The 182,047-nt window shown below is 42.2% G+C and carries 186 protein-coding genes, 1 tRNA gene and 1 riboswitch (1 of these 188 running past the window's edge); of the genes, 68 read left to right on the forward strand and 119 right to left on the reverse strand.

Annotation, left to right across the window (positions count from 1 at the left end):
- A protein-coding gene (lepB, locus tag HOP45_RS09360) for a signal peptidase I (protein WP_181349016.1) crosses the window boundary here: on the forward strand, positions 1–456 show its 3' portion. It extends 66 nt beyond the left edge of the window; the window shows 456 of its 522 coding nt (coding positions 67–522); its start codon lies beyond the left edge, outside the window; it ends in the stop codon at positions 454–456.
- A gap of 165 nt (positions 457–621) precedes the next feature.
- On the opposite strand, the gene HOP45_RS09365 is transcribed toward lepB (HOP45_RS09360), so the two are convergent.
- Genes HOP45_RS09365 through HOP45_RS09375 form a run of 3 tightly spaced genes read right to left on the reverse strand, consistent with a single transcriptional unit; the run spans position 622 to position 1,277 of the window.
- Positions 622–756, reverse strand: coding sequence for a YvrJ family protein (locus HOP45_RS09365; RefSeq protein WP_181349017.1), 135 nt, complete (start codon positions 754–756; stop codon positions 622–624).
- 59 nt (positions 757–815) lie between these two features.
- Entirely contained in the window at positions 816–1,028 is a 213-nt protein-coding gene (locus HOP45_RS09370; protein ID WP_181349018.1) for a DUF2922 domain-containing protein, read from the reverse strand.
- A 24-nt stretch (positions 1,029–1,052) separates the two neighbouring features.
- Positions 1,053–1,277: a DUF1659 domain-containing protein gene (locus tag HOP45_RS09375; protein WP_181349019.1), complete on the reverse strand. Its 225-nt coding sequence runs from the start codon at positions 1,275–1,277 to the stop codon at positions 1,053–1,055.
- Positions 1,278–1,968: 691 nt separating this feature from the next.
- Between HOP45_RS09375 and HOP45_RS09380 the strand changes: the two genes are divergently transcribed.
- From HOP45_RS09380 to HOP45_RS09395, 4 genes are all read left to right on the forward strand, one after another.
- Complete coding sequence (locus HOP45_RS09380) at positions 1,969–2,463, forward strand: DoxX family protein (RefSeq protein WP_181349020.1); 495 nt, start codon at positions 1,969–1,971, stop codon at positions 2,461–2,463.
- A 99-nt stretch (positions 2,464–2,562) separates the two neighbouring features.
- Positions 2,563–3,315: a sulfite exporter TauE/SafE family protein gene (locus HOP45_RS09385; RefSeq protein WP_219914568.1), complete on the forward strand. Its 753-nt coding sequence runs from the start codon at positions 2,563–2,565 to the stop codon at positions 3,313–3,315.
- Positions 3,316–3,394: 79 nt separating this feature from the next.
- Positions 3,395–3,622, forward strand: coding sequence for a hypothetical protein (locus HOP45_RS09390; RefSeq protein ID WP_181349021.1), 228 nt, complete (start codon positions 3,395–3,397; stop codon positions 3,620–3,622).
- 82 nt (positions 3,623–3,704) lie between these two features.
- Positions 3,705–3,824: a YjcZ family sporulation protein gene (locus HOP45_RS09395; protein ID WP_181349022.1), complete on the forward strand. Its 120-nt coding sequence runs from the start codon at positions 3,705–3,707 to the stop codon at positions 3,822–3,824.
- 47 nt (positions 3,825–3,871) lie between these two features.
- On the opposite strand, the gene HOP45_RS09400 is transcribed toward HOP45_RS09395, so the two are convergent.
- From HOP45_RS09400 to HOP45_RS09415, 4 genes are all read right to left on the reverse strand, one after another.
- Complete coding sequence (locus HOP45_RS09400) at positions 3,872–5,233, reverse strand: TrkH family potassium uptake protein (protein WP_181349023.1); 1,362 nt, start codon at positions 5,231–5,233, stop codon at positions 3,872–3,874.
- A 107-nt stretch (positions 5,234–5,340) separates the two neighbouring features.
- Positions 5,341–5,766, reverse strand: a complete 426-nt coding sequence (locus HOP45_RS09405) for a YwpF-like family protein (RefSeq protein ID WP_181349024.1) — start codon at positions 5,764–5,766, stop codon at positions 5,341–5,343.
- 178 nt (positions 5,767–5,944) lie between these two features.
- Positions 5,945–6,955 carry a GTP 3',8-cyclase MoaA gene (gene moaA / locus HOP45_RS09410; RefSeq protein ID WP_255437568.1) on the reverse strand — a complete coding sequence of 337 codons (1,011 nt, stop codon included), beginning with the start codon at positions 6,953–6,955 and terminating at the stop codon, positions 5,945–5,947.
- A gap of 40 nt (positions 6,956–6,995) precedes the next feature.
- Positions 6,996–8,246, reverse strand: coding sequence for a molybdopterin molybdotransferase MoeA (locus HOP45_RS09415; protein WP_181349026.1), 1,251 nt, complete (start codon positions 8,244–8,246; stop codon positions 6,996–6,998).
- A gap of 152 nt (positions 8,247–8,398) precedes the next feature.
- Here HOP45_RS09415 and HOP45_RS09420 point away from each other — a divergent pair, with 152 nt between their 5' ends.
- Positions 8,399–9,748 carry a dihydrolipoyl dehydrogenase family protein gene (locus tag HOP45_RS09420; protein WP_181349027.1) on the forward strand — a complete coding sequence of 450 codons (1,350 nt, stop codon included), beginning with the start codon at positions 8,399–8,401 and terminating at the stop codon, positions 9,746–9,748.
- A 96-nt stretch (positions 9,749–9,844) separates the two neighbouring features.
- Here the strand turns inward: HOP45_RS09420 and HOP45_RS21010 are convergent, their stop codons facing one another.
- From HOP45_RS21010 to HOP45_RS09435, 3 genes are all read right to left on the reverse strand, one after another.
- Positions 9,845–9,979, reverse strand: coding sequence for a YrzI family small protein (locus tag HOP45_RS21010; protein ID WP_181349028.1), 135 nt, complete (start codon positions 9,977–9,979; stop codon positions 9,845–9,847).
- A 122-nt stretch (positions 9,980–10,101) separates the two neighbouring features.
- Complete coding sequence (locus tag HOP45_RS09430) at positions 10,102–10,239, reverse strand: hypothetical protein (RefSeq protein ID WP_181349029.1); 138 nt, start codon at positions 10,237–10,239, stop codon at positions 10,102–10,104.
- Between the two features lie 404 nt (positions 10,240–10,643).
- A complete protein-coding gene (locus HOP45_RS09435) occupies positions 10,644–11,189 on the reverse strand; it encodes an HD domain-containing protein (RefSeq protein ID WP_181349030.1) in 546 nt (181 codons plus the stop codon).
- Between the two features lie 230 nt (positions 11,190–11,419).
- On the opposite strand from HOP45_RS09435, the gene HOP45_RS09440 reads away from it, so the two are divergent.
- Positions 11,420–11,752 (forward strand): hypothetical protein, encoded by a 333-nt coding sequence (locus tag HOP45_RS09440; RefSeq protein WP_181349031.1) that lies wholly within the window; start codon positions 11,420–11,422, stop codon positions 11,750–11,752.
- A 30-nt stretch (positions 11,753–11,782) separates the two neighbouring features.
- Positions 11,783–11,926: a hypothetical protein gene (locus tag HOP45_RS09445; RefSeq protein ID WP_181349032.1), complete on the forward strand. Its 144-nt coding sequence runs from the start codon at positions 11,783–11,785 to the stop codon at positions 11,924–11,926.
- A 219-nt stretch (positions 11,927–12,145) separates the two neighbouring features.
- Here HOP45_RS09445 and HOP45_RS09450 read toward each other — a convergent pair whose 3' ends face one another.
- Positions 12,146–12,982: a MurR/RpiR family transcriptional regulator gene (locus HOP45_RS09450; RefSeq protein ID WP_181349033.1), complete on the reverse strand. Its 837-nt coding sequence runs from the start codon at positions 12,980–12,982 to the stop codon at positions 12,146–12,148.
- Between the two features lie 170 nt (positions 12,983–13,152).
- Here HOP45_RS09450 and HOP45_RS09455 point away from each other — a divergent pair, with 170 nt between their 5' ends.
- The 5 genes from HOP45_RS09455 (at position 13,153) to HOP45_RS09475 (ending at position 17,951) form a co-directional block, all read left to right on the forward strand.
- Positions 13,153–14,028, forward strand: a complete 876-nt coding sequence (locus HOP45_RS09455; RefSeq protein WP_181349034.1) for a DUF8171 family membrane protein — start codon at positions 13,153–13,155, stop codon at positions 14,026–14,028.
- Positions 14,025–15,734 (forward strand): ABC transporter ATP-binding protein, encoded by a 1,710-nt coding sequence (locus HOP45_RS09460; protein ID WP_181349035.1) that lies wholly within the window; start codon positions 14,025–14,027, stop codon positions 15,732–15,734. The genes HOP45_RS09455 and HOP45_RS09460 overlap by 4 nt, the downstream gene beginning before the upstream one ends.
- Positions 15,721–16,545 (forward strand): energy-coupling factor transporter transmembrane component T family protein, encoded by an 825-nt coding sequence (locus HOP45_RS09465; protein WP_181349036.1) that lies wholly within the window; start codon positions 15,721–15,723, stop codon positions 16,543–16,545. Before HOP45_RS09460 ends, HOP45_RS09465 begins: the two co-directional genes overlap by 14 nt.
- A 20-nt stretch (positions 16,546–16,565) precedes the next feature.
- Positions 16,566–17,321, forward strand: coding sequence for a PHP domain-containing protein (locus HOP45_RS09470; RefSeq protein ID WP_181349037.1), 756 nt, complete (start codon positions 16,566–16,568; stop codon positions 17,319–17,321).
- Between the two features lie 69 nt (positions 17,322–17,390).
- The gene (locus HOP45_RS09475; RefSeq protein ID WP_181349038.1) at positions 17,391–17,951 is read left to right on the forward strand and encodes an NAD(P)/FAD-dependent oxidoreductase; all 561 of its coding nucleotides are present in this window, start codon (positions 17,391–17,393) and stop codon (positions 17,949–17,951) included.
- Positions 17,952–18,914: 963 nt separating this feature from the next.
- On the opposite strand, the gene HOP45_RS09480 is transcribed toward HOP45_RS09475, so the two are convergent.
- The 4 genes from HOP45_RS09480 to corA all read right to left on the reverse strand — a co-directional run bounded on the left by HOP45_RS09480 (position 18,915) and on the right by corA (position 23,652).
- Positions 18,915–19,982 carry a DctP family TRAP transporter solute-binding subunit gene (locus tag HOP45_RS09480; protein ID WP_255437591.1) on the reverse strand — a complete coding sequence of 356 codons (1,068 nt, stop codon included), beginning with the start codon at positions 19,980–19,982 and terminating at the stop codon, positions 18,915–18,917.
- A 24-nt stretch (positions 19,983–20,006) separates the two neighbouring features.
- Entirely contained in the window at positions 20,007–21,287 is a 1,281-nt protein-coding gene (locus HOP45_RS09485; RefSeq protein ID WP_181349040.1) for a TRAP transporter large permease, read from the reverse strand.
- Positions 21,287–21,823 carry a TRAP transporter small permease gene (locus HOP45_RS09490; protein WP_181349041.1) on the reverse strand — a complete coding sequence of 179 codons (537 nt, stop codon included), beginning with the start codon at positions 21,821–21,823 and terminating at the stop codon, positions 21,287–21,289. The genes HOP45_RS09485 and HOP45_RS09490 overlap by 1 nt, the downstream gene beginning before the upstream one ends.
- Before the next feature lie 878 nt (positions 21,824–22,701).
- Entirely contained in the window at positions 22,702–23,652 is a 951-nt protein-coding gene (gene corA / locus HOP45_RS09495; protein WP_255437570.1) for a magnesium/cobalt transporter CorA, read from the reverse strand.
- A 137-nt stretch (positions 23,653–23,789) separates the two neighbouring features.
- Here corA and HOP45_RS09500 point away from each other — a divergent pair, with 137 nt between their 5' ends.
- On the forward strand, positions 23,790–24,395 hold the full coding sequence (locus tag HOP45_RS09500; RefSeq protein ID WP_181349042.1) for a GNAT family N-acetyltransferase: 606 nt from the start codon (positions 23,790–23,792) through the stop codon (positions 24,393–24,395).
- Positions 24,396–24,531: 136 nt separating this feature from the next.
- Here HOP45_RS09500 and HOP45_RS09505 read toward each other — a convergent pair whose 3' ends face one another.
- Positions 24,532–24,693: a hypothetical protein gene (locus tag HOP45_RS09505; RefSeq protein ID WP_181349043.1), complete on the reverse strand. Its 162-nt coding sequence runs from the start codon at positions 24,691–24,693 to the stop codon at positions 24,532–24,534.
- A gap of 346 nt (positions 24,694–25,039) precedes the next feature.
- Between HOP45_RS09505 and HOP45_RS09510 the strand changes: the two genes are divergently transcribed.
- The 4 genes from HOP45_RS09510 (at position 25,040) to HOP45_RS09525 (ending at position 28,056) form a co-directional block, all read left to right on the forward strand.
- A complete protein-coding gene (locus tag HOP45_RS09510; protein WP_181349044.1) occupies positions 25,040–25,222 on the forward strand; it encodes a hypothetical protein in 183 nt (60 codons plus the stop codon).
- Between the two features lie 447 nt (positions 25,223–25,669).
- The gene (locus HOP45_RS09515; RefSeq protein WP_181349045.1) at positions 25,670–26,383 is read left to right on the forward strand and encodes a hypothetical protein; all 714 of its coding nucleotides are present in this window, start codon (positions 25,670–25,672) and stop codon (positions 26,381–26,383) included.
- Between the two features lie 14 nt (positions 26,384–26,397).
- On the forward strand, positions 26,398–27,135 hold the full coding sequence (gene nfsA, locus HOP45_RS09520) for an oxygen-insensitive NADPH nitroreductase (protein WP_181349046.1): 738 nt from the start codon (positions 26,398–26,400) through the stop codon (positions 27,133–27,135).
- A 183-nt stretch (positions 27,136–27,318) separates the two neighbouring features.
- Positions 27,319–28,056, forward strand: a complete 738-nt coding sequence (locus HOP45_RS09525; protein ID WP_181349047.1) for an NAD-dependent protein deacylase — start codon at positions 27,319–27,321, stop codon at positions 28,054–28,056.
- Positions 28,057–28,104: 48 nt separating this feature from the next.
- Here HOP45_RS09525 and HOP45_RS09530 read toward each other — a convergent pair whose 3' ends face one another.
- Positions 28,105–29,325: a cation:proton antiporter gene (locus tag HOP45_RS09530; protein ID WP_181349048.1), complete on the reverse strand. Its 1,221-nt coding sequence runs from the start codon at positions 29,323–29,325 to the stop codon at positions 28,105–28,107.
- Positions 29,326–29,414: 89 nt separating this feature from the next.
- Entirely contained in the window at positions 29,415–31,814 is a 2,400-nt protein-coding gene (locus tag HOP45_RS09535) for a penicillin acylase family protein (protein WP_181349049.1), read from the reverse strand.
- A gap of 155 nt (positions 31,815–31,969) precedes the next feature.
- Here HOP45_RS09535 and HOP45_RS09540 point away from each other — a divergent pair, with 155 nt between their 5' ends.
- Both HOP45_RS09540 and HOP45_RS09545 read left to right on the forward strand, forming a co-directional pair.
- Positions 31,970–32,974: an aldo/keto reductase gene (locus HOP45_RS09540; protein WP_181349050.1), complete on the forward strand. Its 1,005-nt coding sequence runs from the start codon at positions 31,970–31,972 to the stop codon at positions 32,972–32,974.
- 232 nt (positions 32,975–33,206) lie between these two features.
- Positions 33,207–33,683 carry a DUF456 domain-containing protein gene (locus HOP45_RS09545; RefSeq protein WP_181349051.1) on the forward strand — a complete coding sequence of 159 codons (477 nt, stop codon included), beginning with the start codon at positions 33,207–33,209 and terminating at the stop codon, positions 33,681–33,683.
- Positions 33,684–33,945: 262 nt separating this feature from the next.
- Here the strand turns inward: HOP45_RS09545 and HOP45_RS09550 are convergent, their stop codons facing one another.
- The 3 genes from HOP45_RS09550 to fdhD are packed head-to-tail and all read right to left on the reverse strand — an operon-like array spanning position 33,946 to position 38,182.
- On the reverse strand, positions 33,946–34,413 hold the full coding sequence (locus HOP45_RS09550; RefSeq protein WP_181349052.1) for a helical membrane plugin domain-containing protein: 468 nt from the start codon (positions 34,411–34,413) through the stop codon (positions 33,946–33,948).
- The gene (gene fdhF / locus HOP45_RS09555) at positions 34,406–37,357 is read right to left on the reverse strand and encodes a formate dehydrogenase subunit alpha (protein WP_181349053.1); all 2,952 of its coding nucleotides are present in this window, start codon (positions 37,355–37,357) and stop codon (positions 34,406–34,408) included. Before fdhF ends, HOP45_RS09550 begins: the two co-directional genes overlap by 8 nt.
- Positions 37,358–37,372: 15 nt before the next feature.
- On the reverse strand, positions 37,373–38,182 hold the full coding sequence (gene fdhD, locus HOP45_RS09560) for a formate dehydrogenase accessory sulfurtransferase FdhD (RefSeq protein ID WP_181349054.1): 810 nt from the start codon (positions 38,180–38,182) through the stop codon (positions 37,373–37,375).
- Positions 38,183–38,454: 272 nt separating this feature from the next.
- Between fdhD and HOP45_RS09565 the strand changes: the two genes are divergently transcribed.
- Positions 38,455–38,805 (forward strand): YflT domain-containing protein, encoded by a 351-nt coding sequence (locus tag HOP45_RS09565; RefSeq protein WP_181349205.1) that lies wholly within the window; start codon positions 38,455–38,457, stop codon positions 38,803–38,805.
- Between the two features lie 85 nt (positions 38,806–38,890).
- Here the strand turns inward: HOP45_RS09565 and HOP45_RS09570 are convergent, their stop codons facing one another.
- The 8 genes from HOP45_RS09570 to HOP45_RS09605 all read right to left on the reverse strand — a co-directional run bounded on the left by HOP45_RS09570 (position 38,891) and on the right by HOP45_RS09605 (position 45,840).
- Positions 38,891–40,339, reverse strand: a complete 1,449-nt coding sequence (locus HOP45_RS09570; RefSeq protein ID WP_181349055.1) for a phospholipase D family protein — start codon at positions 40,337–40,339, stop codon at positions 38,891–38,893.
- A 56-nt stretch (positions 40,340–40,395) separates the two neighbouring features.
- Positions 40,396–40,539 carry a hypothetical protein gene (locus HOP45_RS09575; RefSeq protein WP_181349056.1) on the reverse strand — a complete coding sequence of 48 codons (144 nt, stop codon included), beginning with the start codon at positions 40,537–40,539 and terminating at the stop codon, positions 40,396–40,398.
- 235 nt (positions 40,540–40,774) lie between these two features.
- Positions 40,775–41,386, reverse strand: coding sequence for an energy-coupled thiamine transporter ThiT (thiT, locus tag HOP45_RS09580; protein ID WP_181349057.1), 612 nt, complete (start codon positions 41,384–41,386; stop codon positions 40,775–40,777).
- A gap of 88 nt (positions 41,387–41,474) precedes the next feature.
- A riboswitch (TPP riboswitch) is annotated at positions 41,475–41,579 on the reverse strand.
- Between the two features lie 74 nt (positions 41,580–41,653).
- Entirely contained in the window at positions 41,654–42,373 is a 720-nt protein-coding gene (locus HOP45_RS09585) for a peptidoglycan recognition protein family protein (protein WP_181349058.1), read from the reverse strand.
- 55 nt (positions 42,374–42,428) lie between these two features.
- On the reverse strand, positions 42,429–43,187 hold the full coding sequence (locus tag HOP45_RS09590) for an ABC transporter permease (protein ID WP_181349059.1): 759 nt from the start codon (positions 43,185–43,187) through the stop codon (positions 42,429–42,431).
- Between the two features lie 30 nt (positions 43,188–43,217).
- The gene (locus tag HOP45_RS09595; protein ID WP_255437572.1) at positions 43,218–44,066 is read right to left on the reverse strand and encodes an ABC transporter ATP-binding protein; all 849 of its coding nucleotides are present in this window, start codon (positions 44,064–44,066) and stop codon (positions 43,218–43,220) included.
- 45 nt (positions 44,067–44,111) lie between these two features.
- Positions 44,112–44,717 (reverse strand): response regulator transcription factor, encoded by a 606-nt coding sequence (locus HOP45_RS09600; protein ID WP_181349061.1) that lies wholly within the window; start codon positions 44,715–44,717, stop codon positions 44,112–44,114.
- Positions 44,695–45,840, reverse strand: a complete 1,146-nt coding sequence (locus tag HOP45_RS09605) for a sensor histidine kinase (RefSeq protein ID WP_181349062.1) — start codon at positions 45,838–45,840, stop codon at positions 44,695–44,697. Before HOP45_RS09605 ends, HOP45_RS09600 begins: the two co-directional genes overlap by 23 nt.
- A gap of 177 nt (positions 45,841–46,017) precedes the next feature.
- Here HOP45_RS09605 and HOP45_RS09610 point away from each other — a divergent pair, with 177 nt between their 5' ends.
- A complete protein-coding gene (locus tag HOP45_RS09610) occupies positions 46,018–46,623 on the forward strand; it encodes a YitT family protein (RefSeq protein WP_181349063.1) in 606 nt (201 codons plus the stop codon).
- Between the two features lie 39 nt (positions 46,624–46,662).
- Here the strand turns inward: HOP45_RS09610 and HOP45_RS09615 are convergent, their stop codons facing one another.
- The 8 genes from HOP45_RS09615 to zupT all read right to left on the reverse strand — a co-directional run bounded on the left by HOP45_RS09615 (position 46,663) and on the right by zupT (position 54,575).
- The gene (locus tag HOP45_RS09615) at positions 46,663–46,815 is read right to left on the reverse strand and encodes a small acid-soluble spore protein P (protein WP_181349064.1); all 153 of its coding nucleotides are present in this window, start codon (positions 46,813–46,815) and stop codon (positions 46,663–46,665) included.
- Positions 46,816–46,890: 75 nt separating this feature from the next.
- Positions 46,891–47,616, reverse strand: coding sequence for a GntR family transcriptional regulator (locus tag HOP45_RS09620; RefSeq protein WP_181349065.1), 726 nt, complete (start codon positions 47,614–47,616; stop codon positions 46,891–46,893).
- Positions 47,617–47,630: 14 nt separating this feature from the next.
- The gene (nagB, locus tag HOP45_RS09625; RefSeq protein ID WP_181349066.1) at positions 47,631–48,362 is read right to left on the reverse strand and encodes a glucosamine-6-phosphate deaminase; all 732 of its coding nucleotides are present in this window, start codon (positions 48,360–48,362) and stop codon (positions 47,631–47,633) included.
- Complete coding sequence (gene nagA / locus HOP45_RS09630; RefSeq protein ID WP_181349067.1) at positions 48,359–49,552, reverse strand: N-acetylglucosamine-6-phosphate deacetylase; 1,194 nt, start codon at positions 49,550–49,552, stop codon at positions 48,359–48,361. The genes nagB and nagA overlap by 4 nt, the downstream gene beginning before the upstream one ends.
- Before the next feature lie 70 nt (positions 49,553–49,622).
- A complete protein-coding gene (gene nagE / locus HOP45_RS09635) occupies positions 49,623–51,557 on the reverse strand; it encodes an N-acetylglucosamine-specific PTS transporter subunit IIBC (protein WP_181349068.1) in 1,935 nt (644 codons plus the stop codon).
- Between the two features lie 235 nt (positions 51,558–51,792).
- Entirely contained in the window at positions 51,793–52,545 is a 753-nt protein-coding gene (locus HOP45_RS09640; RefSeq protein ID WP_181349069.1) for an alpha/beta hydrolase, read from the reverse strand.
- Positions 52,546–52,581: 36 nt separating this feature from the next.
- Positions 52,582–53,478, reverse strand: coding sequence for an SDR family oxidoreductase (locus HOP45_RS09645; protein WP_181349070.1), 897 nt, complete (start codon positions 53,476–53,478; stop codon positions 52,582–52,584).
- A 287-nt stretch (positions 53,479–53,765) separates the two neighbouring features.
- The gene (gene zupT / locus HOP45_RS09650; protein ID WP_181349071.1) at positions 53,766–54,575 is read right to left on the reverse strand and encodes a zinc transporter ZupT; all 810 of its coding nucleotides are present in this window, start codon (positions 54,573–54,575) and stop codon (positions 53,766–53,768) included.
- A gap of 365 nt (positions 54,576–54,940) precedes the next feature.
- Between zupT and HOP45_RS09655 the strand changes: the two genes are divergently transcribed.
- Both HOP45_RS09655 and HOP45_RS21015 read left to right on the forward strand, forming a co-directional pair.
- Entirely contained in the window at positions 54,941–55,159 is a 219-nt protein-coding gene (locus HOP45_RS09655) for a hypothetical protein (protein ID WP_181349072.1), read from the forward strand.
- Between the two features lie 116 nt (positions 55,160–55,275).
- The gene (locus HOP45_RS21015) at positions 55,276–55,827 is read left to right on the forward strand and encodes a 3D domain-containing protein (protein WP_181349073.1); all 552 of its coding nucleotides are present in this window, start codon (positions 55,276–55,278) and stop codon (positions 55,825–55,827) included.
- Positions 55,828–55,886: 59 nt separating this feature from the next.
- Here HOP45_RS21015 and HOP45_RS09665 read toward each other — a convergent pair whose 3' ends face one another.
- Positions 55,887–56,126 (reverse strand): hypothetical protein, encoded by a 240-nt coding sequence (locus HOP45_RS09665; RefSeq protein ID WP_370457995.1) that lies wholly within the window; start codon positions 56,124–56,126, stop codon positions 55,887–55,889.
- 435 nt (positions 56,127–56,561) lie between these two features.
- Positions 56,562–56,915 (reverse strand): hypothetical protein, encoded by a 354-nt coding sequence (locus HOP45_RS09670; protein ID WP_181349074.1) that lies wholly within the window; start codon positions 56,913–56,915, stop codon positions 56,562–56,564.
- Between the two features lie 165 nt (positions 56,916–57,080).
- Between HOP45_RS09670 and HOP45_RS09675 the strand changes: the two genes are divergently transcribed.
- Positions 57,081–58,340 (forward strand): YeeE/YedE family protein, encoded by a 1,260-nt coding sequence (locus HOP45_RS09675; RefSeq protein ID WP_181349075.1) that lies wholly within the window; start codon positions 57,081–57,083, stop codon positions 58,338–58,340.
- A gap of 99 nt (positions 58,341–58,439) precedes the next feature.
- On the opposite strand, the gene HOP45_RS09680 is transcribed toward HOP45_RS09675, so the two are convergent.
- The 3 genes from HOP45_RS09680 to dapF all read right to left on the reverse strand — a co-directional run bounded on the left by HOP45_RS09680 (position 58,440) and on the right by dapF (position 61,227).
- Entirely contained in the window at positions 58,440–59,615 is a 1,176-nt protein-coding gene (locus HOP45_RS09680) for an MFS transporter (protein WP_181349076.1), read from the reverse strand.
- A 125-nt stretch (positions 59,616–59,740) separates the two neighbouring features.
- Positions 59,741–60,145 carry a secondary thiamine-phosphate synthase enzyme YjbQ gene (locus HOP45_RS09685; RefSeq protein ID WP_181349077.1) on the reverse strand — a complete coding sequence of 135 codons (405 nt, stop codon included), beginning with the start codon at positions 60,143–60,145 and terminating at the stop codon, positions 59,741–59,743.
- Between the two features lie 116 nt (positions 60,146–60,261).
- On the reverse strand, positions 60,262–61,227 hold the full coding sequence (dapF, locus tag HOP45_RS09690; RefSeq protein WP_181349078.1) for a diaminopimelate epimerase: 966 nt from the start codon (positions 61,225–61,227) through the stop codon (positions 60,262–60,264).
- A 248-nt stretch (positions 61,228–61,475) separates the two neighbouring features.
- On the opposite strand from dapF, the gene desB reads away from it, so the two are divergent.
- On the forward strand, positions 61,476–62,540 hold the full coding sequence (desB, locus tag HOP45_RS09695; RefSeq protein WP_181349079.1) for a Delta(10) desaturase DesB: 1,065 nt from the start codon (positions 61,476–61,478) through the stop codon (positions 62,538–62,540).
- Positions 62,541–62,852: 312 nt separating this feature from the next.
- Here desB and ilvA read toward each other — a convergent pair whose 3' ends face one another.
- The 11 genes from ilvA to HOP45_RS09750 form a co-directional block, all read right to left on the reverse strand.
- On the reverse strand, positions 62,853–63,803 hold the full coding sequence (gene ilvA, locus HOP45_RS09700; protein ID WP_181349080.1) for a threonine ammonia-lyase: 951 nt from the start codon (positions 63,801–63,803) through the stop codon (positions 62,853–62,855).
- A 61-nt stretch (positions 63,804–63,864) separates the two neighbouring features.
- Positions 63,865–64,449 (reverse strand): 3-isopropylmalate dehydratase small subunit, encoded by a 585-nt coding sequence (gene leuD, locus HOP45_RS09705; RefSeq protein ID WP_181349081.1) that lies wholly within the window; start codon positions 64,447–64,449, stop codon positions 63,865–63,867.
- Positions 64,450–64,452: 3 nt separating this feature from the next.
- Positions 64,453–65,871 carry a 3-isopropylmalate dehydratase large subunit gene (gene leuC / locus HOP45_RS09710; protein WP_181349082.1) on the reverse strand — a complete coding sequence of 473 codons (1,419 nt, stop codon included), beginning with the start codon at positions 65,869–65,871 and terminating at the stop codon, positions 64,453–64,455.
- A gap of 21 nt (positions 65,872–65,892) precedes the next feature.
- Positions 65,893–66,999 (reverse strand): 3-isopropylmalate dehydrogenase, encoded by a 1,107-nt coding sequence (leuB, locus tag HOP45_RS09715; protein ID WP_181349083.1) that lies wholly within the window; start codon positions 66,997–66,999, stop codon positions 65,893–65,895.
- Positions 67,000–67,011: 12 nt separating this feature from the next.
- Positions 67,012–68,562, reverse strand: coding sequence for a 2-isopropylmalate synthase (locus HOP45_RS09720; RefSeq protein ID WP_181349084.1), 1,551 nt, complete (start codon positions 68,560–68,562; stop codon positions 67,012–67,014).
- Positions 68,549–69,583 (reverse strand): ketol-acid reductoisomerase, encoded by a 1,035-nt coding sequence (gene ilvC / locus HOP45_RS09725; protein WP_181349085.1) that lies wholly within the window; start codon positions 69,581–69,583, stop codon positions 68,549–68,551. The genes HOP45_RS09720 and ilvC overlap by 14 nt, the downstream gene beginning before the upstream one ends.
- Positions 69,584–69,605: 22 nt before the next feature.
- Positions 69,606–70,127 (reverse strand): acetolactate synthase small subunit, encoded by a 522-nt coding sequence (ilvN, locus tag HOP45_RS09730; RefSeq protein WP_181349086.1) that lies wholly within the window; start codon positions 70,125–70,127, stop codon positions 69,606–69,608.
- Positions 70,124–71,848 carry an acetolactate synthase large subunit gene (gene ilvB, locus HOP45_RS09735; protein ID WP_181349087.1) on the reverse strand — a complete coding sequence of 575 codons (1,725 nt, stop codon included), beginning with the start codon at positions 71,846–71,848 and terminating at the stop codon, positions 70,124–70,126. The genes ilvN and ilvB overlap by 4 nt, the downstream gene beginning before the upstream one ends.
- A gap of 381 nt (positions 71,849–72,229) precedes the next feature.
- Positions 72,230–73,135 carry a branched-chain-amino-acid transaminase gene (gene ilvE / locus HOP45_RS09740; protein WP_181349088.1) on the reverse strand — a complete coding sequence of 302 codons (906 nt, stop codon included), beginning with the start codon at positions 73,133–73,135 and terminating at the stop codon, positions 72,230–72,232.
- 503 nt (positions 73,136–73,638) lie between these two features.
- On the reverse strand, positions 73,639–74,040 hold the full coding sequence (locus HOP45_RS09745; protein ID WP_181349089.1) for a hypothetical protein: 402 nt from the start codon (positions 74,038–74,040) through the stop codon (positions 73,639–73,641).
- A gap of 123 nt (positions 74,041–74,163) precedes the next feature.
- On the reverse strand, positions 74,164–75,543 hold the full coding sequence (locus HOP45_RS09750; protein ID WP_181349090.1) for a D-serine ammonia-lyase: 1,380 nt from the start codon (positions 75,541–75,543) through the stop codon (positions 74,164–74,166).
- 281 nt (positions 75,544–75,824) lie between these two features.
- On the opposite strand from HOP45_RS09750, the gene HOP45_RS09755 reads away from it, so the two are divergent.
- The 3 genes from HOP45_RS09755 to HOP45_RS09765 are packed head-to-tail and all read left to right on the forward strand — an operon-like array spanning position 75,825 to position 78,375.
- Positions 75,825–76,934, forward strand: coding sequence for a S8/S53 family peptidase (locus HOP45_RS09755; RefSeq protein ID WP_181349091.1), 1,110 nt, complete (start codon positions 75,825–75,827; stop codon positions 76,932–76,934).
- A gap of 45 nt (positions 76,935–76,979) precedes the next feature.
- Entirely contained in the window at positions 76,980–78,218 is a 1,239-nt protein-coding gene (locus tag HOP45_RS09760) for a helix-turn-helix domain-containing protein (RefSeq protein WP_181349092.1), read from the forward strand.
- Positions 78,219–78,237: 19 nt separating this feature from the next.
- Complete coding sequence (locus HOP45_RS09765; RefSeq protein ID WP_181349093.1) at positions 78,238–78,375, forward strand: hypothetical protein; 138 nt, start codon at positions 78,238–78,240, stop codon at positions 78,373–78,375.
- Between the two features lie 273 nt (positions 78,376–78,648).
- Here HOP45_RS09765 and HOP45_RS09770 read toward each other — a convergent pair whose 3' ends face one another.
- From HOP45_RS09770 to argC, 8 genes are all read right to left on the reverse strand, one after another.
- Positions 78,649–79,095, reverse strand: a complete 447-nt coding sequence (locus tag HOP45_RS09770; RefSeq protein WP_181349094.1) for an SRPBCC family protein — start codon at positions 79,093–79,095, stop codon at positions 78,649–78,651.
- Positions 79,096–79,246: 151 nt separating this feature from the next.
- Positions 79,247–80,200 carry an ornithine carbamoyltransferase gene (gene argF, locus HOP45_RS09775; protein WP_181349095.1) on the reverse strand — a complete coding sequence of 318 codons (954 nt, stop codon included), beginning with the start codon at positions 80,198–80,200 and terminating at the stop codon, positions 79,247–79,249.
- Complete coding sequence (locus tag HOP45_RS09780) at positions 80,187–83,279, reverse strand: carbamoyl-phosphate synthase (glutamine-hydrolyzing) large subunit (protein ID WP_255437573.1); 3,093 nt, start codon at positions 83,277–83,279, stop codon at positions 80,187–80,189. The genes argF and HOP45_RS09780 overlap by 14 nt, the downstream gene beginning before the upstream one ends.
- Positions 83,272–84,339: a carbamoyl phosphate synthase small subunit gene (locus tag HOP45_RS09785; protein WP_181349096.1), complete on the reverse strand. Its 1,068-nt coding sequence runs from the start codon at positions 84,337–84,339 to the stop codon at positions 83,272–83,274. Before HOP45_RS09785 ends, HOP45_RS09780 begins: the two co-directional genes overlap by 8 nt.
- A gap of 83 nt (positions 84,340–84,422) precedes the next feature.
- Positions 84,423–85,583, reverse strand: a complete 1,161-nt coding sequence (locus HOP45_RS09790; RefSeq protein ID WP_181349097.1) for an acetylornithine transaminase — start codon at positions 85,581–85,583, stop codon at positions 84,423–84,425.
- A 13-nt stretch (positions 85,584–85,596) separates the two neighbouring features.
- On the reverse strand, positions 85,597–86,397 hold the full coding sequence (gene argB / locus HOP45_RS09795; RefSeq protein ID WP_255437574.1) for an acetylglutamate kinase: 801 nt from the start codon (positions 86,395–86,397) through the stop codon (positions 85,597–85,599).
- Entirely contained in the window at positions 86,360–87,592 is a 1,233-nt protein-coding gene (gene argJ, locus HOP45_RS09800; RefSeq protein WP_370457998.1) for a bifunctional ornithine acetyltransferase/N-acetylglutamate synthase, read from the reverse strand. Before argJ ends, argB begins: the two co-directional genes overlap by 38 nt.
- A gap of 23 nt (positions 87,593–87,615) precedes the next feature.
- Positions 87,616–88,653: an N-acetyl-gamma-glutamyl-phosphate reductase gene (gene argC, locus HOP45_RS09805; RefSeq protein WP_181349098.1), complete on the reverse strand. Its 1,038-nt coding sequence runs from the start codon at positions 88,651–88,653 to the stop codon at positions 87,616–87,618.
- 668 nt (positions 88,654–89,321) lie between these two features.
- Between argC and thpD the strand changes: the two genes are divergently transcribed.
- The 6 genes from thpD to HOP45_RS09835 all read left to right on the forward strand — a co-directional run bounded on the left by thpD (position 89,322) and on the right by HOP45_RS09835 (position 94,052).
- The gene (gene thpD, locus HOP45_RS09810) at positions 89,322–90,212 is read left to right on the forward strand and encodes an ectoine hydroxylase (protein ID WP_181349099.1); all 891 of its coding nucleotides are present in this window, start codon (positions 89,322–89,324) and stop codon (positions 90,210–90,212) included.
- 223 nt (positions 90,213–90,435) lie between these two features.
- On the forward strand, positions 90,436–90,957 hold the full coding sequence (locus tag HOP45_RS09815; RefSeq protein ID WP_181349100.1) for a DUF2179 domain-containing protein: 522 nt from the start codon (positions 90,436–90,438) through the stop codon (positions 90,955–90,957).
- A 383-nt stretch (positions 90,958–91,340) separates the two neighbouring features.
- A complete protein-coding gene (gene ectA / locus HOP45_RS09820) occupies positions 91,341–91,901 on the forward strand; it encodes a diaminobutyrate acetyltransferase (protein ID WP_181349101.1) in 561 nt (186 codons plus the stop codon).
- An 18-nt stretch (positions 91,902–91,919) separates the two neighbouring features.
- On the forward strand, positions 91,920–93,203 hold the full coding sequence (gene ectB, locus HOP45_RS09825) for a diaminobutyrate--2-oxoglutarate transaminase (RefSeq protein ID WP_181349102.1): 1,284 nt from the start codon (positions 91,920–91,922) through the stop codon (positions 93,201–93,203).
- A gap of 3 nt (positions 93,204–93,206) precedes the next feature.
- On the forward strand, positions 93,207–93,599 hold the full coding sequence (locus tag HOP45_RS09830) for an ectoine synthase (protein WP_181349103.1): 393 nt from the start codon (positions 93,207–93,209) through the stop codon (positions 93,597–93,599).
- 255 nt (positions 93,600–93,854) lie between these two features.
- A complete protein-coding gene (locus tag HOP45_RS09835) occupies positions 93,855–94,052 on the forward strand; it encodes an aspartyl-phosphate phosphatase Spo0E family protein (RefSeq protein WP_181349104.1) in 198 nt (65 codons plus the stop codon).
- Between the two features lie 475 nt (positions 94,053–94,527).
- Here HOP45_RS09835 and HOP45_RS09840 read toward each other — a convergent pair whose 3' ends face one another.
- The 4 genes from HOP45_RS09840 to HOP45_RS09855 form a co-directional block, all read right to left on the reverse strand.
- Complete coding sequence (locus HOP45_RS09840) at positions 94,528–95,808, reverse strand: PucR family transcriptional regulator (protein ID WP_181349105.1); 1,281 nt, start codon at positions 95,806–95,808, stop codon at positions 94,528–94,530.
- A 326-nt stretch (positions 95,809–96,134) separates the two neighbouring features.
- A complete protein-coding gene (pruA, locus tag HOP45_RS09845; RefSeq protein ID WP_181349106.1) occupies positions 96,135–97,682 on the reverse strand; it encodes an L-glutamate gamma-semialdehyde dehydrogenase in 1,548 nt (515 codons plus the stop codon).
- A gap of 26 nt (positions 97,683–97,708) precedes the next feature.
- Positions 97,709–98,632, reverse strand: a complete 924-nt coding sequence (locus HOP45_RS09850; protein WP_181349107.1) for a proline dehydrogenase family protein — start codon at positions 98,630–98,632, stop codon at positions 97,709–97,711.
- Between the two features lie 306 nt (positions 98,633–98,938).
- Positions 98,939–99,010: transfer RNA gene (locus tag HOP45_RS09855), tRNA-Val, on the reverse strand.
- 437 nt (positions 99,011–99,447) lie between these two features.
- On the opposite strand from HOP45_RS09855, the gene HOP45_RS09860 reads away from it, so the two are divergent.
- The 4 genes from HOP45_RS09860 to HOP45_RS09875 all read left to right on the forward strand — a co-directional run bounded on the left by HOP45_RS09860 (position 99,448) and on the right by HOP45_RS09875 (position 102,011).
- Positions 99,448–100,173 carry an alpha/beta hydrolase gene (locus HOP45_RS09860; protein ID WP_181349108.1) on the forward strand — a complete coding sequence of 242 codons (726 nt, stop codon included), beginning with the start codon at positions 99,448–99,450 and terminating at the stop codon, positions 100,171–100,173.
- 122 nt (positions 100,174–100,295) lie between these two features.
- Positions 100,296–100,808 (forward strand): YjcG family protein, encoded by a 513-nt coding sequence (locus HOP45_RS09865; protein ID WP_181349109.1) that lies wholly within the window; start codon positions 100,296–100,298, stop codon positions 100,806–100,808.
- Between the two features lie 7 nt (positions 100,809–100,815).
- A complete protein-coding gene (locus HOP45_RS09870) occupies positions 100,816–101,241 on the forward strand; it encodes a GNAT family N-acetyltransferase (RefSeq protein ID WP_181349110.1) in 426 nt (141 codons plus the stop codon).
- 95 nt (positions 101,242–101,336) lie between these two features.
- Entirely contained in the window at positions 101,337–102,011 is a 675-nt protein-coding gene (locus HOP45_RS09875; protein WP_181349111.1) for a YetF domain-containing protein, read from the forward strand.
- Here the strand turns inward: HOP45_RS09875 and HOP45_RS09880 are convergent.
- From HOP45_RS09880 to HOP45_RS09900, 5 genes are all read right to left on the reverse strand, one after another.
- Positions 102,008–102,916 (reverse strand): MBL fold metallo-hydrolase, encoded by a 909-nt coding sequence (locus tag HOP45_RS09880; protein WP_181349112.1) that lies wholly within the window; start codon positions 102,914–102,916, stop codon positions 102,008–102,010. The genes HOP45_RS09875 and HOP45_RS09880 overlap by 4 nt on opposite strands.
- 26 nt (positions 102,917–102,942) lie before the next feature.
- On the reverse strand, positions 102,943–103,233 hold the full coding sequence (locus tag HOP45_RS09885) for a hypothetical protein (protein ID WP_181349113.1): 291 nt from the start codon (positions 103,231–103,233) through the stop codon (positions 102,943–102,945).
- A 76-nt stretch (positions 103,234–103,309) separates the two neighbouring features.
- Entirely contained in the window at positions 103,310–103,537 is a 228-nt protein-coding gene (locus tag HOP45_RS09890; RefSeq protein WP_181349114.1) for a hypothetical protein, read from the reverse strand.
- Positions 103,534–103,875, reverse strand: a complete 342-nt coding sequence (locus HOP45_RS09895; RefSeq protein WP_181349115.1) for a DUF1360 domain-containing protein — start codon at positions 103,873–103,875, stop codon at positions 103,534–103,536. Before HOP45_RS09895 ends, HOP45_RS09890 begins: the two co-directional genes overlap by 4 nt.
- A gap of 46 nt (positions 103,876–103,921) precedes the next feature.
- Complete coding sequence (locus HOP45_RS09900) at positions 103,922–104,125, reverse strand: hypothetical protein (protein ID WP_181349116.1); 204 nt, start codon at positions 104,123–104,125, stop codon at positions 103,922–103,924.
- Between the two features lie 194 nt (positions 104,126–104,319).
- Between HOP45_RS09900 and HOP45_RS09905 the strand changes: the two genes are divergently transcribed.
- A complete protein-coding gene (locus HOP45_RS09905) occupies positions 104,320–104,772 on the forward strand; it encodes a CotY/CotZ family spore coat protein (protein ID WP_181349117.1) in 453 nt (150 codons plus the stop codon).
- Positions 104,773–104,838: 66 nt separating this feature from the next.
- On the opposite strand, the gene HOP45_RS09910 is transcribed toward HOP45_RS09905, so the two are convergent.
- The 4 genes from HOP45_RS09910 to mgtE form a co-directional block, all read right to left on the reverse strand.
- Entirely contained in the window at positions 104,839–105,381 is a 543-nt protein-coding gene (locus HOP45_RS09910) for a CotO family spore coat protein (protein WP_181349118.1), read from the reverse strand.
- 157 nt (positions 105,382–105,538) lie between these two features.
- Positions 105,539–106,318, reverse strand: coding sequence for an enoyl-ACP reductase FabI (gene fabI / locus HOP45_RS09915; protein ID WP_181349119.1), 780 nt, complete (start codon positions 106,316–106,318; stop codon positions 105,539–105,541).
- 216 nt (positions 106,319–106,534) lie between these two features.
- On the reverse strand, positions 106,535–108,397 hold the full coding sequence (locus HOP45_RS09920) for a monovalent cation:proton antiporter family protein (RefSeq protein WP_181349120.1): 1,863 nt from the start codon (positions 108,395–108,397) through the stop codon (positions 106,535–106,537).
- Positions 108,398–108,416: 19 nt separating this feature from the next.
- Positions 108,417–109,781 carry a magnesium transporter gene (gene mgtE, locus HOP45_RS09925; RefSeq protein WP_181349121.1) on the reverse strand — a complete coding sequence of 455 codons (1,365 nt, stop codon included), beginning with the start codon at positions 109,779–109,781 and terminating at the stop codon, positions 108,417–108,419.
- A gap of 357 nt (positions 109,782–110,138) precedes the next feature.
- On the opposite strand from mgtE, the gene prpE reads away from it, so the two are divergent.
- Positions 110,139–110,870 (forward strand): bis(5'-nucleosyl)-tetraphosphatase PrpE, encoded by a 732-nt coding sequence (gene prpE / locus HOP45_RS09930; RefSeq protein ID WP_181349122.1) that lies wholly within the window; start codon positions 110,139–110,141, stop codon positions 110,868–110,870.
- A 58-nt stretch (positions 110,871–110,928) separates the two neighbouring features.
- Here the strand turns inward: prpE and HOP45_RS09935 are convergent, their stop codons facing one another.
- The 3 genes from HOP45_RS09935 to yjbM all read right to left on the reverse strand — a co-directional run bounded on the left by HOP45_RS09935 (position 110,929) and on the right by yjbM (position 113,250).
- Positions 110,929–111,717 (reverse strand): RluA family pseudouridine synthase, encoded by a 789-nt coding sequence (locus HOP45_RS09935; protein WP_255437575.1) that lies wholly within the window; start codon positions 111,715–111,717, stop codon positions 110,929–110,931.
- A 65-nt stretch (positions 111,718–111,782) separates the two neighbouring features.
- Positions 111,783–112,586: an NAD kinase gene (locus HOP45_RS09940; RefSeq protein WP_181349124.1), complete on the reverse strand. Its 804-nt coding sequence runs from the start codon at positions 112,584–112,586 to the stop codon at positions 111,783–111,785.
- Between the two features lie 16 nt (positions 112,587–112,602).
- Positions 112,603–113,250 (reverse strand): GTP diphosphokinase, encoded by a 648-nt coding sequence (gene yjbM / locus HOP45_RS09945; RefSeq protein WP_181349125.1) that lies wholly within the window; start codon positions 113,248–113,250, stop codon positions 112,603–112,605.
- A 256-nt stretch (positions 113,251–113,506) separates the two neighbouring features.
- On the opposite strand from yjbM, the gene HOP45_RS09950 reads away from it, so the two are divergent.
- From HOP45_RS09950 to HOP45_RS09965, 4 genes are all read left to right on the forward strand, one after another.
- Positions 113,507–114,088 (forward strand): CYTH domain-containing protein, encoded by a 582-nt coding sequence (locus tag HOP45_RS09950; RefSeq protein ID WP_181349126.1) that lies wholly within the window; start codon positions 113,507–113,509, stop codon positions 114,086–114,088.
- Positions 114,089–114,145: 57 nt separating this feature from the next.
- Positions 114,146–114,547, forward strand: a complete 402-nt coding sequence (locus tag HOP45_RS09955) for a globin domain-containing protein (protein ID WP_181349127.1) — start codon at positions 114,146–114,148, stop codon at positions 114,545–114,547.
- Positions 114,544–115,428, forward strand: a complete 885-nt coding sequence (locus tag HOP45_RS09960) for a ClpXP adapter SpxH family protein (protein WP_181349128.1) — start codon at positions 114,544–114,546, stop codon at positions 115,426–115,428. The genes HOP45_RS09955 and HOP45_RS09960 overlap by 4 nt, the downstream gene beginning before the upstream one ends.
- Before the next feature lie 151 nt (positions 115,429–115,579).
- A complete protein-coding gene (locus HOP45_RS09965; protein WP_181349129.1) occupies positions 115,580–115,756 on the forward strand; it encodes a hypothetical protein in 177 nt (58 codons plus the stop codon).
- 35 nt (positions 115,757–115,791) lie between these two features.
- On the opposite strand, the gene pepF is transcribed toward HOP45_RS09965, so the two are convergent.
- The 3 genes from pepF to mecA all read right to left on the reverse strand — a co-directional run bounded on the left by pepF (position 115,792) and on the right by mecA (position 119,762).
- The gene (pepF, locus tag HOP45_RS09970) at positions 115,792–117,600 is read right to left on the reverse strand and encodes an oligoendopeptidase F (RefSeq protein WP_181349130.1); all 1,809 of its coding nucleotides are present in this window, start codon (positions 117,598–117,600) and stop codon (positions 115,792–115,794) included.
- A 79-nt stretch (positions 117,601–117,679) separates the two neighbouring features.
- Positions 117,680–118,828, reverse strand: coding sequence for a competence protein CoiA (locus HOP45_RS09975; protein WP_181349131.1), 1,149 nt, complete (start codon positions 118,826–118,828; stop codon positions 117,680–117,682).
- A 232-nt stretch (positions 118,829–119,060) separates the two neighbouring features.
- Positions 119,061–119,762, reverse strand: a complete 702-nt coding sequence (mecA, locus tag HOP45_RS09980; protein ID WP_181349132.1) for an adaptor protein MecA — start codon at positions 119,760–119,762, stop codon at positions 119,061–119,063.
- 299 nt (positions 119,763–120,061) lie between these two features.
- On the opposite strand from mecA, the gene HOP45_RS09985 reads away from it, so the two are divergent.
- Positions 120,062–120,730, forward strand: coding sequence for a TerC family protein (locus HOP45_RS09985; RefSeq protein WP_181349133.1), 669 nt, complete (start codon positions 120,062–120,064; stop codon positions 120,728–120,730).
- A 55-nt stretch (positions 120,731–120,785) separates the two neighbouring features.
- Here the strand turns inward: HOP45_RS09985 and spxA are convergent, their stop codons facing one another.
- From spxA to HOP45_RS10025, 8 genes are all read right to left on the reverse strand, one after another.
- Positions 120,786–121,181, reverse strand: coding sequence for a transcriptional regulator SpxA (gene spxA / locus HOP45_RS09990; protein WP_181349134.1), 396 nt, complete (start codon positions 121,179–121,181; stop codon positions 120,786–120,788).
- 315 nt (positions 121,182–121,496) lie between these two features.
- Entirely contained in the window at positions 121,497–122,090 is a 594-nt protein-coding gene (locus HOP45_RS09995; protein ID WP_181349135.1) for a GNAT family N-acetyltransferase, read from the reverse strand.
- A gap of 365 nt (positions 122,091–122,455) precedes the next feature.
- On the reverse strand, positions 122,456–123,676 hold the full coding sequence (locus tag HOP45_RS10000; RefSeq protein ID WP_181349136.1) for a putative glycoside hydrolase: 1,221 nt from the start codon (positions 123,674–123,676) through the stop codon (positions 122,456–122,458).
- A 183-nt stretch (positions 123,677–123,859) separates the two neighbouring features.
- The gene (locus tag HOP45_RS10005; RefSeq protein WP_181349137.1) at positions 123,860–124,795 is read right to left on the reverse strand and encodes an ABC transporter ATP-binding protein; all 936 of its coding nucleotides are present in this window, start codon (positions 124,793–124,795) and stop codon (positions 123,860–123,862) included.
- Entirely contained in the window at positions 124,792–125,853 is a 1,062-nt protein-coding gene (locus HOP45_RS10010) for an ABC transporter ATP-binding protein (RefSeq protein ID WP_181349138.1), read from the reverse strand. The genes HOP45_RS10005 and HOP45_RS10010 overlap by 4 nt, the downstream gene beginning before the upstream one ends.
- 15 nt (positions 125,854–125,868) lie before the next feature.
- A complete protein-coding gene (opp3C, locus tag HOP45_RS10015) occupies positions 125,869–127,008 on the reverse strand; it encodes an oligopeptide ABC transporter permease (RefSeq protein WP_181349139.1) in 1,140 nt (379 codons plus the stop codon).
- Positions 127,009–127,013: 5 nt separating this feature from the next.
- Positions 127,014–127,940 carry an oligopeptide ABC transporter permease gene (gene opp3b / locus HOP45_RS10020; protein ID WP_181349140.1) on the reverse strand — a complete coding sequence of 309 codons (927 nt, stop codon included), beginning with the start codon at positions 127,938–127,940 and terminating at the stop codon, positions 127,014–127,016.
- 175 nt (positions 127,941–128,115) lie between these two features.
- Entirely contained in the window at positions 128,116–129,828 is a 1,713-nt protein-coding gene (locus HOP45_RS10025; RefSeq protein WP_181349141.1) for a peptide ABC transporter substrate-binding protein, read from the reverse strand.
- A 414-nt stretch (positions 129,829–130,242) separates the two neighbouring features.
- On the opposite strand from HOP45_RS10025, the gene HOP45_RS10030 reads away from it, so the two are divergent.
- Together HOP45_RS10030 and trpS are read left to right on the forward strand one after the other, a co-directional pair.
- Positions 130,243–130,608 carry a DUF3899 domain-containing protein gene (locus tag HOP45_RS10030; protein ID WP_255437594.1) on the forward strand — a complete coding sequence of 122 codons (366 nt, stop codon included), beginning with the start codon at positions 130,243–130,245 and terminating at the stop codon, positions 130,606–130,608.
- A gap of 138 nt (positions 130,609–130,746) precedes the next feature.
- The gene (trpS, locus tag HOP45_RS10035; RefSeq protein ID WP_181349143.1) at positions 130,747–131,745 is read left to right on the forward strand and encodes a tryptophan--tRNA ligase; all 999 of its coding nucleotides are present in this window, start codon (positions 130,747–130,749) and stop codon (positions 131,743–131,745) included.
- A 443-nt stretch (positions 131,746–132,188) separates the two neighbouring features.
- Here trpS and HOP45_RS10040 read toward each other — a convergent pair whose 3' ends face one another.
- Positions 132,189–132,950, reverse strand: coding sequence for a DUF3603 family protein (locus tag HOP45_RS10040; RefSeq protein WP_181349144.1), 762 nt, complete (start codon positions 132,948–132,950; stop codon positions 132,189–132,191).
- Between the two features lie 83 nt (positions 132,951–133,033).
- Positions 133,034–133,246 carry a YuzI family membrane protein gene (locus HOP45_RS21115; protein ID WP_483316426.1) on the reverse strand — a complete coding sequence of 71 codons (213 nt, stop codon included), beginning with the start codon at positions 133,244–133,246 and terminating at the stop codon, positions 133,034–133,036.
- Between the two features lie 166 nt (positions 133,247–133,412).
- Here HOP45_RS21115 and HOP45_RS10045 point away from each other — a divergent pair, with 166 nt between their 5' ends.
- On the forward strand, positions 133,413–134,402 hold the full coding sequence (locus HOP45_RS10045) for an LCP family protein (RefSeq protein ID WP_181349145.1): 990 nt from the start codon (positions 133,413–133,415) through the stop codon (positions 134,400–134,402).
- A gap of 37 nt (positions 134,403–134,439) precedes the next feature.
- Here HOP45_RS10045 and fabF read toward each other — a convergent pair whose 3' ends face one another.
- On the reverse strand, positions 134,440–135,675 hold the full coding sequence (gene fabF, locus HOP45_RS10050) for a beta-ketoacyl-ACP synthase II (protein WP_181349146.1): 1,236 nt from the start codon (positions 135,673–135,675) through the stop codon (positions 134,440–134,442).
- 16 nt (positions 135,676–135,691) lie between these two features.
- Complete coding sequence (locus HOP45_RS10055) at positions 135,692–136,624, reverse strand: beta-ketoacyl-ACP synthase III (protein ID WP_181349147.1); 933 nt, start codon at positions 136,622–136,624, stop codon at positions 135,692–135,694.
- Positions 136,625–136,775: 151 nt separating this feature from the next.
- Between HOP45_RS10055 and HOP45_RS10060 the strand changes: the two genes are divergently transcribed.
- Positions 136,776–137,015, forward strand: coding sequence for a hypothetical protein (locus HOP45_RS10060; RefSeq protein ID WP_181349148.1), 240 nt, complete (start codon positions 136,776–136,778; stop codon positions 137,013–137,015).
- 66 nt (positions 137,016–137,081) lie between these two features.
- Here the strand turns inward: HOP45_RS10060 and HOP45_RS10065 are convergent, their stop codons facing one another.
- Together HOP45_RS10065 and HOP45_RS10070 are read right to left on the reverse strand one after the other, a co-directional pair.
- Entirely contained in the window at positions 137,082–138,035 is a 954-nt protein-coding gene (locus HOP45_RS10065; RefSeq protein WP_255437576.1) for a BMP family ABC transporter substrate-binding protein, read from the reverse strand.
- A 69-nt stretch (positions 138,036–138,104) separates the two neighbouring features.
- Positions 138,105–138,668: a hypothetical protein gene (locus tag HOP45_RS10070; RefSeq protein WP_181349149.1), complete on the reverse strand. Its 564-nt coding sequence runs from the start codon at positions 138,666–138,668 to the stop codon at positions 138,105–138,107.
- Between the two features lie 138 nt (positions 138,669–138,806).
- On the opposite strand from HOP45_RS10070, the gene HOP45_RS10075 reads away from it, so the two are divergent.
- Positions 138,807–138,980 carry a DUF2929 family protein gene (locus HOP45_RS10075; protein WP_181349150.1) on the forward strand — a complete coding sequence of 58 codons (174 nt, stop codon included), beginning with the start codon at positions 138,807–138,809 and terminating at the stop codon, positions 138,978–138,980.
- Between the two features lie 249 nt (positions 138,981–139,229).
- Positions 139,230–140,051: an undecaprenyl-diphosphate phosphatase gene (locus HOP45_RS10080; protein WP_181349151.1), complete on the forward strand. Its 822-nt coding sequence runs from the start codon at positions 139,230–139,232 to the stop codon at positions 140,049–140,051.
- A 69-nt stretch (positions 140,052–140,120) separates the two neighbouring features.
- Here HOP45_RS10080 and moaD read toward each other — a convergent pair whose 3' ends face one another.
- From moaD to HOP45_RS10105, 5 genes are all read right to left on the reverse strand, one after another.
- A complete protein-coding gene (gene moaD / locus HOP45_RS10085; RefSeq protein ID WP_181349152.1) occupies positions 140,121–140,354 on the reverse strand; it encodes a molybdopterin converting factor subunit 1 in 234 nt (77 codons plus the stop codon).
- Positions 140,351–140,818 carry a molybdenum cofactor biosynthesis protein MoaE gene (locus HOP45_RS10090; RefSeq protein ID WP_181349153.1) on the reverse strand — a complete coding sequence of 156 codons (468 nt, stop codon included), beginning with the start codon at positions 140,816–140,818 and terminating at the stop codon, positions 140,351–140,353. The genes moaD and HOP45_RS10090 overlap by 4 nt, the downstream gene beginning before the upstream one ends.
- Positions 140,815–141,339, reverse strand: a complete 525-nt coding sequence (mobB, locus tag HOP45_RS10095; protein ID WP_181349154.1) for a molybdopterin-guanine dinucleotide biosynthesis protein B — start codon at positions 141,337–141,339, stop codon at positions 140,815–140,817. The genes HOP45_RS10090 and mobB overlap by 4 nt, the downstream gene beginning before the upstream one ends.
- 98 nt (positions 141,340–141,437) lie before the next feature.
- Positions 141,438–141,746 carry a metal-sulfur cluster assembly factor gene (locus tag HOP45_RS10100; protein WP_181349155.1) on the reverse strand — a complete coding sequence of 103 codons (309 nt, stop codon included), beginning with the start codon at positions 141,744–141,746 and terminating at the stop codon, positions 141,438–141,440.
- Positions 141,747–141,820: 74 nt separating this feature from the next.
- A complete protein-coding gene (locus HOP45_RS10105) occupies positions 141,821–142,585 on the reverse strand; it encodes a prolyl oligopeptidase family serine peptidase (RefSeq protein ID WP_181349156.1) in 765 nt (254 codons plus the stop codon).
- A gap of 169 nt (positions 142,586–142,754) precedes the next feature.
- Between HOP45_RS10105 and HOP45_RS10110 the strand changes: the two genes are divergently transcribed.
- The 3 genes from HOP45_RS10110 (at position 142,755) to HOP45_RS10120 (ending at position 144,043) form a co-directional block, all read left to right on the forward strand.
- The gene (locus tag HOP45_RS10110; RefSeq protein WP_181349157.1) at positions 142,755–143,588 is read left to right on the forward strand and encodes a Cof-type HAD-IIB family hydrolase; all 834 of its coding nucleotides are present in this window, start codon (positions 142,755–142,757) and stop codon (positions 143,586–143,588) included.
- Between the two features lie 120 nt (positions 143,589–143,708).
- The gene (locus tag HOP45_RS10115) at positions 143,709–143,852 is read left to right on the forward strand and encodes a hypothetical protein (RefSeq protein WP_181349158.1); all 144 of its coding nucleotides are present in this window, start codon (positions 143,709–143,711) and stop codon (positions 143,850–143,852) included.
- A gap of 2 nt (positions 143,853–143,854) precedes the next feature.
- Positions 143,855–144,043, forward strand: a complete 189-nt coding sequence (locus HOP45_RS10120) for a DUF3813 family protein (RefSeq protein ID WP_181349159.1) — start codon at positions 143,855–143,857, stop codon at positions 144,041–144,043.
- Positions 144,044–144,804: 761 nt separating this feature from the next.
- Here HOP45_RS10120 and HOP45_RS10125 read toward each other — a convergent pair.
- Positions 144,805–145,224, reverse strand: a complete 420-nt coding sequence (locus HOP45_RS10125) for a hypothetical protein (protein ID WP_181349160.1) — start codon at positions 145,222–145,224, stop codon at positions 144,805–144,807.
- Between the two features lie 19 nt (positions 145,225–145,243).
- Complete coding sequence (locus tag HOP45_RS10130; protein WP_181349161.1) at positions 145,244–146,071, reverse strand: DUF2785 domain-containing protein; 828 nt, start codon at positions 146,069–146,071, stop codon at positions 145,244–145,246.
- A gap of 126 nt (positions 146,072–146,197) precedes the next feature.
- On the opposite strand from HOP45_RS10130, the gene HOP45_RS10135 reads away from it, so the two are divergent.
- The gene (locus HOP45_RS10135; protein WP_181349162.1) at positions 146,198–146,461 is read left to right on the forward strand and encodes a NifU N-terminal domain-containing protein; all 264 of its coding nucleotides are present in this window, start codon (positions 146,198–146,200) and stop codon (positions 146,459–146,461) included.
- Positions 146,462–146,937: 476 nt separating this feature from the next.
- On the opposite strand, the gene HOP45_RS10140 is transcribed toward HOP45_RS10135, so the two are convergent.
- Together HOP45_RS10140 and HOP45_RS10145 are read right to left on the reverse strand one after the other, a co-directional pair.
- Positions 146,938–147,774 (reverse strand): BsuPI-related putative proteinase inhibitor, encoded by an 837-nt coding sequence (locus HOP45_RS10140; RefSeq protein WP_181349163.1) that lies wholly within the window; start codon positions 147,772–147,774, stop codon positions 146,938–146,940.
- Positions 147,775–147,837: 63 nt separating this feature from the next.
- A complete protein-coding gene (locus HOP45_RS10145; RefSeq protein WP_181349164.1) occupies positions 147,838–148,689 on the reverse strand; it encodes a YitT family protein in 852 nt (283 codons plus the stop codon).
- A gap of 184 nt (positions 148,690–148,873) precedes the next feature.
- Here HOP45_RS10145 and HOP45_RS10150 point away from each other — a divergent pair, with 184 nt between their 5' ends.
- Entirely contained in the window at positions 148,874–149,740 is an 867-nt protein-coding gene (locus HOP45_RS10150) for a DegV family protein (RefSeq protein ID WP_181349165.1), read from the forward strand.
- A gap of 78 nt (positions 149,741–149,818) precedes the next feature.
- Positions 149,819–150,739: a DUF4349 domain-containing protein gene (locus HOP45_RS10155; RefSeq protein ID WP_181349166.1), complete on the forward strand. Its 921-nt coding sequence runs from the start codon at positions 149,819–149,821 to the stop codon at positions 150,737–150,739.
- An 86-nt stretch (positions 150,740–150,825) separates the two neighbouring features.
- On the opposite strand, the gene HOP45_RS10160 is transcribed toward HOP45_RS10155, so the two are convergent.
- The 6 genes from HOP45_RS10160 to HOP45_RS10185 form a co-directional block, all read right to left on the reverse strand.
- Positions 150,826–151,863 (reverse strand): LacI family DNA-binding transcriptional regulator, encoded by a 1,038-nt coding sequence (locus HOP45_RS10160; protein ID WP_181349167.1) that lies wholly within the window; start codon positions 151,861–151,863, stop codon positions 150,826–150,828.
- Positions 151,864–151,886: 23 nt separating this feature from the next.
- Positions 151,887–154,244 carry a glycoside hydrolase family 31 protein gene (locus tag HOP45_RS10165; RefSeq protein ID WP_181349168.1) on the reverse strand — a complete coding sequence of 786 codons (2,358 nt, stop codon included), beginning with the start codon at positions 154,242–154,244 and terminating at the stop codon, positions 151,887–151,889.
- A 21-nt stretch (positions 154,245–154,265) separates the two neighbouring features.
- Complete coding sequence (locus HOP45_RS10170) at positions 154,266–155,804, reverse strand: alpha-amylase family glycosyl hydrolase (RefSeq protein WP_181349169.1); 1,539 nt, start codon at positions 155,802–155,804, stop codon at positions 154,266–154,268.
- Between the two features lie 36 nt (positions 155,805–155,840).
- Positions 155,841–156,680, reverse strand: coding sequence for a sugar ABC transporter permease (locus tag HOP45_RS10175; RefSeq protein WP_181349170.1), 840 nt, complete (start codon positions 156,678–156,680; stop codon positions 155,841–155,843).
- Complete coding sequence (locus HOP45_RS10180) at positions 156,680–158,014, reverse strand: carbohydrate ABC transporter permease (protein ID WP_181349171.1); 1,335 nt, start codon at positions 158,012–158,014, stop codon at positions 156,680–156,682. The genes HOP45_RS10175 and HOP45_RS10180 overlap by 1 nt, the downstream gene beginning before the upstream one ends.
- Positions 158,015–158,098: 84 nt before the next feature.
- Positions 158,099–159,370, reverse strand: a complete 1,272-nt coding sequence (locus tag HOP45_RS10185; RefSeq protein WP_255437578.1) for a sugar ABC transporter substrate-binding protein — start codon at positions 159,368–159,370, stop codon at positions 158,099–158,101.
- A 305-nt stretch (positions 159,371–159,675) separates the two neighbouring features.
- On the opposite strand from HOP45_RS10185, the gene HOP45_RS10190 reads away from it, so the two are divergent.
- Complete coding sequence (locus HOP45_RS10190) at positions 159,676–161,430, forward strand: glycoside hydrolase family 13 protein (protein ID WP_181349173.1); 1,755 nt, start codon at positions 159,676–159,678, stop codon at positions 161,428–161,430.
- A 115-nt stretch (positions 161,431–161,545) separates the two neighbouring features.
- Here the strand turns inward: HOP45_RS10190 and asnB are convergent, their stop codons facing one another.
- Together asnB and HOP45_RS10200 are read right to left on the reverse strand one after the other, a co-directional pair.
- Positions 161,546–163,390: an asparagine synthase (glutamine-hydrolyzing) gene (gene asnB / locus HOP45_RS10195; RefSeq protein WP_181349174.1), complete on the reverse strand. Its 1,845-nt coding sequence runs from the start codon at positions 163,388–163,390 to the stop codon at positions 161,546–161,548.
- Between the two features lie 352 nt (positions 163,391–163,742).
- Positions 163,743–164,099, reverse strand: coding sequence for a YisL family protein (locus tag HOP45_RS10200; RefSeq protein ID WP_181349175.1), 357 nt, complete (start codon positions 164,097–164,099; stop codon positions 163,743–163,745).
- 152 nt (positions 164,100–164,251) lie between these two features.
- Here HOP45_RS10200 and HOP45_RS10205 point away from each other — a divergent pair, with 152 nt between their 5' ends.
- Entirely contained in the window at positions 164,252–165,445 is a 1,194-nt protein-coding gene (locus tag HOP45_RS10205) for an ornithine--oxo-acid transaminase (protein WP_181349176.1), read from the forward strand.
- Positions 165,446–165,485: 40 nt separating this feature from the next.
- Here HOP45_RS10205 and HOP45_RS10210 read toward each other — a convergent pair whose 3' ends face one another.
- The 3 genes from HOP45_RS10210 to HOP45_RS10220 are packed head-to-tail and all read right to left on the reverse strand — an operon-like array spanning position 165,486 to position 168,397.
- The gene (locus tag HOP45_RS10210) at positions 165,486–165,992 is read right to left on the reverse strand and encodes a GDYXXLXY domain-containing protein (protein WP_181349177.1); all 507 of its coding nucleotides are present in this window, start codon (positions 165,990–165,992) and stop codon (positions 165,486–165,488) included.
- A complete protein-coding gene (locus HOP45_RS10215) occupies positions 165,989–167,188 on the reverse strand; it encodes a DUF2157 domain-containing protein (protein WP_181349178.1) in 1,200 nt (399 codons plus the stop codon). Before HOP45_RS10215 ends, HOP45_RS10210 begins: the two co-directional genes overlap by 4 nt.
- Before the next feature lie 36 nt (positions 167,189–167,224).
- Complete coding sequence (locus HOP45_RS10220; RefSeq protein ID WP_181349179.1) at positions 167,225–168,397, reverse strand: DUF418 domain-containing protein; 1,173 nt, start codon at positions 168,395–168,397, stop codon at positions 167,225–167,227.
- Between the two features lie 86 nt (positions 168,398–168,483).
- Here HOP45_RS10220 and HOP45_RS10225 point away from each other — a divergent pair, with 86 nt between their 5' ends.
- The 6 genes from HOP45_RS10225 (at position 168,484) to HOP45_RS10250 (ending at position 170,389) form a co-directional block, all read left to right on the forward strand.
- Complete coding sequence (locus HOP45_RS10225; RefSeq protein ID WP_181349180.1) at positions 168,484–168,699, forward strand: spore germination protein; 216 nt, start codon at positions 168,484–168,486, stop codon at positions 168,697–168,699.
- Between the two features lie 14 nt (positions 168,700–168,713).
- The gene (locus HOP45_RS10230; protein WP_181349181.1) at positions 168,714–168,944 is read left to right on the forward strand and encodes a spore germination protein GerPB; all 231 of its coding nucleotides are present in this window, start codon (positions 168,714–168,716) and stop codon (positions 168,942–168,944) included.
- A gap of 65 nt (positions 168,945–169,009) precedes the next feature.
- A complete protein-coding gene (gerPC, locus tag HOP45_RS10235) occupies positions 169,010–169,570 on the forward strand; it encodes a spore germination protein GerPC (RefSeq protein ID WP_181349182.1) in 561 nt (186 codons plus the stop codon).
- The gene (locus HOP45_RS10240) at positions 169,551–169,763 is read left to right on the forward strand and encodes a spore gernimation protein GerPD (RefSeq protein WP_181349183.1); all 213 of its coding nucleotides are present in this window, start codon (positions 169,551–169,553) and stop codon (positions 169,761–169,763) included. Before gerPC ends, HOP45_RS10240 begins: the two co-directional genes overlap by 20 nt.
- Positions 169,747–170,127 (forward strand): spore germination protein GerPE, encoded by a 381-nt coding sequence (locus HOP45_RS10245; protein WP_181349184.1) that lies wholly within the window; start codon positions 169,747–169,749, stop codon positions 170,125–170,127. Before HOP45_RS10240 ends, HOP45_RS10245 begins: the two co-directional genes overlap by 17 nt.
- A 43-nt stretch (positions 170,128–170,170) precedes the next feature.
- Positions 170,171–170,389 carry a spore germination protein gene (locus tag HOP45_RS10250; RefSeq protein ID WP_181349185.1) on the forward strand — a complete coding sequence of 73 codons (219 nt, stop codon included), beginning with the start codon at positions 170,171–170,173 and terminating at the stop codon, positions 170,387–170,389.
- A gap of 820 nt (positions 170,390–171,209) precedes the next feature.
- On the opposite strand, the gene addA is transcribed toward HOP45_RS10250, so the two are convergent.
- The 4 genes from addA to HOP45_RS10270 all read right to left on the reverse strand — a co-directional run bounded on the left by addA (position 171,210) and on the right by HOP45_RS10270 (position 179,845).
- Positions 171,210–174,911, reverse strand: coding sequence for a helicase-exonuclease AddAB subunit AddA (gene addA / locus HOP45_RS10255; RefSeq protein WP_181349186.1), 3,702 nt, complete (start codon positions 174,909–174,911; stop codon positions 171,210–171,212).
- The gene (gene addB, locus HOP45_RS10260; protein WP_181349187.1) at positions 174,895–178,416 is read right to left on the reverse strand and encodes a helicase-exonuclease AddAB subunit AddB; all 3,522 of its coding nucleotides are present in this window, start codon (positions 178,414–178,416) and stop codon (positions 174,895–174,897) included. Before addB ends, addA begins: the two co-directional genes overlap by 17 nt.
- A gap of 188 nt (positions 178,417–178,604) precedes the next feature.
- Entirely contained in the window at positions 178,605–179,144 is a 540-nt protein-coding gene (lepB, locus tag HOP45_RS10265) for a signal peptidase I (protein WP_181349188.1), read from the reverse strand.
- Positions 179,145–179,197: 53 nt separating this feature from the next.
- Complete coding sequence (locus HOP45_RS10270; RefSeq protein ID WP_181349189.1) at positions 179,198–179,845, reverse strand: TVP38/TMEM64 family protein; 648 nt, start codon at positions 179,843–179,845, stop codon at positions 179,198–179,200.
- A gap of 205 nt (positions 179,846–180,050) precedes the next feature.
- Between HOP45_RS10270 and HOP45_RS10275 the strand changes: the two genes are divergently transcribed.
- Complete coding sequence (locus HOP45_RS10275) at positions 180,051–180,410, forward strand: YhjD family protein (protein ID WP_181349190.1); 360 nt, start codon at positions 180,051–180,053, stop codon at positions 180,408–180,410.
- Positions 180,411–180,543: 133 nt separating this feature from the next.
- Here HOP45_RS10275 and HOP45_RS10280 read toward each other — a convergent pair whose 3' ends face one another.
- Entirely contained in the window at positions 180,544–181,062 is a 519-nt protein-coding gene (locus HOP45_RS10280; protein ID WP_181349191.1) for a competence protein ComK, read from the reverse strand.
- Positions 181,063–181,418: 356 nt separating this feature from the next.
- On the opposite strand from HOP45_RS10280, the gene HOP45_RS10285 reads away from it, so the two are divergent.
- On the forward strand, positions 181,419–181,877 hold the full coding sequence (locus HOP45_RS10285; protein ID WP_181349192.1) for a DUF3939 domain-containing protein: 459 nt from the start codon (positions 181,419–181,421) through the stop codon (positions 181,875–181,877).
- Positions 181,878–182,047: the final 170 nt, after the last annotated feature.

Genomic DNA, 182,047 nt, shown 5'->3' on the forward strand with positions numbered 1-182,047 from the left:
GCTTTTATTTTACGTACGTTCTTTTTCGCAACGTCCATCGTAGAAGGCGCAAGCATGAACCCAACGCTAGAAAATGGTGAAAGAGTTTTGTTTAATAAAATTGTATACTACATTGAGGAGCCTGCAGAAGGAGATATTGTCATTATCGAGCGACCTGTTAAAAGTTACGTGAAACGTATTGTAGGTGAACCTAACGATACCATTGAGATAAATGATCATAAACTCTACATAAATGGTGAGGTCCAGGAACAAAGCTATTTGAATCAACAAGCCATTCAGAATACGAGAGATTTTGGACCCGTAGAGGTTCCTGAAGACAGTTATTTTGTAATGGGAGATAATCGCAGTATCAGTAAAGACAGCCGCAACGGCTTAAGCTTTATTAAAGAAGAAGAGATTATTGGCAAAACTGAAATGATAATTTATCCTTTTTCAGAACTTAGTTTAACCAAATAACACCTACACAGGATTCATCCTTATCACGAAAAAGGCAGCCTAGCGATAGGATCTTCTATCACATGTTGCGTCATCAGTTTCAAACAACAAACGCTTGGAATCAACCAAGCGTTTGTTTAGTTGTTCATACCAATAGGCCATTTAACACGCTTATAAATTGTACACTTATGAAATCTTATCCGGTAGCTGGTGCAGCGTTTCGATTAGATCGTCCAGTTTACCTTCAATACGATGCAGCAGATAAAACGTGACCGCAATCGGAAAACCGACGTCTGTTATGAAAGGCATCCAAGTCTCCATCTCAACCTCCTAAAAGTTTATAAAAAGAGGGCTGCCCTTATTCGGGACAGCCCCTTCTTTTAAATTTCTATATCGGATACGTTGCGTTCAACAATACGAGCGCTTTTTTTCGTTACAAGATCCCCTCCACTTGAATATAGGCAATTCAGTGAGATCACCTGATCCATTACTTGAGCGATTGCAACTGGATCTGCAGGTTCAACAGGGTGCTCCAAGGCTACAGTAACCGTTTTTTCATCTTCGTTCAGAAACTTCAACTCTAATTTCTTCATCATTTTCCCCCTTCACATTTTCGATTACGCGTCTAACAATGATTCAGTATCATTTCTCTCTACACGATGTAAAACTTTCTGTTGGAGCGGTTGCAACGCGATTGCTAAATTGTACAACTGTTCCGGGCTCGCATCTGTTTTCACATTGTTGAATCGTTTTGTACGGTACGTCATATTCCCCTCGCTGTCTAACCCTTCTTGAAAAATCATTTGAAGCTGTGAGTTTACTTTCTCTGCGGTTATTGCCATGGTTACTCACCTCCTTTCACCCTTATCATCGATCGGCGAAAGAAAATGGTGTCATGGCTACTAAATAAAAATGATGATGAACATTCCTATAGGGAACAAATCGTTTCACGAACCGATTTTCACTTGCCTAAATGCGTTGTGAGGTATGCCACATTAGGCCGTTATTTAGAAGACTCAGTTTTGAAATATTGATAAGCGTTCGCGGACTGCGAGCTTTTACGCCACAACAAAAAGAACTTCCCCATTAAGAAGTTCTTTATTCTTGCCCTATCCAGATCACTGAACATATCCAACAAAAAAAGACGGCCCCACGCCGCCTTTTTCTTATCCATGATCAAATATACAATACCCTATTAATGCGATTGAAATGATGACACAAACGATAAACATGACGATTTCCGTCACAAACTCACCCCCTCGACAGTATTATTTTATCAAAAATAACGTAGCTAAAGTAGAAGAATAACGGGTACTTTATGAACTTTCCCCAAAAATATCCCGTTATGCATTGGCACAGCAGCATTCATAAATTGTTCACAGCTTTATGGACGAATTGTGAAAGTCTGAACAAATACGTTCCATTTTTCTTTTTACATGATATCATAAACGTATAAACAAGCATAAGTAAATCAAGTGAAAAATTTTTACTTACGCTTGTGAAATATTGAACAATTGAAAGGTGGTTATTATTATGTTTTTCAATGTACTAAGAAACAACCGTTGGGCAGCTGGCATCCTTACGTTTATCAGAATCTATTTAGGCTACACATGGCTAACGGCCGGAATAGGCAAACTTACCGGCGGATTTGATGCCGGGGGATTTATTCAAGGCGCTATCGGTAAAGCAGAAGGCGCTCATCCCGTCGTGCAAGGATGGTGGGCCGCATTTCTGGAAACCATCGCACTACCTCAGGCGGGTCTTTTCACTTTTCTAGTCATGTGGGGAGAAGTTCTTGTTGGTGCTGCACTCTTGTTAGGCGTTTTAACAAACTTTGCTGCACTGATGGGGTTAACGATGAATTTTGCCTTTCTATTTAGTGGTACGATCAGCACTAACCCAGAAATGGTGATTCTAACCTTCATTATTCTAGCTGCTGGATTTAATGCAGGAACATTCGGTTTAGATCGGTGGGTCAAACCCTACCTTAACCAATTCGATTTAAGGCGAAAAGTAGCAACTCAATAACCTTTCGTAAACAGGGAGGCTTCTGTTGACCCGCCTCCCTGTTTCGATCTCTTTCTCTCATGCTATAATGAGTCATCATACATAAAAGGATGATGTCTCATGGATTGGAGTATGCTCGTCATCATATTTTCAGCTGGCCTGGGTGCTGGCTTTATAAACGTTATGGCAGGAGGTGGTTCCTTACTTACTTTACCCATTCTTATTTTTGCTGGTCTTCCTTCAGCGATGGCAAATGGAACCAATCGAATAGCCATACTCGCTCAAAATATTACCGCTATCCTCTCATTTCGTACGAAAGGTGTGTTTTTTGGGAAATTGGGCTTCCTTTTAGCCATACCAGCCATTTTGGGATCGATTATCGGGTCGAACCTGGCCATATCGATCAATGATGCTCTATTCAATCGGTTACTATCGATTATCATGATTATTGTCCTCATTATCATTGTGGTACAACCTCATAAGAAAATTAAACCCGTCGTCAACCAATTAAATATGTTACATAAATTAGGCTTTGCCTTAGCGTTTTTTCTTGTTGGGATTTACGGCGGTTTTATTCAAGCTGGCATAGGTTTTGTTATTATTGCTGTATTAAGCTTGATTACCTCTTATAACCTGATTGAAATTAACAGCCTGAAAGTTTTGATTGTCGGACTGTATATAGCGTGCTCCCTCTTTGTTTTTATCCTGAACGATCAAATTGCTTGGGGATATGGTGTGGCTTTGGCTCTGGGTATGAGCTTAGGAGCTTACATAGGGAGCATGGCAGCCATTAAAAAAGGTGAAGGGTTAATTAAGGCCGTCATGGTGATTGCCATTATTGGCATGAGTATCAGTTTATGGTTCAGAAGTTAATGATTTCTCCTCGAACGGTCCGGTTTTGTGCTCATAATAATCAGATAATCGGACAAACTTACAGTGAGGAGGGTTAAGTATGGCTGATAAAAAGTCATCTCATCACGTTGGACAACCGCATAAAGTCGAACATGACAGCAATCGTGACAATCCCATGAATCACTGGTCCGAAGAACTAGAGTCCCCTCATTCATTATCCTCAGCAAATTGGAATGATTTATACAACCGTAAATTGGCAGGGCATTCAAAAGTTTCAGGAACACAAAGATTGTCCATGTCTGAAGAACGTACCAGGAGCTATCAATGAAGCCCACCTTATGGGTATTTGACTATACGGGACATTCGCCTGTTGCATAAGTTATGTTGTAAACCCTTCTGGAGGTGAGCTTATGTACGGTTGTGGGAACACGTGTGGTGGCCATAGCGGCTATGGAGGCGGAAAGACGCTCACATTAATCGTTGTGTTGTTTATATTGCTCATAATTGTGGGCGCTGCTTACTACTGCTAATAATAAGACGAGGCACACGGATACAGTGTGCCTCGTCTTATTATTCATCAACCGATTATGATGCGTTCTTTCGGATAATGATAATTATTCGTTTTTTTATCTGTTTTAAATGTGAATAAAAATGTTAGGATACCGATCCTTCCAAGAAACATTAACGCCATGAGTACTATTTTCCCAAACGGCGTCAAGCCTGACGTTATGCCTAAGGATAACCCCACTGTTCCAAAAGCTGAGCAAATCTCAAAGACGATTTCCACCAGATCAAATGGTTCGGTGATGGTTAATGCCACTACCGCGACAAAGCATGTCAGAAAAGCCATCATTGTCACGACGACCGCCTTATTCAAATCTTCATTATGGATCTCACGACGAAATATCCTTATTCGTGTAAATCCTCTGGAAAATGTCAAAATAAAGATAATCACTAATGCGAATGTGGTTGTTCTGATACCGCCCCCTACACTACTGGGACTGGCGCCGATAAACATTAATGAAGACATGAACAGATGAGTTTGTTCAGTAAATTGGCTGACGTCCATCGTTGATAATCCGCCGCTCCGAGTGGTGACAGACTGAAATAACGCATAAAAAAAGATTTCATGCCATGATTTATCAGAAAAGAAATGATTGAATTCTAATATGATAATCACGAAGAAACCTACTACCACCAGAGCGAAGAAAGTAAATGACGTCAGCTTTGCAAACAACGAAAAGCGGATGGTCCTAAGATCCGAATAATTGCTGAATAAAAACTGCTTCACTTCGATTAAGACAGGAAAGCCGATTGCACCCGCTACGATAAGTATGATATTGATAAATTGGACAAAATAATCATCTTTAAATGGAATAAGTGATTGTCCTGTAATATCAAAACCACCATTGGTCATGGCGCTAATTGTTCCGAAAAACCCTTGAAGATAGGCCTCTCCAGGATCAAAGTACTGCAAAAAATAGGTGCCCAGGGTCAGAAACCCTAACAATTCAATCAATAGCACGACAAGCAGAATTTGTTTGATCAATCTGACAACGCCGGAGAAAGTGGATTGATTTTGATCCGTCATAATGAGCCGACGTTCTTTCAGACCAATTTTTTTCCCCAACGCCAGCCATATAACCGTGCCCAGAGTCATGATCCCGATGCCTCCGAGCTGAAGGACGAACGCCAGTATAAAAATCCCAGTTGTACTGAATGTTTCGGCTGTCGGGACAACAGTCAGACCTGTAACACTGACGGCGCTTACCGCTGTAAACAATATATCAATAAACGATAAACTCACTCCAGGTTGATGTGCTATCGGCAGTGAAATCAATATCGAGGCTACGGTCACTGCAAATAAATAAAACATGGCAATCAACTGAAAGGGGGATAGTTCGTTCAACCAATGGAAGTTATTAAATCTGACCCTCATAGCGTTTCTCCTTTGTACAAAAACTTCATGTAAGTATGTTTCTTTTTATTTGTTTCTTGCAACCATTGATGGTGTTATCTATGAGTAGTCACCTAGCATGATGCCGTTTATCTCGTACTTTCTTCACCACGCCGTTTAAATTCATTTAATAAATCTTCACCTTGATAACCTTCATCAAGCAGCAATTTCAGCATTTTTTCAATTTGTTCTCGTCTTCGATCAATAATCGAACCTATAAATAAAACATTAATATTATCACCAATTAGGTTGGTATCTATCGCTTTTACGAGAAATGAAGCAGGTTGATTACTTTGCTTGGTGATTTTCACTTGGATGATAAACTCTTCCTGGTTGTCCACTAAGTCAGAAAAGAAGTCAGCGTACTCCTGATCGAGATAAGCTTCAATCACCCACGTGCCTTGATCGTCCTCACGGTTAATAATCAGGCCATCTATCAGTTTTATCCGCCGTTGCGTGATATCATCATTTTTTTCTTCAACGAGATCTAATGAAACTAACTTGAACGTTTTCACCTTAGTTACACTCCCAGCGTGTATGTATAGATTCATTATAGGGCACCAACGATCATAGAGCAAAAAGAAATCCGTCCTTCTGGATTTCAAGTATAACCTTTATCCATTCACGGGAACATCTCAGCGATAAGTGACCTTCTATAATGACACTCTAAAGATTCTATTAGAATGCTCTTTTTTAACCTCCGATATAGGACATCTCAATTTTCTTTTCATTAAACGGTTTTCCTTCCGCACGTTCTTCAGAATAACGGTCGTTCCTCCCTGTCCAAATCCGGATCAGCTCCGTGATAATCTCTTCGTCACTCTGGTCATGGCGGAGCATTGATTTTATATCGTAACCTTTGGATGCAAATAAACAGGTGAACAGGTTTCCGTCAGCTGATAACCTGACTCGCGTACATGTGCTGCAAAAAGCTTCCGTCACTGAAGAAATAACGCCAATCTCTCCGTCGCCATCTGTATATTGAAACCGATCGGCCACTTCACCATAGTAGCCTTTATCAATAGGCTCTAGCGGCAGCTCCTTATGAATCATGTCGATAATTTCTCGTTTTGCTACCACATTGTCCATGTTCCATCCATTGTGGTTCCCTACATCCATAAATTCTATGAAGCGGAGAATATGGCCGGAGTCCTTAAAGTGTCTTGCCATGGGTAAAATTTGACCTTCATTCATGCCTTTTTTAACGACCATGTTAATTTTTACTTTTAACCCCGCAGCTTCTGCAGCCTCTATTCCTTTTAGTACAGGTTTAGTGGAGACACCTCTCCCATTCGTTTGTTGAAATACTTCATCCTCAATCGCATCCAGACTGATATTTACACGATCCAAGCCAGCTGCTTTCAATTTACTTGCTTGTTTTACGAGGAATACACCGTTTGTAGTCAGCGCAATATCTTCTATGCCCTCTATTTCAAAAAGGCGTCTAATAAGCTGATCCAAATCTTTTCTCAACAAAGGCTCCCCACCTGTAATCCGGATTTTCTCTGTTCCGAATCGTGCAAAAATTTCTGCTAACCGGGCAATTTCGTCGAAGCTCAACAATTCGTCCTGAGATAAAAAAGGATAATCTTCTCCAAATATTTCAGCTGGCATACAATAGGTGCACCTGAAATTACATTGGTCGATAACGGATATGCGCAAGTCTTTCATTGGACGTTCATATTGATCAAGAACGTAATCCATTTTTTTCAGCTCCTTCATCGGATTCCTTACTGATTTAAAGCTAGAGGTTAGTGTCATCTTCCAATAATAAAGCCTCGACCTCATCTCCCTTTTGGTAACCACGTGTGCCACCTGGAAGGATGATCAGACTGTCTGAACGGGCAAGGGAGGTAACGACAGCAGACTTGTCCATTCCCGCAGGATCTACCATGACTTTACCTTTGTGGTACCTCACAGAACTCCTGACAAAGCGTGTAAAGGGATTAGGTTTAGGAAAATCTGCACCCAGTTCGGCCTGGATGCGTCGATGAGAAGACCGGGGTTTTCCTAATTGGTTTTGAATGACAGGAAAAACGAATAATTCAAATCCAACATAACACGCTGACGGATTCCCAGACAATCCAAATAACAACGTCTGGTCTTTAACTGCAGCGGTGGTTACACTTCCTGGTCTCATCGCAATTTTATTGAACAATAAATCGGCTTCAAGCTCAGCGTAAATAGCTGGCATCAAATCAAAATCACCGACAGAGACGCCGCCAGTCGTAATAAGGATGTCCACCTCTTGTATGGCTTGTTTCACTGCCTGAAAACTGGTATCAAAATCATCCACCAATGTTCCGTAATCTTTCACTTCAGCTCCCGATCGTTTAATTTGCGACGCAATCATATAAGCGTTCGAATTACGAATTTTTCCAGGCTGCATCGGCTCATCTACCTCTAACAATTCACTTCCGGTAGCAAATAGACCTATGATCGGCTTTTGAATAACGTTGACTTCCGCATATCCGAACGTAGCTAACAACGCTTTGACGCCTGGATTGATCATTGTTCCCTTTTCAACAAGCCTTTCCCCTTCAGCTGTTTCTGATCCCTTCACCATAATGTTGTGCCCTTCATCCATCTTTCGCTTAATGCGCATTGTGGAACCATCCTGCCCTAACACGTGACAGATTTCAAACATCGCCACACAATCAGCACCTTCAGGGATTTCAGCCCCGGTCATGATTCTGACAGCCTCTCCCTCATAAACAGGCCGTGATGCTCGTGAACCCGCTCCAACTTGTTCAATCACGTTAAACACTGCAGGATTATCTGAGGTGGCCCCTGCCGTATCTATGGAACGAAACGCAAATCCGTCATAAGGTGATTTATCAAAAGGTGGAATGGGATGGGATGCCACTATATCTTCTTTCAGTACTCTTTGATCTGCTTCTTGTAAATAAACAGTTTCCCCACGGCCGGGGCGGCTGTAAGCCATCACTTGTGCCAAGGCATCTTCAACTTGTATCGGTTTACGATCGAATGTCATGCGGAACCTCCTGTATCGTATCTACAACATACTTCTATTGTAAAGAAACATCATCCAAGGGTCTAACATTATCCTCGTGCGCGTCCCTCCCTGTTTCCCCATAAATATTACGGGGTATGGTCATACTAGATACCAGAAGGAGGCGTACGTTTATGAACACTACATATGACGTTATTGTCATTGGCGCTGGAGTCGCCGGAGGCTCAATTGCGACGAAAGCCCAACAAGAAGGCAAAGAGGTTGCCGTAATCGAACAATCTATGTTTGGGGGCACGTGCCCAAATAAAGGATGTATTCCTAAAAAAGTTATGACGGGCCTTGTGCAGACCTATGCTGAGTCAAGGCAATTAACGGGCGTAGGAATTAAAGGAGAATTATCTTTGAACTGGCACGATCTTCTCGCCTATAAGGATGAATTCACAGAACCTGTGCCGGATGCAACAGAGGAAAGCTTACGGGCCAAAGGAATTGTCACCTATAAAGGTAAGGCAAGCTTCCTCGATCCTCATACAGTTAAAGTGGGAGAAGAGAATCTTACCGCTACACACATCGTCATTGCGACTGGTGCCAAACCCACACCTCTTCCCATCGACGGAGCAGACCACATGATCACAAGTGACGAGTTTTTAGATCTTAAAGAACTTCCCGAGCGTATCGTATTTATAGGAGGCGGGTATATCTCCTTTGAATTTGCTCATATATGTGCCCGCTTGAACAAAGATGTCGTCATGATTCATCGAGGTCGTCATGTACTAGAAAACTTTGATCATGAAATGACCAACAAATTAGTCGAGCTTTCTAAGGACATTGGCATTGATATTCACACAGGAACTGAAGCTACGTCGATTACGAAGCTTGACAATGGCTCTTATAAAATAGATGTCACCAAGTTTGACCATGAACACACCCTCAAAGCAGATATGATTGTTCATGGTGCCGGTCGCCAGGCAAATATTACAGGGCTGGAACTCAATAACGCAGGGATTGAAGCAAGTGAGAAAGGCATCATAGTGAACCATAATATGCAATCTACCTCTCAGCCTCACATTTATGCTGCTGGTGACGTAGCGGATACACTTGATGCCCCTTTAACACCTAATGCTAATAAGAACGCTGAGCAGGTCATTCGACACATGTTTGAAGAAAAAGGACTCGAAACCACGCGCCCAACTCCTTCAATTGTTTATACGCATCCTAAACTTGCAGCGGTCGGTTTGACCCAGCAGGAAGCTCAAGAGAAGAAAATTCCTTACGAAGAGCAATCCAAAAACATTGAGGATTACTTTACGTATTCCAGAAAAAAAGATATCGGCGCTTACGCCAAAATTTTAACGAATCCTCATACAGATGAAATACTTGGTGCACATGTGTTAACGAGTGAAGCTGATCATTTGATCAACATCTTCACACTCGCCATCCAAAAAAATCTCACCAAACATGATCTTGAACATGTGTTATGGGGCTTCCCCACTGCTGAAAGTGATATCCCCAGTTTGTTCTAAGAGATTACTTTGAAGATAATAAAAGGCTGATGGCTGCCTGCTCAAAATTACTCTGAGACGGCAGTATCAGCCTTTTTATATTATTTTACATATAAATTATAAGTTGAGGTGTTTCATTTTATGCGTATTCATCATGTGATGAATGCGTCTGGCTTTTTGATTAGCTCTCATCCGTTCTGATAAAGAGCGTTTTTCAATAGAAATTGTAAATATTAAAAAACTCAATTTCATGACTTTATTCCTCCTTCACTTAAAGGATGTTTCGCTAAGCACTATCTTTCTCCACATTTAACCAATCCATAAATACATTCTGTTTGACTGAATTCATCTTGACCTCATCCTTTCTTTTAAAATTAGATTTGGGATAAATGCTTAAGCTTACGATCCAACCATTGATCTTGTGCTGTGGCATGCGAGCCTGGATACCAGGGCTGCCTGCCGTGATTACGCTTCGAGATACGAACTGTAAACATAAAAAATGTCAGTGTCATCACTCATCCTCCCCTTCCTCTATCATCATATATTTATTAATAAAAAAGGTTGCTTAAAACCCTTTTATTAAACATAAAAAGCCACAGGATCCCACCTGTGGCTTCAAACGACCATAACCACCCGCAGCAAAATAAGACGATAACGGATGATCATAGAAAAAATGCCATAAAAAAGCCACAAATCTACAATATGTTCGATCTGCGGCCATTATGATAAATTTATTTTAAATAGGTTAAATGAGATTATAAAACAAATTCAGCGCAGGTCGAACCATGCTTGCTATTCAATTGATCTGTCATTACAAATAGTGTTTTCATTAGTGTCGACCTCGCTTTCTGAGAAAATTTTCTTACACAGGAAATTATATAGCGATTTCGGCATAAAGTAAAGCCTTTTTTTCATCCTAGCTGGATAATTTTCGGGAGTCCGGATCATTATCCAAGTGCTCCTCAATTTTATCGTCTAATTTTTTCAAAATTTTAACCGCTTCTTGTTTATCCATCTGCTTATAGTGATGAAAACCTAAAGGCTGCTCATCCTTAACATCTGCCTCATATATGACTGCCTGAAGTGGAGTGCGGATAGCGGTCAAATCAAAAGGAAGGTAACTATCCGTATGCAGGAGAACAGCGACTGATACTTCCTTAGCCACAAGACGATCTTCCCCTAATCGAATCAACAGTTTATGAGCACGCTCTGCTCCTTTTATAGCATGGATATCATGTTTCCTGTATTCTTCATAATCCCATTTCCCATCCCGATACCACTCATAGTGTCCCATATCATGTAACAATGCAGCTTTTGCAGCTAAATCAACGTTCACACTATAGTCTTGGGCAAATGAAAACGCATAGCTAGTAACGGACACTGCATGATTGATGCCGGAACGCTGTAAATATTTTTGTGTAATGCGATGCTTGAATATATCGACTAAAGTGATACGAGACAACGTCCCCACCTCCAAATATTTAAACGTTAATATAGCATGAGAATGAGTTGCAAGCAAGGACGCTTAGCTTTCACGTGTCAACACTATCATGCGAATGACTTATGCTATAGGATGCACCATTAAAAAAAATGTAGAACAAATCAGATTTATGTGTCTTCCTGTTTAATTATCTCGTAGCAAGGGTACTATTTTACCAAGATAATTAAAGATAGAATACGGGGGTGATTAGAATGAATCAACTGGCAAGCTATCACATTCACCTAAACCAATCGTTTACGACCAACGAAGTGATGAGCATTCATAATATGATCCAGCACTTTAATATCGACATGTATTTACACCAGGAAGATTTAATTGCAGATGCTAAGAACTTGCCCAAGCTATTATCATTCTTTTTATATGCAGACGTGAGTAAGCCGCTGCTTCTCATTATGGATGGTGAAAATGCAGAGCAAGGGTACCAGCAACTGACTGAACGATGGTCTGCATTCATTGAAGCTTCATCTCAGCGTGCTGCTTATTCACAATCGTTGATGAGAACAAATAATACAGTATTTGTATAATGGTATCTTAACGATCAGGAGGTTATAATTATGGTTGACGATCGAGAAGTGGAAGTAGAACGTAAAGAAAAGAAACAGGATTCCAGCAAAGTTGCCGTAGCTGCTATTAAATATATTACCTATCTCATTATTTTCTTTGGGATTCTTTGGTTCGTTATTAATTATATCCTATAACTTTTAAGCTATAATGTGTACCTTATAATTCGAATATAAAAATCCCGCCTTTTTTTAAAGGGCGGGTTTTTTATGGTGCTTTCTGATGAAATTCATAGCTCATCCGCAGAGTGACACTCTTGTTAATGAGAAAGAAGCAAACCACCAAATTTGTATGTGTAAAAGGATGATCTCTTTTTTTGATGCAATGCTCATCTTTATTGCCCAAAAGCTTTGATTTCACTTGGGTATTAAGTGTTTATAAGCTTTTCGTAAATCACTCAACGATTTTAATCGCTCTAATGATACTTCCTTTAGCTCTAGCCCAACTCCCATCACCATCGATTCTAGTACAGCAATGGGAGCGACCATCGTATGGAATTCCCACATTTCCCCGCGGTGAGTGTACAAAAAATAGTCCACGTACGCATACATATTCGAAACCAATTGATCTGTGATTAAAATAATTTTCACTCCCAAAGAATTAGCATGTTCAAATAATGCTTGTGTTTCTAAAAGCATGTCAACAAATTGAAAAACGATCAAGGTAGAAGAAGAAGACATGTGTAACATCGATTCATAAATTTCAAATCCACTCTTAGCAATCAATTCAATGCGAATACCGAAACGCTTCAGACGATATTCCAACAAATTGCCAAGTCCTTCAGAAGATGCCGGAGCATAAATATATACGTCTGAAGCGTTACATATAGATTCAATAGATTTTTGCAAATGCTCTTTGTTTAGATGGTTGCCTGTCTGGACCAGATTCTTAAAGTGATGTTCAATCAGTCGATTTAAGATTTGGTTTTCATCCATCTGCTCAGCGAAGTTCTTAAACTTATTCTCCGGCGTCACTGCAATCCGGCTCTTCATCTCATGCTTGAAAACTTTAAAATTACTGTAGCCAATTAATGGCCAAAACCTTGAGACGGTTGGGACGCTCACGCCAGATTGATCAGCTATTTCCTTTTCCGTGTGATAAACGATAGAAGCTCCTTGCTTTTCAACCACATTGGCGATTTTTCTCTGCTTGGGAGTAAAATGAATTCCTTCCAATGAAAATAATGACTCCATACACATCCCTCCTATCAGAAGTATAATTCGGTTTCTTTTAAATTTGAAAAAAAACTTTCATTCTTAAAAAAATGTTTACTTTATTTACAAACCTTATAAGAAACACGGGGAACTAGATTTACGTTTATTCCTTACCATAAGCATTAGAAAACATTAGGGAGGTCATACACATGAACCAATTAAACCGTGAGCAGTATTCACAGTCTCAGAAGATGATGATTTTTATTTTAGCGATGTCATTGTTTGGACTCGCTAATCTATTCACAGAACTATTACCTGAATTTGTCCTAGGTCCTGTGGAACTATCCGTTTCGTATCTTGCCTTTATTCCATTGTCATTAGTGATGCTTTTTCATCCTTTGTATGCAGCGGTAGGAGCTTCTGTCGGCGAAATTATTTTTGGTGATTTACTGTTAGGTGATTTCGGTGGCCTTGGGGAATTAGAAGGTTTTATTGAATTTACGCTCGCGATGTATATTGCTGGGTTGCTGGTAACCAATCTCAGAAATAAGAAACAAATTGCTATTGCAGCAATTATAGGTATTGTCATTGATCAAATGTTAAGTACGATCGTAGATATTGGTAAGGTCTGGTTTGGAATTGAAGAAGTAGAAGCAGTTCCCGGGCTCCCAGAATCTATTCTTGCAATTGAAGGGATTAGCTTCCTAACAGAAATGATTATTTCCGGTGTAATTTTTGGTGTGATTCCTACACTATATTTAATTCCAAGACTCTATGGAAAAATTGAACCTTTACTAGGGATTAAGCCCCGAGAAGGTCGTGTAAAAGCCTCAATGACAAGTTGGGTGTCTGTAAGGTTTGTTATTCTCGCTGTTTTCCTAACCTTCGTGGGGATGGTCGCCGAATTCATGGCGGAGTTGGATATAAACTTTGCTGTATGGGAGCCTGAGTTTTTAGAACAGTTTGGTGAGGGGTATATTTGGCTGCCGATTTCTGCTGCCGCTATCATCTTCATAGTAGCTGTATCAATAGCGGTGAAAATGATGGCGTCTTCAAACCACCATAAAGAAGGAAAGTCAGCATGAGTGAACCAATCATTACAATAGAGCAAGTATCATTCAAATATCCTGGTGGAAGTGAATGGGTCCTCCAGGATTCATCTCTTACCGTGAATAAAGGAGAATTTTTAGCAATCATCGGAGGCAACGGAAGCGGCAAGTCCACCTTGTGCAAAACCATCAATGGACTTATACCTCATTATTATACAGGGGACTTTGAAGGTTCAGTTCTTGTGAACGGGATTAACACATATGAATCTACCGTCTCCGTTTTGAGTCAAAAAGTAGGCTATGTGTATCAAGACTTCGAAAACCAACTAATGCGTCCGACGGTTTTCGAGGATGTCGCTTTTGCCCCATTAAACTTCGGAGAACCAAACTTTAAAGAAAAAGCGGAGTGGGCTTTAAACGTTCTAGGCTTAACGAATATTAAAGATAAAAGCATCTGGCAGCTTAGTGGAGGACAAAAACATTTAACTGCAATTGCAGGCGTTCTAGCTTTAAATCCAGAGATCCTTATTATTGATGAGCCCGTTGCGCAGCTAGATCCGCATCACGCGAAAGAAATCTACGAAAAATTAAAAGTCCTTCAACAAAATCACGGAAAGACCATTATCGTTATTGAACATCATACAGAATTCATCGCCGATTTCTGTTCAGATGTAGCACTCCTCGATCAAGGTGGAGTGTTATGGAAGCATGACGTGAAAGCGGGGCTTCAAAGGATTGATGATCTTCTGGTGCGTCAAATCTCCCCTCCGCAGGTGACCCAGGCAGCTGTTAGCGCACATAATCCGAGCAGTAATGAACTCCCCATCACCATTCATGAAGCCGCGGATTATTTTCGAAAGTATAAGAGAAACGATGCCGGCAAAGAGAAGCATGTTCCTCCATTAAATGAAAAGACAGAAGAACTAGTAAGGCTTGAACATGTGAGTCATTATGCAAAGTCTCTGAAAAACAAGAAACACGTCATACTAGACGATATTCATTTATCCATCAGAGAGAGAGAGCGAATTGCTTTGGTAGGCACTAATGGAGCGGGGAAGTCTACATTGATGAAAAGCTTGGCTGGCATTATCAAACCTTCTGAAGGTACAGGTCAAATTGGGCCTTTCGAACTTGAGAAGACGTCACTTGAGAAGTTATCTCAGGTTGTAGCTTATGTGTTTCAAAATCCAGAAGAAATGTTTATTGAGGATAGTATATCGAAAGACTTGTCCTTTTTCGCAGATTCAAGAAAATTAAAAATGGAGGAGTTCCTGCAGCAGTTAGTTACTTCTTTCCGTTTGGAGAAGGTTATTGACAAAGATGGCCGTCTAATCAGCGGAGGGCAGCAAAGAAGATCCGCTTTAGCTATTGGCCTTGCAATCCAACCGTCACTCCTCATGTTAGACGAACCAACAGCAAGCCTTGATGTGAAAAGTCGTCAGGAGATGGTCAAAACCTTACATCAAGCAAGTAACCAAGTTAAAAGTGTGTTAATTGCTACACACGACATGCAATTAGTAGCCGAGTGGGCAAGCAGAGTCATTGTCATGGATAAAGGCAAAATCATATATGATGGGCTCCCAGTGGACATGTTTGCAAAAGATTATATTTGTGACCTGGCAGGATTAATCCCTCCTCAAATTGTGCAGCTTTCCAACCAGTTGAAGTTAGATCCTGTAGCTTTATCCATCTCCGATTTTATGAACCATGTAGAAATGGAGGAGAGCTATGGAGTTCGTTAGTCGCTTGAAAAAAACGTACAATTTAGAATGGATTAAACTTGAGCTTTTGAAGACTGCTTTCGGTAAAAAAGATTCATATATGGGTAGAAAAGACCCGAGATTAATCATTGCCTGGTATTTCATTGTCAGTTTGCTTCCCTGGTTTACGTTCAACCAAACTATTTTGGCTGGCTTGCTCCTCTATACTACGGTGATGTCCTTGGTTTCACGAGTCAGTCCATTAATCATAACCTTACTAACCATAGGGGTAATCAGTGAGTTATTTTACATTATTGTCTTAGTATTATTGTTTGGAGGAGAATGGGCCGCTTTTTCATCGTTAATTACCTTTACGATGAAAATAACGATCATGTCTATTGCGAGTATTGCAGCTTTTGCCAGTATGGACCCGGAAAAACTGAGTGATGCTTTACTAAGTTTCGGTGTCCCTCCTCAATTCAGCTTTGCTGTCTCTTATGGGTATCGAATGCTGCCTATTCTATTAGATGAGTATCAGCAGATTATCCTTTCTTTCCGCTTAAGAGGGAAAGCACCTTGTAACGGAGGCTTCTTCAAGTGGAGAACAATCTATTATTATTCCAAAATCGTGGTAAAAGCATTTTATCCTATGATGTTGAATACTGCTAAGAAAACTCGTACGACGGTAGAAGCATTGGAGGTCAAAGGCTTTACTTATTCTCTTCATAACAAAGAAGCTAAAAAACTAAAGCTATCACACCTGAAAGTTTCAGCCCAAGACCATAGATTTATTCTACTGTCTTTTGGTATCTTACTCGTTATTTATGCAGCTGGAAAGTACTATCCATTATAATTAGAAAGAGGGATTCGTCGATGAAGATTGATTTCCACACACACGCCAATTTATCAAAAAAAATACCCGTTTCAATAGAAGAATTCAAAAAGAAAATGGACTCAGCTCACAAAAATGGACTTGATGCTGTGGCCATCACTGAGCATTTTAACGCGAAAAATTTTTTATCTTTTTATGAGGAAATGGAACAAGTCTATTCTTATCAAGGAAATCATTACAGACTAGGTGAATTAAAGGTTTTCCCTGGAATTGAGATTGATGTAAAGGAGACGGGCCACTTTTTAGTAGTAGCCGATCGTGATGTCATAAAGGCAATCAGAAAGAGATTAATCGGCCATGAAGCTGAAGGTGATTTTATAAGTGTGAAGGATTTATTAGCATTCCTTGCTGATTATAACGTTCTAAAAATTGCAGCCCACCCATACCGAGATTCTACCCCCTGGATTCATCACGAAGAAAATATACTGCATCAATTTGATGCTTTCGATATTAATGGAAAAGATTTATTCAAGTACGGATTGAGCATGAAACAAAGAGTTGAGACCCTCGGCAAGCAATATAATATTCCAGTAGTGGGAGGCAGCGACACGCACCAGTCTCTGCAGTATGGAGCGATCTATAATCGCTTTCCAGATTGTGATACAGTCTCTGAATTAAAAGAAGCACTTATAAAACAAAATTATAAAATTGAGGTCTCTCCGTGTTTAGATACGAAAGTTCATTCGGCCAAAGTTGTAAAGGGTATGATAAAAAAACAAATATCACGTACAGTGTAAACATCTTTTCATTCAATTTAATCATTCGTTATACTAGTATGTAAGATTTTATATTAAGGAGGAATCTTCATGTACGATCTCGCTATCATAGGTTCAGGACCAGCCGGAGCAAGCTCCGCATTATTTGCTGCCAAAGCCGGGAAAAATACTGTTGTGTTCGACAACGGAAAAAGTATTACCGCAAAGGCTTGGGTAGAAAATCATTACGGTGTCCCAGAAATTGAAGGGCCGGAACTCTTAAAAACAGGGCAAAAACAAGCACAAAATTTTGGCGCAGAATTAAAACAAGAAGAAGTAACACTATTAGAGCAACACGACGATTCTTATACACTAAAGACAGAAACGTCTTCTTATGACGCGAAACACGTTCTTTTTGCTACAGGGATGTCCGCCAAATTAGGAGAAGAATTCGGGCTGACTGTTAAAGAAGGGGACGAACCGAGAGTTGCCAAAGTCATTGTGACCGATGATCAGGGTAAAACAAATAAACCAAACATATGGGCAGCAGGAACGGTGGCCAACAAGAGTGTCCATACCATTATCACCTCTGGCGATGGTGCTGCTGTTGCCATCAATATCATTAGTGAACTTAATGGCGAGCGCTATGTAGATCATGATATATTAAAATAACGAACAAAGGCGCAAGCGCCCCGGGAGCTCCCACACGTATAAGCAAAACACCAGGTGGAAGGTGGTCTTCCCTTCCGCAGGGTGGGTTGCATATGTTCGTGGAGCTGGCCGCTTGCGCCGGACGTGGCTTATGAGGTATGTGTTATCCACAGGGGCAAAAATTTATGGTTACCTAAGCAATGAAAAAGAGAGGCGACTCTATGAAGCCGCCTCTCTTTTTCAATTTGGCTCTGTTTAAGTTTAGTGTTGATGTTACTAACAAAAAAAGAACTACCAATTTTATGGGCGTTCTTCATTTTTTATATATTGGGCTAATTCAACTAAATCCACCCCGATTGTGGAAGACTCAGTTTCGAGATGTTTGTTTGGGTTTAGGGCCGATGGGGAAGGATTCGCTTTCCTGCGGGGGAAACTGGCAAGCCTCCTCAGGCTTCGCCTTCCGAGGTCTTGCCTTGCTCCTTCTCCCGCGGGAGTCTCACCCTTCCCCATCGGCCCTTGCCTTATATGTTTCTCGAAATCACTTCCGCAATAAGCAGCTTTTTATACACAAGGAACGCGCAGGAATCTAAACATCCGAGGCTGTTACTTTAAAAGTAAAAGCTTGGTATAGAGCGTTTTTCGCTTGCAAAACTGCGATCGTGGAAGACACGCATCACGAGCTAGGGGGGTTCGTTTCCCTCATCTTTTGTATGGGGGGGTTGGGAAGCTGCGAGACTCCCGTGGGAGAAGGAAGTAGGCGAGATCCCGCAGGGCTTTAGCCCGAGGAAGCTTGCCGGTTCCCCCACAGGAAAGCGAGTAGCTTCCCAACCACCCCTAACTCTAACTACGGAAACGAACCTTGAAAACATCTCGAAATCGAGTCATACAGAATCCTGCCATTTAGCAAAAGACTCCGTTCCGAGATAAATATCCATTTCATATATCAACAACAAACTTTAACGGAGCCTTCAATTTAGATGCTTTTCATTGTTCAATGTTCGTTTCGCCTTTAATTTCTTTTTCTGCTTCAGCAATATCTTCTTTAAGCTGTTCAAGGATTTTTTCTCCCTTTTCGCCTGTCCTCTCTTTATAAGCTTCTTGTACAGGTCTAGCTGCCTCACGAAATTTAGCCCGCTGCTTATCACTTAATTCAGTGATCGTTAAATCATCACTATTTTCTTTAATTATTTTTAGATCATTGGAATTCTGTTCTTCCTGAATATCAAAAGCTTTATCCTTCATTTCATTTACTGTCTCATCGATCATATTTTGTACATCTTTTGGCAGATTATTGTAGCGATCCGGATTCATGGTCGTTGTTGTTGTATATAACGAGTGTTTCGATAACGTTAAATGCTGCTGTACTTCATAGAATTTCATTTGTTCTATAGCAAATAACGGGTTAGTCTGCCCCTCGATCATGTTCAGTTGCAAACCACTGTATACTTGCTCATATGGAATAGGAGTAGGATTGGCGCCATAGGCTTCATATGAGTTGACGATCAGCGGAGACGGCATCGTTCTGAATTTCAGACCATTAAAAGAAGAAGGTTCACTCAATTTTTTGTTAGACGTCCAGTGGTTGAACCCTTCTGTCCAGTAAGAAAGTACTTTGATTCCCTTTTCCCTGAAACTTTCCGCTAATAAGTCATTTAAAGCAGCGCTGTTATTCAACACATGTTTATTGACCTCCATGTTATCCGAGAACAAGAAATTGAGGAGCATGACTTGCGATTCGGGGACAATTGTCCCCACATTACCCGGGGAAATGATGCCGAAATCAACGGCCCCCATCTTCAATAACTCCGCTTGCGTAATCGCATTCCCTAATTGACCTACCGGGTAGATTTCAACCTTAATCTCACCATCTGATTTAGCTTCTAACCGTTTTTTAAAAGCTTCAGCATAACTTTGCTGAACAGACGTTGGCGATTCTTCATGAGCGAAACGAAATACATATTCAGGAGAGGATTCGCCTTGGGTGGTCGCAGCCCCTCCTGATCCACATGACGAAAGTAAAAGCATAAAACTGATGATGACCAACCATTTCATTTGTTTCAAGGTTCTCCTCCTCTCTTATTCTGAATACACATTCCGATAAAGTGTAAGGATCTCTGGGAACAGGATAAATAATGCAGACGCTGCGATCATAATAAGAATGTACGGCCAGATTCCTTTTATGATTTCCTTATACGGCCGTTGAAACACCGCAATGGCAGTGAATATGTCCACACCAAAGGGTGGTGTCGCTGAACCGATAGCTGCTTGGAGCGTAACGATCACGCCAAGTGCAATCGGATCGATCCCGGCATCCATCGCAATTGGGTAAAAGATAGGTGTCAAAATGATGATGACGACAAGAGGATCGACAAACATGCAGCCAATAAAGAAAAAGACCGCAACAATAAAGAGTACGTATGTTTGAGAAGGATCTGCACCCAAAATCGCTTGAGTCATTTCCTGCGGCAGCTTAGCATAAGCTAACACCCAGCTTAGTGCTGTGCCTGATGCAACGAGGATAAATACAGCTGCCGTAACGATAGCAGCGGATTCGGCAATTTTAGGAATGTCTTTCAATTGAACATCTCGATAAACGACCACTTCCAGTGTTAGCGCATATAAAACAGACACTGCTGCTGCTTCTGTAGGGCTGAACAACCCGCTATATATGCCACCAATGATAAGAACAGGAAAACCTAAAGGCAGCAGAGCTTTCTTCGTCGCAATCCAACGTTCACGCCAACTCGATTTCCTCTGGTTCCCGAGCTTTTTATAATGCGCAAGCAAGTAACTGTATATAGCAAATAAGAGAAATATAATTATACCAGGAACAATCCCTGCTATGAAAAGTTCGCCCACAGAAGTTCCCGTTACAACCCCATAAACAATCATGGCAACGCTTGGGGGCACAATCAAAGCTAAATCACTTGCGTTAATAATTAAAGGTATGGATTGTTTATCCTTGTACCCTACAGAGGACAACCTTTCCCTCATCGGCTTTCCGACTGCAACAACCGTTGCCTGTGTGGAACCGGAAATAGATCCGAATAATGTACAGGCTGCAGCAGTCGTAATGGCATAACCACCTCTTACATGCCCGATAAAACTGCCGACAAAATCCAGAAGACGTGTTGAAGTTTTACCTGCTGACATGATGTCCGCTGCAAATATGAACATCGGCACTGCCAACAGGACAAACGTTTTAATCCCCAAAGTGAATTGTTGGATGAACACCATCAATTCAAGTTCAGGAAAATAGATAAGACTAACGACAAGCGGAGCAAGAAATAACGGAACCATCATAGGATAACCGAGGAACAAGAACAAAAACATGATACCTAACAGCACCCAAATCATCACGTCTCACCTCCCTGTTCGCTCCAATTCGGATCTTGAGTGCCATCAATGACAGCCTGTTTATATTTAATATTAAGCCAGCCTTCTCGCAGATATTGAATCCCACCAAAAAAGAATCCGAGTGGAACAAATAAGGTTACGAGATATAAAGGCACACGAAGAGCGGGAGTCACACGCCCCATATCATAAAGCAGCCACGTATACTGAATTGCCAGAAAACTTAGGTAAAATAACAAAATTGAAGTCGAAATCGTAATCACGATTACGAGCCCTTTTCTCACTTTAAATGGCAGCATCTCTACGATTGCTGTCATTTTGAGATGTCGTCCTCGCCGAGCACAGTAGCTTAAGCCAACGAACGTAACGAGGACAATAAAAAATTGCCCAACCTCTTCAGCAAAGGTCCAGCTATCGCCAAGCAAGGAACGAGCAATTACATTTCCAATCAATACTACGGTCATGCCAATGACTGACCAGCTGATGATCCATTTCTCGAGCAGGGACTGGATGTGATCTACTTTTTGCAGCCAACGCATTGCTCTCCTCCTTTTTTATTTTAATATAATTTTTTTCTGATACTGCCTATTACCTTTTAACTGTTAGATTAAACATACTCTTTTTAGCAAGCTTTTCTAATATGGTAAATCACTTACGGCTAGCTTTGTGGTTAAACGCTCATCATCTAGTTAATTAAGAGAGTAGAGCCAACATACCCCCTTCACACTTTAGGCGATGAGGTGGCTTTGAAATGAACAGCCCCCACATGCTTGAAACGGCTGAAGCGGTATGGCTGTCTCGACATGAAAACGAACTGTTTCAAACTCAAACCTCACATTAGCTCGTTACAGGTGCTCTTTAATAGCATGAAAAAAGGAGCCCCTCAGTTGGAAAGCTCCTTTGTTTGCATATGGCTTATTGCACTATGTGACAATGCTGCTTATTATGAGCATTTATCTTGGACGACGATTATCTAGATCCCAGGCTATTTCAAACTCGTTAAACAATTGTCATCACCTCTTCAACTTTTTTTTGTGTGTCATCGAGGGCGGTTTTGTTCGATTTGAAGGTCTAATTCATATACGTTGATCATGGCTACCCCTCCAATTTCTTTTGGTAAATCAAGTATATCCTGATTAATGAATCACCATAACAGGCAAGAGAGTGATTTGCTCTCAGTCTTTGGACTGAACTGCCTCTCAGACCATAAAAAATTGCTGGGAAATGGATGAAACGAACAACGGAGAAGTGTATATAATCTATGCCTGTCTCTACGTTACGGCAGAGCCAGAGGTGAGCGAGGTGTTTAGACGGACCGGTTATGACATGCTTTTCTTGAAACACAAAAAAAGCCGAACTGTTTTCAGCGAAACCGTTCGACTTTGTTGTGTTTCATTCAGTTTTAGCCCAACCTCCGTCATTTATCAAACCAGCCTTTTCGTTTGAACCAAAGGTACATACCTACAGCTAGGGTAACCATAACCATCCAGACAACTAAATACGCATACCGTTCATCAAGTTCAGGCATATGTGTAAAATTCATTCCATATACACCGACAATAAAGGTGAGCGGCATAAAGATAACTGAAATAATGGTCAGGACTTGCATCGTACGATTTGTTTCATGAGCATTCAAAGACAAGTAGCTATCCCGGATATCCTGTGTCAATTCGCGATTTGACGCAATATTTTCTGCAACTTTCAACAAATGATCGTAAATGTCTGTAAAATATTCTTTTCTCGTTTTAACTCCCTGAAGGTGGTGGGTGTTTAAAACACGATAGAGCAAATCTCTCATCGGGTGGACAGTCTGACGCAGGGTGAGCAATTCACTTCGTCGTTCAAATAACTGTTCTAATAACCTGTCCATCGAAAGATTTTTGGTGTTATCTTCAATTTCATTAATGTGATCTTCGATGGCATAAATAATAGGGAAATAATTATCTACCACTTTATCAAGGATTTGATAAAGCACATAATATTCCTCCCAAACGTGCAATTCATTGCTCTTATGAAGCGTACGCTTTACGTGCTGTAACGACGGCTGCTCAAGTTGATGATACGTTACAATAAAGCAATCGCCTAAAAATACATCAATTTCTTGTTTCGCTAAAGTTTGAGCATCAATGGCATGCAGGACGAGAAATGAATGATTTTCATAATAATCAAGTTTTGGACGTTGTAAATCATGAAGACAATCCTCGATCGCCAATGGATGGAAATCAAAATACGAATAAAGATATGCTAATTCATCCTCAGAGGAAGCAGAAAAATCTACCCAGTACCATTCTGGAGAAAGTTGAGTCATCGCCTCTAATGAAAGATCTTCATGTAATTGACCGTGTTTATATGCCGTTACGTAGATCAAGGTCTGACACCTTCTTCTTTCAATTTTAACTATACAATGGGTAATAGCCTTATTAAAGCTAATTTAAACTGCCCCCAATTTCAGCAAACTCTATGATAGGATAAAGGTATGATGCCTTTGATGGAGGGGAACGACGCATGAAACACTCACATGATGTTCGTCTTGTATGCGATAATATGGTGCTTAGAAGTATCCGTGAGGACGACATTCCTTATCTATGGAAGTTAATCTACAACCAATCAGACCCTGAATGGAAGAAGTGGGACGCACCTTACTATCCATTAGAGCCCCATACAATAGAAAGTTATCGCAGTCACGAACACGCCCGCCGGGAAAGACTCACGGAAGGCGAACCAGATTCCCGCTTAATCATTGAAGTCGATCATGAAATCATTGGGACCCTAAGCTACTATTGGGAGCACAAACCTTCTCTTTGGCTTGAAGTAGGAATAGGGATCTATCTACCTGCCTATTGGGGCGGTGGTTACGGAACAAGAGCGCTTTATTACTGGATTGATTACTTATTCAGCGTGTTGCCTCTTTTGCGCGTCGGTCTGACAACCTGGTCTAAAAATGAACGCATGATGAAAGTTGGAAATAAGCTGGGGATGAAAATTGAAGGACGGATTCGAAAATGCCAATATTATGACGGATGTTATTACGATTCTATTCGTTTAGGGGTATTAAGGGAAGAATGGAATAGTGGTAAAGGTCGTACAAAAACACCACTCTCAGCTAAATAAAAGCACATGCTGGTTATACGCCAGCATGCGCTTTGGCTCACAAAATGTATTATATTAATATACTTTAATGCATGCTTGCTTTTCCTGTCTAAAAAACTTCGCTCGACCCCGTTTTCTTGCGTCTTAAAATTCCGGCTCATTCATCACGGTCAAATCCAGATTCCTGTACCTTTGACGCTTCTTTAAGTTCCTTCTGGTTTTCCTTAATGTCTTTTAAATCCTGCTCGATATCACTCAAACGGGAAAATAATGTAAAAGCACCGATCACTAAAATAATAAATCCGATTAATCCCCACATAGGTAACCTCTCCCCTCGATAATTTAAGAATCCAGACAACCACGACATATAGTTCGCCTTATATTCTAATGACAGTATAGTAAACCAGTGTTTCTTAAGAAAAGGAATAAATTTTATATTTTAAAAATTTTTACTTCATAATCGCTCCCCCCTAAAAACCACTGGTTACCAGGCTCCTAAGAAGGACTAACGACCTAAGTGCCATAACAACCACATTGCAATTCAAACGGTATTTATGACATCTTCCACTCCTTCCCTCCTAATTATTGTCATAGGGATTATAATTATATATGTAGGGGTATATTATGTAGGAAAGGCATTTTATAATCCTGAGGAGGGATTTACCTTGATGTGGGTTTTATTGTTAATTCCACTCGCCATTTTAATTGCCGTTGCGATTTACTTTGAAAGAAAAGGAAAAAAAAGCGTAGAAGACTCCAACCTTTCAGTTAAGGATAAAGAAACGTTAGAACAAGATTTTATGGAGCATGGTGCTGGGAATGAATCACGCAAACCAGAAAATTTGTAACCAACCTTATAATGAATCCAGGCTGTCGAGATCATACTCGCCAGCCTTTTTTATCTCCATCACGATTTTAACGGTTTTTCGAACACAGTGGCCCGTAACCATTTCAAATCAACTTAATATGGCTAAACCAGGCAAGTTCAGATTATGTATACCATATATGTATTATGTTAACATCATCTTTTGCATAAACCATCGGAGCGATCCTTTAGGAATAGGGGTGATTCAATTTTATGTTGGTTTTCCTGGCAACAAAGCACACCAAGTGCAGAATCATACAATCAGCGACTCAAATCTCCTCTTATACCAATATTCTTAAATGTACCTCCACGTCACCGCACAAAAGATCGCAATCACCCGAGTTGTTTATTTCCTCCCTACGTGATACGTTTAACCAGACTATGGATGCCAGTAATCTTGAATGAATCATAACGATGAGGAGCAGAGTGTGTGAAGAGTATATTACGTTGGATGGCGATCATTAGTATTTTATCTGTAACGGGGTGCAGCAGCCAGACCCCCTCAACCCAAAGCGAAAGCATGAAGATAAATCAGGAAGAAACGGATGAATCAGAACCGGTCTCCTCTGAAAAAATGGTTGAAATTAATGTTGGAGAAAATATTTATTCGATCGATTTAATTGATTTTCCTATTTTAGACCATTATCTGACGAGTAACTCGGACTCAGATGCTCAACTGAATCACATGTCTTTCAAATCGGTTGGGGCAGAAGTAAACCCTCATCTTTATTTAACTGAATTTGCATGTTATGAAGATAATTGCTCTTATATGATCATTGATTTCATTCAAGAGAAATCAACGTTGTTGACTGATTTGTCGCAATTTATCAGTTTGCAATTTTCACCAGACCAAACTAATCTTGCGCTTAACTTCAAAAAAGTTACTGACCGTCTTCAAACTCACCAATTATTCGTTATTGACGCAGCAACGTCCGAAAAACTTACGTTAAGGCCAACTGAACATGCCGATACCCCATCACCAGAGGCATCAAAATATCCGATCAAAGATATGTCTTGGCAAGGTAACGAACACATTTCTGTTACGTTGCCAATGGTGGATCAGTTTAATATTGACACACTCCGGTTATGGGCAAAACAGAATGAATCCTACCAAACTTCAACCTTTACCATTCAATCGCAATAAAGGAGTGCGGAAACATGAACGATACAATTGAAACCATTCTTAATCACCGTTCCATAAGGAAATTCACCGATAAAACGTTAACCCGCGAGCAAATCGAAACAATCATCCAGGCTGCCCAACAGGCTTCAACATCCAGCTACATGATGGCTTATTCTATTATCGGTGTAACCGATTCCGATAAGAAAAAGGAATTGGCCGACATCACCGGGCAGGCTTATGTTCAACACAATGGTCATTTGCTTATTTTTTGTGCTGATTTACATCATTCCACTGTGAAAGCCACCGAATCGGATTACCAAAACATGCTGCCCAATTTAGAAAATAGTGAACATTTTCTTGTAGCTTCAGTGGATGCAGCGCTTGCCGCACAAAACGCAGCCATAAGTGCAGAATCACTTGGGCTTGGAATTTGTTTTATCGGGAGCATTCGTAACCATTTAAAGCGTGTAGATGAGCTCCTCCACCTCCCTAACCATGTCATCCCGCTGTTTGGTATGGTTATAGGAGAGCCTGCCCATCAGCCCGAACAGAAGCCCCGCTTTCCACTTCACGCCGTCTATTTTGAAAATGGATACAAGGAACACGCCCAATCAATCGAGGCGTTTGACCAAACATTGCAGGCTTATTATCATGACCGTACAACCAATGCTCGTTTGGACTCCTGGAGCGATCAAATGATACGAAAATTTTCAGTCCCTAAACGTATGGACGTAACGGATCTCATCCAAAGTAAAGGCTTCAATAAGCGATAACACCGTACCAGCCAGCATGGGCTTACTAGCTGTACCCATGTGTTAGCCAAAGATATAAAGGAAAAAAGACCAATGGAAACAAAAATAAAAAATCGAATCTTTCTACGGTATGACGCAGTCAACGGCTGCGTTTTCCTTTGGTTTGATTGAATCATATCGTTTAACTTTGAGAGGTGAAAAATAGTGGAATCCTTAACAGCAATTGGCGAAGCGCTTAAACGGAGTTCCAACATTGTCATTCTGACTGGAGCTGGCGTATCAACAGCGAGTGGTATACCAGACTTCAGATCAAGTAAAGGACTTTGGACGACAGATCACAGCCGAGAGTACTATATGTCAGCAGATTACTTTTCAATTGACCCGGTTGATTTTTGGAAAAAATATAAAAACATCTTCAAGCTGAAATTATTGCAAGACTATGAACCAAATAGGGTTCATCAATTCATTAAAGATTTGGAGATAAGAGGAAAAGACGTCTCCGTCATTACGCAGAATGTAGACGGACTGCATGCTCAGGCAGGCAACGCAGACATCATCGAATACCACGGCACATTAAATACGGCGACGTGCCCAAACTGCGGTGAAACCTATGATCTTGATTATGTAATGGCTCACACGGTACCGTATTGTCAGAACAAACGATGCCAATCCATTATAAAACCTGATGTCGTTTTGTTCGGAGATATGATTACAGCTCACAACGAAGCAGAGTCACGCATTGATGAGGCTGATTTTTTATTAGTGTTAGGCTCGTCATTGTTCGTTTCTCCGTTCAACCTGTTACCGGATTATGCCCGTTTTAACAAGAACATCACATGTGGGCTCATTAATAAAGAGCCTACTATGAAGGACCGCGTATTTGATCATGTTGTTCATGACGACCTATCTGAAGCAATATCTCACTTAAAACCTTATGTATGAAAGAGGGGGTAAACTCCCCTCTTTTTTTTAATGTCTAAGAGAACGAATTTAGTGGGATTTTGTCATACCGAGTTTTTTGACCAAAGGCTTGATGGTCAATCCTTGAACAATCAAGGAAAAAACGACCACAGCGAACGTCAATAGAAGAATTTCCTCTCGACCATTAAAGTCTCCCGGTAAACTTAAAGCCAATGCAATGGATAGACTTCCTCGCAACCCTGCCCAATTTATGAGAAAACGCTCAGCATGCTTGAGGTCTTTAATCCATCCTGTACTCAAATATATAGCGATCGTCCGTCCCATTAATACAAGAAGAACCGCAACCCCGATCATCGTCCAATGACCCTCAAAATCAATATTGCGGATCTCTAATCCAACCATGAGGAAAATGAGAGAGTTGGCAATTAAGGTGATTGTGTCCCAGAACGTGTTGATGTTGATTTTCGTTTCTTGTGACATACCAATTTTTGCTCCGTAGTCCCCAAACATAAATCCGCCAATGACCACTGCAATCACACCAGATGTCTCAAAGTGTTCCGCAATGAAATAACTCCCAAAAAAGAGCAGCGCGCTCATAGCAATTTCAAGCGGGTAATCATCAAAAATCCTGATAATTTGTGAGAATACAAAGCCCAGAGCTAAACCTATGAGAGCGCCGCCGAGAGCGAATTTTAAAAACATAAATGTACCACTGCCAAGTCCAGCCCACCCCATTTCAATATAGGTGAGCAAATAAATGAATGATATTTTAAACAACACCACGGCTATGCCGTCATTAAACAATGACTCCCCTTCCATAATGGTCGATAACTTTTTTGATACGCCTAAAGATTTAAATATGGATAAAACACTAATCGGATCCGTTGCGCTCATTAAAGCTGCAAAAGTAAAGGCTACGGGCAATGGAAGGTCAAGCAGAAAATAGGCCCCGGTTCCAATCGAAATGAAGGAGAGAAACGTGCCGATAAACGCCATCCCCAACACAGGTTTCTTCTGATCATAGAGCTGGTGAAACGGAAGCTTAAGCGTGGCATCTCCCAATAGAATAGGAAGAAATAAAGAAATGATGGTTGCTTGAAACACTTCTGATTGTGTAATGAACTGCTCGGCCTCTTCAATAAAGGGGATTTCAGTCAATCCTAATAAAAGCCCGACCAGGACCAGAGCAATTGAATAAGGCTCTTTTAATAATTTTGCTATCCCAATAACCGTCACCGAAATAGCAAGCAAAATGAGTATCTGAATAAAAACGTCATGAAAACCGTGCATGAAATACCTCCAAATGTACAGCGTGATGCCATCAAACAGAAAACAGATCAACGCTAACTACTTATATCAGCGACCAACGTTCGCTTTTGTCACTCTTTATCCTCGTCACCAGGTGAAAGCGTAAGTACCTCGCCTTCATATGCGGTCGTTTTCGTCGTGTGATAATCGCCCTTCACCCAATCGCTCATTTGATCATGGTACCATTCACTGCGGAAATGTCCTGATTGCCCAGGTCCGACAACGTGTTCCGCTTGGGTAAAATCGTCCCCATCTAAAATAAAACGCCAGGAGGCACCATGATTTACAAGACCCGTCGTGTCGTTATACCCAGCAGCACGGACTGTTACACGACTCCCGCCAACTGCCATGGGATTTTCACTATTATAAAAACGATCAAGGAACGAAATGCTAGAGAACGGATGGGTGAATTCAACCTGATGCCAGTCCCCCCATTGCCATTCATTCAGGTCATGACCAAATTCATCAGTCAACTTCTCTAATGATTGATCAAAAGCCTGATTAATAACATACTCAAATCCCCCAGCTTCTTCAAACCAAATCGAAGAATCTCCTTGGACGCTTTTACGGATTAATTCATCTGTCGTTTGGCCTGAACCATGGTAGAGATCGCGCATGTCTTTAGGTATAGCTTCTCCGTAAAGGATATCTTCTATATGCTTAAACCACATTTGAAATAACAGAGGTTGCGGTTTGTCCACAGAATCGAAGAAATCCCAGGCGTTTAACAGTTGAATAGCCTGCCGTTTTTGCTCGCTATCAGGTTCATTCAATAATGGGAGTAAACGTGGCACCATTTCTTCTGCCTGCAGATTTTTCACATCTGTTTGCATCGCTTTCATATCTTCTACGTTTAATTGGCCCTTTTCCTCAATCATGTCAGTAATGCGTTGATAACGGTAGGGTTGAGCCCAACTGTGACTAATATGGTAAGGATAGGCTTCGTTATCGATTTTATTGTTTGCAGTGGCAATATAACCCTGTTCTGGGTTCACTATGGTCGGTAATTCATCAAATGGAATGAACCCATCCCAATCGTTTTCGGAATGCCAGCCTTCCAAGGGTAATAAAGCGTCCTCAGGATTTTCATACACGGGGATAAGACCGTTCGCTTTATAAGCTATCGTCCCATTTTGAGAAGCAAACACAAAATTCTGAGCTGGAACTAGAAATTTCTCAAGACTTTTCTCAAATTCTTGCCAATTGCTCGCTTTATTGATCTCCATTATCGATTCCAGTTCTGTTGAGGCATCCAGAGCAGTCCAACGTAATGACATGAGCGTATCTTCTCCGCTTTGCTCTGCGAATTCAGAAATAAGTGGACCGTGCCGGGTCTCCATAACTTCATAGTCGATCGTCTCGGCATCTTTGACTTTAATAGGTTCCTGAATGACCTCTGCTTCTTCCCATTCCCCATCATACAAAAATAACTCGGGCTGCTCAGGATGACGTTTTTCCAAATACAACTGTTGCACATCTGGGCCCACATTTGTGACACCCCAGGCAATATCTTGATTATGCCCCAGAATAATACCTGGAATACCAGCGAAAATGACGCCGCTTACATCGTACTCAGGTGATTGTAAATGCATTTGATACCAGATGGATGGCGTGGCCATCCCAAGGTGCGGATCATCTGCTAATATCGGTTTCCCTGAAGCCGTTTTATCTCCTGAGACCACCCAATTATTACTTCCATTAAACGCGTTTGGTACAATGGCTTCCTTAAAGTTATCAGCCACATCGACTACATTATGATCGTCCAGAATCTTGGGGGCCGCTTCCGGATAACCCGGGAACAGTTCCATCGCTTTATCTTCAGGAAGTTCATTTATTAAGTAATAATTGAAAGCCTGCCTCTCCCAATGTCCCCCTAAATCAAACGCCATGTATTTCCCTATCGTCAAGGAATCCACCGCACTCCACGGCTCCGGTTCAATCCCCATCAAGAGAAATTCGGGAGGCAGCTTATGGGCTGAGGTCGCTTCATCAATATACGCATTCACACCCGCTGCATAAGCATCAAGCGACGACATGGTCTCGTCTGAATAAGCGGCTAATGACTTTTCAGCAGCTCGACGCAGACCTAATGTGCGAAAATATTTGTCTTGTGAAACAGTGGCTTCGCCAATTACTTCGCTCAATCTTCCTGATGCTTGTCTTCTTGATAATTCCATCTGAAAGAGGCGGTCTTGAGCTTGAACATACCCTTGTGCCATAAATAAATCATGCGAACTCTTAGCATTAATGTGAGGCACGCCATCCTCATCCCGTGTCACGGTCACGTTTGCATCAAGTCCATTTAGTGTGAGGGTTCCATCTGTTTCAGGTAAAGTCCGGTTTATGTAACTGTTAATAAATAAAAGTATGCCTGCTATTAAAATCAGAACCGTGGCAAGTGTAATAATTAGAATCCGTTTACGGCTATGTTTTTTCTGCACAGGATGTTGTTCTCTTTGTTCCGCCTCCATCTAGATTCCCCCTTTTACCTATACTATGATTATATAGAATTTGTTAGAATTTTGAAATATTAATCTTCACCACTATTGTTTAACTAGGCAAATGATTAATGCAATCATGATCAGGGTATTTTGGACAGAGAACGTCATTCTATGGAGGTGTAAGAATGGAACACACGACAATTAGCAATTTAAATCTAACAACCTCTCGTATTGGCCTTGGCACATGGGCTATTGGAGGATGGATGTGGGGTGGAACTGATGAACAGCAGTCGATTAAAACCATTCATACTGCTCTGGATAAAGGAGTCAATTTAATAGATACTGCCCCCGTTTATGGATTCGGTCGATCCGAGGAAATAATCGGTAAAGCAATTAAAGAATACGGCGGCCGAGATGATCTATTGCTCGCCACAAAAACAGGGATGGACTGGAACGACAAGAACGTCTATCGGAACGCCAGCAAAGAGAGGATCCATCAAGAGGTAGAAGACTCGCTCAAGCGTCTGCAAACGGACTATATCGATGTGTATCAAGTCCACTGGCCCGACCCCATGACCCCTATTGAAGAAACAGCCGAAGCCTTGCATTACTTATATAATCAAGGAAAGATTCGTGCCATTGGTGTCAGCAACTACTCACCAGCTCAGATGGATACATTTCGAGAGGCAGCCCCTCTTCACACAGTTCAATCACCTTACAATCTATTTGAAAGAGAAATTGAAGATGACATTCTGCCTTACGTCAACGCGCATGACATGACAGTCCTCACCTATGGCTCTCTTTGTCGTCGACTTCTGACTGGTAAAATGTCACAAACGAGCACTTTTGAAGGAGATGACTTGCGGAATAACGACCCGAAATTTCAACACGCCCGATTCAAGCAGTATTTAACAGCTGTCCATGAACTAGATAAACTGGCTCAAGACCGTTATGGCAAACGGGTTCTCCATCTTGCCTTGAAATGGGTACTGCAACAGTCTAACACAGGCATCGCATTGATGGGCGGGCGTCGTCCTGAACAGATGGAACCGATCAACGAGATAGAAAATTTCGAGTTAAACGAAGATAGCATGCGCGAAATTAATGATATATTAGTTCGTTACATCCACGATCCAGTCGGCCCTGAATTCATGGCCCCACCAGATCGCCAGGAGATCGGGCTCAAATAAACCGTTACAAGAGGTTAAATATAAAGATGCCGAATGGTTGAAATCTGTTCGGCATTTTTGTGTACCTAGGAAGGTGTACCATGGGATGATAACTCACCGATTGTTCGTCCTAAGTCAGCCTATATATTTATACATATTAAAATCTTTCCATTCTATGAGAAACTCTATTATACTGAAGTTCGTACAGAATCTTGATTCATTGCATTTGTTTACGACATGAAGGAGGCAAGAAATGGATATTATCTTATGGCTCATTATTGCAGCTTGTTTTGTTCTCAGTTTTGCTAGTTTGATTTTTCCCATTATACCAGGACCGCTGGTTTTATGGATCGGCTTTCTCATCTATTATTTCTTTATGAATCATGCTGAACTTTCCATCATATTCTGGATTGCCATGATCCTATTGACCATCATTTTGATTGTCTCTGACATCATCGCAAATAGTTATTTTGTTAAACGGTACGGTGGCAGTAAATGGGGAGAACGATCGGCAGCTGTCGGCGTGATAGTCGGCTCATTTATAGCGCCGCCATTCGGGTTGATCATCGTCCCATTTTTAGCCGTATTAGCAACCGAACTCTTACAAAAACGTACAGTGCAAGAATCTTTCCGCGCTTCGATCGGCTCTTTGCTAGGTTTTCTGGGCGGTTCAGTTGCGAAATTCGTCTTGCAGGCTATCATGATCATATGGTTTTTCCTTGAAATATAAAGAGGTTGCGACAAAACTAAAAACACAAAAAATCCGAACGATTTCAGCGAAATGTTCGGATTTTTTGTGTTTTAGGAAGGTATTTATTGACCGCTCTGTCAAACACGCCGATTTCCACGGGCACGGCCACAGCTTGCTCGAAAAGCAAAGAACGCTTTTCTGCGGGATCCATGGCTCGCCCTGTTCCCTCATGCGTCTACGTGTTTTGACTACGCTCATGAACATCGTGGAACTTATATCTCAGTCTCCACATATTCAAATATTACGTTTTCCCCATCCCCTTTAAAAATTTCATCAACAGCGTAATACTGCGATTAATTTCAGGGTCTTTCAGTGCTTTGACCAAATCGAAGTAAGATGTTTTTTCTTCCTCGCTGCTTTCCTGAAGTTCATGTAATCCATTATTGAGCCGTTCTGTCGCTTTTCGTACTTCGTCTAAATCGATTTCCCCAAACAAAAACAACAATTCAGGAATATTTTCCACTGATTTCGAATATTGAGGCTTGTTAAGTTCTTTGACAAGATTCCCTAACGCTTCTTTTCGATGTTTAGTGATCGCCGTAGCAGCCTGGAGAGCATCTGCCTCATCTAGCGCGCTGAGTAATTCGATGCCCTTAAGAATGCTCTCTTTATTAGCAGATACCGCTTCTTTTACTTCTTGAACATCTTCCTCCACCTTATTCTCTTCCGGAATGTCCATCCGTTTTATATTTGTGATCGGTTTACCCATTGTGTTTCACCTTATTTCCTGGAAATTCATAATCGCTCCGTTTCCATTTGTCCTCGACCCTTACACTGATTTGCGGCTGTCTGTTCCCTCTCCGATGGTTATTGGAAGGAATGGGTGATTTCCCTTTTTTCTTAAGGACTTCCATTTTAACTGCGATTTCTTTATATGCAGGTGTATCCACGTCTTTGTCTACCCGGTTATCGGTTAAATAGTTCACAGCAGATTTACCATTATTGTTCATCGGGAGGTAAAGTTCATTACCGCTGACACGTTCTGTCACGGTTACAGTACCCGTCGCTTCGCCCGCTTCTGAGATTAACTTAACCTCTGCTCCTTCTTTAATGCCTCGTTCTTCTGCTAATTCATGCGAGACTTCTATAAAGGCATTAGGCGTTTTTCTTTGAATACCAGGAGAACGATAGGTCATATTTCCTTCATGGAAATGCTCCAACAACCGGCCGTTATTCAAGTGCAGATCATACGTTTCGTCTGTATCATACATGAGCGTATAATCTAACGGATAAAGTTTCGCTTTTTTATCTTCAAATGGAAAGCCATCTTTAAACAATAAGGGGGTGTCAGTACCGTCTTCGTCAACTGGCCACTGCAGAGACTGGAATCCTTTCAGACGCTCGTAGGAGACACCAGCAAATAACGGCGCTAATGATGCGGCCTCTTCCATTATTTCAGCAGGATGATCATAGCCCCAATCAAACCCTAATTTTTTGGCAATCATTTGGATAATTCTCCAATCCCCCTTGGCATCACCCACAGGTTCCAAAGATTGGTAGAGACGTTGAATTCTACGTTCCGTATTCGTAAACGTGCCTTCTTTCTCAAGACTTGCCACCGCAGGAAGAACAACGTCCGCGTACTCCGCTGTTTTGGTTAGAAACAGATCCTGGACGACAAAGAAATCCAGCTTTTCAAAAGCGTCCGTCACATAATTGATATTAGCATCTACAATGGACGTGTCTTCCCCTTTAACGTACATGGACTTCAATGACCCGTCATGAATCGCTTTAATCATTTCATGGTTGTCCATACCTATTTCAGAAGGCAGTTCAACGCCCCACGCTTCTTCATACCGTTTCTGGACTTGCTCATCCGTCACTTTCTCATATCCCGGATAAAAATTCGGCATGCTGCCAAAATCACTGCACCCTTGAACGTTGTTATGCCCTCGGAGCGGGTAAGCTCCAGTGCCTGGCCGTCCGTAATTCCCTGTAATGAGCAGCAAATTAGAAAAAGCTGTGCTGGTATCACTCCCCAGCATATGTTGCGTGACACCCATCGCCCAGCATATGGCCACCTTATTAACGCTGGTTATTTCTTTGGCAATAAATTTAAGTTCTTCTTGAGGAATACCGGTCATTTCTTCTGCATAATCAAGCGTAAACTTTTCTAAGCTTCGGTAATACTCATCGAATCCGTTCACCCAATCCTGCAAAAATGATTGATCGTGCCATCCCTGATCGATGATATATTTCGTTACGGCAGAAACCCACACGAGATCTGTACCGGATTTCGGCTGATAAAAATGATCAGCTCGCGTAGCCATCTCATGTTTTCGTAAATCAAACACGAATAATTTCTGTCCGAATAATTTATGGGATCGCTTAATTCTTGATGCCAAAACGGGATGGGATTCCGCGGTATTAGAACCGATCGTCATAACCAAGTCAGCCTCTGCTATATCATCAATGGATCCAGAATCGCCACCATATCCGACTGTCCGGAATAAGCCCATGGTAGCTGGGGTTTGGCAATAGCGTGAGCAGTTATCCACGTTATTGGTCCCGATCACTTGACGTGACAATTTCTGCATAGCGTACGAATCTTCATTCGTTGCTTTAGAAGAAGCGATGAATCCAAGCGCATCAGCACCATGTTCTGCTTTCAGTTCTGTAAATCGCTCTGCGATATATGAAATGGCTTCATCCCATTCCACTTCCTCGAACGCATCATCCCGGCGAATTAAGGGTTTCGTCAGACGATCATCGCTATTGACGTAATCCCAGCCGAACTTCCCTTTAATGCACGTGGCAATCCCGTTTGCCGGTGATTCTGCGTTGGGTTCCACTTTCAACACTTTACGATCCTTCGTCCACACATCAAAACTGCATCCTACGCCACAATATGTACAAACCGTTTTAGTTTTCTTGATGCGTTCTTCACGCATGGATGCTTCTGTGTCGGAGACAGCAAATAATGGCCCGTAGCCTGTTTCTACTTTTTTTGTCATCTCAATCATAGACCTTAGAAGTCCTGGTTCCTGATCAGTCATGTAACCCGCTTCCCCTTCCATGCCTTTCTCCATAATGGCATTGCATGGGCAAACAGTTGCGCACTGACCACAGTTGACGCAGGATGATTCATCTATGGGCACATCATTATCCCATATCACGCGGGGCTCCTGACGTTCCCAATCTATCGTTAATGTTTCATTCACTTCAATGTCCTGACACACTTCCACGCAGCGCCCGCACAAAATACATTGGTTTGGATCATAACGATAAAACGATCCCGAGCGATCCGTTTCATATGGTTTTGCCTGGAATGGGCGTGACTGGTGCTCTAATCCAAAATCTGCTACAGTATTATGAATTTCGCAATCACCGTTATTATAATCACAGACTGTACAGTAAAGTTCATGGTTTTCCAAAATCTTATCCAACGCTTCTTTTTGCGCCATGTGTACCTGAGGGAGCTGTGTTTGAACGCGCATCCCTGCTTCGACCTTCATGCCACACGCACGTTGAAGCTCGCCATTCACTTGCACAATACATGTGTCGCACGTTTCAATCGGGCCTAAAGACTCGTTATAACAAATTTGAGGAATATTCTCTCCTGTGGTATTGATGAATTCAATCAAATTTTGCCCTGGGTCAGCTAAATACTCCTGGCCGTTAATCGTCACAACGGTGTGGTCTCGTTCTAGCAAAACAAACGCCTCCCTTTACAATGAATCTTTCTTATCGTGCAATTGACCATAAATACGATCATGATGGGTGTATACATTCATGCGGTTCCCTCTCACAAAGCCAACTGCCGTAATGTTCAAATCATGCGCAAGCTGTAAAGCCAGATGTGTTGGAGCTGATTTTGATAAGAGCAGGCCAATCCCCATTTTGGAAACTTTCAGTAATACTTCAGAAGAAATCCGCCCACTGAAAATGATAATTTTGTTTTTGGTTGAAATGTGTTTATTAAGTATATACCCGTATAATTTATCCAGCGCATTATGGCGTCCAATATCAGCAAACGTACATTCTAATCCGACAGCTGTAGCTAACCCCACCTGATGGACCCCGCCTGTCTTATGGAATAAGTCAGCATGTTCCTGGAACGCGTTCATGAGTGAGAGACAGTCAGATGATGAGACAGCTGTTTGACTCATGACCGTTTTTGCCGTTTTAGCATCGCTTTGAAAATAAAATGAACGGCTTTTCCCACAGCAGGAACCAATCCAACGTTTATCCGTTTTCTCAGATACATTGAGCGGTTTATGCAATTCTGTATACGCAAACCCTTTTTCTGAATCTATGGATAGCTGCTTAACATCTTGGGCCGTTCTGATCACTCCTTCAGATGCTAAAAAGCCATACACGAGATGCTCAAGGTTCGTAGGTGAACAGACCATCGTAGCAAATTCCTCACCGTTTACCATTAATGTCAACGGGAACTCTTCAGCAATTTCATCCGCTTCGTGTGAACATAAACCATTCTGATACCTCACGATGTCCACCATTTTTGTGTTCTTATTCATACGGTTTCTCCTTCCCCCTCACCTCCGCTATTTTTACAAATTCTATACCTGTTTTCCGCGGGTATAAAACATTACAAACCTCATCCACTCCAAATCTGTATATATTCTACAAATTTCTATGCGCTGAACCGATATTCCTTCTACTATTCATCAATCACACTATTTTAACTATCTTCGATCGCCTTACATTTTCCTTACCTTCGCACCCTTTATGTTTTTTTTCAATTATAACGGGTAAACAAATTAATGTAACATACTATAAAGGAGTGTTGATCATGCCATTTATACGCGAATATACGAATGATGAAAAACTGATTGATGATGTCGGAAAATTGAAAGATAAAGGAATCAGCAGAGACAATGTTTATGTGCTTACGCACGATGACGATCGCACGAAACGAATAGCGACGAATGCCGATGCGAATACCATTGGCTTCTCTGAACAAGATTTTAAAAATGCTGTAGGCAATATGTTCAGCAAAAAAGGCGATGAATTAAGATCGAAATTGCAAGAAGTCGGCTTTTCTGAGCAAGAAGCTGAGGACTACGAGGATGATATGGACGAAGGAAAAGTGTTATTGATTGTTACGAATTCAAGCGAAGTTGAAAATATCCTTTCCTAAGTCATAAATAAAAAAGAGGGACGGCTTTGATGAGCCGCTCCCTCTTTTTTTATATTCAATATAGACACGCTTGGATCCCTTGTATTTAATAGCTTGTAAACCACAATAATTTTTGTAAATGGTAGGAGATATACCGGGCTATTGTCAATTGATCCTGATATTCCTCATAATCAGCTGTGTAATGACCGTCATCATTTTCCCAAATCCGTGTGAAATACTGATCCACTTCCCGGAATACTTCATGACCAGACGGGCCTTCAATTTTAACATCCGCTTCTAAATTTAAATTGGCTAAATTTCGTCTCGTATAATTAGCCGAGCCAGATATTATGACACTTTCTTCTGATTTATCAATATAAAGCATTTTCGTATGGAATTGTTCCATATTGATATCGTACCACTTGATATTTAAATTCTCTTCACCCATTTTTTTTAGTTCCGCCGCAACAGGTAAATTGGGCAGGCCGGTTTTTTGGTGACCAAACGCTTTCGTGTTAGGGTCTAGCACAATATTCACTTGCGTGCCTCTGTCTGCTTTTGCTTCGATTAAGTCGATTATTTTCCGATCCGCTAAATAATACATCCCCAACCATATCTCATCTGTTTCATCAACCTTCTCCAACTCTTCCAAAATAGCATCATAGATTTTTCTTTCGGTAAGAAATTGGGTGGATAGCGGGCCATCCTGCGTTTCAAAGTTTAATTCCTCTATATTAGGAAAATCAATGTCACTTGAATAATCGACCACGGCTTTTTCGGCCTCAAGAATATCCTTGACGATTGGCCCCTCCATTTTAAACGCTACATTTTCATGATACCCGCTTGCTTCATGAGGGTTTGCTGTTGAAACGATGGCTTCGTTTTCCGTGGCTATCAGCTTTCGGTGATTAGCTTTAACATTCAACAATTTAAGATACGAACGAGCTGTAACGTCTGGGGCATTTTTTGCTAGTGGGTTTTTAATCCAGCCATCGCCCTCCTGACCAAACCATTGCAAAAATGTACGCCAAATGCTGGAATATATGGGGTTAGAATCCCGGAGTTTGTTGAGGTTCGTTAAAACGACATCAACTCCGTTATCTCTTAACCGATCAATGGCCTCTGACTCGTACGACCCATAAACGGTATTGATCTGATCTGTAATGAAGACGGCTTGCAAGTCAGGGTGACGTTGTTTTTGTTCAATGATGGCATCGACCAAGTTTTTGGTGATCTCCGGGAAATCATGCTTACCATTTGTATAGCTGTTAAATAAAAACATGTCAGCCACAATAACGTCCTCAGCATTAGCAATGGTTTGTTCAATTTCTTGAAAAATTTCCCGTTCATGGACAGTGTCACCTGCTTCATTTTCATACGTTAAATCTTTATAAAATTCGATATCTTGCATACTATGTACATCCCCCTCAAACGATATCCCTTCCGGCAACGCTTTTAAGGAGGTATGATACGTGATGACACACGACAATATCACAATTAAACCTAATACAACCCATGTTATTTTTTTGTGCAAAAGCTTTTTCACTTTACTCATATCTAGTACTCCACTCCTATGATAATCTACCAATATATTCACAAAGTGGAGAATCCTCAAACATGGGAAATATTGTTTCCAGAGTCAGCACAAGCTTCTGAACAAAATAGGTGCCCTTGTTCATAAACACCGTCCAGAAATCCATGATCGCAATAAATCGCTTTACCGCAGCTTTCACACTCTCCGACTTGTTCAACCATCATTATTCCTCCTCTCCTATATAAAAAATTTCACGAGAATTAATGAAAAATTGAAACATTTTGTGGGTTTGTTTCGTCTATGTTAATGATATCAGAATGATCTCCCTTCATTCATATCGTTCGAAGCAGGCATATGCAACAGGAGACCCGGATTGTTTCCTGTTGTCACCTGTTTTGACAAGCGGATAAAAGGAATAAAATAATACCCACGGCTAAAAAAAAGCCGTGGGTTAATTTAGTTGGCATGGTGTTTCAGCTTTTGGTCCTCCATGTTAGAAGAGCCTGTACCTAATAGCAGGCGCGGCTGCTTGTAGAACAGCATACACAACACAATAGCACTCAACACAAAACCAGGCAGCATATAGGAACCGTTATAAACCAACGAATAGACCCATACGGTTTGGTCCCCTGCCATTTCTGAGAAAAAGGCAATGCCGGCGTAAAAATGGGCAATGAAACGTAGTAAACTACCGAGAAATACCCCGAGTGAAACGTACGTTACAAATGACGTCATGTGCTTCTTCTGCAGCGCGTTCTTTGCAGTCCTCGCGAATATTCCAGCGAGCCCGAGAACGCCGAAGGCTACAATATAATCAAGTACCGCTTGAATCGGCACAAGAATATAGGCTCCGGTTAAAATTTGATAAAAACCAAACAGCAATCCTGCTAAGACACCGCCCTTCACACCCCATCTCAAGGCCACTAGGAAGATGGGTATCATGGCGAAAGAAATTGAACCGCCCTGAGCCCAAAGCTTAAACGACAAAAAAGGGATAATATCCAAGAGCAATGCCATAGCTGAAAATATGGCAATTTCCACTAAAAATAAAACGCGATTATTTCTCATTTCATTCACTCCCCTTGTTTTTTGGCAACAAAAAAAGCAATGCCAAGGGGAAGCTTCCTGATGGACAGGTCCCATTTCTACATTGCACCATCAAAAAAGCCGCCATCCCTACGCTAGTATTAACTAACAGGTTCGAAGGGTAAGAATAGACATTCCATTCACTCTCAGCCAGCTGGCTCCCCTTGAAGGCTTAAAAACCGTATGCTTCTTTTGCTTACTTTTCATTATACGGGACGAGCGAGTTAAACTCAACTCTTCACTCCAGCATTAACGGACAACTTTGACAAATTTAGGACTAGCCGTTACATAATAAATGTCATTTCGGCTGTTTTTGACTTTATATTGCTCTCCGTTCCCGACGGTGATTTTCGAGAGGATCGTCGGGAAACCGTACCCCTCATATAAATAACCCGCAACATGCTGGTCTTTCCAACTCGGTTCTGTATAAAATCGTAAAGCCCCTTTGTAGATCGATTCCACTCGATGCCCGATGTCATTTGGCTTCAGGTTGGTTGAGGAACCCTCGATTTGCCGCTTAAAATCTTGCCAAACCGGTAATAACTTCCGCGGACAATTTTTGCCGCTCCAATGCCGATGGGAGACAACGTGAGACAGAGGAATATGATAACGCGACTGCAAGCTTCTGATTAATTGAACAGCTTGACTAACAGCTTGGTTGAAGTCCCCTTCCTCGTTTTCACATATTTCTATTCCAATCGATGAGCGGTTACCTCCACCATTTCCGTCACCAGCATGCCACCCGACTTCCGTTTCAGGAAGATGCTGGACGATTCTCTTGTCATCCACAGTAAAATGCCAACTGACAAACTTTTTTTCAGGCAGATTCAATAGATACCAACCGTGACGTTGTGCATCTGCCCCTCGCTCGTTATTTCCCGTATTGTGGATCGTGATATAGGCGGGCTGCAACGTGTAGCCGGGTCGTGCGTGATGTGTTTTCGGTAAAATCATATCGATTATCGTCATCCTTCTCCCCCTCACTTAGATTTGATATCATCTATAAATCGAGTGAGAGGGGAGCTTAGGTGTCACTTAAGTACGTAGTCTTTTTAAAATGGTGATGCGTCATAACCGAACCTGTTAAAAATAAGAGGAAATATAGGCTAAGCACAGCTGAGGTACTCCATTTAATGGCATCCCCAGCTAACAACGACCATGCTCCTTCAGCGTACAAATTAGATGGAAGCCAAGGACCAATGATCTGCACGAGAGCCGGCATTTCTTGTAAAGGCATCCACAACCCGCCTAAAAGAGCTAGTCCCAGCGTTGAAAAATTAGCAACGGCCGCAGCAGATTCTGTATTTTCCACCACAGAAACCCATGTCCCTAAGGCTAGAAAAGGCAAAATGGCCAGCCATATCCATAAGACAATCCCCATCCATGTCGTCATCGGCAATTCAATGTTTTTCCATTGAGCGGCAATTACGAACATAAATAATATCACCAATAGGTTAAGGACCATTTGCGTCATGATTCTTGCTGCGAAGTATTTCCACCTTTGCAATGGCTGCGTAAATAACCAATTCATCCACGGCTGTTTTTTATCATATATCATTTGAATACCGAGCGTAGACACAGAACTGCTCATCAAACTGAAGCATGTCATAGAGACAAGGAAATAACCTTTCCATTTCGTGCCTGAAATCCCCATTTCTGCATTGTTCGTTGTCGTATAGACAGCATAAAAAACGAAAGGCATGATAATTGAAAATACAATAAAATACTTGTTTCGAGACAAACGTTTCATTTCAATCCAAGTAGTATTAAACAAGGCGCTCAAAACCACAACCCCCCCGTACGTTTTAAAATCTCAGTGTTGTGAACGAACAGAGCTTTCAAAAAAATCATTGATTGATTGCTGTTCAATCGTCAGCTGTTGAAACGGAATCTGCTCGCTTACAAGCCACGTAATGAGCTCATCCGCTTGACTTGTTACCAGTTCCCATCCCCTTTCGATCTGCCGAAAGCCTTTCTCTTTTAAACGGGCTGAATACGGTTCCCGATCAGTTAAAGCAAAGCGGATGGTTCGTTGCTCATAACTGATTGAAGCTACTGATTGGTCCTTTGTAATGACACCCTGGTCCAGTAATAACACACGGTCACCAAGTAAATTGGCTTCATCCAGCAGGTGAGTTGTCATAAGAATTGTCAAACCTTCCTCCTTCAACCCTTGAACTTGTGCATAAAAGCTTCTCCTCGCATGAAGGTCCATCCCCGCTGTCGGCTCATCCATAATCAGCAATTCAGGACGCCCGATAAGTGCTAAAGCAAATAATAATTTTCTTTTCTGACCAACACTCAACCGTTCTGTAAGTACGTTTTCTTGTTCCACTAACCCCGCATTATGAATAGCTTCTGCATAGGTAAGCGGATTTTTATGTAACGATCGAATATAGTTGATAAGTTCTTTGACCGTAACTCTATCCATAAGCGACGGTTCTTGTAATATGAATCCGACTCTTGCCCCCATGCTTTCCATCCAGGATACTTCGCCTTCATCAGGTTTATAAAAATCTAGCAGTAGCCGGATCAATGTTGTTTTACCTGAACCATTTGGTCCAAGCAACAATACACTCTCCCCTTTTTCAAGTTGAAAATCGATCCCTTTTAACACAGATGTTTTACTGAATGATTTCGTCACACTTCGCATGCTCAGCATATTCATCCCCCTAACATGAATGTTTTGACTTAGGTTGGCGCCATCTTATAACCACCCGTTCACCTTCGCCTGATAAACAGCTTCGGTCCGATTTTGCGTCCCTAGCTTTTGATTGATAGAGGACAAATAATTCCTCACAGTTCCTTCCCCGAGATAGAGAGCTTTGGCAATTTGCTGAGAAGTTTTACCGGTTTCAACAAATCGAAGAATTGCTGATTCCTGGGAGGAAAGTGGGTTCTGGTCTTCAAATAAGACTTGCTCCATAACCTCAGGTGAAATCACCTGTTTCCCTTGCATGACACGTCGGATGTGATCTGCCAATTCATCGCTCGGGGTGTCTTTCAACACATAACCATCCACTTGGTGACGGATGGCTTCGGTTACGTAATGTTTTAAAGAAAAAGTAGTCAAAATGATGACTTTCAAGGGCAAATTCGCTTCTCTTATATGCTGGAGCACACGGAGTCCTGACATTTCCGGCATTTCAATATCGAGAAGCGCGACGTCAGCTGTAATATCTTGAAGTGCTTGCCACGCTTCCTTTCCATTGCTCACTTCTTTAATAATTGAAAGGTCTTCTTCCATATTCAACAACGTACTGAGCGCACCACGCAACATTGTCTGGTCTTCAGCTAACACTATACGAATCATCTTCTGCTCCTCCTGTATCAAATTGATTGGTGAGGACTTTGGGCACTTTAGCGGCGATCCTTGTGCCCCGGCCTTCCACTGAATTGATCGTAATCTCACCATTGACCAGATGGATACGCTCCTGCATACCGATTAACCCGTTCCCCTTTATCACGTGTTTTTGACCCTCCCCATTGTCTTGAATCATCATTTCAATGCTGTCGTTTTTTTCTTCTATTCTCATTGAACAATGACTGGCGCTGCTATGCCGGATAATATTGGTTACACTCTCTTTTAAAATATAAGCCAAAACCGACTGATAAAGCTGATTTAAGTACTTGATACTCTCTGGCTGTTCAAATTCATGGCGTATGTCAACGCTCTCTAATAATGATTGTGCTAGTCTGATTTCTTCCGCAAGCGACAAATATTTTAAATCCGAGATAATTTCACGCATTTGTTTTAGCAAAGACCGTGAAATATCATAGATATCATTCATTTCCTGTTTCGCCTGCTTTGGTTCCATCTCGATCATTTTCCTGGCAACATCGGTCTTCAACGTAATCATGGATAACGTCTGCCCCACCGTATCATGAAGATCCCGGCCAATCCTTTCTCTCTCCTGTTGCTTGATCAATTGTTCGATCGTCTCATTTGCTTCACGCAATTGTTTCTTTGTTTTCCCTTCCAAACGTTCATACCTTGAAATGACTGGGATCACCAGGGCCATTAATATGCCTGGCGCTAAAGCGGGAAAGTGAATGTCTGAGTAACCAGAAAAGTCAAGACTGATGATCACCGAAATCATCAGCATATGTACCCCGTAGCCAAAGACAAATGGTTTTTTCCGATCCAGAAAACTTAAAATGTTCGATACGTACAGGGATAAATAAAAGTAATTAGCGTGATAAAACAAAATGAAAACACTCGTTAACACAAGCATGAACAAAGCATTACGGAACAAATGCTGAGGCTGCCAGTAATTATTCACATACAAAACGAGAAACAAAGCTAAGAGTATTAACCCAATGACTCGTTTCATTCCGGGTTCATAAAGAAGAATTGAGAGAACAGGAAGTATGAGATAGAACATCCAAAACAGAGGCGCCTTGCCGTACCGTTTCGGAAATACTGAACGTTTCATGAGAAAGCCCCCAAGTGATTTGCTACATCAAGTATAGACCAATCCTCTCCTAGCTGATAGACAAAAATGTCATGACTTGTAAATGACATTTGTCACTTATTCCTTCATTTTCGCTTTCTATTTTAGACACAAAAGAATACACATGATAATAGGCATGTCCGATAAGGAGGGACGCGTTTGGCAAACCTTCTGAAACGTGGCTTAATCATCATAGTGGGAAGCGTATTATTGGCAATAGGGGTGAATGTTTTTCTGGTACCCGATCATGTTCTAGATGGCGGTATGATTGGAATCGGCCTTATCGTTCATTATTTATGGGGGATGGAAACAGGGCTGTCGATCATCATGCTCAGCATTCCGATCTTTATCATTGCTTGGTTCAAATATAGAAGATACTTTTATAACAGCTTACATGGACTCTTGATATCCTCATTTTTCATCGATGTCTTCCAAGTATTGCGATTATATCATTTGTCCTTGGATCCCGCGGTCAGTTCCATGATCGGGGGCGCTTTCGTCGGAGGAGGCATTGGCGTCATGCTTCGCTTTCAGACAAGTACCGGGGGCACGGATTTACTTGCCCAAATGTTAGCAGATCTTATGAACATCAATGTCGGCGTAGTCATCTTGTTTTTAGATCTTGTCGTGATCAGCATAGGGGGGTATCTGTTCTCCACCCAAACGTTGATGTTATCAGCCTTAACCATTTTAAGTGTCGCCGCTGTCACTATGCTTTGTACCTCCCGCATCACCTTAATCTCACATCTTTATGTCGAGAAATAACAGACGCAATTCCAACATGGAATTGCGTCTTTAACAATTTTACATATCATGGGATGTATTTTTCTTATCCCGGGAGTGATTAGCGTTTTTTACTTTATGAGAACCGCTCAATGGCTCTCCATAAGGCTGAGTGGGGCTTTCAGGTAGATTGGGACGTTTTTGCTGCTTCGGCCCTTTAGGTTTTCCAGACACACGCATCGCCTCCTTCCTTTTCTTAGCTTTTGAAGGATTGTGATGGTCTATTCGTGCGGTGACAGACTTCCCTGTCTAGGTGCGGTGAATATCACTGATGAATTTGTAACGATCTGCTCGATAAGCCGATTTAACGACCTCAAAAGGTGTGCCATTCTCTAAGCGGCTTTGTCTTTCAATCAACAGAACAGCTGAATGTTCCGAGACTTGCAAGTACTCCATTTCCTGCTCATTTGCAGTCGATGCTTCGATGATTTGTTTGGCTTTTCCTATCTTGTAGGGTTGTACTTTTTCAACATATTGGTAAAAGGAGCCTTGGATATCCTCTGCCTGCATATGAGGGAATAGCGTCAGGGGAATATAGGTTGTTTCCACGGCCATAGGTTGTTCATCAGCAAAGCGTATCCGCTGGACCATCACCACGCTGGCAGCTTCGGAAAGTTCCAGTTTTTCAGCAATGCTTTGTGGAGCCTTCACTTTTTCAAAACTAAGTAATTTATTGCTGGCCGTCATCCCCCGCTGCTTCATGTCTTCTGTAAAACTCGTCATGCCTTGTAACCCTTGTTCAATTTTCTTTTCTGAAACAAAGGTACCTCTTCCTTTTTGCCGAAACAGGAAGCCTTCATTAACAAGGTTATTGACAGCTTGTCTTACTGTCATGCGACTGACATCATAGGTTTCGGATAAATCGCGCTCAGAAGGAATCACGTCTCCGGTAGCGTACTCATTATTATCGATTTTGATCTTGATGTCTTCTTCGATTTGATAATACATCGGCAAGGGGGACCGTTTGTCAACCACCGCCATCTCCTCCTTTATTGTTCCACTAGTTGATATGCTTCTTGGTCTACAATCAGGGTAACATTAGGATGTTGGTTCAGCACTGAAGCAGGGAAGGCTTCGTTCGGTTCTTCTTGAAATAAACGTTCAATCGCTTTAGCTTTACTTTGGCCCGAAGCAAGCAGTACAATCTTTCGACTTTTCATGATTGATTTTATCCCCATTGTAATCGCCTGGCAAGGAACCTCTTCCGAAGAACTGAAAAACCGCGCATTCGCTTCTCGTGTGGAAGGTGCGAGGTTCACGACATGCGTTTCGCTTTGGAAAGAGGTGCCGGGCTCATTGAACCCGATATGTCCGTTGTGCCCGATACCTAACACTTGAAGATCCGGCGGTCCAATAGAATCAATTAATTGCTCATAACGCTCACATTCCGCTTGCCTATTTTCAGCTAACCCGTCAGGAATATGAGTGTTCGCTTCCGGTATCTCAATATGATCAAACAGTTTTTCTTTCATAAAAGCATGATAACTCTGAGGATGAGCTTTTCCTAACCCGACATATTCATCCAAATTTATCGTGCTGACGTGGCGATAGTCTATAGGTGCGATAGCCTGTCGTGCCGCCAAACGATTATAGGTACCAAGTGGCGTACTGCCTGTGGCTAAACCGAGAACGGGGGCTTCAAGTCCAGTGACATGGTTTGTAATGATGTCAGCAGATTGTTCGCTTAAGGTATCGTAGTCTTCTGTGATGATAACATTCATTCAAACATGCCCTCCTTTTCATAGCCAAGTTCTCCTTTGCAAAAGGTTGCAGCTACCTGGTACTCACGGTCCAGTAACACGATATCTGCGTCTTTTCCGACTGTAAGGCTCCCTTTGCGATGATAGACATTCATTTCTTTGGCAACATTAGCCGAGGTAATAGCGGCTATATCTCCCCAGGATAATGCAGCAACATCACTCAAGTTCTTCACGGCTTGATTCAATGTGAGTATACTACCTGCCAACGTACCGTCTTTGAGCCTTGCTTCATTTTCGTGAACGACCACCTCTTGCCCGCCTAAATCATATTGTCCTGATCCGAGACATTTCGCTCGCATGGCATCGGTGATGAGAGCTGTCCGCTCTGAACCGAGCAGTTGATAGGATAATTTGATGGCCTCTGGTCTCACGTGTACATTATCGACGATCATTTCGACTAATAAATCATGATTCAAGTACGCCGCTCCCACAACACCCGGGTCCCGGTGATGTAAAGGGCTCATTTGATTAAATAAATGGGTGATATGGCTGGCCCCGTGCCTAACAGCTTCCTCTACCTGTTCAAAGGAAGCGTTGCTGTGACCGACAGATCCAACGACTCCGGTTTGTTTAAGATGTTGAAGTAAATCAAGATTCCCTGACTTTTCAGGTGCTAAAGTAACCAGCTTTATGTGATCTTGGCTAAGTTTCTGCCACGATTGAAATAAACCGATATCGGGATCAATGATATACTTTGGCGATTGTGCTCCCGGTTTTTCGGGTGAAATAAACGGGCCTTCCAGATGAATGCCGAGGACTTCAGCACGTCCGTCCACAGGTTGTGATTCAATGTAAGTGCCGGCGGTTTTTAACGCCTTTTCAATAGCGTGTTTTGATTGCGTCATCGTTGTTGCCAGATAACTCGTCGTACCTTCTTGAGGAAGGATACGTGACATGCCAGTCATGGCTTCCTGTGTTGCATCCATCGTGTCATATCCATTAGCTCCATGAATATGAACATCTATAAAGCCTGGTAACGCTACTAATTCTTTATCATTAGCATCAATGACCCTATCATAGTCTGCTTCCGGGGCTGTACCTTGGTTATAAATGCCTTTTATTACGCCGTCTTCAATTCGCATGCTGCCTAATGTTACGTCTCCATCGTCCAACACCATATCGATATTTGTAATCAATATTCTTGCTGTCATAATCCAGGACCTCCATCACTTAAATAGCTTGTAACATATCAGAGGGAGCCAGCGACTCCCTCTGTTTGAATTATTGAATTTGAATAATATTACTATCCCCTTGTTTGTGTTGACCTTCTTTTAAGAGGTCGAATGTCTCGTCTTCAAGGTTGGTGAATACAATCGGCGTGATAACAGACGGCGCTTGCTGTTTGACATACTCCAAGTCAACTTTCAACAGCGGGTCACCTTTTTTCACATGCTGACCAGCTTCTACAAGCGATTCAAAGCCTTCCCCGTTCAATTTCACTGTATCCAATCCTACATGAATCAGGATTTCAATTCCGTACGCCGTTTCAATGCCTACAGCGTGTTTGGTAGGGAACATATTCACAACTTTACCTTCTACTGGCGAAACGAACATTTCACCTTCAGGTTCAATCGCAAACCCTTGGCCCATCATGCCCTGAGCAAATGCTTCATCAGGCACATCTGCCAGCGGTATTAATTTGCCATCTACAGGCATATCAAATTCTTCAGATTTCAAAACTTTCCTAACCCCTTCAGAAGATGTTTGGGTCGTAGCAGCAGATCCGGTAGCTTCTGAACCTTGTGGTTTTTCCATATTGCCTGATTCAATTCTTTTTCTGAGAGCATCGGCAAGAAATTCAACCGTGGTTCCGACAATGACCTGGATATTCTTCTTGCTGACTCGCATGACACCACGCGCGCCCTGACGTTTCAACGCATTCTCGTTAACCTGCTCGCCGTCATTAACTTGGAGGCGAAGTCGCGTCGTACAGTAATCAACACTCTCGACATTTTGCGGTCCTCCTAATGCTTCTAAATAATGATAAGCTATCGCATCATAATCACCGTGACCGCTACCCTGACTATTTTCACCTTCACCTAAAAACTCATCATCATCATCTTCACGTCCCGGGGTCTTCAAGTCTAATGCCTTGATCAGTGTATAGAATACCACGAAATAAATGGCACCCATAACCAGACCGAGCAGTAGAAGAATAAGCGGACTTTCTGCGATACCAAAATTGAGCAAATAGTCGATGGCGCCTGCAGAGAATCCAAACCCGTGTCTTGTATCAAGCCATAAAGCTAATACCATAGAAAGACCAGTTAGAGCAGCATGGACGACATATAGTAATGGAGACAGGAACATGAAGGAGAATTCGATTGGTTCAGTAACCCCTGTCAAGAACGATGTAAAGGCTATACTAAACAGCATACCGCCGACAGCAGCTTTACGATGTTTTTTCGCCGTGGCATACATAGCGAGACATGCAGCCGGAAGGCCAAACATCATGACTGGGAAGAAACCGGCAAGGAACGTCCCAGCTTCGGGGTCTCCTTTTAAGAAACGGTTGATTTCGCCGTGCACCGCTTCTCCACCAGCAGGCGTAAAGGTACCAAAGTCAAACCAAATGAGCGTATTGATCACGTGGTGTAGTCCTACAGGAATTAAGAGACGGTTTAAGAAACCGTAAACGCCTACACCAGTCGCTCCAGCATTTAAAATCCATTCTGCCAGACCATTGATGCCTTCTTGAATAGGCGGCCATAAATAACCTAAGAAAAAGGCCAAAACGACCATGACTAATGACGTAATAATGGGTACGAAGCGTTTACCTCCGAAGAAGGCCAACCAATCTGGGAGCTTAATATTGTAGAAACGGTTATATAACATGCCGGCTATGACACCTGAAATAATACCGCCAAATACTCCCATATTAATATTTTCATCAATGCCTTCCACACCGCCAGTAAGTACAAGATAACCGATGGCACCCGCTAAAGCAGCAGCACCATTTCCATCATGGGCAAAGCCCATTGCGATACCAATAGCAAAAATAAGTCCTAAGTTAGTTAAAATTCCATCACCAGCGGCCGTAATAAAAGGAATGTCCAACATGTCCTCGAACCCGAGCCTGACCAGCAAGGCCGCAGCTGGTAAAGTCGCGATCGGGAACATTAACGATTTCCCAATACGCTGTAAAAAGTTCAGCATTTCTGTTCCTCCCTATAAACATAATAGTTGAAAACGATTCATACCTGTATCATAGCACCTGTAGATATAGTTGTCTATACCAATCACCCGTCATTTACGTACCTATTTACGTACCTGGTACGAAATTGGTCTTTTCAAAACAGCCGGGTGTGCCATTTTTTTGAGTGCAAATGAAAAGTGTTTCTTTTTAGGAATTTATCCTGAAAAAGAAACACTTTTCATTAAAATGCGTCTATTAGATCGGTTGTTCATACATCTGAAGAAATTCGAGGCACCTTTCTGTAATCAAGTCTACATCATAATCCAAAGTGGCAACGTGATAGCTATTTTCCAGATGCACCAATTCTTTATGCTCTGAATACACCGATTCAAAGATCGCTTTGGAATTCTCGGGAGGAACGACATGATCGTCATCTGAGACAAAGACCAGTGCGGGGCAGTGAATTTCATAGAGAGAGGCATTCACTTTTCCCATCAATTTAACGAGCTCCCCTAAAGACGCGACTGGCGTCTTTTCGTAAGCTAGTTCAGTTACGCCCGGTTTGTTAATATCAGATCCGATTCCTTCAATATATTGACTTTCTCCCTTTTCGAATAATCGTGCCATCTCGGGAAGGTTTATAGCTGCATTGATCGTGATGACACCTTTTACTTCCGGGTGATTTTCAGCAAGATATAATGCAAGTGTCCCGCCCATTGACAAGCCGGCTACAAATATTACTTTGCATCGTTCTTCCAGCCACTCAAGATTTGACTCAACCGTCTTTACCCAATCATGATACGTGGTCTGTTCCATATCCTCATAGTGCGTCCCATGGCCTTCTAACCGTGGAGCAGACACCGTATAACCAGCTTCAGCAAACGCTTCACCAAGGGGGCGAACACTTTGGGTGGTGCTGGTAAACCCGTGAATCAGCAACACTCCTACTTCATTTCCTTCAAACCGATAGGATTGTGCCTCTTCCAGCACTGTATACCTTTTACTCACGACATTTCCTCCTCTAAGTGTATCATCTACCCTTCGTTAATCCCCTGATTCAACAGGCCTTAAACGCTTTTCCTGATCCTCTGGCATGGCTGGGTACAATTTCCTCAGCACTGTTTTTTCTAATAATGACCAGGGGATGATTTGCTTCATAAGCATGTTCAACCTTGCCCCGCTTCCTATAGGATAACGAAGCTTTTTGAGTGTGTCCGCCATAGCTAATTTGGTCACCATTTGAGCCACATCGTTCGGGTTGCCATGGTATTTCTTTTGATTGTTCAGTTCGTCCCATATTCCTTTGATATAGGGAGCATATGGCGAATCAGGATTATTGACTTCATTGGGGATCTCCATTCCAGAAGACCAGATATTAGTCCGAAAAGATCCTGGCTCAATTAAACCGACGTCAATTCCGAATGGCTTCATTTCCAACCTTAAACTTTCGGTAAGGCCTTCTAATGCATGTTTAGAAGCAACATATGCAGATAAAGCAGGGAAACCGATCCGCCCGCTGACGCTGCTTACATTAAGGATTTTACCGGCCTTTTGTTTGCGCATTTTAGGTAACACAGCCTGGGTTACAGCCACAACACCAAGGACGTTCGTGTCAAATTGTCTGCGAAAATCGGCTAATGGGACTTGTTCTAAAAATCCTCCAATCGCAAACCCGGCGTTATTTACCACCACGTCAACACGATCCAGCTCCTCCAACCAATCGGTGAAGGTCTTTAATGATGCCTCGTTCGTCACATCGAGTTGCTTGAATTCTATCCGATTTCGTACATCCGGATCCAATTCTTGCGCTTCAAAAACCTCTTTTTTATCCAAATTTCTCATCGTGGCAATGACGCGAAACCCTTTTTTTGCACACTGAATGGCTGTCAGCATGCCAAATCCACTGGATGAACCTGTTATAATAACTGTTTTTTCACTCATAAATGGTAATCCTTCCTCTCCTTGTGCAAATAAGTGAGAACGTAAAATGCATATATTCTTAGCATTCGACAAGATAAACTAATTTCCTTTTTATAAACCTTTCCACATTAATTTGATTAAAAAACAGTATTTTCATTATCCCATCATAAAAAGCGCCGCTGAGCAATTGTGAGCCCAACGACGCTGACCATGTTTCTCTGTTTTTGCAGGCATACTTCTTCTCGATGGCATCATTCGCTAGAATAACCACCCGGGATGAGGTTGACACTTACAGCTGTATCTCACTCTCAAATGAATAATAACAGGCTGATTGCCATTACCGCCATACCGCTTACGACTCCGTAAATAGATAAATGAGCTTCACCATATTGTTTGGACGCAGGAAGAAGTTCATCCAATGAAATGAACACCATTATCCCTGCTACACCGGCAAATAATATACCGAACAATGTATCATTTAGAAATGGCATCAAGATTAAGTACGCAGCAATTGCGCCAAGAGGCTCTGATAATCCTGATAAAAATGACAATTTGAATGCTTTTTTTCTATCACCTGTAGCAAAATAAATGGGCACAGAAACAGCAATGCCTTCCGGGATGTTATGGATGGCGATAGCTACAGCAATGGCTAACCCTAAACCAGGATCCGATAAAGCAGACGTGAACGTCGCAATGCCCTCGGGAAAGTTGTGAATTGCAATAGCCAATGCGGTGAATGTTCCCATCTTCAATAAATGGCTTTCATCTATTTTTTCTTTCGGTTTATCCATTTCCTCCACTTTTTTCAGCTCGTGAGGATTGCCTTGCTTAGGTATCACTTTATCAATTAACGCAATAACGAGCATGCCGGCAAAAAATGAACCCACCGTTATCCAATTCCCCCATTCGATGCCCCAGGCTGAAACCAGCGCATCTTTTGCTTTAACAAATATCTCAATCATCGAGACATAAATCATGACACCTGCTGAAAATCCAAGAGCAAGGGACAGAAATTTCGTATTAGTTGTAGACGTAAAGAACGCTAAGATACTTCCGATTCCTGTTGCTAAACCTGCCATTAATGTCAGTCCAAAAGCGTATAGAACATCTTCCCCCATTTGCCTCTCTCCTTCAAAAAATCTAACGATAGTTTAACGCCAATTTTTCCTGCATGCAACTTTTTTAGGTTTAGTTATCTTTTGTATTTAGTGTAAAAATTAAGGTTGTTTTTTATTGTAGTTGACTTTCAATTACTTTATGCCACATAGACCACCCATGCCATTACATAAAAGCTGCTAAATAAATGAATATCCTTCCCCTCTCTCCTTACGTGAAGGAGTTGAACAGTTCCTGTAATATATTTCCGGGGCAATAAATAGAGTGGGTATAATCTGTTTCTAAAATTAATTACCGATTGATGGGATCCCACACTCTCATGTCTATTAAATGAACATAAACTAATAGGATAACGGATGAAAGGAGGATGAAAAATGAAGCCATCCCGAAACACCCCCAAACCCGTCACCCTACGATCAATCTGCTGCCTCAAAAACATCAAACCCAGCTCGTCTGGCAGCGTACCTGGTACCAAAAAGAAAGAATGAAAAGAGCCGGGCGTGCCTTTTTGGCACGCCCGGCTCTTTTCAAATACGTTCATCTGTACCAGGTACGTCATCCTGGTCCCGTAATCCTGCCTTTATGAAAACGGATTTATTATTGCAATGTAAATGTAATTAAAATGTCTCAGTTTTGTAGTTTGTTTAGGTGTTGAGTCTTGTTATACTTCGATGAGTGGTTAAAAAGAAGGAGGCCAAAATTATGAGAAAACTTCACATGACGACATTGGCTATCATGTTTTACGTCGTTGGAATCATTGGCTTTGACTCTAATCAATCTTCCCAAATCTATGCAGCTGAATTAGACGAATCTACTGGCAAAAATATATCTCAGAATGAAACAGTTAATGACAATATGGGTTCAAAATCCCTTGCTTTGAAAGACAAGTCAAATGAATTTAAACGGTTCACTGATGATAAAGCGAATAATGAAAATGCCAAGAAAAATAATAATGACGAGACACGTACAGTCCAAGTTGAGGCAACTGCATACACCGCGTCCTGCGATGGCTGCAGTGGGACAACTTATACAGGTATCAACTTAAAAGCAAACCCTGATCGCAAAGTGATTGCAGTTGATCCTGATGTAATACCATTAGGTTCAAAAGTTAAAGTGCCAGGCTATGGTACAGCAATTGCAGGAGATATAGGTGGTGACATCCAGGGCAATCGAATTGATGTTTTTATACCTCAAACCAATCATGCTTTAGACTTTGGACGTCAGCAACTCGAAGTCGAAATTATAGAATCATAAGTGTAATTCAACCAAAAAAAGGAGCCCAAACGGCTCCTTTTTTATGCCTAGCTTCATGGTTAATCCAACGAAAAGTGGGTTTGATGAGCTGACTTATCCAAATAAAATGCTTCAACCCGACCAGTACGCAAAGCTACTCCATCCTCTAAAAACCACCATGCACCTTTTTCCAACTGCTTCGTAATAAATTCAGCGGCTTCTTTTTGATCGAGGGGCTCACTCACTTCCATGTCGTGCGATACCACGCGCTTGCTGTCCATTAGAAAAATGACGTGCCACGTCTTCTTTGCTTCTGCCACAGTACTTCATCCTTTCCTTCATACTATGTATTTTAACTCTACTTTTATTCATACCCGTCAAAGAACCGTTTTAACCTAAAAAAAGAGCCACATATATGGCTCAAGGTTCTTTTTTCTATATTGTTTTATCATCATTAGTATGATGACCCAGATAGACACGTACAAACTCGTGTGAGGCTTGTTCAAATACGGAACCTTATCCCTTCTGAAACCACACAGCATTCACTCAGAACCCGGTGGTGGGAGACCCGATACTTTACTCATTCTCCACCAGCCAATTCGACAACCAAAGCCGGTATCGTCAATGATGGAACAGCGCACCCACGTCTTTATAGGACATCCCTCCATGGTCAGATTGAAAACTATAAACATGTCCTTATCATCAGTATATCAATGGCTGTCCACCTATTATGTTATTTTTTTGTAATTTTACGTTTATTTTTTCGTCTCCGAGACTTTCCATTTAATTTCTTTAATAAAACGTTCAGCATGATCATCATATATGTCGTAAAACTCGTGCCATTGCTGACCATCATGAACTTTTAAAGACCTTCTCCGACCGAACCAGCTTTTAACGAAACGTATATCACGAATGTCGTGTAAGCGATATTTTTCAATCCAAGGATCGTGCTCGGCGATTGAGAAAAACACCAGGTGCGTACTCGTCAAAACTAAGATACCAGGGCGTTTCAATCGGTGGGGCAGATACACGTCATTTAAGCAATTAATAAAATCAATCCTAATTTCGCTGCTGCCTAAATGCTCATCCAACCGTTCTAGTGCTCTCATCTCTGCTCCCCCCTCTTATGATATATACGTCAATCAACCGCGCTACGTTTCACTTCATTCAATAAATTCTTTGTGCAGTTCAGTTTACATAACAGCCAATCCGTTTTATCATAATTAAATACAAATCAAAACCAACAAAACTCATCGGAATTAGGAGGAATTGAAATGGCTCAAACATCTCCAGTCAGTTCATATCCAGATAGCACGCCCTTAAAACAAGGTTCTACAATAGTGGCTCCCTTGAACCCTGTACAAAAACCTCATCTTATATTAGGTGTCATCGCGTCTCTATTGCTTTTTGTGACAATCGTTACTGTGACAAATATAACTCAAGGCGTGCTATTTCTGATCGGGCTTACATTTGGTCTGTCCTTACTATATGCACGCTTCGGCTTCACATCGGCTTTCCGCAGACTAATTTCAGTTGGTAATGTACAAGGCTTGCAGGCTCACATGCTGATGTTGGCAGTGGCCTCAACGTTGTTTGCCATTATATTATCAACAGGTTTCAGCTTTACGGGAATAACGCCCAGCGGTTATGTATCTCCGGTAGGCTTAAGCGTAGTAGCTGGGTCGTTCATGTTTGGAATAGGCATGCAACTTGGTTCCGGCTGTGCGTCCGGCACATTGTATACCGTTGGAGGCGGTCAGCCCTCTATGCTTTTAACGTTGTTCGGGTTCATAGCTGGCTCAGTGTTAGGAGCTTGGCAAATCACCTTTTGGAGAGAATTACCTTCTTTTCCTGCAATCTCGTTGGCTGAATCAACTGGATTTGGTTACGCAGGCGGGTGGCTACTTCAGTTACTGGTTTTCTTAGGCATCTATGGAGTGACTGTACAAATCGCACGCAAGAAAAACCCACCTGCTATGAAACCATTAAAAACAACAACTGGATTGAAGAAATTATGGCGCGGAGCCTGGCCGTTACTACTGGCTGCAGTCATCTTAGGCATTTTGAACGCTATTACGCTAAGTGTCCGTGGTAACCCTTGGGGCATCACGTCTGCCTTCGCTTTATGGGGATCAAAAATACTCATGGCACTTGGGATTGATGTGTCAAGCTGGACGTACTGGCAAGGTCAAGAAGGGGCCTTGAACAGTACTGTATTATCTGACTCAACAAGCGTCATGAATTTCGGTATCATTTTAGGTGCGTTTATCGCCGCTGCCTTTCAGGGAAATTTCAAACCCGGAAAAATCAAATTCAGTATTGGACTATCGTCTATTTTAGGCGGATTACTCATGGGATATGGTGCCCGACTTGCTTACGGATGTAATATCGGGGCTTATTTCGGCGGAATTGCTTCCTTCAGTCTCCATGGCTGGGTTTGGATGATTTGCGCTTTAGCAGGAACGTTTCTCGCATTATATATCAGACCTTTATTTGGATTGAAAAATCCAAATCCGAAAGACTCCATGTGTTAATGAACAAAGGCGCAAGCGCTCCGGGAGCTCAGAAATTTTATAGTTTCCTAAGCAATCATAAAAGCTGCCAACCGTTTTAAACGGATGGCAGCCTTTTTATTAGGTTGCCTTATTCAATTTGGATTTATTCGCATTCATAAATAACGATGTTATGAACATCAACGCAAGAAAGACGATAACGATACTGAAACCGCCCGTATGACCAAAGTATTCAGACACAATACCAATCAAATATCCTGCAATACCGCCGCCTATACCTGATGCCACATAGATTAGACCCAGTGCTGAACCGGCATTTTCGGATAAATTAGTACCAAATGCTGTAGCTGTAGGAAATAATGTCGAGAAAAATAAACCTGCTCCTGCGAACAAGTAAGGCCACTGCGTTGCAAAAACAAAACTGATGGAAACAACTAATACTGACCCAAGGGAGAAGCTAATTAATATCAAGCGCTCATTAATCCACTTTGAAAAGTACGCAACGCCTAATCGACCAGCCATAAAGAATACAGAGAATAAGGAAAGAATTCCCGCTACCATGCCTTCTTTTTCAGCCGTCGATAATCCGCCGAGGTCTTGCGATTTCAAATAAGAAGGAAAGAAATTAGTGAAAGAGACTTCTGCGGATACTTCAAAAATAAGAAAGAACATGAGAAAAACGAATTGAGCGTCCTTTAACATGGGAATAAATGCTTTTAAATTTATTTTTTCCACTTTGCCGGTAGGGAATGCGACAGAAGTAATGTAAATAATCACGGCAATCAGCGACACGGCAATCCCAGCATAAAAATACCGCCAAGAAGCAAATTGAAATAAATAATTTAAAATTTGCGGAAAGACGACCATGCCGAGTCCGTATACCCCCATAGCTAAATTAAACATTTGATTTTGCCGCTCAGGGTACGCGACAGGGACAATAGCGTTAGACGCCACACCGAGTGCCCCTAAGCCAAATCCGACCAGCATGTAGAAGCCTAGAAAAAATAACACATTCGGGGCAAAACCTGTTCCAAAAAATCCGATCCCCATTAAAATAGCAGCTGCAATCGTCATAATCCGTAACCCGTTTTTATCGGTCAAATACCCAAACACAAGACTGGCTAATGTAAAGCCTAATTGAAATATAAAGACAATGAGTCCGAACTGACCCATGTCTAATCCTAAGTCTTTCTCAACTTGATCGAGCACAATTCCTTTTGTATTCGTGACACCGCCTGAGATGAATTGAGTAAACATCAATATAACTAAAGCGTGTATGCTTCTCCCTTTTGACATTTAGATTTCCTCCTTATTGCGACTATTAGAGGATTTCCACGCCATAATTGAGATGAAACATATTATATTAATGTAATGATAATTTAATGTTTCCACACCCTTTAATTGTTCAACTTTACTATCTGTTATTCTGAGATAATAATTTTCCCGACGTATTTTCGTTGTCGAGGACCATCAAATTCACAAAAATAAACACCTTGCCACGTGCCTAAAACTAATTTTCCGTCTGTTATGATCAGAGTCTGACTATGCCCCACTGTGCTCGTTTTCATATGGGAAGCGGTATTTCCCTCGCCATGGCGGTCTTCCGGGTGATCCCAAGGGAAGATCTCATCGAATCTTCTTAGCATATCGGTTTGCACATCCGGATCAGCATTCTCATTTACTGTAATACCGGCTGTTGTATGTTTGGACGATACGACTAGAATACCTTCTTTAATCGCTTGATGATCGACCCAGGATTGTAAAGATGCTGTTATGTCAACCATCTGGTCATGGGCTGATGTTTTCACTTCAAATGTTTTAAACATGTGTGCTCCTCCTTTAACCTATAAAAACGTTACTCGTTTATCGAATCTGTATTGCTTCGTTCTCCAAAAATGATAGATAAAGTCAACACTAAAACTTACAAAGCTGAGCTGATTCATCAACCTTGTTTAGCTGCATGTTGTTTCAATTCATGATATGATTGAATTTCCTCAGGAAAATAGATTGCCTCTGCGTCCACTTGAAAGGTTCGGTTCTCTAAATCAACCTGCAGCGTCTGTTGATAAACGTTTGTGGCATTTCCCCGTAATTTGACTGTGTACTCCCCAGCTTCATGTTCTACAATGCACTGGACCATACCACCTTTGTTCAACACTGTAATGATTTGCCCTATGTGATGAGGACCTACTTGCGTAGCGACAACTGACGAGGCAGACATCGCCGTTCCGCAAGCATTAGTAAGACCGACACCTCGCTCATATGTTTGGACGAAAACCCGTTGGTTATCAAGCATCTTCACAAAACTGACGTTAACCCCGTTTGGCAACACGTTCTTCATTTGATTAGCTTTTTTTCCTATTTCCATCAAGTCTGATTCGAGATAGTCCTCGGTCACTGCAACTAAATGTGGGTTCGGCATGCTTACTGCTGTAAACGTAAAATCTTCAGTCAGCTCTGGAATGCGTACTTCCAATGCTGGGTTGGTGGAAACATGCAACGGAAGCGTGCCAACATCAAATGAAACCGGTTCAATCGATACTTCAAACGTTTCGATGCTTTCATAAATTGGAGCTACTTTTTTCACTGAGAGTACAGCCTTTTCTGTTTCAATCTTCACTTGAGGCTGATCCAATTTTTCAATGATATACCTTGCTACACAACGCAGCCCATTTCCGCACATCTCAGCTTCACTGCCGTCAGAATTGAACATTCGCATTCTCGCATCGGCGGCATCACTGGGTAAAACAAACAATATTCCATCAGAACCTATTCCCTGATCGCGATCACTTAGCATACGTGTAAGTCCACGCCTATCGTCTTCCGAGAACCCGTAACGGTGCTTGATTTCATCAATTAGGATAAAGTCATTTTCCGACCCATGGCATTTTAAAATATCAATATGCATAAACGTCTCCCCTTCTCGTGCAACGTAAACTTAACTTTATTATACTAGTTCAATTATGAAAGAAAAAGAATCCTGCGTGCCTTTCCAAATCATACTTTGTCACCAGACTTTAGTATCTATTTTTAACACCAGGTCATAATTTAAATTGACACACTCACACCGGATTGATACGCTTAATAGAATAGTTAGTTCGTAATAGGGGTAATGTAATTATATCCCATTGTTCTCAGCTAAGAGAGGAGCTTTTTATGCAAGAATTACACTCATTTGGATGGTATGCAAAGCATTTGAAGAAGTACTTACCCAAATATGTTTTTAAACCGGTCCCGTCTCGTCTATGGGGTGGCCTTGCTTACTTGTTGATTACAATAGCTGGCTTTTTAACCATAGGATTGTTGGAACTGCATCCGTTGTTCTACCTTCCGATTTCACTTATTTTAGGAGCGAGCTTTGCGGGGTTGGGATTTTTAGGACATGAAATTCTGCATGGCACTGTCATACGTAAAGCGTGGCTCAGAGATTTATTGGGAGCCTTGGCTTTTTGGCCGCTTAGCACGGGTCCAAAACTGTGGAGAAAATGGCATAATATGAATCACCATGTCCACACTCAGCACGAAGAAGAGAAAGACCCCGATGCTTGGCCGACGTTAGAAAAATTATCAAAGTTGAAATTGTTTCGCTGGATCTACAAACTTCCATTTAGAGTAAGGTCATTCTTTGGTTTTGCATCGCTTGCTATTCAATTCACAGCCCATTCATTGAAAATGTTCATGGTTTATATAAAGGACTTCAAGCCAAAGAAACAACCTGAAGTGTGGCTGCAAGCTGTTCTTCCTTGGGCAACCTGGCTAAGTCTATTATGGTTTATGGGTTTTGAGAATTGGGTGTTTGCCTTTCTCATTCCATTATTGATCGCAAACACGATTGTGATGGGGTATATTTCGACAAATCATCGCTTAAACCCATTGACGCCTGTGAATGACCCATTAGCCAACAGTCTTACAGTAACCGTTCCAAAATGGGTTGACGTAATCCATTTCAATTTCTCTTATCATACTGAACACCACTTATTCCCGGCAATGAGTCCAAAATATTACCCTATGGTTAAACGCTATGTAAAAGAATTGTGGCCGGAACGCTATCATGAAATGGCCATGTCGAAGGCTCTTCATGCACTGTGGACGACGCCGCGTGTCTATTTTGAGAACAATAACCTTGTTGACCCGCTTCGCGGTAAGTTGTATGGTTCCTTAGGAAATGGATTAAATCAACGAAGTTTCAAATTGAAACGGCTCAATCTGCAAAATAAATAATTTAATATAGCCTGATCATTAGAAGCCTCCTTCGGTACTGATTCGAGGTCACACGTGAAACTCTCTAATCGTACCCAGGGGGCTTTTTATGTCATACGATTGTGAAAACCAGAATCGCTTAACGGGGCATCATTAAGAGATTGGGATATAGGTTATAGGTGAAGATTCCACAAAAAAGCGTTCTTTGCTATTCGAGCTGAGGCCGTGCCCGTGGAAAACGGCGTGTTTTGACGGAGCGGTCATTGAACATCTCCCTTAAACAAAAAATCCGAACATTTCAACTAAATGTTCGGATTTTTTGTGTTCTATTGTTTATTTGGCGAGGGCAGGTTTTGGTGAAGCCAAATCCTGCAGGTGCGGCAGTTTGCTCAAATCCATATTCCCACCGCTTACCACAACTCCACAGTTCCGGCCCTTGATCGACCGAGCGTGATATCTGACTGCAGCCAGTGCTACAGCACCAGCGCCTTCTACTAATGTTTTATCTCGTTCCAATAAACGAATCATCGTCTCGGCTACTTGTTGATCATTCACCGTTAAGATGCCATCTACATATTTTTTTATCATAGGGAGCGTCAATTGACCAGGTTGCTTGACTGCAATGCCATCTGCGATCGTGTTAACAGACGATAGAATCTCCGGGCCATTGTGGTAATAAGCATTTCGCATGGGTTTGGCACCTTCAGCCTGAACACCAATTACTTGAATGTCTGGCTTCAGTTGTTTTGCCGCAGCTGCCATCCCGCTTATGAGGCCGCCTCCTCCGATAGGAACAATCAGCGTGTCCAAATCGGGCTGTTCTGTCAGCATTTCCATTGCAACCGTTCCTTGTCCCGTCATCACCTCATAATCATCAAATGGATGTACGAACGTCGCTCCACTTGATTTTTGTTCATGAACAGCAGCTTGATAGGCTTCCTGAAAAGATTCGCCTGTGAGAACAATTTGTGCGCCATAGCCTTCTGTGGCTTCTGTTTTCGCTTTTGGCGTGTGAGCAGGCATAAAGATCTTGGCTGAAATACCGCGTTTAGCAGCTGCAAGAGCGACGCCTTGGGCATGATTGCCTGCAGATGCGGCAATCACCCCGCGAGAAGCTTCAAGTGAAGAGAGCTTAGCAATTTTATAGCTGGCTCCTCGCACTTTAAAGGCTCCGGTTTTTTGTTCATTTTCCATTTTCAAAAATAATTGTTTTTTGGTTTCATTGTTCAGCGTACTGGATGTTTTGAGTGGGGTGCGATGGATGATCCCTTTTAACTGTGCCATTGCACCCCTTACTTCTGTTAACGATACGTAATTCCCAACGTCTTCACTCCCTATAGTGGTTTTATGCTTTCGAGTTTTCAAAAGCATTTATTTTTTCTTCGAACGTAAGCGTGACAGCAATTTCGTCCCAGCCATTTAAAAGCATCTCTTTTTGATAGGAAGGGATGTCAAACGTAGCATGCCAGCCATTCTCATCTTTTACAGTTTGTTCGGGCAGATCAACAGATAGAGTATAGTTTGTCTCTTCTGCTTTTTTAATCATTGCCTGGGTTTCTTCTGAAGTTAATTGAATCGGCAGAATGCCATTTTTAACACAATTATTATAAAAAATGTCTGCAAAACTCGGCGCGATTACGACTTTAAATCCATAATCCTGAATAGCCCACGGGGCGTGTTCTCTAGAAGAACCACAACCGAAATTCTCACCGCCCACAAGTATAGATGCTCCTTCATACTTAGGGTTATTCAATGAGAAATCATCACGGGGGGTCCCATCCTCATAGAAACGCCAGTTATAAAATAAGAATTGACCAAACCCTTGCCGTTCGATGCGTTTTAAAAATTGTTTCGGAATAATTTGATCTGTATCAACGTTTGCGCGATTCAGGGGATAGACTAAACCTTCATGTTTAATGATCGCTTCCATTTCTCACCCTCCTACTGCAGCTGTGAATTTTCTTACGTCCACAAAATAACCTTCGATTGCAGCAGCCGCAGCCATTTCCGGACTGACAAGGTGGGTTCTTGCGCCGTTCCCTTGCCGTCCTTCAAAATTACGATTGGATGTTGAAGCACACCGTTCTCCCGGCGGGACAATATCATCATTCATGGCCAAACACATGCTGCATCCTGCATCTCGCCATTCAAAACCAGCCGTTTTAAAAATGACGTCCAAGCCTTCTTTCTCAGCTGCATCCTTAACACTTTGAGACCCTGGGACAACAAGAGCTTGAATGTCACCGCTGACCTGTTTCCCTTTTACGATATCGGCAGCTTTACGAAGGTCACTTAATCGCGAGTTCGTACATGATCCGATGAATACATGTTCGATAGGAATCGATTGGATCGCCTGTTCTGGTTCTAAATCCATATAAATGAGTGCTCTTTCCACTTCATCTTTGTCATTTGGGTTGTCATAGTCTGCCGGATTCGGTACAGAGCCATTGACAGGCACACATTGAGAGGGGTTTGTTCCCCATGTTACCTGAGGCTCAACTTCGTTTGCGTCAATTTCAACGACTGCGTCATATTGAGCCCCCTCATCTGTGGCAAGGTTCAGCCACTCAGCAGCAGCTTCGTCAAACGCAGCCCCTCCAGGCACGTGGCGTTTCCCTTTCAAGTAGTCAACGGTTATATTATCCGGGCTGATCAATCCTGCCCGTGCTCCAGCTTCAATTGACATATTGCAAATGGTCATCCGTTCTTCCATTGATAAGGAATGGATAGCATCGCCAGTATATTCCATCACATACCCACTTCCGAAACGCACACCGTATTTCGCGATGATCGCCAAAATTAAATCTTTTGACGTCACACCGGTCCCTAGCTCGCCATTAACGTGGACCTGCAGCGTTTTCGGCGTTTCTTGCCATAGTGATTGCGTTGCTAGAACATGCTCCACTTCGCTCGTGCCTATTCCAAAAGCTAACGCGCCGAATGCCCCGTGTGTGGAGGTATGGCTGTCTCCGCATACAATGGTTTTTCCAGGCTGAGTCAATCCCAGCTCTGGACCGATGACGTGGACAATGCCCTGATCCGGATGATGAATATCGGCTAACGGAATATTAAATTCTGTACAGTTATCTTTCAATGTTTCCATTTGTTTTTTAGAAACAGCATCCTTGATAATATGACGTTCCCTCGTTGGAACATTATGATCCATCGTAGCATACGTGTTTTCAGGTCTTCTCACGTTCCGATTGCTCATGCGAAGCCCTTCAAATGCTTGGGGGGAAGTCACTTCATGGATCAGATGCAAATCAATATAAAGTAGATCGGGTTTATTCTCCTCCTGATGGACCACATGCTGTTCCCAGATTTTATCGATGATTGTTTTAGGCTGTGCCATCTTTCCCCTCCTCATCTCGTGTTAAGCATAACAACGCATGATGTTATGCGTGGCATCCTGTGAGCTAATATGCTCCACGACTTTCTTAGTCATTTCTGTAGTACCGATGCTAACCCCATCTTTCACATCCAAGTCAGAGGTATGATAGCCTGCTTCGACTACTTCACGTACCGCTGTTTCTACTTCTTGGGCTTCCTCATTCATATCAAATGAATGCTTAAGCATCATAGCAGCAGACAATATCATGGCTAGCGGGTTGGCTTTATTATGGCCAGCAATATCTGGAGCGGAGCCGTGCACGGGCTCATACAAGCCTACTCCATCTGCCCGCACGCTCGCAGATGGGAGCATGCCGAGCGACCCGGTTAACACGGATGCTTCGTCACTCAAGATATCTCCAAACATATTCTCAGTTACAATGACATCGAAGTAACCCGGCTGGGTGATAAGTTTCATGGCAGCTGCATCCACCAACATATGCTCAACGGACACATCAGGATAAGACGCTTTTTTCTCTTCTACGACTTCCCGCCACAACTGGCTCGAAGCCAGAACATTTGCTTTATCTACTGAAGTCAGCCGCTTGTGTCGCACTTGAGCACTTTCGAACGCTTTCTCTACGATGCGCTCAATTTCACTTCTCGAATAAGCAAGCGTGTCAACTACCGTTTCCCCGTCAGCGCTTCGTCCGCTAGGTTCCCCAAAATATAAACCGCCCGTCAATTCACGAACGATAAGAAGATCGCTGTTTTCGACCACTTCTTCCTTTAAGGGGGAGGCATCCAACAAGTTTTTGAAGCCTTTCACAGGTCGAAGGTTGGCAAACAACCCAAGTTCCTTCCGGATTCCTAAGAGACCTTTCTCTGGTCGTAAATGAGGAGGATTCTGATCCCATTGTGGTCCTCCGACCGCACCTAATAATACGGCATCAGCATTGTGACAAGCAGCTACGGTCTCTTCAGGAAGCGGCGTCCCTTCAGAATCAATCGCTTCTCCCCCAATTTTCTGGGTATCGAAAGAAAAAGAATGATTATACCGCTCTGCTACGGCATTTAATACTTGGCAGGCACCCTTCATGACTTCTTGGCCAATACCATCTCCTGGAAGCAAGACGATACGCTTATCCATTCTCATTCCTCCTTATAGTTGAGCTTCCTTGGTGGTTTCTTCATACGCTTGCTCTTTAGCTATGACGCGATTGACAGCATTAAGGAATGCCCGAGCTGAGGCTTCAAGAACATCTTGAGCTGAGCCTCGACCTGCTGCCGGACTTCCGTTCACGGTCAATTGAACATGAACTTCCGCTAAAGCATCACGCCCTTTTCCTATCGAACTTAATTGGTAATCCTGCAGGTGCACCTGTTCATGGATGAGACCATCGAGCGTGTTATAAATCGCTTCTACGCTTCCTTGTCCTGTATTGGCCATCTCTTTACGTTCCCCGTCCGGCAACGTAAGAGCAATTGTAGCTGTCGGTAGATTATAAGAGCCATACTGAACTTGGAACGATTGCAGTTCATATTTCTTAGCATCTTTATTCTCTGTTTGCGTATCAGTCAAAATGGCAAATAAATCTTCATCGGTGACTTCTTTTTTCTTCGCAGTCAAATCTTTGAATTTCACAAATGCCTGTTTCAACCGTTCTTCATTCAAATCAAAACCTAACGTTTCTACTTTTTGATTAAATGCGTGACGACCGGAATGTTTGCCAAGAACAAGATGGTTGGAATCTACCCCCACCATTTCAGGTGTAATAATTTCATAGGTGGTCGATTCCTTGAGGACCCCATCCTGGTGAATACCAGACTCATGAGCAAACGCATTGCGCCCGACGACCGCCTTATTACCTGGCACCATCATGCCCGTCAGCTTACTGACCAAATCGCTCGTTCGCTTGATTTCCCGCAGATTTAAACGTGTCGTGTATGGGTAACGGTCGCTACGGATAGCAAGAGCAACAGCTATTTCTTCGAGTGCAGCGTTACCTGCCCGCTCCCCGATGCCGTTTATGGTTCCTTCAATTTGTTCTGCGCCGTTTTCAATGGCGGTCAGAGAATTGGATACGGCCATGCCTAGATCATTGTGGCAATGGGCCGATAGCGTGACGTCGTGAATATTAGGCACATTTTCTTTAACGTAACGGAACATGTAACCATATTCTTTAGGCGTGGTATACCCTACCGTATCAGGCAAGTTGATGACAGAAGCTCCTGCTTTAATAACTTCTTCAATAATGTGAACGAGAAAATCCAGGTCGGTTCTGCATGCATCCTCTGCTGACCATTGGACGTGCGGGAATTTTTCCTTAGCATACGTGACCGCTTCAACCGCCGTCGCAACAACTTCATCAGGAGTCTTTTTTAATTTGTGTGTCATATGAACGGGAGAGGTAGCAAGAAAGATGTGAAGACGAGGCTCCACACCTCCTTTTAAAGCCTCCCATGCTGAATCGATATCTTTCTTACTCGCCCTTGCCAGTCCGGTCACGGAGCAATTTTTGATGGTGTTGGCAATTTCCTGGACTGATTCAAATTCTGCTGGTGAAGAAGCGGGGAAACCCGCTTCCATCCGATCTACGCCAAACCGTTCCAGCTGCTTAGCAATTTCGACCTTTTCCAGTCGATTCAAATTGACACCAGCTGATTGTTCTCCGTCGCGCAGTGTCGTGTCAAAAACTTTAACGTGAGACATTTCTGACCACATCCTTTTCTTTTTCAGAGGCAGGCTGCTCAACAAATGGCATCAAGCTACGCAATTCACGGCCCACTGCTTCAATTTGATGCTTGCTTTCTCTGGCGTTAACGGCATTGAACTCCGGACGATTTGCTTGGTTTTCCAAGATCCAACCTTTGGCGAAACGCCCAGTCTGAATATCTTCAAGCACTTCTTTCATACGTGCTTTCGTTTCGTCGTTAACGACTTTTGGTCCCGATACGAAATCACCCCACTGGGCAGTATCAGAAATGGAATAACGCATGTTTTCCAAGCCGCCTTCATACATCAGGTCGACGATTAATTTCAACTCGTGGAGGCACTCAAAGTAAGCTACTTCTGGTTGATAACCTGCGTCAGTCAGCGTTTCAAAACCTGCTTTCACCAGATTGGAAAGTCCACCGCACAAGACAGCCTGCTCACCAAACAAATCGGTTTCTGTTTCTTCCTGGAAGCTCGTTTCCAGTACACCGGCTCTCCCGGCGCCAATTCCTTTCGCGTAAGCTAGCGCAATTTCTTTCGCTTCTCCGCTCACATTTTGTTCAACACCGATAAGAGCTGGTACCCCGGCACCGTCAGTAAACGTCCTGCGCACAAGATGCCCCGGCCCTTTTGGAGCAACTAAGAAAACATCAACATCACTCGGAGGTACAACTTGATCAAAGTGGACGTTAAACCCATGGGCGAATGCAATAGCTGCCCCCGGCTTCAAGTTGGGCTTGATATGCTCTTCATAAATCTTTGGCTGATGTTCATCTGGAAGCAGTACCATAACTACATCTGATTCAGCAACTGCTTCTGCCACGGTATTGACCTCGATTCCGTCCCGTTCTGCTTTATCCCACGATTTGCCTTTACGCAACCCGACTACAACGTTATGGCCACTCTCTTTAAGGTTTTGAGCATGAGCATGCCCCTGGGAACCGTATCCGATGACGGCCACTTTTTTGTTTTTTAGAACCTCATCCTGAATGTCGTTATGATAAAGTACGTCTGCCATGTTTTATCTTCCTTTCCTTTAGTTATTTGAGTAGTGAATAAGATTTCATATCCGTAACTTGCGGTTGATTGCCTCTAGGGAAGGCTGTTAATCCTGTTCGTGCTAATTCTTTTATTCCGTATGGGCGAAGCAGTTCAATCAACGCATCGACCTTATCGGATTTTCCTGTAACCTGGACGGTCATGCTGTCCTTGCTTACATCAATAATTGTTGAGCGGAATGGTTCAATAATACCTTGGATTTCACTGCGCAATTGTGGATTGCTTATGACTTTCACCATAGCCAGTTCTCTCGCTACGATGGCTTTGTCGGTAATATCCGATACCTTTAATACATCGATTTGTTTATTCAGCTGCTTCGTTAATTGTTCCAGCTTTTGTTCATCACTTACATCCACAACGAATGTCATTTTGGAAACACCTTCTGTTTCCGTACGCCCGACCGAAATACTTTCAATGTTAAATTGTCTTTTAGATAATAATCCGGTTACCCGGTTCAGCACTCCGCTGCGATTTTGAACCGTCGCAGTTATAATTCGCTTCATGTTGGTCTCACCCCGATCATTTCATGCATGCCTTTGCCAGGCGCAATCATTGGATACACATTCTCTTCTTGAAGGACGCGGCAATCAACGACAGCCGGTTCATCATTAGCCAAAATATCAGGCAAAATCGCTTCTACCTGTTTTTGAGTCTCAATTTTGTAGCCCTTCAAATTGTAACTGTCTGCCAGTTTAATAAAGTCTGGCTGGACCCCCATCAACGACTCAGAGTAACGCTTCTCATAAAACGATTCCTGCCATTGCCGTACCATTCCGAGCGCTTCGTTATTCACGATAATGATTTTGACAGGCAACCCTCTTTCTTGAAGAATCGAGAGCTCCTGCATCGTCATTTGGAAGCCGCCATCTCCGACAATCGCTACGACAGTTCCTTCAGGCTTAGCTAACTGAGCTCCAATTGCTGCCGGGAACCCGTAGCCCATCGTTCCAAGCCCCCCTGAAGTTACCCAGCGATTCGGCTTATTAAATGTGTAATACTGTGCGGCCCACATTTGATGCTGACCAACATCAGTCGTCACGACGGCATCTCCATTTGTATACTCATGCACTTTCTGAAGTAACCATTGCGGCACCAATTTTTCTTCCGGTTGCTCGTGCCATAGTGGATAATCATCTTTATTCTTTTGGATAAGATCGAGCCATTCTTGATGGTCTTTCATCGTTAGGTTCTGTCGATTCAATTCGGCCAGTGACGCTTTCGCATCTGCTACGATCGGAATCTGCGTGGGGACGTTTTTGCCGATTTCAGCAGGATCAATATCGATGTGAGCGACTTTAGCCTTCGGCGCAAAGTATTTTAAATTACCTGTCAGCCGGTCATCAAAACGAGCCCCAATGTTAATCAACAGGTCACATTCATATAACGCCATATTGGCAGCATATCGTCCGTGCATGCCAGCCATCCCCAGTGATAGATCATCATTGCCCGGGAAGGATCCCAGACCAAGCAACGTATTCGTCACGGGAATTTGGTGGGTGCAGGCAAATTTCCTCAACTCTTCCGATCCCTCAGCGTGAATGACACCTGAGCCTGCTAATATAACTGGTTTTTCAGCTTGAGAGATGGCATCGATCAATTTATTAATCTGGAGCGGATTGGGTTTGAAATTAGGTTGATACCCTGGCAAATGAAATTCGGTTTCCACCTTCGCTTCTGAAACGGTCGAAGAAATATCTTTTGGAATATCGACTACGACCGGGCCGGGACGTCCAGTGGAAGCGATGTGAAAAGCCTCTTTAACAATTCTCGGCAGTTCTTCAATGTTCTGAATTTGGTAATTGTGCTTCGTAATTGGTGTGGTGATTCCCATCACATCAGATTCTTGAAAAGCATCTGTGCCAATCACACTCTTGGCGACCTGCCCAGTAAATACCACTAACGGAAGTGAATCCATCATGGCGTCCGCAATCCCAGTCACCAAATTCGTAGCACCCGGTCCTGAGGTCCCGACAACGACGCCTGGTCGTCCGGAAATCCGTGCGTATCCCTCAGCAGCATGGACTGCACCTTGTTCATGACGCGGAAGAATATGAGTGAATGCTTCTTTGGCCCGGTATATTGCGTCGTACACGGGGAGCACTGCTCCTCCAGGGTACCCGAATAAGGTATCTACACCTTCATCGATTAGAGCTTCGACTAATAGATCCGCACCTGTTTTGACATGCTGTTGGGCTTTAACCTCCGGCTTAGCTTCTAGCTTCATGTTTAATCCCTCCTAGTTTTGCAGATAATGATGTGCTTCGTTCCCATAAAAAAACCTGTACACGCCTCTCGTATCCCATACTGAAACAGGGACAAAAGAGGGGTGAACAGGTTCCACGGTACCACCCTCGTTTGCAACACCTTCACAGGCGCTGCCTTATGAGGCTCTGCGTAAAAAGCAGAGTCTCTTTTGATAACAGGTGTTCGATAACACCTGGCCCGACCTAGTGGGATCTCCTTTCGGCCAGACACTCAGGGACGATGTCAGAAAAGGTGTAATTCCGGGCTTCCAGCAACCCCGGCTCTCTGGAAATACACAAATCTTTTCCTTTATTCCCGTCAACGATTTAAATGATTGCGGATTATTTTCATTGTTCGTGTTTCAGCTTACTTGCACACTGTCGTTTACTGGATAAACTTTCACACCATCTGTTGGCGTGATTTTTCTAAATTCGTTCAGCAAATAATCAGTAGTCTCACCTGGTGTACCATCACCTATAGCGCGTTTATCTACTTCTACAACTGCAATGACCTCAGCTGCAGTGCCGGTCAAGAACACTTCATCTGCCACGTACACATCGTGGCGTGTGAAAGGTTCTTCTTTAACTTCATAGCCATGATCGCGTGCTAGATCAATTATGGCATTGCGCGTGATACCTTCTAATGCACCGAGATAAACAGGCGGCGTATACAGTAAACCATTTTTTACGATGAATATGTTATCTGCGGATCCTTCTGTCACATATCCTTGATCATTCAGCATCAACGCTTCATCTACACCTGCTTGGTTCGCTTCCATCTTCACCAGAATGTTATTTAAATAATTCAATGATTTCACTTGAGGAGGCAAAACATCTGGGCGATTTCTTCTGCTTGCCACTGAGGCAAGTCGGACTCCTCGTTCATATAACTCTTTAGGGAAAAGAGCGAGTGCTTCAGCTATGACAACCACTCTAGGTTTAGAACAACTAGCAGGGTCGAGTCCTAGATTACCTGCCCCGCGTGAGACAACCACGCGGATGTATGCCGATTCCAATTGATTTTTCTTAACTGTTTCCGCAATAATGTCTTTCAACTCCTCTTTTGAATAAGGAACATCAAGCATGATCGATTTAGCGGAATCATAAAGCCTGTTAAGATGTTCTTCAAGTTTGAAGATATTGCCTTCATAGGCACGAATGCCTTCGAACACCCCGTCTCCGTATAAAAACCCATGATCATAAACGGATACGACGGCTTCATTTTTATCGACGTATTCACCGCTCAGGAAAATATACTGGCTGTTCATCTTAAGCACTCCCCTCTTTTGTGTATTAATGTTTAAAACGACTAAAGAACCATTTTAAAATAGTAAGCCCGAGTAATATTTGTACCTATAAGATTACTGGGCCGACCCAAAAATCATCGTCATTCGTACTTACGTAGTTGCTGCCCCTCAACGATTAAGAGCAACACTGAATAAGTTTGATTGACGACTACTTTAACCTGTTTCTCACAGGAGGTCAACAGGTTATTTTGTAGTTTTCTGATAGTTTCGATTATTCAGTTATATCGGAAAGCGTTTACATAGTTGGTATTACAAACTTTATGCCTTCAAACTTTCCTATAAAGAAAATAAAGAAAAAAAATGCGCTGAACCGGTGTTCAGCGCATGTTCAAAAGATATACAGCGTACAAATTAAAAAAGCCCGATCGACGCCCCAACGTTATTTTTATCTTTTTGAATGTATTCATCATGGAACGGGATTAAACTGATAATATGTAAATGTCGTAATCAGCTGGGTATGTGATCTAAAAATCCTCAGGTACTTCTTCCATCGTCAACAGGTCTTCATATTCTTGTTGGCAAGTCTGATAAATGTCGTTGTTTTGTTCAGGTCCTGTTCCATTTCCCATACACATCACACGCTCCACCACGGCTTCTTCAACATCATTCATTGCGTAATTTTCGGTTTCATTTTCGGGCACAAACGATCCTTTGTTATATTTTTGCCTGAAATTAGCTAATGCTTGGTTTTCTTCGCTGTTTAATGTCCGATCATTTTCGTTTGCTTCCTCGATAGTCGAGACCAAACGTGTTGCTTCCTCTTGTAACTCCTCATGGACTACCGTATTTTTTTCAGTTTCAGGTTCATCGTTCGTGCACGCAGTCAATAGCAAACCGACCATTACCCCCAGCAGGAATTGTTTCACTGAACCCCTCCCGTAAAATGTTTACACATGTAAAAAATCTTAATTTAATTATACATAAATTGCCACATTATGAAAAGGTTTTCATATTAAATAACCTCTCGGCTTTACCAAAAAAAGTGAACGTTACCGCTCACTTCCTTCTAAAGTGTTCCGAGTATTCTGTAATAGTTTATCCCCCTGGCTAATAAATGCACGCATGTTCTCTGAAGGAACAAGATTGCCTCCGGTAGCCCAGGCTATATGCGTTGCTCGATCAATATGAACGTTTAACGTTTTCTGCTTAAGCACATGATGCTTCAAGAGTTGAATAGGACCGTATAAACCAGCTAAAGCTGAAGGCTCCAAGGTCAGTGCTTCAGTTCGGTATAATTGAGAAAGTAACTTGAAGAGCTCCTCGTCTTCTACTGTATAGATACCTGTAACAAGATGTTTGACTGCAGGAACCGCAAATTTGGAGGACCTTCCGACAGCCAGACCGTCGGCATCTGTTTGGTTATCAATACCGAAATCCTGTACGGACACCCGGTGAAATTGCCGTGTCATTAAACCTAGCAAGACAGAGGGTGAATGAGTGGGTTCAGCGAATACACAATGGACAGCATCTCCAAATATTTGTTTGAGTCCGTAGGTGACACCCCCTGGACCTCCACCTACTCCGCATGGGAGATAGACGATCAATGGGTGCTCCATGTCTACGGTTATCCCTTTATGATCAAGTTGCCTCTTTAATTCAAGTGCAGCTACGGCATAACCAATGAACAGGTCTCTCGAGTCTTCATCATCAACAAAGTAACAATTTTCTTGTGCTTGACACCATAACCGACCATTCTTAACAGCTACACTAAAGTCTGCTGTATATTCCGTGACGACTGCACCATAACTGCGTAGAAGATCTTTCTTCCATTGCTTTGCATCACTTGACATGTGTACAGTGACATTGAATCCGATTTTAGCACTTAATATGCCAATACTGAGGCCTAAATTTCCCGTAGACCCAACCGCGATGGAATAACCAGAAAAAAACTCACGAACCTCCTCGTCATAGAGCCTGTCGTAAGAATCCCCTTCTTTCAAAAGCCCATTGGCTAAGGCGAGTTTCTCTGTGTATTTAATGATTTCATAGAAGCCGCCCCTTGCTTTTATCGATCCCGCAATCGGCAACGCATTGTCGCATTTCAGCAGCAGTGAACCTGGAATCTTCATGTTATACGTTGTTTCAAGTTCTCGTTTCATCTCGGCAATTTCTACTAAGGGAGACTCAATATTTCCTTGTTCCAAGTCAGCTTCTGGGAATGCCACTTTGAAAAATGGCGCGAAACGCTGGAATAGTTTTTCAGCGGCATAAATTTCGTCCAATGCAATTGGCAGGCTATCTGAAATTTGCTGATAAGGTAATAATCGTCCATTTTGCCAAGACACCTCTTCCATCGCCATCATTCTTTCTAGGAGGGGGTAAGACTGAACCCAATCCTCTTTAGTTTTTCCAGCAATTAGATGATTCATGAAGTCCCTCCTCTTTCTTAATTTTATTTATGTTAGTTTCTCTCAATACTGAATAAATCATAAGCACTATTTTATATAGATTACCGAAACTCATTCGGACAAGTTGAAAAAAAAACATTAAAAATGTCGTATATAATCACGATTTCATTAGGAAATTTCTCAATTTTTAACAATTATGGAACGTGCTATAATAATAAACAACACGATATAGTTGGAAAATTCAAAAAAAGTGGGTGATGACTATTCGTTTTAGGTAAAAACAAAAAAATGAGGTGAACAAGGTGAAAAAAATCGCTTTAACAGTTGGTTTGGCCCTGTTTTCGTCCTCTTTGTTCCATGCTAGTGCTTTCGCCAGTTCAGATGAGCAAACGTCGCAACAAATGAGAATGCTTGTGCAATCAGATGAAGCAGACAAACTGCAGCATGCCAAAGACATGTTTGATGTGCGTTGGGATTTTGGAGACCATGGCTTTTCGGCCGACCTTAGCATTTCTCAACTAAAGAACCTGCAGAATCAACATGCGTTAACAATCACTGCAATCGATCGCATCAATATGAAACATGCCACTAGCAATCCGACCATTCCCAGCCTGCAAGAGACTGCAGCACCACTTCGGATTGTCACTTTATCCACAGGTATTGACCGTCATGATTTGACGCTCACAGGATTCATTGAGCAATGTAAAGATTTCAGTAAGGCTTGGCCCCCTGTACAAGATGGGGCTTGCCAAGATCAGCATGGTGCTGGTACGCTCTCGGTAAATAGATTACAGCAGAACCTCCAGGACAGCTCAGCTATTGACGTATCTGCCAGTAAACTATGGGTATATAAAGTATCTGATTCGAGCGGGTACAGTTACATGGATGATCTTGCAGCAGCAATTTACTTTGCCTCAACTGAAGCCGCCAACACAGAATTCACTGTTCTGTTATCCTCTTCACTCGATTACTTTCCCCCCCACCCACTGCTTACTGAAGCTATTGAAGAAGCAACGCGGCAAGGCGTTTTATTTACAAAGACAGACGCTCAGCCAACGGGAGCAGCAGGCACTTCTGTGACGACTGGTTCTAATCATTCAATTCAAGACTCACCGAGCCAATTATCGCCTTTCCATGACCCGAACCAAGTCAGTCAGACGTTATCCAACACGGCTACGCAAGGGTTTCCTGTACCGACTCAAGCAACAAATAAATCATATCACGGCGCATTTCTTATTATTGGACTCGCTTTTTCCATCCTATCAGGGGGGTCAGGTGTTTTTCACGATATTATGTTCAGTGAATTACTACAATTCTCAAAAAGCCTTACCTCTATGACTGACGACCCGCTCATTACTCAAGCATTATTGCTACTCCTGGCTACCTTCTTCGTCAAATCAAAAAAGAAATAGAAATAGAATGTGTATCTAACTATCATGTTTTTTAGGGGGGTTCATATGAAAGTTGGAGATATTATCAAACATTACCGTATTCAACAAAAAATGACTCAACACGAATTATCTTCTGCCATATGCTCCATTACCTATTTAAGTAAACTTGAGAACAATAAACTCGTCCCTAGTGAAGAAATTCTGGCCTTAATCTGTTCTCGCTTACAATTAAGTCTAGAAAAGCTTTATCAAGCAGAAGACATTAAATTGAAAGAAGAATTATTTCAATTCTACAAATACACCCAACTTAAACATACAGAGGAAGCGGCCAAGCTTTATGACAAATTATCAGCTATTTTCAATGAAGCACATCAAAGCATAAGTATGGAATTGTATTTCGATCTTTTTTCAAGTTATTATCAGTTTGCCACTGATCCATCCCCTGATATATGGGAACAAATAGAAAGACTCAATGGAAAAGAGAAAATGATGAATCATGAACAAAAATATCTTCACCTAAAATTAAAGGGCACGTTTTATTACCATCAACAAGACTTATGCCTAACCATCCGCTATTTAACCGAAGCTGTCGAATACGCAAAAGAGTTAGACATTAACGAAGGAGACATATTTTATAAGATCTCTCTCACTTACAGTCGCTTAAATAGGCTGACACGTTCAAATTCCTATGCTGAAAAAGCAATCCACATTTTTCAACAGGATCTGGATTTCGAGAAGGTGATCGATTGCTACATGGTGATGGGAATCAATTATAATTTACTGGGTGAATACCATTTTTGCGAAGAATATCTTCACAAAATCGAAGCTATTTCACCTAAATTTTCTACACCTGTATTGCAAGTATCCTTATATCATAATTTTGGTTATTGTTTCTATAACCAGGAAAAATTCGAGTTGGCTTTAAGCTATTTGGATAAGTGTTTGCAAGTTCCCAATGTAAGCGAAAAAGAGACATTGAATTCACTCTATTTGATGAGTAAAATCTATCTTAAAAAAGAGCAAAAGGAGACAGCCAGCACGTTCATCACAAAAGGATTCAAAATTGCCAACCATAACCAAGATCAGTCTTATATCTATAAGTTTCGCGTATTGATTCATGAGTTGGAGGAAGATGAGAGCTCTGATGAATTAGAAACACTCCTCTCATTAGAAGTTATTCCCTATTTCAAAAAGTATGGTGATCGTGACGATTATGACTACTATGTAAAATTACTCGCAGACACCTACTATAATAATCACAAATATAAATTAGCTTCTAATTATTACAGGCTCGTCATATACTGATATAAAGGAGGGGTTAACGATGAAAAAATTATCAGTATTATTGATGGGCGGAATCCTGGCTCTAGCGTTTTGTTTTAATGTCGTTAATTTCGATCAATCAGAGTTTGCAAATGACGCAAAATACCCAGGGTTTGACAGCGTAGAAGATACATTTTAGATGCAAGGGTTCAAAAAAAGACGCCTAAAGGGTGTCTTTTTTTGATAATAGGGGGGGGAGATAGTGCCTATAGATAGGATAACAATTAAGCCGTAATCTATCTATCAATTTTAAGCCACTATCGAAGAGAGCCCAACTGTTCGAGAACGAGAGGAAGACGATAGTGCCGGGCGAATTATTTTGCCTTATCAATTTTCCTATTGTAGAGATGGATATCTATAACTTCCTTCCTGCTTATAATTACTATGTCCCCCATTCCGATCAATCCCATTTTCAATTGGCGTCATCTTTTTCCATAACAGCCTTAACATGCTCTAAATGATGCTGATCTTCTTTTTTAATGATTTTTTTAATAAGCGGCTTTAGCATATAATTGCGGAAGCCCTTTGTCATCAGTTCACCTGTAAAATCGATTTTTGTCCCCACGGTGGTTTCGAGAAATGCATAATGATAGATGACTTCAATGCCGCTTTGTTCACTGCGCACTGTATATTTTTTATTAGGTTCATAGCTCACCACTTCTATGACAGCAGATGCTTTACGTCCACGGATTTCACGCGTTTCTTTAAATTGGAATCCTTCCCTGACCGGACCTTCTGTCAATGCTTCTACCTCTATGACATTCTCCATAAATTGTGGACTGTTCGTAAAGTCGGTCATCCTCTCAAAACAAACAGACAACGGTTGCTTAATGACCACTTGTTCCTCAAGAAACGGCACTGTATCCCCTCCAACCCTAAATATTTTAGCCACTCCTAAAATTCTTTGTTTACGCCCGTCATCCCTGCTTCGGTCATAAATCATTCACTAGTTTCGCATACAAATGCTGCCTTCTTATTGTAAGAACGTTAGAAGGCAGCACTTAAAGCAGTCACGACGTAGGAATGATTGATTGTAACATTGCTTTTTGGACATGGAGTCTGTTTTCAGCTTGTTGAAACACAACCGATTTCGGACCATCTATTACACCGGCTGTCACTTCTTCCCCTCTATGGGCAGGCAGACAATGCATGAAATGTGCATCAGGTTTAGCTGATTTCATTAACGCTTCATTGGCTTGATACGGTTGTAGTTTACTATATCGCGTATGATCTTCTTCCTGTCCCATGCTCTTCCACACATCTGTATAAACAATATCAGCTCCTTCGGCCGCTCGTTCAGGATTATGGTCTATCGCAACCGATCCATTAGATGTTTGAGCCAGGTGCTTCGCTTTTTCTGTAATGTTCGGATCAGGTTCGAAACCCTTAGGCGTGGAAACAACGATATCCAATCCCATCAAAGCCGCACACACCATCAAGGAGTGAGACACATTATTACCATCCCCTAAATAGACGATCTTCACGTTAGATAATTTCCCTTTCAGCTCCAAAACTGTAAATAAATCCGCCAAAGCCTGACAAGGATGAAATGTGTCACACAGTCCATTAATAACTGGCACACGTGAGTGTTGAGCTAATTCTTTTAATTTATGATGAGAGGAACTACGATACATGATGGCGTCGACATATCCTGAGAGTACGTTTGCCGTGTCAGCTATCGTTTCCCCTCTGCCCAACTGAAGATCACGAGGGTGGAGGTTGATCGCATGACCCCCTAATTGGGTCATGCCCACTTCAAAGGAGACGCGCGTTCGAGTCGATGACTTTTCAAATAACATAGCAAGTGTTTTTCCATTCAAGATAGAGCTATGCGGATGTTCCTTTAATTGCTGAGCTCTAGCGAGAAGCTTGGATATGTCTTCTTGAGTAAAATCTAACCATGTCAGCACATCCTTATTTAAGAAAGATGAAGGTGTAACGTCTAAATGATCAAGTAATTTCAATTGAGACACGCTCCTTTCTAGGGTGACTGCCTGGAAGTGCGATTTTACCAGGGAGTGCTGTTTGGGAAGCTTGAATATAAGCCTTGAACGTTTCTTTTTGACTAAAGACAACAATCCCGTTTTTGATTGCTTGGATACGACGTTCTCTTGCTTGCTCTGTATGATGATCATTAACATAAACTTTAGCTTTACTAGAGCGTAGCCAGTCTTCAAATTGCAGGCTTGTCGAAGGAAATTGGTTAATATCCTCAAAACGACTGTCAATCAGACATGCTTCATGCAACTGATTAAACTGTGGCAGATGCTCATATACTTTAGCCATGGCATTTGGGAGCGTGGTGCCGAGACTCATCCCTTCGCCTGTCGATTTCATATTTGGACCTAAGACATGATCCAGTTCGGGTAATGCATGTGATGAAAATACCGGGTATTTAACAGCCACATAGCGCGTATCTACTTTCGGAATAACGGTCGTATCAAGCTTCATTGCTTCAGCCATCACGTGGATGGCCATATCTACAAGCGATACATCTGACACCTTGCTAACAATCGGGACTGTGCGACTCGAACGCGGGTTCACTTCCAGGACAAGCACATCCTCCTGATCAATTAAAAACTGAATATTCATCAGCCCTTTATAGTTATAATGCCGGACGATCTGTTCTGCATAATCACGCATGCGTCCCTTCACATGTTCGGATAATGTTTGGGCCGGAAATATAGCTGTGCTGTCACCAGAATGAACCCCTGCAGGTTCTATATGCTCCATCACGCCAGGGATGAAGACGTCTTCTCCATCCGCTACCAGGTCTATTTCAGCTTCTGCTCCTTCTTTGAATTGATCCAATAATAGTGGGAAATGGTGATCGCCGGCAGCCTGCAAAGCAGCCTCCAATTCTGACTGATCGCTTACCTTTACCATTCCTTGCCCGCCTATGACGTAAGAAGGTCGACATAAAAGCGGAAATCCTATTAGCTCTGTTGCTTGTAGGGCTTCCTCTCTGGAAAAGCACATTTCCCCCTTTATATGAGGCACTTGAAGCGTGTCCAGTGTGTTATAAAATTTTTCTCTATCCTCAAGTTCTTCTAACACCTCGTGTTTAACTTGCAGTAATGGCATGTTCGCCTTTTCCAGATCTTCAGTAAGGTTGATAGCCGTCTGCCCTCCGAATTGTAACAAAACAGCATCCACTTGCTCATGACGAGCTACAGCCGTAATCACCTCTTTCGTGATCGGTTCAAAATAGAGTCGATCAGCCGTTTCATAATCAGTGCTCACGGTTTCGGGATTGTTATTGATCATAATGGCTGTCCAACCGAGATTCTGAAGACTTTGAATCGCTTTGACAGCACTGTAATCGAATTCTACGCCCTGGCCAATCCGGATTGGCCCTGCTCCAACAATCAACGCTTTTTTACCTGGAGGTAGAGGCGCGATTTCATTGCTGCCTGTGTAGGTCGAGTAGACATAATTGGTCGCCGCTTCAAACTCTGCTGCACATGTATCGACCATTTTAAAGCGAGGTTGGATAGTCAGTCTGTGCCGTAACGTCTCCACTTCAGTTTCTTCGGAACCTAACAGGGTCGCAATGGTCCCATCAGAGAAACCGCAGACTTTTGCCTGATATAATAGATCCGCCGGTAAAGTTGTCAGGGAGTAAGCACTCATGGCATTCTCCATCTTAACGACATTATGGAATGTATGAAGGAAAAATCGATCAATTGCCGTTTTTTCATAGATGGTGTCTATGTGAACGCCTCTTCGAAGCAGCTCCATGATAGCAAATAGTCTTAAATCCGTTCCATCGATTACATGCTCATATAACGCAAGTTCATCTTTTTCTTTCAATTCTGGCACAAAAAATCCATCGGATTCTTGGTCCAAGGAATTGACTGCTTTTTGGAGTGCACCTTCCAACGTCCGGTCAATCGCCATTGTTTCTCCAGTCGCTTTCATTTTTGTCGTTAAGTGGCGATCAGCATCTGGAAACTTATCAAATGGCCATCTCGGCAATTTGACCACGAGGTAATCCAGCGCTGGTTCAAAGCTTGCATACGTCGTACCTGTTAATGGATTGGTTAATTGATCCAAACAATACCCCAACGATAATTTCGTTGCCATCTTCGCAATGGGATACCCCGTCGCCTTTGACGCTAAAGCAGAAGAACGGCTGACACGCGGGTTGACCTCGATAACATAATAAGCTTTACTATGGGGATCAAGAGCAAACTGAATATTACAACCGCCTACCACATCAAGAGCTGACACAATCCGAAAAGCGGCTGTTCTTAACATTTGATATTCGACATCGGTTAACGTTTGGGATGGTGCGACTACAACCGAATCCCCCGTGTGAATGCCGACCGGATCAATGTTTTCCATATTACATACTGAAATACAGGTTCCTGACTGATCTCTCATGACTTCATATTCCAGTTCTTTGAAACCCGCAATACTTTCCTCTACCATCACCTGCGAAATAGGACTCGCTTTCACACCATTATGAATCATTTCTATAAATGCTTCCCGATCCTTTGCAATTCCGCCTCCTTTCCCACCAAGTGTATAAGCCGGCCGGATAATAATTGGATAGCCTGTGTGGTCTGCAAAATGCAACGCTTCTTCAACACTTTCTACAATCGCGCTTTTTGTCACGGGTTCTTCTAAATCATACATTAACTGACGAAACTTTTCCCGGTCCTCTCCTTGTTGAATTGACGCAATTTGCGTACCTAATAATTCGACATGATAGGCATCTAACACGCCAGATTGTTCCAACTCGACGGCTAAATTAAGAGCAGTTTGACCGCCGAGACTGGCTAGTAAACCACTTGGCCGTTCCTGCTTTATGATCTCTTTGATGCTATCGACCGTCAGAGGTTCACAGTACACGCGGTCAGCCATAGAGGTATCGGTCATGATTGTTGCCGGGTTATCGTTCACAAGCACAACCTCGTACCCTTCTTCTGCCAGAGCCAGACATGCCTGCGTCCCTGAGTAGTCGAATTCTGCTGCCTGCCCGATCAATATGGGGCCAGAGCCAATGACAAGAACTCTTTTGTTCATCTCTTCAAGCATAAATTTTCTCTCCTTTTTCGGATTGGACCATATGAAGGAAGTGATCGAAAATCCAACCGGCATCTTCCGGACCCGGGTTCGCTTCGGGATGAAATTGCACGGTCATTAGCGGATAATCGTTGTGGAAGAGACCTTCTACAGATTGGTCATTAACGTTTCGAAACCGAACCTTTAATTCCGTATTCGTGAGACTGCTTTCCGCGACATCGTAATTGTGATTTTGCGATGTAATACATACACGGCCCGTCTCGATATCTTTGACAGGATGATTTGCCCCGCGGTGGCCGAATGTTAGTTTTGTCGTATCCCCGTGGTAGGCAAGTGCAATCAATTGATGCCCTAAGCATATCCCTAACGTTGGGGTGGACTCGGATAAGGCTTTTAGCTTTGGCAACACAGCATGCAAGTCTTTAGGATCTCCTGGTCCATTCGATAAAACTAAGCCGTCCAAGGAAAGAACATCCGCCTTGTCGAGTTGACTAAAGGGGATAACGGTTACGCGAACATGATGAGCTAACAATGATTGCAAGATTGCGTCTTTATAACCAAAATCAATCAAACCGATGTGAACCCCCCCTTCTCCGTAGCTTTTAACTTCATGTTGGACTACGGAATAGGGCGTACCGATCGATTCAACTTGTTTGACAGCTTCAGGACGACCAGACGAAATCGAAGCCTGTTGAGTCCCTTTATCGCGTATTTCTTGTGTGACATCTCTCGTATCAACCCCTGTCATATAAGGGATGTTCCATTTTTCTAAATACGTTTTTAGTGAGCAATTCGCTTGATGATGATAGAAAGCATCAGCGCAGTGCAGCATAATCACGCCACTTACCTGTGGACGATCACTCTCATGATCAGCTTCATTGACGCCGTAATTTCCGATTAAGGGGTAAGTAAATACGACAATTTGATTCTTATAAGATGGATCAGTCAAAACTTCCTGGTAGCCTGTCATGCCAGTATAAAAGACGATTTCTCCTTGAATTGTATGTGAAAAATCCTCAGGTACTTCACCTGCAAAGGATGGTCCCGATAGTAAATTTACATATCCCAGCATTTTCTCACCTCATTTTTGTATTTTTATAAATGAAAAATAATATTTATACATATCATTCAAAAAGAAAGCCCTCACCCTAACGTTCATGCAAGTGGGGCTTTTTGATTTTCCGCCTCAGTTAACGTGTCTGCTAGAATACGTACTGCTTGGTCCATCTCTTCATAAGTCACTGTTAAAGGAGGAAGCAGGCGTACGACTTGAGGTCCTGCCGGTACAACGAGCAGGTGGTGAGATTGAGCTGCCTGCACGATCGGCAAGGCGTTCTTTGTTAATTCGATGCCGACCATCAACCCCTTCCCTCTGATCTCTTTGATACATTGATGGTTCAACGATTCATGCAGTCGCGTAAATAAATAGTCTGCTTTCTCGTTGACTTCTTGTAAAAACGGCGCATCGAATATAGTGTCAAGTGTAGCAATAACGGCTGAAGAAGCAAGCGGATTCCCACCAAACGTCGTCCCATGGGTGCCGTGGTGAAAAGAAGGGATCAAGGACTCCTTCCCCAACATTGCTCCTACTGGAAATCCACTGCCTAACCCTTTTGCTGTGGTCACGATATCTGGATCAAGTCCATGATGTTGATAGGCAAACGGTTTTCCAGTACGACCAATCCCTGTTTGAATTTCATCTACGATTAACAAGGCATCCAATTCACGACACTTCAATTGAACGTTTTCGAGAAAAGACGAATCAGCCGTCCTCACACCGCCTTCCCCTTGAATCACCTCTATACAAATGGCTGCGATATCTTCTCCACTCAAAGCTTCAAGCTCTTGCACATCATTGAACGGCAAATAGTCGAATGTCTGTAGTAACGGTCCAAAACCGTCGTGAACCTTTTCTTGACCGGTGGCACTCATCGTTGCAAATGTCCGCCCGTGGAAGGACTGTTGGAACGTCACGATTTTACTCTTCCCCGTATGTTTACGGGCAAGCTTGATAGCAGCCTCATTAGCTTCCGCTCCGCTGTTACAAAAAAACACCGCATCCAAATCAGTGGGAGACAACAGCCGTTCAGCTGCCTTTTCTTGTATGGGGATCGAAAATATATTGGAAACATGCCACACTTGATCCAGTTGTTCTTCCAGCGAATTTTGAACCTGCGGAGGGCGATGGCCAAGGTTGTTTACGGCTATGCCAGACATGAAATCGAGATAGTCCTGTCCGTCTTCATCCGTTACAATGGTTCCCGATCCAGCTGCAAGCTTTAATGGAAACCGTTTATAAGTTGGAAATAAGCTCACAAGATCCTTCCTTTCACTTAGCGTATATGCTCGTTCCTTTAATCTTATTAGAGTGCAGAAGAGGCTGTTCTCCGCTGACAATCACCACTTCCTTCAGATGGTCAGATAGTGAAGACACAGCCGCTTCTACTTTCGGGACCATCCCACCGTGTATGACGCCCTGGGAGATCCACGCTTTAACATCCTCTGCTGTAGTCGTTTCAACTAATTGTTCTTCATGTAATATCCCCGGTACATCAGTTACATACAATAACTTTTCAGCTTGCATGTCTTTCGCGATGGCAGCTGCTGCAAGATCAGCGTTAATATTGACCGTCATCCCCGTTTCGGTGCGACCTAGGGGCGCTACAACCGGGACATATCCTCCTTTGAGACAATGAATCAGCAGCTCTTTTTCCACTTGCTTTACTTGGCCTACAAAACCTAATGTTGCTTCATCAATCAGTTCTGCTGTCAACAAACCGTCACACCCTTTAATACCGAGGCATGAAATGTCATGATTCATGAGATTGGAGGTCACTTGAACATTGACGTGACCACCCAGTACCATCTCTACAATTTCTAACGTCTCAGCCGTCGTTTTGCGGTGGCCATTATGAAAGACCGATTCAATCTCAAGCTTTTCCATTAGATTAGAGATTTTAGGACCGCCTCCGTGAACGACTATGCAATGATAATGCTCCTGCAATTGTTTAAAACTGTGAAAGAATTCCCCTGTTGCTCCATGAAGCATGCTACCTCCCAATTTCACCACCACGACGGGCTTTGATAAAACGTTACGTTCGGTAGCTTGCATTGATTTTGACGTAATCATAAGTCAGATCACACCCCCACGCTCTGCCTAATCCGTTTCCTTCTTGAAGGCTGACGTTAATCTGAACCACATCTTGGTGCAAAACCTTTGCTACTTCTTCTTCCGAAAAAGGGTGCGCCACACCATGACTGAATACAAGAGACGAACCGATACGTATTGACGTCAATTCAGGGTTCACGCGCGCCTCACTATGGCCAAGCGCTACGACAATTCGCCCCCAGTTCGCATCTTCTCCATAAACAGCTGTTTTCACCAAGTCTGAACTGACGATATTCTTGGCCAATACCTGTGCCTCATCTTCATTCCATGCACCTTCGACATTCACTTCAACCAGCTTCGTCGCACCTTCTCCATCGCGTGCAATTTGTTTAGCTAAATCTTCACAGAGGCTGTTTAGAGTCATTACGAAATTTTCCCAGTCAGGATGCTCAGGCTGCAACGTTTCGTGCTCAACTGTATGATTGGCTAAAGTCAACACCATATCATTCGTTGAAGTCTCCCCATCAATCGTAATTTGATTGAAAGATTGATCAACAGCTCCTCTAAGAGCATTTTGTAGATGATCAGATGCGATTGTCGCATCTGTGGTGATGAAACCAAGCATTGTTGCCATATTAGGGTGGACCATGCCTGAACCCTTCGCAGCCCCTCCTAATGTTACAGTTTCACCGTCCACTTCTACCTGGTAACAGGACGTTTTCTGCAAGGTATCAGTCGTCAGAATAGATTGTTGAAAGGCCTGAGCATCCTCCTTATTGGATGAATACGTAATGTTAGAACATCCATATTGGATGTGTTCCATAGGAAGCTGTTCCCCGATAACGCCCGTTGAAGCTACCGCCACATAGTGCGTGGGAATACCTAAACGTTCAGCTCCCCATTTCCTCATTTGATAAGCATTTTGCAAGCCTTCTTCCCCGGTGCAAGCGTTCGCTACCGCACTGTTAATCACTAGCGCTTGCACCATATTTGAATGGGATATGCTTTCTTGTGTCACTTTTAACGGGGCCGCCTGAAAATGGCTTTTTGTGTAAACTGCCGCGCATGAAGCGGGTTGTTCACTATATAAGATGCCAAAATCCAACTTGGAACGACGCAACCCTGTGTGGATGCCTCCAGCCTGAAATCCCTTCGGTGTCAGCAAGTTTCCCTCATCGACTTTTTGAATACGTTTCTCTTTCATGGTGTGTTCCAATTCCTCACTCTCCTTCTATTGTTCTATGGATAAACAGGCGATGATCTCAGGCCGGCTGTTTCTTCATAATCAAACATGATGTTCATATTCTGAACCGCTTGCCCCGCTGCACCTTTCATCAAATTATCAATAACTGAAACGATCATGACTCTTCCAGTTCGCTGATCTAACTCAAGCGAGATATCACAATAGTTTGAGGCGTAAACGTCCCTGGTACCCGGAAATTCTCCTTTCTCCCTTAACCTTACACAGGGTTGATGTTCATATTGTTTTTGGTAAAGGGCGATCAGGTCCTCATAACTTAAATCATGGTTTAAATCAGCATACATCGTTGCCATGATACCTCGGGTCATCGGAGCTAAATGAGTCGAGAATGTAATCGGTGCTGATTCTTGTGACCAATGGTGTAATTGCTGTTCAATCTCTGGGGTGTGCTGATGCCTGTTCACTTTATAGATACGAAAATTTTCTTGAGTGGCTGCAAAATGCGTAACAGGATTCGGGTTTTTCCCAGCTCCAGATACGCCTGTTTTAGCATCAATAATGAGAGAGGAATTGTTAATAAGTCCATTTAAAACCAACGGCGCCACTCCCACTAACACGGCAGTAGGATAACACCCGGGATTAGCCACTAAATTCGCTTGTTGCACCCTTTTTGTATTAAGTTCGCTCAAACCATAAACAGCCTGGTCTAACAACGCAGCGTCCGCCGGAGAACTGTTATACCATTGCCGATAAACTTCCGGATCACGTATGCGCAAATCTCCTGATAAATCGATTATTTTTGCTTCCCCTCCTAACAGCTGAGGAGCAAGCTGAGCAGCTACGCCAGCCGGAGCGGCTAAAAAAATGATATCCAACTCTTTTTTCATTTTCTCCGGTTCGAGGGCGTGAAGAACCGCATCGGTCACATTATACAAATGTGTGTATATTTCATTATATGAAACCCCCGTTTGACTGGAGGAATATAGCGTGATCGATGCAACGTTCGGGTGTAAAGAGAGCAACCTGTATAACTCCGCTCCTCCGTAACCTGTAGCCCCTACGATTCCAATTTTCAACAAACAACCACCCTTCCTTTAATCATCCAATAGCATCGAATGAATAAATATTAAAAATACTGTATAATTATGATATTATTATATGTATGAAGCCATATGTCAAGAGAATTCAAAAAATATTCCACAACTAAATCTAAAATTCCGCTACACCTCAGAATTCCATAGTCTTGTCATTTTCCCAGTCATCCCATTTTTGTAGTGGATTGTACTCTTATACAAACCTTAGGTAATTGGACAGACATGCGTTGTGATAACAGGACCTCCCTCTAAAACGAATAAGCTCTCATATGGTTTCGAACAGCCTGTATGGCAAAGGGATGATGGAAGAAAAAGTGCCTGACTTGTTCATGAGAGTTAAAGACCCAGTGATGTCAGGAGCCTGTTAAGTCTGTAGAGCTAATCAAAACACCATTAATATATTGTGAAAATAAACAAAAACGCCCACAATCCTACATTCCTTTATAATTAAACAAAAAACATAAAACTCACCTCATAAATTCATGATATTGAAATAATTATTTTTTTTAAAAAATTAGAATTTTGGGTTTATTGCTTTGCTATGAGGGAACGAGATTGATACGAAGAGGGAGTTCCAATTAATAACAAACGACCTCGAATCTTCAGGAACACACATCAGGAGCTTAAATTCAAACAAGGAGTGTTTAATCATGGAAGATCTTTATCCATCAAGGTACAGTAGTAAACCAGAAATAGTGGAGCGTCAGGACCCAGTCATTCATACTGACCGTAATCAGCAACATGCAGCTCCACTGACCAAACAACAGTTAGATTTTTTTGAAAACAACGGTTACATTCAACTGGACAATATTTTTTCAGAGCAAGAAGTATCCGATATGCAAAAGGCGATTTTTGAATTACAGGATTCTAATGAAGACAACATGGCGGATACAATCATTCGCGAACCTGAAGCCAATGAAATACGTTCCATTTTTGATGTGCATAAAGAAAGTTACTTCGAAAAAATAGCAAATGACCAGCGTTTGTTGGATATCGTTAATTATCTGTTGGGAAGCGATGTTTATATTCATCAATCCCGAATCAACTATAAACCTGGTTTTACAGGCAAAGAGTTTGATTGGCATTCAGATTTTGAAACATGGCATGTGGAAGATGGCATGCCGCGAATGAGGGCTGTCAGTCTTTCCATAGCATTAAGTGATAACTACAGCTTTAATGGACCACTCATGCTAGTTCCTGGATCACAAAATTACTTTGTAAAATGTATCGGTGAAACACCAGAAAACAATTATAAAGAATCATTGAAACGACAAAAGTTAGGTGTCCCTGATCAAGACAGTATGAGATGGCTAGCTGACCAGGGAGGGATCGATGTTCCGACTGGTAAAGCAGGCTCAATTACACTGTTTGAATGCAACACGATGCATGGTTCAAACAGTAATATCACGCCGTATGGACGAAACAATATGTTCATGGTATACAACAGCGTGCATAATCAGCTGGTGCAGCCATTCTCAGGAAATAAACCTAGACCCGAGTTCATTGCCGTACGTCATCCAAAAGTAACAGCCCACAACTAATAAAATTGGAACTCCCTCATGGACTGAGCCAGTCCAATAAATGTAATCTTAACCTGTGCTGCTATTTTCCAGAGAGGTCATGTCTTCATGTGGCCTCTCTTTTTCTTATGGCTTTGATACACGTTGTTGGTGAGTGAGAAAAGCGTAAGGGTTTTTACGAAAATAAACGAACGTGATTGTATTGTACGAGCTACGTTCATATACATAGAGGAGAGTGTTAAACATGCTTGAAGCGCTCATCATATTTGCAGCTCAACTGATTTTGATTCCGATTGTAACCATCAGGACCATTCTAGTCGTCAAAGGAATACGAAATTTAGCAGCATTCATCGGTGTTTTCGAAGGATTTATCTATGTTATCTCTTTAGGGCTCGTGTTCAGCGATTTATCGAACGTCTGGAATATGGTCGCCTACGCCCTCGGCTTTGGGATCGGGTTGTTCTTAGGCAGTTTGTTAGAAGCACAACTGCAGATCGGTTATGTTACCTTTCAAGTCAATATATTGAATCGTGATGATGAGTTGGTAAAAAACCTAAGGGCGGCAGGATTTGGAGTTACGACGTATGTAGGGGAAGGAATAGAAGAAAAACGGTACCGATTAGACGTATTAGCCAAACGCAATCGTGAAAAGGAGTTCCATAAAATCATCAACACATTGGCCCCGCGAGCATTTGTGGTCTCATATGAACCTCGAACGTTTAAAGGCGGATTTTTGACAAAACGCATGAGAAATCGAGCCAGCTGAAGAAAACCCAGCCAAAAGATGTCTTACCTTATGATAAGGCATCTTTTTTAGTGAATTCAGACTATTCTCAACATTAAAACAGTCGTTTGCATCATACCATACTCCTTTAAACTAAAAACAGCAGCACAACCGCATAAATAGCTTTATCTCCTCCCATAATTTGCCGAATCCCCTATTATATTTGAGTATAAATACCCATAACCCTTATCACACAAGCACTTTTCAACCTGGATTTGTTAAAATCGAGAGCATTTTTGGTTCTGTAAGAGTGTTATAAGGAAAGTGGCTAGCTATTTACTATTCAGTCCGACTAACCGCTTCATTACTCCATAAATACGCTTTTAACAGCTTTGACATAGTTGTGCATCCATATTAGTGTTTAAATGCAAGCTGCTTTTCCATGTTTTATAAAAAATTTAAGAGGTGATAATATCCAAACGATAACAAGACCTGTTAAGACAAACTATCAATTTCGAAAACCAGAAAAATCAGATGGAGCAGCTATATGGAATTTGATCAATGACATTCCAGTGCTCGATTTGAATTCATCTTACAGTTACCTGTTATGGTGTGAATGTTTCAGTGATACCTCGGTTATTGTTAATGATGGAGAAGAAACCGTGGGCTTCATATCTGGTTTCATTAAACCATCCTCTCCCAATGTACTGTTTATCTGGCAAGTCGCAGTAGCTGAGACCGAACGAGGTCAAGGCCTGGCCACTAGAATGATTGACCATATTCTAAAACGAAATGACAGCCATCATATTCAGTATATTGAAGCTACCGTATCCCCATCTAATAAACCTTCCACAAAACTCTTTAAAGGGTACGCGGAGAAAAAAGAAGTTCCTTGCCAAGTCAAGAACTGTTTTTCTGAAGACGATTTCCCTGGTGAAGGTCATGAAGAAGAAAACACCTTTCGAATTGGACCATTCAAGGACTAACATAGGAGGCCAAAATTAATGACTATTTCTAAACAAAAACCGACAGTGGACGTATTTGAGCAACTGGAATCTGAGGTACGCAGTTACAGCCGCAGCTTCCCCACTGTCTTTGAAAAAGCACAAGGATACAAACTATGGGATACCAGTAATGAAAGCTATATTGACTTCTTCTCTGGTGCCGGGGCGTTAAATTATGGACATAACAACGCTGCGATGCAGCAGAAAATGATTGAATATATTCAAAGCAATGGTCTGTTGCACAGCCTAGATATGGGTACCATCCCTCGCGCTGAATTTTTGCAAGAATTCAATGACGTCATATTAAAACCACGCGATATGGATTATAAGGTCATGTTCCCTGGACCAACAGGAACCAATTCAGTAGAAAGTGCTTTGAAAATCGCCAGAAAAGTGACAGGCCGTGAGAAAGTCGTCACCTTTACTAACGCTTTTCATGGTATGACAATCGGTGCTCTTTCGGTAACAGGCAACGCGTTCAAACGCGGTGGTGCAGGAATTCCTTTAAACCATAGCATTGCCATGCCTTACGATGAGTATATTGAAGGTCAAGATTCATTGGCTTTTCTGGAAAAATCACTTGAAGACGGCGGCAGTGGAATAGAAATCCCCGCTGCGGTTATTCTAGAAACTGTACAAGGAGAAGGTGGAATTAACGCCGCAAGCTTTGAATGGCTACAAAAAGTAGAAGCTTTGTGCCGCCGTTTTGACATCCTGCTGATCGTTGATGATGTGCAAGCCGGATGCGGTCGGACAGGAACATTCTTCAGTTTCGAACCAGCAGGGATAAAACCTGACGTGATCTGCCTGTCTAAATCAATAAGTGGCAGCGGCCTCCCCATGGCTATCACATTGATCAAACCTGAATATGATAAATGGGGACCGGGTGAGCATAACGGAACATTCCGAGGCAATAACCTTGCTTTTATAACTGCAACTGAAGCTTTAACTTATTGGAAGAACTCTAAATTCAGCCAATCCATTCAAGAGAAAAGCAAGATGATTAAACAACAACTTACGAACTTTACAACCGTTTATCCTGAACTGGAAGCAGAAGTACGCGGTCGTGGATTAATGCTCGGCCTTGCTTGCGGTAAAAAGGAGATGGCAAACAAAATCGCTGAAGTCGCCTTTACTAAAGGACTGGTGATTGAAACGTCTGGCCCGGATGATGAGGTATTGAAACTGTTACCTCCTCTTATCATCGATGAAGAAGGGATTACTCAGGGGCTCGACATCATTGAAGAAAGCATTAAGGAAGTATTAGCTAAGGAGGAAGCTTAAGAAATGAATGTAAAAAGTCTAGAAGATATCATCGGAACAGAAAATGAAGTACAAGACGACAATTGGGTAAGCCGACGCTTACTATTGCGAGAAGATAACGTAGGATTCAGTCTGCATGACACTGTGCTTTATGAAGGCACTGAGACTTATATTTGGTATAAAAACCATATTGAAGCTGTGTATTGCATCGAAGGAGAAGCTGAAATCGAGACACTGAAAGATGGAAAGAAATATCAAATTAAACCAGGCACCATGTATTGTCTCGATGGCAATGAAAAGCACTATTTGCGTGCTAAAACAGATTTCCGTGTTGTATGTGTTTTTAATCCGGCACTTGTAGGTGACGAAGTACACGATGAAGAAGGCGTTTATAAGCTTCCCGCCGACCAGGCTTAATTTCGATGCACACCCAAAAATGCTCGACTATGTTCACATCAATAAAGTAATTGCACAAACCAGACCAAAAACGCTTGGATGTTTATTATCCAGGCGTTTTTGGTTTTAATATGATAGTGTTTAGTTAGAAGAATGAGTCCCAGTTAATAACTTCTTTAATTCTTACAATAAAATCTGATCTCCTGACAGAAAAGTTTCACCATTTTATACATATATATGGATGTGTTAGGATTTTTCTTTAAGGAGGATGGTTTTATGAATAGTATCAACGAGATTGAAAAGAAAATTGAAGCCCTCAGGCAACGCATGTATGAGCTCTATCATGCAGATCCTTCTAATGAGAACCTATTAACGATTTCCCAGGAATTGGATCATCTACTGAACCAGTTAGATCAGTTTATCGATTCAAGACAGGCCAAAGCATGGAATGACCATTCTAACAACGATTACTAATGGAAAAATAATACATTACCATCGAAACAGTGGAAGACGTTCCTCAGAAAGCAGTGTATGAAAAAAAGAAACACAAAATGCCGAACGATTTCAGCAAATCGTTCGGCATTTTGTGTTTCAGAGAGGTGTAAAAACAGAAGCGCTGGAGAGATAGTCAGCTCTTAAATGGTATACAGAATTGGGATGTCGCTGACTTTTATAATTATAAAGACAGCATACCTTGGGAGTATAGGGGCTCGTTTTTCTCCTATATCGAATGGGGTGGTTGGGGAGCTTCGAGACTCCCGTGGGAGAAGGAGGTAGGCGAGATCCCACAGGGCTTTAGGCTTTAGCCCGAGGAAGCTCGCCAGTTCCCCCACAGGAAAGCGAGTAGCATCCCAACCACCCCTGACTCAACACAGCAACGAGCCCCGGTTAGCTTGAAATCGATTCTTTAGCGTTCAGAAAACGCCTTAGGCAGCATGTAAACATTTCACTACTCTTCAAATTGAGTTTGTATCGCTTCTTTATAGCGTTGATAATAGGCTGGAATGTTGTTTAACAGTAGTAATTCAGTAAATAAATAACTTTTCATATTAAAATCGTTGAAATCAATTGAGGTCATATCCAGTATTTGTTTGATGCGATAGTTCAATGTGTTCGGGTGAATATATAATTCATGTGCGGACTGCTTCACTTTACCATTGTTCGCAAGATAAACTTCCAACGTTTTGAGCAGCTCTGTCTGACTTTCAGTATCCTTTTGAATAAGCTTTAATAAGTCCTCACTGAAGTATTCATCAGAACTGTTTTTTTCATATAAGGTTGCCAGGTAGCGATAAACCCCAAGATTTGCAAATTCCCTCGGCATCGAATCGGGACGCGGCGTAATGAAGTTGGCTGTTTCAATCACTTCCAGTGCTTCAAGAAAACTCTTCCTCATGTCAAAGAGCTTTTGATACTCTTTTCCGACACCAATCAGGAAATAATAAAAGTGACTTTCCCCTACTGTCCTTTTTACATCCTCAATGAATGAGCGGGCCATATTGCGGGAAGCGAACGTTTCCTCATGATCTGAACGAACGACAAATACCATTTGGAATTCCGTCTTTAAATATTGAATATACGCATTGTTAACAAACTGGGCCGCTGCCTGTTCTAAATAATCAAGTAAATATTTCTGCTGAGGGGAAGTTACGGAGAACACTAATATGGAAAAACGATCAGGTAAAATTAATTTAGAAAGAGCAGCATCGTGCCGTATTTGACTTTCACTTCCATATTCATGATGAAGAAGCTTCCAAAGCAATTCCTCACGTCTGCCTTCAATCGCATTCACTCTGGCGTACGTATCATAAATCAATTTACCTAGATGCGGTGCCACATTTTCTAAAAAGGATAGCTCCTGTTCTGTTAGAGGGCGTTCTGATTCCTGCACCCAAATATATCCCATCGTATGATTCAAATGCTTAGCTGCAATCACTATTCGCTGGTAGAAACCAAGCTCTTCAATCGGATCGACTCTAATTGGGCTTGGCTTCTTTTCCAACTGGTGCACGATCCCTTCTTTTTTTAAACGATCAATGATAAAAATAGGGCATTTCTTGGAAAGAATGGTTTTTTGCTGTGTCTGGTCAAAATCGTCAAATGATGAACTATAAGATATCAATTCAAAATTTTTAGTTTCAATGATTACCGGCTTATTTAATGTAGAACTTATTAATTCAGTCGCTTTATGGATATCTTCAGTCTGCAGGATTAATTCAGCAACTTCCATGGCCGCTTTTCCCCTTCCCAAATATAAACGAATCAACTCGTATTTTCTATTCATTATTATATCTGTTCTTAAGAGAAAGAAAAAGGAAGAGAATTTGTTAATGCAAGATTAGGCCATTATAGAGGCTACGAGGTATACACTTATGTTGACGAAGACGATATACTTATTTTCTACATTTAGCTAGACAAAAAAGACCGTCGATGTATTCTCTACTGCCGTCAGACCAATAGTATTCCAAAATTAACGCGATAAAAATGGAAGTCCAAGAAAAAATAAAGACTGCCGAGACTTTCTCGACAGTCTTAACGCTCAGTGTATAGGATTGATTAGAATTGTTCTGAGATGGTTTTTGCTTGCATGTGGAGAGCTAGATAGTCTGGACCGCCCGCTTTGGAATCGGTACCTGACATATTGAATCCGCCAAATGGCTGGTAACCAACAATGGCTCCCGTACAATTACGGTTAAAGTACAGGTTACCCACATGAAAATCTACTTTCGCTTTATCTAAATGCTCACGGTTATTTGAAATAACAGCACCAGTCAAACCGTATTCGGTGTTGTTGGCAATATCAATCGCTTCATTAAAGTCATTGGCTTTGGTAAAGCAAACAACGGGACCAAAGATTTCTTCTTGCTGCATACGTGAATTTGGATCAAGGTCAGCAAACACGGTAGGCTCAATGAAATAACCTTTAGAATCATCGCCTTTACCGCCTGTCACTAATCGTCCTTCTTCTTTGCCGATTTCGATATAGCTCATGATTTTATCAAAAGCAGCTTGTTCAACGACCGGTCCCATGTAGACATTCGATTCTGTTGCGTTGCCTACTGTTAATTCTTTAGCACGTTTCGCCACGCCGTCAAGCACTTCATCATAAACATCTTTGTGCACGACAGCACGAGAACCGGATGAACATTTTTGTCCAGAGAAACCGTACGCAGATACAATGATCGCTTCAATCGCTGTTTCAATATCCGCTTCCTTATCAACGACGACCGTATCTTTGCCGCCCATCTCTACAATCACTTTTTTCAGATGCTTTTGCTCAGGCTGGACTTCTGCTGCACGTTTGTAAAGCTCTGTTCCAACATCGCGGGAGCCTGTGAAGGATATGAGGGCCGTTTTAGGGTGATCGACCAAATAATTTCCTACTTCTCTTCCGCTGCCAGGTACAAAGTTCAGTACACCTTTAGGCAAGCCTGCTTCTTCTAGCACTTCTACAAATTTAGCAGCAATAACCGGACTATTACTTGCCGGCTTCAGAACGACGGTGTTGCCTGTTACGAGCGGCGCGACTGTTGTTCCTGCCATAATGGCAAAAGCCAAATTCCATGGTGGAATGACGACTGAAACACCAGTGGACGTATAAATATAACGATTCTGTTCTCCCGGGCGGCTTTCAACATGCTTGCCTTCACCCAGTTCAATCATCTGACGTGCATAATATTCCATAAAATCAATCGCCTCTGCCGTGTCAGCATCCGCTTCCTTCCAAGGCTTTCCTACTTCATATGCCAAATAAGCAGAGAATTCATGTTTGCGTCGGCGTACGATTGCAGCAGCACGGAATAAAATTTCTGCCCGGGAACGCGGGTCCCATTTCTTCCAGTCTTCAAAAGCGTTACTAGCAGATTGTATGGCTTTCTCGGCAATTTCTTGGTTAGCTTTTGAGACATTTCCCACAACCTGTTTCGTGTTAGCAGGGTTGGTTGAAACAATTTTTTGGTCAGTGCGTATACACTCACCGTTCACGACTACATCATAGTTTTCTCCTAATTGACCTTTGACTAATTTCAATGCCTCTTCAAATTCTTTTTTATTTGATTCGACTGTAAAATCTGTAAATGGTTCATGCTTATATGGTGTGACCATAATAAAATTCCCCTTCCAAATATAAGTTATTTGCTGAAGATCCCTTTTAAAGCAAAACTGATGTTTGCCGGACGTTCAGCTAAACGACGCATAAAGTAGCCGTACCAATCTTCTCCGTAGGGAAGATAGACTCGTACCTTATAGCCTTCTTTCATTAAATCAAGCTGTGTCTGGTTCCGCATGCCATATAGCATTTGGAACTCAAACTGATCGTTTGGAATGTTGTGTTCTTTAACCAATTGCTTTGTAAAGCGAATCATCTCATCGTCATGACTCGCCACAGCAGTATAATGACCGTTTAGAAGGTTTTTTCGAATCATCTGCTTTAAATTGTCATCCACCATTGATTTTTCAACAAAAGCAACTTTCCCGGATTCTTTATAAGCGCCTTTGACCAACCGCAAGTAGGGATGATAGTCATTCAGGTCGTCTAAATCTTCTACAGAGCGGTAAAGATACGATTGAATAACGGTGCCGATGTTGTCGTATTGGGATTTTAATGATTTATAGATCTCCAGGGTTTGCTGGCACCGAGTAGAATCTTCCATGTCAATTGTAATCACGACATTGTGCGCTTGAGCTTTTTCCATGATCTCATGCATGTTCTTCATAACCAGTTCATAGCTGATATCCATTCCGAGCGAGGTCAACTTTAAAGATAGCTCTGAATGAAGGCCATTTTGGTCGATTTTCTCAATTGTAGCCATACATTCTTGACAGCGCTTTCTTGCCTCCGCTTCGGAGTTGACGAATTCCCCGAGATGGTCGACCGTTACATGTAAACCTTGGTTGTTTAATTGTTCAATTAACGGAATCGCCTGGTCAAACGTCTCGCCTCCAACGATTTTGTCAGCACCAAACTTACTCCCCCAACGTTTAGCTAGCTTATCCAACACGCGGCTATTAGACAGATAAAGGAAAAAGTTCTTACTTATAGCTTCTAAGGTCATCACACCCCTTCATCATTAAGTTCCCTAAAAATGAAATAGCTGTTCAAAATAGACATGATTTGTTCATGTATTAAGAAAATTATAACGATTTTTGCAGAATAATGATACGTGATGAAAGCACAAACATGTTGGGGGTGTTTTGTGTCTCAGGCACAAAGTAAGATTGACAGTCCTTTCTGTTGCTTTTAGGAAGAAGGAGATTCTACAATCGGTTTATTCATGAACCAATTCATAGTAAAGCTTATCTTCTTAGACATAAATAAAACAAGCCCTCTCCTTATTTAAAAGGAAAGGGCTTGATTTAGATGAGCCGTACTGGATTTGAACCAGTGACCTCTTGCCTGTCAAGCAAGCGTTCTCCCACTGAACTAACGGCTCCTATTTAGAAAAAGAATCTGACGTAAACGTAATCAATCGACATGTAATAATATATAATGGATTGAACACAATGTCAATGCTTAAATGCTTTTGATTGGCTCAATTGATTACAAATAAACAGAATAAGCTGCATTTTAGTGAATCATGCAATAAGTGATCATTTCAGCGGCATAATAAGCGTAATTCAACAGGAGGTTATGTTTATGAAATATATGCTCATAGCTTGGGCAGCTTATGCGGTACTGGGTGCTTTATTACTGTTTGCCATTTATTTAGCAGGAGGGTTTAAAGGTTTGTCATGAAAGTGCTCAACGTCTTATGCTTATTTGTGATAGAATAGATTTAACTTTTCTTCATGCGGGAACAACCGTATATGAAGATGACGCTTCATGCAATACGATACGATTACAGGTATCGTTTTTTAGGAGGACAGGATTATGGGACGTTCAGGAGATATGGAAGATTACCACATTGAAAGTCACTTTCTAAACGAAACAATGACTTTAAAAGTGTACAAACCTGAACACTTTTCAACATTGTACAAATATCATATATGCATCATGCAGGATGGTGACGACTACTACCAAATGGGCAGGGTGGCTACATTGAGTGACAAACTGCATAAAGAAAACCGAATTGAAAACACCATTTTCGTAGGCATCCATTATCGAGATAAATATGATCGTCAGGATAAATATCACCCTGATGGCAAACAACAGACGGCATATGTGAAGTTTTTGGTGAACGAAGTCGTACCGTTCTTAGATGAACATCTTCCCGGCTATCATATGGGGAGCGGCCGAACACTTATGGGCGATTCATTGGCGGGAACGCTTGCTTTCATGACCGCAGTCAAATACCCTCACACGTTCGGCAATGTTATTATGCAGTCACCATTTGTCAGTGAGCACGTCATGGAAGTCTTACATACAGTGTCAGACTTGTCTTCCCTTTCGATCTATCACACCATAGGCGATCGTGAAGATGATGTTCCAACAACGGATGGGTCAAGAAAAAATTTTTTGGAACCCAACCGCGACCTTCGAAATTATTTAAACCGTAAACCTTTGACTTATTTTTATCATGAAATTGAAGGGGACCATACCTGGGGGACGTGGCAAAAGGATATTGAACGAGCTATCATTACAATGTTTGGACAATAAACGGCATTTCTAAATTTTCAATTATTTGATATAATATTCGTACGTATACATTCAGACTGGAGGAAATAACCCATTCAATTCTCCTCCGGAACTCTGTCTACACTATTTCAGGAGGGTTTTTCATGAAGTATGGTATTGCTATTTTTCCTTCAAAAAACATACAAGACATCGTCAATTCATACCGTAAACGATACGATCCGCATTACGCCTTAATTCCACCACACATCACACTGAAAGAGGCTTTTGAAGCCACGGATGAGGAAATTGAATTGTACGTGGAGGAATTAAAAAAAGTAGCTATAGAAACAGAACCATTTGACTACGAAATTCACAAGGTCAGTTCCTTTACGCCCGTCACAAACACAATTTATCTTAAGGTCGAACCTTCTGAAGAAATGTATAACTTGAATGAGCGCCTTCATTCAGGCGCCCTTCCATCAGAACAAGAATTTTCATTCGTCCCGCACCTCACCCTTGCGCAAAAGCTTGCTTATGAGGAATATTCGGATGTTTATGGCAGCCTAAGCATGCACAACTTCGATCTTAAAGACACTGTCCATCGTTTTCAGTTGTTGTATCAGCTTGAAAATGGGTCTTGGAGTGTCTTTGAAACATTCCGGCTAGGTGAGGGGTAAAGCAGCTATGAACATCAAGACCGTCACCTCTTCTGCCTCGCTTGAAGATGCTTACCACATCCGTCGAACAGTTTTTATCGAGGAACAAAATGTGTCCCCTGACGAAGAATTAGATGGACTCGACAATGAAGCCATTCATTTAGTGGGATACATACACGAGCAGCCGATTGCCGCTGCTCGTCTCCGCTTTGTGGATGAGTATGGTAAGTTGGAGCGTATATGTGTCTTGCCAACGTTCAGAGGTAACGCTTACGGTAAGAAAATGATTGAAGCGTTAGAAACTGTGATTATTGAACAAAATAGTTCTCATGCTAAGTTAAATGCTCAATCCCATGCTAAAGGATTTTACCAATTATTAGGTTACGAGCAAATATCAGACGAATTCGTCGATGCAGGCATTTTGCATGTCACCATGACTAAACAATTGCGGTAAAAGCTCTGTTTAATAAACAGGCTTTTTATTTTGGGTATATATTCGTCAACTTCCGTTTACAATGGTAACAAAACCGTAACGGGAATGATGACGAAATGGATTACTTTCATATTTTTATAGAAACGGTATTTGGGTTTGCTGCCTTGTTTGTACTGACGAAAGTATTGGGTAAATCTCAAATCACTCAAATTACAGCGTTTGATTTCATTGCAGCATTAGTGCTTGGGGAACTCGTAGGGAATGCCTTGTATGACCCGGAGGTCGGCGTTGCAGAAATAGGTTATGCCGTCTTACTGTGGGGAATCTTGATTTACGCAACAGAACTCATTACCGAAAAAGTGAAAAAAACACGCGGCCTTTTAGAGGGCCGTCCTTCCATCATCATCTATAAGGGAAAAATGTTAAAAGAGCAATTATCCAAAAGTAAGTTGGATATTAATCAACTTCAGCATTTACTCCGTTCCAAAGATGTGTTCTCGGTACAGGACGTTGAGTATGCTGTCCTGGAAACGGACGGTACCATCTCTGTATTAAAAAAATCACACATGCAAAACCCGACTCGAGGCGATTTGAATTTACAACCACAACCAGTTCCCTTACCGACGACCCTGATCAGTGATGGCGAAGTCATTTGGGACAATCTCCTCGAAACGGGTTTTGATCGAGAGTGGTTGGAAACGCAACTGCAGTATCAAAATGTCAATGACATCTCTAATGTATTATACGCAGAATATAAACAAGGAGAAGCTCTGTATGTATTAACATACTAAGCTTCTCCTTCAATAATTCTGAAGACCCAGCGATATTTCTCGACATCATGGACGATCCGTTTTTGTTTTATCAATCCGACTAAGTAACCTGTGACAGCTGTCTTATACAAAAGGAAGTGTGATAATGCTGGTGTGCTTACTTGAAAATGATCACACATATTCGCAACGATGTGTTCATGGGTTACACCTTCCGGATGGGCATCTATCACCTCATAAATATGTTGCAGCAAGGATTCATGGTAGTCAATATTCTGATGCACGGTCTTCTCAAAAAATGACTCATATGTGCCATGTCCAGGCACAGCACCGTCACACTCGACAGTCAACAACGTGCGCAATGACTGCAAAGTTTGGTAAGCATCGGTGATATAAGGTATTTTATGCTTTTTCAGCTGATCTTCGCTGAAATAAGCATCCGCTGCATATAAGACATTCTCCGTTTTGACAGCGGCTTGATTATAGCTATGGCCAGGTAAAGAGATGATGTCGAGCCGGAAATTTCCGATTTCCATCTTACCGTCATAAGCTAATGCATCTATGCGCACAGGTTTCCCTTCCAAAAACTTATTTCGCAATTCCGGAATCGGATCATTACCTGAAAATAGATAGAGCGGCTCTAACATCGGGAATTGCAGAATAGCCGACTCAAATGGAGGAGCTATCGTGTAGACATTAAACTGGTTCTGAAGATATGCAGCTCCTCCGTAATGATCGGCATGAGCGTGGGTAATAAACAAATGCGTAAGTGGACAATCCCTTGCCTTTAATTCTTTTACAACTTGTTTGACTGAGGTACTATCTATTCCAGTATCAATCAACATCCCCTGATTCCCGGAACGGACATAGCCAATATTCACTGAACGATCAAAATAATAGCAGTTCTCATTCAATTGTATGAACGTCATACGAGCCAACCCCTTTTTAGCGATTACTAAATAGATTCGCTAAAGCGGCCGCCTTTTCCTGTTACATCTGCGTAGACTTCCTGTGCCAATGTGGACTCAGCTGCGTGAACATGACTGGTTGTAATGATTTTGGAGCTCAATTCCTGGTATTCTTTCCGGTCTTCTTCACGTGGGTGCTCTTTTTTATTATCTGTCAATTTACTATCAAGGGTTGCTTTAAAAACACGCTCTAAGGTGAAAGGAGTTGCATCGCGCTGGACGGTCCGGTTCTGGTAGTCCTGATATTGAAATGGCTGGACAGGTAGAATGTAGCCCATTTAAGCTCCCTCCTTCATGTTATTACTTCATTACCCTTTCTACAGTAAGAATATGCACATGACCTTCATTTTTTTATCATTCAAGTTTATTACGTATGGTATCCATATATTTCGTAAACGTATCATCAAAATCCTTCATTGTCTTTTCAAAATCTTGACTCCACGCCGTCGAATCCTTTTCAATTTGATTCATCGTTTCTTCAGGCTTCTGAAAAAATTTCTCATGTTTAGCTAACTGCTGCTCCAGTTTCTCGAGTATTTTAATTGTATTTTGCACATTAAGACTGATCGGTGATCGCATCATCTGCCTAACCACCGGTATAGCAGGGATTGACCGCCACTAATGGCAAGCACAATTAATACCAATTTCCCCATGTACATAAACTTCCACATTAATATAATGAATAATGAACACCATAATCCCGTGCACCACTGACAGCTTAACAGTTCCCCAAACCATCCTCTTATCCCTGACCCTTTTATAACCGGCCACAGAACCAAGTCTCCTTCTTCATTAACTGTTTCTTCATACCCTATAAAAGGAGAACGCAGCCACTCCATAATGGTGTCATCTACAATCAAACGGGTCAGCCTAAAACTTGCCAATATTAGAATTACGAGTGTCATCCAGCTTAACTCCATACCTTTCCCTCCTTATGTAAACGCACCCTAGAAGGATGCGTAAGTGCTAAATCCAGGAAAAACCTTCACCGCCACTTGATGATTCGTGTCCTTTCCGTTCCTCCGCAGCGCTTTCCACTTCATTCCGGCTTTCTTCATGGTCCCGACCAAAAAAAGGATCGCGCCGTTTCTCATGTGTCGGTTCAATTTTGACATTATCTGCTTTAATAACGAGATCTTTCACATAAATGACTTTCTTTTTCTCTGACATGCCCATTCATCTCCTTTAGCTATCGTTAAGTCATTGTTAGTGTATGTACGTAATAGGCGTCTGTATAGTCATCCGCCCGCTTTCTTTTATTAGGAAAGAAAAAAACCATTGCATTTGCCCACACCATCATTTCACCTGTTCATATTCTATTAGAGACATCAAGTCAATTTGTTAAGAAAGGGGCTAACGCCATAATGAGTTGCGGAAAAAAATTTGACTCAGGCAATTGTGTCTGTGACATTTTAAGAGAGATTGTTGACGCTCAAAACGACGTCATAGCTGATTGCAATACAAGTTGCGAACAGTCAATCAATGATCTCCTGGGAGACACTGGAGGGAACGGCCGAGACACAGTACCTGTGTTGCTTTACTGTAAGGGGAACTGCAAACCGTTCAAAGGATTCGGAGCAAGAAGAGATGCGATCAACGATGTGCTTGCCAGCTTTTATTTCAGAGTAAAAGATGTGGACGACGAATGTTGCGCAACGCTTGAATTGCTACGTGATCCGAACGACAATTGTGACGATCCAGAATCACCAGTAAAACAATTCACCGGCAATCTTAGAGCGACTGGCATTTGTATTTCAGTGGATCTGGAATGCTTCTGTCATGTTACATGCCTTCCTGCTATTACAGCGTTGAGCTAATTACTAAAATAGTCGCGCCCGAGATGTCGGGCGCGACTATTTTTTTGGGCGATAAGCACGAGGATATTAAAATCCCAACAACCGAATATCTTCGATTGAATCAAACGGTATTTCTTGTTGAAATGGTTTTTTAAATGTTTTCATATGAACCACTCCATCTTCATACCTGTTTATATATCCTCGAATACTTGTATCCTCTGTTTGAACTTCGCATTTCATTTTCGGCACCCGTGCTGGTAATTGAACAAAATACTCAACTTTCTCTTCATTGCTCATATCACGGAACCGTTGCCGTCTTTCTCTATGCTTTGACCCTTTCTCAGAATTGCCATCAGACGCTTCACTCACTGAGTCGTGGTTTTCGCTGTTCAAATCTTCATTTACCACTTTTTCGCTATTGTCATGTTTCTCATTGCCGCGTAACCTCTGCCGCAGCTCTCGCTCAATCAGGTTCATGTCACGCTTGCCGGAATGATTGGAAACCTGGGGTGCGGGTTCACTATTCCGTGTAGAGTGATAACTTGTTTGCATAGGAACCTCGGCTTGATCAAATGTCGGTTGGTCTATATAAAGCATGGGTTTCTTGGCAAGCTTTCTTTGTTTTACCATGAGGAAGACAACCTCCTTTACAAATTCTTCATCTTTCTATATATATGTGTTTTATAGGGGTTATGTGCCCAGGCATAATAAAAACCGCCCTCAAAATTTATTTGAGAGCGGTTTTTTTAAACTTGGAACCTGAGATTAACCAGAGCTTTCCAAAATATTAATAACCGATAATATTGTAACCAGAATCGACATGGATCACTTCGCCGGTGACTCCACGAGAAAGGTCGCTCATTAAATAATAAGCCGTGTCGCCAACTTCTTCTTGGGAAACCGGTCTGCGCAATGGAGCACGTTGTTCAATTTCATTAAGAATTTTGTTGAAATCTCCAACACCTTTAGCCGATAACGTCCTGATCGGACCAGCTGAGATAGCATTCACACGGATATTGTGTTTGCCTAGATCACTAGCCAAATACTTCACACTTGCATCCAGGCTGGCTTTAGCGACACCCATGACATTATAATTCTCGACAACACGTTCTCCACCGAGATACGTCAATGTCATAATGCTCCCACCTTCACTCATTAAAGGCTGCGCAGCGCGGGAAACAGCTGTCAACGAATAAGCGCTTATATTTTGGGCAGTCAAGAAGCCATCTCGGCTCGTATTTAAGAATTCATCTTTTAGTTCTTCACGGTTGGCGAACGCAATGCAATGGGCAAGCCCATGAATGACGCCGACATCGTTTTTAATATTTTCAAATGTATTGATGATCGCTTCGTCATCTGTCACATCACATTCATAAAACAGGGATTCCTGGCCACCTTCCAGTGTAGCAGCTAAGTCGCGAACGGATTTTTCAAACCGTTCTGCTGCATATGTAAAAATCAACCGAGCTCCTGCGGCATGCAAAGAACGAGCAATTCCCCAGGCAATACTGCGTTTGTTAGCCACACCCATTACAACGTACGTGCGTCCTTCTAATGAAAAATTCATGTAAATACCCCTCCTTGAGGTTAAGACGAAATTAGTATTTGTTATTAGTACCTGCTGCTATTTTAGCTTATCTAGTCCAAAAATACAATTCTCTATTGCCTCAGTAAATCCCTTGTTTTTTCATTGAATATGTTAAAAGAAAATTCAATGTGTGGGTTACCCCCATTCGATATAAAAGACGCTCCACAGATACTCTGTAATCTGTGGAGCGGCCGTTTAACAATCTTCGCAGAATTCCAATTCCATTTTCAATTCTTCTACATACTCAGCTGATCCGGTAACAATGAGGCGGTCACCAATTTCGAGTTGGGTATCTCCATGAGGTACGATTGATTCATTTCCCCTGAAAATCCGGACCATGATCACATCGCCTGTGAACGGAAATTCGCGCAGGAGCACCCCATTGAAATCAGAATTGTACATATTAATTTGATAAAGGGCACTCTCCTGTTTCGTTAAAATGTTAACGATACTAGGTGCGACAATCATGGCTTTTAACAACGCTTTTGAGGAAAGCAACACAGAAAACACATCAACTCCCAAGTCTTTCATTTCCTGATCCAGATCAGGGGACTCCACCCGGACAATGACACGTTCCACGCCCTGGGATTTGGCGAAACGCGCGATTTCAGCGTTCTTCTGTTCATCTCCAGTCGAAGCCACTAGAAGATCAACCTCATAGACGCCTACTTCCTTCATTTTTTCGACATCATATTCATCCAGTTCTTTGATATCGAAACAAGAACGGCTGATTTTATCATCAATTTTATCCACTTTAGTATGATAGAGATGAGTTTCATACAGATTCGTATCTAATTCCCTTACCACAGGGAGTGTCATACGATTGGAACCGATAAAGGAAACACGCTCTGTATGGTCAACGTTCTCGAATTTCCCGTAAATTTTCTTAAATACAGTAGGTGAAACGAGACAGGTTAGGACAGCAACTAGTATTAAAGCCCCTTCCATCTGGGCATCGATCATGCCCTCGCGTTCACCGATGGTTGCAGCCGCAATGACAAGCGATAAGGTAGACGTTAAGATAATTCCCGTACTGAATACTGTTCGCTTATCATACCACTTCTGTAAAATGAGCGCAGGTACGATCTTAGATAACAATAAAGCGATGAACAGCATTGGTATTAACGTTAATACCCGGGGTTCATTAAATAAATTCCATATATCAATGTCCACCCCAACCATTACAAAGAAAATAGGAATTAAAAAGCCGTAGCCGAAGCTATCTAGCCGTTTAACCATTTCCGGGTCTGGTGACAATAAAGACACAAGTGTTCCGGCAAGAAACGCACCGAGAATATTTTCGGCACCCACCGTTTCCGACAAAGCAACCAATACGATGATCAAAGTAAATACAGCGCGTGTATCTATCTGGATTGTCCCTTTGGCCATTGTTTCTAAGAAGGACTGATGACGATAATATTTGCCGACAAAATATAATAAAACACCGGCGGCAAACAATAAGAGGAGCAGCCACGTATTGCCTCCATCCTGCCCATATATCGAAACAAACACAGCCAATAGGATCATCGTAGCCAAGTCAGCAATCACAGCCACTAATAAAATGGTCTGCCCGATGGTTGTTTTCATCATTTGCGCATCTTTCAACGTCGGCACCACGACCCCAAGTGACACGGTGGAGATGATTAATGTCATTAAAAAGGCATTCTCTATAAATCCGGCGAGCACAAATAAATAGGATAAACCGAGTGATAACGCAAAAATCCCGACAAAAATAATCAGGGCGACCCAAACTGGGCTTGGGGCCCCTGTCCCTTTATTCTCTGGTTTAGCTGCCTTCTTTCTCCTGGCGAATATGGAGAAATCAATCTCAAGACCACTTAAGAACATGAGAAATATAAAGCCTAGTGTAGAGAGTGTCTCGAGCCAATTTCCTTCTTGAACAACATCAAGCCCGCTTTTTCCTAACAACAGACCGACGATAATTTCTGCTACAACGACAGGGATCATATTCAAGCGAAAACGGTGAAGCAGAATAGGGGTTATGAAGGCTGCAAGGATGACGATAACTAACGAGGTGACCGATGCTCCATGCTCCATACAATCAACCTCCTTCCATCTATATAAGTAATTTCATAAAAGCAGTTGCCAACCCAAAATAAATCATAATGGAAATCAGGTCGTTGATGGTGGTAATAAATGGACCGGAAGCGACCGCGGGGTCAATGTTGAGTTTGTGCATAAGAAGCGGTACCAACGCGCCTGCCAGGGTAGCCACAATCAACGTAATCATAATGGAAATGCCGACTAATAGCCCTAAGAAAAAATCGTGCTGCCACAAGTAAACAATCAACGTAATAATTACACCGCACGAAACACCTGTGATTAAGCCCGTGCTTGCTTCTCGAAAAATTAATTTCCATTTTCCCTGCTTCTCAAAGTCGCCTGTTGCGATACCTCTCACTGCAACAGCCAATGCCTGAGTACCGGTATTACCTGCCATTCCAGCAATAAGTGGAATAAAAATAGCGAGAATCGCGACTTGATCCAACGTTTCTTCAAACTGACCAATTAAGCTGGCCGTTAAACTCCCTAGAAATAATAAAATAACAAGCCAGGGTAATCTTTTTTTTGCTGACTTAAATGCATTATCATCTGGACTGTCCACATCACTGATGGCTGCAAGTTTGGAATAATCATCGCTTGCTTCTTCTTCCATCACGTCCATAATGTCATCGACAGTTATAATCCCTAGCAGATGATGTTGGAAATCGACTACTGGTAAGGCAAGAAAATCGTAATCACGCATCATGCGAGCTATCTCTTCCTGATCCTCCCCGACCGGAACGGAAACGACCCGATCACTCATGACTTCAGAAATGAGCCAATCATCTTCTGCAATAATCAAATCCCGAAGTGAAATGACACCAACCAGTCGTTTATCTTCATCTGTTACATAGGTATAGTAAATCGTTTCAGCATCTGGGGCTTCTTTACGAAGATGCAGCATGGCTTCTCTTACGGTCTGGTTTTCCATTACGACAACAAACTCGGTGGTCATGATCGAACCTGCTGTTTTCTCTTCATAATGGAGCAGATCTTTAATTTCCTCAGCTGCTTCATTATCCATGATCGTTAAGAAACTGGCGACTTTGTTCTTGTCGAGTTGGTTTAAAATATCCACGGCATCGTCCGTTGACATTTCTTCAAAAACTTGTGCTGCAAACCGTGGATCCATTTCAGTAAAGAACGGCTCAATTTCATCGTAATCGATATGCTCCATAAAGTCGGCGACTTCTTCCGGAGAGAGATACGTATATATTTGGATACGAACATCCGTTTCTTGTTCTTCAAAAATCCGAGCCTGATCATAAGGGTGCATTTCCACAAACTCGGCCCTGAACTGATCAATATGGTCGTTAAATAACGCTTGTTGAATATTTTCCCACATTTTCTGGCGTTCGTGAGCTTCTAAGTGTTCCATACATATCCCTCCTAGCTTAGGCGACAGGCGATGATTTGACCGTTATATCGTAATTGCCCTGCTTAATTTTGTCAACGAAACAAATTTGAAATTCTTTAATTCGTACCTGACACATATACAGATCATTGCTGTACACTTACAATTGTAATCGTATTTTAACAGATGGGGAATTCGTGAGGGAACATCTATTGGGATGCCCCTGATAACATTAAAGCGTTACTCACGTGGGAATACTTCACTGAAATCCAAGGATCATTTGCAGGATCGATTCAATCCATATGCAGAAACGAAGGGATAAGAAGCGCTTTTGCAGGAAATGCTTTCATAACGACTCATTATTCAACTGGAGGGGTTACGATGAAAATAGATGTCATTGGAGACGTGCATGGATGCTATGAAGAGCTGCTTGAATTGTTTTCTCAGCTGAACTATACCTGGTCTCAGGGAAGCCTTCTCCCCCCTTCAGACCGTGTGCCTGTATTTTTAGGAGACATCACCGACCGCGGTCCTGATTCCATCCGTACCATTCATTTAGTACACCAAATTGTCATCACTGATAAAATTGGAAGATACGTCCCGGGGAACCACTGCAATAAACTGTACCGTTATTTTCTTGGTAATCCCGTCCAAATAAAAAACGGGCTTGAAACAACTGTTGCTGAATACGAGGCCTTATCTAAAGCGGAGCAGCAAGAGGTCAAACAAAAATTCATCGAACTCATCGAACGTTCCCCGTTGTACCTGGAACTTCCAGAAGTAAATGCCGTCATTGCCCACGCAGGAATTCCAGAAGCATATATTGGGAAAACGGGGAAGCAAGTGACCACGTTTGTGTTATATGGAGATATTACAGGAGAAAAACATGAAGACGGGCGCCCGATCCGCAAAGATTGGGCAAAGCATTACCATGGGGACCGTTGGATTGTTTACGGTCATACCCCCGTTCTAGAGCCGCGTTTCATGCACAAGACTGTAAACATTGACACAGGGTGCGTATTTGGAAATAAACTTACGTGTTTTCGTCTTCCTGAGCACGATCTCGTAAGCGTACGTTCTAAGCAGCCCTTCATGCAAGATAAATTTCAATGAAAGAGGAAATCCGACAGAGATCACAAGGTGGGTTTGTGAATCTGCCGGATTTCTATTTTTAAGCCTTTATACACAAGTTCAACCTCTTATGCGTCATGGGGTGTTCAAAAGACAATGCCACACATTCAAGGGCGTGGCCACTGTGTTCCCATTCAGGCCCTCCGTATAATTCATCGCCCAGTAAAGGATGCCCTATATGCGCCATATGAACACGAATCTGGTGGGTTCTCCCCGTTTCTAGTTCCACCTCTACGAGACAGCAATCACTCCACTCATGTCGCACCTGGTAATGTGTAACAGCTCGTTTTCCATGGTCAGCAACTTCGCGTTCAATAATAGATCCAGGCTTTCTTGCTATAGGCGCGTTAATTGTATCTGACTGTTCAGCTAACATGCCTTCTACTAACGCCTGGTAACGCCTGTTTATCGTCGCCTGCTGCTTCCTAGCTAACAACGAATGTATGTATTGGTGTTTGGCAATCAGCATCAAACCTGATGTATCACGATCAAGCCGCGTAACGATATGCACCGTGTAAGCGAGGTTTTTCTGATTATAGTAATGGATCACCCCGTTAGCTAATGTACCGTTCGGATGATCGGCTGAGGGAACACAGGCCACGCCTTTAGGTTTATTTATAACCAATACGTCCTTATCTTCATACACAATGTCGAGGTTCATGGGTTCTGGCGCCAACCTTGGACCTCGTGGCTCAGGAGGGAATTGCACCGTCACTATATCTCCCTCCCTTAAAACAGCCCTAACCGTCACCGGTTCTTCATTAAGGGTTAAATCGCCAGAGGATTTCACTTTTTTCAATAACCCATATGAGAAGCCTTGAACAGACATGAGATACTCCCTTAAAATCATGCCGTCACATTCAGCTGTAATACACCAATCGATTGCCAACCTCATTATTCACGGTCATCCGCAACAAAGGAATCGTGCACGCGTTTCCAAAAAGGGAAAGGACGAAACCTTGCAAACCGTACTTTTTGCTGGGCTACCTGACATTGGATCGATTTCACATCTTTGTACGTCCGTGTTATATGGTCCATTGTAATAAGAAAACTACGATCATAAATAGGTTTCAACAAGCATGTGTGGTGGCTAGGCAAGATTAGTGGCGAGCCGATGGTACGAAATACACGGTTGTTAATTGAAGCCATTTCAGCAATTTGTATTGATTCAAGCGAAGGATGAATAATAGCTCCACCTAAGGCTTTATTATATGCTGTGCTTCCTGAAGGCGTGGAAACACATAAACCATCCCCTCTGAATGTTTCAAAATGCTCGCCTTTGATTTCTACATCAAATACAACCGACCCTTCCGACGTTTTTATTGTACATTCATTTAAGGCGAGATAACGATCTTCTTCCCCCTCATCCTGTGGCCAAATCGTGACCTCCAACAAAGGGTATTCCACCACCTGGAAAGGCGTCCGGGCGATTTCAATGATCAACTTCTCCAGTTCATCAGGCATCCAATCCGCATAGAAACCTAAATGACCGGTATGGATTCCAATGAATGCCGTTTTATCAAGACGATGACTATACGTATGAAAAGCTTCCAGGAGGGTGCCATCTCCACCTACAGATATGGAGAGGTCAGGCTCGTCTTCATCGTAGTCAAGATCAAATTCAGTGAGGTAATTTTTAATTTTGGAGCGGATATCATTTGATTTTTTGTCGCCTTTTGAAAGAATTGAAAATTTCATGATCCTGTCCAACTCCTTAATCTGTCAAATTGTTTTTAGGTACTTTCTTGTTTTCTTCCTTACGATGAAATACTTTTTGTGCTTCCTGGATCTCATTCTTTATTTTAGACATTTCTTCATCTAATTGGAAAGCCGCTTCTGCAGCTCGCTTTAATCGAGCTTGAATTTCGCCCGGGATTTGCCCGGCATATTTATAATTAAGAGAATGTTCATTGGTTGCCCAAAAGTTCATAGCTAACGTGCGAATTTGTACTTCCGCCAATACTTTCTTCTCGCCATGTATAGTTTCAACTGGGTATTCAATAATGACATGATATGAACGATAACCACTATCTTTTTTTCTTGATATGTAGTCCTTTTCCTCAACAATAACAAAGTCATGCCGATCCTTTATTTTGTCCACGACTAGATAGATATCATCAACAAACTGGCAAACAACACGCAGGCCAGCGATATCTTGTATTTCTTTTTCTATATTTTCAGGATTAATCCCCTTGCGACGCGCTTTTTCAATCGTACTCGACTTCGGCTTCACCCTGCCCGTCACAAATTCAATAGGAGCTTGCTCCATCTCATATTCAAACTGCTGCCTCATCCCTTTTAATTTAACCTTTAACTCTTCAACAACTTGCGCATACGGTGCTATAAAAACATCCCAATTCACGATCCGCACCACCCTTTATCAACCTGCTCGCTCAACATTTATTTTTCAATGCAATTGTATCATACAGTTTAACTTTCATCATTGAAGTGGTTTTCTTCAAGGATGATTAGTTAAACGTATCGGACTTTTACGGGCAGTGCCTTTTCCTACTGCCCGTTGAAGTGGGACCAAGTTCTACTACCACCTAGCAAACATAAATCTTTGCATTTACCTTCATATTTCCTCATAATAATGACAGCCAAAGGAGGCAACTATAATGGCACAAGAAATTGAAATTGAATTTAAAAACTTACTTACAAAAGATGAATATCAAACACTACATCAATCATTAGAGTTTGAAAACGCCACCACTATTAAACAAACAAATTACTATTTTGAAACCGATATGCTTTCATTACGAAACCACGGCAGCGCTTTACGCATAAGGGAAAAGAACGGAAGCTGGGTATTGACGTTGAAACAGCCTCACCCTGAGGGATTATTGGAAACCCACGATGAGCTGACCGATTCAGAAGCGCAACGATGGATTAATAGCGATCCAGTTTCAAAACCTAATGTAGAAGCGCAATTGAAACAAATCGGGCTTAGTTCTTCACAATTTCACTGTCTAGGAAATCTTACCACTATTCGAAAAGAAATAAACTACAAGAACACGACGCTCGTCCTCGACTATAGTATGTACCACCAGACTGAAGATTACGAACTAGAACTGGAATCATCCAGTAAATCTCATGGAAAAGACGTATTCTTTACGGTCCTGAACTCATTTCATATTCCTGAAAGAGTCACACCTAATAAGATAAAACGCTTCTATGATGCACGCCCACAATCAGATTAGTTGCCCAACTCCGCTTCCGTTGCTAAAATATATAAACAGACAGAAAGGGGAGGAACTATGCCTCATGTACCCGATACAATCTTTGAAGCGCTAGGAAAACCTAAAATTGATCAATTAGTAGAAGCTTTTTATTACCGGGTTGGTCAACATCCTGACTTAAGTCCGATCTTCCCTGAGGATTTGACTGAAACAGCTCGGAAACAAAAGCAATTTTTGACTCAATTTTTCGGAGGACCAGCCTTATATACAGAGGAACATGGCCACCCCATGCTGCGAGCACGCCATCTCCCATTTACCATTACACCAGCGCGAAAAGATGCCTGGCTGGAATGTATGGATCAAGCTTTGGAAGAGACTGATATAGAAGATCCTTACCGAAGCATTATTTTCAATCGACTAACCTTGACTGCGGAACATATGATGAACACACCTGAAGATGAGAAAGGAGAATCGATGTGAGTTGGAAAGCTGCTGGTTCTTCCAGTGAAAGCCAAAACAACCGTTTCGGATTTTTTGATTTATTAAAAAAACCAATCGAAATATATGTCTTCATCGATCCCCTTTGTCCAGAATGTTGGTCACTCGAACCTTATTTAAAGAAGCTCACAATCGAATACGGGCGTTTTTTCACGATTAGGCCAATTATCAGTGGTAAACTTTCATCTTTTCAAGTAAATTCAAAAAAAACTGAGCAGTTGAAAAAGAATTGGGATAAAACAGCCACACGTACGGGCATGTGTTGTGATGGAGATGTATGGTTAGAAAACCCTGTATCCTCCCCATTGATGACCTCGCTTGCTATTAAGGCGGCTGAACTTCAAGGGAAAAAATCAGGTGTACGCTTTCTTAGAAAAGTACAAGAATATGTATTTTTAAATAAACAAGATATTTCTGATGAGTCGGTCTTGATCGATTGTGCTAAGAAATGCTGCTTGGATATTGAAGAGTTCGAACGGGATCTCCATTCAGATACAGCTAAACGCGCCTTGCAATGCGATTTAAAATTAACACAAGAGATGGACGTTGATGCCATACCCACCATCGTACTATTTAATGAATCTGAGGAAGATGCCGGGTTAAAAATCACAGGGTTATATTCCTACGAAGTGTACGTTAAAGTGTTGAAAGAAATGCTTCGAAATAACCCTGATGCGGCAGCGAAACCTTCGCTGGAAGATTTCCTTACGCATTATTCGTTTGTTGCGAACCGTGAAGTGGCCGTCGTTTACGACTGGAGTGAACAACAAGCGCGGAAAGAATTGAAAAAACTTGTTTTAAAACAAAAAGTCAGAGAAGTTCCAGTTAAGTATGGATCATTCTGGGAATATGCCGGATCATGAACTTATCCTATACCTTTAATGAACACAAGGTTCCCGATCATCAAGGAACCTTGTGTTTTTTATTTGATCGCAAACCCTATTAATGAGCTCTCCCCTGTTCTACATACCTTGTCCCTTTCATATGTTGAATACCAAAAGGGGGACAGCTACGATGAAATTTAAAATCATTATGTTTTCCATCTTCTTTCTAATTACGTTAGTGTTCAATTTCTTTGGACTGATGAGGCTTTTTCCCTTGTATATTACAGCTCCCATCTTTTTCTTTTCCATCTATATCGGTTTGCAATCATTCTTTTATCGTAAGAAATTCAGAGGGTTTCAACAATAAAGCCAACCGCAAGTCAGCGGTTGGCTTTATGAGCTTTATTTCATCAACTCTTCCATTTCATTTAACTTTTCTTCGAACACATCTAACGCAGATAAAATAGGTTCCTTCGAAGTCATATCAACACCGGCCCGTTTTAATACCTCGATAGGGTAATCACTACTGCCAGCTTTTAAAAAGTCCTTGTACCTGCTGACCGCTTCATCACCATCTTCAAGAATTTGAGAAGCTAACGCCATTGCAGCCGAATAACCCGTCGCATATTGATAAACGTAGTAATTGTAATAGAAATGAGGAATTCTCGCCCATTCCAACCCAATTTCATCATCAATGACCATCTCATTGCCAAAATATTTTTTGTTCAAGCCATAATATAATTCTGTTAGTTTATCGGGGGTTAATGCTTCACCATTTTGGACCCTCACATGTATGTCGTGTTCAAATTCCGCAAACATCGTTTGGCGGAAAACAGTGCCCCTGAACCCTTCGAGAAAATTATTGAGAAGATACAACTTCTCCCGCTCATCGTTCGTGTGTTTTAACATATAATCGTTCAATAATGCTTCATTACACGTTGAGGCTACTTCAGCCACAAATACTGAATAATTCCCATATCGATAAGGCTGATGTGCGAATGTATAATAACTATGCAACGAGTGACCCAGTTCATGAGCCAACGTGAATAAATTATTCACATTATCCTGCCAATTCAACAGGATATATGGGTTGCCTCCGTAATGACCGGATGAATAAGCTCCGCTCCTCTTCCCTTTGTTCTCATCTACGTCAATCCAACGGTTTTCATACCCTTCCTTTACAGCATTAACATAATCCTCACCCAATGGTTCTAAACTTTTTAGCACGATATCCTGTGCCTGTTCGTAATCAATCGTCATATCGACATCTTGGACGAGTGGCGTATAAATGTCATACATGTGAAGTTCGTCGACTCCAAGAATTTCTTTTCTTAACTTAAGATAACGGTGCAATAGAGGAAGCCGCTCATTTACAGCTTCCACCAGATTGTCATAGACGGTTTCCGGGATGTTGTTATCCTCCAATGCAGCTTGCCGTGCCGAGTCATAATGTCTAACTTTCGCGTAATAATTATCTTTTTTAATATTGCCGCTTAACGTGGAAGCAAACGTATTCTTAAACTTCCCAAACGTCCCATGCATGGATTCGAACGCTGCTTTCCTGACTTGACGATCTGTTGATTTCATGAAGCCAAGGTACCTTCCGTGCGTTAAGTCCCGTTCATTCCCATCTTCATCAGTTATACTCGGGAAAGTCAGATCCGCATTATTAAGCATACCGAACGTTTGAGAGGGAATAGATGATATTTCTGAAAATCCAGCTAATAACTCCTCTTCTTTCTCACTTAATACATGGTCTTTCTGGCGTATTATTTCATTGAGGGCATGCTCATACAATTGTAATGCTTCATGATTTTCTAAGTACGATGGGACCGTGCCTTTTTCTAATGAAAGTATCTCTGGGATAATAAAACTCATCGATGACGCAACTTGCGTGTATAAATTCTCTGCTTTGGCATTCATTTCTTGATAAAAAGCATTAGTCGTATCCTGGTCGTAGCGCATATGTGCGTAATTATATACGTGACCGACCCTATTTGAAATTTCATCTTGTAGGACTAGTAAATCATATAGTGTTTCAGCCGAATCACCAAGTTTCCCTTGGAAGTCTTTAATCTTTGGGAGTAACTGCTTGACTTCTTCGTATTCCTGTTGCCAATCTTCATCTGTTGCAAAAATATTTTCGAGCTTCCACGTCCTTTCCACTGGAAGTTCTTCGCGTTTAGGTAATTCCTTAGCACTGGCCATCATTTTCCTCCTTTTATTATACTCTCTTTATGAAATTCTGTAATTTAACACAGAATCCCTGCCGTCGGTTAGATATTTCCCCTTACATTTTCAATAACTGGGTCACTAAAGCACGATCACGTTTTTCAGCTTCTTCCCTCCCCTTAGGGTAAGCAATTTCCTTTAACTTATAATAGTGATTGTCTTTTCCTTTTTTCACGAAATTTAATTTTTCAAGAAGATCTAAATACTCTTCTGCAGGGTTAGGTGTTACGTGATCTAATAAGGGGGAGGTAAAAGGAGTCGGGATCGTAGAAGTTTGAATTTTTTGATGTATCGGTGTAGGAGAGAAAACATCAATGATGAAGCGGCTTTGCCAGATTTTTAATCTTGAGGGAAGAAATAATTGACTCTTTAGAGGGATCATACTCTCAGAAGGGATTAAAGAAAAGTGGAGGTTTCGAAGATATAAAAATTGTCTCCATTGCAATTCTTGACTGGAAGTACGTGGAGAATACGTACGTCTTTGGCGCGTCATATAATGCAGCCAGGATGAAGCAGTTAAATGGGGAACTGCTGGAGAGGTTCCGAATAAATGGATGAAGCGGAAAGAAGAATTCATCTTCATGATTTCCAAATTTGCGTTTACATAGCGTTCACCGTTAGACCATAGTGAACGTGCCGTAATCCAGGAGCAAAGAGTGGGGTCAAAAAAGTATAGGGCGTACGCCTGTCTGTGATAATGAATCATATATTTATGAAAGTCACTAACTTGGAGCAATTCCCGTCCTTTCCTTTTTAATTGATTCGCTCCTATAACCCACAAAGGATGTATCCCTTTCTTCTGGTAATTCTTTGTTCTGTACGCAATGTCTCGAATAGGGATGCGAGCACATTGAAATTCAATTGCCATCCAGGTGTTTTGATAATGGAGCAACATATCAGGCCGTTGTTGCAGCGTTTTTAGGTAAGGTTCAAGCAAAACCTGATAGCCCTCACGTTTAAGTGACTCATAAATCAACCACTTCCCTGTTTCATGATATTCTCCCTCCCCACCATTTTTTTCATTGCACCTACTTTTTGGATGATGAGCAAAATGAGCAACCATTCTACTGCCGGAACGAGCATAAACAGGTTCATGACACTTTGGACAAATGAAAGAGCCTGTGCGCTTAAGTCGCTTTATTTCCGATAGAGGTAAAGCGTGTAATATCACAATCTCCCCGGATGAAGAATCAATTGCACGAAGCAAATCACAGCACCTCCTTGGTATAACTACGTAATTTCGCCATGATTTGCTCAAACTCCTTTTTATTTGGCTCAGTTAGCCCAATATATAAAAAAAAAGAACTCCCGTAAAATTGGAAGTTCTTTTTTTTTAGTAATATAAACACTAAACTTTAACAGGGTTGCCTTATATTTAAACACGTATAACAATTTTCCCATTAAAAAAGCACACCTTTGACAGTGTGCTTTAAATAGCCTTACTCTGCTGGAAAATAAGCTTTGAGCTGAGTCAAAGCCTTATCATTGAAGATCGTCTTACCATACTCTTCGAGACGATGAATGGTGACAGACGACTCGTAACCAAACTCAAGTAATTGACTTAAAATATTTTCTTGATGGTCATCACTCATATTTTCATCATGGAACTGAATATATAAATAGTAACGGTCATCGAAATGGAACAAACGATGGTCAATGCCTTCTTCAGGCTGATAATAATGACTGAGCTGAATAACATCTTCAAAATCTTCAAATCGAATGGTAAAGGTTAAAGGCTCATAAGGTTTCACATCATCAGTATCATCTTCCTGCTGGTCGTCTTGACTAGTATCGTTTCCGTTAAATTTATCTTCAAGCAACGATTCAATTTTTTCATCAACAGGCATATCAATTGTTTTTCCTTCTTCAGTTGGAAGCTCTAACTTTTGCCCGTCCTGAGACAGCTGAGCTTTCGTTACAATCACTTCTAGGCCTTTGTCCATAGCTTGGACTTGTATCCAAAGCGGCCCATCAGCTTGGAAATTTTCCTGGTCGTTGACTTCATCCATCATTTCCCAAAAAAGCTGTTCGCTGCGTTCACGGTTGTACCAGATTTCTTCACGATCAAAGCCTCGCTCTTCAACATCATGGTACGAAATATAGAATTTGACTGTATTTTCATTAATGCGTTCGATTTCCATACATCTCTCTCCCTTCTATCAATAGGTAGGCGGAAGGGAATGTTCACCCTTTTGTTACTTTTAGGTTTACCTTACCCTTTCCACTAGCTGACCAATCTCCTCGATGTGCAAGTGTAAGGTTATTGTAATTCTATTGTATGACAGACATAAACAAATGGAAAACAACTTGCTTTAATTGGACAAAAAACAGATGAATGTCCCGGTTCACTTAAATATTGGACAACTTAACATCTGGATATTTAGTTGTTTATTTTAGCTCATTTTAGCAAAATTGTCACTACTTATCAGGAGGATTTTTTATGGAATGGGAAGTCATACAAGCTATTTTGATTATTATCGGAATTGATCTTGTCCTTGGCGGTGACAATGCTATTGTGATCGCCCTGGCATGCCGCAATCTGCCTGAGCATCAACGCAATAAAGCGATTTTACTTGGGACAGGTCTTGCGATCGCGATGCGGGTATTGCTGACAGCCTTAGCTTTGTATTTATTACATATTCCATTATTAAAATTGTTCGGTGGTTTGCTATTAGTGCAAATTGCCATAAATTTAGTGAGAAACAATAATGAAGAAGTGGATATTAAAGCTGGGAGTACTTTATTATCAGCCGTTAAAACCATCGTATTCGCCGATATTGTAATGGGGTTTGATAACGTCTTAGCCATTGCAGGTGCTTCTAGAGATAATATGTGGCTGGTGATTGCAGGTCTGCTCATTTCCATCCCCATTATCATATGGGGTAGTAAAATCATCTTATGGCTAATGGAAAGACTTCCCGTTCTTATTTATATCGGCGCCGGCATCATTGCCTATACAGCCGGAAAAATGGTCGTGGAGGAACAGCGTCTTCATTCACTAACCCAGACCTTTGAAAGCCTCCACTTGCTCATACCGCTAGTATTCATTATCGTTGTTATTCTATCCGGTTACTTTAGTAATAAAAAACAAGCCCCTCCCGTGTCTTAAAGCGATTGTGTTTGAAAAAGCCGCGCACTCTCGAGAGAGTTGCGCGGCTTTAATTTTAGTTGACCAACCTCTGTGCTTCTTTTAATTGAAAGGTACGAACACTTCTCGGTAGGAACCTTCTTATTTCATCTTCATTATAACCAACTTGGAGACGTTTCTCGTCAATGATGATAGGACGTCGTAACAACCCTGGGTTTTCATGAATTAAAGTGAACAACTCTTGCATGGGCAATTGATCAAAGTCAACTTTCAATGTTTGAAATACCTTTGAACGCGTTGAAATGATCTCTTCCGTGCCATCTTCCGTCATTCTTAAGATTTCTTTAATTTCATCCAATGTAAGTGGTTCAGAGAATATATTTCGTTCTGTAAACGGAATATCGTGCTCTTCCAACCATGCTTTTGCCTTTCGGCAAGAAGTACAACTTGGTGAGGTATAAAGTGTAACCATTTGTAACTTCACTCCTCAATAAATGTATTAAAACCAAATTTTAATCACTTATTAGATTAAAATAACTTTAAATAACTGTATATGTATAATATATCATACATGTCAAGTAATAAGATAAAGATTATCCAAAAGCTTTAACAAGGGGAGTACGAATTGGCTATTATCAATGGGAGGTTTACGTATAATTTACCACAACATAATAGAATTTAAACCATTTATTATTACAATCCTGTGAATATTTAATGAGCGTAGTAATTTTCAACTGCGTCTTAAAATTGAAAAAACCGGCTGCAGGTAACAGCCGGTCGGACTTAATCATGCATTTTCTGGTTTTTTCAATTCTTTCAAAATGTCTTCAGACTCCCGATCCTCATCAATAGATAATACCTCGTCTACAGGTTGGTATGATTTTCCATAAAATTCATTGTCTTTATACGTGTGAATTTCTTCATACATTTTTCTCATTTGGTTATAAATATTTTCTTCAGACTCATCACTCGGAGACCAGTAAAGTATTTCCATTTGATTCGGTTCGTTCGTCGCTAACGATTTTCTTGTATATCCGATCGACTTAGCATGCTTAAAACCTTCTCTTTGATAAAAGTGCAGACGCTTGGCAGTATCAGTTTCCTCATAATCAACAGGTTCTACCTCAAGTATAATGGCTTTGCCTTTTGCTTTCATTTTTTCAATCAGCTTATGCCCAAGCCCTTGCCCGCGTGCAGCTGATGATACATATACATAATCAATAAAAAGAAACCGATCAAATTCGGCATACATTAGTACGTGGTTTTCACCCTCGTCTTTATAATAAACGTTGCTTTTTTCCTTTAACAGCGTTTCCATATGCTCTTTTGATTTCATTTCTTCAACCGGAAAATACTGCTTAAGCTTCTTATACCAGTTCATTGATCTTCTCCCTTATAAAGTAGTCGTCCTTATTATAACTGATTATGGTCAACTTGTTAAATTTTCCTCTCCTTTTCTTTAGGCTGAACAATTTACTGGTGTGATATGTATGGTACACACATATTAATAAATATATATTAAGGAGGTAAGGCTATGATGATATTTATATTAGATGCCAGTGTGACTAGCATTCTTATCATAACAATGATGGCATTCATGTCCTCACTATTTAGTTTCCTACTGAATCCATTTATATGGAAAGCAAACAAATAGCTCCATTGGCCGCCAAAAAAAGCAGTTCATTAAAGGGTACAAACACGCCTAAAACGAACTGCGTAGTGTTAAGACCACATATTCTTTTGCTTCTAATTCAGCGGGGTGTAGTCAACATTCGGTGTATAGTTGTTGCCAGGATTCCAAAGAAGGTATTCTTCAATGCCGTTCTCATTCAGTGCTTTAATTTGAGCTTCTACTTCTGCTTTGCCATATTGTGTAGCAGCACCAGAATACAACCACGGTGCCTCAAAGTCCTGGATCCAAGGTCTAGAGACAGGTGGTGAATCGAGTTTATTAAGCACTTCATTCTCTACCTTGGCGTATTCATTAATCGTATTAAAAGGTTCCTTATCCGGCATTTCAATTCCAAAATACGGCCCCCAATGACTCGGGTAGATCATGGAAGAGATGACATCGACATGTGAAGATATTTTAGAGAAGTTTTGACCGATGTTGGGTGCTTCTTCAATCGTTGCCGAATACCCGAAAATATCAACTGACATTTCAACATCATAATCAGAGAGTTCATTTTTTGCATAACTCACAAAATCTGTTACAGCCTTTACACGTTTTTTTACGGGGTTCATATCCAATTCAGCATATTCACCCTGGCTGTACTCCAACTCCTTATCACGATTACCGAAGCCTTCAGGAAAACGTACATAGTCAAACTGGATATCCTGAAACCCTAATTTTGCCGCTTCTTTTGCAATGCCCAAGTTGAACTCCCAGACTTCTTTCATAAATGGATTGACAAACGCTTCACCACGACCATTCACCCAAACTTTTCCGTTTTGCTTAAATGATAGTTCAGGACGTTCTTTAGCCAATAACGAATCCTTAAATACAACGACTCGAGCAATGGGGTAAATTCCTTTCTCCTCAAGCTTCTCAAGCATCTTCCGCGGATTATCGATATAAGGTTCTGCAAGATCGTAATAAGGCGAGTCTTTATCCGGCTTGAATGTGATGTTGCCGTGGTCTTCTTTGATATCAATGACCATAGCATTCAAATCAGTGGAATCAACCAATTTCGTCAGCTCTTTCATTTTGCTATTCCCAGCAGAAGGGCCAGTAACGTAAATGCCACGCACGGCATCAGGATATTCGAAATCCAAACCTGAATCATACACATACCGGGCAATCTTCTGAGGAAGTTCTAATTGTGACAGTCCTGACGTTCTTTCCGAAAGCATTTTCACTTCCTTCGTCTCGTTTTCCTCATCGGCAAAAACCACCTGCATGGGGGAAAACAAACCAAGGAGTAAAAAACCGGTGCATAACAGCCAAAATAGTTGTTTGTTGCTCATCTTGAATTTCTCCTACTTTCTATATGTATTCTCGTATTATTATAAAAGAGAATTAAGGGAAAATGATAGTCAAATTTAACATTTTTGTAGCATTTTTGTAATCTGTTACATAAGAACTACTCCAAATTGAATAAAGAAAAGAGAACACTGTCTTATTAACAGCGTCCTCTTTTTAGGAGTAGCCTATACTGTTGCAAGTTGTTTTTTATAGTGTTCAAATTCATTGGTTGTGCAAAGTACCCAATGATCCGGTCCCACTTCTCTGAATTCCGGTTCTTCACTTGTATCATGATCGCTCGGATCATAGTTGAAGCGTACTCGAGAGCGTTCATAATCCGGGTCTGGCAATGGAATCGCTGATAATAGCGATTTCGTATAAGGGTGAAGGGCGTTCTTGTACAGTTCATCTGCATCAGCTAACTCCACCATTTTCCCGAAATACATTACACCTATGCGATCACTGATATATTTTACCATCGACAAATCATGAGCAATAAACAAATAGGTCAATTCTTTGTCCCGCTGCAATTGCTTCATCAAATTGACCACTTGGGCCTGAATTGAGACATCAAGGGCTGAGATCGGTTCATCTGCAATAATAAAGCTAGGGTCTACGGCAAGGGCTCTTGCAATACCAATCCGTTGACGCTGCCCCCCACTGAATTCATGCGGATAACGGTTAGCGTGCTCTTGATCCAACCCGACAGTCTCTAAGAGATCATGGACTTTCTCCTTGCGTTGTTTATCATTTTCCACCAACCCATGGATGTCCATCCCCTCAGCTATGATATCTTCTACTTTCATCCGGGGGTTAAGGGAAGCGTACGGATCCTGAAAGATCATCTGCATTTCTCGGTTGAATTTTTTCAATTCCGATTTATCTTTTTTTCCGTGTACATTTTCCCCATTAAAGTAAACTTCGCCCTCCGTGGCATCGTATAAACGAATGATCGTCCGGCCGGTCGTCGATTTTCCACAACCGGACTCTCCCACTAATCCGAAAGTTTCCCCTTTATAGATGTTGAAATTCAGACCATCAACAGCTTTTATGACACTATGACGTCCTGTCTTGAAGTGTTGCTTCAAATTACTGATTTCCAATAACGATTCTTGACTCATAATTGATCACCTTCCGAATTTCCAGATGCCGACCGGGCCATCCCTTTCATACGTCGTTTAACAGACTCAGGCGGCTCGATCTCTGGTGCATGTTCGTGTAACAGCCAAGTTGCCGCATAATGCGAATCTGACACTTTAAACATCGGGGGCTCCTGTTCCAAGTCAATTTTTAATGCATAATCATTACGCGCTGCAAACGCATCGCCCTTCGGCGGCGCGATCATATCAGGCGGCGAACCTTGAATGGCATACAAATCTTCATCAGCGCTATCTAGTGAAGGCATTGACCCGAGCAATCCCCACGTGTAAGGGTGTTGCGGATTATAAAAGATATCATCTACTGTGCCAATTTCAACAATCTTTCCAGCATACATAACGGCTACGCGATCAGCCACGTTCGCGACAACGCCTAAATCATGGGTGATGAAAATAATCGCTGAATCTGTCTTCTTCTGAATGTTTTTCATGAGTTCAAGGATTTGCGCTTGAATCGTTACATCCAGTGCTGTCGTCGGTTCATCGGCAATAAGCAACTTAGGATTACAGGCTAATGCAATTGCTACCACCACACGTTGTCTCATACCTCCTGAGAATTGGTGCGGATATTGCTTCATCCTACTTTCAGCATCAGGGATGCCCACCAGTTCCAGCAATTCCAGCACCCGTCTTTTAGCTTCGCCTTTGCTCATCTTTTGGTGTTTTATTAAGCCTTCCATGATCTGGTTCCCGACTTTCATCGTAGGGTTCAAGGAAGTCATTGGATCTTGAAAGATCATTGATAAATCTTTTCCACGAATCTTTTGCATCTGCTTTTCGCTCAATTTGGCTAGATCTCTGCCTTCAAATAGCACTTCCCCTTCCTTAATCCGTGCAGGCGGCTTGGGGAGAAGCTGCATTAACGCTTTCGTCGTAACTGACTTTCCAGAACCTGATTCTCCAACTATCGCCAGTGTTTCCCCTTTATGAACGTCGAAATCTACCCCGCGAACGGCTTTAACTTCGCCGCCGTAAGTATCAAACGATACGTGTAAGTTGTTAACTTCTAGTAGTTTTTCCATGAATTAGCGTACCTCCTATTCGCGCATCTTCGGATCAAATGCATCACGAAGACCGTCGGCCAAAATGTTAAAGGCAATCATGATGAGAGATATGATCAACGCAGGGAATATCATAATGTACGGATAAATCTGCAATGAATCGAATCCATCATTAATCAATGTACCCAATGATGCAATCGGCGTCGGTAGACCTAAGCCGATAAAGCTAAGGAATGCTTCCAGGAATATAGCCGCTGGAATGGTGAACATTGTGTTGATGACGATCAAACCTGTAACGTTCGGAACCAGGTGTTTACGTAACACACGATTATCCGGGGCCCCGAGTGTTTTAGATGCTAAAACGAATTCCATGTTTTTCAGTTTCAGGACTTGTCCCCTGACAATACGGGCCATCGAAATCCAACCCGTAATGGTGAGGGCAATAATTATAGATGTTATACCCGGTTCAAGTATGAGTATCATGAGAATGACAACAACTAAGTTTGGAATCCCCACTAATATTTCAATAATCCGCTGTAGTATATTATCGACCCGGCCACCATAATAGCCGGAAATACCGCCGTAAGCGACACCAATAACCATATCAATCAAAGCAGCTAATAAGGCGATGAAAAGCGATATGCGTGTCCCTTCCCAAGCGCGTGTCCATAAATCACGACCTAAACTATCGGTACCGAACCAGAAATTCGTCTCAATTTCTTTAGCAGCGTAGACATCTTGGATGCCTTCCACTCTAGCCAGTTGATCGCCGCTTGGTTCTGTCAGCACGTTAGTCGTTATTGTCTCCTCATCACCGCCAAAACGAGCTAAGGCTTTTTCACGAGCTGCCTCTACAGTTTCAGCTTCTTTTATGGAAGACAGGGTACCGTCAACTCCAAGCCAGCTAATATTTTCAAGAACAGGGATTTTGGGAGGCATTTTAGCTCGTTGTAAATCCTGTTCATAGGCATCATATTGATTCATGTAAGGACCAAAAATAGCCATGAACGCCAGTAATATCAGGACGACAAGACCAATCATGGCCCCGACGTTTTTTCTTAACCTTACGAAGGAATCCTGCCAAAACGACAGACTAGGCCGGGATAATTTTTCAGCTTCTCCCTCCTGTTTTTCCACAGGAACAAATAAATCTTTCGATGGTTTGTGGTTATCCATGATTACTACTCTCCTTCAGTCAGTCGAATTCTAGGATCGATAACTCCATACAGGAGGTCTACCACAAGAACGATAGTAATGAACAAGAACGCAATTAAAAGCGTTGTTCCCATTATGACTGGGAAATCGTTCGTCGTGACGGAGGTGACAAATTGCTCACCTAGACCTGGTACAGCAAAAATTTGTTCGATAACAAATGTACCAGTCATCAAACTGATAGCTAACGGACCAAGAACAGTAATCAATGGAATTAACGCATTCCTTAATCCATGCTTGAAAACGACACCAAATTTATTAACACCTTTAGCACGAGCAGTCGTAATATAATCTGATCCGAGAACTTCCAGCATTTCGGTTCTCATAAAACGGGCTGCAATTGCGATAGGGAAAATTGCAAGCGCGATAGTTGGTAAGATACTGTACTCCCAACCTTCCCATAAGGCAACTGGTAACCAACCAAGTCTGACCGCAACGAAATACTGTAAAAGCCCGGCGAACACAAATGAGGGGATTGACTTACCGACTACGGCGACAAACGTCGATCCATAATCTAGGAAGCCATTATGATATATGGCTGAAACCAGCCCCAGTAACATTCCGAGTATTGTACCCACTGCCATTGATTGTGCCCCTAGCATGGCAGAAGGACCAATTCTTTCCATAATAATCTGCGTTACTTCACGATTATCAAATTGAAATGATACTCCGAGATCTCCTTGTGCAAGACCCGTCATGTATTTTGCATATTGAACCGGAACCGGTTCGTTCAAACCGTATTTCTCCATTACAATCGCCTTCTGCGCTTCTGACAACTTATCTTCGGCTGTTAACGGTGTGCCTGGAAGAAATTTCATCAGGAAGAATGAAAACGTTGCAATCAAAAACAGCGTAATAAACATGTAAACAAGTCGCTGAATGATATAACGTGTCATGCCAACACCTCCTGTAAAAAATAGTCTGTAATCATTGTAGATAATTGACTGAATCTTGTCTATAGTCAGTTATTTTTGTTTACAGGGAAAAAGAGAGCATACGCCAACTACGTGGACATATACTCTCTCCCCTTATTAGCTAGCCTATATGTGGTTAAAATAAATTGTGGGCTGTTTATTTACCTTCAATATAAGCGTGTTTATAAGTGTATTCAGCACCCATTGGGTTTGTAATAACACCTTTCAGATATGGCTTCCAAAGCTGAGCCACAGCACGTTGATAAAGCGGTGCTAGAACTGCATCTTCTTCAATCAACATTTTTTCAGCTTCAAGGAAGGTTTCAAAACGTTCAACCGGCTTCTGAGCTAGTTCTGTGTTAGCTTTTTCGATCAACGCATCATACTCTTCGTTGGCATAACCAGTCATGTTATTACCACCATCCGTTACCCACATGTTCAAGAACGTGTTAGGGTCGATGTAGTCAGGTCCCCAACCAGAGTTTTGCAATTGATATTCCATTGCAGTGTCACGACGTAGACGCTCTTTAAATGGTACAGATACAACCTCAACACTCAAGCCTTCAAGCTGCTCAAGCTGATCTTTGATAAATGCGTCCATCTTCTGAGCTGTTTCAGTGTCGCCACCTAAATATTCAAGTGTTGCTTCTTCAATACCAAGTTCTTCTTTAGCTGTTGCCCAATGTTCTTGTGCCTGCTCCACGTCAGTTTCAACTAGATCACCGTTAATGTCACGGAAATCTTCTCCACTTTCAGGGTGCATCGTAAAGTTACGAGGAACATCACCAACAGCAGGAATAGAACCGTTGTTCAAGATAACATCAGTAATGCCTTGACGATCGATAACCGATTGAATGGCTTTACGCGCGTTCACGTTGCCAAGAATTTCATTTTCCTGGTTCATTTTCAAATAGAATAGTGTTGGTTCTTCTGTAATTTTGAACGCATCATTTGAACGATACTGGTCAACAAATTCGGCAGACAAGCCTGCACGATCGATTTGGCCAGTTTCATACAAGTTAACTGCTGTCGCTACGTCCTTTACAACTTTTACATTAATTTGCTCAAGTTGTACATTTTCAGCGTCCCAGTAGTCTTCGTTCTTCACTACAGTCCAACCTTCACCATGGTTCCATTCAGTCAATTTGAATGGTCCATTAGCGATTGTATTTTCAGCTTCAAGAGCATAGTCTTCACCTTGTTCTTCAACAAAGGACTCGTTCATCGGTAGGAATGTACCGAACGCAGTCAAGGATTCAAAATAAGGTGTCGGCTGTTCTAAAACAACTTCAAATGTATAATCATCAACCGCAGTTACGCCTAGATCTTCGACCGGCGTTTCACCCTCTGCGATAGAAGCAGCGTTTTTAACGACGCCGCCTAACATGTAAGGGCCGTACTCAGAGCCAGTCTCTGGGTTTACAGCGCGCTGCCAGGCATAAACGAAGTTTTGTGCTGTAACGGGGTCACCATTTGTCCATTTTGCATCTTCACGAAGGTCGAATGTCCAAGTCAGACCATCTTCACTCACTTCATGACTTTTCGCAATACCAGGTTCAACTTCTCCACCTTCACCAAGACGGTAAAGCCCGTCCGTTGTAGAACCTAACCATTGAAATGCAACAACGTCTGTTGCCATTGATGGGTCAAGTGTCGGGATATCAGCGGATTCAGCAAGGTTTAGAACTTGCTCTCCATCAGCGGATTCTCCGTCGCTACCTTCTTCACTGCTACCATCTTCTGTTTCCTCCGTGTCTTCTCCTCCGTCTCCTTCATTACCACCAGTGTCGTCGCTGCCGCCTGAACAGGCTGCAAGGAACATGCTTAGCACTAATGCAAGAGCCAGCAATAACCAATTCGTCTTTCTCATGTAGAAAATGACCTCCCCTAAAAATTTTCTAAATTTTAATGCAGATGTTTCATCCACAATTCGAATTATACAAGTTTTCGGACTATTTTGCATTACCTTTTTTTACTTAAATCTCACAAAAGCCTATCATTATTACGTTTATATAACATAAAATAGTCTTTTTTACCTAGTTTATTTTACAATTATTTTGTGTTTGTTAATCTATCTCTCTAGAAAATTACAAAATTATTTTCAATATTGGACGTAGATTTCATTAATTTTATTACTTAAAAGCACCATCTTGCAAAAGGACCGAATAGTTGCTCGCACTATTTATATTTCACGATCATTAATATGTTTTACAATTCCGAAATAATCTGTTTCATGGTATAATTACGACTGAATGTTACGGAAAGGACGTGCATTTAGTTGAAAATGCTAAAAAACAAATGGTTCTTTTTACTATTGAATCTTTTCCTTGCAACCCTTTTTTTTCTGATTACGGCTCCCAGCTATAACTTATTCAACTATATTAACCAACTCTTTTATTTAGCCTATTTTTATTTGGTGGTCGCCTTATTGATGTGGGTGATCAGGGGTGGTTTTTTTGATGGCATCACATACAGTTTTAGACGTTTCGCCGACCGCGTGTCGAGAAACAGAGACTACCTCGATGACTGGGAAACTAAGAAGCTACCTTCTCAAACTGTAAACAATGAAGTGTTGAAGTTTTTCTTTTTTCAAGGTGTCTTTTTATCATCTGGTTTGCTCGGGTTGCTTGTGGTATACTATCAAGGGTAAATTTCCTTTGACCAATTCTTTTAAGGAAATGTAAGATATAAATCGTTCATAATGATCCTAATTTTGTTCCGCGGTCCATTCGTCCTTGCTGCAACAAGGAGGGATGGTTTTTTTATAAATTGATATGAGGTGATAGAAATGAAAACAATATTTTCCGGAATTCAACCTAGCGGCACATTGACACTTGGAAATTACTTAGGGGCCATGAAGCATTTTGTCGAATTGCAGCAGGATCATCAGTGTTATTTTTGCGTCGTAGACGAGCATGCCATCACCATGCCTCAGGATCGATTAGAGCTCAGAGACAATATCCGCTCCTTGGCTGCACTATATTTGGCTTCCGGGATTGATGCCGACAAATCGACTTTATTCATCCAATCTGAAGTGGCTGCCCACACACAGCTCGGCTGGATGCTGCAATGTGTCAGTTACATTGGAGAATTAGAAAGAATGACGCAGTTTAAGGATAAAGCCCAAGGAAGTAACGAGAGCGTCTCCTCTGGTCTCTTAACTTACCCTCCTCTTATGGCAGCTGACATCCTGTTATATAAAACTGATGTCGTGCCTGTTGGCGAAGACCAAAAACAGCACTTGGAATTAGCACGCAATTTGGCTCAGCGATTCAACCATAAATACAATGACATTTTCACGGTGCCCGAAATTAAAGTTCCCAAAGTTGGGGCTCGAATAATGTCTCTACAGGACCCAACCAAAAAAATGAGTAAATCAGACGCTAACCAAAAAGCTTATATTTCTATGTTGGATGAACCGAAAGTCATCGAGAAAAAAATAAAAAGTGCTGTCACGGATTCGGATGGTATTGTGGCTTACGATCCCGATCATAAGCCCGGAATTGCTAACCTGCTGACGATTTATTCTACTGCTGCGAATCGATCAATAGATTCGTTAGTGGAACGCTACCATAACAACGGTTACGGAACATTCAAACAAGATGTTGCAGATGCTGTAATTCAACTGCTTCACCCGATTCAGAAGAGATATGAGGAACTCATCCATTCGGAAGAACTTGATCATATCCTTGATGATGGTGCCGACAAAGCAGGAATAGAGGCAAATAAAATGTTACGAAAAGCAAAGAAAGCTATGGGATTAGGTCGAGTCCACATCAAGAAATAAATAAACACTTTGAATAGTGGTCGACTAGAACCATTTGACACATTATCCATGTATAAAATGGCCGTATATTTTTTTCATTCTAAAAGACCTTCACTATATCACCCATGTATCACATGAGAGATAGTGAAGGTCTTTTTATTTATGATGTTTGTTCGAGGTGTTTAGGCTGTTTCCGTTAAATTTGACAGCTTTTGGAGTTCCGGGGAAGTCACCCGACAAGGGAAGGGACTCATAATACCGCAACGAAACCCGTTTAAACAATCATGACCTCGCTTTAGATTTAGTTAACAATTCTTCTAATAAACATGATGCCAAAACAAAGAATAAATGCCACTGCCACATAGATGCATACACACAAAAAACACCTTCAAAAAGTACCTTGTAAGTGTACTTATTCGAAGGCGTTTAGTCCTCACTAGTTTATGGTTTATTTTTCAATTAGCTTAATTTCGGCTTTTCATCTGGGCTTCTTTTACTTTTTGTTCGCCGTACCATATGTTTTCGAAAAAGGGCTGTCCCTTAATCAATTTTCCGCATAATTCCTCGTGTCTCTCACTCCAGCCTGTCATCGTCCCCTCATAGAGTAACGTCCATGCGTCTTTGAGCGTCAAATCCTTTATGGTTGCATATCGCCCAGGATTCCATTCTGTTAACCAGTATCTAATTTCTTCTGGATGATCTGAGTGTTGAAGCTGATCAAGTGCCATCATCAGTAATTGTTTTAATTGTCTCTCTCTTCGTGTCAATCCAAGCATTGCCTCAGGAGACAAAGACAGAATATGATATTCTTTTCCGTCTGACTCATGTAATTGATATTCGGCGGGTTTGCGACCAGCAATCATATCAAGAGCCAGCCGTTCTTGCCGTGGTATCAATCTTGTCTTTTTAACTGGCAGTGTATAGCCGATTGTGTCAAACGCCATGACTTCTTCCCCGTCCGTGATGACCGCTGCATACTCGAGCACATGGCGTTCTTGATTCTTTTTCGCGAAAGCACGTTGGTTGATGTCTTCAAGCAACTCAAAAGGCAAATCATGCAAGTCATTCAACACGAGTTGAAATAATTGATCGGTCACGAGAATTAATGGAATCTGATCAATTAATTCAACCCCATCCTCTTTTCTCCATTCATGAAAACCACACACATTGTAGCCGTTTTCTTCTCCTTCGAACCAGTTCACCCAAACATCATGCATATATAGCATATCCGGACCTCACTTTCTAACGGTGATTGTCTATAAGCTACATTATGACCAATTCTGGTTTTTTTATTCTTATAATCCATTTTTTAGCATCGTGGAAATTTGCTAATAATTAATAACGCTCCAGACATCAAACATATTCCAATTGGAAACAAATAAACTTCTGCTTTCGTCTGAATAAATAGAAGAAATTCTACCCAGCTTAAACCTGCAGGTACCAGGTTTAGATACGTAATGATGACGCTGCCGCCGCTAACAGCAAAACCAAAGCCTATGAGAAATAAAAACCATAATAGCACTCCTTCGTCCCCCCGGGCTCGTCCATCTTTCTGCTATTATATGAAGGGAATCTATCGCTCATACCAAATTAATGAAGGTCTCTGCGCCATAATTCCTCTTTACTATCGCTTCAATTAGAGGTAAATTGTATGGTAGCGGGTTTTCACTAGAAAGGATGATATGTACATGGCATCTAGCCGCGCTTTATTAAAAAAGCGAAAGAAAAAGCGTAAACGTAAAATTATATTAGCACTTCTATGTGTGCTCTTTTTATCTTCAATAGCATTTGCTTCGTACGAATATATGGCTGGCAAACGGGATGCCCTAGGGATCATCTCCGGTTCTTCTGAAGACTATGAAGATACGAAGGAGAACGAAAGCCAATACAAGGAAGAATTTAAAGGTGTTGATAATAACGATGGTAAAACAAATGTTTTACTATTAGGGGTAGATCAGCGGGATCAAGAAACGTCACGTTCCGATACCATTATGATCGGCCAATATGCTCCTGAGGAGAATTCGGCTAAGCTTGTGTCCCTTATGCGCGATACCTACGTCGATATCCCCGGGCATGGCTACAATAAGCTCAATGCTGCGTTTGCTATAGGCGGTCCTGAATTAATGCGTAAAACCATCAAAGAGAACTTCGGTATTGAAGTAGAGTATTACTCGATTGTCGATTTTGATGGGTTTGAGCATATTGTTAACACTGTTAAACCTGAAGGTATTGAAATTGATGTTGAAGAAAGCATGCAGCATAAAGACAATGCCGGCACAATCAATTTAGAACCAGGCACCCAAAAGTTGAATGGGGATGAATTACTGGGATACGCCCGTTACCGTGGAGGTGCAAGCAGTGATTTCGGACGAGTTGAACGTCAGCAGAAAGTGATTAAACGATTAAAAGAAGAGCTCGTTTCCGTTTCAGGCGCATTAAAAGCACCTCGGTTACTCGGAACCGTTCAACCTTACTTTGATACAAATATTGGTAAAGGAAAAATGCTCGGGTTAATGAAAGACTTTCTATTCAACCCTGTCGATGAAATAGAAACGTTGCGAATTCCAGACGAAGGCACTTATTGGTCAGAGCGTAAAGAGTACCCGATCGGGCTTGTATTGGCGCATGATGAAGCAGCCAACCGGGAAGCTTTACAAGAATTTTTAAATGAAGAATAAAAAACTCACGCTGCACTAGTCGCAGCGTGAGTTTTTTTTAATATTTTTTAAATATGAGCGAGGCATTGTGGCCGCCGAATCCTAAAGAATTGCTCATGACAGCAAAGATATCTTTCTTGCGGCTTTCATTCGGTACGTAATCCAGATCACATTCGGGATCTGGTGTCTCGTAATTTATCGTAGGTGGAAGAATCCCTTCATTAATAGCTTTAAGGGATATAATAGCCTCGATCGCACCTGCAGCGCCTAACAAGTGACCAGTCATTGACTTGGTGGACGACATGGCCAATTTATGGACATGATCGCCAAATACCTGTTTGGCAGCCATGGTTTCAAATTTGTCGTTTAATTCAGTGGACGTGCCGTGAGCATTGATGTAATCAATTGTTTCAGGGTCAAGCTTCCCATCTGCAAGGGCCTGACGCATAGCACGTACAGCGCCTTCACCTTCTGGAGCTGGGGCTGTTACATGGTGGGCATCTCCGGTTGAGCCATAACCTACAATTTCACCATATATCTTTGCTCCTCGTTTTTTAGCAGATTCCAGAGATTCCAGAACTAATATGCCAGCACCTTCTCCCATTACAAACCCATCCCGATTTTTGTCAAAAGGACGGCTGGCCGTCTTAGGGTCGTCATTGAAAGATAAGGCACGTGCTGAACAAAAACCGGCAAAAGACATTTTATTCATGGGCGCTTCTGTACCACCTGTAATCATGCAATCCGCATCTCCACGCTGAATCACTTTAAACGCATCACCAATGGAATTGGCCCCAGATGCGCACGCTGTCACCGTACATGAATTAATGCCTTTTGCGCCTAACGCAATTGATACTTGTCCCGCAGCCATGTCCGGAATCATCATAGGAATGAAAAAGGGACTAACGCGGCGATAACCTTTCTTTTGAAAGGTTTCAAATTGAGATTCATACGTATTCATGCCACCTATTCCAGAGCCAATCCATACACCCGTCCGATCCGCATTTTCCTCGTCAATCGTTAAATCAGCATCTTGGACGGCCATATAAGAAGCGGCCACCGCATACTGCGTAAATGGATCCATGCGTCTTGCTTCTTTTTTATCCATATACTCGCCAGGATCGAAATCTTTCACTTCCGCAGCAACTTTTGCAGGATAGTCATCGATATCAACCTTCGTAATGGTATCTACGCCAGAGACACCTGCTTTGATATTTTTCCACATGTCTTCTACTTGATTACCGACAGGGCTTATCGCCCCCATGCCCGTAATGACAACTCGTTTTGTATCCATTACATTTCCTCCTTGTTCACTTTCCCCAACGAAGTGCGACAGCGCCCCATGTCAGTCCGCCGCCAAATCCTACGAGAATGATGGTATCATCTTCTTTTATTTTACCTTTTTTTACTTCCTCAGACAAAGCAACAGGTATAGATGCAGAAGAAGTGTTGCCATATTTCTTAACTGTTTTGGACATTTTTTCATCTGGTATGCCTAACCTTTGCCTTGCTGCCTCCATTATACGGATATTTGCCTGATGAGGAATAAGAAAATCAACATCATTTTCAGATAAACCTGCTTTTTTGATTACATTCACTGAAGACTCGGGCATCTGTCTTACTGCAAATTTAAAAACTTCGCGTCCATTCATGAATAAATGATCTTCCTGATACAAGTGGGGACCGCCTGACCCATCAGATCCTAGTTCAAACGACAGTACGCCTCTTCCTTCAGTCACAGGGCCAACTACAGCAGCCCCAGCCGCATCGCCAAACAGGACGCACGTATTGCGGTCACTCCAGTCGACAATTTTGGATAACTTCTCTGCTCCCACAACTAAGACATACTTATAGGCACCAGTATCAATAAACTGTTTTGCTGTAATCAAACCATACATAAAGCCGGAGCATGCTGCGCTAACATCCATGGCAGCAGCTTTAGAAGCTCCCAAACGCTCCTGGATCATACAGGAAACGGACGGAAATGGTTTGTCCGGCGTTACGGTAGCCACAAGGATAAGGTCAATCTGCTCTGCTGAGATATCAGCTTCATCGAGGGCCTGCTTTGCAGCGTGGTACGACATGTCTGATGTATTGACTTCGTCTGCAGCAATCCGCCGTTCTTCAATGCCAGTACGCGTTCGAATCCACTCATCAGCCGTTTCTACCATCTGCTCCAGATCGTGGTTGGTTAAAACCTTCTCTGGCGTATAGTGCCCCGTCCCTAGAATGCCTGCACTCATATTTTCATCCCCCTAAAGGTAGTATCTAATATCAATTCTTATGACTTGGTACTAATTTTAATGTATCCTTTTTATTTGCGCAAGCTTCATCTATCTTCGCCCACATTTGAACGCCTCTCCATCATACCATGTAGCGAGGAGGTGTCTTGCCTTGAAAAATGAGGAAAAGGATCAGAAAGAAGAGCGCATTGCTCCATTCGACCAACTGATGTTTGGCCGGCCCAAAAAAGAAAATGCTGCTGAAACAGAGCCGTCAGAAGAAAAAAATTCAGCTCCCAATCTCAATTTTGACCTTCCTAATGTGATGCAAAATGTTTCGAAGAAATGGAGCAACATTTCCCCGTTCTTTAAGAAGCTATCAGAATTCAACAAAGGAGACGATTCTAAATAACAGGCCCTGTGTAAAAAGAGAGACATAATAAAAACTGGTCCCCAGTTTTCAAACTGGAACCAGTTTTTATTGTCCGATCGGTAGATCGCCGGTCTGTTTATAAGTCGAGACTGCTTCATCAACCTTTTGTTCTAACTCCTTAGGAACTTCCGGGCTGAATTGTCCCATCGAAATGGCGTCTTGCTGGAAGCCAAAATCCATTGTGGAACCGGGCAAATTATCATTTACAATTTTTTTCATAATCAGCAGATACACTTTATCGACATGTTGGACTGTGCTCGTGAGTACTGTACGCTCCCCCAATGCTGCCTGGTCAGATACATAGCCAATTGCGAAGTGCCCATCTTCTTGAACCTCATGAATCACAGGAATGTTAAAACTATCTCCTGCAGGATATATGACATCCGCTCCGTTTTCTTCCATGTTTCTATAATGGATAAGAGCTTTTTCAGTATTGTCCCAGTTATTTACAAAGGAGATATCTACTTGCGCATCCGGATTCTGATATTTAACACCTTCATAGAACCCTTCAACTTCGGGTTGCCATTCATAAGCGGCAATTAAGCCTACATGATCTTTTTGGGACATGCCTCCCGCCACCATCCCACCAAAAAAGCCCATTGCCGTTCCGGTGAAGTTGACGCTTGAAACATTATCAGAACTGTATCCTCCATTAAAATAGATGAAATGGACCTCTGGATAGACTTGTTCTAATTCTTTGAAATGGTTGCCATAGGTACTGCTATGACCAAAAACGACATTGACGCCATTATCCACAAATTCTTTAACCGCTTTATTCGTTTGCTGCTGATTCTTTATGCCTTCTTTAAAATAGACACTAACGCCATATTCTTCTTTTATATTAAGCAGCCCCTGATAACCTTGCTCTCCCCATGCTTGATCATGGATGGTCGATTCCACAAGCATTCCGACAGACTGCACCTCTCCTTCACCCGAACTTTTACTACATCCTGTCATGATGGCTAACGCGACAGCGCACACGATAAAATAATTTTTCAAGACCAGCACTCCCAAAGACTCAATCTAATATGTTATTATTTTACCTTGTTTGCTCGTAAGAAGTAAATGTTATGCCTTATTCTGTTGGTGTTCTTCAAGCAGCCAGCTATAATTATGGTAATGGTCGATGAGCTTTGCAACCATTTCCTTTTCATTTTCCGACTGCTCAACAGTGCTTTCAACGGGAGAAGAGAAATCTTTCTTGTCAATGTTTGCAAGTAACTGATCGACAAAATCTTCTACATAGAAGGAACCATCAGAGGTAACAAGCTGATGCAATGCATCTTTTAACGACGTATACTCTTGAGAGGGCAACGGCATCCATTCCCCATACAATGGAGGCAGGGCTATTTTTTGTAAGGTTTGGCAGTCTTCTTCATTGCTTTGAAAATAAATGGTTTGATCTTGCATCCAACACGTACACTTAATATTGGGAGATTGAGTGTGACGATCCATATCCTCCTGGTTATAAAAATGTTGGAAAGAACTGTTCCGTGCCACATACATATAGAGGTGCTCGCTTAAAGGAGTCGACAAGGGATCAATCCCGATAACATCATAACCGCGGTCCATAATACCTTTGGTCAAGTAATAGTTAAACCATTGAAAGCAATCATATATAAGATGAACCATATTCTGATCCTCCTTTGAACCATTTTATTCAAACGAAAACCCGAACATGCAGTAACACAGTATTGTATAGACTGTTATTTATTTTTCGGCCGTGTTCTGTTAAACTTACATCAGAATTGTTAAAATGAGGTGAGTTTAATGCGTATTTTTTGGACAGCGTTTTGGGCCTTGCTCCTAAGTTTCATGGCAGCTTATGTTCTGACCAATATGGAGGGCAGCAGTATCAACTTTGCTCCTCTGATCCTAATGACCGTGCTATTCACCGTTTCGGTTGTTATACTTGCTGAAGGATTGATTACAGAGGACTCATAGCGAGGTAAGAGACAGATTGAAGCCGCACTTTCACAAGTAGCGGCTTTTCTTATGTCTTTGATCCCATATCCATACGTTTTCCCCTTTAAATGGGCAAGAGGCGCTTACTTTCACCGAATCATCACTGAAATTCTGCAAATCAGCATCAAAAAAGAAAATACTATACTTGACCTATTGCGCATAAGTTAGCAGAAACGATATATTATCATGGTATGCCATATTCAGGAGATTTAATGTAGGAGGCTTTAAATGGAAGCTCTAACCGATTTTTGGACAATCATCAAATATTTATTTCTAGGTCTGTTTCAAGGGTTTACTGAACCTATTCCCATCTCCTCAAGCGGACATCTCGTTTTTGTTCAACACTTAATTGATTTGGAACTGGAAGGATTGGAATTTGAAATACTCGTAAATTTCGGTTCGTTGATCGCCGTTTTGATTGTATACCGCCACACGTTGCTTCGACTGATGTATAACGGTCTTCAGTACATAACAACGAGGCGGGCAGATACCCGGGATGAATTTTATTTTATTATATATTTGATCATCGGAACCATCCCTGCTGGCGTGATCGGTGTCCTTCTCGGTGATTGGATAGAACAGGAACTTAAATATATCGAGACAGTGGCGATCTCCTTAATCATTACAGGAATAGCCCTGTGGATCATCCGTAACTTACGGGGACGTAAAGGGGAAAATCAGCTAACGTGGAAGGATGCAGCCATTGTAGGTTTCGCGCAGGCTGTGGCACTCATTCCAGGCATTAGCCGTTCCGGTGCCACTATTGTAGCGGCCATGCTACTCGGTATGAAACAAGATACAGCATTACGCTTTTCATTTCTGCTGTATATTCCTGTGAGTCTTGGCACAATGCTCTTGTCTGTCGATAAAATACTGAACGACCAGTTATCTGAGTTATGGTTCAGTTACCTTCTCGCCACATTGGCATCCATTCTAGCTTCGTATTTAGCGTTGAAATGGTTCATTAATATCATGGCTCAAGGTAATTTGAAATACTTTGCTTTTTACTGTTTCATCGTTGGAGGACTTGCGCTTATTTTTCTTACCTAATGAAAAAGTAGCCTCAACCGCTCGATTCCATGTTGAAAATAAGGAATCGAGCGGTTGAGGCTTTTTTAATTATCCTCCACTGACAGGTGGAATAAAGGCCACTGTATCATCCTCTTGGACAACTGCTGTATCAGAGGCAAATTCTTCATTAATGGCAACCATCGCTGCATCAATCGTTTCAAGACTGTATTCATGTTTAAGCGTTTGTCGGAGTTCCGCGATCGTTTTCCCCTTCCATTGAAGTTCAAGCGCTTCAGCGCCCAGTCTTTCCTGTAAGCCTGCAAAGAACAAAATTTTACTCATACCATATCCTCCTTACCAGGGCCACCTGATGGATAAGGCTGCGTTTCTAGTTGGTCCCCTATCCATTCTTCTCCACCTTCCCAATATTCTTTTTTCCAAATAGGCACTATTTCTTTAATGCGTTCGATAGCATAACGACTAGCTTCAAATGCATCATTACGATGCGGTGTTGATACCGCTATGACAACAGCAATATCAGAGATTTGCAGCCGACCTAACCGATGGCAAATAGCCACCTCAGCATTTCCATAACGTGCTTGTATTTCCTCCCCTATTTGCTGTAATTTTTTTTCAGCCATAGGTATATACGCTTGATATTCAAGTTGCAAGGTACGTTTTCCTTCTGTGAATTCCCGCACGGTTCCAATGAATGTATTCACTGCGCCTGCTTCAGGTCGAGTAACATGTCTGACGGTTTCATCAATACTTAACGGTTGGTCTGTCAGCCAAAAAGCCCGTGTCAATAACAGCCCCCCTCTTTAATGAGTTTATAAATATGTGGTAACTGGACTTCGATCTCATTCATTTGAAAAACAGGAAGCTGGTCATTTTTCACTAAATCAGTGCTCCAACAAATAACGCCTTTCACATTGGTTAGTTCATTTAATAAAGAAAGGTCTTCTTCATTCCTGATGATCAAAAGCTTAGGGTAATGTTTATGTTTGTACCCTTCAATAAGTATAATATCAGGGTTGAAATAAGAATAAAACGAAAGGACATGTTCTAACGTTACGCTACCCTTATGCTCCATATCAAACTGCAAGGCATCAGGACTATGAACAGTTGTCATAAAGGAGCCCGACTTGTGAAGCCGTTGACTATCTGGAGATTTAGAAGAGGTTTCCAACGAAGTGGTATGGCCATGATGTTTAATGACACTTACTGCATCTCCAGCTTGTTGTGCGTATGTAATCAAATGAGAAAGCACACGCGTTTTGCCGGTGTTTTTATGACCAACAATTTGGAAAACATTGGGGTTGTTCATGATGGGCTTCTTTTGCTCCTTTCATGGCGATTACACTAACTCCAGGCTGCTGATAAAAAAGGCCCTGCCGTAGGTCGGCAGAGCTCTCCATATTCCTCTTAGTCTGGAATCCCTAAAGCAATCTTAGCATAACGACTCATTTTATCCTTCGTCCAAGGTGGATTCCAAACGATATTAACGTTCACCTCATTAACCTCTGGTATATCAGCAAGTACACGTTTGACATCTTGCTCAATATGACCAGCTAGCGGGCAGCCCATTGCGGTCAATGTCATTGTTACAGTAGCATCGCCGTTTTCATCAACGTCTGCTCCATATACTAAACCCAAGTTTACAATATCAATACCAAGTTCTGGGTCGATGACATTTTCCAGGGCACCCATTATATTTTCTTCTAGTTCATCCATGAATGGTTCCCCCTTAACATTTAATCACTTCCATTATAAACATAAACGCTGCATATTTAAAATGGTAAACACTTTTACAAATGCATTTCCACCCAATTTGCAAATTCAAGCATAGCGAATCGGCTAACTTTATGATCTTGACCTACTTCACGGAGAAAACGGATGTTTTCAGGGTTCTTATAGTGACTGATCGCTTCATTATAAAAATCATAGGCATGCTCAAAGGGCACGACAGAATCCGCATCACCATGCCAAAAGAAAATCGGACGACCGTACAGCTTGTCAATTTGTTTAGACAGGTCTACTTCGTTAAGTGTCGCATATAATTCCTGAAGTTGTTCATCCGTTATAGGCAGTTCAATACCAGTTTTTTTAACATCCTGGATCATTTTCTCGGCAAAATCGACTGGTTTAGGCGACCCCATCATAACCGCCGCAACCTTAATGAAAGGATACATCGTCAACGCAGCTGCCGTTGTAATCCCTCCCATAGATGTGCCGCCCAACCCGAAACGTTGCTGCAAGATAAGTTGACGTTCTTGCAAAGCCTCATAAATGGTTTGTATGTCGAGTAAATTTTGATCGACAATTTCCCAAAATTTAAATTGCAATTCCTGATGGTTAATCTCCTCATCCCGTACACCATGCAGGATACTATCAGGCAAAACGACACGGTATCCTTTCTGAGCAAGCATAAATGCTTGTACAAGACTGTGCTCTTTGGCAGACGTAAACCCGTGATAATATGTAAAAACAGGCAGAGGTTGACCTTCCTTACTTGAGTCAACAACGATCAGCACGGGGATGTCCTCTAGTTTTTCTTGATAAATTCCAATCATAATAGCCTTTCCTTTCCAACTCTTTACATTCAATTTATTTCATTCTAATATTTAGATTATATGATGAATAGTAAATCGTGCAACCCTAACTTCATCACGTTCATGAGCGCACTTTTTTGCATGTATGTAGGAAAAGCGATAAACTAACATTTAATGAGGTGAAAAATTTATGAAAAATACCCAACATTTAATTGCACTCGATCTTGATGGCACATTGCTGACAGACAGCAAAACCATAAGTGCTGAGACAAAGCATACTATCCAACAAGCAAAAGCAGCCGGCCACATTGTGGTTATTGCTACTGGCCGCCCGCACCGCGCCAGTATAAATTACTATGATGAATTAGCGCTCGATACCCCCATGGTCAATTTTAACGGCGCGCTCATCCATCATCCAAAAGATCATCGCTGGGATGCTCTTCATTCCCCATTGCCGGTGAGAACGGCTCACAAAATCATTCAAACGTGCTATGATCTTGGAGTTAAAAATATTCTTGCAGAGATAAAAGACCACGTCTATCTTGATAGGCATGATCAGGAACTGATGGAAATTTTTCATGCAGCCGAATATGACAGCCCAATCCAAATAGGCAGTTTAAAAACAGAATTAGATGAAGATCCAACGTCATTATTGATTCATCCCCATGAAGAACAAATACGGGCGTTAAGAAATGAATTGGATGAAAGTCATGCTTCCTTAATTGAGCATAGAAAATGGGGAGCTCCGTGGCACGTTATCGAAATTGTAAGAGCCGGACTGAATAAAGCAGTCGGTTTAGAAAAAATTGCGCATTATTATCATATCCCAAAAGAAAACACTATAGCCTTCGGGGATGAAGATAACGACTTGGAAATGATTGAATATGCGGGAGTCGGCGTTGCAATGGAAAACGGCATAGATGAACTGAAACATCTCGCGAAGCATGTCACTCACAGTAACGAGCAAAATGGCATCAGTGATTTTCTTCAAGATTATCTACAGCTTAAACCGAAAGCCATATAAGGTTGGTTTTTCCATGCGTAAAATTACAATGATGTATCAAACTAAGCTTGAACGTATTCATGCGTTCAGGCTTTTTTCTTAGGACATGCTCTTTGGATCATTATTGAAGGAGGGTAACACATGGGCAAGAAAAACAACCAGAACAAGACGAACGCAAAACCTGAAGTCCAGCCTCTGGAAGAAGCACCCATGGAACCTAAGCGTCTTTCGGATGCCAACCGAAAACAGATGGAAGCGGACCAGCACACTGTAGGAGGGTTTTAATCATGGAACACAATTTGATTGAAAACGCTAAACAAGCCGTCAACCGTTTCACCCAAACACGCGGAGCAGACCGCGAACGCGAAAAACAAACAGCACAGCATGTCATTCAATCTGCTTATGACAACTGTTCAGCTGAAGAAAAACAGCAATTGCAGCAATTAGAGCAACAGTTAGAACGTCACGAACAATAAAATAACTTTCTCCGACTCAAGACCGAGAAATATTCATCCAAATTGATGGTTATTTCTATAGGAAAGTGGGGTATAGTCTTATTAAGACCCCACCTTTTCTAAATTTTAATGCAGAAAAAGCGCAGTTCTAACAATAGAGCTGCGCTTTTTCTGTTTTTTACTGGCCCTGTTAAAGATTAGTATTACTAACAAAAATAACTTCCAATTTTATGGAAGTTATTCATAGGGCTAATTCAACTAAAGCCCCACTAGTGTGGAAGACTCCGTTTTGAGACTTTTGTGTAGGTGGATGCTGGCTGGGAAAACGGATCGCTTTCCGTGGGCATGGGGTGAGCTTCCTCAGGCTACGCCTTGCGGGATCTCACCGCTCATGTTATTCCCACAGGCGTCTCACCGTTTTCCCATTCACCATACAATCATAAGGTGCTCGAAACGACCTTCCGTAACAGGAAGCTTTGACTGAAAAAGCTTTCCTACGCGTGATTGTATGTACTATCGGTTCCCTATAGGCAGATTCGCAACCAAGTGATGTCGAGAAGCCTATATGGCAAGGGCCGTTGGGGAAGGGTGAGACTCCCGCGGGAGAAGGAACAAGGCAAGACCCCGGAAGGCGAAGCCTGAGGAGGCTTGCCAGTTCCCCCACAGGAAAGCGAATCCTCCCCCAACGGCCCTACACTCCCACAAAAGCCTTTTACTTAAAGGCGTTGGTATAAGGATGATGTGATCAATATCAGCGTCAGTTGTTGAATTCCTTGCCTAATTTATAAAAAATCATAGCATTTTTTTAATACCACTGCATAAACCAGGTGAGAAACCATCCATCCCCCTAATGCAGTCGGGTCAGCTACGTCTGGTGTTTCTTTAACGGCCAGGATCGTTAACGGAAAATAAGACAGGGCAGCTCCGAGTGATAGAACTGAAGCAGCAAGCCATCTCTGCTGGTGCCTGCTAGGAGATACATACGAGAGAATGGCGACGAGCACCATTCCAATCGCACATGACAGCATAAGATGGAACAACCATTCCATGTAAAATGGCCAGGATATTGAACCGATTATCGGCAAGAAATCGACATTCATCAAAAGCGTATACACTTTTTTGCCTGTGCTCTTTTCCATCAGCAACAATAAAAACCCAATGATCGTTCCTGCGATGGTACCGATCTTTATTCCTTTCAGCATATGAAGGACGCCCCACCCATTAATAAGCTTCCTGCAGTCTCAGCTGTTTGAGTAACTGTAAAAGCACTTCCAGCAGTGGTTCACGCTCTCTCTCAAGCACACGAAAGTATAAAGCTCTAAGAAAATGCTTACTATTATTGATAATAATATCTTCGCTCGGCTCACTAAAACTCTCCCGTTCAAACAAGAGCGTTTGAAGCCAAGTCACACGCTCCTCGTCATCCAGCTTATCAAACATGACGAGAACAGCGGTGACCATGCGTTCCTCTTCATCAAATAAATACGGGTGAGGGATTAACAACTGCTTACGAATGAAAGGGAGCATGTCCAATACTTCCTCCCTGGTTATTTCGCTGCATAGTGCGAGTGAGTACAAGGCATCCGCCGCATGAGCCATGGTATGAGCCCAACCTTTTTCCGATACATAACCTCGATGGTCCTTTTCCTGTTCCATATATTTCTTTAGATTATCCCAAATTTTATGAACGTGTTCTTCAGGTATAAATGGCGATTTTCTATGCTGCTCCATAATTGGAGGAATCAATAATACTGAAAAACTTCTTCTAAACACAGCGTCCTCTTCCTTGTGAGATGTACCAATACGATAAAAAAGGTAATTTTTATTTTGAATGGAATGGAGGATGCTCAACATTTTTTCATGACGATAGTAGCCTCGTTCGATAAATGTGGCGAACGTTACGTATATCAATTCATCGCGAATAACGGGGTTGGCATTTCCTAATTGCTGCAGCATCACCGTCGTGATTTCCTGGAGTTCCTGGTCATTATGTATGTGAAAATCCCGGTCTTTGATAGCCTGCATTCTTTCCATGATCCTTTCATTCAATTCCTTCACCCCCATCATTTCATTTATTGTATCACAACTCCTTTTTAATCTGGTGCTCTTGCACTTTCAGGGTGTGCTGTTTTTCTGCTAAAATAAAGTTAGTTCGACTAAGAGGAGGAATAGAAGATGGCAATCACGGTTGAAGGTACACCCAATCCAAATGCAATGAAATTCACAACAGATTCCATGATATTTCAAGGAGATGGAAGTGTGTCAGTTATGGCGGGTCAAACGAGCGACTATCAAATCCTGAACGATCTCATGGCCTTAGAGGGCGTTGATAATGTGTTTGGATTCCAAAACTTTATCACCGTCAACAAAACATTTCAAGCTGAATGGGACGGTCTCACCCCAAAAGTTGAAGCCGTATTACAGGAGCATGGTTACTAAAAACGCAAAAAAGTGCTGAATTGCCGACTGGCCTTCTACACTTGATTTTCGAAAGGCTTGTACCCCACAAGCCTTTCTTTTTTATTGGAACTGTTAAAGTTTGTTGTTGTTAGTTGAAGTGGATATTTAGCTCGAAACGGAGTCTTTCGCTGAAGGGCATAATTGTGGAAGACTTGATTTCGAGATGTTTGTGGTCGTGTAGGGCCGTTGGGGAAGGATTCGCTTTCCTGCGGGGGAACTGGCAAGCCTCCTCAGGCTTCGCCTTCCAGCATCCGCATTCACAAAAGTCTCGAAACGGAGCCTTCATTAAAGGGGGCTTTAGTTGAATTAGCCCCATATATAAAAAATGAAGAACTCCCATAAAATTGGAAGTTCTTTTTTAAGTAATATCAACACTAAACTTTAATAGAGCCTTTTTATTAATTTTGTAAACGTGATCGTGAAAGCGTTTTTCGCAAAACGGACAAAGTTAAAACTTAAAATTGTTCCAGTGTAATATAATTCAAGGCTGACATGTCATCTCCGGAAAATACCGTCAAGGTTAAACTGCCATAGGAAGGAAGCTGATCTTGCTTTAGATTGACGTCGATTGTAAATGGTGACCACTCTGAACCCCCTCCCTCAACTTGTACACGTGTATCTTCAGTGATGACGTGATGACCATCTTCAATATTGTAGATGAAGGCGTCTTTACGCGTTTCGCCTGTTACCGTATATGTTCCGTTTTCACCTTCGACCTCAAGGTTGCGTACCATCTCTTCTGCATCAGCTGACGCATTTTGTTCACCATCGTCGATCGTAAATGATTGCTTAACATTGAATGGCTGCGCATCAAGTGGTTTCTCATTGATGTTTGAAGGTACTAGCGTCATCGATGCCTCATATTTACCCGGTTCCAATCCAGCATCTTTCCATGTTTCTGAAATTTCATAACGCTCCCCGCCTTTAATCTCCTCATATTGCAAGGCTTGCGTAAAGAATTTTCCCTCTGAGAATTTATAAACTTCCTCACCTGAAGCGTCGGTAACGATAATTTCATACTTTTGACCGGATGAAAACCCGAGGGTCAGCGGCGTGTCACTCGTATTCATGAGTGCCATTTCAAATTTAACAGAACTGTTGGATGGTTTAGCTTCGGCCGTCATCTCCAGCTGCTTAATCATTTCCTCCACTTGCGAAACCTCCGCTTCGGTTTCATTTTGTTCTTCTTTAACGTCTTCCTCACCATTAGCCGTGTTTTCATCATTTGAGCCATCACATGCTGTTAGAGCGAGTAGACCTGAACTCAAAAGACATATCAGGAATTTTTTCATGATAGACCTTTCCCCCCTACGTTTGTTTACACAATTAGACGATTGGCGTGCACAATGGTTACACTACTTATCGTCTTTACGGAAGAAACCGAAAATTCCTGTTGTCTGGACGATATTTGTGAAGGCTTCCGGGTCAACACCATTAATAATTTGTTCCAAATCGTATAACTCATACCTTGTGATAACCATGACCATCATGTTTTTATCTTGCTGTGTAAATGCTCCTCTTGCGGGGAGTGTGGTAATACCTCTAACCAAATTGGCATGAATCGCTTTTTCTAATTCAGCTGCTTTTGACGTGATAATCATAGCTGTGAGCTTCTCGTGTCGGGTATGGATGGCATCGATCATCCGTGTTGTTACATAGAGCGTTAATAGCGTGTACAATGCGTTCTCTGGCTCATATAAAAATCCGGCTATAGCGATGATAGCGCCATTAATCATGAGAAAGTAAGTGCCGATTGGCCGATCCTTCATCCGAGAGAGGACCATTGCTACAATATCAAGTCCGCCCGTGGATGCCCCCCATTTTAATGTCATACCGACACCTACTCCGCCGATAACTCCGCCAAACACGGCATTAAGGATAATGTCAGAGGATAATTGTTGAACAGGGATAGCTTCTAGGAATAATGTCGTAAATGCAACAGACACGACACTATAAATTGTAAAGCCTTTCCCTACCTTATACCAGCCTAGTATGGCTACCGGGATGTTGAAGGTGAAAAGTATTAAACCTGTGCTTACTCCAGGTATCCCTAAAAAATCGTTGAATATGCTTGATAATAGCTGTGCCACACCGGTAAATCCACTGGCATACACATTCGCTTCAATTAAAAAGAGATTCAAAGCGACAGCGTTCAATATTGCTCCGATTAATACAACGACGACTCTTCTTGCTTCTAGTGAAAACATGGCAGCCTCCTTCTTGTCCTTAAAAATCACTATTCTTTTTGTATCACCGTTAAACACTAAAATCAAGAATTATTATTGGAAGAGTGGGGCTTATTACGTTTAGAAAATGAAAGATTATTTTGACTAATGCAACCATTAGATGTAAACTTCATACCATCATAACCAAATAATTGAAGGTGAAAATATGACGATAAAAATTATCTGTGATTCTGCCTGTGACCTCTCGCATGAGGCTTACCACGAATATGGTCTCGACATGCTTCCTCTTAAGGTTACCCTAGACGATAAGGAATATGAGGATGGAAAATCTATTTCGCCGGAACAGGTTTACGCTGAAATGCGGAACGGAAAGACTCCTAAGACTGTGCAAGTCACGGCTCAAACATTTACTGAAACCTTTACCAACTATGCCGAAAAACAGCAGCCTTTTATTTATTTTGCTTTTTCTTCAGAATTATCCGGAACATATCAAACAGCTAAAATGGTAGAACAAGAGGTAAAATCGGATTATCCAGATGCTGACTTTCACGTCATTGATACAAAATGTGCTTCATTAGGGTGTGGTTTAGTTGTGTTACGTGCTGCCGAGATGGCTCATAAAGGGGCTGAGCGCGATGACATCATTAAAGAGGCCCAAACCATGGCCGCCAACATGGAACATATATTCACAGTGGAAGACCTCGAATACTTATATCGGGGCGGCCGGGTCAGCCGAACAGCGGCATTCGTCGGCAGCCTACTCAAGATAAAACCCTTGCTTCATGTTGAGAACGGCCAATTAAAACCGTTAGAAAAAATCCGAGGATCCAAAAAAGTATTAAGGCGTATGGTTGATGTCATGAAAGAACGTGGAAATGATGTAAGTGAACAGCGCATCGCCATTAGCCACGGAGATGCTCAGGATAAAGCGGAGCAGTTAGCTGAATTGATTCAGGAAGAGTTAAATCCTAAAGATATTTACATCCATCAAATAGGTGCTGTCATCGGAGCCCATGCCGGTCCAGGTACATTGGCACTCTTTTTTCTCAACGATACCCAGTCCCCTAAATAAGCAGTCATAACGTGTATGTCATATATGTGTAACACTTTTGTCCCCTTTTCGACTAACTAAAAAAAGGGGGACAATTTTATGAAAATATGGGCAAGCACCATTTTATGTTTGATTCTGCTGATCACTGGTTGCTCCAGTGATGATCAGGAATCTCAAACGGGAGAGTCGAATGATAGCTCCGAAGCGACTTCAGAGGAAGCTTCCCAAGATGGAGCGGCCGATTCTTCCGGCAACGAACAAGGGCTGTCCGGGGCAAATTCAGAAAATGCAGAGGACAACCAAAACAATGTTGCGTCTGTTCAAAATCAGATGATGATTTATAATGCACAGATTGAACTTGAAACAGAGAACTATGATGACTTCAATCAAGAACTTGAAACCAGAATGCAGAAACATGAAGCTTATATGGTCGAGTCGACCCTTCACAACTCTGAAGAAGGTAACCGACAAGCGACGATAAAACTCCGCATTCCTCAGGAAAACTTTGATCCTTTTATTGAAGGAATTCCTTCATACAGCGATGAAGTCATCTCTAAAAACGTTTCAGGACGCGATGTTACGGAACAGTATGTTGACCTTGAATCACGACTTGAAGCCAAAGAAAAAATTGAAAGCCGATTAATGACGTTTTTAGATGAAGCTGGAAAAACTGAGGACTTAATCAGTATTTCTCAGGATCTAGAACGTGTACAGGAAGAAATAGAAGTGATAAAAGGAAAAATGAATTACCTTGATAACCAAAGCGACTTTTCAACCATTACGCTGAACGTCACGGAAACGAAAGTCGTTGTACCGGGCATAGAGAACCAGCAGTTAAATACATGGGAAAAAACGAAACAGACGTTTATGACTTCAATCAACGGACTCTCCAGTTTTTTCTCCTGGGTGATCATTACCGTCGTCGGCTATAGTCCCGTCCTAATACCCGTTCTAATTGTGATCGCCCTTTATTGGCTGTACCGTCGTCGATCTGCTCATACGCGTGAGGAAACAGATTAAATTCTTTCCTTAAGCAGTCAGTGAACGCACAAAAAATCCGAACTGATTTTCGGCGAAAACAGTTCGGATTTTTAATATGTCTACAATCACTGAGAGGAAGGCTCTTCTTTTCGAGCAGTTGAAGAGCGATGTTTGATAGCAAAAGGAACTGTTACGCGTTTAGCCGGTTCATAAGGATGGCGTATTTTTTCGATCAAACATTTACTTGCTTGAACACCCAATTCATAGATGTGAATATCTACCGTGGTAAGCGGTGGACGGGTTACTTCTGAGAGATAGACATTATTAAAACTGACGATCGATACATCTTCGGGAACATACTTCCCGTGTTCTTCTAAGGTGTTAAGCACACCGATGCTCATTAAATCATCGGTAATGACCAAGCCGGTAGGCGGTTCTTTAAGATCCAATAATTTTTTTACAGCTTTCTTGCCCCCGGCTTTCAAGAAATCGGTATGGATGCGATAATCTTCTAAGAAAGGTAACCCCGCTTCTTTTAATGCAAGCTCATATCCTTTCATGCGATCGAGCGTCACGACTAACTCCTGCGCTCCTCCTATAAAACCTATGCGTTCATGGCCTTGTTGGATGAGATGATCCGTAATGTTTTTACTGGCCGTGATATTATCGTTATCGATATGGCTGATTTCGTTCATGCGTTCCCATGGTTTCCCGACAATTAGGAACGGAAAGTTCATTTCCAGCAGAAAATTCATGACAGGGTCATGCGTACTTGAATATAACAAAATAACACCATCTACTCGATGACCGTACACCATTCGTTCTACGCCTTCTAGCATTTCATGATCGGTCTCCCCTGTAGACAATAAAAGCGAGTAATCCAACTCATGGGCGACAGAACTTATCCCTCTCAACACTTCAGGAAAAAAAGGGTTCTGCAGCGCTTTATCAGCACTTGAAGGCATAACGACTCCAATTGATTGGGTGGATCGGTTTGCTAAACTTCTCGCATTGGCATTGGGGTGATAGCCGAGCTCTTTCATGGCTTTTCTGACTCGTTTTTTAGTAGCAGGGCTAATATTTGAATGATCAGCTATAACACGTGATACAGTCGACGGGGCAACGCCTGAAGCCTTTGCTACATCTTTGATTGTGATTCCCATGGCACTCACCTTCGATTTCTGTCCTAAAGTGACAGGTCTCCTATGTCATGATGTCGTGTTTTGTCGCCATTTATATAGACATCCTGCTCTTCCTTCAATCCATGGACCACTACCTCCAATTTATCGTAAGGAGGTACATAATCTCCCTGGGAATGGACAACGTCCAAATGAACAGCATTATTTAAGCACTTCATGTCTATTTTGATTTCCTTGTATACGCCTTGTTCGTATTGAAATGTTTCCCCATCATCATCATACATATACACCTGATAGCTGGACTTCTCATCAGCGTAAACATGAAGCGTCAATTCATTCTGGCTCGATTCCATCGAAGCGCCAGTATTTCCTAGAACGATGGCAGAACCTTGCCGAATGAATAGCGGAAGTTGATCAATAGTGGCGTAAATTAAATGACTTTTGCCCCCTTCGTAAACTTCCCCTGAAAAATAATCGACCCATTGGCCCTCTGGTAAATAAACTGCACGTTCGCTGACTTCCGGCATTAATATAGGCGCAATGATAACATTATCCCCTATCATAAATTCATCATTTAATTGATACGTTTTTGCATCTTCCGGGAACTCGAGCATCAATGGCCTCATGACAGGGAGCCCCTGGCGAGCGGCCAAATTAAATAAACTGTAAAGCTGCGGCATCCATTTGTAGCGTAACGCGATAAACGATTTGATGGTTGCTTCATAATCTTCTCCAAATTGCCATGGTTCCTGATAGACTGTACCGATTGCAGAGTGGTTTCGAAAATAAGGCGTGAAAGCACCAACTTGCATCCAACGGGTCAATAGCTCTCCATTCGTATCGTGGGCAAATCCGCCAATATCAGCACCGGCATACGCGACACCCGAAAGGCCAAGGTTCATAATCATGGGAATGGACATCTGTAAATGCTCCCAAAAACTGCGATTGTCGCCTGTCCAAACTGCGGCATAACGCTGCACGCCCGAAAATCCTGCGCGTGTAAGTATAAATGGTCGTTTCCCATCCAGCTGCTGCTTCATACTCTCATACGTAGCTTCTCCCATTAGAAGCCCGTAGATGTTGTGCAGGGAACGGTGGGAAAGCGGAGTTCCATCATTTTTATGCATGACGTTCAAATCCATTGTTTTACTCTCATTAAACACTGCGGGCTCATTCATATCATTCCAAATTCCCTCGATGCCGAGATCGCTGTATGTCCTATGCTTCTCACCCCACCACTTGCGTACATGGTGATCAGTGAAATCCGGAAATGCACTCGCCCCGGGCCAAACGTCCCCAAAGTAAATATCACCCTCGAGATATTTACAAAACAGATCGCCCTGCACGCCTTCTTTATAAATCTCGTACTCCACATCTTTCTTTACGCCGGGATCAACGATCGGAACAACACGCACGCCTGCTTCTTTTAAATCGTGTACTAAACGAGAAGGATCAGGGAATCGGTCAGGATCGAAAGTGAAAACGCGATAGCCATCCATATAGTGAATATCAAGATACACGGCATCGAGCGGAATGCCTTTTGCTTTGAAAGTGTCGACTAAGTCTCTAACTTCACGTTCTGATTCATAGCTATAGCGAGACTGATGGTAACCTAGCGCCCATTTAGGCGGTATAGGCATCGTTCCCGTCAGATATGTATATTGTTCAATGACATCTTTCGGGCTTGGTCCTGCAAAAATATAGTACTCTAAACATCCTCCTTCAGCAGAAAAGGTATAGTTGTTTGAATCAGTTTTAAAATCAAAGGTCGTTTTGTAGGTGTTATTAAAATAAACTCCGTAAGCCTCGCCCTTATTCACGACCATGAAATATGGAATCGACTCATAAAGAGGATCTGTTTCGGGATTGTGTGGCGCATACACATCAGTATTCCACATGGTGAGAGATTCACCGCGTTTTTCAAGAAACCCGCTTTTCTCGCCAAGACCATAGATCCGATCTTGAGGTTTCATGACTTTATGGGCCGCCACCTCTCCCCGCTGGGAAAAAACCATCCCTTTAGAGTTATCCTGACACATAACTGTCCCCTGCTCGTTGATTACCTTTAACTGAAACGGATGCTTAGCTATGATTACTTTACATTTGGAACTTTCAAGGGTGATAGCTTCTTTATCTTTGATCATACGAAACCTGTCTTTGGAGGCACTTTGTATAACCGCCCTCGAATTGATGGGTGTGACCTTATGTGTAGACGGCTGCATGTTAACACGCACAATATCGCTTCTGTATAGGTCTAGATCCACATAAGCATGGTTGCACACAAACCGAAAACCGTCTTCGGTTTCCTGAACATCCAAAAGATCGCCTGGCTGGTAATACGCGTGTTTTGGAGTTTGACTCGGATTACGATCAGGCTGAATGGCAAAGCTTGTGTCCTCTAGCATGTTCCAACCTCCTCACCAAATTTAGAGTTGGTTACGTCTATTTTTTAGACTGATGTAACCGACTGCACCAACAAATATTCCCATAACGCCTAAAACAAACGAAATGAACAACCAATTAATGCCCTGATTTTCCTCTAACAAGAATACATCTGCTTGTTCGCGTTCTAAGCTTAACTTATAGGTGCCATCGCTTTGAGAACGGACGAGTCCATCGTGCAGCAGTCCGCGAAGCTGGTGATCATTCGGCAGACTTTCAAGTTCTGCAGTTCGGGTAGATTGATCGTTATTAATTGCTACAACCAGCGTCTGATGGTCAAGACTTCGTTTAAAGACTGTCATGCCCTCATCATCATACAATTGTTCAAAAGCACCACGCGTTAAAGCTGGGTACTGATCTCGCATGGCATTAAGCTTGTCCAAACGTTGATTTAGATCTTGATCGCCTGCTTTGAAATTCATCATCCGGCGATTATCAGGATCTTCCCCGCCATCCAAAGGCACTTCACTTCCATAGTAAACGATAGGTATACCTGGAGAAGTGAACATATATGTTAAACCGAGTTTCCAACGTGTAACGGGATTCTGATCATTTTCTATTGCTCGCCTTGTGAACCGTTTATTATCGTGATTATCCAAAAAATTTCCCATAAGATGGGGATTGCTAAAGGCATCATTATTCCGTTCCCATACATTGTATAGAGGATTCAAAGATTGCTTGCCACTCTCGCTGAAAATCTGGCTTGCCTGCTCATAGAATGGATAATTGACAAAACCATCGATACCGGCTTCTTCATAACCCGCTATATAATCAGAATTTTCACTCCACACTTCGCCTAATAAAAAGAAATCTTCATCAATCGATTTGACGTGATTTGAAAAATCAGCCCAAAATGACTTCGGCACATGTTTAACTGTATCCAAACGAAAGCCATCGACACCTGTCTCTTCAATCCAAAACTCAGCAGCATCAAAGAGATAGTTTTTCACTTCTTCATTTTCCGTATTTAAATCAGGAAGACCGGCTAGCCAGCCATTTTCTAACGTCTCTTGACTCTCTCCCATTATTCTCTTCTCTTCGTGGTACCAATTTTCCTTCTCGGGGTCATCTAACCAGGGGTGTTCATTACCTGTATGGTTGACTACGAAATCAAAAATGACTTTCATATCACGCTCATGAGCTTCCTCTACCAGCCGCTTGGCATCTTCCAACGTACCAAAATGCTCGTCCACTGACTTGAAGTCTTCGATCCAATAGCCATGGTAACCCCCGGGTCCGTTATCCATGATCGGCGTAAGCCAAATGGTGGTAAAGCCCATGTCTTTAATGTAATCCAGTTTCTCAATGACACCTTTTAGATCGCCACCTTGGAAAGCTTTTGGATCATTTGGGTCAGCATCTTGATCGTTACTGAAATCTCCGTTCATAAATCGGTCCACCATGGTAAAATAAATGCTTTCATCTTGCCATTTACGTTCTTCTTTTTCATCAGCACCTGCAGGAAGGGCATAAAAAAGAAGCAACGGGATGATCATGATGAGTAACGCCGTAATTTTTTTCATCACCGTTCCTCCTCCGCATATATATACCTTCTAAGATTATCCTTTTGATCCTCCTGCCGTCAAACCTGAAATCAAATAACGTTGCAGAAATAAGTAAATGGCTGCTATTGGCACGGCTACTAGTACGGATCCTGCAGCGAACCGGGTGAAGTTATTGGCGAACTGATCATTTATGAAATTAAATAACCCAACAGCTAATGTATACTTGGCTTCGCTTGATAGCACAATCGAAGGCAAGAGGAAATCAAACATCGGCATCATAAAGTTGAATAACGCGACCACCGCCAGAATCGGTTTCGCCAATGGCAGCATGATGCTGAAAAAAACGCGTAAGTGACCGGCACCATCAATACGTGCTGCTTGGTCCAATTCACGTGGAATCGTATCGAAATATCCTTTAACAAGCCATGCGTTAAACGGTATTTGACCGCCTAAGTATATTAAGATCAAACCAGAAAGGGTATCGAGCATCCCAATCATATTCAAAAATATATACAACGCGACCATGGCCATCATGACAGGGAACATTTGCAACAGTAAAAATACATATAAACCATTTTTTCGTCCGACAAATTCATATCGTGAAAACGCGTAGGCTACCAAGGACGTTAAGATGACGCTCCCAGCAGCGGTAAAGGTCGATACAATCAGTGAATTTTTATACCAGGTGAGATAATTACTTTCTGAGCTGAATAACCACATATAATGTTCTAAAGAAAAATTTTCTGGAATGATACTGGATGAATAGAGACTGCTTCCCTCATTTAGCGACATGCCGACTGTCCAAATTAAGGGGTAAAAGATGACGACAAACACAATCGCTAAAATTAGATAAATCCCCGTAACTTCTAACCTTGATTTCATTTGTTGTCCCATTAGATTTCACCTTCTTCTTTAAACGAGCGTGTGCGTCTAAACTGGTAAAACGCAAATCCGGAAACTAACAGCCCCATAATGATCGAAACAGCAGCGGCCATGCCATAATTGTTTGTATCGAAAGTCAATTTGTAGACCCAGGAAATTAAAATATCCGTCCCTCCTGCTTTTTGATCCATCACGGGCGGCCCGCCTTCATTAAACAGATAAATGATATTGAAGTTATTAAAGTTTTGGGCATATTGCATAATCAATAAAGGGGCGGTTGCAAACATGACATGCGGTAGTGTAATAAATCGGAACTTTTGCATGCGCGAACTCCCATCAATATCAGCTGCTTCATACCAATCCTTTGAAATGCTCTGCAGAACACCTGTAAATAAAGCAAATACAAAGGGAAAACCTAGCCAGGTTTGTATTAAGATGATCGCGATCCGGGAATAAAAAGGATCACTTAACCATGGAAGTCCTTCTCCACCGGTCAGAGGAATGATAATGTCTCGATTAATAGCCCCGAATTGATCATTAAACATAGCGGCAAATATGAGGATGGTCACAAAGGCCGGTACTGCCCACGGTAATATTAATACAGTGCGAATCAGTTTTTTGAATTTAACACGCGAATCATTGACCAACACGGCTAAAAATAACCCAACACCAATCTGGAGTGACGTCGCAACGACTGTCCACACAATCGTCCAGGAAAATACGCTAATAAACGTGTCTTTCCAAATCGGCTCACTCGCCAAATTAATAAAATTTTGCAATCCTACCCAATCGACAAGATTCCGCGGAGGCGAGTTATAAAGGTTGTAGTTTGTAAATGCCAATAGTATAGCGAAGATTAAAGGAAAAACGACCACAAATAACATAAGGAGCAGCCCTGGCGTGGTCATCAAATATGGAAAAGATCGTTCATAAGCTTCACGCAGTGCTTCCCCGAGCCGAGGAGCTGTCCATCCGTTTCTGATTTTTTCAGCTTGCAGTTTGGCATCCCTGATATTAAACACATACAATGTTACGACTATCGCCAAAATGATAAGAGATATGACCCCAAACACGAGCAAGCGGATGGAATGATCCGTCCCTGGGATCGTTCCAAGCGTACGCAGCCCCCATATGCCAAGGTTGATAAAGTCAAGCATCGTCACGAGAAAAGCTGCTTCAATTGTGATAAAAATAATACCTTTTAAATAACGCCGATTATATAATTGACCTAATCCAGCAAAAAGGACGGATAGCACCAAGGCAAGTTTCGGGTTGTGACGCCTCTGTTTTCCTGCTAAGTGGTGTTGATTTGATTCATGGTCTTCGTTGTACTCCGGCAGACCCATTCTATTGTCTCCCCCTTTACGATCGTGACATTGTTAGATAGAGAATGGGAAGAAGGTAGCTTCTCCCCATTTCTATGTCTTGCTTTATTCAGATTGACTGGCTTCAATGTTTTGTTCGATCTGGTTGGCGGCGTCATCGAGTACTTTCTCCACATCTTCACCTTCTGCTAAAAATTGCAAGGCGTCATTCATGGGATCCCAAACTTGAGACATCTGTGGTGCACTTGGCATCGGAACGCCAGACTCAATTTGAGTAGCGAAAGCTTCATAAATGGGATCATCAATAGATTCCAACGCTTCCGGGTTCGGCGGAAGTTCACCTGCCACTTCAAAATAATGCTTTAGGTTTTCTTGGTTTGTCATATACATGGCGAGCTTCTTGGCCCATTCTTTTTCTTCTGAATAATAAGAAACCATCCAGCTTTTGACACCGACAAACGTTGAAGCAGATTCACCATTTACACTTGGAAATGGAGCCGATTTCAAAGAGTCACCTAAGGCTTCATTATAATTCGGGATACTCCAAGGTCCATTGATGACAGCACCGACTTTGCCTTCTGTAAATAAACCGTCTACAACATCAGTCGTGGTCGAAGCTGGAATCTTTCCATTGCCAAAGAAAGATTGGAACAACTCTCCTCCTTCTTTCGCTCCCTCATTGTTCAAACCAATATCGCTCACGTCATAACTTCCGGTCTCACCACCAAATATGTAAGCACCGAAGTTCTTAAAAAATGGATAAGCAAAATAAAGATCATTCGGTTTCATTAGGAAGCCGTACTCATCTGAAGCAGCGTTCGTGTGATCGTTCAATGCTGTTTTCAAATCCTCTGTTGTTTCAGGGGGCTCGGACAAAATATCCGTATTATAATAAATACCATACGTCTCAATTACAGCAGGAGCGCCGTACTGACTGCTTTCGCCGTCATATTCATAGGTGACAGCATCAATTGCCGCTTCACTGTAAGCCTGTTTCTGTTCATCTGTGAAATTAAGCGGTTCAGCCAGCCCCTGGGCTACGATATCGCCGATTCGATCATGAGGCTGAATAAATAAATCAGGACCTTTACCTTCCGGGCCGGCAAGTGACAGCTCTTCCAGCTGGTCTAACATTGACTTTCTCACGACATTAACCGAAATGCCTTCTTCTTCTTCAAAATCTGCTACAATATCTTCAATAGCTTCGGCTTGAGCATCTTCGTCATTAGCCCAAATGGTCAATTCCTCAGGTTTTTCACTTGATTCCCCTGAATCACTCCCATCATCTTCATTCGAAGCCCTTTCAGGTGTACAAGCTGCCAATACCACTATGAACATAACCAAACATACGATCCGCAACAGTGATGTGTTCTTCAATGAAAATCCCCCCATTAAATGATTAATGCAAACGTTTGCATTAAATGCCTAAATTTTGCCCCTCTCCCAGGAGCTTCTTTCCTTATATGTAAACGTTTGCATTGACTACAGGTATTATAGCTTGGTTTCCATTTTTACGCAACCGTTTTCGTTGCAATTTACTGAAAATCCTTTTAAACTGTTTTGTAGAAACGTCTTCAGCCCAATGTCGCCCATTTAAAACGAATGATTTGAACGAAAGGCCATGCTTACCGCAGGTACAACCTTCATAGGTTGTACCTGTTTTATTTAAAGGAGGAAATATTATGATAAAAGAAGCTGTTTATCATCGCCCTAAACATAACTTTGCCTACGCGTATGATGCGGAAACGCTGCACATTAGACTAAAGACTAAAAAAGACGACGCCCATTCTGTTATGCTTGTTTTCGGCGACCCCTATCATTGGGATCAAGGAAAATGGCAGGTTGCGAGAAAGAACATGGATAAATCAGGGAGCGATCATCTGTTTGATTACTGGTTCACTGAAGTCAAGCCTCCGTATAGAAGATTAAGATATTGCTTTGAACTTCACGATAACCTTGAATCCCTCGTCTATACAGAAAGAGGTTTTTACGAAGAAGTGCCGCTCGATGACCCTAATTATCATTTTTGCTTTCCTTTTTTAAATAGCATAGATGTTTTCCAACCTCCCGAATGGGTTAAAGATACTGTTTGGTATCAGATTTTCCCTGAACGATTCGCTAACGGGGATGCACATGTAAACCCGGAGGGGGCACTGGATTGGGGGAGTGCTGAACCCACTCAGACTAATTTCTTTGGCGGTGATTTTCAGGGGGTGATGGATCATCTGGACTATTTGCAAGCATTAGGCATCACAGGCATCTATTTCACTCCTATTTTCAAAGCTCTCTCTAATCATAAATATGACACCATTGATTACATGGAAATAGACCCGCAATTTGGTGATAAAGCAACGTTCCGACAGCTGGTTGAAGAAGCGCACAAACGCGGGATTCGTGTCATGCTTGATGCTGTTTTCAACCATAGCGGCTACTACTTTCCTCCCTTCCAGGACGTGCTGGAAAACGGGACAGACTCGGAATATGCTGACTGGTTCCACCTATATGATGAGAAAATCCTAACTGAACCTGTCCCCAATTACGATGCATTTGGGTTTGTCGCGTCTATGCCTAAATTAAACACGGGGCACCCTGATGTGAAACACTATTTATTACAAGTTGCCCGTTATTGGATTGAAGAATTTGACATTGATGGATGGAGACTTGATGTGGCTAACGAAGTGGATCACTCCTTCTGGAAAGCTTTCCGCTCTACAGTTAAGTCTGTTAAACCTGACGCCTATATTTTAGGTGAGATATGGCACGACGCCATGCCCTGGCTAGAAGGGGATCAATTTGATGCTGTCATGAATTACCCTTATACCTACAGTGCTATCGAATTTTTTGCTAAAAATAATCTAACACCCAGCCAGTTCACCGATTCCATAACTTATGTGCTGCATATGTACCCACAAAACGTTAATGAAGTTTCATTCAATTTATTGGACAGTCATGATACACCACGCGTCCTCACAATAGCTAATGGGGATAAGAATCGTTTAAAACTCATGTACGTCTTTCATTTTTCATTTACGGGAACACCTTGTATGTATTATGGGGACGAAATCGGCATGACAGGTGGTGAAGATCCTGACTGTCGAAAATGTATGGTATGGGACTCACAGGAACAAGACCGGGATTTATTCTCCTTTGTCCAGCACTTGCTCACATTACGAACCCGTCACTCAGCCTTCGGAAGTCGGGGATCCTTTCACTTCGCCTTCCACGATGACAAGCAAGGGATTCTCGCCTACAGAAAAGTGACACCTCATGAAACGCTGCTCTTTATCTTAAACAATTCATCATCAAAATCAATTGTACACAGCGACGATTTGGACCAGCACTCAGTCCATGATTTATGGAACGGAGAACAGATATCCTATGGTATGAAACCACTCACACTTACACCCTTTGACTTTAAAATCTATCAACTGGACTAACAATTAAGGGCGGGCGGAACCCATAACTGGTTCCGCCCGCCCTTATCACGTCAGCACCTTCCGGGCGGCACACCCGGCTCTTTTGAAAAACCCGGTTTTGTACCAGGTACGCTTGTTATTTCAGGGTGATGTTATTGGTGGTCATCCAGTAGTTGATTTGGCAGAGGTGGGCGATTAATTGTGGACCGGTCATAAGTTGACCGAACCAGGGCGTATCAATGGATTTCCCTTCACTCTTACTTAAGGCAATCAGTTTATCTCGATTGAATAGCTGCAGCAGTGGCGATTGAGAATCAGCTAAGATCGTGTCCATCCAATTTACTACGCCTTTTGTATACTCCGGGTGGAACGTTTTCGGGTAAGGGTTTTTCTTACGGTAGAGGACATCATCCGGCAAGATGCCTTCTAATGCTTTTCTAAGCAGTCCTTTCTCTTGATTGCCATACCGTTTCATTTCCCAGGGAATGTTCCAGACGTATTCGACCAGGCGATGATCAGAAAACGGGACACGTACTTCAAGACTCGCCCCCATACTCATCCTATCTTTTCGATCCAATAATGTTTGCATAAACCAGTTCATGTTCAAATAGAACATTTCCCGTCGCTTCGCCTCTTCTTTATTTTCCCCAGGCAGAACCGGCATTTCATCTATCGTTTCTTGGTAGCGCCTCAACATGTACGCTTCTAAGTCCAGCTCTCCAGCTAAATCAGGATGAAGAAGGTCACTTCGAACATGTAAGGACCTTATCCAGGGGAATCCTTTCCGCTTCAATTCCTCTTGCTTATAAAACCAAGGATAACCGCCGAATATTTCATCCGCACACTCGCCTGATAACGCAACGGTGACATATTTTTTTATTTCCTTACAGAACCACAATAAAGAAGAATCTACATCGGCCATCCCCGGCAAATCTCGTAATTCCACAGCTCGTTTCAGTTGCTCGACTAACACATCGGGAGATGCAACCAGATTGGCATGGTTGGTGTTGTGTTCTTGTGTGATCATGTCAATGAACTTTTCATCACGATCGGGTTGAAATTGATTTTTTTTAAAGTAGCGGTCTTGGTCCTTGTAATCTATGGAAAACGTATGCAAACGCCCTTTGCCTTTCTTGGCATAGTCCTTTGCCGCTATGGCTGTAATAGCGCTTGAATCAACGCCACCCGAGAGGAAGGTTCCCAGTGGGACATCGGAAACAAGCTGACGCTGAACAGCATCATTAAACAAATAGCGAACATGCGCAATCGTTGCTTCTAATGTATCTTCATGAGGCTGGCTTTTTACGTTCCAATACCGCTCTACATGCAGCTTTCCCTCTTGATAAATGGCCCTATGGCCGCCCCGGATTTCTTTCATGCCGGAAAATACGCCGTGGCCGGGTGTTCGGGATGGCCCTAAGGCAAGCACTTCATGAAGCCCCTCTGCGTCAAGTTCCGCTGGTATATCAGGATGGGCTAAGATAGCCTTCATTTCTGAAGCGAACACCAACATGTTTTTCCCTTCATAATAAAATAACGGCTTAACCCCCAGGCGATCGCGGGCTAAAAATAATGTTTTACGCGTACTGTCCCAAATTGCAAAGGCAAAAATACCATTTAACCGATCAACGCAAGCCTCCCCCCACTCCATATAGCTGACCAGCAGCACTTCTGTATCCGAATGGGAGCGAAAATCCCATCCTCTGGCTTGCAAAAGTCTACGTATGTCCTCTGTATTGTATAATTCCCCGTTATAACAGATCGTGTACGTATCATTTCCTTTTTGTCTGCTCATTGGCTGTCTGCCGCCAGCAGGATCCACCACAATTAATCGTTGATGGCCAAAAGAAGCTTCACCATCTGTCCAGTTATTGTATTCGTCAGGTCCGCGGTGCTCTAGTGTCATTGCCATTTTATATAACATCGCAGCCTTATCATCTTGTGCATAAGTCGATCCAATCCAGCCTACTATGCCGCACATTCTCATCTCACACCTTTCCCATTTGAAACACTCTTATATCAGTTTATGCACGCAAGGGAAAATGTTAAGTTATTTTTGACTTGACAAAATAATTGAGAATGATTATCATTATAAATGAGAAATTTCGTATCACTGCGTTGCTTACCCCAAAAGCATGTTGTGAGCCAGATTTCTCCACCAAGCCACCTTAGTGACAGCAGAATAAAAAGTCCGAATCCAGGATCCCCCTCCCTAAATTCGGACTCTAACCCCCTTTATAAAAAACCTGAAGATGACGATACCACCTTATCGTCTTATCTTCAGGTTTTTGTGTTGTTTGCGATTTTCTAGCGCTCACTGTTTAAGTTAACACCTACGGCAATACGCCCATTGGCAAGAAGCCGAATCCAAGAAGCAAGGCAAGCGAAACAGCAATCAAGAGCTGTACCCACCATACGACAGCCGGCTTTTGCTTGACGTATTTAACCGTCGCAATCTCCATGGCCGCAATAGCCCACAGACCGACGAGAAGTTTCAATATGATGAGACCATCATAATTTTCGTAACTTGCAAACAGGGATCCGCCTGAATACAAGATGAGAAGAAATACGACTCTTAAAATTATGTGTGTAATTTTTGTTGCTTTCCGATTTTTACTGCGTGCAAAGGTGGTCACCATACCTACTAAGGCTAATGCCAATACCCAGGAAGCAATATGTAAATGTGCCAATTGTCTTCCTCCTTTCATTCCTACTCCAGTGTTATACTATCATCTTTCCCTGTTCTTTTCACATGAAAACAATGTGACAATCTTAAAGAAATAGGAAAATGCCAGCTAAACCTGTTATAATGAGTTCAGATTTTCAGAATTGGAGGGATACTATGTCACGTACAAGTCAAGAAATCATCGATCAAACGCAATCCTTCGGAGCAAAAAACTATCACCCGCTGCCGATTGTCGTCACGCACGCAGAAGGCGTGTGGGTGGAAGATCCTGAGGGTAACCGTTACATGGATATGTTGAGTGCCTATTCAGCCGTAAACCAGGGGCACCGACATCCTGATATCATCAAAGCGTTGAAAGACCAGGCGGACCGCGTAACACTCACTTCACGTGCTTTCCATAATGATCAGCTGGGACCATGGTATGAAAAAATTTGCAAATTGACCAATAAGGAAATGGCACTGCCGATGAATACAGGAGCAGAGGCCGTTGAAACAGCGATTAAAGCAGCCAGACGCTGGGCTTACGATGTAAAAGGTGTAGAAGAGAATCAAGCTGAAATTATTGCATGTACAGGCAATTTCCATGGTCGTACCATGACAGCGGTTTCGTTATCGTCTGAGGATGAATACAAACGCGGGTTTGGACCGATGCTGCCGGGCATCAAACTGGTTCCTTATGGCGACATCGACGCATTGAAAGAAGCCATAACAGAGAATACAGCCGGCTTCTTGATCGAACCGATCCAAGGAGAAGCAGGCATCGTGATGCCACCGGAAGGATTTTTAAAAGAAGCCTATGATGTGTGCAGTGAACAAAATGTTTTATTCATTGCGGACGAAATTCAAGCTGGCTTAGGTCGTAGCGGACGGATGTTCGCCTGCGATTGGGAAAATGTTTCCCCGGATGTCTTAATACTCGGCAAAGCCTTAGGCGGTGGCGTATTTCCAATCTCTTGTGTTGTAGCGAATAAAGAGGTTCTCGGCGTCTTCAACCCAGGATCCCACGGTTCAACATTTGGAGGAAACCCCCTTGCAAGCGCTGTATCCATCGCTTCATTAGACGTATTAGAAAATGAAAAGCTGGCTGACCGATCGCTTGAGCTCGGTAATTACATGATGGGCGAATTGAAAAAGATTAAGAATTCGACCATAAAAGAAGTACGTGGCAAAGGCCTATTTATCGGTGTTGAATTAAACGAACCTGCTCGCGTATATTGTGAACAATTGAAGCAACGTGGTTTATTGTGTAAAGAAACGCATGAAAATGTCATCCGTTTCGCTCCCCCACTCGTTATCAACCGTACAGATTTAGAATGGGCAGTCGAACAAATCAAAGAAGTCCTTCAATAAAGAAATAGGCTGTCTCAAACATAATTGAGACAGCCTATTTTTATTCTTGAGTTTCTACAGATAGAATTCGTTTTTGTCCCCAGGGGGCGATGCCGACTTCAACGATCAAAGGGGATTGTCGCTCCTCAAATTGCTCGCCGGTTCCTTCTTCGACGTAAAACCGATTCATACCATAGTCCACCCAGTACGTACCTCGATTACGATCGGAATGCCGTAACATGCCTTTCAGGATGACCGCCCCCTCTCGAGGTTCAAACGTATTGCCAGAAGCTCGTTTTACTTGCCAGAATTCATCTTCTTGCTGCAGTTCTACATATACCGTACTCCCTTGCTCAGGGTCAGCCCCTTCCCAATGTGATTCTGATAGTTGTTCAATATCATAATTCAACGTCACATATTCTCCATAAAAAGGGTCATGCGGATCAACGGGAGCTGTTTTTAAACGAATCGTCTCTCCCCATCTTTCAACCGCCGAATAGGAGAGAGCCACACCAATCAGAAAAAGGATCTGCAAGAGTACAATGAAATAGAACGCAAGACGCTTCATCGCTCATCGCCCCCTCTTTGCACGCTTCTTCTTTTTCGCTCCAGAACGTAACTTATGCCAAATAGAAGCACGCCCCCTACAAAAAAGAATACTGATTTATCTAAAAAGTCCCAGGCGAAATGGATATAGGCTATAAATGTACTGACCACAAAGGCCAAGGTCCCTTTCGTCACGCGTTGCGAATTTTCCTGTTGATATCCGATCAATAGCCAGCCAAGCGCATATAAGAACAGAAGCATGAGCGATGCAGCCCCGGCCCAGGGAAGTAGGAACACAGGCACGAACAAGAAGAGATCAACTCCTCTGAACAAACGGTTTTGCTTCCATAACTTAACGAGTACTCCAGCCATTATCCCCAGCCAGACAAGGAAAAAGACATAAGTATCTTCTAGTGCAGGAGCAGAAAAGCCATCTTCTAGTGCAAAGACTTGGATAACCGCGGTAAAGGCGATCGCCGTTACACTCCCCGAACGCATGGGCCGAGCAACACGTTCATTTTCCAGCCAGACACTGACAGCATAAAGAAGTAGTAACAACACGATCAGCCAATAATAGGCAGACGATTCACTGAACGTCCAAACGACTGATTGGACAACATAACTGACCGTGACGATCAGCGCGAATGCTTGATGGCGATGGCGGTACAGGGCATAACTTCCCCCAAGCACCAATAGCGCCCCCAGCCACGGATAGAACGCCTGATAAGTCATTGCGCTATAGAGCTGCCCTGCTGTAACAATTGTCATCACTAAGCCAAACATGATGACATTTTGAAACATGACATACACTGCAAAAGCGGCTAATGACCAGATTAAAAAAGGCAAAGCACTGAATGAACTAACATGATACATTTGGCCAGTTAAAAAGATACCCGAACCAAATATGAGCACAGCTACAACAAGCAGACTATTCCCTACTATATTCGAGGATTTGGTATACACCCTTTCTCCAGCAGTATAAAAACTTGCCATCGCTACGAGGATGATGATCAAGCGCACCACATTATCCAGGAGGTCCCAATTTGACGCGATAAATGTCAAAAAACCGAGACCGATAAAGATGGCCGCAAACGTCAATAACACCGGCTTCGTCTTTTGTTCTGGGTATCGCTGCAAAATTTGCTGGTACTGCTCTTGTGTAATGATTTCTGCTTCTAACCAAGTACGAGCTTCTTTAGCCATCCGCTCACGATTCATTGCTCACTCACCTGCCTGACTGTATTTTTGAAAACGTCATTCCCTTCGCAGCCGTTGCTTCCTTCCATATGTTAACGTGCGCCATAACCATTCAAGCGGCCCATAACGATACACTTTAAGCCAGACACGACTCATCATAATTTGCAAGCTGAAGACTAAGATGACAATTAATACACACATCCATGGGGGCACATGCCCATACAGGCCAAAGCCTACAGAATAGAATAATCCATACGAAACCAAAGACTGAGTTATATAGTTGGTCAAAGACATGCGGCCGACATATGTAAAAGGCAACAGCACCCTCTTCGCCGACTCTCTCTGAAAAAGCAATGTAATCGCAAACATATAGAATAGAGCTGACGCTGTTCCTCCAACGTTATCTTGGAGCAGGTAAACCCACTGGGGATTCCCGAATACGTACGGTCCAGCCTTAAACACGATGAAGATGAGCAACGTTATAACTGTCCATTTTTTGAGTGTTTGCTGATGTTGTTCTGGTTCATGAAGCCATCGTTTCCGATGCACGTACATGCCGAATAAGAACATAGGCAATAAACTCATCATTAAGATGATCACGGCTAAAGGGTGAGTTCCGTAAAGCCAATCATTAAGGTTTTGGGATAATATGTCCCCAAACGAACCACTTCCATAATGTTCTTTAGCCGCTAAAATCGCACTGTAATTGTAATCACTTCCCATCCCCCTGGAGGCATACAATAATCCTGTCATCGACACGACCATGAAACCGAGCACCCCATACGCCCAACCCAGCAACGTAGCAGGCTGGCGCTCAAAAAATAAAAACAAAAACAACCCGATAACCCCATAAGAAAGTAATATATCACCATGCCAGATTAAAAAAGCATGCACGAGTCCAAAACCGATCAGCACCATTAACCTTCTGAAGATAACTGACCTATACGTATTATATTTATCAACGAGACGATCTTTCATCATTTGCATGCCAAAGCCGAATAAAAAGGAAAACAACGTATAAAAACTTGCTTGAAAGAAAATATCGATAAGCGTTTGGATGGTATGATTCAACCCCGAGGACCAAAATACATCTTCCCCACCATATAGAAAATAAGGGGCACTGAATGCAGGCGCATTCACCATGAATATTCCAAAAATCGCCAGACCCCGGGCGGCATCAATCCAGCTCAAACGTTCAGCTTCTTGTAAGGGTGTACCTATTCCCTTCATATGCTTCCCCCTCTCTCTTTCATTATAATCATAAGACCGGACCGAGGGGAATGCTTATTTCATAAGCTGAGAAAGGAGGTCATCGAATGCCTGCCAAAGTAGGCGCTGTAAAAGTCATCAACGTTTCTTCATCTAGTATCTTTAATATCGGCGATGTTTACACGATGGCCCCAACCAGCACAGCTAAAACTTATGCCGGCGGTGGATCATTTAATACAGGCAATGGCATTCGCGTTAACCTTGCCCGTTCCTCCACGTACGTAAATGACCAGGAAAACATTGACCAGGCGATTATCGACTAAAGGAGGTTTGCCCTATGTCATTTATCATTCATCAAACCATATCTATAAATTTCATTAAAGTCGGAGCCGTTACAAACTCTTCAGTACTGCAAATTGGCAGCTCGGGTATCATACATGCTCAATCTGATCTTTACAACACAGGAGGATATACCGCTCCTGGAGCTAAGGCCCAACCTGAAGACGGGTACGTGACATCTGATCAAGCAGAAGTTGCTATTCTTGTACCGCTTGCACCCATCACTTAAATCACAGACTTTTGTCTCGCTGCATAAATTATAGGGAAACGCCTATTTCGGGAGGGGTGAGCGAGATGAGTAACTGGCAGAACTGGGCGACTTATATTGAACAGTTAATGCGTCAAATGAATGAACAGCAACAACAAATCAAGCAATTGTCGACTCAACTGGAAAGTCTCAAAGACTCGCAGCAGCCTAAAACAGTGATTGAAAAAATCGAATATCATTTTGACCAATTGAAAATTGAATCATTAGAAGGGACGCTGCACATAGGGTTATCTCCTCAAGACCTTGAGCAAATGGACGATTTCTCTTACCCCGGCTCCCCGATAAAGGCTGAAGAACCAGCTCCATTACATGTACGAATGGATAGAGATTTTGTAGAAAACGGCGATAGTGTCATTCAGGAACTTGCACAAACCACAGGGGCAGCACCTACGCATGCCATAAAAGAACAAATTCTGGCCGACATCCGTAAACAACTGCCGGGACGTATCCAGCACTATCAGGAGACCCGTCCTGATCTTTCCGAAACGGATATTGAACATTTTGTCGGGGAAGAAGTTAGACACTCCATTCAACAATACTTAGCCACTCATAAAGGAGATGATTCAAATGGCATTCACCGTCCATAATTACGGCTTATATGTAGGCGATATTAACGTAACCGGCCTTTCTTCTTCATCCGTATTTCTGATCGGAGATAACAAAACGATACAACTTCGCTCCTATTTTGACACTCCCCCCGAATCGTTAATCATTAAACCGCTCCCAGCAGAGCAAGTTCAAGCAGGAGAGGATGCAACTAACGATGAGCAATCCTCGTGAAGCCAAGGTTCAGGATATTGAAGTACAGGATGTAATTATCGGCTCAGGCTTCATCATCGGAGATCTCAAACAGTACAGGCCACAAGCGCAAGTTTTGGCTGTCCAGCAGGAAAAACCGACTTTCAGAACAGACCCCTATGCCTTTGAAGATTATAAAATCTTTCAATTACCAGCCGAACCCCATGAAATTTTAGTTGATCAAAACGCTCATGTCGATCATCACGGTTCTGCAATCCACGTTGATTCCGTGCACATTAAGAGCGTGTCCACCGCTTCATTATTTGAAGTTGGTGGAATTGAGGAAATTTACTCGCAATCACGCATTAAACATATCCGGGCGCTCAAAAACGAACAGAGCCGCTGAGGCTGCATATACTAATGTTAAACGAAAAAAGGAGGATTACCTTATGCCCTCCATTGTCGGGCCGATAAGAATCAACAGCGTCGCAGGCGGCGTTGTCAATTTCGGCGATGCCTTTTACCTGGCTCCAAAGAGTACTTCAAAAACAAACGCCGGGTCTGGATCTAATAATACCGGTGACTTTATTTGTACGAACAACGGATTCAGTTCCACAAACCCTTTTGACCCAGATGTAAACGACCAAAATGTAACAGCCAACGCTTGACGCTAGCTTATGAAGTTGGTTATTTAATCTATTATAAAAGATAACGAAAACGTAATTCTTCTAAGCTGAGGAAGTTACGAATTAGCAAAAGACCAAATCATATGGTGATTTGGTCTTTTAGCTATGTCTTATGATAAATATTCGTAATCGTAACTCACATAGTTAATTCACTGAAAGTCAACTCGTTTATGCACTGTCTTTTTTTAGTTAGCGAGAAAGCTATTGTCCACATTTAACCTTTACTGGTTATTCATGAGAATTTGGCTTCTACGTTTCATGGTGGTCTCCGCTGGTAAAGATGGTATTGGATAAGTGGAGGAATCAACTCACTTGATAGCGGAGACGTCTTGGTCAGCGGCGTATGGACTGGACTGAGCTGGAGGAGATAAAGGAAACACGAAGAACGACGTGATTCGATGTTGACTTATCGTACAGAAGCGAGGGAAGTCTCACTAGCCGCTAGACGCCGCAGCTGGATAGTTCAAATAGGGTAGGCCAACTCTCTAAGAAGGAGTACATTCCTAGTTAATTAGCGGGAGAAGGAGCTCGGCTAGACCCCACAGGGAGCGAAGCGAGCGAGGAGGCTGGCCGGTTCCCCGCAGGAAAGCGAGTTGTTTCAAAGCCACTCCAAACTTTTATTTGGTATCGAGCCTTCATTACCTTAAATCCAATTCGTCCCACCCGGGTCGTTATTTTAACCTCACGCCATAGTTGATTCATTTGTTAAAGAAGCAAATCTGTCTCCCATAATCAGGGTATTTAGTTTACAGGAGACTCTCAAAACACTGTAATTTATGATAATCAGTGTATCCTAAGTGGTTTATACGTCAAGCAACAACGGACCATCGAAGAAATACAGACATTTTCTTATAACGGGTTCGCCCCATATTTTCTCTAGAGCAGTGGCATACAAACCGAGTTGTATCCGATAACGATCCGCCAATTTCTGCTGTCCCTCTAACGTCATACTATCTTTTAATTGATCTGTCTTATAATCAAGCAACAGCCAACCATCCTGGTACGGAATCATACAGTCAATAACACCTTGCACGAAAACATGCTCTTCTGTTTGTCCCTCCCAATCATCATAAACGTCTTGTGCCGGAAGATTAAGGCTGAAAGGCACCTCCCGCTCAATTGTTTGGGAGGCTAACACACGCTGGCCAATCTCGGTATCAAAAAACGCCGCAATCGCTTGCCGATCAATTATATCCGCTTCGTCACGACTCAGAATCTCTTTTTCTGCAAGCTTCTCCACAAATTCTCCTACTTCTTCTTCAGTTAAAGACTGTGTTAACGGGAGGTGCTGCATAACCGTATGCATGGCACTTCCTTTTTCTGAAGCAGTCAGTTGCTTGCTTTCCTGCATAAATTTCGGGCGTTTTCCTATAGGAGATTTGACTGGAGCCAATAATTGGTCGCTGCTGTATTCATCCTTCACTTCTCGCTGTCGTTTCAATTCCGTCACTGACTGTTTTGCCCTTGTTTTAGCGGCAAGCTGATGAGGATATTCGAAGTTAAGCCTCTGGTCTACTAACAAACTAGGATCAACATCCTCTACTTTGTTCCACGCGTCAATCGACTCTCGCAGTTGCTCATCTCGATACAGTATTTCTTCGTCAATTTTAGAGAATTCGCTGCCATGTTTGATTACTACAGCCCATTGTGATTCATCTCGCAAAATAGCATCTGATGTAGTGATGTTAACGTCAGACGTTCTAAGGGCAGATGAATCGTTATGGCGTATGAGAGCCGGCCCCACCCAATCCAGATAAGACCTTGCTTCCATCCGATAATGGGGCGGTAACACCCAATCGCTTTGCTTTAGAAAGGGCAGCCATTTCGATTGTTTTTTTTCAAAAGAAGAGACATTTCCGATCATAACCAATTTTTCTTTTGCCCTCGTTAAGGCTACATACAACACGCGCATTTCCTCAGCCAGCAACTCACGAAGCTTCACCTGCTTCAATGCATGATAGGAAAGGGTCGGATACATGAGCCGTTTTTTAGGGTCGATGTATCGGGTACCAAACCCAAAATCTTTGTGAAGTAAGTAGCGATCCTTTAAATCCATCAAGTTAAATTGCTTATCCATAGCTCCCAAAATAACAACAGGAAATTCTAGGCCTTTACTTTTATGAATCGTCATAATACGGACCACGTCTTCTTGTTCCCCCAGAGCGCGGGCCGCCCCTAAATCATCCCCGCGTTCTTCCATCCTGTCGATAAATCTTAAAAAGCGATATAATCCGCGGAATGAAGTTGATTCATAAGAACGAGCACGGTCGTATAATGCCCTCAGGTTCGCCTGACGCTGCCGCCCCCCTGGCATCCCACCGGCAAAATCATAGTAGCCTGTATCCCGAAAAATATCCCAAATAAGCTCGGACAGAGCCCCTTGTCGGGCTTGAGTTCGCCACGATTCCAATTGGTTAAGAAAATGATCGATTTTTGCTTTTGTTTGATTATCCCCAGCAAAAGAGCGTAATGCCTGATAATAGCCAGCACGCCTGTTGGCCAGTCGAATCTGCGTCATTTCCTCCTCATCGAGACCGACTATTGGAGAGTGGAGAACCGAGGCAAGCGGAATATCCTGTTGAGAGTTATCGATTACCTTTAAGAGACTGAGCATAACTTTTATTTCAATCGCCTCAAAATAGCCTGTTGATAATTCGGCATACACCGGGATACCTTGCCGTTTCAGTTCTTCAACAAGTGTAGGCGCCCACGTCATCGAACGCATCAAAATGACAATATCGCGATATTGGACGGGCCGCTGGGTCTCGGTTGCTTTGTCGATGACCTGAAGAGGAGGCGTTTCCTCGTTACCCAGCCATTTTTTGATTCGATTTCCGTAAGCCCGTGCCTCTAATTGGGCTTTTTCCAATTCACGGTAATCGGTGTCTGAATCCTCACCTGATTCCCCTCGGTCTTCCCGGTCAATGATGACAAGTTCTGTATCCGCCTCATTCGAAGTCAACTTGTCATAAATGGTGTTACTGTAAATCAGTTCGGCATCCGCTTCATACGCCATTTCTCCAACTTCTTCATCTAGTATTTGGCGGAATATATAGTTGGTAGCAGATAGCACTTGCTGCCTGCTGCGAAAATTTCGGGCAAGATCAATCCGTTCGCCTGATTCCTCCGTCTCGCTGTAGCGTTTGTATTTTTCCAAAAACAAGGCAGGTTCAGCATGGCGAAAACGATAGATGCTCTGTTTAACATCCCCGACCATGAATAGATGCCCCCCCTGTTCCCCTGTCAGCAGCTGAAGAAGTGTTTCTTGTACCAGGTTCGTATCCTGATATTCGTCTATCAGGACTTCTGTGAAGGTCCGCTGCAAATCCAGGGCGATTGTTGAAGGGATGGTACGCTCGGGGGTTGAGCGTTCATCTCTTAATACTTCCAGACAATAATGCTCAAGGTCAGAGAAATCCACCACGGCTTTCTCTTTTTTCAACTGCGTATACCGTTGTTTGAAATCTTTGACGAGTTCAATTACCTGAACGATGATCGGGTGAAGCTCCCTCATATCGCTTATGTAACTTGTCAAAGTTCGTGAAAACCACTCATCACGAAGCGTATTCCATCGTTTTTTATAGTTGTCTCTGAGTTTTTTAACGTCGTCTTTTTTGTCTTCATCACAATCGCTCTTTTTGTTCGGCAGGCTTTTGAATTTGACTGAGGTCATATACGTTTGCAAGTCAGTCCAAGATCGCTGAATATGTTCCTTAGCTTCTTCAACCATCTGACGATCATATTCCAGCACCTCATCATAATGGTGAGGTCCGTCTGTTTCACCTGCAATAGCCAATGCCTGGTCGATCTCTGTTTCCATGGCATGCAATTGACTGTGAACTTCTTTTTTCAAAATTTGCAGCCACCGTATATCATCTTCGTTTATGTCGTGTTCAACGTTATACATCGCTGCCATTTCATCAAGCCAAGCTTCCGGCCAGGGATTCTGCATGGCGAATGTGTACAGCTCCAGAATCAGCTTTTCAACATCCTGGTCACTGCGATCGCCCGAAAAGCGATCAACAACACTGAAAAACACCTCCCTCTCTTCGCCCTCTTTACCGTACCAATCCTCAAATAACTCATCCATGATTTCTTGTTGAATGAGATCCCCTTCAATATCATCCACGATCCTGAAACTTGGATCAATGTCTAGTCGATAGGAATATTTACGAACAATGTCCATGCAAAAGGCGTGCAATGTGGATATCGAAGCACTCTGAATCAAGGCAAGTTGTTTCTTCAAATGATGGGAAGACGGGTAATCTTCCAGCGCCTTGCTAATCGCCTCGCTGACCCGGTTACGCATTTCTTGAGCTGCAGCATTCGTAAACGTCACCACCAGCAGCGAATCAATGTCCACGGGAGCACTCTCGTGGAGAAGCTTCTGAATAATGCGCTCCACGAGGACAGCAGTTTTCCCTGATCCTGCCGCTGCGGCCACTAACACATCCGAGCCACTGGTGTATATCGCTCTTTCTTGCTCTTTAGTCCACGATGCCATCTCCGTTTTCCCCTTTCTGTTCTAGCTCCTTAATTCGGTGTAAGACCTCATCATCTTTCATCGTTTGCAAGCGTCTGAAGTTATTTTCGCTTAAAGTCGGATCGAACTGGCAAACGGAGCGGAATGGGCAGTAAGTACACGCTGTTTGCTGATCATGTTGAAATGGGTTGAGCTTAACTTCACCTTCTGTAATACTGAGCCCTGCGTTTCTGATCAAATGCCGGGAGTAGCCTTGCAAATTTTGGAACATTTCGTGCTGGGCTGTTTTCGAATTAGCATAAAAACCACCATTGGATTTGAGGCCAGCAGGAATGATGCGGCTATGCCCTTTGTCCAGACCCGTGTCCATCATCCGTACAATATCTTCATTTTCCAACAGCAAGCCCTGCATTTTGAATTGCTTGAAAATTTCATTCTCAATCGCTGCATCATCAAGCTTGTGTTTCCCAGAAATCATCGGGTTGTGGACGTGAAAATATAAGACACCAGCAGGAGATGCGTGGGAGCCCAGCCATTGTTCTGACGAAGAAATCACAACATCAAGATACGTCAGCATTTGTAAGGCCAAACCATAATAAACTTCAACCAGATTTAACCCTTTGGCACTTGACTTATAGTCGATGATACGCAAGAATAATTCATTTTCCTGCATCGCTCGATCGACGCGGTCTATGCGACCTTGCAGCATCAACTCAAAGCCATTAGGCAGGTCTAACGAAAGAGGGGGGAGTTTATGATCGCCTTTTTCCCCAAACCCCACTTCAAGACCAACAGGGGCAAACCCGCTGTTCTTAGCCTGCTCACTTAATACATACGTGGCCCGAGCTACTACGTCCTGAAGCTTTTGCTGGATATAACGATAGCGGTTGGAACTTTGTAATATTTGGTGCTGAAGCACAGCGGATAAATCCCCAACTGCTTGAGCAGCATAAGTGTTGCTTTGCTCCCGGTCTAATTGGGCAAAATCCTTTTTCTCTTCTTGTAGGCGTTCTGTAATCTGACGTAACGCTTCATGGAACAGCTGACCGATATCCGGAGCGTCAAGTTTATACGTTTTCCTTTCCTCAAGACCAAGACTGTAATTGGCAAAATGCTGGTATGAGCAACGATGGAACATTTCCATTCGTGATACACTGGCTTTCACTTGCTGTGAGTGTAATTGGGAGGCCGTTTCCTTATTCAAATTGACGGGCTTGTTCCGATAAAATAAACTGCCAAGAACTTTCTCAGTCAGACCGCCTTTTTGTTCATGGTCAATATACCAATTAAGCACATTCCACCACACATTTTGCATTGAGTATCCTTTTAAATAGCGTGACAACTGCGACGTTAAAGCAGACCGTGTTTTTAAAGGTGTGGTTATAAAACGGAGCGCTTCATATAAATCGTCAGGATCCTGGAGATGAAAGTGAAAAGCGTTCGGGAATAACTCTTCGATACGATTAACGACATGCGAACGGGTTTTTTTCTTCCCTTCTTCATTGCTTAATGGGTAACTGATCCACAACTGATCCCTGGGCATGGTCAGTGCAAGATAAACATAGAAGCGATCATCTAACAACTGCCGTTTTCCACTGTCGGCCAATCTTATGCCTTGTTCTGACAGGAGGTCCCGTTCTTCTTCAGAAATCATGCCGTCACTTTGCGGTTTCATGGGCCAGGACCCTTCAGTAACCCCCAACAAAAACGCTGCCATAATGCCTGTGATTCTGGAGCGGTCAACGCTGCCGACTATAACGTGGTCCATGCTTGGAGGAACGTGCGCAAAGCGAAGCGATTCTAACCCGCTTTCAATCGTACTGCGGAAAATCTCTAACGACATGCATTCGTCGCCTACCATTTCCACCATCTCATCGAGTAATTGCAGGACAGCCTCCCACACTTGTTCCTGCTCTCTGCCTTTTTCAATTTTGCCGGCCTCATCAAATTGATCGCGCCACGTTTCCAATTGTTGAGAAACTTGCATCGATTCCAGCCAAATGTAAATCGCGCGGCCTTTATCAGCTATCGATTCCGCTCGCCTTAATTCATCATCAAAGGGTTTCAACGCGCGCGTAACCTGCCTGCGATAGCAATTAATGCGATATTCCTTTTGCTTTTCTTCATCTGTTTTAGCACCCTGTTCAAATCCCCTGAATCGTTGGTATCCCCAATCCTCCTTATCACACCACTGACTTTTGGATCGGACGCCGTATTCGAGTACATAGTTTTCTAGTTCATCTATCCCCTCTTCATGAAGGGGATATTCCAGATCGGTCGGTGGCACAAATCCTGTTTTCAACAACCGGAACACAGCGTCATAACGCCAGTTGCCTTCGACTACGTCAAGTCCTGATCGGATCAATTCAACAAGCGGATGATTCAGCATCGTTCGTTTTTCATCTATAAATACCGGGATATCGTAATCGTGAAAAATGGTCGCAATTAAATCATGATATACATCAGGCTCACGCATCAAGATAGCCATATCCTTATAACGATATCCTTTGTCTCGAACCAACGTTAATATTTCTTGAGCGACGCCTTCCACCTCTGCCCTTGGATGTACCGCTTCGGCCACACAGATGGGCACTTCCCCTTCATATTCATGTGCAGGACGCTGATCATAATAGGTTTCCAAATGGGCGAAATAGGGGCGATCATCAAACCGTCTTCGTTCCGGATCCAGTTCTTCAATTCCAGTAATAGGCTCACCAATTTCTAAAGCGAGTGCTTTTAATTGCTGGAAAGTTTCCTTCGTCTCGTAAAATAGGTCAAGCTCCGGAAGCGTGTCCTCATCAGTAAATTCTGTTGTAAGGGCTACATTTACGCACGAGGTCTTCCTCATGAGTTGTTCGATCACACTTAATTCTTGCGGCGTGAAACTGTGGAAACCATCAATGTAAACTTCTGCGCCGTCCAAAAAATCAGCTTCCCCAATTTTATTGGCCAAAAGCTGGAGTTGATCTTCCCCGTCTATGTATTGATCTTCAAGAGCATGCATCAAGCGATCATATATATAAGATAAATCGTCTAACTTGTCCCGCAAAGCAGTTTCTGATTGCTGTTTATGTTTGAATTGATCCATATGGTCCATTTGAAGCTGGAGCACTTCAGGTGTAATGCGATATCGTTTGAATTCCGTAATCAATCCTTCCAACTGTTCAATAAACCCTTGCTTTTCAATGGCTTTTTGAAAGACGTGCCAGTCCGACTTACGTTCTTCTGTGATTTTCCTCAGCATCATCTGAATCCCTGTCGAACTGATAAATTTACGAATACCGCCGCCGGTCTCCTGCAGGACACGCCAAGCCAGTCTGGAGAAACTGAAGACTTGAGCCCTGATCGTGCCCTCTATCCCTTCTCGTTTTAACAAAGCATATTCCTGTTGAAAGGTCATTTGATCCGGAACCAAATATATGATGGGAGGCCCTTGAGGGTCATGTTTCAGTTTTGATTCAATTTCTTCTAAACAACGGGTGCTCTTCCCGGCCCCCGAACGCCCCAGCAAAAATCTGATCCCCATTCTGCACCTCTCCTTGTAAATTCATTCTCATAATCTCACGCATCGCTCTCTTACATTCTACCATTTATGAAGCTTGCTGCTCGATAGTTTCGCATAGGGTAAACGAGCCTATCGCAAATAAAAGCCCTTAACGGCATCCAGTGTGAGCAGTTTCAAGGATGCGGGGGCTTTGAGTAAATAAGAGTCATTCAATGAAATTGTATCGTCACTTTGGACATCGGCCAGTAGAGAGCATCGACTTTACCAACCACTTCATCCATGGAAACAAAACCAAAGTAACGGCTATCCAGGCTATCCCTCCGGTTGTCTCCCATTACAAACAAGTGGTTGTCGGGAACTTCTGATTCCCCCGTGACTTTCTGTAACGTGAAGTTCTTAGTAAACAATCTGCCATCGTCAGGTCTCAGTCTGTCCAAATAAGGTTCAGCCACTCGGTTGCCATTCACATACAGTTGATCATGCCTGTAAGCAATATGATCTCCAGGTACCCCGATCACCCTTTTCACGTAATCCTCTTGCTCGTTAGCATGGAATACGATAATATCCTGGCTATCAATGCTCTGCCAATCATAAACAAGCTTATTGACCATTAATAAGTTCCCATCATATAAGGTTGGTTCCATTGACTCTCCATCTACAATATAACTTGCAAACAAGTACGTTCGAAATATAAAAGCAAGTAACAAGGCGAGCAGGATTGTTCGAATTAACCGAAACGATTTCTTCATCTTGTCAACCTCCCAAAAAGGGGTATCTACATATTACCCTGTCCCCCCTGATTCTAACCGCTTCGGAATCTCTTACGTTCAGCTTTCTTTTGCAACCGCTGCTCTATATATTTACCGATCATCCAAAAAATCAAAATACACAATCCTACAATGATCGTTTTCATTGGATTTTGGGCAAAAGACGTTAGACTGTCACCGACGAAAGCAATCGTAAAAATCATTACGGATTTTCCAAGAAGTACGGCAAGAAAGAATTGTTGGCGACTCACGCCAGATAAACCTGCCACAATATTAATAATTGAAGAAGGCGAGAAAGGAAAACACATGAGAAGAAACAAGGGGCCAAAACCATGCTCCTCCACCCAAACCATAATCTTTTTCACTTGTTTATGACGGCTTACAAAACGGAAAAAACGTTTTTGACCAAGACGTCGGATGATAAGAAAGACGATCATGGCACCGAGCACAGCCCCGATCCATGAATAGAAAAAACCTTTCCACAACCCGTAGGCAACCGAGTTTGCGATTACAAAAACAATCAAGGGGAGAATCGGAAGAAAAGCTTCTAACAATGGTAGTAAAATGCCAGGAATGGGGCCAAGGCTTTCAAATCGTTCCAACTGCATCATGATATAGTCGTATAGTTGATCGTCTTCAGCCATCTCTTTTATCTTTTCTAAGGTTAACGTAAGTAAATACATACAGGGGCTCCTTGGTATATAAATCAGCAACTAACGCTCATGATATCATTTTAATGGATTCTCACCTGATTGCCTACAAAAAACTCTTCGCCAAACGCCTTCTTAGCGTTTGCTTTATTTTCCATCCAGAAAAATATTGCATACATTTTACCTTTTCATGGTATAATGGAATTAGAACACATGTTCGCATTTGGAGGGAATCGCTATGCGCAGTTTAGGCAGTGAAGAATTAGAATTAGCTACCCGGTACTTGTTCCTCTCCATGGCCTTAGTCGTGCTTAAACAAGATCGGCAATACATTGAAACAGGGCAATTTAAAATCAAAGATCACTACTTGGATCTGCTTAATAAGATGGAACAACTCGGTCGTCAGGAACGAAAAAAACTGCGTTATGAAATGACCCAGCAAAAACTGCATGTGATTGAAACGTCCCGTAATGATTCGTTTACTTCCTTCTTGTTCCTTGCCCATGGATATGAGGAGAAGCGAAATTATTTCAACCCCGCCATTCGGAAGAAAGTCGAACGCATCCTATTTGAACTCATGCATCGGGTCTATTCTTAACGTGTTGATTGCAATGTCTCTCCCTAAAAAAGTAACCACATGCATCATGTGGTTACCCGTCGTGAGACACAATTAAAGACACCCATTTCTGAGAATCACGTATGTATACAAGGATGTCTCCCAAAGGTGCCTCTTATCCAAAGGGCTCTGCTATTTTTCCGGTAATATAAGCACCCGATGTTTTCAGCCGATCTTCGAGCATAAAGCGAAACTGAGCGGTTCGTTGAACTTGGTTGGCGATCATTCCTGTCGAAACGGGAACATTGACCGATACACCATTCGTAAAGATAATCGTAGTCGTCTGGTTGATTTCACTGTGGTAGGAACGAATAAAAGGGTGAGCGATCCAGGAGCATTCTTTGCGCTTTGGGGATATAATCGGGAAGAAATAAATACCCATCGCCGGGGAGATGACAATTGGTGGCTTATGGGTGAAGCCCGCGACTTCCTTTGTACCTGCGAGCCGCCCCTCGAGACTGGACGCAAAATAACGGCAGGAGCCGTCTATGACTTTGCTCGGGTGGTCAATTAGATCGAACCGTTTATCTCCTTCATACACTTCGGTAACCACGCGTCCGATATCATCATATTTAGCAAGCAGAGCCATTGTGTGTGAACTCACCTCATACTCACTATTTTTTGAGTACTTCATTCTTATCTTCAACATCCTTTCTCTTCAGTGGAGGGAATAAACCTCTTATGCTTCCACAACTTCCCATCCGTACTACTTTAATTTACCAGAAACAGACAGGAAAGTCTAAATAATTCTGGAAAAATTCAAAATATTTTTCAAGTTCGTTTTACTTTGTCTGATAAGAGGAATATAACCAAAGGATCAGAGACACGTTAAGAATTCTCCGTCCGTGTATTTACAATCACACATCAGGGTAGCTGAATTCAGGAATTGAACTGATATACTTCCCGTTCACGTGCCTGCCGCCCCCTTCACCTCCATCTCCCACTCGTGTACACACTTAAAACTGAATTTACTCAAAGGAGGAACACGTAATGTGGAAACGCAAGAAAAAAAAGGTGACACCTGAACCCGAACAATTGGAAACACGAAGCATGACATTGGATGAAGTGCGTAAAGCCGTTCATGCTTACGCTGATGATATGCCGGATGGCGTACCGTTAAGCGTCATCATTAACCATGACCTTACATTAGATTATGACTTACTCTCACCATACCTAAAAGGCAAACCGGAAGAGACCTTCTACATGTCCCGGGAAACCTATGAATTATTCGAAGCTGACAATCGCGAACTTGCCGTTGAATTAGATATGATTCAGCGAGCGGTTGATCAATATATGGAACAGACAGGTGAACTCCCCATCATTGAAAGTGACCCCTATAGACGGGTCAATTTCTTCAAATTAGAACGCCTCACCCTTATTCCGTATCGACCTGAGCGTGAATATTACGTAACTCAAGAGGAGTTTCTTGTAACTTACAAAAAAAATTAGATATAAGCGACACGTGTGCGTGGGCCCTGAAAACGGGCAAGCTTCTATCTAAGACGTTTTTAAAGGCGCTTATAATGATGACCAGCAGCTTTTGCAAGGGCAATAGAGATAGGGGGAGGTGGCTAACCTCCATCCCTCTCACACCACCGTACGTACGGTTCCGTATACGG

This window comes from Thalassobacillus sp. CUG 92003 (assembly GCF_013618635.1).
Taxonomy (GTDB): Bacteria; Bacillota; Bacilli; order Bacillales; family Halobacillaceae; genus CUG-92003.

What these genes read in the sequence shown, in the direction of transcription:
- HOP45_RS09365 (WP_181349017.1), bottom strand. Translation starts at nt 756, where the DNA reads ATGGAGACTTGGATGCCTTTCATAACAGACGTCGGTTTTCCGATTGCG.
- HOP45_RS09370 (WP_181349018.1), bottom strand. Translation starts at nt 1,028, where the DNA reads ATGAAGAAATTAGAGTTGAAGTTTCTGAACGAAGATGAAAAAACGGTT.
- HOP45_RS09375 (WP_181349019.1), bottom strand. Translation starts at nt 1,277, where the DNA reads ATGGCAATAACCGCAGAGAAAGTAAACTCACAGCTTCAAATGATTTTT.
- HOP45_RS09380 (WP_181349020.1), top strand. Translation starts at nt 1,969, where the DNA reads ATGTTTTTCAATGTACTAAGAAACAACCGTTGGGCAGCTGGCATCCTT.
- HOP45_RS09385 (WP_219914568.1), top strand. Translation starts at nt 2,563, where the DNA reads ATGGATTGGAGTATGCTCGTCATCATATTTTCAGCTGGCCTGGGTGCT.
- HOP45_RS09390 (WP_181349021.1), top strand. Translation starts at nt 3,395, where the DNA reads ATGGCTGATAAAAAGTCATCTCATCACGTTGGACAACCGCATAAAGTC.
- HOP45_RS09395 (WP_181349022.1), top strand. Translation starts at nt 3,705, where the DNA reads ATGTACGGTTGTGGGAACACGTGTGGTGGCCATAGCGGCTATGGAGGC.
- HOP45_RS09400 (WP_181349023.1), bottom strand. Translation starts at nt 5,233, where the DNA reads ATGAGGGTCAGATTTAATAACTTCCATTGGTTGAACGAACTATCCCCC.
- moaA (WP_255437568.1), bottom strand. Translation starts at nt 6,955, where the DNA reads ATGGATTACGTTCTTGATCAATATGAACGTCCAATGAAAGACTTGCGC.
- HOP45_RS09415 (WP_181349026.1), bottom strand. Translation starts at nt 8,246, where the DNA reads ATGACATTCGATCGTAAACCGATACAAGTTGAAGATGCCTTGGCACAA.
- HOP45_RS09420 (WP_181349027.1), top strand. Translation starts at nt 8,399, where the DNA reads ATGAACACTACATATGACGTTATTGTCATTGGCGCTGGAGTCGCCGGA.
- HOP45_RS21010 (WP_181349028.1), bottom strand. Translation starts at nt 9,979, where the DNA reads ATGAAATTGAGTTTTTTAATATTTACAATTTCTATTGAAAAACGCTCT.
- HOP45_RS09430 (WP_181349029.1), bottom strand. Translation starts at nt 10,239, where the DNA reads ATGACACTGACATTTTTTATGTTTACAGTTCGTATCTCGAAGCGTAAT.
- HOP45_RS09440 (WP_181349031.1), top strand. Translation starts at nt 11,420, where the DNA reads ATGAATCAACTGGCAAGCTATCACATTCACCTAAACCAATCGTTTACG.
- HOP45_RS09445 (WP_181349032.1), top strand. Translation starts at nt 11,783, where the DNA reads ATGGTTGACGATCGAGAAGTGGAAGTAGAACGTAAAGAAAAGAAACAG.
- HOP45_RS09450 (WP_181349033.1), bottom strand. Translation starts at nt 12,982, where the DNA reads ATGGAGTCATTATTTTCATTGGAAGGAATTCATTTTACTCCCAAGCAG.
- HOP45_RS09455 (WP_181349034.1), top strand. Translation starts at nt 13,153, where the DNA reads ATGAACCAATTAAACCGTGAGCAGTATTCACAGTCTCAGAAGATGATG.
- HOP45_RS09460 (WP_181349035.1), top strand. Translation starts at nt 14,025, where the DNA reads ATGAGTGAACCAATCATTACAATAGAGCAAGTATCATTCAAATATCCT.
- HOP45_RS09465 (WP_181349036.1), top strand. Translation starts at nt 15,721, where the DNA reads ATGGAGTTCGTTAGTCGCTTGAAAAAAACGTACAATTTAGAATGGATT.
- HOP45_RS09470 (WP_181349037.1), top strand. Translation starts at nt 16,566, where the DNA reads ATGAAGATTGATTTCCACACACACGCCAATTTATCAAAAAAAATACCC.
- HOP45_RS09475 (WP_181349038.1), top strand. Translation starts at nt 17,391, where the DNA reads ATGTACGATCTCGCTATCATAGGTTCAGGACCAGCCGGAGCAAGCTCC.
- HOP45_RS09480 (WP_255437591.1), bottom strand. Translation starts at nt 19,982, where the DNA reads ATGAAATGGTTGGTCATCATCAGTTTTATGCTTTTACTTTCGTCATGT.
- HOP45_RS09485 (WP_181349040.1), bottom strand. Translation starts at nt 21,287, where the DNA reads ATGATTTGGGTGCTGTTAGGTATCATGTTTTTGTTCTTGTTCCTCGGT.
- HOP45_RS09490 (WP_181349041.1), bottom strand. Translation starts at nt 21,823, where the DNA reads ATGCGTTGGCTGCAAAAAGTAGATCACATCCAGTCCCTGCTCGAGAAA.
- HOP45_RS09500 (WP_181349042.1), top strand. Translation starts at nt 23,790, where the DNA reads ATGAAACACTCACATGATGTTCGTCTTGTATGCGATAATATGGTGCTT.
- HOP45_RS09505 (WP_181349043.1), bottom strand. Translation starts at nt 24,693, where the DNA reads ATGTGGGGATTAATCGGATTTATTATTTTAGTGATCGGTGCTTTTACA.
- nfsA (WP_181349046.1), top strand. Translation starts at nt 26,398, where the DNA reads ATGAACGATACAATTGAAACCATTCTTAATCACCGTTCCATAAGGAAA.
- HOP45_RS09530 (WP_181349048.1), bottom strand. Translation starts at nt 29,325, where the DNA reads ATGCACGGTTTTCATGACGTTTTTATTCAGATACTCATTTTGCTTGCT.
- HOP45_RS09535 (WP_181349049.1), bottom strand. Translation starts at nt 31,814, where the DNA reads ATGGAGGCGGAACAAAGAGAACAACATCCTGTGCAGAAAAAACATAGC.
- HOP45_RS09540 (WP_181349050.1), top strand. Translation starts at nt 31,970, where the DNA reads ATGGAACACACGACAATTAGCAATTTAAATCTAACAACCTCTCGTATT.
- HOP45_RS09545 (WP_181349051.1), top strand. Translation starts at nt 33,207, where the DNA reads ATGGATATTATCTTATGGCTCATTATTGCAGCTTGTTTTGTTCTCAGT.
- HOP45_RS09550 (WP_181349052.1), bottom strand. Translation starts at nt 34,413, where the DNA reads ATGGGTAAACCGATCACAAATATAAAACGGATGGACATTCCGGAAGAG.
- fdhD (WP_181349054.1), bottom strand. Translation starts at nt 38,182, where the DNA reads ATGAATAAGAACACAAAAATGGTGGACATCGTGAGGTATCAGAATGGT.
- HOP45_RS09570 (WP_181349055.1), bottom strand. Translation starts at nt 40,339, where the DNA reads ATGAGTAAAGTGAAAAAGCTTTTGCACAAAAAAATAACATGGGTTGTA.
- HOP45_RS09575 (WP_181349056.1), bottom strand. Translation starts at nt 40,539, where the DNA reads ATGGTTGAACAAGTCGGAGAGTGTGAAAGCTGCGGTAAAGCGATTTAT.
- thiT (WP_181349057.1), bottom strand. Translation starts at nt 41,386, where the DNA reads ATGAGAAATAATCGCGTTTTATTTTTAGTGGAAATTGCCATATTTTCA.
- HOP45_RS09585 (WP_181349058.1), bottom strand. Translation starts at nt 42,373, where the DNA reads ATGACGATAATCGATATGATTTTACCGAAAACACATCACGCACGACCC.
- HOP45_RS09595 (WP_255437572.1), bottom strand. Translation starts at nt 44,066, where the DNA reads ATGCTGAGCATGCGAAGTGTGACGAAATCATTCAGTAAAACATCTGTG.
- HOP45_RS09600 (WP_181349061.1), bottom strand. Translation starts at nt 44,717, where the DNA reads ATGATTCGTATAGTGTTAGCTGAAGACCAGACAATGTTGCGTGGTGCG.
- HOP45_RS09605 (WP_181349062.1), bottom strand. Translation starts at nt 45,840, where the DNA reads ATGAAACGTTCAGTATTTCCGAAACGGTACGGCAAGGCGCCTCTGTTT.
- nagB (WP_181349066.1), bottom strand. Translation starts at nt 48,362, where the DNA reads ATGAATGTTATCATCACAGAAGACTACGATACCTTAAGCGAACAATCT.
- nagA (WP_181349067.1), bottom strand. Translation starts at nt 49,552, where the DNA reads ATGACAGCAAGAATATTGATTACAAATATCGATATGGTGTTGGACGAT.
- nagE (WP_181349068.1), bottom strand. Translation starts at nt 51,557, where the DNA reads ATGCTGAACTTTTTACAGCGTATTGGGAAATCGTTAATGTTCCCGATC.
- HOP45_RS09645 (WP_181349070.1), bottom strand. Translation starts at nt 53,478, where the DNA reads ATGAGTGAAAAAACAGTTATTATAACAGGTTCATCCAGTGGATTTGGC.
- zupT (WP_181349071.1), bottom strand. Translation starts at nt 54,575, where the DNA reads ATGGGGGAAGATGTTCTATACGCTTTTGGACTGACATTAATGGCAGGT.
- HOP45_RS09655 (WP_181349072.1), top strand. Translation starts at nt 54,941, where the DNA reads ATGAAAAATGAAGCCATCCCGAAACACCCCCAAACCCGTCACCCTACG.
- HOP45_RS21015 (WP_181349073.1), top strand. Translation starts at nt 55,276, where the DNA reads ATGAGAAAACTTCACATGACGACATTGGCTATCATGTTTTACGTCGTT.
- HOP45_RS09670 (WP_181349074.1), bottom strand. Translation starts at nt 56,915, where the DNA reads ATGAGAGCACTAGAACGGTTGGATGAGCATTTAGGCAGCAGCGAAATT.
- HOP45_RS09675 (WP_181349075.1), top strand. Translation starts at nt 57,081, where the DNA reads ATGGCTCAAACATCTCCAGTCAGTTCATATCCAGATAGCACGCCCTTA.
- HOP45_RS09680 (WP_181349076.1), bottom strand. Translation starts at nt 59,615, where the DNA reads ATGTCAAAAGGGAGAAGCATACACGCTTTAGTTATATTGATGTTTACT.
- HOP45_RS09685 (WP_181349077.1), bottom strand. Translation starts at nt 60,145, where the DNA reads ATGTTTAAAACATTTGAAGTGAAAACATCAGCCCATGACCAGATGGTT.
- dapF (WP_181349078.1), bottom strand. Translation starts at nt 61,227, where the DNA reads ATGCATATTGATATTTTAAAATGCCATGGGTCGGAAAATGACTTTATC.
- desB (WP_181349079.1), top strand. Translation starts at nt 61,476, where the DNA reads ATGCAAGAATTACACTCATTTGGATGGTATGCAAAGCATTTGAAGAAG.
- ilvA (WP_181349080.1), bottom strand. Translation starts at nt 63,803, where the DNA reads ATGGCACAGTTAAAAGGGATCATCCATCGCACCCCACTCAAAACATCC.
- leuD (WP_181349081.1), bottom strand. Translation starts at nt 64,449, where the DNA reads ATGGAAGCGATCATTAAACATGAAGGTTTAGTCTATCCCCTGAATCGC.
- leuC (WP_181349082.1), bottom strand. Translation starts at nt 65,871, where the DNA reads ATGGCACAGCCTAAAACAATCATCGATAAAATCTGGGAACAGCATGTG.
- leuB (WP_181349083.1), bottom strand. Translation starts at nt 66,999, where the DNA reads ATGGATAAGCGTATCGTCTTGCTTCCAGGAGATGGTATTGGCCAAGAA.
- HOP45_RS09720 (WP_181349084.1), bottom strand. Translation starts at nt 68,562, where the DNA reads ATGTCTCACGTTAAAGTTTTTGACACGACACTGCGCGACGGAGAACAA.
- ilvC (WP_181349085.1), bottom strand. Translation starts at nt 69,583, where the DNA reads ATGGCAGACGTACTTTATCATAACGACATTCAGGATGAGGTTCTAAAA.
- ilvN (WP_181349086.1), bottom strand. Translation starts at nt 70,127, where the DNA reads ATGAAGCGAATTATAACTGCGACGGTTCAAAATCGCAGCGGAGTGCTG.
- ilvB (WP_181349087.1), bottom strand. Translation starts at nt 71,848, where the DNA reads ATGAAGCTAGAAGCTAAGCCGGAGGTTAAAGCCCAACAGCATGTCAAA.
- ilvE (WP_181349088.1), bottom strand. Translation starts at nt 73,135, where the DNA reads ATGAACAGCCAGTATATTTTCCTGAGCGGTGAATACGTCGATAAAAAT.
- HOP45_RS09750 (WP_181349090.1), bottom strand. Translation starts at nt 75,543, where the DNA reads ATGAATCATCTAATTGCTGGAAAAACTAAAGAGGATTGGGTTCAGTCT.
- HOP45_RS09760 (WP_181349092.1), top strand. Translation starts at nt 76,980, where the DNA reads ATGAAAGTTGGAGATATTATCAAACATTACCGTATTCAACAAAAAATG.
- HOP45_RS09765 (WP_181349093.1), top strand. Translation starts at nt 78,238, where the DNA reads ATGAAAAAATTATCAGTATTATTGATGGGCGGAATCCTGGCTCTAGCG.
- HOP45_RS09780 (WP_255437573.1), bottom strand. Translation starts at nt 83,279, where the DNA reads ATGCTTGAAGAGATGAACAAAAGAGTTCTTGTCATTGGCTCTGGCCCC.
- HOP45_RS09785 (WP_181349096.1), bottom strand. Translation starts at nt 84,339, where the DNA reads ATGCTGGGATATGTAAATTTACTATCGGGACCATCCTTTGCAGGTGAA.
- argB (WP_255437574.1), bottom strand. Translation starts at nt 86,397, where the DNA reads ATGATTACGTCAAAATCAATGCAAGCTACCGAACGTAACGTTTTATCA.
- thpD (WP_181349099.1), top strand. Translation starts at nt 89,322, where the DNA reads ATGGAAGATCTTTATCCATCAAGGTACAGTAGTAAACCAGAAATAGTG.
- HOP45_RS09815 (WP_181349100.1), top strand. Translation starts at nt 90,436, where the DNA reads ATGCTTGAAGCGCTCATCATATTTGCAGCTCAACTGATTTTGATTCCG.
- ectA (WP_181349101.1), top strand. Translation starts at nt 91,341, where the DNA reads ATGCAAGCTGCTTTTCCATGTTTTATAAAAAATTTAAGAGGTGATAAT.
- ectB (WP_181349102.1), top strand. Translation starts at nt 91,920, where the DNA reads ATGACTATTTCTAAACAAAAACCGACAGTGGACGTATTTGAGCAACTG.
- HOP45_RS09830 (WP_181349103.1), top strand. Translation starts at nt 93,207, where the DNA reads ATGAATGTAAAAAGTCTAGAAGATATCATCGGAACAGAAAATGAAGTA.
- HOP45_RS09835 (WP_181349104.1), top strand. Translation starts at nt 93,855, where the DNA reads ATGAATAGTATCAACGAGATTGAAAAGAAAATTGAAGCCCTCAGGCAA.
- HOP45_RS09840 (WP_181349105.1), bottom strand. Translation starts at nt 95,808, where the DNA reads ATGGAAGTTGCTGAATTAATCCTGCAGACTGAAGATATCCATAAAGCG.
- pruA (WP_181349106.1), bottom strand. Translation starts at nt 97,682, where the DNA reads ATGGTCACACCATATAAGCATGAACCATTTACAGATTTTACAGTCGAA.
- HOP45_RS09850 (WP_181349107.1), bottom strand. Translation starts at nt 98,632, where the DNA reads ATGACCTTAGAAGCTATAAGTAAGAACTTTTTCCTTTATCTGTCTAAT.
- HOP45_RS09860 (WP_181349108.1), top strand. Translation starts at nt 99,448, where the DNA reads ATGGGACGTTCAGGAGATATGGAAGATTACCACATTGAAAGTCACTTT.
- HOP45_RS09865 (WP_181349109.1), top strand. Translation starts at nt 100,296, where the DNA reads ATGAAGTATGGTATTGCTATTTTTCCTTCAAAAAACATACAAGACATC.
- HOP45_RS09870 (WP_181349110.1), top strand. Translation starts at nt 100,816, where the DNA reads ATGAACATCAAGACCGTCACCTCTTCTGCCTCGCTTGAAGATGCTTAC.
- HOP45_RS09875 (WP_181349111.1), top strand. Translation starts at nt 101,337, where the DNA reads ATGGATTACTTTCATATTTTTATAGAAACGGTATTTGGGTTTGCTGCC.
- HOP45_RS09880 (WP_181349112.1), bottom strand. Translation starts at nt 102,916, where the DNA reads ATGACGTTCATACAATTGAATGAGAACTGCTATTATTTTGATCGTTCA.
- HOP45_RS09885 (WP_181349113.1), bottom strand. Translation starts at nt 103,233, where the DNA reads ATGGGCTACATTCTACCTGTCCAGCCATTTCAATATCAGGACTACCAG.
- HOP45_RS09890 (WP_181349114.1), bottom strand. Translation starts at nt 103,537, where the DNA reads ATGATGCGATCACCGATCAGTCTTAATGTGCAAAATACAATTAAAATA.
- HOP45_RS09895 (WP_181349115.1), bottom strand. Translation starts at nt 103,875, where the DNA reads ATGGAGTTAAGCTGGATGACACTCGTAATTCTAATATTGGCAAGTTTT.
- HOP45_RS09900 (WP_181349116.1), bottom strand. Translation starts at nt 104,125, where the DNA reads ATGTCAGAGAAAAAGAAAGTCATTTATGTGAAAGATCTCGTTATTAAA.
- HOP45_RS09905 (WP_181349117.1), top strand. Translation starts at nt 104,320, where the DNA reads ATGAGTTGCGGAAAAAAATTTGACTCAGGCAATTGTGTCTGTGACATT.
- HOP45_RS09910 (WP_181349118.1), bottom strand. Translation starts at nt 105,381, where the DNA reads ATGGTAAAACAAAGAAAGCTTGCCAAGAAACCCATGCTTTATATAGAC.
- fabI (WP_181349119.1), bottom strand. Translation starts at nt 106,318, where the DNA reads ATGAATTTTTCATTAGAAGGACGCACGTACGTTGTAATGGGTGTGGCT.
- HOP45_RS09920 (WP_181349120.1), bottom strand. Translation starts at nt 108,397, where the DNA reads ATGGAGCATGGAGCATCGGTCACCTCGTTAGTTATCGTCATCCTTGCA.
- mgtE (WP_181349121.1), bottom strand. Translation starts at nt 109,781, where the DNA reads ATGGAACACTTAGAAGCTCACGAACGCCAGAAAATGTGGGAAAATATT.
- prpE (WP_181349122.1), top strand. Translation starts at nt 110,139, where the DNA reads ATGAAAATAGATGTCATTGGAGACGTGCATGGATGCTATGAAGAGCTG.
- HOP45_RS09935 (WP_255437575.1), bottom strand. Translation starts at nt 111,717, where the DNA reads ATGTCTGTTCAAGGCTTCTCATATGGGTTATTGAAAAAAGTGAAATCC.
- HOP45_RS09940 (WP_181349124.1), bottom strand. Translation starts at nt 112,586, where the DNA reads ATGAAATTTTCAATTCTTTCAAAAGGCGACAAAAAATCAAATGATATC.
- HOP45_RS09950 (WP_181349126.1), top strand. Translation starts at nt 113,507, where the DNA reads ATGGCACAAGAAATTGAAATTGAATTTAAAAACTTACTTACAAAAGAT.
- HOP45_RS09955 (WP_181349127.1), top strand. Translation starts at nt 114,146, where the DNA reads ATGCCTCATGTACCCGATACAATCTTTGAAGCGCTAGGAAAACCTAAA.
- HOP45_RS09965 (WP_181349129.1), top strand. Translation starts at nt 115,580, where the DNA reads ATGAAATTTAAAATCATTATGTTTTCCATCTTCTTTCTAATTACGTTA.
- pepF (WP_181349130.1), bottom strand. Translation starts at nt 117,600, where the DNA reads ATGATGGCCAGTGCTAAGGAATTACCTAAACGCGAAGAACTTCCAGTG.
- mecA (WP_181349132.1), bottom strand. Translation starts at nt 119,762, where the DNA reads ATGGAAATCGAACGCATTAATGAAAATACAGTCAAATTCTATATTTCG.
- HOP45_RS09985 (WP_181349133.1), top strand. Translation starts at nt 120,062, where the DNA reads ATGGAATGGGAAGTCATACAAGCTATTTTGATTATTATCGGAATTGAT.
- spxA (WP_181349134.1), bottom strand. Translation starts at nt 121,181, where the DNA reads ATGGTTACACTTTATACCTCACCAAGTTGTACTTCTTGCCGAAAGGCA.
- HOP45_RS09995 (WP_181349135.1), bottom strand. Translation starts at nt 122,090, where the DNA reads ATGAACTGGTATAAGAAGCTTAAGCAGTATTTTCCGGTTGAAGAAATG.
- HOP45_RS10000 (WP_181349136.1), bottom strand. Translation starts at nt 123,676, where the DNA reads ATGAGCAACAAACAACTATTTTGGCTGTTATGCACCGGTTTTTTACTC.
- HOP45_RS10005 (WP_181349137.1), bottom strand. Translation starts at nt 124,795, where the DNA reads ATGAGTCAAGAATCGTTATTGGAAATCAGTAATTTGAAGCAACACTTC.
- HOP45_RS10010 (WP_181349138.1), bottom strand. Translation starts at nt 125,853, where the DNA reads ATGGAAAAACTACTAGAAGTTAACAACTTACACGTATCGTTTGATACT.
- opp3C (WP_181349139.1), bottom strand. Translation starts at nt 127,008, where the DNA reads ATGGATAACCACAAACCATCGAAAGATTTATTTGTTCCTGTGGAAAAA.
- opp3b (WP_181349140.1), bottom strand. Translation starts at nt 127,940, where the DNA reads ATGACACGTTATATCATTCAGCGACTTGTTTACATGTTTATTACGCTG.
- HOP45_RS10025 (WP_181349141.1), bottom strand. Translation starts at nt 129,828, where the DNA reads ATGAGAAAGACGAATTGGTTATTGCTGGCTCTTGCATTAGTGCTAAGC.
- HOP45_RS10030 (WP_255437594.1), top strand. Translation starts at nt 130,243, where the DNA reads ATGCTAAAAAACAAATGGTTCTTTTTACTATTGAATCTTTTCCTTGCA.
- trpS (WP_181349143.1), top strand. Translation starts at nt 130,747, where the DNA reads ATGAAAACAATATTTTCCGGAATTCAACCTAGCGGCACATTGACACTT.
- HOP45_RS10040 (WP_181349144.1), bottom strand. Translation starts at nt 132,950, where the DNA reads ATGCTATATATGCATGATGTTTGGGTGAACTGGTTCGAAGGAGAAGAA.
- HOP45_RS10045 (WP_181349145.1), top strand. Translation starts at nt 133,413, where the DNA reads ATGGCATCTAGCCGCGCTTTATTAAAAAAGCGAAAGAAAAAGCGTAAA.
- fabF (WP_181349146.1), bottom strand. Translation starts at nt 135,675, where the DNA reads ATGGATACAAAACGAGTTGTCATTACGGGCATGGGGGCGATAAGCCCT.
- HOP45_RS10055 (WP_181349147.1), bottom strand. Translation starts at nt 136,624, where the DNA reads ATGAGTGCAGGCATTCTAGGGACGGGGCACTATACGCCAGAGAAGGTT.
- HOP45_RS10070 (WP_181349149.1), bottom strand. Translation starts at nt 138,668, where the DNA reads ATGGTTCATCTTATATATGATTGCTTTCAATGGTTTAACTATTACTTG.
- HOP45_RS10075 (WP_181349150.1), top strand. Translation starts at nt 138,807, where the DNA reads ATGCGTATTTTTTGGACAGCGTTTTGGGCCTTGCTCCTAAGTTTCATG.
- HOP45_RS10080 (WP_181349151.1), top strand. Translation starts at nt 139,230, where the DNA reads ATGGAAGCTCTAACCGATTTTTGGACAATCATCAAATATTTATTTCTA.
- moaD (WP_181349152.1), bottom strand. Translation starts at nt 140,354, where the DNA reads ATGAGTAAAATTTTGTTCTTTGCAGGCTTACAGGAAAGACTGGGCGCT.
- mobB (WP_181349154.1), bottom strand. Translation starts at nt 141,339, where the DNA reads ATGAACAACCCCAATGTTTTCCAAATTGTTGGTCATAAAAACACCGGC.
- HOP45_RS10100 (WP_181349155.1), bottom strand. Translation starts at nt 141,746, where the DNA reads ATGGATGAACTAGAAGAAAATATAATGGGTGCCCTGGAAAATGTCATC.
- HOP45_RS10105 (WP_181349156.1), bottom strand. Translation starts at nt 142,585, where the DNA reads ATGATTGGAATTTATCAAGAAAAACTAGAGGACATCCCCGTGCTGATC.
- HOP45_RS10110 (WP_181349157.1), top strand. Translation starts at nt 142,755, where the DNA reads ATGAAAAATACCCAACATTTAATTGCACTCGATCTTGATGGCACATTG.
- HOP45_RS10115 (WP_181349158.1), top strand. Translation starts at nt 143,709, where the DNA reads ATGGGCAAGAAAAACAACCAGAACAAGACGAACGCAAAACCTGAAGTC.
- HOP45_RS10120 (WP_181349159.1), top strand. Translation starts at nt 143,855, where the DNA reads ATGGAACACAATTTGATTGAAAACGCTAAACAAGCCGTCAACCGTTTC.
- HOP45_RS10125 (WP_181349160.1), bottom strand. Translation starts at nt 145,224, where the DNA reads ATGCTGAAAGGAATAAAGATCGGTACCATCGCAGGAACGATCATTGGG.
- HOP45_RS10135 (WP_181349162.1), top strand. Translation starts at nt 146,198, where the DNA reads ATGGCAATCACGGTTGAAGGTACACCCAATCCAAATGCAATGAAATTC.
- HOP45_RS10140 (WP_181349163.1), bottom strand. Translation starts at nt 147,774, where the DNA reads ATGAAAAAATTCCTGATATGTCTTTTGAGTTCAGGTCTACTCGCTCTA.
- HOP45_RS10145 (WP_181349164.1), bottom strand. Translation starts at nt 148,689, where the DNA reads ATGTTTTCACTAGAAGCAAGAAGAGTCGTCGTTGTATTAATCGGAGCA.
- HOP45_RS10150 (WP_181349165.1), top strand. Translation starts at nt 148,874, where the DNA reads ATGACGATAAAAATTATCTGTGATTCTGCCTGTGACCTCTCGCATGAG.
- HOP45_RS10155 (WP_181349166.1), top strand. Translation starts at nt 149,819, where the DNA reads ATGAAAATATGGGCAAGCACCATTTTATGTTTGATTCTGCTGATCACT.
- HOP45_RS10160 (WP_181349167.1), bottom strand. Translation starts at nt 151,863, where the DNA reads ATGGGAATCACAATCAAAGATGTAGCAAAGGCTTCAGGCGTTGCCCCG.
- HOP45_RS10165 (WP_181349168.1), bottom strand. Translation starts at nt 154,244, where the DNA reads ATGCTAGAGGACACAAGCTTTGCCATTCAGCCTGATCGTAATCCGAGT.
- HOP45_RS10170 (WP_181349169.1), bottom strand. Translation starts at nt 155,804, where the DNA reads ATGAAAAAAATTACGGCGTTACTCATCATGATCATCCCGTTGCTTCTT.
- HOP45_RS10175 (WP_181349170.1), bottom strand. Translation starts at nt 156,680, where the DNA reads ATGGGACAACAAATGAAATCAAGGTTAGAAGTTACGGGGATTTATCTA.
- HOP45_RS10180 (WP_181349171.1), bottom strand. Translation starts at nt 158,014, where the DNA reads ATGGGTCTGCCGGAGTACAACGAAGACCATGAATCAAATCAACACCAC.
- HOP45_RS10190 (WP_181349173.1), top strand. Translation starts at nt 159,676, where the DNA reads ATGATAAAAGAAGCTGTTTATCATCGCCCTAAACATAACTTTGCCTAC.
- asnB (WP_181349174.1), bottom strand. Translation starts at nt 163,390, where the DNA reads ATGTGCGGCATAGTAGGCTGGATTGGATCGACTTATGCACAAGATGAT.
- HOP45_RS10205 (WP_181349176.1), top strand. Translation starts at nt 164,252, where the DNA reads ATGTCACGTACAAGTCAAGAAATCATCGATCAAACGCAATCCTTCGGA.
- HOP45_RS10210 (WP_181349177.1), bottom strand. Translation starts at nt 165,992, where the DNA reads ATGAAGCGTCTTGCGTTCTATTTCATTGTACTCTTGCAGATCCTTTTT.
- HOP45_RS10215 (WP_181349178.1), bottom strand. Translation starts at nt 167,188, where the DNA reads ATGAATCGTGAGCGGATGGCTAAAGAAGCTCGTACTTGGTTAGAAGCA.
- HOP45_RS10220 (WP_181349179.1), bottom strand. Translation starts at nt 168,397, where the DNA reads ATGAAGGGAATAGGTACACCCTTACAAGAAGCTGAACGTTTGAGCTGG.
- HOP45_RS10225 (WP_181349180.1), top strand. Translation starts at nt 168,484, where the DNA reads ATGCCTGCCAAAGTAGGCGCTGTAAAAGTCATCAACGTTTCTTCATCT.
- HOP45_RS10230 (WP_181349181.1), top strand. Translation starts at nt 168,714, where the DNA reads ATGTCATTTATCATTCATCAAACCATATCTATAAATTTCATTAAAGTC.
- gerPC (WP_181349182.1), top strand. Translation starts at nt 169,010, where the DNA reads ATGAGTAACTGGCAGAACTGGGCGACTTATATTGAACAGTTAATGCGT.
- HOP45_RS10240 (WP_181349183.1), top strand. Translation starts at nt 169,551, where the DNA reads ATGGCATTCACCGTCCATAATTACGGCTTATATGTAGGCGATATTAAC.
- HOP45_RS10245 (WP_181349184.1), top strand. Translation starts at nt 169,747, where the DNA reads ATGAGCAATCCTCGTGAAGCCAAGGTTCAGGATATTGAAGTACAGGAT.
- HOP45_RS10250 (WP_181349185.1), top strand. Translation starts at nt 170,171, where the DNA reads ATGCCCTCCATTGTCGGGCCGATAAGAATCAACAGCGTCGCAGGCGGC.
- addA (WP_181349186.1), bottom strand. Translation starts at nt 174,911, where the DNA reads ATGGCATCGTGGACTAAAGAGCAAGAAAGAGCGATATACACCAGTGGC.
- addB (WP_181349187.1), bottom strand. Translation starts at nt 178,416, where the DNA reads ATGGGGATCAGATTTTTGCTGGGGCGTTCGGGGGCCGGGAAGAGCACC.
- lepB (WP_181349188.1), bottom strand. Translation starts at nt 179,144, where the DNA reads ATGAAGAAATCGTTTCGGTTAATTCGAACAATCCTGCTCGCCTTGTTA.
- HOP45_RS10270 (WP_181349189.1), bottom strand. Translation starts at nt 179,845, where the DNA reads ATGTATTTACTTACGTTAACCTTAGAAAAGATAAAAGAGATGGCTGAA.
- HOP45_RS10275 (WP_181349190.1), top strand. Translation starts at nt 180,051, where the DNA reads ATGCGCAGTTTAGGCAGTGAAGAATTAGAATTAGCTACCCGGTACTTG.
- HOP45_RS10280 (WP_181349191.1), bottom strand. Translation starts at nt 181,062, where the DNA reads ATGAAGTACTCAAAAAATAGTGAGTATGAGGTGAGTTCACACACAATG.
- HOP45_RS10285 (WP_181349192.1), top strand. Translation starts at nt 181,419, where the DNA reads ATGTGGAAACGCAAGAAAAAAAAGGTGACACCTGAACCCGAACAATTG.